The following is a 228,430-nucleotide window of genomic DNA, read 5'->3' as shown; positions in this document are numbered from 1 at the left end:
TTGTAGGGCGCGACCGGGATCGACAGCCCCGCCATGGCCGCGACCTGCTGGGCGCGCGGCCCGGCCGCGTTCACCACGATGCCGCAGCCCACCACCTCGCCCGTGGACAGGCGCACGGCGGTGACGCGGCCGCCGTCCATGTCCATGCCGACCACCGCGTTGTCGATATATTCGATGCCGCTGGCCCGCGCCGCCCGGCGCAGCCCGTTCAGCAGGCCCATGGAATCGAACCACCCCTCGCCCTGCGCGCCCCAGGCGCCGCCGCCCAGATCCTCGACGTTCAGCCAAGGAAAGCGGTCCTTCAGCGGTCCGGGTTCAAGAAACACCGTATGGGCGCCCAGGCTGCGCTGCAAATCGACCCGTTCGCGGGCGGCGTCGACGCCTTGGGGCGATATGCAATACAGATAGCCGTGTTCGCGAAACCCCAGGTCCGGCGCAGGCTCGTTCGGATAGAACGGCGCCATGCGGTCCGCAAAGCCGTTGATGAATTCGATGCCGAACTGGCTGATCTTGACGTTGATCGGGTTGGAATACTGCTGCCGTATGGCGCTGGTCGACAGCGCGGTCGAGGAAAATTCATAGGTGCTGTCGCGCTCGACCACCAGAACCGAGGCGTTTTCGCCCAGCTTTCGGGACAGCCAGTAGGCGGTGGACGATCCCACCACCGCACCGCCCACGATGACGATGTCATAGGCGCGACGGGCCGGCGGATTGTATTTCGGAAAGGGCATCATGGGCCTCTAGAGCGAAAAGGATGCGATCAGATTGTCCGAGCCGCGCGCCAGCAGCCCAAGGTCGGCGCCGACGGCGACCATGGTGAAGCCGTCGCGCAGATAGCGGTCGGCGTCCGCCTTGAGGGGCGCGAGGATGCCGGCGGCCTTACCCGCGTCCCGCGCGGCCTGCAATACGCGGGCGATGGCGGCCTGCACATGGTCCGCGCCGGGATTGCCCATTGCGTCCATGTTGGTGGACAGGTCGCCCGGCCCGACGAACAGCACGTCCACGCCCTCGACCGCGGCGATTTCGGCGGCATTGGCGACGCCGGTCGCGCATTCGATCTGCACGGCCAGCAGCTGATTCGTCCGCGCGCTGCGGTGATAATCCTTGATGCGGCCGAACTGGTTGGCGCGGTGGCCGGTCGAAAACCCGCGGATCCCGGCGGGCGCATAGGACATCGCCGCCACGATCGCCCGCGCCTGTTCCGCCGTGCGCACGTTCGGGACCATCAGGCTGCGCGCGCCCGCGTCCATGAACTGCTTGATCAGCACCGCGCTGTCCGAGGGCAGCCGCACCGCCGCCTCGCACGGGAATGCCGCCGCGGCCTGCAATTGCGCCATGGTGCTGCGCAGGTCGTTGGGGCTGTGTTCGCCGTCGATCAGCAGCCAGCCGGCCCCGGCGCCGGCCATGATCTCGGTGCTGAGCGGGCTGCCCAGCGAGCACCACAGCCCCAGGCTGGGCCGCCCTGCGGCAAGCGAGGCTTTCAACGGGTTCGGACGCTCTTGCATGATTCTGGAACTCTCCGTGCAATGGGGTTGTCATTTGTATGATGACATATATCATACGTTGCAACCGCGAAGTGGCGAAGGGGACGGACAGTGAGAATCGGTTTTATCGGGCTGGGGGTGATGGGCGCGCCGATGGCCCGCAATCTGGCCGCGGCGGGGCATGAGCTGACGGTGTCGCTGAACCGTTCCGACCTGCCCGAGGGGCTGGCGGCGCAGGTGGTCGCCACCCCCGCCGAGGTCGCGCGCGCCAGCGAGGTGGTCATCACCATGCTGCCCGACACCCCGGACGTGGAACGGGTGCTGCTGGGCGCGGGCGGCGTGGCCGAGGGCATCGCGCAAGGCGCGCTGGTCATCGACATGAGCTCGATCAGCCCCATCGCCACCGCGGATTTCGCCGCCGCGCTGCGCGAGAAAGGCGCGGGCTATCTGGACGCGCCGGTTTCCGGCGGCGAGGTCGGGGCCAAGGCCGCCAGCCTGACCATCATGGTCGGCGGCCCGCAGGCGGAATTCGACCGTGCCCGCCCGATTTTCGAGGCGCTGGGCAAGAACATCACCCTGGTGGGCGAACAGAACGGCGCCGGCCAGACCTGCAAGATCGCCAACCAGATCGTCGTCGCCCTGAATATCGAGGCCGTGGCCGAGGCGCTGGTGTTCGCCTCCAAGGCCGGCTGCGACCCGGCGCAGGTGCGGCAGGCGCTGCTGGGCGGGTTTGCCTCGTCCCGTGTGCTTGAGGTGCATGGCGAACGCATGATCTCGCGCAGCTTCGACCCGGGTTTCCGCATCCGGCTGCATCAAAAGGATCTGGGGCTGGCGCTGGACAGCGCCCGGGCGCTGGGGGTGGCGCTGCCCAACACCGCCACCGCGCAGCAGCTGTTCAGCGCCTGCGCGGCGCAGGGTGCGGCGGACAAGGACCACTCGGCGCTGGTGACGGCGCTGGAAACACTGGCTCATCACCCGGTTGCGAAAGGCGGCGCCTGATGCGTGGAACTGGCAAGGCAGATATATTCGTGATGCTGGCCCACCCGGTCGGCCACGCGAAAAGCCCCGGCATCTTCAACCGGATATTCGAGGAAAAGGGGCTGGACAGCCTCATGGTGCCGCTGAGCTGCCGCCCCGAGGACTTCGACGTGTTCTGGGACGGGCTGACGGCGGCGGAAAACATCCGCGGGGTCATCATCTCGGTCCCCTACAAGACCCGGGTGTTCGAGAAATGCGCTGCCGCCCATGATCGCGCCGCCCGCGTGCGCAGCGCCAATTCGGTGCGCAGGCAGGCGGACGGCAGCTGGTATGCCGATAATTTCGACGGCGTGGGTTTCATGGACGGGCTGGCGGCCGGCGGGCATCAGGTGCGGGGCAAGCGCATCCTGCAAGTGGGGGCGGGGGGCGCGGGTGCCTCGCTCGCCTATTGCCTGGCCGAGGCGGGGGCCGCGGAAATCAGGCTGGCGGATGTGGACCGCGACCGCGCGCAGGCGCTGGCCGATCTGGTCGCAGCCGCCTATCCCGCCTGCCGCATCGCGGTGGGCGCGGCCGATCCGTCAGGCATGGACATGGCGATCAACGCCACCCCCATGGGGCTGAAGCCCACCGACCCGCTGCCGATGGACACCGCGGCGCTGACGCCCGACATGACCGTGGTCGATATCATCATGGAGCCGGCCGAGACGCCGCTGCTGCGCGAGGCCGCGCGCATCGGCTGCCGCATCCAGCCCGGCCGCCCGATGATGGATTTCCAGACCGAGGCGATGGCGCGTTTCTTTGACATCGAACGCAAGGACCGCACCGATGGCTGAAATCGCAAGCGCCGTGGTCATCGGCGGCACCTCGGGGATCGGCCGCGCCATCGCGCTGCGCTTTGCGCAAGCGGGCGCGCAGGTGATCGTGGCGGGCCGCGATGCCGCGCGGGGCGCCGCCGTGGCCAGGGAATGTGCCGCAACCGGCGCGCCTCTGGCCCGTTTTATCGCCGTCGATGTCGCCGACCCGCAGTCGCTGGAATCGCTGGCCGCGCAGGCAGATGCCGCCATCGGCGCCCCGCAGGTGGTCGTCAACTGCGCCGGCATCCTGCAAAGCGGCAAGCATGTGCTGGACCAGGATCTGGACGAAGACGAACGCATGTGGCGCATCAATTATCGCGGCACGCTGGTGGGCTGTCAGGTGTTCGGGCGGCTGATGCAGCGGGCGGGGCAGGGCGGTGCGATCCTGAACGTCGGCTCGCTGGCGTCCTTTGCGCCGCTGTCGCTGCCCTCTTACACGCCCGGCAAACAGGCGGTGCTGGCGCTGACCGGCATCCTTGCCGCCGAGCTTGGCCCCCATGGCATCCGCGTCAACGCGGTCGCGCCCGGCTATACGCTGTCGGACGGGCTGAAAGCCCGCATCGCCGCGGGCGAACGCGACCCGCAGGCGATCAAGGACACCACCGCCCTGCGCAAGTTCGTGGCCCCCGAGGACGTGGCCGAGGCGGCGCTGTTTCTATGTTCGGACCGCGCCGCCTCGATCACCGGCGTCACGTTGCCGGTCGATGCCGGCTGGCTGGTCCAGGCACCTTACGCGCATTACCTGCGCGGCAACCCCATCAGACAGGCAGACACATGACCGACATTACCCGCTTTGATTTCGACACCCGCATCCACCACGGGGTGGTCCACAACTCCACCGTCTATCTGACCGGGCAGGTGGCCGAGCCGGGCCAGTCCGCCGCCGACCAGATGCGCGAGGTGCTGGCCAAGATCGACGACCTGCTGGCCAAGGCCGGCACCGACAAGACCCGCATCCTGCATGTGCAGATGTGGCTGGACGATGTGCGCGACTTTGACGAAGTGAACGCGGTCTGGGACGCGTGGATGCCGATGGAACACGCGCCGGCGCGGTCCTCGGGGCAGGGGCGGATGGCAAAGCCGGGGATGCTGGTCGAACTGATCGTCACCGCGGCGCTATAAACCGGGGGCGCAGCCGAAAAGGGGGCACCATGACCAGACGCAAGCCGCTTTCCACCGTGGTTTCCGAAAGCCTGAGGGAACGGATCGCCTCGGGCGAATGGGCACCCGGCGCGCAATTGCCGACCGAGGCCGAGCTGGGCGCGGAATTCCACGTCAGCCGCACCGTCGTGCGCGAGGCGATCGCCCGGCTGCGGTCCGCCGGGCTGGTGGTGCCGCAGCAGGGCCGGGGCGTCTTTGTCAGCGAGGCGCCGCAGCCGCAAAGCTTTTCCATCCCGGATGAGGTGCTGCAAACCCTGCCCGAAACCATCGCCCTGCTTGAGCTGCGCCTGAGCGTCGAGGTCGAGGCCGCCGGCCTGTGTGCCGAGCGCCGCACCGACGCCGAGGCGGCGGCCATCCGCGCGCTGATGGAACAGATCGACGCCATGCGGGCCGACCCCGGCGCGGTGCCGATCCACTACGACTATGATTTCCACCTGAGCATCGCCCGCGGGGCCCGCAACGAGCTGATGCTGAGTTTTCTGGAATATCTGCGCCCGCTGATCGTCGAGCGGCTTCAGCTCAGGCATATCGTCGCGCCCGAGCTGACCGACAGCTATTACGCCCGTATCCACGGCGAACACGACCAGATCGTCTCGGGGATCGAGGCGGGCAATCCTGCGGCCGCACGCCGCGCGATGCGGACTCATCTGGTCAACAGCCTGGAACGGGTGCGCGCCTTTGCCGCCGCCGCGGGGGTGGCAGGGGCGGGGATGCCTGCGCTGGCCCGGTCGCTGTTCACCGGGTTTGCGCCCGGCTCGCGGCAATGACCGGCGGCCGGTCTGTGCACCCGATGGAAAGAAAATCTTTCCTGTTCGCAGGACTACTTGGTTTTGTGAACGGCGCGCAGGCCAGAGACTGAACAGATGCAACCGACCAGATCTGCGGGGAAAGGGCGTTCGTCATGAAAACTGCGTTGGTCACAGGCGCGACAAGCGGAATCGGGCGTGCCATCGCGCTTGAGCTGGCACAGGCCGGATACCGGGTGATTGCCGCCGGCCGCTCGGAGCCCGCGCTGGCCGGGATCGCCTCGGGGCAGATCACGCCGCTGGTGCTGGACGTCACGGACCGCCCGGCCGTCGCCGCGGCGCTTGCCGGGCTTGAGATCGACGTGCTGGTCAACAATGCCGGGATGATGCCGCCGCTGGGCAATTTTGCCGATGCCGACATGGACGACATCGACCGGGCGATCGGCGTGAACCTGACGGCGGTGCTGGCCCTGACCAGGCTGGTCGTGCCGCAGATGCGCCAGCGCGGCAGCGGGCATGTGCTGTTCACCGGCTCGGCCGCGGCACATGCTCCGTTTCCGAACATGGCGGCCTATTCCGCCGCGAAAGCGGGGATTTCCGGCTTTGCGGCGGCGCTGCGGGCCGATCTTTCGCCCCACGGCATCCGCGTGACCGAGATCGTCCCGGGCCGGGTCGAGACCGCGCTTTACGCCGATATCCTCGACGCGGACGCCCGCGCCGCCATGTATGCGGCCAAGGCCGTGCAGCCACAGGACGTGGCGCAGATGGTCCGCGCGGTGCTCGCGCTGCCCGAATGGGCCGACGTGACCCGGTTCGACATCATGCCGACACGCCCCACAACCCCCAGCCAGCAGGTGAAGAAATGAAGGATCTTTCCGTAGTCATCGTCGGCGGCGCCGCCGGTCTGGGCGCGCTTTTGGCTGAAATGGCCGTCGAGGCCGGCGCGTCGGCGCTGGGCATCATCGACCTGAACATGGACGCCGCCGAGGCGGCGCTGAAACCCGCCCGCGACAAGGGCCTGCCGGCAGCGGCGGCGGTGGCCGACATTCGCAACGGGCCGGAATGCCATGCCGCATTCGATGAAATCTCCGGCAGGATCGGCCGGGTCGATACGCTGATCAACTGCGCCGCGATTTATCCGCGCCGCCCGATCATGGAAATCAGCGACGAGGAATGGGACGCGTCGAACGCGGTGAACATCAAGGGCACCTATCACATGATGGTGGCCGCGGTGCGTCATATGGCCGAACAGGAACCCAAGGGGAATGTGCGGGGCCGGATCGTCAATCTGACCTCGGTCGATGCGTTCAAGGCGCATCCACAAAACGCCCATTACGCCGCGACCAAGGCGGCGGTGGTCAGCCTGACCCGCTCTTTCGCGCATCAGGTGGCGCCGGACGGAATTCTGGTCAATTCGGTGGCGCCTGCCGGAATGGCAACGGAACGCGCGCGGCAATTGGGGTTCCTTGACGAATTGGCAAAAGCCAGCCCTCTGGGACGCGGCGCCCAGCCGGCCGAGATCGCGGAATGGGTGCTGATGACCGGCGGTCCCAGGAATTCCTATATGACCGGCGAAAACGTCATCGTGTCCGGGGGTTACATCTACGCCTGATCTCCGCTGGCCGCGGATTGCAAGAGGAGGCCGTGAACATGACTGGAAAATTGCGCCTTCCACCGCTGAATGCGCTCAAGGCATTTCATGCGGTTGCACGGCATAAAAGCCTGCGGCGCGCGGCCGAAGAATTGCTGGTATCGCCGCAGGCCGTCGGGCAACAGATCAAGCTGCTGGAAGAATCGTTGCAGGTGACCCTGTTCGAACGCAAGGGCAGGGTGATCGAACCGACCGAATCCGCGATTCTTCTGGCTGAACATGTCGATGCCGGATTCAGGCAACTGGCCGAAGGTGTCCGCCGCGTCACCGGCGCACCCTATCGTGATGTCATCAAGTTGAATACCAGCCCTTATTTTGCCGCCAATTACCTGGTGAGCAAGCTGGCCAATGTGCGCGAGGTGCTGTCGGGCGCCGATCTTCGTCTGACAACCGCAATCGACATGCCGGATTTCGCGCGCGACGATGTGGATATGGCCGTGCAATGGGGTTACGGTAACTGGGGCGAATTCGATTCGGTCCTGCTGGTGTCCGATCCCAAGATCATCTGCTGCACTCCGGAGATCGGGGCGCAAATTCGCGGACCTGAAGACCTGATCCGCTTTACGCTGCTGGATACGGTCAAATCCAAACGCTTCTGGAGCGATATCCTGCGCCATCTGGGCGTCGAAAACATCGGGCTGGACGGCAGCATCGGCTTTGACGACGCTGCCTCGATGCGTCGCGCGACGTTGCAGGGGATCGGCGTCGGGCTGGTTTCCGTGCCGGACGCCGAGGCAGATCTGCAAAGCGGCGCGCTGGTCGCGCCCTTGGGGATGGACGCGCTGGACGGGATGCCGGCAGAGGAGGTTCCCGGCTTCTATCTTGTCATTCCGCGCGGACATCTGCGCCTGCGGCCCGTGGCGGCTCTGCATCGCTGGCTGGTGGCGCAGGACTGGCGGAACGAGCGCGCAAAGCCGGGCCATCTGAGGGTCGTCGGCGCGTGACACCGACCCGGCAGCGGCTGTCGTGCCGTCGCCGATCCTTGCATAAAAATCCAATGATACCAAAGGGGAGAGAAGACATGAAACTGGTGAAATTCGGACTTGGCGCGGCCGCCATGGCGCTGATCGCCACAGGCGCCAATGCGCAGGGCGGCCCGACGCTGAACACCGTCAAGGAACGCGGCACCCTGCTGTGCACCGGTCACGACGGCTCGTATCTGGGCTTTGCAGAAGTTGACGACAAGGGCGCGTGGACCGGGCTGGACATCGACCTGTGCCGGGCCGTGGCGACGGCGATTCTTGGCGATCCGGCCAAGGCGACGGTCATCCCGATCAGCTGGGCGCAGCGCTGGCCCGCCCTGCAATCGGGCGAGGTCGACCTGGTGGTCAAGGCGTCGGGTGCGACGCTCAGCCGCGACGCGGAGCTGGGGCTGCAATTTTCGCTGTCCTATTATCTGGGCACCACCAAGATCATGGCGCACAAGTCGCTGGGGCTGAGCTCTCTGGCCGATGCCGACGGGGGCACGATCTGCATTCCCGCCGGCACCACCCAGCAACAGCAGATCGCGTCCTATACGCAAAAGCTCGGCATCACGCTTGAGCCGGTCATCATCGAAAAAACTGAGGAGCTTGAGCAAGCCTATTTCTCGGGTCGCTGCGATCTTTATACGCAATGGGGGCCGGTTCTCGCAATTGCCCGCGCCGCCAAGGGTAATGTCGACGAACACGACATTCTGCCCGACGTGCTGGCGCTTGAGCCTGAAGTGATCGTCATGCGCTCGGGCGATGACAACTGGATCGACATTGCCAACTGGACGCTTTCCGCGCTGTGGTTCGCCGAGCAAGAGGGCATCGATTCGGAAAACGTCGACGAGATCAAGGCCGATCCGCCCAGCCCCGAGATCGCCAAGTTCCTGGGGGTGAATCCGGGAATGGGCACGCCACTGGGGCTGTCGGACGACTGGGCCTATAACGTGATCAAGCAGATGGGCAATTACGCGGAAATCTTTGACCGGAACCTGGGCGAAGGCTCGCCCTATAAAATGGATCGGGAAATGACCGCGCTCTGGAAGGACGGTGGCGTCCTTTATCCCTATCTGATCGACTGACCGCCGGTGCCCTGCCCGGACCGGGCGGGGCATCCATTTTCGGGGGAGGTCCGGCAATGGTTTCACTGCTGCGGCAACAAAAGATCCGCAATATCCTGTTGCAGGCCCTGTTCGCGGGAATCGTCCTGCTTGTCGTCATTGGCGGCTGGCGCAATGCCCAACACGCGCTTTCGTCGCAGAATGTCGTGTCCGGCTTTGGATTTCTGCATAAATCAACCGGCTGGGACGTAAATTTTTCGCTGTTGCCGGCCTCGCCCAACGATCCTTACTGGTGGTTTTTCGTCATCGGCATCGTCAATACGCTGTTCCTTGGCATTCTGGGGCTGACGCTGGCGACATTCATTGGCGGGCTGGTCGGGCTTTTTCGAACCTCGTCGAATGACCTGCTGCAATTGCTCGGCCGGATCTATGTCGATTTCTTTCGCAACATTCCGCTGATCCTTCAGGTATTCTTCTGGTATTCGCTGGTCACGAACCTGCCGGCCCCGCGCAATGCGATGGAATTCGGCCCGCTGACCCTGTCGAATCGCGGCGTCTATATGCCGGCGCTGAATGTGGGCGGCTGGCATGTGGCCGGCGCGGCGGTCACGCTGCTGCTGGCGCTGGCGCTGCCCTTGTGGCTGCGGACCACCCGCCGGCTGGCGTCCCCGCCCGAGCAGCGGGGCGCGCTGGTCTGGGGCGTGCTGGGCGGCGGGCTGCTGCTGGCGGCGGCCATCCTGCTGCTGGGGCGCGCGCCGGGTGCTGCGCTGATCGACCCGCCGCGGTTGCAGGGGCTGAACATGCGCGGCGGGCTGCGGGTCTCGCCCGAATTCACGGCGCTGCTGGTCGCCATCGGCATCTACGGCGGCGCCTATATCGGCGAAATCGTCCGCGGCGGCTTCAAGGCCGTGGGCAAGGGCCAGACCGAGGCCGCCCATTCGCTGGGCCTGTCGCCGTGGCAGAGCTTCAGCCGCATCCGCCTGCCGCTGGCGCTGCGCGCCATGCTGCCGATCCTGGCCAACCAGTATATCTGGCTGATCAAGGCCACGACGCTGGGCATTGCCGTCGGCTTTACCGATTTCTTCATGATTGTCGCCGTCACGATCAACCAGTCCGGCCAGACGCTTGAGGCGATCGCGATCCTGATGGTCGGGTTCCTGGCCATCAATCTCAGCATTGCGGCCATCTTTAACCGGATCAATCGGGCCATCGCGCTCAAGGGCAACCAACTGCGGAGCTGATGGATGAACACTCTTGCCAACTCAGCCGCGGTGGCGCCCCCGGGTCGGGTCCGGATGCTGCGCAAGCGCTATTTCCCGACGCCGTTGCAGGGGGTCGTCTCGGTGGTTTCGGCGGGGCTGCTGCTGCTGATCTCGTGGAAACTGCTGGACTGGGCGTTCCTGTCGGCGGTGTTCGGCGCCGAGGGCAGCGCGGCCGAATGCCGGGCGGCGGGGGGCGCCTGCTGGTCAGTGATCGCAAACCGCTGGCGGATCATCTTTTTCGGGCTTTACCCCCATGCCGAGCAATGGCGTTCGGCGCTGGCCTGCGTCGCCGTGGTGGCGATGATCGTGCTGAGCTGCGTCCCCTCGTTCTGGCGGCCATGGCGGCTGGCGGCGGTCTGGATCATCGGCACCGCGGTCTATTACATCCTGATGAAGGGCGGCATCCTGGGCCTGCGCTATGTGGGCGAGGAACAATGGGGCGGGCTGGCGCTGACCCTGTTCATCTTTGTCGCCACCTGCCTGATCGGGTTTCCGCTGTCGATCGTGCTGGCGCTGCTGCGCCGGTCCGAGCTGCCGGTGATCTCGCGCGGGACGGGGCTGCTGATCGATGCGGTGCGGTCGCTGCCGCTGCTGGCGATCCTGTTCGCCTTTGCGGTGGTGGTCCCGTTTATGCTGCCCGGCTGGATGCAGACCGGCAAGCTTTACCGGGTGGTGTTCGGCGCGGGGCTGTTCTTTGCGGCCTATCAGGCCGAAATCATCCGCGGCGGTCTGCAAGGCGTGCCTCGCGGCCAGGAAGAGGCCGCGATGGCGCTGGGGATCGGCTATTGGCACCGGGTGGGCAAGATCCTGCTGCCGCAGGCGATGCGCAACGCGCTGCCGGCGACGATCAACCAGTTCGTGATCGGGTTCAAGGAAACCTCGCTGGTGATCGTGGTCGGGTTCTTTGAAATCCTTGCCTCGGGGAATGCCGCCTATGGCACCGGCGAATGGACCTTTGCCTATCGCGAGGTCTACGCCTTTATCGCCCTGATCTATTTCGTCTTCACCTACAGCCTGTCCCGCTATGGCGCCTATCTGGAACGGCGCATGGCGATCAGCTCTCGATAAGGAACACAGCTATGGCAGATACGCATCCGGCGAATGTTCCCGCGGTCCAGATCAACGGGATGAACAAGTTCTACGGGCATTTCCACGCGCTCAAGAACATCCAGCTGACGGTCCACCGGGGCGAAAAGGTGGTGGTCTGCGGCCCGTCCGGGTCGGGGAAATCCACGATGATCCGCTGCATCAACCGGCTGGAGGAACACAACTCGGGCCAGATCACCGTGCTGGGGACCGAGCTGAACGACGACGTGGCCAGCATCGACGGGATCCGGCGCGAGGTCGGGATGGTGTTCCAGCATTTCAACCTGTTCCCGCACATGACCGTGCTGGAAAACTGCGTGCTGGCGCCGATGCTGGTGCGCAAGACCCCGCGCGCGCAGGCCGAGGCGGCGGCGATGCGCTATCTGGAAAAGGTCCGTATCCCGGAACAGGCGCAGAAATACCCCGGCCAGTTGTCGGGCGGCCAGCAGCAGCGCGTGGCCATCGCCCGATCCCTGTGCATGGAGCCGGAAATCCTGCTGTTCGACGAACCCACCTCGGCACTGGACCCCGAGATGATTTCCGAGGTTCTGGACGTGATGGTCCATCTTGCGACCGAGGGGCGCACGATGATCTGCGTCACGCACGAGATGGGCTTTGCCCGCCGCGTCGCGGACCGGGTGATCTTCATGGACGCCGGCGAGATCGTCGAGGAAGCCCCGCCCGAGACGTTCTTTCAGTCGCCGTCGAGCGAACGCACCAAACAGTTCCTGTCACAGGTGCTGGGTCACTAGGCGATGACGGATATGCCGATTCCTGCCGGTCTGTCGGGGCAACTCGCGGGTCTTCTTGGCCCGCGCGGCTGGGTGGCGGCCCCCGACGCCGCCCCGTGGCAGCGCGACTGGCTGGACCGTTACGGAGAGCCGCCGCTGGGCGTCGCGCGTCCCGCCTCGACCGCCGAGGTCGCGGCGGTGATGCGCCTCTGTCACGCGGCGGGCGTTGCTGCGGTGCCGCAGGGCGGCAACACCGGGCTGTGCGGCGGCGCGGTGCTGGACCGTCCGGGCGGCGTCATCCTGTCGCTGTCGCGCATGGCCGCGATCGGTGTCCCCGATCCGGCCAGCGGCGCGATCGAGGTCGAGGCCGGGGCGGTGCTGGCCACCCTGCATCAGGCGCTGGACGGCACCGGGCTGATGTTTCCGCTGCATCTGGGGGCCGAGGGTTCGGCCCGGATCGGCGGGCTGATCGGGACCAATGCCGGCGGCAGCCATGCGTTCCGCTATGGCATGATGGGCGATCTGGTGCTGGGGCTAGAGGTCGTGCTGCCCGACGGCACTGTCTGGGACGGCCTGCGCGCGGTGCAAAAGGACAACGCCGGCTATCAGCTGCGCCGGGTGTTCGTGGGGTCCGAGGGCAGTCTTGGCATCGTGACCCGCGCGGTGCTGCGGCTTTTCCCCGCGCCGCGCCAGCGGGCAAGCGCGCTGCTGGCCCTGCCCGATCTGGCCGCCGCCGTCGCTTTCGGCACAAGGCTGCGGGCAGAGGCCGGCGAGTTTCTGACCGGGCTCGAATTCTTTTCGGATCTCGGGCTGGACCTGGCGCTGAAACATGTTTCCTCGGTCGGCTATCCGCTGTCGATCCGGGGCGGTGCCTATGTGCTGGTCGAGGTCGCCAGCGGCTCGGATCTGGTGCCGCTGGATGATATTCTGGGCGGCGTGCTGGAATGGGGGATGGAGGCCGGCCTGGTGCTGGACGGCGCCCTTGCCGCATCCGAGGCGCAGCGCGCGGCGTTCTGGCGGCTGCGCGAGGAACAGCCCGAGGGCCAGCGGCTCGAAGGTCCGCAGCTCAAGCATGACATCGCGGTGCCTCCGGGCCGGATCGCCGAATTCGTGACCAGCGCAGCCGCGCTGTGCGAGGCATTGCTGCCGGGGGTGCGGATCAACCCCTTCGGGCATCTGGGCGACGGCAATATCCATTATAACCTCAGCCCGCCGCAGGGCGCCGCGGATTTCGCCGGGACCGAGGCCCGGTTGGCGCTGCGTCTGGCCCGGCTGGCCACCGACATGGGCGGCAGCTTTGCCGCCGAACACGGGCTGGGCCGGTCCAAGGTTGCGCTGGCCGATGCGCTGCGGCCGCCGACCGAGCGGGCGCTGATGGCGGCGCTGAAACGGGCGTTCGATCCGCGGGGCCGGCTCAATCCCGGCGTCGTGGTGGGGCAACCGGAAAGCTGTCCTTGACGTTTGCCCGGTGAAATTGGTTTTCCCGGCGTCGTGTCGGGGGCAGGATCGTGATGCACAAAAAGGGGCGTGAAATGCGTAACGGTGGGCAGCTTCTGGTGGAAAGCCTTGTCGCCCTGGGGGCCAGCCGGGGGTTCGGGGTGCCGGGGGAAAGCTATCTCGCGGTGCTCGACGCGCTGCACGACACGCGGGGCCGGCTGGATTTCGTGATGTGCCGGAACGAAGGCGGCGCGGCGTTCATGGCTGCCGCGTGGGGCAAGCTGACCGGGCAGCCGGGGCTGTGCTTCGTCACGCGGGGGCCGGGCGTCACCAACGCCTCGATCGGGGTGCATACGGCGATGCAGGATTCCGCGCCGATGATCCTGTTCGTGGGACAGGTGGCGACCGGGATGAAGGGGCGCGAGGCGTTTCAGGAAATCGACTATCCGGCGGTGTTCGGCACCGTGGCGAAATGGGCGGTGGAAATCGACTCGGTCGAGCGTGTCCCCGAAATTCTTGCCCGCGCATGGGTGACGGCGACCACCGGCCGCCCCGGCCCGGTGGTGATCGCCCTGCCCGAAGACATGCTGACCGACCTGACCGACAGGCCCGCCCTGACCGGCCCGGCGCCGATTGCGGAACCCGCCCCCGGCGCCGATGCGGTGGCCCGGGCGCAGGCGCTGCTGGAAAACGCCGTGCGGCCCCTGATCATGGTCGGCGGGTGCAACTGGACCGACGCGGGGCGCCGCGCGATGCAGGATTTCGCCGAGGCCAGCAACATCCCCGTCGTCGCGGCCTTTCGCTATCAGGACCAGTTCGACAATTTCTCGGGCTGCTACGCGGGCGAGGCGGGGGTGGGGATGCCCGCGCATGTCCGCGCCCTGGTGACCGAGGCAGACGTGATCCTGGCCGTGAACCTGCGTTTCGGCGAGATGACCACCGACGGCTATACGCTGCTCGACGTGCCGGTGCCGGCGCAAAATCTGATCCACGTGCATGGCTCGGACCGCGAGATCGGCAAGATCTATCAGCCCACGCTGGGAATCCACGCCGGGCCGAACGAATTCGCCGCCGCGCTGGCCCCGGTCAGCGGCAACTGGGCCGACTGGCGCGCCCGCGCCCGGCAAGGGTTCGAGGACAGCCTGAACGCGCCGCCCCAGCCCTCGCCCGTCGACATGGGGCAGGTCACCGCCCATCTGCGCGAGGTGCTGCCCGGGGACGCGATCCTGACCAACGGCGCGGGGAATTTCACCGTCTGGCCGAACAAGTTCTATAAATTCGGCCCGCAGGCGCGGCTGCTGGCGCCGCAGTCGGGCGCGATGGGCTACGGCCTGCCCGCGGCCATCGCGGCCAAGGTGGCGTTCCCCGGCCGCACCGTGGTCTGTTTCGCCGGCGACGGTGATTTCCAGATGAACTGCCAAGAGCTGGGCACCGCCATGCAGGCCGGGGCGCAGCCGATCGTGCTGCTGCTGAACAACGGCATCTATGGCACCATCCGCGCCCATCAGGAACGCCATTATCCGGGCCGGGTCTCGGGCACGACGATGGAAAACCCCGATTTCGTGCAGCTTGCCCGCGCCTATGGCTATCACGCCGAACGGGTCGCGCGGACCGAGGATTTCCCCGCCGCCTTTGCCCGCGCGCTGGCATCGGACAGCGGGGCGGTGCTGGATCTGGACATCTCGCCCGAGGCGCTGACCCCGCGCCAGACCCTGACCCAGATGCGCGAGGCCGCACTGGCGAAACGATAACGGACCCGCGCGGGCCGGTCAGCTGGCCTCGTCGCACTGGAAATGCCCCGGGCCCATGCTGCAATCGAGGTTGCGCAGGCGGCCGTCCTTAAGCCCGTAGATCAGCCCGTGCACGCGGATCGGGGCGCCGCGGCGCCAGGCGCGTTGCAGGATCGGGGTCTCGCAGACCCGGCGGACGCCTTCGGCGACGTTCAGCTCGGCCAGGCGCTCCAGCCGCGACTCGGGGCATGGCTCGCGCGCGAGATCGACGGCATAGCTGCGGGCAAGGCGGCGGATCGGCTCGATCCAGTGTTCGGTCAGCCCGTGCGGGATGTCCTCGGTCGCGGCCTTGATCCCGCCGCATCCGTGATGGCCGCAGACGATGATCTCGCGCACCTTCAGCGCCTCGACCGCGAATTCAAGCGAGGCGAGCAGATTCATGTCCGACGAATGCACGACATTGGCGACGTTGCGATGGACAAAGACCTCGCCGGGATGCAGCCCCGCGACCACATTCGCCGGCACGCGGCTGTCCGAGCAGCCGATCCAGAAATAATCCGGCGCCTGCAAGGCTGCAAGCCGGGCAAAGTGGCCGGGATCGCGGGATTGCTGCGCCTGTGACCATGCGCGGTTCCGGGCCAGAAGATCGTCGAGCATCTCGTGTCCTTGGGGATGGCTGCGCGGATGGGGTGGCAGCGGGCGGGCAGCCGCCCGCCGCGTCTTAAACGGGTTCGAGGTCGGCGCCCGAGATCTGCGCCCCTGCCGCCAGCTGCCGCACCAGCGCCTTGGCGGCGCGCGACCACGCCGCCTTTTCCAGCGCCTCGGCGATCCGGGGGCGGGCGGCGGCATAGGGCAGCGGCATCCCTGCCGCCACGGCATCCATGCGGATGACATGCCAGCCGTGCCGGGTCGGCACGGGGTCGGGCGTCACCATGCCCTCGGCCAGCCCGCGCAGAGCGGACTCGAACTCGGGGACGGTATCGCCGGGCCGGATCTGGCCAAGCGCGCCCCCCGAGGATTTCGAGCCGCAATCGCTGTGCGCCGCCGCCAGCCCGGCAAAGCCGCGCGGATCGGCGGCGGCGCGGGCGGCCAGATCAGCGGCGCGTGTCCGGGCCGCGCGCGCGGCGTTGGCGTCCCGCGGGTCGCAGGCGATCAGGATATGCGACACCTCCCACAGGGGCGGGCTGCGGAACCGGCACGGGTCGCGCGCCCATTCGGCGTGGATTTCGGCCTCGGTCGGCGGCTCGACCGCGACGGCGGTGTCGAGAAGGCCCCGGATCAGGGCCTCCTCCTCGGTCTCGAAACGCCCCGGGCCAAGCTCGGCCGGCGGGGCCGCCACCCCGCGTGCCCGCGCCTCTTGCAAAAGCAGGGTGCGGATGGCGATGGCGTTCGCGGCCTTGCGCCAGGCGATGCCGGGCTTGCCGCGGGGGGCGTGGTGGTTCTGGGCCTCGGCGGCGATCAGCGTGTGGGGCACCAGCTCGCCGTTGACGGTCAGCTCGGGGAACAGCGCGGTGTTCATCGGCGCTACTCCGCCGGGCTTTGCCGGGACGCCGCCGGCTTGGCCCGCGCCGCGACCCGTTCGCGCGCCGCCGCCACCACCTGCGGTGCGGGCGCCAGCGGCTGCTGCCTGCGCGAGCGCACGATCTGGTAGCCGCTGCGCGCCAGAAGATAGCGGAAAGGCGCCGCGATCCCCGAAATCAGATGCACCAGCCGGGTAAAGGGGAACACCAGGATGATGGTCAGCCCCAGCACGATATGTGCCTTGAACAGCCAATGCGCATTGGCGATATAGCCGGCCGCTCCGGAATCGAAGGTAAAGATGCCCTGCGCCCAGGCCATGAATTTGGTCATCTCGTGCCCGTCCAGATGCCCCAGAGAGACCAGCACCGTCAGCAGCCCCAGCACCAGCTGCGCGATCAGCATCGCCAGGATCGCCGTGTCCCAAAAGCTCGAAGTGCCGCGGATGCGCGGGTCGGTCCAGCGGCGATGGAACAGCATCAGCGCGCCCGTCAACGCCATCACCCCGGCGATGCCGCCGGCTGCCACCGCCAGGATCTGCTTGGCCGAGTGGCTGATGCCAAGCGCGTCGAACACCCGGATCGGCGTCAGCAGCCCGACGAAATGCCCCGCAAAGATCACCAGCACGCCCACATGGAACAGGATCGAGCCGAGGATCAGCTGCCGGCGCCGCAAAAGCTGCGAGGACGAGCTTTTCCAGGTAAAGGGGTCGCGGTCGTAGCGGGCGATCGAGCCCATGATGCCGACCCCCAGCGCGATATAGGGATAGATCCCGAACAGGAAGTTGTTCATCTGAGCCTCCGTCATTCGGCCGCCGCGGCGGGGCCGGGGCTGGTGGGATTGTCCATGCGCGCCAGCAGGTCGCGCGTTACCGGGCAGCCGGCATTCGGGTCGGGGCCGAACAGCACCTCGCTTTCCTGCCAGACTGCATCCAGCGCCTGAAGGTCGGTCGGATCGTCGTCGGGGGCGGCCAGCATCTCGGACAGCGCCGCCTGATCGACCGCGCCGGCCAGCTGCGCCAGGGCGGCAAGGGCGGCGGCGTAATCCGACTGGCGCCGGTTCAGCCGTTCCTGCAAGGCGGCAAAGATATGCGCGGCATCGGCCAGCGTCTCGCGCGCCTCGGGCGGCGGGCGGGTGGCCAGGAATTCCAGCAGCACCGGCAGGTGGTCGGGCAGTTCCGTGGTCACCGGGTCGAACCCGGCCTCGCGATACATCTCGACCAGGCTGACCATCGCGCCGCCCCGGTCGCGGCTTTCGCCGTGGACATGCTCGAACAGGTTCAGCGAAAGCGTGCGCGAGCGGTCGAACAGCGCGACGAACCGCTCTTCCAGATCGTAGATGTCGCCGTCGCGCAGCCCGTCCAGCAGCGGGCGCAGCGCGCGCCGCGCCGCCGCCGTCAGCCGCGAATCGGCGGCAAGGACGCCCGCGATTTCCGGCATCGCCGATTGCAGCTCGCGGGTGGGATAGCTGAGGATCAGCGACAGGGACTTGAGTGTGCGGTCCATCACGACATTGCCTCCGGCATGTTGAGCGGGCGTTTGGCGCCGCCGAAAAGCGAGGCTTTCGAGGTGCCGGTGGAACAGCCGTTGCTGTCGGTGAAACCGCAGCCGCCCTTGAGGTCATAGGCGACCTCGACCTGTTCGCGGTGCGTGGTCGGGATGACGAAACGGTCCTCGTAATCGGCCAGCGCCATGATCTTGTACATGTCCTCGATCACCCGGCCCGACAGGCCGACGCGGGCGGCGATGCCCTCGTCGTTGACGCCCTCGACGGTCTTGGCGCGCATATAGGCGCGCATCGCCAGCATCCGTTCCAGCGCATGGGCCACCGGCGCCTCGTCGCCCGCGGTCAGCATGTTCGCCAGGTATTTCAGCGGGATGCGCAGGCTGCGCACGTCGGGCATTTCGCCGTCGACGCCGATCTTGCCGGCCGCGGCCGCGTTCTGGATCGGCGACAGCGGCGGGATATACCACACCATCGGCAGCGTCCGGTATTCGGGATGCAGCGGAAAGGCGACCTTCCATTCCATCGCCATCTTCCAGATCGGGCTTTCCTGCGCGGCCTTGATCCAGTCGTCGGGGATGCCGTCGGCGCGCGCGGTCTCGATCACCACCGGGTCGTGAGGGTCCAGGAACACGTCCAGCTGGGCGTCGTAAAGGTCGGTGGTCCGTTCGACGCTGGCGGCCTGTTCGATCTTGTCGGCGTCATACAGCATCACCCCCAGATAGCGGATGCGCCCGACGCAGGTTTCCGAACAGACCGTCGGGTTGCCGCTTTCGATGCGCGGATAGCACAGGGTGCATTTCTCGGATTTGCCGGTGGACCAGTTGTAATAGACCTTTTTATAGGGGCAGCCCGACACGCACATCCGCCAGCCGCGGCATTTTTCCTGGTCGATCAGGACGATGCCGTCCTCTTCGCGCTTGTAGATCGCCCCCGAGGGGCAAGACGCCGCGCAGGCCGGGTTGAGGCAGTGTTCGCACAGCCGCGGCAGATACATCATGAAGGTGTTTTCATATTCGCCGTAGATCTGTTTCTGCACCCCCTCGAAGTTGTAATCCTCGCTGCGCTTGGCGAATTCGCCGCCCAGGATTTCTTCCCAGTTGGGGCCTTTCTCGATCTTTTCGATCCGCTCGCCGGTGATCTTGGAATAGGGGCGCGCGGTGGGGAACGCCTGCATCTCGGGGGCGGATTTCAGGTGGTCGTGGTCAAAATCGAACGGCTCGTAATAGTCGTCGATCTCGGGCAGGTCGGGGTTGGCGAACATGTTCGCCAGAATCCGCCACTTGCTGCCCTGCTTTGGCCGCAGCTTGCCCGACCCGCTGCGTTCCCAGCCGCCGTTCCAGCGGTTCTGGTTTTCCCAGTCGGTGGGATAGCCGGTGCCGGGCTTGGTCTCGACGTTGTTGAACCACGCGTATTCGACCCCCTCGCGCGAGGTCCAGACGTTCTTGCAGGTGACCGAACAGGTGTGGCACCCGATGCATTTGTCGAGGTTCAGCACCATGCCGATCTGCGCACGAATTCTCATTCCGCTGCCTCCTTTCGGGTAGCTGGCTGGTCGAGCCAGTCGACCTTTTTCATCTTCCTGACGATCACGAACTCGTCCCGGTTGGCGCCCACGGTTCCGTAATAGTTGAAGCCGTAGGACTGCTGGGCGTAGCTGCCGATCATGTGGGTGGGTTTCAGCACCGTGCGGGTGACCGAGTTGTGGATGCCGCCGCGCTTGCCGGTCTTTTCGGAACCGGGCGTGTTCACGATCTTTTCCTGCGCGTGATACATGAAGGTGGTGCCGTCCTTCATCCGCTGGCTGACCACCGCCCGCGCGGTCAGCGCCCCGTTGACGTTGTAAAGTTCCACCCAGTCGTTATCGACGATGCCGGCGGTCCTTGCGTCGTTTTCCGAAATCCAGATCACCGGGCCGCCGCGGTTCAGCGTCAGCATCAGCAGGTTGTCGGTATAGGTCGAGTGGATGCCCCATTTCTGGTGGGGGGTGATGAAGTTCAACACCACATGCGGTTCGCCGTCGCGCGCCTCGTGGTTGATCTCGGCGGTGACGGTCTTGAGGTCTACCGGCGGGCGATAGGACATGAAGCCCTCGCCAAAGGCGCGCATCCACAGATGGTCCTGATACAGCTGCTGGCGCCCGGTCAGCGTGCGCCACGGGATCAGCTCGTGGACGTTGGTATAGCCGGCGTTGTAGCTGACCTTGTCGCTTTCGATGCCCGACCAGGTGGGCGACGAGATGATCTTGCGCGGCTGCGCGGCGATGTCGCGAAAGCGGATCTTGTTGTGATGCTCGCCCTCGGCCAGATGGGCGTGGGGGCGGCCGGTGGCCTTTTCCAGTGCCTGCCACGCCTTGACGGCCACCTCGCCGTTGGTTTCGGGGGCCAGCATCAGGATCACCTCGGCCGCGTCGATGGCGGTGTCGATGATGGGCCGACCCTTGGCGGGGCCGTCAGCCTTGACGCCGTTCAGATCCTTGAGATTGTCGATCTCGGTCTGGGTGTCCCACGAGATGCCCTTGCCGCCGTTGCCCAGCTTGTCCAGCAGCGGCCCAAGCGAGGTAAAGCGTTCGTAAACCGCGGCAAAGTCGCGCTCGACGGCGATAAAGGCCGGCGCGGTCTTGCCGGGGATCAGGTCGCATTCGCCCTTTTTCCAGTCCCTGACCTGATCCTGCGCCAGTTCGCCCGGGGTGTCGTGCAGCGTGGGCAGCGCCACGATGTCGGTCTCGACCCCCAGGATTTCCGGCGCGACCTCGCTGAACTTCCTGGCGATCGCCTTGAAGATCTCCCAGTCGGATTTCGATTCGTAAGCCGGGTCCACCGCCGCCTGCAACGGGTGGATAAACGGGTGCATGTCCGAGGTGTTCAGGTCGTCCTTTTCATACCAGCTGGCCGTGGGCAGCACGATGTCGGAATAGACGCAGGTGGTGGACATGCGAAAGTCGATGGTCACCAGCAGGTCCAGCTTGCCGCGCGGGCCGTCCTGGTGCCAGCGGGCCTCTTTCGGCAGCTGGCCCCCCTCCTCGCCCAAGTCACGGCCCAGCACGCCGTGGTCGGTGCCCAGCAGGTGCTTGAGGAAATATTCATGCCCCTTGCCGGACGAGCCAAGCAGGTTCGAGCGCCAGACGAACAGGTTGCGCGGCCAGTTGGCGGGATCGTCCGGGTCTTCGCAGGACAGTTCCAGCCGCCCGGACTTGAGTTCCTCGGCCACATAGGCCGCGATCTCTTTCCCGGATGCCTTGGCGGCGCGGGCCACCTCAAGCGGGTTGGTCTTGAGCTGCGGGGCCGAGGGCAGCCAGCCCATCCGCTCGGCCCGGATGTTATAGTCGATCAGGCTGATGTCCCAGTCGCCGGCGGGCGCGGTGGGCGACAGGATGTCGTCCGCGGTCAGCGTCTCGTAGCGCCACTGGTCGGTATGGGCATACCAGGCGCTGGTCGCGTTCATGTGCCGCGGCGGGCGGTTCCAGTCCAGTGCAAAGGCCAGCGGCTGCCAGCCGGTCTGCGGGCGCAGCTTTTCCTGCCCCACGTAATGCGCCCAGCCACCGCCCGACTGGCCGACGCAGCCGCACATCACCAGCATGTTGATGACGCCGCGATAGTTCATGTCCATGTGGAACCAGTGGTTCATCGCCGCGCCGATGATGATCATGGACTTGCCGCGGGTCTTTTCGGCGTTCGAGGCGAATTCGCGCGCGACATGGATGATCTTGTCGCGGGCCACCCCGGTGATGCGCTCGGCCCAGGCGGGGGTGCCGGGCATGTCGTCGTCATAGCTTGACGTGACCCAGCGCCCGCCCAGGCCCCGGTCAAGCCCGTAGTTGGCGCAGAACAGGTCAAAGACCGTCGCCACCTTGATCTCGCCCAGGGCGGTGCGGATCGTCCTGACCGGGATGTTGCGGGTCAGCACGTCGGGGTGGTCGGCGTCGGTGGCGAACTGGCCCACCGCGTCGCCGCCGAAATAGGGGAAATCGACGCAAGCGATCTCGTCATGGTCGCTGTCGAGAACCAGCGACATGCGCAGCGAGGTCTCGGCGCCCGCGGCCTTTTCTTCGAGGTTCCATTCCCCCGCTTCGCCCCAGCGATAGCCGATGGCACCGTTCGGCGCCACCAGCCCGCCCGAGCGGTCGTCGATGGCGACGGTTTTCCATTCGGGGTTGTTGCTTTCCCCCAGCTTGCCGTCCAGATCGTCGGCGCGCAGGAACCGGCCGGGCACCAGCCGCCCGTCCTGTTCGTCCAGTCGGACCAGCATCGGGAAATCGGAATATTTGCGGCAGTATTCCTCGAAATATTCGGCCTGCCGGTCCAAATGGAACTCGCGCAGGATGACGTGGCCAAAGGCCATCGCCAGCGCCGCGTCGGTGCCCTGCTTGGCGTTCAGCCACACGTCGCCGAACTTGGCCGCCTCGGAATAATCGGGGCAGATCACCGCCGACTTGGTGCCCTTGTAACGGACCTCGGTATAGAAATGCGCGTCCGGCGTGCGCGTCTGCGGCACGTTCGAGCCCCAGATCAGCAGATAGCCCGAGTTATACCAGTCGGCGCTTTCCGGCACGTCGGTCTGTTCGCCCCAGGTCATCGGCGAGGCCGGCGGCAGGTCGCAATACCAGTCATAAAACGACATGCAGACCCCGCCCATCAGCGACAGATAGCGCGAGCCGGCGGCGTAGCTGATCATCGACATCGCCGGGATCGGCGAAAAGCCGAACACCCGGTCGGGGCCGTAGGTGCGGGCGGTATAGGCGTTCGCCGCCGCCACGATCTCGGTCGCCTCGTCCCAGCTGGCGCGCACGAAACCGCCCTTGCCGCGGGTCTCGACATAGGATTGCCGCAGGATCGGGTCGGACTGGATCCGGGTCCAGGCCTGGATCGGGGTCATGGTCCGGCGCATCTCGCGCCACACCTTCATCAGCCGCCCGCGCACCAGCGGGTTCTTTACCCGGTTGGCCGAGTAGAGATACCAGCTGTAGGACGCGCCGCGCGCGCAGCCGCGCGGCTCGTGGTTGGGCAGGTCGGGGCGGGTGCGCGGATAATCGGTCTGCTGGGTTTCCCAGGTCACGATCCCCGACTTGACGTAGATTTTCCAGCTGCACGACCCGGTGCAGTTCACCCCGTGGGTCGAGCGCACGATCTTGTCGTGGCGCCAGCGGTTGCGATAGGTGTCCTCCCAGTCGCGGTTTTCGCGGGTCACCTGGCCGTGGCCGTCCGAGAAGGTCTCGACTTTCGAGGACCGCAGGAAGTTCAGTCTGTCCAGCAGATGGCTCATCTGGCTGTCCTTTCCTTATTGTGCAGGCTGGGCGAGGGCGCCGGGGATCGCACGGCCGCGCTCGATGTCATGAAGAAGCCCGCCCCGCCGCGTATAGGCGAGCCAGGTGATGCCCAGGCAGATCACGTAAAAGCCCAGAAACAGCCACAGCGCGCCGATCGGGCTGCCGGTCATGGCGATGGACGAGCCGTAAGCCTTGGGGATGAAAAAGCCGCCGTAAGCGCCGATGGCGCTGGAAAAGGCGGTGATCCCCGCCGATTCCATGGCGATCTGCCGGGCGCGCTCGGGCGCCGTCAGCTGCGGCATCAGGCGCGGAACCTCGTGGCCCATGATCACCGGGATCATCTGGAAGGTCGAGGCATTGCCGACCCCGGTAAAGAAGAACAGCGCCATGAAGCCCATGAAAAACGCCGCAAAGCTGCCCGCTTGCAGCGCCAGGATCACCGCCAGCACCGACGCGATCATGCCGACGAACACCCAGAATGTGACCCGCCCGCCGCCAAAGCGGTCGCTGATCCAGCCGGTGCCGGCGCGCGACAGCGCCCCCACCAGCGGCCCCAGGAACACGTATTGCAGCGCGTTCACCTGAGGAAAGGCGATCCTGGACAGCAGCGGGAAGCCCGCCGAATAGCCGATGAAGCTGCCGAAGGTGCCGATGTAAAGCACGCACATCACCCAGTTATGCGCGCGGCCAAAGATCACCGACTGCTGCGCAAAGCTGGCCTTGGCGTCGGCCACGTCGTTCATCCCCAGCCAGGCGGCGACCGTCGCGGCCAGGATGAAGGGCACCCAGACAAAGCCGGCGTTCTGGATCCACAGCTGGCCGCCGTCGCTCAGCGTCTGCGGCGCGCCGCCCATGGCGCCGAACACGCCCATGGTGATGACCACCGGCACCAGGAACTGCATGACGCTGACGCCCAGGTTGCCCAGCCCCGCGTTCAGCGCCAGCGCATGGCCCTTTTCCGCGCGGGGGAAGAAATAGCCGATATTCGCCATGGACGAGGCAAAATTGGCCCCGCCCAGCCCGCACAGCAGCGCCAGCGTCAGAAAGATGAAATAGGGGGTGTCGGGGTTCTGCACCGCATAGCCGATGCCGATCGCAGGCAGCAGCAGCGAGGCGGTGGACAGCGTGGTCCACAGCCGCCCGCCAAAGATCGGCACCACGAAGCTGTAAAAGATCCGCAGCGTGGCGCCAGACAGCGACGGCAGCGCCGCCAGCCAGAACAGCTGGTCGGGGGTAAAGGCGAAACCGATGGCGGGCAGCCGCGCCACCACCATCGACCATACCATCCAGACCGCGAACGCCAGCAGCAGCGCCGGGATCGAGATCCACAGGTTGCGCCGGGCGATGGCGCGGCCCTTTTCGGCCCAGAACTGCGGGTCTTCGGGGCGCCAGTCGTCCAGCACCCGCGGCATCACCGTGCGCTCGGGGTCGTGGATTTCCTGCATTTCGGGCAGGGCGGGCAGGCGGTCCAGCGCCCGGCCATGGGCCTTGCGCTCCATCGAGCGCACCGACAGGTGCATCCACGCCAGCGACACCGCCACGATCACGAACAGCATCGCAAAGCACGAGGTATAGATGCCGGTCAGGTCCAGCAGCGCCCCAAAGGCGATGGGCAGCACAAAGCCGCCAAGCCCGCCGATCATGCCGACCAGCCCGCCGACCGCGCCGACGTGGTTGGGGTAGTAGACCGGGATGTGCTTGAACACCGCCGCCTTGCCCAGGCTCATGAAGAAACCCAGCGCGAACAGGATGATGACAAAGGGCCACAGGCTCATCGAGGTCGCAAAGGCGACCGGGCCCTGCTTGGTCTGGATGGTGTAGGCCGTCGGCGGATAGGACAGCATGAACAAAAACAGCAGCGCAAAGCCAAAGGTCCAGTACATGACCGAGCGGGCGCCGAACTTGTCGGACAGATGCCCGCCATAGGCGCGAAACAGGCTGGCCGACAGGCTGAACGAGGCCGCCGCCATGCCGGCGGTGCGGACATCCACATCATAGACGTTGATCAGGTAATGCGGCAGCCACAGCGCCAGCGCCAGCGCCACGAAGGCGCCGAAGACAAAGAAATAATACAGCGAAAACCGCCACACTTGCAGGTTCTTGAGCGGCGCGAACTGTTCCGCGAACGAGGGCGCGCGGACGCCGGTGCGGCGCCGCTCGATCAGCTGCGGGTCGTCCTTGGCAAAGACGAAGAACACCACCCCCATCAGCGCCAGCCCGGCGGCCCAGACATAGGCCACGCCGTGCCAGCCAAAGGCGACCATGACAAACGGGGCCAGGAACTTGGTGACCGCGGCGCCGACATTTCCGGCGCCAAAGATGCCAAGCGCGGTGCCCTGCTGCGACGAATCATACCAGCGGCTGACATAGGCCACGCCGATGATGAACGAGCCGCCGGCAAGCCCGACGCCAAGCGCGGCCAGCAGATACATCGTATAGCTGTCGGCCAGCGTCAGCGCCCATGTCGCCAGCGCAGTCAGCAGCATCTGCGCCGAATAGACGATGCGCCCGCCGTATCTTTCCGTCCAGACGCCCAGAAAGATGCGGACCAGCGATCCGGTCAGGACCGGGGTGGCGACCAGCAGCCCGAACTGGGTGTCGTTCAGCCCCAGCTCGTCCTTGATGGCGACGCCGATGATGGAAAAGATCGTCCAGACTGCGAAACACGCGGTAAAGGCAATGGTGCTCAGCCCAAGCGCGCGGGCCTGGTCCGCACGAGGGGCTGGGGCTAGGGTCTGCATGGCAGTGGCCTCCGGAAAGAATGGGCCGACCCGGGGCAGGACGGTCCACCCGCTCTTTCGGCAAAAATTCCGCCCGGAACTTGATCTGAGTCATTGTTCGGCATAAAGCATAATGAAATAAATAGCTTACCGAAAATTTTCATGTCGCGGGACGGTAATCTAGCGAGGCCACGATGTCAGAAATCAATTCCGGGCCGGACAATAATCAATCGGCCCCACAGCGGCCCGGCGACGACAGATGGGCCGGCAACTGCCCCAGCGAAAGCGTTCAGGCGGTGCGGCAGCTGCATCTGTTCTCGCAGATGTCGGACGAAAATTTCGCGGCGCTGATGCGCGGCGCCTATGTGCAGAACTTTCCGCCGCAGGTCGATCTGCTGACCGAGGGCGAGCGCAGCGATTTCCTGCATGTGCTGATCTCGGGGTCGGTGGATTTGTTCGCGTCGTGGAACGGCAAGGATGCCTGCATGGCCACCATGCGCCCGGTCTCGACCTTTATCCTTGCCGCGACGATCAAGGATGCGGTCTATCTGATGTCGGCGCGGACGCTGGAAAAAAGCCGGATCGTCCTGATCCCCAGCCAGGACGTGCGCGCGGTGTTCAATGTCGACAACAACTTTGCGCGCGCCGTGGTGACCGAGCTGGCGCAGGGCTATCGCGCGGTCGTCAAGACGCAAAAGGATCTGCAACTGCGCAGCTCGCTGGAACGGCTGGCCAATTTCCTGTTGCGGCAGCAAAGACGCGCGGGCGGCGGCGCGGTTTTCGATCTGGACTTTGAAAAGCGCCGGCTGGCGTCGTTTCTGGGGATGACGCCCGAAAACCTCAGCCGGGCGTTCAAGGGGTTGCAGCCCTATGGGGTGTCGGTGGACGGGATGCAAATCACCATCGGCAACCAGCAGGATCTGGAACGTTTTGCCAAGCCCCATCCGCTGATCGACGATCCGTCCTCGTAGCTCTGCGGGGAAATGAAAAAAGGCGCCCCCTTGAGGGCGCCTTTGTCGATCCGTGGGGAGGAACGGATCAGAAGCGGAAGTTCACGCCAAGCTTGACCTGGTCCAGCTTGACCTTCTGGTCGACGATATCGACGGTGCCGAAGCGGGTGTGCGCATATTCGGCATAGCCCGACCAGTTTTCGTTGAAGCGGTGTTCGGCGCCGATCCCGAGGGTCGGACCTTTCACCGTTTCGGAGATGGTGGTTCCGTTCGCAAGCTCCAGCTTGCCGTGCGAATAGCCCAGCAGGCCGTAAGCCATGGTCTGGTCATTGAACGCATAACCGGCGCGGGCAAAGACCATGCCGAGATCTTTCAGGCGGGCTTCACCATCAGGACCATCTACGCCTGTAATGTCGTCCTTGTATTTGGTGAAGTTGTATTCGGCACCCAGACCGAACACGCCGTTGCCACGCTGCCAGTCATAACCGGCGCGCAGCGCACCGTTGGCGCCATCGGGGCGGGCGGAGAATCCGTCGCCAAGATCCAGCGTGTCGGTCTTACCGTAGTTCAGGTTCGCACCGACATAGCCGCCGGTCCAGGCAGCGATGATCGGGGCGGGGGTGACAACGACAGGCTCGACGTCGACGACGGGGGCGACATAGCCGCCAGCCAGCGCAGGAGCAGCGGCCAGCATGGCCAGCGAGGTCGCCAGTGCAGTTGTTCTGATCATTTTCATCATGTCCTCATTTCCGGGTCACGTTGGTGCAACATAGGTGGGAGCCTGCCGGTTCCCCTTCAATGAACCTGTCCGGAACATGTCCTGAACTGTTGCAAATATGCACCGTTCGTGCGGAAAACAAATTCAACCTGCCGGGAAATTTTCCTGCATCGACGGACGCTTGGATACAGTTTCGAACCATTCCGCCAGCTTTGGGTGGGTGCTGCGCCAGTCCTTGTCGGCAAAGCGGAAATCCAGATAGCCCAGCAGGCAGGCCACCGCGATGGCGCCGGCGTGGAATTCGGCCGAAAGCGCGTCGAACCAGCGGCCCTCAAGGTCGTCCAGCCCGGAATCCACCTTTTCCATCTGCCCGCGCGACCAGTCGTCCCAGCGCTTGTCCTCGGGGCGCAGGACGTTTTCATAGCGGTGCAGCAGCGCGGCTTCCAAGATCGAATCCGCCAGCGCCTCAAGCGTCAGGACGGTAAAGCGGCGGTCGTCCTGCGGATACAGCGTCTGCCCGGTGCGCCCCTGCGAATCGATCAGCGCCGAAATCACCCGGCTGTCGAAAACGGGGGTGTCGTCTTCCAGCAACAGGCAGGGCACCTTGCCGGTGGAATTGTGCTTGACGATGTTGGGGTCGCGTTTGACCGGCCAGGCGGCCGAGGCCAGTTTCTCGATTTCCACCCCCCGCTCGTGCGCGGCCACCATCGCCTTGCGCACAAACGGCGAGGCGGGGGAAAAGAAGATGCGAAGCGTCATGGATTCGTCCTTTTGCTGCGGCCGCCGGTGCGGCCTTTCACGGGTTTGTCGAAAACGGGAACGCGCAGGAAATCCTGTGGGTAAAGCTGCAATTGCAGGTGCAGGTGTTCCAGCGCAAAGGTGATGTGTTCGCGCATGATGGCGCTGGCGCGCTCGCCCTGACCCAGCGCCAGCGCATGGGCGATGCGGCGGTGGTCGTCGTGCGAGCGCTCGATCACGCGGAAATCGCGCCACATGATGACCCGGTCGGACGCCGCCGGCACGTTGTGCAGGCTTTGCACAAAGCTGGTGATCCACGGGTTGCCCGAAAGCTGCATCACCGTGGTGTGGAAATCGACGTTCATCTGCCGGTATTCGCCCAGCTTGTCGGGCAGCAGCTGCCCCGGTTCCAGCAGGCGGTCGCCCTCGGCGACCAGCCGGGCCAGATGCTGGTTCGCGGTCTCGGTCATGCGCCCGGCGGCCAGCCGGCAGGCCATCGCCTCTAGCTCGGCGCGCACGGCGAATGCGCCGGCCACCTCGTCAAAGGAAAACTCGCGCACCGCAAAGCCGCGGTTGCTTTCATAGGTGACCAGCCCGGTCTGGGCCAGCGTGGTCAGCGCCGCCCGCAGCGGCGTGCGCGAGATCCCCAGCGTATCGGCCAGCCGGTCCTGATGCAGCTTGTCGCCCGGCAGCAGCTCGCCGCTGAGAATCGCCTCTCGCAGCTTGCGCATCGCCAGTTCGGTGCTGGTGTGTGGCTCGGTCAAAAAAATGCGCCTCTCGCGGTGGTTTGGCAAGAAATGTATCCATACCCCGGGGTCTGCGCAAAAAATATTTTGCACTGCCGCCGATAATGTGTTCATTACATCGGCAACGACCACAGAGGGAACCCTCGATATGAACGGAATCGTGCTTGTCACCGGTGCGGCCGGTGGCATCGGAAGATCTGTCTGCACGCGACTGGCCGAGGACGGTTTCGCGGTGCTCGCGGCCGATCTGTCGCTTGCAGCCGCGCAAGAGGTGGTGGCGGGGCTGACCGGCGCCGGGCATCGGGCGGTGGCGCTGGACGTCTCCAGCGAAAGCGCCGTCGCCGGGCTGTTTGCAAAGGCCGAATCCGACGGCACGCCCATCGACCATGTGGTGGCCGCCGCGGGGATCCTGCTGTTCGCGCCGAACGGCGACCGCCCGCCGATCACCGACATCACGTTGGAGGAATGGGATCTGACCCAGCGGGTCAATTCCACCGGCACCTTCCTGCTGCTGCGCGAATATCTGCGCGGCGCGGCGCGGCGCACCATCGCGGACGGGCGGTTCGTGGGCTTTGCCTCGGTCGCGGCGCAGCTGGGGGGGTATCGTTCCAGCGCGGCCTATATCGCGTCGAAAGGCGCGGTGATGGCGCTGGTCAAGGCCGGTGCGCGCGAGGCCGCGGGTCTGGGCATCACCGTCAACGCGGTGGCGCCGGGGCTGATCGACGCGCCGATGCTGCGCCAGTCGCTGGCGCCCGAAAACGACGGCGCCATCGCCGCGAACATCCCGCTGAACCGCATCGGCACGCCGGGCGACGTGGCGGGGGCGGTATCGTTCCTGATGGGGCGCGACGCCGGCTATGTGACGGGCGCGGTGATCGACGTGAACGGCGGCTATCGGATGCAATAGGGGCGGCGACCGCGCCACGGGCGCCGGCTGCCGAAGGGGAGTATAGCGGAAATGCGTGCAATCAGTTGGCTGACTCGCGTGCTGGGGTTGATCGCCGGGGTGGCGGTGGGGCTGATGATGTTCCACGTCATGGCCGACGTGCTGGGCAAATACCTGCTGCACAAGCCGGTCCCCAGCACCGCCGAGGTGGTGGCGAACTACTACATGATCGCCTGCGTGTTCCTGTCCCTGGCCTGGATCGAGGCGCGCGGCTCGGCGATCTCGGTAGATCTGGTCTATGATCAGGTCGGCCCGGCCCTGCAGCGGCTGATGCGCAAATGCGGCCAGGTCTTCACGCTGCTGTTCTATGCCGGTTTCGGCTGGTTTTCCTGGGATGTGGCGATGCGCGCCTGGCGCGTGAACGAAACGGTGGACGGGCTGTGGCGCGTCACCACCTGGCCGGCCAAGTTCATGCTGCCGGTCGGCCTGGGCATCGCCTGCCTGATCCTGATCCTCAAAATCTTCAACCTCGACCGCTCCGGCAATGGCGGCGACCACGAATTCTCGCACGGGCTGTAAGTCATGGAACGGATCGAAATCGGTTTTCTGGGCATTGCCATCCTGCTGGGGCTGATCGGCATTCGCGTGCCGATCGGGGCGGCGATGGGCAGCACCGCCTTTGTCGGCATCTGGGCGATGATGGGGTGGAAGCCGGCGGTGGGCATCGTCAAGGCGGTCCCCTTTACCCTGATCGGCGACTGGAACCTGTCGGCCATCCCCATGTTCCTGCTGATGGGCTTTATCGCGGTCGAGGCGGGGCTGACCAAGGGGCTGTTCGGCGCGGCGCGGGTGCTGCTGACCTGGCTGCCCGGGGGGCTGGCATCCTCGACGGTGGTGGCCTCGGCGCTGTTTGCATCGGCCTCGGGGTCGTCGGTGGCGACCTCGGCGGCATTCGCGCGCATCGCCTCGCCTGAAATGTTGAAGGCGGGCTACAACAAGGGGCTGGCGACGGGCTGCGTCGCGGCCTCGGGGACGCTGGGGGCGCTGATCCCGCCGTCGGTGCTGATGATCGTGTTCGGCATCATCCTGAACACCCCGATCAACGCGCTGTTCGTCGCCGGCATCATTCCCGGCCTGCTGACCGCGGCGATGTTCATCGCGCTGATCACCGTGCGCGCGATTCTGGACCCGACGCTGGCCCCCGCGGTCAAGGTCGAGGTCACGCCCGAGGAAAAGCGCGCGCTGATCGCCGATGCCTGGCCGCTGCCGGTGCTGATCATCGGCGTGATGGGCGGCATCTTCGCCGGCATCGTCACCGCGACCGAGGCCGGCGCCGCCGGGGCGTTCCTGGCGCTGGTCCTTGCCGTGATGCGCCGCCGGATGAGCTTTTCCATCTTTCGCCGCTCGGTGATCGAAACCGCCGCCGCCACCGCCGAAATCTTTGTGGTGATGCTGGGGGCTGCGCTGTTTTCGCGCTTTGTCGGGCTGGCGACGATCCCGACCTGGATCATCGGCGCCTTTGACGGCTTCGAGACCTGGCAGGTCCTGCTGTTCATCTGCGTGCTTTACATCGTGATGGGGGCGTTCCTCGAATCCATCTCGATCATGCTGCTGACCCTGCCGGTGCTGGGGCCGCTGCTGATTGCCCATGACGTCAACCTGATCTGGTTCGGCATCATCGTGGTCAAGCTGCTGGAAATCGGGCTGGTGACACCACCGATGGGGATGAACGTGTTCGTCATTAAGTCGGCATTGGGCAATCAGGTCCGGCTGGGCGAGATCTTCCGCGGCGCCACCTGGTTCATCGTCATCGACATGGTGACGCTGGCGATCCTGCTGCTGTTCCCGATCATCACGCTGTGGCTGCCCGGTCTGATGCAGAGATAGCGCGGCGGCGGCCCCACGGCCGCCCCGCCACCCGATTCACCAATACCCAAGGGAGAGAGACCATGAGGAAATACCTGTTGTCCGCCGCCTCGCTGCTGGCCGTTGCCACCGTCGGACTGGGCGCCGCTGCCGACACCTATCAGGCATCCACCTGGCTGGAGCCCAGCCACATCCTGACCAAGGACGCCTATGTCCCCTATCTGGCGGACATCAAGGCCGCGACCGACGGCGCCGTCGATTTCGAGCTTTACACCTCGGGGGCGCTGGTGCCGGCGCAGACCACGCTGTCGGGCGTGGGCGACGGGGTGGCGCAGCTGGGGCTGGTCGCCGCGGCCTATACGCCGTCCGAGCTGCCGCTGTCGGGGATGATCAACGACCTGGCCTTTACCGCGACCGATTCGCTGGCGACCTCGCTGGCGCTGACCGAGATCGCGATGACCAATCAGCGGTTCATCGACGAATATGGCCAGCATGGCACCGTGGTGCTGGGCGCCTATTCGACGCCGACCTATCTGTTCGCCTGCATGTCCGACGTCACCAGCACCGAAAACATCCGCGGCAAGAAGATCCGCACCGCCGGCACGGCGCAGAACGAATGGATCAGCTCGCTGGGCGCGGTGCCGGTGTCCGTCCCCAGCACCGACATCTATTCGGGGCTTGAGCGGGGGTCGATCGACTGCACGATGGGCGATCCGACCAACCTGGAAAACGGACCCAAGTTCGGCGAGGTCACCCGCTCGCTGACCCTGCTGGATCAGGGCACCTCGCTGGGGATGACCTATGTCTATAACAAGGGCTTCTGGAACGACATCGGCCCCGAGGCGCGCCGCAAGATCCTGGACCTGACCGCCCGCGGGATCGCGCTGACCCAGATCAGCTACGAAGCCGCGGTGCAGGATTCGCTGGACAAGACCCGCGCCCGCGGCACCGCCTTTAACGAGCCGGACCAGAGCCTGGTCGACGCGCTGGCCGCGTTCCGCGCCAAGGTGATCGAGACCTATCCGCAGCGCACCCAATCCGACCGCGGCATCGCCGACCCGACCGACGTGGCACAGGAATACCTGACGCTTGAGGAAAAATGGCGCGGCCTGCTGGACGGGGTGGACCGCAACGACGTCGATGCGGTGGCCGCGCTGGTTGCGTCCGAGATCTATTCCAAGATCGACGAGAACAGCTACGGGCTGTGAGCCTTGGCGTGTCCGGGGCGCGCGCGCGCGGCGACCCCGCGCGCCCCGGACAGCACCCCACCCGGCAGCCGGGCGTGACGCGACACAAGCGCCCCCGGCGATGCTCGCCCCAATCTGGTTACGGAGTATGAACTTGAAAAAGTATTTGCTGTCCTTTGCCTCGATTGTTGCCTTTGCAACGGCAACGCAGGCCGACACCTATCTTGCCTCGACCTGGCTCGACCCGGGCCATATCCTGACCAAGGACGCCTATGTGCCGTATCTTGAGGACATCAAGACCGCGACCGGCGGCAAGGTGGACTTTGAGCTGCACACCTCGGCCTCGCTGCTGCCGCCGCTGACGACGCTTAGCGGCGTGGGTGACGGCGTGGCCCAGATCGGGCTGGTTGCGGCATCCTATACGCCGTCGGAACTGCCGCTGTCGGGGCTGATGAACGATCTGGCGTTTCTGGCGCGCGATCCGATGGCGATCTCGCTGGCGTTCACCGAGCTGCTGATGTTCGATCAGCGTTTCATCGACGAATACGCCCAGCACAACACCGTGGCCCTTGGCGGCTATTCGACCCCGATCTATCTGTTCGCCTGCATGAAGGATGTCGTCAGCGCCGAGGACGCGCGCGGCACGAAATTCCGCACCAACGGGCGCGCGCAGAACGAATTCGCCGGTGCGCTGGGCGGGGTGCCGGTGTCCGTGCCGATCAATGACGTCTATTCGGGGCTTGAGCGCGGCTCGCTTGACTGCGCGCTGATCGAATCGACGAATCTGGTGACCGGCCCCCGGCTGGGCGAGGTGATCCGCTCGGTCACGAAGATCGGTCTGGGAACCGGCATGGGCGTAAGCTACGTATACAACAAGGATTTCTGGAACGACATCGGCCCCGAGGCGCGCCGCCAGATCCTTGACGTGACGGCTCGCGGCATCGCGACCCAGCAGATCGGCTATGAAACCGCAGCCGACAAGGCGCTGGATCAGGCCGAGGCCACCGGCACCAAGGTCAACGAGCCGCAGCAGTCGCTGCTCGACACGCTGGAATCGTTCCGCCAGACCGTCGCGGCCACCTATCCCGAGTTCACGCAGACGACCTATAACGTCGCCGACCCCTCGGATATCGCCAAGCAATACCAAGAGCTTGAGCAGAAGTGGATCGACCTGCTGGCCGGTATCGACCGCTCTGACGTCGATGCCGTGGCCGAACTGATCCACGCCGAGATCTTTGCAAAGATCGACGAAAACAGCCACGCGCTGTGACCTGCAACAGGCCCGGGACGACGCTTTCGTCCCGGGCATCCCGACCCGGTTCCCCCGGGTCTGCCGCGCCGGGCGGAACGCGTTCGCAAGCTGAGGTAACTTTCAATGTCCATCGTGAAATCCGCCATCGTCACGGGCGCCGGTTCGGGTATCGGGCGGGCCATCGCCCGGCGGCTGGCCGAAGACGGCCATGCCGTGATCGTCGCCGACCGCTCGGCTGACGGCGCGGCCGAGACCGTGCGCCAGCTGACCGAGGCCGGGCTGTCCGCCCGCGCCGAGGTGCTGGACATCACCGACCCCGCCGCGACCCAGCGGCTGATCGACGGGGCGGAAAATCTGGCGGTGCTGGTCAACAACGCCGGCATCTTCAACACCCGCGATTTCGACGAGCTGACGCCGGATGATTTCCGCGTCATGTATGAGGTCAATCTGGTCGCCATGTTCACCCTGTGCCAGCAGGCGGCGCGGGTGCTGCCCGAGGGCGGGCGCATCGTGAACCTGGCCTCGCGCGCGGCGTTTGGTGCGCGCAACTATGCGCATTATGTGGCCTCCAAGGCCGGGGTGGCCGGATTCACCAAGGCGCTGGCGCTGGAACTAGCGGCCCGGCAGATCACCGTCAACGCGGTGGCGCCCGGCGTGATCGCCACCGACATGCTGCTGGAACGCGCCGAAGGGCTTGAAGGTCTGCGCGTCCAGCAACCCACCGGCAAGCTGGGTGCCCCCGAACATATCGCCCATGCCGTCGCATTCTTTGCCGACCCGCGCGCCGAATTCGTCACCGGACAGGTGCTGATCGTTGACGGCGGCCGCTCGGTCGGCGGCACCGCCGCTTTTTGAGGAGAGCAGGATGACACTGGAACCAACCACCCTTGCCGGCCGCACCGCCGTCGTCACCGGCGCGGGGCAGGGGATCGGCGCCGCGATTGCGCAGGCGCTGCTGGCCGCCGGCGCCCATGTGGTCGCCGTGGACCGCGAGGCGGACGGCATCACCGCGCTGGCCGCCAGCCCGAATGTGACCGCGGTGCAGGGCGATGTGACCGACCCGGCGCTGCCCGACCAGATCGGGGCGGCCATCGACGCGGCCGGCCTGTCGCTGGATATTCTGGTCAACAACGCCGGCGTTGCCCGCGGCGCCCATGCGCTGGACACCTCGGACGAGGATTTCACCCGCTATTACGAAATCAACGTGCTGGGGCTGTTCCGGCTGTCGCGCTGGGCGGTGGAACGGATGATGCGCAGCGGCGGCGGGGCGATCATCAACACCGCCTCGATCTTTGGGCTGATCGGGGCGCAGAATTCCTGCGGCTATTCGGCGTCAAAGGCGGCGGTGATCGGGCTGACCCGGCAGATGGCCAATGATTTCGGCCCGAACGGCATCCGCGTCAACGCGGTGGCGCCGGGGCTGATCGAAACGCCGCTGACGGCCGAGCGTATCCGCACCGAAGCCTGGCGCCGCCACCAGATGATCGACGGCGCACCCCTGCGCCGCGCCGGACTGCCCGAGGACGTGGCGCGGGCCGTGCGTTTCCTTGCCTCGGACGAAGCGTCCTTTGTCACCGGGCAGGTGCTGGCGGTGGATGGGGGCTGGGCGATGGGCCGCTATCCGCGAGAAGAGACGATCCATGCGCCGGCCTGACACACCCGAGCTGCCGGACAGCTGCGACCTGCTGGTGATCGGATCGGGGGCGGCCGGCATGGCCGCCGCCATCTCGGCCCGCCACCACGGGCTGAACCCGGTCATCATCGAGAAATCCGACCTGTTCGGCGGCTCGACCGCCGTGTCGGGCGGCGCGATCTGGGTGCCCTGCAACCCCATCGCCGCTGCCGCCGGCATGACCGACAGCCGCGATGCCGCGCGCCGCTATATCCAGGGCGAAACCGGCAACCTGTTCAACGCGGAACTGGTCGATGCGTTTCTGGACAAGGGCCCCGAGGCCATCGGGTTTTTCAACGACCAGACCGCGCTGAAGCTGTCGCATCGTGCGGTCTCGCCCGACTATCACCCCGATGCCGAGGGCGCGACCGAGGGCGGGCGGGCGCTGGATGCGCTGGACTATGACGGCCGCCGGCTGGGGGCCGAACTGGGCCGGATGCGCCCCCCTTTTCCCGATTTCACCATCCTTGGCGGGATGCCTCTGGGCCGTCCCGACATCTATCATTTCCTGCGCATGGGGCGTTCGGTGACATCGGCGCTTTATGCGACGAAAACCGTGGCGAAATACGCGTTGGACCGGGTGATGCGCGGCCGCAACACAAGGCTGGTGATGGGCGCCGCCGTGTCGGGCCGGCTGGCCGAGACGGTGTTTGCGCTGAACATTCCGCTTTGCACCGGGCATGAGCTGCTGGCGCTGATCCGCGACGACAGCGGCCGCGTGACGGGGGCCGAGGTCAACAGCCCCAAGGGCGTGCGCCGCATTACCGCCACCCACGGGGTGGTGCTGGCCGCCGGCGGCTATCCCCACGATGCCGCCCGCCGGCGCGAGACCTTTGACCACGTGAAACGCGGGCTGCCGCATTATTCCATGTCTCCGGTCGCGGGGACCGGCGGCGCCATCGCGGCGGCGCAGGCCATCGGGGCGGGGTTCGTCGAAAGCAACAGCAACGGCGGGTTCTGGACGCCGGTGTCGCTGCTGCCGAACCCGGACGGGACGAAACGGCCGTTCCCGCATCTGTTCCTTGACCGCGCCAAGCCGGGGGTGATCGCCGTCGATCATCACGGGCGGCGATTCGTCAACGAATCCGCCAGCTACCATGATTTCGTGCAGGGGCTGATTGCCCGGCTGCTGGCCGAGGGGCAGCGCTCGGGTTGGCTGATCGCGGATCACCGGGCGGTGCGCCGCTATGGCTTGGGCGCGGCGCACGCGTTCCCGGCGCGGATCGGCAAGCACATCGCCAGCGGCTATCTGAAACGCGCCGCGACACTGGCCGAGCTGGCCAGCCAGTGCGGCATCGACCCGCAGGGACTGGAACGCAGCGTCGCCAGTTTCAACGCGGCGGCGGCGCGGGGCGAAGACCCCGAGTTCGGCAAGGGCTCGACCACCTATCAGCGGTATCTGGGGGACGCGGAAAACGCCCCGAACCCCTGCCTGCGCCCGCTTGAAGGGCCGTTCTACGCCGTCGAGATCTTTCCGGGCGACATCGGCACCTCGATGGGGCTGGACGTGACCGGGCGGGGCGAGGTCAAGGACCGCAAGGGCCGGGTGATCGAGGGGCTTTACGCCTGCGGCAACGACATCAACTCGATCATGTCGGGGGCCTATCCGGGGCCGGGGATCACGCTGGGGCCGGCGCTGACATTCGGCTATGTCATCGGGCAGGTGGCGGCCGGCAAGGGCTGAGCGGCGTGCCAACAGCAAAAAGGCCCGGAGCGATCCTCCGGGCCTTTTTCGTGGCAAACGGGGTGGTCGGTTCAGGCGGCGGGCGCGCGTGGTGCCACGGCCTCGGGGTGGGCGGCAAGGAATGCCGGATGCGCCGCGCAGGCCCGCGCCACCGCGCTGATGCGGGGCAGGTGGTCAAAGCCCACGCCCCAGCGGCTGGCGTTGTAAAGCTGCGGAATCAGCGTGCAATCCGCCAGCCCCGGCCGGTCGCCGTGGCAGAAACGTCCGGTAAAGCCGGGGTGGTCCAGCAGCCGCTCGACCGCTGCCAGCCCGCGGCTGATATTGTCGCGGTTCCATTCGCTGCGGGCATCCGCGCCGGCCAGCGCCTCGATACGCGCCAGCACCGACAGGTTCGACACCGGGTGCACCTCGCAGGCGATGGCCAGTGCGATGGCGCGCACCCTTGCGCGGGCGGCAGCATCGGCCGGCAATAGCGCGGGGTCGGGGCGGGTTTCGTCCAGATAGGCAAGGATCGCCAGCGATTGCGTCAGCACCAGCCCGTCGATTTCCAGCGCGGGCACCAGCCCTTGCGGGTTCAGCGCCAGATGCGCCGGCGCCCGCTGGTCGCCCGCCACCAGATCGACCACCACCCGCTGATAAGCGACGGATTTCAGCGCCAGCGCGATCCGCACCCGATAGGCGGCGGACGACCGCCAATAGTCGTGCAGGACCACCCGCGCGCCCCCGGTTTCGGTCGCCGCCATGATCATTCCGCCGCCGGCACGACCCGACCCGCGCAGGGGCCAAAGCCGATGCGATAGCCCGGGCCGTCGGCATGGGCGTAAAGCCCGATCTCGTCGCCGTCCTCGATGAAGGTGCGGGCCTGTCCGTTCACCGTCACCGGGGTCTTGCCGCCCTGGGTCATTTCCAGCAGCGCGCCGGTCTGGTCGGGGGCGGGGCCGGAAATCGTGCCGGTGCCCAGCAGGTCGCCCACCCGCATCGGGCAGCCCGATTCGGTGTGATGCGCCAGTTGCTGCGCGCTGGACCAATACATCACGTTGTAATTGGTGCGGGCCATCTGCTGCCCGTTCATCGTCCAGCCGACGGTCAGGTCGTAAAACCCGGGGCGGGTTTCGTGCAGATAGGGCAGGATGTCGTTGTCGCGGGGCGCGCCTTGGCTGCGAAATGGTTCCAGCGCGTCGGTGGTCACGATCCATGCGCCGATGGTGGTCCCCAACGCCTTGGCCTGGAACGGACCCAGCGGCTGGTATTCCCACGCCTGGATGTCGCGCGCCGACCAGTCGTTCAGCAGCACATAGCCAAAGATCATCTGCTCGGCCTGCTCGACGCTGACCCGCTGGCCCATGGTGCTGTCGGCACCGACGATGGCGCCCAGTTCCAGTTCCAGATCCAGCCGACGGCAGGCGGTCCATTCGGGGCCGGATTCGCCGCGCACCTGCCCCATGGGACGGCGGATCGGCGTGCCGGTCACCACCACCGACGAGGCGCGGCCATTATAGCCGATGGGCATATGCGTCCACTGCGCCGGCAGCGCGTTTTCCGGGCCGCGAAACAGCACGCCCACGTTGAACGCGTGGTTCTTGGACGCATAGAAATCGGTGAATTCGGTCACCCGGATCGGCAGGTGCAGCGTGGCCTCGGCCATGGGAACCAGCGGCAGCGGTTCGGTCGCGGCTTCGGACAAAAGCTCGGTCAGCCGGGCGCGGGTGGCGGTCCAGACCTCGCGGCCGAGGGCGATGAAGTCATTCAGCTGGGGGCGCGAAAACGTGCCGCGCGCGTCGATCAGCCCGCTGCCTTCGCAGGCGGCCAGGTCCAGGATCATGTCGCCGATGGCGACCCCGCAGCGGCGCGCGCCGCCGTCCACGGAAAACACCCCGTAAGGCAGGTTCTGGATGGGAAATTCGCAGCCCGCCGCATTGGCGGATGCCACCCGGCTTTTCAGCGTCGCAGCCATGGTCGGTCCTCGCGTATGAAATGACCTCGGCGCCCGGGCGGGCGCAGAGGAAAAATGATGGGAAAGACGGGCGCTCAGCCCCGGCGCGCGGTCACTTGACGCCGGGGGTGCCGTCGAATTTCTTTTCGAGCTGGTTCCACACGTCGATGTATTCTTCCTGCATCGGGGCCTCTTTCGCGGCATACTCGGTCAGTTGCTGCGGAAAGCGGGTCTCGAACATGAAGGACATGGTGTTTTCGTATTTCTCGGGCTTGAGATCGGCGTTCGAGGCATTTTCGAACGCCTCGCGGTCCGGCCCGTGCGGCAGCATCATGTTGTGCAGGCTCATGCCGCCCGGCGCAAAACCTTGCGGTTTGGCGTCATACTGGCCGTAGATGTTGCCCATCAGCTCGGACATGATGTTCTTGTGATACCACGGCGGGCGGAAGGTGTTTTCCATCACCATCCAGCGTTCGCGGAACAGCACAAAGTCGATGTTCGCGGTCCCCGGCACCCCCGACGGCGCGGTCAGCACGGTAAAGATCGACGGGTCGGGATGGTCGAACAGGATCGCGCCGACCGGGCAATAGCTGCGCAGGTCGTATTTGAACGGCGCGTAGTTGCCGTGCCATGCCACCACGTCCAGCGGGGACTGGTCGATATTGGTGCGGTGGAACTGGCCGCACCATTTCACGGTGACGGTCGAGGGCACCTCGCGGTCCTCGAACGCGGCGACGGGGGCCTTGAAGTCGCGCGGGTTGGCCATGCAGTTGGCGCCGATCGGGCCGCGGCCGGGCAGCTCGAATTTCTGGCCGTAGTTTTCGCAGACGAAGCCGCGCGCCGGGCCCTCAAGCACCTCGACCCGATAGACGAGGCCGCGCGGGATGACGGCGATTTCCTTGGGCTCAAGGTCGATGATGCCCAGTTCGGTCGCAAAGCGCAGCCGGCCTTCTTGCGGCACGACCAGCAGCTCGCTGTCGGCCGAAAAGAAATAGTCGTCCACCATCGATTCGGTCACCAGATAGACATGGCTGGCCATGCCGACCTGCGTATTTACGTCGCCGGCCGTGGTGATCGTGCGCATCCCGGTGATCCAGGTCAGCGGCTCGGTCGAATGGGGGATCGGATCCCAGCGATACTGCCCCAGCGAGGTGATATCGGGCAGCACGTTCGGCGCCGATTTCCAGTAAGGCACGTCGATGCGGTCATAGCGGGCCGAGTGGCGGACCGACGGGCGGATGCGGTAGCACCAGGTCCGCTCGGGCGGGTTGGCGGTAAAGGCGGTGCCCGAAAGCTGTTCGCCGTAAAGCCCATAGTTGCATTTCTGGGGCGAGTTCATGCCCTGGGGCAGGGCGCCGGGCAGGGCCTCGGTTTCGAAATCATTGCCGAAACCCGGCATGTATCCTGCGACCGTGCCGGTGGTGACGCTGGCGCGCACCATGGATTTCGGCAGTTCATGGGTGGTCATGCTGGTTCCCCCGAAGCAGATCATTTCTGTTGCAACGATATGCCGTTGCGTCGGCAACGATGTCAAGGCCCGAGTGGGGGTGCTCGGTCCGCGGTTCAGGTTCCGGTGCCAGTGCCCCCCGGCCGGGGAAAGCTGGTGCCGTGGCCGGTTTCGGGGTGGGTGACGGCGGCGATGGCGCGGTCGAGCGCGGCGATGCCGCGGGTCAGGGCCTCGCGGTCATGGGGGGGCATCGCGTCCAGGATTTCCTGCGCGCGGGCCTCGACCTCGGCAAAGACGCGGGTGAACAGGGCCTCGCCCTCGGGGGTGATGCGATAGTCGCGCAGCCGCCGGTCCGACCCCAGCACCGCGCGGGTGATCAGCCCCTTGGCCTCAAGCCGGGTGGCGGCGCGGCTGACCTGCACCTTGTCCAGCGAGGTCCGCTGCGCCAGCTCAAGCGAATCGAGCTTGCCCGCGTCCTCAAGCAGGAACAGCAGCCGCCATTCCTCGCGCGACAGCCCGTGGGTGCGGCCATAGACGGCGACCAGCTGGCGCGAGAACGCCTCGGCCGTGACCGCGATCCGATACGGAAAAAAGGCTTCCAGTTTCATGCAATGGCCCCGTGACAGACAATCCGGCAAGATTTCAAACGCAACAATGTCATGCCGGTGATGCCGGAACCGATCCGCTGCCGTCAAGCTGCGCCAAGGTCGCGGGGTCCGGCGGGCGAAAGACGGCGGCTATTTGTATTCGATGATCCGGCTTTGCCGGGCGCGCAGCCGGTTGAGCCAGTAGCGCAGCGCGCCGTTTGCCTCGGCGAATTTGCCCAGCATGGAAAGACCGGCGGCCTGCGGCCCCATGCGCCGCGAAAGCCGCAGGAATTGCAGCGGATAGAGCAGCAAGAGCACCAGAAAGCCCCGGTCCACCAACGCCAGCAGCAGGATCGTCAGCGGCAGCGCAAACCCCCATACCAGTGCGCGCAGGGTTTCGCGGATGTAATGGCGTTCGGGGCCGCGCCCGTGCAGGGCGGCGCCTTCGGCAAAGGCGTGGCCGCCGCGGACTGCGCGCGACCAGAACTGCCCCAGCCGGTGCATCGTGGCGTCGTGCCGGGTCATGTCGCTGTCGATCCGCCAGATCTCGCCGCCGGCGCGGCGCAGCCGCAGGGCAAGCTCGGGTTCCTCGCCCGCGATCAGGCTGTCGCGATAGCCGCCCGCGGCGCTCAGCGCGGCAGAGCGCATCAGCACGTCGCCGCCGAACGGCGTGCCGGGGCCGGGCGGCGTGTTCCATTCGTCTTCGCACTGGCGGTTATAGATCGAGGCGTCGGGGAACCGTTCGCGCCGCCGCCCGGCGACCGCCACGACCTGCGGGTGGCTGTCCAGAAACCCGACGGCCTGCGCCAGCCAGCCCGGGACCAGTTCGCAATCGCCGTCGATGAACATGACCAGCGCCGGCGCGTCCGGCCCGGCCATCAGCCGCGCGAACCCCGCATTGCGCGCCCGCGCCGCCGTGAACGGCACCGAGGGGTCCAGCACCACCACATCCGCCCCCGCGCGGCGGGCGATGTCCAGGCTGTCGTCGGTCGAGCCGGAATCCACATAGACGATCGGCGCCGCCGCCTCGGACCCCAGCGAGGCAAGGCAGGCGGCCAGCCGCGGCCCCTCGTTGCGACCAATGACCACAGCGCCCGCACGACAGGCGGCGGGATCGGACAAAGATTGCGTAAAATCGGTCATATTGCCCCGGTTCTGGCCTGTTCGCGCTTTCGATCCTACTGTTCTCTCCTTATGAGGTGAAGTCGAAACGGGCGCGGGGCACGGGATGCGGGCAAGGCCGACTCAGAAAATCGAGGATTCCCAGCTGCCGGTCGCGCTGGCGCAGCCCGAGACCCGTCGCCACCTGACGGAAACCGAAATCTCGCTGAACTGGCAGCGCCTGCCCTCGGTGCAGGTGGACCGCAGCGTGCTGCGGGAACATCAGCTTTATTCGGAAAGCCAGCCGGACGGCGATCCCTCGGCCGCGTTTGACCTGCTGCGCACAGAACTGTTGCAGGCCGCGCATAACCACGGGCTGACCCGCATCGCCGTCACCAGCGCGCATCGGGGCGCCGGGGTGTCCCATGTCGCGGCCAACCTGGCCATCGCCATCGCGCGGCGCAAAAGCGCGCGGGTGGTGCTGGCGGACCTGGATCTGGCGCGTCCGGATCTGTCGGGGCGTTTCGGCATCCGCGCCCCCGGCCCGCTGGTGCCCGTGCTGATGGGCGAGGTCGCCCCGATGGTGCAGCCGCTGCGCGTGGCCGGCAATCTGGCGCTGGTGCTGAACGAACAGCGCAGCACCGCGCCGGCCAGCGTGCTGGGCGAACACAGCGCGCGCGAGGCACTGGACGAGATCGAGCGGATGCTGCAACCCGACATCATGCTGATCGACCTGCCGCCCCTGACCGAAGGCGATGCGGCGCTGTCGATCCTGCCGGCGATGGACGGTATCCTGCTGGTCGCGGACGGCACCAGGACCACCCGCGACGACCTGCAACGCTGCGAACGCGCGCTTGAAGGGAAATCCCGGCTGGTCGGGCTGGTGCTGAACCGGGCCGAAGACACCACGCGGCGCTGGTGGCGCCGCCCGAAACGGAACTGAGGCGATGCTGCATACGGTGCGAACCCCGGGCGATTTGCTGTCGGCGCTGTGGCGCGCGCGCTGGGTGGCCGGCGCGGTTCTGATCGTCGGATCGGCGGCCTCGGTGCAGATCGCGCTGATGCAGCCGCACAGCTACGAATCCTCGGCGCTGCTTCAGATCGACAACCTGCAATCGGTGAACCCGGAAAACGACGCGCGCACCAGCCTGGCCAGCTCGGCCTGGCTGGAACAGATCGAGGCGCGGCTGATGCGCCGCGACCATCTGTTGCAGATCATCCAGGACTACGGCCTGTTTGCCGACCTGTCGGCCACCGACAACGAAAAGGTCGCGCGGCTGCGAGAGATGCTGCAAATCCTGCCCGTCAGCCAGCGCGCGCCCGTCTATGGGGTCGAACCGGCGATGGGCCTGTTGCAGGTGATCGCGCGCGCCGAATCGGCGGATCTGGCGGCCACGCTGGCCAATGACCTGGCCGCCCAGCTGGTCCAGCTGAACGTCGAGATCGTCGAGCAGCGGGTGCAGGAAACCGCCGCGTTCTTCATCCACGAAGAAGATCGGCTACAGCAGCAGATTGCCCGGGTGGACGGCCGGATTTCCGACTATCGCCGCCGCAATTTCGACGTGTTGCCCACGGGGCTGCACAACCGGGCCGAAGAGCTGCTGCAACTTGGCGTTTCGATCCGGGACATCGACGCCGAACTGGTGGCGCTGCGGCGCAAGCAGGCGTCGGCGAGCGACCGCGGCTCGGCGCTGGAACGGCAGGCGGCGGCCGATCTGGAACGGCAGATCGCGGTTCTGGAAACCCAGCGCGAAGCCTTGCAGGCCCGCGTCACGCAGATCGAGGACACCGCCCGGCTAAGCGTGACCGCCGAGGCAGAGCTGGCCGCGCTTGACCGCGACCGCGAATCGCTGCGCGAGCAGCTGGCCGGCATCGCCAGCCGGCGCGTCGCCGCCGAAAGCCAGCAGCGGCGCGACAGCTCGATGGTGTCGGATTCCTTTACCTTGCTGGAACGGGCGGTGCCGCCGGATTATCCCACCTCGTCGCAGCGCAAAAAGGTCGCGCTGGCCGGCGGGGTGCTGTCGGTCATGGCGGCCATTGCGCTGGCGCTGCTGATGGAAATGCGCCGCCCCGTGATCCGCACGGCGGCGCAGATGGAACGGATCACCGGCTTGCGGCCGGTGATCGACCTGCCCGACACCGCGCCCCGGAAAACGCGGGGCTAGCTAGCAGCCGGTCCCGCGCAGCACCACCCGGACCGTCTGCATCAGCAGCGAGATATCGCCGCGCAGCGTCAGGCTGGCATCATAGGCGTCGTCGAACCGCGCCCGGTCGGCAAAGGCCGAATGGTGGCGCGCGCTGACCTGCCAGGGGCCGGTCAGGCCCGGCCGCAGCCGGTAATACGCGTTCGAGGGATACAGCTTTTGCTGGTCCAGCATCATCGGACGCGGGCCGACCAGGCTCATGTCGCCGGTCAGCACGTTCCAAAGCTGCGGCAGCTCATCCAGCGAGGTCTGGCGCAGGAACCGCCCCACAAGCGTGATGCGCGGATCGTGGGTCAGTTTCTGGCTGCGATCCCATTCCGCCCGTGCGGCGGGGTTGGCGGCCAAGTGGCTTTCCAGCAGCGTATCGGCATCCGGCACCATGGTGCGCAGTTTCCAGATACGGAATGCGGATCCGCCCTTTCCGACCCGAAGCTGAGAATAGAACGGGTTGTGCCGTTCGATGATCAGCGTCGCGAGGGCGATCAACCCTACGGTAAAGACGAGAATGGGCAATACCAGCAGGACGAGAGTTATGTCCAGCAGGCGCTTTCCCCCATAGCGATAGAGCGGCGCCGTGACATGTTCGGCGTTCGGGCCACTATCGACCCCGCCGATCCGTTCGATACTCATACTTGCCCCCAAAACATCAGGCGACTCTCCAAAGATATACACGGCTCACGCGGCGGGATTCGGCCGAGCCAGATACATATACTTTCAACCGTTTGCGCCCGGATGCACCGAGGCTCTACCGGAACGCGTCTGCACATTGGCAAGTTGTCGCTCGCGTTGCAATTTATACATAAAGGCAGTTGACTCGTTGCGGTTAAGGATTCTTAACACATGGTTAATGGGCTGGCTATACTGATTCGCTGGTTTCGTTACTTCCCGTAAAGGTTGTTCATAACGATGTGTTGAGTCGGGCTTGACCTCTGGTCTAGTCTGCGTGGTCAACGGGTGAGGTGCCCGCCGTGAGCAGCAGAGGCTGTGTTGATCGACGCATGAACTACAGACCGGATATCGACGGCCTGCGGGCGGTGGCCGTTCTGGCCGTTCTGGCCTTTCACTTTCAGGTGCCGGGCCTTGGCGGCGGCTTCGTCGGCGTCGACGTGTTCTTTGTCATCTCGGGCTATCTGATCGGCACGCTGCTGCTGGACGAGTTGGGGCGCAACGGGCGGGTGTCGCTGGCCCGGTTCTACCTGCGGCGCTTTCGGCGCATCGCGCCGGCGTGGATGGTGCTGTGCGCGGCGGTGATGGCGGCGGGCTATCTGCTGCTGCTGCCCCACGACCTGCGCGAACTGGGCAAGACCGTGGTCGCCACCACCCTTTTTGCCGCCAATATCCAGTTCTATCGCAGCGCCGGCTATTTCGACGGCGCGGCCGAGGAAAAGCCGCTGCTGCACATGTGGTCGCTGGCGGTCGAGGAACAGTTCTATCTGGTCCTGCCGCTGCTGCTGGTGCTGCTGTGGCGCTGGCGAAAGGTCGGGCCGGGGCTGGTGCTGGTGTCGGCGGCCTCGCTTGTCGCCTGCGTCGCGATGACGCGGCACGACCACCCGGCCGCGTTCTTTCTGCTGCCCTTTCGGGGGTGGGAGCTGCTGACCGGGGTGCTGCTGGCGCGCGGCCGTGTGGCGCTGACCGGGGGCGCCGCGCATCTGGCCGCCTGGGCCGGTGCCGCGCTGATCGGGGGCAGCGTGGTGCTGACGCCCGCGGGGGCGGGGTTTCCCGGCGTGCTCGCGGTGTTTCCGGTGGCGGGGGCGGCGCTGCTGATCGCCTCGGGCGGGGCGGATACGCCGGTGCGCCGGCTGCTGACCGCACGGGTGATGGTGGCGGTGGGGCTGATATCTTATTCGCTTTATCTGTGGCACTGGCCGCTGATCGCCTTTGGCGGGTTGATCTGGGGCGACGAGCCGCCGCCGGGGCTGCGGCCGGCGCTGGCGGTGGCCTCGTTCCTGCTGGCGTTTCTGTCGTGGCGCTGGGTCGAGCAGCCGCTGCGCAATTCGACCCTGGTGCCGGCGCGTTGGCTGATGGGGGGCGTGGCGGGCGGCAGCGCGGCGCTGATCGCGCTGGGGATGCTGCCGTTCCTGACCGCCGGGCTGCCGGCGCGCTGGTCGCCGGTGGTGCTGCAATACGCCAGCGCCTCGCAGGATTTCATCCAGGACTGGAGCCGCTGTTCAACCGCCTCGACCGGCCCGCTGGCGGGGGTCGAGGTCTGCGCGCTGGGCCCCGACGGCCCGCCCGAGCTGCTGGTCTGGGGCGATTCCCACGGCCGCGCGATGAAAGAGGGGCTGGATCTCGCCGCGGCCGAGGCCGGCGTGCCCGCGCTGCTGATCTGGCGGGCGGGCTGCCCGCCGCTGTTCGGCGTCTCGAAACAGGAAACCGCCGCGACCCGCGCGCAGGACGCCGCCTGCCGTGCGGCCAATGATCGCATCATGCAGGCGCTGCCGCAGTTCCCCCGCCGCATTTTGCTTGTCGCGCGGTGGAGTTATTACGCCGAGGGCGCCGGGGCGGGCCGCGACCGGGTGAACCGCATCACGCTGGCGGATGACGCGGGCTCGGCCGACCCCTATGTGACCGCTGTCGCGCGGACGCTCGATCTGCTTGCCGCCGCGGGGAAAGAGGTTCACGTCATGCGCCAGCTGCCCGAGATTCAGGACTACGCCTCGGCGGTGGTCGCGCGCCGGCTGGCCCGCGGGGGCGATGTCGCGCCCCGGATGATCGAGACCCCGCGCCCCCTTGCCGAGGCCCGCGCCGCCCGCGCCCACGCGCCCTTTGACGCCGCCGCCGCTGCGGGCGCGGTGGGGGTGATCGACGGCTGGCCCCGGCTGTGCGACGCGGAAAGCTGTGGCGCGTTGCAGGGCGGCGAGGTGGTCTATTTCGACAACAACCATGTGACCAACCACGGCGCCATGATGCTGCGCGACCTGTTCGCGCCGCTGCTGTCGCGCGCCGCGCGTGCAGGCTCATGAGCTGGCGCCCGGGGTTCTCGCCCGATGTGGTGGTGATCGGGGCCGGCATGGGCGGCGGGCTGACCGGCCGCGCGCTGGCCGAGGCCGGGCTGTCGGTGCTGTTTCTGGAACGCGGCCCGACCCCTCCGCGCCGGGCGGTCAACCCGTTGGCGACGGAACTCACCGACCCCTATGCGCGCGAACTGCTGGGCTGCTGGCCCGTCCCCACCCGCGCGCATGTGGGCGGGGTTCCCAGCCTGCCGCCGCCGACTCAGGGGGTGGGGCCGGGGGGCACGTCGGCGTTCTATGCCGGGGCGATGGAACGCCCGGCGCGCCGCGATCTGGAAACCGTGGCGGCGATGGCGCATCCCACCGGCGGCTGGCCCGTCGGCTATGACGAATTCGCGCCGTGGTTCGACCGCGCGCAGGAAATGCTGCATCTGAACGGCACCGCTGACCCGCTGGGCGATGCGGGCGCGCCGCCGCTGCCCGCCCCTCCGCCGCTGTCCCCCGCGCATGAGGCCCATGCCGCACGGCTGCGCGGTCGCGGCCTGCATCCCTATCGCACGCCGCTGGCCATCCGCCATCTGCCGGGCTGTCGGGAATGTATCGGCCACCGCTGCCCGATGCCCTGCAAGATGGACGGCCGTTCCGCCGGGGTCGAGCCGGCGCTGGCCACCGGCAGGGCCGAGATGTGGGACCGCGCGGTGGTGCGCCGCCTGCTGGGACAGGGCCGCCGGGTCGAGGGCGTCGAGGTCGAAATCGACGGCCGCCTGCGCGTCATCCGTGCGCCGGTGGTGGTCCTGGCGGCGGGGGCGCTGTCCTCGCCGCGGCTGCTGCTGGCCTCGGCCAGCGAATCATGGCCGCAGGGCTGCGCCAATGCCAGCGGGCTGGTCGGGCGGGGGCTGATGTTCCACCTTAACGAGCTGTTCGCCCTGTGGCCGCCGCGCGGCCTGTCGCGGCTAGGCCCGCGCAAGGTGTTTTCGCTGCGCGATTTTTATGACGGCGACGCTGCCAGACCCGAGCGCTGGGGGCTGGTGCAGGGGCTGGGGGTCACCGCGGAATACGGGTTCATCCTTGCGGCGCTGCGCGCGAGGCTGGAAAGCTCGGTGCTGCGCCGGGTGCCGGGGCTGCGCGCGGCGATGGGGTTGCCGGCGGCGCTGGCCGCAAGGCTGCTGGGCAGCGCCGATCTTTATGCGGCGATGGTCGAGGATCTGCCCGTCGATGACAACCGCGTCGGCCTTGATCCCGACAATCCCGACGATCTGGTGTTCTGGTATGATCTGCCGCCCGAGTTGCTGGCCCGCCGCCGCCGGCTGCGCCGCCAGCTGTCGCGGCGCTTCGGGCGCGGGCGGATCCTGTTTCTCAACCACAAACCCGAGATCAATTACAGCCACGCCTGCGGCACGCTGCGGTTTTCCGACGACCCGGCGCGGGGCGTGCTGGACCGCGACTGCCGGGCGCATGACCTGGATAATCTCTATGTGACGGATGCTTCGTTCATGCCGACGGCGACCGGGGTGAACCCCAGCCTGACCATCGCGGCCAACGCGCTGCGCGTGGCCTCGGTCATCGCCGCCCGCCACGCTGTCGGACATGAGGCGGCGCGATGACCGCCGCGCTGCCGGGTCCGGCCACGATACCCTGCACCGACGCAGAAACCGGCTTGTGCCCCGTGGTGGTGGTGACGGGGGCCAGCGCCGGGCTGGGCCAGTTCCTGTCGGTGGCCCTGGCCCGCCGGGGCTGCCGCGTGGCCGGGCTGGCCCGCAGCCGCACCGAGCTGGAACAGACCGCCGCGCTGTGCCCGCCCGAGCATTTCCTGCCGGTCGTCGCCGATGTCGCGGACCAGCAGGCCGTCAACCGCGCCTTTCAGCGTATCGAGGCCGAGCTGGGCCCGGTGGGCATTCTCATTGCCGGCGCGGCGATCTATCCCCGCCACGACGTGCTGACCCAGCCGAATGCGCCGGTCCAGCAGGTGCTGGCGGTCAATCTGGTCGGGCAGTTGAATTGCGCCATGGCGGCGCTGGCGCAGATGGTTCCCCAAGGAAAGGGCCGCATCGTGATGGTCGGAAGCTTTGCTGGCGATGCGCCCTTGCCGGGCAGCCTGGGCTATTCGGTGTCAAAGGCCGGGGGGCGGGCACTGGCGCGGGCGCTGGCTGCGGAAACCTCGGCCCGGCTGCCCGAGATCGTGATCAGCGAATGGATGCCTCCGGTTCTGGCAACGCGGATGGGCCATGCCGGCGGGGTGGCGCCCGCGATCGCGGCAGAGTGGTGCGCCGAGCTGGCGATGGACTGCGACCCGGCGCTGCACGGCATGGTCTTTTCCGGCCCGGTCGAGCACCGCCCGCCGCCGGGCCTGCGCCAGCGCCTGCGCCGCCTGCTGACCCTGCGCCGGCCGACACCGCTGCGCCGGCTGGATGGTGGGGGCAGGTCATGACGCAAAACGCAGCCCCCGGACCCGAGGGCCACAATCCCGGCCCGCCCGCAGATTCCGGGCCGCGCCCTTGGCGCGGGTTGGCGCGCCTGTTGCAGGGCGACGGGCTGGGACGCCGCGCATTGCGCGGGTCGCTGTGGACCATCGTGGGCTTTGGCGGCTCGCAGGGGCTGCGGCTGGCGTCGAACCTGATCCTGACCCGGCTGCTGTTTCCCGAGGTGTTCGGCCTGATGGCGCTGATCATGGTGGTGATCCAGGGGCTGAACAATTTTTCGGACGTGGGCGTCGGCCCGGCGATCATGCAAAGCCGCCGCGGAGACGACCCCGATTTCCTTAATACCGCCTTTACCATGCAGGCGGTGCGGGGGCTGGTGCTGTGGCTGGCCTGCATCGTGCTGGCCGTGCCGATCGCGCATTTCTACGACACGCCCGAGCTGGCGTGGTATCTGCCGGTCGCGGGGTTCATCTCGGTCATCAACGGCCTGCTGACCACCCGAATGGAACAGGCCAACCGCCACCTGCAACTGGGGCTGCTGACCCGGATCGAGCTGACATCAAGCGTGATTTCCATCGTGCTGACGGTCCTGCTGGCGGCGGTGATGCGGTCGGCCTGGGCGCTGGTGATCGGCATGGTCGTGGGCACCGCCATCCACTGGCTGCTGGCCGAGACCATGCTGCCGGGCAACCGCAACCGCTTTCGCTGGGACCGCAGCGCCGTGGCCGAGCTGATGAGCTTTGGCAAATGGATTTTCCCCAGCACCATCGTGGGCTTTGGCATCGCGCAGGGCGACCGCGCGATCCTGGGGAAATACCTGACTCTGGACGAGCTGGGGATCTACAACATCGCGTTTTTCCTGGCCAGCTTTCCCCTGCTGCTGGCAATCTCGGTGATCTGGAAGCTGATGATCCCGGTCTATCGCGAGCATCATCAGGATGCCTCGGCCACGCTGACGCATCGGCTGCGGCGCATTCACTGGGGCCTGACCGGAGGGTTTCTTGCGGTGTTGGTGGTGATGGCGGCGCTGGGGCCGTGGATCGTGTCGCTGCTATACGATCCGCGCTACGAATCGGCCGGGATGATGCTGCCGATGATCGCCTGCGCCACCATCCCGCAGATCGTGATGCTCAGCTACGATCAGGCGGCGCTGGCCAACGGCGACAGCAAGCGGTTTCTGGTGGTGACCACGATCCGGGCGACGCTGTTCTTGTCGTTCTACTGGATCGGAGTCCATTTCGCCGGGCTGCCGGGGGCGCTGGCCGGGCAGGCGCTGGCGGCGATGCTGGCCTATCCGGCGATAGTGTGGATCGCGCGGCGTTACCGGGTCTGGGATCCGGTCCATGACCTGACCTTTTTTACCGCGGGGGCCGTGGCGGCGCTGCTGATCCTTGTGGTGTGGGCGGCATAGGCGGCGCGGCGCGGCTTGAGCGGATGGATCGCGGCCGGTGCAAAGCCCGGCCCACGCGCGGCCGCGGCCGGATTTCCGCCGCCGCAGTCTCGCCGTCGGACATATTGACCGTTATGGTGGTGTCTTTGTAACGCAGCCTTGTCATCCGGGCCTGACTGTTCCCGACCCGTGCGTCTGCCCCTTTCCGGCCCGGTTGCGCGGCCAGCCCATCGCCCGGGTCGCGGCCCGGAACAAGGAACCACCTGCAAGTGCCCAGCAGTCCCGTTGCTCTTATTGCCCTGGCCCTGTGGTTGCCGCTGACATTCGTGCTGTTCGCCCGGCTGAGTCCGCAAAGGGCGCTGCTGGTTTCGGTTCTGGGCGGCTATCTGTTCCTGCCGCCGCTGGTCGCCTTTGACGTGCCGTTGATGCCGGTGCTGGACAAGCTGGCGATCCCGGCCATCGGCGCCTATCTGGCCGCCTGGATGATCCGGGGCGAACGCGCGCCGCTGTTCGGCGCCGGTCCATGGGCCGGGTTGTGCGTCGCGCTGATCCTGGCGGGGGGGTTCGGAACCGCGCTGACCAATTCTGACCCTCGTTTTGTCGGCGGAGGTCTGGTGCTGCCCGGCCTGACCCTGCGCGACGGGGTGTCGATGCTGATCAACATCATGCCGCCGCTGCTGATCTGGGCGCTGGGGGTCCGCTATGTGCGCAGCGCCCGCGACCTGCGCGAGGTGCTGGGGGTGCTGGTCGCCGCGATGCTGATTTACTCGGTGCCGATGCTGATCGAGGTGCGCCTGTCGCCGCAGATGAACGTCTGGGTCTATGGGTTTTTCCAGCACAGCTTCGAGCAGATGATGCGGTCCGGCGGGTTTCGCCCGATCGTGTTTCTCGAACACGGGATCTGGGTGGCGCTGATGACCTATATGGGGGCACATGCCGCGGCGATGCTGACCCGGCTGTCCCCGCCCGAATCACGGGGGCGGATGCTGGGCGTGCTGCTGTATCTGCTGGTGATGGTGGTGCTGTGCCGCACGCTGGCCGCATGGCTTTACATGGGGGTCTTCATCCCGCTGATCCTGATGGCGCCGTCCCGGCTGATCGGCCGGGCGGCCGCGCTGATGGCGGTGGCGGTGGTCTGCTATCCGCTGCTGCGGCTTTACGGCCTGGTGCCGATCGACTGGATGCTGGACATGGCCGGCAAGGTCAGCGCCGAGCGGGCCTTTTCGCTGAAATACCGCTTCGACAACGAATGGGTGCTGTTGCAGCATGTCCAGATCCGGCCCTTTTTCGGCTGGGGGGAATGGAACCGCAACCATGTCTTCGACATCGACGGAACCATCCTCACGGTCACCGACGGCGAATGGATCGTGGTGATGAGCGCGCGCGGAATCGTCGGGTTCGTCGGGCGTTTCGGGCTGCTGGCGGTGGCGGTGCTGCGGGGTGTGCAGGTCGCGCGGCGGATGACGGGGCAGGGCGGCGCCGGACAGGCGCCCCTGCTGCTGACCGGGGCGGCGCTGATGCTGTCCATCAACATGGTCGACCTGATCCCGAATGCCACCATGACCCCGCTGACCTGGCTGCTGGCGGGCGCGCTGACGGGCGCCGCGCGTTTCAGCAAGGCGCCGTCAACCGAGGAACGACTTGAAGATGACGCAGCGCCGGATCATGATTCCGGACCGGATTCGCGCCCCCAGCGGACGCTGATCTGACCGGACAGGGTGAAAACTGTATAAAGGGACAGGGTTATTGTTCCAATTGCCTGCTGTATATGCGCGGGTGGATCGGTCTAACTATGGTTGTGTTTTATAAGGGGCGATTCACGCATGGGTATGCATGACAGGTCCGGTTCGGGTGACATCGCGATTGTCGGCATGGCGGCGCATCTGCCGGGGGCCGGCTCGATCGCCGAATATTGGGACAATCTGCGCGGCGGCGTCGAATCGATCCGCGAGCTGACCGAGGCCGAGTTGCGCGAGGCCGGCGAAAGCCCGGCCCGGATGCGCCAGCCCAATTACGTTCCCTTTGCCGCGACGCTGGACCGTTTCGACCATTTCGACGCCGAGTTCTTTGGCCTGTCGCCGAAAGAGGCGGCGATCATGGACCCCCAGCATCGCCAGTTCCTTGAAACCGCGTGGGAGGCGATGGAGAACGCCGGCCACACCCCCGAAGGTCTGGGCCGCCCCATCGGGGTCTTTGCCGGCTGCGGCATGGGCAGCTATTTCTATTTCAACGTCTGTTCGCAGGACGAGTTGGTGCGCTCGACCGGCATGTTCCTGCTGCGCCATACCGGCAACGACAAGGATTTCCTGTCCACGCGGGTCAGCCATATCCTCGATCTGACCGGGCCGGGAATTTCGGTGCAGACGGCGTGCTCGACCTCGCTGGTGGCGATCCACATGGCCTGCCAGTCGATCCGGCGCGGCGAATGCGCCATGGCGCTGGCCGGCGGCGTCACCATCGAGCTGCCTCACGGCCGCGGCTATCTGTATCAGGATGGTGAGGTTCTGTCCCCCGACGGGCATTGCCACGCATTCGACCACCGCGGGCAGGGAACCGTGTTCGGGTCGGGCGCGGGCTGTCTGGTGCTGCGCCCGCTGGCCGATGCGCTGGCCGAGGGCGACCATATCTGGGCCGTGATCCGCGGCAGCGCCATCAACAACGACGGCGCGGCCAAGGCCGGCTATCTGGCGCCCTCGGTCGACGGGCAGGCGGCGGCGGTGGCGGCGGCCTATCGCGCGGCCGGCGTCAGCGCCGACAGCATCGGCTATATCGAATGCCACGGCACCGGCACCTATCTGGGCGACCCGATCGAGATCGCCGCCCTGACCGAGGCTTTCGCCGAAACCGGCTCGGACGCCGCGCGCTGTCTGGTGGGCAGCGTCAAGACCAACATCGGCCATCTGGACACCGCCGCGGGCGTCGCCAGCATCATCAAGGCGTCGCTGGCGCTGCATCACGCGGAAATTCCGCCCTCACTGGGGTATGAGGCGCCGAACCCCTCGATCGACTTTGAACATTCGCCGTTTGCGGTCTGCGACCGGCTGACCCCGTTCCCGCAGCAGGGCGGGGCACCACGGCGGGCGGGGGTGAACAGCCTTGGCGTCGGCGGCACCAACGCGCATGTGGTGCTTGAGGAAGCGCCCGCCCGCGCGCCGTCCGAAGAAGCGGATTTTCCGTTCCAGCCGCTGGTCGTGTCCGCCCGCAGCAAGGCGGCGCTGGATCAGGCCACGGCGCGGCTGGCCGCGCATCTGCGCGCCCATCCCGAACAGCCGCTGGCCGATGTCGCCTTTACCCTGATGCAGGGGCGGCGGCAGTTCGACCATCGCCGCATCGTCGTGGCCTCGGATCACGAAACCGCCGCCGCGCGGCTGGAATCGGGCGACCAGCGGCAGGTGTTCACCCACCAGCATCTGGGCGACCGCCCCGAGGTCGTGTTCATGTTCCCCGGCGGCGGCGCGCAATATGCGCAGATGGCGCGCGGGCTTTACGATACTGAACCCGAGTTCCGCGAGTGGATGGACAAGGGCCTGTCGTATCTGGCCCCAAAGCTGGACTATGACCCTCGCACCGTGTGGTTGCCCGAGCCGGGGCAGGAAGCCGCGGCCGAGACCGCGCTGACCAAGCCCTCGGTCCAGCTGCCGCTGATCGCGATCACCGAATACGCGCTGGCAAAGCTGTGGATGGGCTGGGGGGTGCAGCCCTCGGCGCTGATCGGGCATTCGATGGGCGAAAACGTCGCCGCCTGCATCGCCGGGGTGATGTCGTTTGAGGACTGCATCGGGCTGGTGCACCGCCGCGGGCAGTTGTTCGACAGCGTGCCACCGGGGGGGATGCTGTCGGTGCCGCTGTCGGTCGATGCGGTAAGGCCGTATCTGAGCGACGATCTCGACATCGCCTCGGTCAACGCGCCCGAGTTGTGCGTGATTTCCGGCCCCGACGCGGCGCTGGACGCGCTGGCGGCGCGGCTGGCGGCGGATGAGATCACCCCCCAGCGCATCCGCATCGACATTGCCGCACATTCCCGGATGCTCAAGCCGATCCTGGCCGATTTCGGCGCGCATCTGCGCGGGATGAAGCTGTCGGCGCCGAAGCTACCGGTGATTTCCAACCGTACCGGCGAGGAACTGACCGCCGAACAGGCCACCGACCCGGAATACTGGGTCGCGCATCTGCGCAACACCGTGCATTTCGCCGACGGCATGGCGCAGCTGAGCCGCGACAAGGGGCGGGTTTATCTTGAGGTCGGGCCGGGGCGGACGCTGGCCTCGCTGGCTGTTGCCAACGGGGTGCCGGCGAACCAGTCGCTGGCGACGCTGCGCCACCCCGACCATCAGGTCGCCGACGACGAATGGTTCATCGCCACGCTGACCAGGCTGTGGGCGCTGGGGGTGGCGGTGGACTGGCCGCAGTTCTGGGGCGACGTGCCCCGCCAACGGGTGGTGCTGCCGACCTATCCGTTCCAGCGGCAGCGCTATTTCATCGACCGCGCGGCAACGGTCGCCCGCGACGATTCCGCCCGTTTCCCCGAACGGGTGGACGATGTGGCCGACTGGGGGTGGGAGCCTTACTGGCTGCGCCGCAGCGCCGAGATCGCGGTGGACGCGCTGGATCGTGCGGAAAAACGCTGCTGGCTGTTCCTGTCGGACGGGCAGGGCTTGGGCGCCGCGGTGGCCGCGCCCCTGCGCGCCGCCGGGCACCGGGTAATCGAGGTCTTGGCCGGTGACAGCTTTGCCCGGCTGGATCAGGACCGCTACTGCATTTCCGCCGAGCGCGGGCGCGACGATTACGACCTGCTGCTGGGCGATCTGGTGGCGCAGGGGCTGGCCCCCGACCGGATCGCGCATTTCTGGCTGGCCGCGGATGACGGGTTCCGCCCGGGGTCCAGCCTGTTCCACCGCAATCTGGAACAGGGGTTCTACAGCCTGACCTTTCTCGCGCAGGCGATGGACGAGGCCGGGCTGCCCACGCCCTGGCACCTGACCGCGATCACCAGCGGCGCCGCGGCGCTGCCCCTGCGCGGGGGTGTGGGCGGCGCGGCCGGAGCCTCCGGCGGGGATATTTCGGGACAGAAGATCGAGCGCCTTGCCCACCCCGAGAAAGCCGCGATTGCCGGGCCTCTGGGGGTGATCCCGCGTGAATTTGCGGGCGCGAGCTGTTCCAGCCTGGACATCGACCCCGCGATGTCGCCGGCCGACACTGCCGCCGAGGTTCTGGCCGAGCTGCTGGCCCCGCCCGGTCGCCGCACCGCCGCCCTGCGTGCGGGCGTCCGCTATGCGCGTGACTGGCGGCCTCGGGCGTTGCCAGCGGCTGAGGGTGCGGCGCTGCCGCGGGGCGCGGTCTGCCTGATTACCGGCGCCTTCGGGGGCATCGGCCTGACCGTGGCGCGGAGGCTGTGGCGCGACCATGGCGCGCGGCTGGTGCTGCTGGGCCGCAGCGCCCTGCCCGAGCGTGGCGAGTGGCCGGGGCTGATCCGGCAGGCCCCGCCCGGTGATGCTCTGGCGGCGAGGCTGCGCGCGGTCGAGGCGCTGGAGGCCGAGGGCGCCGAGGTGCTGACCCTTGCCGCCGACATCTGCAACGTCGAAGAGGTCGAGGCCGCGCGCGCCGCCGCCGAGGCTCGTTTCGGCCGGGTTGATGCGGTGATCCATGCCGCCGGTGTGGTGGATGACGCGCCGATCCTGACCAAAACGCCTGAATCCATCGGGCAGGTTCTGGCCCCCAAGCTGCATGGCACCATGGTGCTGGACAGCGTGTTCCCCGACGGCTCGGTCGGGTTGATCGGGGTGTTTTCGTCGTCCTCGACGGTGACGACGCCGCCGGGGCAGCTGGATTATGTCGCGGCCAACAGCTTTCTGAACGCCTGGGCGGAATCGCGCGCGGGCGGGGCCACGCGGGTGCTGGCGATCAACTGGGGGATCTGGGCCGATGTCGGCATGGCTGCTGCGGCGCTGGCGCCGCCTGCACCTGCCGCGCCCACGCCGATCGCCCAGCCCCTGCTGGCCGAGGCCGGGTTCGACCCCGACGGGCGTCGGCTGTTTTCGGGTGCGCTGGATCACGGCGACTGGATCATCGACGGGCACCGGCTTGCGTCGGGTCAGGCGCTGCTGCCCGGCACCGGCTATCTGGAACTGCTGGCCGAGGCGCTGGCCGAGGTCGAGGCCCCGGGGCCCCTGCGCATCACCGACCTGACATTCCTGCGCCCGCTGCTGGTGGCGGACGGGGAACAGGCGCGTATCCGGGTGCGGCTGGCCCGCACTCCGACCGGGTATGACGCGGAAATCCGCAGCGCCGTCGCCGTGGACGGCGCGACCGGCTGGCTGCTGCACGCCGAGGCACAGGTCGAAACCCTGGCCTCTGCGCCGCCGGCGCTGGACATCGCCGCGATCCGCGCCCGTTGTCCCCAGCCGGAACGGGGCGAGGGGCTGGTGACCGATCAGGAACGCCACCTGCGTTTCGGCCCGCGCTGGCGGGTGCTGCAAAGCCGGGCCTTTGGCGCGGGCGAGGGTATCGCCGATCTGGCGCTGCCTGCGCAGTTTCGCGACGCCGATGCCGGCTGGCTGCTGCACCCGGCGCTGCTGGACATCGCCACCGGCTGGGCGATGCGGCTGATCGAGGGCTATGACGACGCAAGGCTGTGGGTGCCGCTGAGCTATGGCGCGATCACCCTGACCGGGCCGCTGCCCGCGCAGCTCGTCAGCCATATCCGCAACGCCGCCCCCAATCGCGACGGCGACGGGTTGGCGCGGTTCGACATCACGCTGGCCGACACCGACGGCCGCGTGGTGGCCGAGATCGCCGGCTTTACCCTGCGCCGGATCGAGGGGGCGCTGGACCTGTCCGCCACGCCCGACGCGCGCGAGATCGTCTTTGACGCCTCTGACGCGCCGCGCCAGATCGGCCCGGCCGAGGAACAGCTGCGCCACAACCTGTCGCAGGGCATCCACGCCGACGAGGGCGCCGAGGCGTTCCTGCGCGCCATTGCCAGCGGTGCCGGGCAGCTGGTGGTCAGCTCGATCCCGCTGCCGGCGCTGGTCGCGCAGGCCGATGCGGGGGCGGACGCCGCCCTGCCCGGTGCGACCGAGTTCGAGCGCCCCGAACTCGACAGCGAATTCGTTGCCCCGCGCAACGATATCGAGCGCACTCTGGTCGGGTTCTGGAAAGACCTGCTGGGCGTCGGCAACCTGGGGGTCGAGGATAGTTTCTTTGACCTTGGCGGCCATTCGCTGATCGCGGTGCGGCTGTTTTCGATGATCCGCAAGACCTATGCGGTGGATTTCCCGATCTCGATCCTGTTCGAGGCCCCGACCATCGCCGCCTGCGCCGCGCTGATCGAGGCGCAGATCGGGCCGGCGGGCGACACGGCCGAGCCGGCGGCAGACAGCGCCCCGGCCGAGGTCACGCCCATGCGCCGCCATACCCATCTGGTCGCGATGCATCGCAGCGACGGCGGGCCGCGCACCCCGTTCTTTCTGGTGGCGGGGATGTTCGGCAACGTGCTGAACCTGCGCCATCTCGCCCAGTTGCTGGGCAATGAGCGGCCGTTCTATGGCTTGCAGGCGCGGGGGCTGTTCGGGGACGCGCCGCCGCATGAGGATTTCACCGACGCCGCGCGCGACTACATCGTGGAAATGCGGCAGGTGCAGCCGCAGGGGCCGTATCTGGTCGGCGGGTTCTCGGGCGGCGGGCTGATCGCCTGGGAAATCGCCCGCCAGCTTGAGGAGGCGGGCGAAACCGTCGCCGTCACCGTGCTGCTGGACACGCCGCTGCCGATGCGGCCGGTGCCGGGGCGGGTGGACAAGGCGCTGATAAAGCTGGCGATGCTGCGCGAGGAAGGCCCCGCCTATCTGTCGCGCTGGGCGCGCGAAAAGGCCGAGTGGAAGCGCGCGCAGCGCAACTCTCGCGCGGTCGAGGACGCGCACCAGCTGCATAACTCGGCGATCGAGGCCGCGTTCTATGCGGCGCTGCCCCGTTTCGACATGGTGCGGCGCGACGGGCGGGTGGTGCTGCTGCGCCCGGCGCTGGACCGGCGCTTCAAGGTGTCGGGCGGGCGCTGGATCAGCGCGGGGATGGAGTATGTCATGAAAGACAACGGCCTGACCCCGCTGGCCCCGGCGCTTGAGGTGATCGAGGTGCCGGGCGACCATGACAGCATGGTGCTGGAACCCAACGTCCGGGTGCTCGCCTCGCATCTGCGGCGCATCCTGACGCAGGCGGAATCCGCGCCCGCGCGGCAGGCGGCGGAATGACCATGGCGGTATTGCACGCGATCATCCTGAACTGGCGCACGCCGGACATGACCCTGCGCTCGGCCGAGGCGCTGGTGGCGGCGATGGCGGGCATCGACGGCGCCATCACCATCGTCGACAACGACAGCGGCGACGGCTCTGAGGGTGCCATCGCCCGCGGCATCGCCGAACGCGGCTGGGACCGGGTGCGGCTGCTGCAATCGGGGCATAACGGCGGTTTCGGGGCCGGCAACAACCATGCGATCCGGGCCGGGCTGGCGGACGGGCGGCGGCCGGATTTCGTCTATCTGCTGAACTCGGACGCATTTCCGGCCCCGGGCGCGGTGCGGGCGCTGCTGGACTACATGCTGGCGCATCCGCAGACCGGCATGGCCGGCAGCCATATCCACGGCCCCGAGGGTGATCCCCACAACGCCTGTTTCCGCTTTCCCTCGGTCGCGTCCGAGTTCGAGGGCGCGGCAGTGACCGGCCCGATCACCAGGCTGCTGCATCGCCATGTGGTGGCACCGCCGATCCCCCAGCGGACCACGCGCATGGACTGGGTGGCCGGCGCCAGCCTGATGATGCGGCAGGACATGCTGGACGAGATCGGGATCTTCGACGAGGAATTCTTTCTTTATTTCGAGGAAACCGACCTGTGCCTGCGCGCCGCCCGCGCCGGCTGGCAGACCGATTTCGTGCCCGCCAGCCGGGTGATGCATATCGGCTCGGTCTCGACGGGGATGAAGACCTGGGCGCGGACCCCGGACTACTGGTTCGACAGCCGCCGCCATTACTGGCGCAAGAACCACGGTCAGATGCGCTATATTGCCGCGACGGCGGCGGTGGTCGCCGGATCCATGATCGCGCGGCTGCGGGGGCGGCGCGCGGCCGCGCCCGGTTTCACGCGGCAAATGGTTGCCCATATGCTTGCCGGCCCCCAGCCGGCCCGGAAAGAAAGTCGGTAGAGAGTCTGTCATGTCCACTTCGGCGCTATTCATCGGTAACGAATCGCTTCTGGTCCAATGCGCCGAGCATTGGCTGGGGCGCGGCCTGACCATCACGGCGGTTGCGACGCGCAACCCCGACATCGCCCGCTGGGCCGAGGGTCGGGGCATCCCGCTGCGCGCGCAGGACGATCTGCGCACCCCCGAGGGGCTGGATTACGACTGGCTGCTCAGCGTGGCGAACCTGTCGATCATCCCGCAGTCGCTGCTGGGCGGCGCGCGGCGCGGGGCCGTGAACTTTCACGACGGCCCGCTGCCGCGCCATGCCGGGCTGAACGCGCCTGTCTGGGCGATTCTGGGGGGTGAGCCGCGCCACGGCATCACCTGGCACATGATCGAGGGCGGCATCGACGAGGGCGACATCCTGGTCGCCCGCGACTTCGAGATCGCGCCGGACGACACCACCCTGACCCTGAACGCCCGCGCGTGGGAGGCCGCGGTGGACAGCTTCCCCGAGCTGGCCGAGGCGCTGGTCGCAGGCAACCCCGCCCGGCGCCCGCAGGATCTGTCGCAGCGCAGCTATCACCCCCGCGACAAGCGGCCCGCGGCAGCTGGGCGGCTGGGCTTTGACCGCCCGGCGGCCGAGGTGGCGCGGCTGGTGCGCGCGCTTGACCACGGCGATTTTGCCAACCCTCTGGCGCTGCCCAAGCTGTGGCTGGGCGGGCGGCTGCTGGCTGTCCGCACGGCCGAGCCGGTCGAGGGGACGGGTGCGCCCGGCACCGTTCTGGCCGCCGATGACACCGGCCTGACCGTCGCCTGCGTTGCGGGCGCGGTGCGCCTGTCCGGCCTGCGCGAGATGGACGGGGCCGAGGTCGCCGCCCCGGACGCGGCGCGGGTGGGCGATGTGCTGGCCTCTGCCTCTGCCGATGAGGTTACGCGGATTGATGATGCCATCGCCGCGGTGGTCGGGGGCGAGGGCGCATTCCGCCGCGCGCTGACCGCTGAGCCCGCCGCGCTGCCCTTTGCGCAGCCGGCGCGCGGCGCTGCCGATTGGCAGGAATATCCGCTGGGCGCCGCCGCGACGCCCTCGGCGCTGGCGCTGTGGGCCGCGCAGCTGGCGGGGCGCGAGCGTGTGTATCTGGCCTTTGCCGATGGCAATGCGCCGCGGCTGCCGGGGTATCTGTCGGGCTGGGCGCCGCTGCCGCTGCCCGGCTCTGGCACGTTGGATCGGATCGCGGCAGACGCCGAACAGGGGTTCCAGCGCGCCCGCCGCTGGCCCGAATTCGCCGTGGACCTGCCCCTGCGCGACCCCGCCATCGGCCCCGCGCCGGTCCCCGCCATCGGCTGGTCCGACGCGAACCGCCCGGTCCTCGGCACCGTGCTGACTGTGACGGCCGACGGGCGGCTGCTGGCCGATTTGTCCCGCATCGACCGCATGGGCGCGCAGCTGCTGGCCGCGCGGCTGGCGCATTTCACCGCTGCGGTTGCCGCGACCGCCGGCGACGCCGATGCTGCCTCCATCCCCGCGATGCCCGAGGCCGAACGCCAACTGCTGCTGAGCGCATGGAACGACACCGCCTGCGCCGTCCCCGACCACTCGATCCATCGCGCGTTCGAGGCGCAGGCCGCCCGCACCCCCGGCGGCGCCGCGCTGTCGCATGAAGACAGCACCCTGACCTATGCCCAGCTGAACGCCCGCGCGAACCGGCTGGCGCATCTGCTGCGGCAGATGGGGGTGGGGCCGGGCACGGTGGTCGGGCTGAACCTGCGCCGCTCGCCCCTGCTGCTGGTGGGGGCGCTGGGCATCCTCAAGGCCGGCGGCGCCTATCTGCCGCTGGACCCGGCCTATCCCGCCGACCGCATCGCGCTGTATGTCGAGGATTCCGGCGCCCCGGTCATCATCACCGAAACCGCGCTGGAACCGGCGCTGCCCGACAGCGATGCGGAACTGCTGGTGCTGGACGCCGAGCCGCGGCTGGCCGCGATGCCGGAAACCAACCCCGAAGGCGGCGCCGCCCCGGATGATCTGGCCTATCTGATCTATACCTCGGGTTCGACCGGCCGCCCCAAGGGGGTGCTGCTGGAACACCGCAACGCGACGAATTTCTTTGTCGGCATGGACCAGCGCATCCCCGACAGCGACGGGCGGGTGTGGCTGGCGGTGACCTCGCTGTCCTTCGACATCTCGGTGCTGGAACTGTTCTGGACGCTGGCCCGCGGCTATCACGTCGTGCTGATGGGCGAGGAAGAGCGCGCGCTGGTCTCTGCCGGCAGCCGGATCAGCGCCCGCAAGATGGATTTCAGCCTGTTCTACTGGGGCAACGACGATGGCGTCGGGCGGCAGAAATACCGCGTGCTGCTGGAAGGGGCGAAGTTCGCCGACCAGCACGGGTTCTGCGCCGTCTGGACGCCGGAACGGCATTTCCACGCCTTTGGCGGCCCCTATCCGAACCCCTCGGTCACCGGGGCGGCGGTGGCGGCGGTCACGACCAACCTTGAGGTTCGCGCCGGGTCTTGCGTGGCGCCGCTGCATCACCCGATCCGGGTGGCCGAGGAATGGGCGGTCATCGACAACCTGACCAACGGGCGCACGGCGCTGGGCATCGCGTCCGGCTGGCACCCCGAGGATTTCGTGCTGCGCCCGGAAAACGGCCCGCCGAACAACAAGGCGGCGATGTATGACACCATCGACAAGCTGCGCCGGATGTGGCGGGGCGAGGCGGTGCCCTTTCCGCTGAACGACGGGCGCATGGTCGATGTGGTGACGCAGCCGCGCCCGGTCAGCCGCGAACTGGCGATCTGGGTGACCACCGCCGGCAACCCCGACACCTGGCGCGAGGCAGGCGAGATCGGCGCCAACGTGCTGACCCACCTGCTGGGCCAGTCCGTTGACGAGGTCGGCGAAAAGATCGCCATCTACCACGAGGCGCTGCGCAAATCCGGCCGTGATCCGGCGGATTTCAAGGTCACGCTGATGCTGCACAGCTATATCTGCCATGACCGCGAGGTGGCGCGCGACCGCGCCCGCGGCCCGATGAAGGATTACCTGCGATCCGCCGCCGCGCTGGTCAAGCAATACGCCTGGGCCTTCCCTGCCTTCAAGAAACCGCAGGGCGTGACCAACCCGATGGACATCGACCTGCGCAGCCTTGATGCCGAGGAAACCGAGGCGATCCTCGATTTCGCCTTCCAGCGCTATTTCGAGGATTCGGGCCTGTTCGGCACCGTCGAGGACGGGCTGGCGCGGGTCGAGCAGCTCAAGCGCATCGGGGTCGATGAAATCGCCTGCCTGATCGACTATGGCCTGCCCTGCGACACCGTGCTGGAGGGGCTGGCCCCGCTGGCCGAGATCCTGCGCCGCAGCAACGAGGCGCCGGAACTGGCCGAGGGCGACTGGTCGATCGCCGCGCAGATCACCCGCTACGGCGCCACGCATATGCAGTGCACGCCCTCGATGGCGCGGATGATCGCCATGAACGACGACGCCCGTGCCGCCATGGGCAACCTGCGCCACCTGATCCTTGGGGGCGAGGCGCTGCCGGCGTCGCTGGTCGCCGACCTGACCCGTGCGGGCGCGCGCCGGATCACCAACATGTATGGCCCGACCGAAACCACGGTCTGGTCCACCACCGCCCCCGCCGGGGTCACCGACCCGGTGGTCAGCATCGGCACCCCCTTTGCCAACACCCAGTGCTATGTGCTGGACGAGGACGGCCAGCCCGTGCCCCTGGGCGCCGAGGGCGAATTGTGGATCGGCGGCGAGGGCGTGGCCCGCGGCTATTGGCAGCGCCCCGACCTGACCGAGGACCGGTTCCGGCCCAACCCCTTTGCCCCGGGCCGCATCTATGGCACCGGCGATCTGGTGCGCTGGCGTCCCGACGGGCAGGGCGGGGCCAAGCTGGAATTCCTTGGCCGCGCGGACCATCAGGTCAAGCTGCGCGGCTATCGCATCGAGTTGGGCGAGATCGAGGCCGCCGCCGAGGAATGCGCCGGCGTCCGTCAGGCAGTGGTGATCTGCCGCGAGATGGCCCCGGGCGACCTGCGGCTGATCGCCTATCTGACCGGCGATCACCAGTTGTCGACCGATACGGTCAAGCGCCATCTGGCCGAGCGTCTGCCCCCGCATATGGTGCCGGGGCATTTCGTGCGGCTGGCCGAGTTCCCGCTGACCCCCAACCGCAAGGTGGACCGCAAGGCGCTGCCCGATGTGGTGGAAAGCGCCGATGCGGTGGCCGAGGATTTCGTGGCCCCCTCGGACGGGACCGAGGCGACCATTGCCGCGGTCTGGGCGCGGGTGCTGAACCGGCCGCGGATCGGCTCGCGCGACAATTTCTTTGCGCTGGGCGGGCATTCGCTGCTGGCGGTGCAGGCGCACCGGGAAATCCGCGCGGCGCTGGGGGGCGGCGTGCGGCTGTCGATCACCGACATCTTCCGCTTCCCGACGCTGGAATCGCTGGCCGCGCATCTGTCGGGCGGTGCGGTGGACGACACCGCCCGCAAGCAGGCCGAAGCCGCCGAGGAAACCGCCCGCGCCGACGCCATCGCGCGGCGCCGCGCGCTGCGGGCGCAGCGCGATGGCGGCTGAGGCCGTCCTGACCAAGGGCAGCGCCGCCCGCACGTTAGCGGCGCTGTTTCCGCCCGGCATCGGCGTCGGCGCCTGCGTGGTCGGGCAGGGCGGGCCTCTGCTGGGGATGGAATGCGCCGCGATGGCGCGCGCCGTCCCCGCACGGCAGGCCGAATTCGCCGCCGGCCGTCACGCCGCGCGGCAGGCGATGGCCGGGCTGGGCCTGCCCGCAAGCCCGATCCCGATGGGCGCGGACCGCGCGCCGATCTGGCCCGCAGGCGTCACCGGCAGCATCACCCACCACGGCACGCTGGCCTTGGCCGTGGCCGCGCGCGCCGACACCTTGGCGCTGGGGCTGGACGCCGAGCCGGACGAGGATCTGCCCGGCGATCTGCTGCCGCTGATCTGCGACAGCGACGAACGCGGCTGGATCTGTGGCCGCGACCGGCCCCTGCGCTGGGCGCGGCTGATCTTTGCCGCCAAAGAGGCCGCTTACAAATGCCAGTATCCGCTCAGCAGGACGCTGTTCGGGTTCGACGCGCTGACGGTGCGCGTCGAACCCGGCACCGCCGCCCTGACCGCGCGTTTCCTGTGCCCCGTCGCGCCTTTTGCCAAGGGTCGGGTGCTGCACGGCCGCTTTGCCTTTGCCGAGGGGCTGATCCTTGCCGGCTTCAGCCTGTTGCAGGAACCAGTTCGCGCAGATGCTGCATCCGGCGCCTGAACTCGTCCTGGAACAGACGCGCCGAGGCAAAACCCAGCGCCTTGTCGCCCATCTCGATCAGGGTTTCGCGGTCCTTGTCCAGCGTGGCGATCCTGCCCGCCAGCCCGGCCACCGATCCCAGCGGCGCGTGCAGACCTGCCTGCGAAAGCTCGGCCATCCGGCGCCACATCGCATTGGCGTAGCCCACGACCGCCAGCCCGCCGCCCATCGCCTCGATATAGGTGCACGAGGGGTCGGACTGACGGTGGCACGACAGGAACAGGTCGGCGCTTTCGCGGTTCAGCCGGGTCAGGGTGTTGCGGAAATCGACCGGCGGGTGCAGGCGCACCCGGCCGTCGAATTCAGCCAGCCCGGCGGCGATGGCAGGGGCTTCGCTGCCGCTGCCGTAGATGTCCAGCTCGGCCGTCACCCCCAGCCGGGCCAGTTCGCGCATCACCGGCAGCAGATCCTGCGCGCCCTTCATCGGCTCAAGCCGGCCGGAATGGATCAGCCGCAGCGGGGCGCCGCTGCGCAGGTGCTGCTGCCGCGCCTTGATGTCGGCCGGCGTCGCCAGCACCTCGGGCGTCAGGCGCCCGTCCATATAGGTCATCGCATTGCCGTTCAGCCGTCCATAGCTTTCGGCGGCGGGATAGCCGTTGCATTGCAGCGCATCGGCCTGGTGCATGGCCCGGCGCCGGCGCCGTTCCTGATGCAGCAGCCACGCCGCCCCGCGCAGCTTGCGCAGGGGGCTGCGCTGCCGGTCCAGCATCAGGATCTGCATCCGCGTTTGCAGCGTGTATTCGATCACATAGGCGATTTTCGCGCCCGCCTGCCGGGCCAGCGGCACCAGCGACAAAAGATTCGTGTCATCCGCGTCGGCAAGGATCACATCGGCGCCCTCGACATGGCCAAGGGCCACCGGCTCGTGCCGGCCCAGGATGCGCAGGTCGAACGGCAGCGCATCGAGGGCATATTCAGCGCCAAAGGGAATGTCGCCGCAGCCCTCGCGCAGCACGCAGCTGACCGGGCCGGGCCATGCCTCGCAATGCTGGGCCACACCCTCGACGAATTTCACGTCCAGCCGCAGCCGGTTGCCCATCCGCAGGACCGGGGCGGGCGCGAACATGATCAGGCGGGGTTGGTGCATTTTACGGTTTCCCGCACACCCTTCCCGTTTCCCGGTGCAGGGACACGGGTGCATGAATCAGCAGCCTCGCATCGGCGGGTTCTGGCATCCGCAGCATACTCCTGCATAGTCTGGTTTGGGGTAGGGATCACGAATACGGAACAGCAAATGCAGGACCAAGGCAACCATGGTTAACAGGCGCAACGGGCTGCTGGGCGCTTTGGCGCTGATGGCCGCGGGCGGGGCTGCGGCGCTTGGATTGCGGCGGCGCCGTCAGGCCGGGCCGCCGATGCCGCCGCCGCTGACGCCCGAGGATTACCGTGCCGCGTTGCCGCCGCTGGCGGCGCCGGTGCCGCCGGTCAATGTCTATCATCTGGGTCACAGCCTTGTGGGTCGCGACATGCCGGCGCTGGCCGCCGCGCTGGGGGGTGCGCTGGGGGGCCAGGACCATGCGGCGCAGCTGGGCTGGGGCGCCTCGCTCAAGCACCACTGGCAGGGTGACGAATCCGTGCCCGGCTTTGACGCCGAAAACGCGCATCCGCATTTCCGCCCCGTGCGGCAGGTGCTGGAATCTGGCTGGGCCGATGTGCTGGTCCTGACCGAGATGGTCGAGCTGAAAGCCGCGATCCGCTGGTTCCATTCGGCGCATTACCTTGCGCAATGGGCGCTGCTGGCGCGGCAGGCCCGTCCCGACCTGCGCATCTATCTTTATGAAAGCTGGCATCCTCTGGACGACCCCGAGGGCTGGCTGGACCGCATCGACCGCGACCTGCCGACCCTGTGGGAAGAGCAGATCCTGCGCCGCGCGCTGGCCGTGCCGGGCGTCGGGCCGATCTACCTGATCCCCGGCGGGCAGGCGATGGCCGCCGTTGCCCGTGCTGCCGAATCGGGGCGGATCCCCGGCGTGACCTCGCGCGAGCAGCTGTTCGGGCGGGACGACGCGGGGGCGCTGGACCCGATCCATTTCAGCGATCTGGGCGCGCTGGTGGTGGCGCTGACCCATGTGGCGGTGATCCACCAGCGCCTGCCGGAACCCGGCACCGTCCCGCTGACGGCCGCCGGGGGCCGGTTGCTGGAGATTGCCCCTGACACCCTGCGCGCACTGCAAGACATCGTAGAGGCCACCGTCCGCCGCTTTCCACAGACCGGAGTGCCCGAATGATTCTGTCGGTCATCATCCCCGCCAGCAACGAAGAACGCTGGCTCGGCGCCTGTCTGGCGGCGCTGGTTGCGTCCGATCCGGTGGCGGGCGGCGCGGAAATCATCGTGGTGGCGAACGGCTGCCGCGACCGCACGGCCGAGGTGGCGCGCGCGGCGATCCCCGCGGCCGCGGCGGCGGGCTGGTCGCTGACCGTGATCGAGCGCGAACAGGGCGGCAAGCCCGCCGCGCTGAACCATGCCGACCGCGTGGCGCGGGGCGAGGTCCGCGCCTATCTGGATGCCGACGTGACCGTCTCGGGCCCGCTGATGGCGGGGCTGGTGCAGGCGCTGGGGGCGCGCGAGGATGCGGCCTATGGCTCGGGCCGGCCGCGGGTCACGGCGCGGTCCCGGCTCAGCCAAACCTATGCGCGGTTCTGGGCGCGACTGCCCTTTGCCCGCAGCACCGCGCCGGGGTTCGGGCTGTTTGCGGTCAACCGCGCCGGGCGCGCGCGCTGGGGCGAATTCCCGACGATCATTTCGGACGACAGCTATGTGCGGATGCTGTTCCAGCCGCATGAGCGGATCGAGGTGCCCGCCCCCTACGACTGGCCGATGACCGAAGGATTCGCCGCGCTGGTCCGCGTCCGCCGCCGTCAGGATGCGGGCGTGGCGGAAATCGCCGCCCGCTGGCCCGAGCTGCTGGCGAACGAGGGCAAGCCCCGGCTGGGCGCGGGCGGGGTCTTGCGGCTGGCGGCAGGCGACCCCGCGGGGTTCGCCACCTATGCGGCGGTGTCGCTGGCCGTCCGCGCGGGGCGCGACCGCGGGACATGGGCAAGGGGGCGGTGATGGGCGCGGGTGCGCATCGCTGCCGGGGCTATTTGCCCTGCTGCACGCGGCGATAGGATACCACCAGATCGTTGAAGCGGTTGCCCTGCAACGCCACATGCGGGCGCAGGGTCGCGGCGGCGCGCTCGGCGTCGCGCGCGGCGATGGCGTCAAAGATCTCGCGGTGTTCGGCCAGCGACTGCTGCATCCGCCCGCGCGCCTGCAACTGGGTGCGGCGAAACGGCGCCAGCCGGTTCAGCAGCCGCTCGGCCTCGGCCGCAAGGAACGAGTTCCCCGAGGCGTCATAGATCATCCGGTGAAAATCGCGGTTCGCGTCGAAATAGCCGGCCAGATCGCCGTCCGCGACCGCGGTTTCGCAGGCGGTGACGGTGTCGCGCAGCCGCTCAAGCGCCGGCTCGTCGATGCGTTGGGCGGCATAGCGTCCGCACAGCGCCTCGACATCGGCCATGAACTCGAACATCTCGACCAGCTCTTCCAGCGAGGGGTAATGCACAAAGGCCCCGCGCCGGTGTTCCAGCCGCACCAGCCCCGAGGCCGACAGCAGTTGCAGCGCCTCGCGCAGCGGCGTGCGCGACACGTTGAATTCCTGCGCCAGCCTTTGTTCGTTCAGCCGTTCGCCCTGCGCGAACTGGCCCGCCAGAAAGCGGTCCAGCAGCGCGTCGCGGATCAGGAATGCAGGGCGTTCGGCGGCCATGATCAACCCGTTATGCAGAACTGTCATTTCTGTATACAAACCAGTTGACACGGTATGCAAGTTTTCTGCAACCTGCTCGACGCAGCCGGGGACTGCGCGGGACAAGCCCGCAGAAAATATGAATCGGGAGGAAAGACATGAACGTCACCAGACTGGCCTCGTGGGCCGTTGCCGCCACTATTGCGCTGGGCGCGCCCCTGTCGGCCAAGGAACTGCGGCTGTCGCACCAGTTCGCCACCGGCGACCTGCGCCACAAGGTCGCCCAGATGGTCGCGGATGATGTCGCGGCCGCCGATGTGGACCTGACCATCAAGATCTTTCCGGCCAGCTCGCTGTTCAAGGCCAACGACCAGTATATCCCGGTCACGCGCGGGCAGCTGGACATGACGCTGTTTCCGCTGTCCTACGCGGGCGGGCAGCAGCCGGTCTATAACCTGACCCTGTTCCCCGGGCTGATCGAAAGCCACGAACACGCCCGCCGGGTGAACGATTCCCCCTTCATGCAGGAAATGGAAACCGTCCTGAACGGGGACGACGTGATGACGCTGGTGCATGGCTATCTGGCCGGCGGCTTTGCCTCGGTCGACGGCTGCATCCGCAGCCCCGCGGACGTCAAGGGCAAGACCGTGCGCGCCGCCGGCAAGGGGTTCGAGGAAATGCTGGAAGCCGCCGGCGCGTCTATCGCCTCGATGCCGTCGTCGGAAAACTACAATGCGATGCAGCAGAATATCCTGCACGCGCTGAACACCAGCTCGTCGTCCTTTGTGTCGTTCCGGCTGTATGAGCTGGCCAAATGCTACACCCCGGCCACCGACAGGGCGCTGTGGTTCATGTATCAGCCGCTGTTGATCAACAAGACCACCTTTGATGGGCTGACCCCCGAACAGCAGCAGGCGCTGCGCGACGCATCCGCCAAGGCCGAGGCCTATTACGCCGAGGAAGCCGCGAAAGAGGACGCCGAATCCGTCCGCGTGTTCCAGGAAGCCGGGGTCGAGATCGCCGAGATGTCGGACGAGGATTTCCAGGCGTGGAAGGATCTGGCGCAGGAATCTTCCTACAAGATCTTTGCCGCCGAGGTGCCGGACGGCGAGCGCTGGCTGGAACTGGCGACCTCGGTCGAGTGATCTGCTGAAACCCGCGGAAAGGCCGCGCGCCTTTCCGCCCCTTGGTGGGACAGGACCATGTCAGGACAAACCGTAGCGGTGGCCGCGCGCCATGGCGGAGATCCCTTTATCCGGGCGGTTCATGCCGTTTCGACCCTTTGCGGCTGGGTGGCGGCGGGGTTGCTGGTCGCCAGCCTGCTGATCACCTGCCAGATGATCTTTGTGCGCGCCGTGCTGGGGCAATCGACGATCTGGCAGACGGAAACCGTGATCTTTCTGGTCATCGCCGCGGTCTGTCTGGGCCTGCCCTATGTGCAGCTGGTGCGCGGGCATGTGAACGTGGACCTGCTGCCGCTGATGCTGAAAGGGCGCAACCGGATGATCTGGGCGGTGCTGCTCAAGCTGGTGACCATCGCGGTGATCGCGCTGATGGCGTGGTATAGCTTTGACGTGCTGCATCAGGCGTGGTCGCGCAACTGGAAATCCCCCTCGGTCTGGGCGCCGCGCATCTGGCCGGTCTGGGCGGCGGTGACTGTCGGTTTCACCCTGATGCTGCTGCAACTGCTGGCCGATTTCCTTGCGCTGCTGCGCGGTATCGACCAACCCTTTTCGCTGGAGACCCGCTGATGGACCCGCTGGTTCTTGGTGCCCTTGTCGGGCTGGTCACCATCGCCGTGCTGATGAGCGGGATTTCCGTCGGCGTCGGGCTGCTGGCGGTGTCGGCGCTGTTCCTGTTGGCCTTTGACGGCACGCGGTCGTTGCAGATGATGCCGGAAATCTTTTTCGGCGACCTCAATTCCTTTACCATCCTGTCGATCCCGATGTTCATCGTGATGGGGGCGGCGATTGCGTCCACCCGCGCCGGTGCCGACATCTTCGAGGCGATCGAGCGCTGGCTGACCCGCGTGCCGGGCGGGCTGGTAGTGTCGAACATCGGCGCCTGCGCGCTGTTTGCCGCCATGTCGGGATCGTCGCCCGCGACCTGCGCCGCCATCGGCAAGATGGGCATCCCCGAAATGCGCAAGCGCGGCTATCCCGACACGGTGGCCGCGGGGTCCATCGCCGCGGGCGGCACGCTGGGCATCCTGATCCCGCCCTCGGTCACGATGATCGTCTACGGGATCGCCACGGAAACCTCGATCGGGCGGCTGTTTCTGGCCGGGCTGGTGCCGGGAATCATGCTGGCCGGCATTTTCATGCTGTGGTCGATCTTTGCCACCTGGCGGGCGGGCACCATGGACCTGTTCCATGCACGGCATTATTCCCTGCGCGAGCGGCTTGAGATCCTGCCCCGCGTGCTGCCGTTCCTGATCGTCGTCGGGCTGGTGCTTTACGCGATGTATGGCGGGATCGCCACGACCTCGGAAACCGCGGCGGTGGGGGCGGTCGCCTGCCTGCTGATGGCCATGGTCATCTACAAGATGTGGAGCCCGCTCAAGATCTGGATCGTGCTGCGCGATTCCACCCGCGAAAGCATCATGATCCTGTTCATCATGGCCGCGGCCGGGGTGTTCGCCTATATGATGTCGTCGCTGTTCATCACCCAGTCGCTGGCCGCCTGGATCGCGGGGCTCGAGGTGAACCGCTGGGTGCTGATGTTCATCATCAACGTGTTCCTGCTGGTGGCCGGGTTCTTTCTGCCGCCGGTGGCGGTGATCCTGATGACCGCGCCGGTGCTGCTGCCGATCCTGCAAGCGGCGCATTTCGACCCCTACTGGTTCGCGGTGATCCTGACGATCAACCTTGAAATCGGGCTGATCACGCCTCCGGTGGGGCTGAACCTGTTCGTCATCAACTCGATCGCGCCGGAAATCTCGCTGCGCACTATTCTTGTCGGGTCGCTGCCCTATGTGATGTGCATGATCCTGGCGATCGTGGTGCTGTGCTTTTTCCCCTGGATCGCCACGGCCCTGCCGAACGCCCTGATGGGCCCGGTGATCGGAGGTTGAGCATGGGACGGCTGTCTTTCTTTACCGGCATGATGTCGGGCCTGTTCGAAAGGGTGCCGCGGCGCGGCGCCCCCCGCGGGGACGCGGGTTCGGGCGCCGGCATCACCGAGCTGTCGCTGGCGCTGCTGTCGGCGCAGGGCGAGGTCTCGGGGACGCGGCTTGCGGGCGAGATCCTTGACGGATACCGCGGGCTGGACCCGGGCGGTCGCGCCGCGTTCTTTGGCTGGATGGCCGGGGCGCTGGACGTCGAGCCGGCGGCGATCATCGCCGCGGCCGAACGCTATCGCGACGCGCCCGACCGGCGGTCCTACACCGCGCTGGCCGAGGCGGCCGAGCCGCGCCGCCAGGAACTGCTGCGCCGCCTGAACCAGGCGCCGGGGGCGACGCTGGATCTGGTGCGGATGCGGCTGGACCTGCTGCGGCTGCTGCCCGACCACCCCGAACTTGCCGTTCTGGACGTGGATTTCCGGCATCTGTTCCGGTCGTGGTTCAACCGCGGCTTTCTGGTGCTGCGCCCCATCGACTGGCACACGCCCGCCAACATCCTTGAAAAGATCGTGGAATACGAGGCCGTCCACGCCATCGACGACTGGTCCGACCTGCAACGCCGGGTGATGCCCGAGGACCGGCGCTGCTTTGCGTTTTTCCACCCCTCGATGCTGGAAGAGCCGCTGATCTTCGTCGAGGTGGCGCTGTGCCGCGGCATCCCGTCCTCGGTCCAGGATCTGCTGGCGGAAAACCGCGTGGCGCTGGACGACGAGGACACCGATACGGCGGTGTTCTATTCGATCTCGAACTGCCAGGAAGGTTTGCGCGGCATTTCCTTTGGCAACTCGCTGATCAAGCAGGTGGTGGCGGAGCTGCATCAGGAACTGCCGCAGTTGCATACGTTCGTGACGCTGTCGCCGATTCCGGGGCTGATGGGGCATCTGCGCGCGCAGGACGACGATGCCGCCCGCCGGCTGGTGGCCGCGGCGGATGCCGGCGACCGCGCCGCCATCGGCGCGCTGTCGGATGATCTGCGCACCCATGCCGCAAGCTGGCTGGCCGAGCAAAAGCGTCCCGGCGGCGCCCCCGCCGACCCGGTGGCGCGGTTCCATCTGGGCAACGGCGCCGAGCTGCATCTGATCCACGCGCTGGCCGATGTATCGGCGCAGGGGCTGGCGCAGTCGGCCTCGGCCATGGTCAGCTATCTTTACGACCTGAACCGGGTCGAGGCCAACCACGAGGCTTTCGCCGCACAGAACACCGTGGCGATGTCCAGGGAAATCAAGGCCCTGCTGTCCCGGGGCAAGCAGACAGGAAAGACCAAGGAATGACCAATCCGCTGTATGATGCGCTGATCGCGCCGCAGATCGACCGCACCGCGCCCCTGCTGCTGACCGACGGGGCCGAGATTTCCGGCGCCGAGTTTGCCGCCATGGCGCATCGTTTCGCCCATGCGCTGGTGGTGCTGGGGCTTGAGCCGGGCGACCGCATGGCGGTGCAGATCCAGAAATCCCCCGCGGCGCTGGCGCTGTATGGGGCGGCGCTGGCGGCCGGGGTGGTGTTCTTGCCGCTGAACACCGCCTATACCCCCGACGAGGTCGCGTATTTCGTCGAGAACTCGGGGGCGGTGCTGCTGGTCTGCGATCCTTCGGCCTCGGAATCGCTGGGGCCGGTCGCAGCCCACCACGGCGCCGCGATGCAGACGCTGGACGGCAGCGGCGAGGGCAGCCTGGCGCTGCTGGCGGCCGAGCAGCCGGGCAGTTTCGACCCGGTGGACCGCGGCCGCGACGATCTGGCGGCGATCCTTTACACCTCGGGCACCACCGGGCGCTCGAAAGGCGCGATGCTGACGCAGGCGAACCTGCTGGACAACGCGCAGGTGCTGGTCGACGAATGGCGTTTCACCGCCGACGACACGCTGCTGCACATGCTGCCGATCTTTCACACGCACGGGCTGTTCGTGGCCTCGAACGTGTCGCTGCTGTCGGGGGGCAGGATGATTTTCCTGCCCGGGTTCAGCGTCGATCGCGCGCTGCACTGGCTGCCGCAGGCGACCAGCATGATGGGGGTGCCGACCTTTTACACGCGGCTGCTGGATGACGCGCGTTTCGACCGGGCGCTGACCGGGCATATGCGGCTGTTCACCTCGGGGTCGGCGCCGCTTTTGGCGGAAACCCACCGGCAGTTCGAGGGGCGCACCGGCCACCGCATCCTTGAACGCTACGGGATGACGGAAACCAACATGTCCACCTCGAACCCGTATGAGGGCGAGCGCCGCGCCGGCACCGTGGGCTTTCCGCTGCCGGGGGTGGAACTGAAGATCACCGACCCCGAAACCGGCGCGGAACTGCCGCAGGGCACCGCCGGCATGATCGAGGTCCGCGGCCACAACGTCTTCAAGGGTTACTGGCAGATGCCCGAAAAGACCGCCGAGGAGCTGCGCGCGGACGGGTTCTTCATCACCGGCGACATCGGGGTGATCGACGCTGACGGCTATGTGTCCATCGTCGGGCGCGAAAAAGACCTGATCATCTCGGGCGGCTACAACATCTATCCCAAGGAAATCGAGCTGGCTCTGGACGAACAGCCGGGCGTGCTGGAAAGCGCGGTGATCGGCGTGCCGCATCCCGATTTCGGCGAAGGCGTGGTGGCGGTGATCGTGCCCGAGGCCGGGGCCTCGGTTTCCGCGCAGGCGCTTGAGGCCGCGATTGCCCCCGGCCTTGCGCGCTTCAAACAGCCCAAGCGTTACGAGATCATCCCGGAACTGCCCCGCAACACCATGGGCAAGGTGCAGAAAAACCTGCTGCGCGAACAGTTCAAGGACAGCTTTGCCGTCTGAGGAAACGGGGGGCGGCTGCGCCCCCCGTTTCTATTCGATGTCGGCAAGATCCGGCACCGCGTCCAGCAGCATTCGCGTGTAATCCGCCTGCGGGTGGTCGAAGATCGCATCGACCGGGCCGCTTTCGACCAGCACGCCCCGATGCAGCACCCCCACGTCATTGGCCATCTGCCGGATCACCGCAAGGTTGTGGCTGATCAGCAGATAGGTCAGGCCGAATTCGTCCTGTAGCTCGCTCATCAGATCCAGCACCTGGGCCTGAACGGACACATCCAGCGCCGAGGTCGGCTCGTCGCAGACGATGAATTCGGGCTGGCTGGACAGCGCGCGGGCAATGGCGATGCGCTGGCGCTGGCCGCCCGAAAACTCGTGCGGGAACTTGCGCATCACGATCGGGTCCAGCCGCACCTTGCGCAGCAGGTCCGCCACCCGATCCTCGATTTCCGACCCCTTGGCCAGACCCAGCACCCTTATCGGTTCCGCGATGATGTTGCCCACCCGCCAGCGCGGGTTGAGGCTGGCATAGGGATCCTGAAAGATCATCTGCACGGCGCGACGGCGCGCGCGCTCGGCCGCGCTGACCTGCCAGACGTCCATGCCGTTGACCACCACCCGGCCGGCGGTGGGTTCGATCAGCCCGGCGATCATGCGGGCGCAGGTGGATTTGCCGGACCCCGATTCGCCCACCAGCCCATAGGTTTCGCCGCGGCCGATGCGAAAGGACACGTCGTTGACCGCACGGAACGGCGGCACCCCGCGGCCCAGCACTCGCGCCAGCCAGCCGCCGCCGGCGTCAAAATCCTTGACCAGCCCCTGCACCTGAACAAAGGCCGGGGTGCTGCCTTGCGGCTGCGGGGGCGGCGCCTCGCCGGTGCGGGCGATGGTGGGGATCGAGCTGATCAGCTTGATCGTGTAATCCTCGCGCGGGTGGCGGATCACTTGCGCCACCGGGCCGGTTTCCACCACGCGGCCGGCGTTCATCACCATGATGCGGTCGGCGATCTGGGCGATCACACCCATGTCGTGGGTGATCAGCATCACCGCGGTGCCGCGGCGCTGGCACAGGTCTTTCAGCACCTTGATCACCTGCGCCTGCACCGACACATCCAGCGCCGAGGTGGGTTCGTCCGCGATCACCAGTTCCGGGTCGGCGGCGATGGCCAGCGCGATCACCACCCGCTGCCGCATCCCGCCGGAAAACTGGTGCGGATAGGCGTGGATACGCCCGCGGGCATCGGGAATCCCGGCCTCTTCCAGCAGGGAAATCGCGCGTTCCAGCGCCTGATCCTCGGTCAGCTCCATGTGCTGGCGGATGGTTTCCACCAGCTGGTCGCCGATGGTGAACAGCGGGTTCAGCGAGGTCAGTGGATCCTGCATCACCATGCCGATGCGCTTGCCGCGCAGGGCCTGCATCTGCGCGGGCGTCAGGGTGTCGATGCGGGTGCCGGACAGATGGACCTCGCCCGCGGTGAAACGGCCGGGGGGGTCCAGCAGCCCGATCACCGCGGCCCCGGTCATCGACTTGCCGGCGCCGGATTCGCCGACCACGCCCAGAACCTCGCCCGCCGCGATGTCAAAGCTGACCCCGTCCAGCGCGCGGAAATTGCCCCGGCGCAGCGGGAAATCCACCACGAGATCGCGGACGGAAAGAACGGGCGTATCGGTCATTTGCGCAGCCTCGGGTTCAGGGCGTCGCGCAACCAGTCGCCCAGCAGGTTGACCGACAGCGCCAGCAGGATCAGCGTGACGGCGGGAAAGGCAAGGATCCACCACTCGCCCGAGAACAGGAACCGCTGGCCGATCCGGATCAGCGTGCCAAGGCTGGGCTGGGTGGGCGGCACGCCGACGCCCAGATAGGACAGGGTGGCCTCTTCGATGATGGCAAGCGCGAGGCTGATGGTCGCGATCACCAGCACCGGCCCCAGCACGTTGGGCAGCACATGGCGGGTGACGATGGCCAGCGGGTTGCGCCCGAGCAGCCGGGCGGCGGAAACGTAATCCTTTTGCCGCTCGACCATGGTGGTGCCGCGCACGGTGCGGGCGAATTGCGCCCAGTTGGACAGGCCGATGGCCAGGATCAGCACCCAGACCGCGGTCTGTTCCTGCTGGCTGGCCGGGATCAGCCCCTGCGCCACCCCAAAGATCAGCAGCGCGATCAGGATGGCCGGAAACGACAGCTGCACATCGGCGATGCGCATGATCAGCGTGTCGGCAAAGCCGCCGCGATAGCCCGCGGTCAGCCCCAGCGCGATGCCCAGCGTCATCGCGAACAGCGTGGCCGCAAACCCCACGAACAGCGACACGCGAGAGCCATACATGATCGTGGACAGCATGTCGCGGCCCTGATCGTCGGTGCCCAGCAGATAGCTGGTGCCCGACAGCGCCTGCGCCCCCGGCGGGGTGAACCCGTCCATCAGCTCGACCGTGGCGGGGTTGAAAGGTGTGTGCGGCGCGATCCACGGCGCGAGCGCCGCGCCCAGGATCAGCGCCAGCGCCACCAGAGTCGCGATGATGGTCACGGGTGAACGTGACCATGAAAACCAGATGTCGCTGTCGAACAGCCGTTGCCAGAACCCGCGCGGGGCAGAAGTCTCGGGGGTGGCGGTTTCGGGGGGGATGGTCGGATCGGTCATTTCAGCGCCCCTTGCCCTGCACCCGCAGTCGCGGGTCGACCAGATAGTAAAGGATATCTACCACCAGGTTGATGGTGACAAAGACCAGCCCGACCATCATCAGATAGGTCGCCATCACCGGCACATCGACCGCCTGCACCGAGGTGATGAACAGCGACCCCACCCCCGGCCACTGGAACACGGTTTCCGTCACGATGGCAAAGGCGATGACCGAGCCAAGCTGCAACCCGGTGATGGTGATGACCGGGACCAGCGTGTTTTTCAGCGCGTGGCGGAAATTGATCACCCGGTCGGGCAGGCCGCGGGCGCGGGCAAAGCGGATATAGTCGCTGCGCAGCACCTCCATCATCTCGGCCCGGACCAGCCGCATGATCAGCGTCATCTGGAACAGCGACAGGGTGATCGCCGGCAGGATCAGCGAGCGCAGCCCGCTTTCGGTCAGGAACCCGGTGCGCCACCAGCCCAGCTGCACCGTGACGCCGCGCCCGTTCGAGGGCAGCCACTGCAATTCCACCGCAAAGATGTAGATCAGCCCGATGCCGATCAGAAAGGTCGGCAGCGACACCCCCACCAACGACAGCGTCATGATGACGCCCGACAGGAACGACCGCGCCCGCAGTGCGGTAAAGATGCCCATCAGCACCCCTAGCACCAGCGCCAGCGTGGCGGACACCACCGCCAGCTCGATCGTGGCCGGCAGCCGGTCAAGGATCAGCCGCATCGCCGGCTGCTGCAGCCGATACGAGATTCCGAAATTCCCCTGCAGCGCGTTGGTCAGGAAATTCCAGAACTGGACATAGAACGGATCGTTCAGCCCCAGCCGCTGGCGCATCAGTTCCTGATCCTCAAGCCTTGTGTCGACGCCGGCCATGGAAACGATGGGGTCGCCGACATAGCGAAAGATCAGGAACGCGATCAACGCCACTACCAGCATCACGATGACGGACTGGAAAAGGCGCCGCAGGATGAAGATGAGCATGGGTCGGGTTCCTGCTGGTCATTTCTGACAAGGGATCGGCGGGGCCGGAATGCTGGTGGTTGCGGATCGGGCCATCTGGCAGCGACCTTGTGCCTGCGCAAGTGTGACGCAAGGTTCCAGATCGGGAAACGGCCCGCCCCACACAGGAGCGGGCCGTCCTGCGTCACTGATCGAAGGTGACGCTCATCATCAGCGGCTGGTTTTCCGGGTGGACCTCGATGTTGACGCCTTTGCGCGTCGCATAGGCCAGCACCTGGTTGTGCAGCGGCAGCAGCACCCGGTCCTGCTGCACCACGTCCCAGATCTCGGCGATGGTGGCGTTGCGCTTGTCGATGTCGATCTCGGTTTCCAGCGACTCGATCTTGGGGTCCAGTTCCGGGTTGGAATACAGCCCGCCGTTATAGGCGCCGAAATTGCCCTGTTTGGTATGGACCAGGTCGTTGAAGATATAGGCCGAATCGAATGTCGGCACGCCCCAGCCCATCAGGTAGAAATCCGTCAGGTTGTTGGTGACCTGCGGCGAGTGCTGCGCAATGGGGCGCGAGGCCAGCGTCACCCGGATCCCGATCCGTGCCAGCATCCCCACCACGGATTGCGAGATCGCCTCGTCGTTCACATAGCGGTTGTTGGGGGTGTCCAGCGTGATGGTGAAGCCGTCGGGATAGCCCGCCTCGGCCAGCAGCGCGCGGGCGCGGTCCAGATCGGGGGCGGAATAGGCGTCCAGTTCCTCGGTCCAGCCGTTGACGAAGGGCGGCATCGCCACCCCGGTCGGCAATGAATTGCCCCGCATCACCACCTGCCTGATCGCGTCGCGGTCGATGGCCAGATGCATCGCCTCGCGCACCAGCGGATTGTCGATCGGGTTCGAATCGGTGATGTTCGAGGTCTTCAGCGGCTCTTCGCCAAAGCGATAGCCCAGATAGATGATGCGGTTTTCCGGGCCCTTGGTGACGGTGATGCCGTCGCTGGATTCCAGCCGCTCGATGTCCTGCACCGGCACGTCCTGCACGAAATCGACCTCGCCCGACAGCAGCGCGGCGACGCGGGTCGCGTTTTCGGTGATCGGGATATAGATGATCTCGGTCACCTGCGGCTGGTCGGCCCAGTGCTTGTCGAACCAGGTCAGGACCGAGCGCACGTCCACCTCGCGCTGGGTCAGCGTATAGGGGCCGGTGCCGTTGGTGTTGCGCACGGCGTGGTTGTCCTCGCCGGCGGCATAGTCCTGCACCTCGACCACGTTGTTGGCCTCGGACCATTCGCGGTCCATGATGAAGGTGTTGGTCAGGTTGTCGGGGTAAAGCGGGTTCGGCCCGATCATGTGGACCTCGACCGTGTGGTCGTCCACCGCGACGATGTGGTCCACGCCCGCGTGCAGCTGGCGCATGTTCGAGGTGGCCGAGCGCGCCCGGTCGATGGAAAACACCACATCGTCGGCGGTGAACGGCGCGCCGTCGTGAAAGGTCACGCCCTCGCGCAGCTTGAACACCCAGACGTTGGGCTCGCCGTCCTTGATCGACCACTCGGTGGCCAGCCGCGGGGTCAGCGTGCCGTCCACCTCGCGTTCGACCAGCGTTTCGTAGATGTGGTGCAGGAAATTGTGGTTGGTTCCCAGATTCTGCGAATGCGGGTCCAGCGTGGTCGCATCGGCGGCCTTGGCCCAGCGCAGGGTTTCGGCGCTGGCGGCACCCCCAAGGAACGTGGCCGACAGCAACGCCGCTGTCAGAAGTTTGTGACGATATTGCATGAGCTTGCACCTCCGCTGCATATTGCCTGCCAAGGTGGCCCGAGAGACGCGGTTCTGCAACTGCCGTTTTGCGCCCCGCCGCCCCGTGGCCGGGTGACGAGGCGTCAGAAACGGGGGTGGATCACTCGAACTCCATCTCGGCAAAGACCAGCCCTGCGTTCTTGGTCGCCAGTTCGTCAAAGGTGTCCAGATCCTGCCAGCGCGATTGGTCGACGTAATAGGCACCGGCCAGATCGCCGCCGTCCTCGATATGGGCGCCGATCTTTTCGCGCAGGTCCAGCAGATAGTCGCGGGTATAGAGCTGCACGGTTTCCATGTCGGTGGGGTGGCCGTGGCCGGGAATCACGATTTCGGCACCCAGCGGCACCAGCGCATTGTCCCAGGTCTCGATCCAGCAGCTGGTGCAGGTGTCGTTGAACAGCGGCAGCATCCGTTCGTGAAAGGCGATGTCGCCGGCGATCAGGGTCTTGTCGTCGGGCAGCCAGACCTGCGTGTCGCCGGGGCTGTGGGCGGGGCCAAGATGCAGCACCTCGATGGTGACGCCGCCCATGCTGGCGTCGTAGCGGTCGGTGAAGGTCTCGTCCGGGGCCACGATCACTGTGCCCTCGGCGCCCTCGCGGGCGTAATTCTGCAACGATTCCAGCGCCTGCGGGGCGCTGTCGGCGAACTCGGCCGCAGCGTCCTCGTGCGCGACGATCTTGACGCCCTGCTCGCGCCAGTAGCCGTTGCCCAGCATGGCGTGGCCCTGGCCGTTTTCGTTGATGACCAGCTTGACCGGCTGGTCGGTGATCGCCCTGATTTCGTCATGCAGTGCCCGGGCAAGCGCGGTCGAGGCCGCGCCGTTGATCACCACCACGCCGTCGTCGGTGACGATAAAGGACAGGTTGTTGTTGTGGCCCTGGTTTTCATAGGTGGGCGGGGCGGTGGCGCCGATGGCGGACCACACCCGGTCCGTCACCTGCACGGGTTTGTCGTAAAGCGGCGATTGCGGGTATTTGTCCGGGATGTCCTCGGATGCAACTGCGGCGCTGGCTGCGACGGCAAGCGCGGCCACCGGCACAAGGCGCTGGATGATGCGGAACATTGGACCCCTCCGTTTACATTCAAACATCACGATATGTCTGGGGGAGGGCGCGGGTCAACGTCTGTCGTCGGGCAGGGCAAGGATCCGCTGCACGATCTGCGCCGTGGGCCGGCCCGCGTCGATACGGTGCCAGCCGGTGATTTCGGCCGTGCGCTGCAACTGCGATTCCAGCACCGCCAGCGTCGCGTCCGAGGCCCCGCCCCGCCGCGCCGCCACCCGCTGGCGCAGCAGCGCCGGGTCGGCATCCAGCCAGACGCCCAGGAACCCCGCGCCGGCCTGCCGCGCCGCCTGTTCGATCGCCGCGCGGTCGGGTTCGCGGTCGTGCACCGCATTGGCGACCACCGGCGCGCCCTGCGCCAGCGTGGCGGTGCAGCGCCCGGCCATCTGCGCATAGACCTGCGCCGAAACCTCGGGCGCATAGGCGGCGGCGGGCAGCGGTGTTTCGGCGGCGACCCCGTGCATTGCCTTGCGCAACCGGTCGCTTTCCAGCAGCCGCGCGCCGGGCGGAGGGGAAAGATGCGGGGCCAGCGCCTCGGCCACCGTGGTCTTGCCCGATCCGCTAAGCCCCCCCAGCGCCACCAGCCGCGCAGGTGCTTGCGCCAGCAGCGTCTGCGCGAGGTCGAAATACCCCCGTGCCTCGGCCGCCAGCCCGTTGCGGCCCGCGCCCGCGGTATCGGCCTGTGTGGCGATGACATGCGCCCGCACCGCCGCCCGCACCGCCATGAAGAACGGCAGCAGCGCGAAAGCGTCCTCGTCGCCGGTCGCGTCGCACCAGCGGTTGGCGGCAAGGTTCGCCAGCCCTGCCAACCCGCGGTGCCACAGGTCCATCAGCAGAAAAGCAAGGTCATAGGCGACGTCGATGCCGGCCAGCTGTTCGTTGAACTCGATGCAGTCGAACAGCAGCGGGCGACCGTTGATCAGGCAGATGTTGCGCAGATGCAGGTCGCCATGGCAGCGCCGCACCATCCCGGCCTCGGCGCGCCGGTCCAGCGCCGGGGCGTGGCGGGCAAGGGCTGTGCGAAAACCGGCGTTCAGCCCGGCCTGTTCGGCGGGGGAAAACACCGAGGCGCCGGCGAAACCGGATTCGTTGATGCCCAGCACCCAGGCCATGTTGTCGGCGCCGCCGATGTGCAAAACCTGCGCCGCGGCGTGGAAATCGGCGATGTTGCGGGCAAGCGCCTCGATCAGCGGGGGTGTCAGCTTTCCCGCCGCGGCCATGCAGTCGAACAGGCAATCCTGATCGAAACGGGCCATTTCCACCACCGCATCGACCAGTTCGCCCGCGCCGTCAAAGGCGATGCCGCCCGCGTCCCGCGTCAGCCGCCGCACCCGCAGATACAGCGCTGGCGCGGTGCGGCGGTTCAGCGTCAGCTCGGTCTGACACGCCGCCAGCCGCAGCGCGGGCGTCGAAAAATCCGCATAGGGCAGGCGCACCGCCCGCTTCATCTTCCAGGCGCGGTCGCCGGACAGGAAGATGCGCGAGATATGGGTCTCGATCACCTCGACGGGGGCGCCGCCATGGGTGGCCGGATCGGACAGGAACCTGATCACATCCGCCTGATCGTCCATGCCCGCCCCTTTCCGGCCTCAGCCCATCCGTTCCGAGGCGTAGCTGCCGGGCGACGCCGGGAACACCACCGTCTTGTTGCCGTTCAGGAACACCCGCCCGTTCACATGCGCATGGACCGCCCGCGCCAGCACCGAGGCTTCCACGTCGCGGCCAAGGCTGACGTAATCCTCGGGCGATTGCGCGTGGGTCACCCGCACGATGTCCTGTTCGATGATCGGGCCTTCGTCCAGATCGGCGGTGACGTAATGGCTGGTCGCGCCGATCAGTTTCACCCCCCGCTCGAACGCCTGCTTATAGGGGTTGGCGCCCTTGAAGCTGGGCAGGAAGGAGTGGTGGATGTTGATGATCCGCCCCGACATCTTGCGGCACAGATCATCCGACAGCACCTGCATATAGCGCGCCAGCACCACCAGCTCGGCCCCGGAATCCTCGACCACGGCCATCAGCTGCGCCTCGGCCTGCGGCTTGTTCTGTTTCGTGACCTTGATGCAGTGGAACGGGATGTCGTGGTTCACCACCAGCTTTTGATAGTCCATGTGGTTCGAGATCACGGCCACGATGTCGATGGGCAGCCCGCCGATGCGCCAGCGATACAGCAGGTCGTTCAGACAATGCCCAAAGCGCGACACCATCAGCACCACCCGGCGCTTGCGGGTTTCGTCAAAGAACTCGGTCTCCATCCCGAAGGGGGCGGCGATGGGGGCAAAACCTTGCTGCAATTCGTCCAGCGTGCGGCCCTTTTCGCTTTGAAAGCTGACGCGCATGAAGAAACGGCCGGTGTCGATGTCGTCGAACTGGGCGCTGTCGGTGATGTTGCAGCCCTGATCGGCCAGAAAACCCGAGATGGCGGCGACGATGCCGCGGGTCGAGGGGCAAGAAACGCGAAGGGCAAAGCGTGACATCAAGGATTCCTGTGGGCAGTGCGGATGCGGCCCGGGACCGGGGTCAAGGCCAAGGCCGGGGTCGGGGCGTGGGCCGACACATGCCAGACCGGCGCGGGATTGTCAGGGGGGCGGGATGGCCCGGCTGTCAGCCGGCGGGCAGCAGGCTGATTTCGGGCAATGGCTCAAGGGGCGGCAGCGGCTCGATTGTGAACAGCGGATCAAGGCGGGGGGTGCTGGTGCGGATCACCGCGCCGGGGCCGCCCAGCGTCGCGATCTGCGCGGCCAGCTGGGCGATGGCGGCGTTCTGCGCGGCGGCGATGGCGGCGGGCGGGGCCGGAGGCTTGCGCCCGCCCCCGCCGGGGGTGGCCTGCGGGATCGGCACCGCGATGTCGAAGCTGCGGGCGTGGTTGGCGCCGCCCGCGCTGTCCTGCGCGACGTAATAGCGCCCGCTCAGCCGATAGGTGCCGTCCATCTGGGCCAGTGCCTTTTCCACCCGCACCTCGACGCGGCGGCGGGGCGGCTCGGCCAACGGCCATGGCTCGGCGATCACCGTGGCCCCGCTCATGTCCGAAATGGCGCGGGCCAGCGTCAGGGTAAAGCCGCGTTCCGGCTTGTCGGCCCACAGGGTTTTCGTGTTCGAGCGCACGGCCCCGTCGGCGGTCTGCCACGCGATTTCGCCCGAGGCCGCGTATTCCGGCAGCGACACGTCGCGCAGCTCTGCCGTGCCCAGATTGTTGGCGACCCGCACCGGGGGCGTTGCGGGGTCGATCAGATAGCGGCCGGTTGCCTCGGGGTTGGAACAGCCGGCCAGCGCCAGCGCCGCGGTCAGGGAAAACAGGCAAAGGCGCATGGTCTAACGTCCCAGGATAAAGGCGCGGGGGTTGCGCTCGATGGTGGTGGCAAGGCTGCCGAACGCCTCGGCGGCGCGGCGTAGGCTGCGCATGGTGTTGATGGTTTCGGTGTTGAAGGCGCCGCGTTCGCCGTAGCTGGCGATCACCAGCTCGCCCCGCGCCGCCAGCCGCTGAAGCCGCTGCGCCAGCGCCGGCAGGGTGTTGGCGGCCTCGGCCACCTGATCGGCCGCGCGTCGCGCCGATTGCAGCGCCGTGTTCAGATTGCCGGCCGCGCCGCCCTCGCGCAGGTCGTCGAGCAGCGCCGAGGCGGCCTTGAGCGTGTCGGACAGGTTGCGCGGCAACTGCTCGGCATCCTCGCTGCCCAGCATGGCGCGCAAATCGTCCACCACCGCCTTGGCCGAGCCGCTGATGCCGGAAAAATCGAATTCCTCGACGGCGACGGCGGCGGCCTCGATCTGCTCGACCATCGAGGGCACGTCGGCTGCGGCCGCGGTCACCGCCTTGGCGGCGGCGGCGGTGTCGTCCAGCGCCTGCCCGATGCGCCCGGCCAGCCCGCCGCCCCGCAGCTCGGCGGAAATCGCGCTGATGTCGGCGGCCGCGGCGCCGATTTCGTCGCTGGCCTTGCGCAGCGATTCGGGGATGGCGCGGGTATCCTGCGAGGCGGCGATGGCGGTCACGCTGTCCATCATGTCGGTGGCGGATTTCAGCAGCTCTTCCAGCTTGAGCTTGCCCAGCCGCGTCATCAGCCCCTGCGCGGTGGCCGAGACATCCGACAAATCCGGGGGCGCTGCGGGAATTATGGCAAAGGGTTCGGCGGTGGCGTCGATCCGCGCGGGGGCTGTGTCGGGCAGCTCGACCAGCTCGACCATCAGCGAGGTGCCCAGCAGCCCCGCCCCCGCGACCCGCGCCCGCAGCCCCTGTTCGGCGACAAGCTGGGACAGGAACTCCAGCGCCTCGGCGGGGCCGGCGTCCGCGGGCAGGCCCATGCGCTGGGGCGACACGGCCAGGGTGATGTCCTGAAACACCTCGCCGTCCTCGGCCGAGACGCGCACGGCCAGATTGGTGATGCGGCCAACCCTCAGCCCCTGGAACTGCACGTCGGCGCCGACCGGCAGGCCGCGCACCGCCTCGGGAAGCAGCATGGTCAGGCGCAGCTCTTCCTCGGGCGAGGTGGCGAACAGGCTGTCGCGCGCTGTCTCGCGGTCGGGTTGCAGGTGGAACACATGCCCCGCCGCGACCGGAGCGCCGCCCGAGGACAGCGTGGCGAATTCCGCGCCCCCCTGCACCACCGAGGCCAGCGAGCCGATGTTCAGCGCGATCCCTTGCGGCCCCAGTGAGATCCCGAACCCCGAGACATCCCAGAACACGGTGGTGGTGGTCAGCCGGCGGTCGTGCGGGGCCTCGATGAACACGTCGGCGACGACGGTTTCGCCGGATTCCGACAGGCGCAGGTTCTGCATCTGCCCCACCGCCAGCCCGTGATACAGGATCGGGGCGCCCTCGCTCATCCCGGCGGCGTCGGTGGCGGACAGCCGCACCCAGGTGCCGCGTTCGTTGCTGCGCGTCAGCGGCGCGCGTTCCAGCCCGCGATGGACCTCAAGTTCGGTGGTGCCCGGCTCGCTGTCCCACCAGCCTTCGATGAAGGCGCCGGTCAGCACCGTGTCCAGCCGCGAGATCCCCTGTGCCGAGACCTGCGGGCGCACGATCCAGAATTCGGCGTCGTCGTCGATGAACTGGGCAATGTCCTTGTCCACCCGCATGTCCACGATCACCTGTTCGAGATCGTGGGTAAAGCGGACGGCCTCGACCTGGCCGACGGTGATTTCGCGGAATTTCAGCAGGGTTTCGCCGGGGGTGATGCCGGTGGCGTCCTTGAACCCGACGGAAACCAGCGTGCCGCGCCCGGCATAGGCGTTCCAGGCCAGCGCCAGCGTGACCAGCAGCGCGATGATCGGCACCGCCCAGATGACCGAGACCCCGGCCCGCGCCGCCCGCGCCGCGGTGCGCCGGACGGGATGCGCCGGGCGCAGCGGGGCGGGCGCGGGGGTGTGTTCAGGGGGGCGAGTGTCGGTCATTCGGCGGTCCTGTCCCTGCGGGTCCGAAGCGGCAATCCGCGCCAGATCAGCCGCGGATCAAAGCTTTGTGCGGAAAGCATCGTGAAGGCAACCGACAGCGCAAAGCTGACCGCCGCCGGTCCGGGGTGGATCGAGGCGACGAATCCCAGCTGCACCAGCGCCGACAGGATCGCCACGACGAACACGTCGATCATCGACCAGCGGCCGATGAACTCGACCGCCTCCAGCGCGCGCAGCCTTGTGTGGGCCGATTCCACGGTGGCGGGCCGTCCGGCGACGGTGGCAAGCCACGCGATCACCAGGAACTTGCCGATCGGCACGATGATCGAGGCGACAAAAACCACCGCCGCCACCCCGTAGTTGCCGTAATGCAGCAGCTCGATCACCCCGCCCACGATGGTGGCTTCGCTGTTGCCGGCCAGCCCGCCGAAAGTCCGCGTCTTGAGCATCGGCAGCAGGTTGGCCGGGATATAGAAGATCAGCCCCGCCAGCCACCACGCCCAGACCGCCTGCAGGCTGCGCCGGTCGGGCGGGTAGATATGCGCCCCGCAGCGGCCGCAGAACTCGGTTGCATGAGGCCAGACCCGCCCGCAGCCGCGGCAGCCGATCAGCCCGGCGCGATGGGCGGTCAGGACGGGGCTGTCGTCTTGCGTCTCGGGCGGCGGCGGCAGGGGGCGCGCGCTCATCCGGCGCGCCCGCCGGTGGCGATGCGGCTGCGGCGTTGCGCGACAGCCTGCGGGTCGGCGACCACCTCGCGCCCGTCGGTAAAGGCGCCGCGGTCCTCAAGCGTGTCCCAGATCGTGGCCGAACAGGTGAACACGTTGCTGGCCGCGCCCACCACGATCAGCCCGCAGAACGCCCAGAACGCGGGGCCAAGGCTGACGGTCGCCAGCCCCGCCACCTTGACCAGCGCGACCGAGGTGCCGATCACGAAGATCTCGGCCATCGACCACGGGCGCAGCAACTCGGACAGGCGGAACGCCTCGCCCGCGTGGCGCGCGGGCGGGCCGTCGCCGCGCATCGGCAACAGCACATAGACCAGCAGCAATGCCCGCAGCGCCGGCAACCCGACGACAAAGCCCAGCATCGCCACCGTCAGCGGCATCAGCCAGCCATGGGAAAACGCCAGCGCCACCCCGAACAGCGAGGTGGCGTTGCCGAACCCCATGCGCGAGATTTCCAGGAACGGGAAAAAGATCGCCGCGATCATCAGCACCAGCGAGGTGACCGACAGCGCCACGATCTGGGTGAACGCGCCGGCCCGCGGCCGGCCCAGCACCTTGGCGCAGCGGATGCAGCGGGCGGTTTCGCCCTCGGACAGCTCGTCCTCGACATGCAGCGCGTCGCAGCGCGGACAGGCCATCAGCCCCGCGCCGGTTTCCAGGTCGAACTGTCCCGCCTCTATCATGGGGATAATCTAGCCCGATCCGGGCACCGCGCAAGCTGGGTGCCCCGGCAAAGTGACGCGGATACGCAGCTTTGCGTCGGGATGCGGCTTTGCTAGCGTGGGGCGGGAAAGATGGGAGTGGTCGAATGCATGATGTCGTCATCGCGGGGGCGGGCAGCGCCGGCTGCGTCCTTGCCGCGCGGCTGTCCGAAGATCCGCGCCTGCGCGTCCTGCTGATCGAGGCCGGCGAAAGCGACCGCTATCCATGGATCCATGTGCCGATCGGCTATCTCTACTGCATTGGCAACCCGCGCACCGACTGGATGTACAAGACCGCCCCCGACCCCGGGCTGCACGGTCGGCAGTTGCTGTATCCGCGCGGCAAGGTGCTGGGCGGGTGCAGTTCGATCAACGGGATGCTGTATCTGCGCGGGCAGGCCGCCGATTACGACCACTGGCGCCAGCTTGGCTGCACCGGCTGGGGCTGGGACGACGTGCAGCCGCTGTTCCTGAAATCCGAGGATTACGTTGACGGCGCGTCCGAACATCACGGCGAGGGCGGCCCCTGGCGGATCGAGCGGCAGCGGCTGCGCTGGGACATTCTTGACGACTGGGCGCAGGCCGCGCAGGCCGAGGGGATCCCCGCCAGCGACGATTTCAACACCGGCGACAACGAGGGCGTGGGCTATTTCAAGGTCAGCCAGAAAAACGGCTGGCGGGTCTCGGCCGCCCGCGCCTTTCTGCGCCCGGCGATGAAGCGGCCGAACTTGACCGTGATGACCGGCCGCCACGTCCGCCGCGTCGTGTTCGAGGGCGACCGCGCGGTGGGGCTCGAGCTGTTCGCCGACGGCGCGGTCGAGGTGGTGCGCGGGGCCCAGGTGGTGCTGTCGGCCGGCGCCATCAACACGCCGCAGATCCTGCAACTCTCGGGCATTGGCCCGGGGGCGCTGTTGCAGGACATGGGCATCGCGGTGCGCCGCGACGCCCCGGTGGGCGAGAATCTTCAGGATCACCTGCAATTGCGCTGCGCGTGGAAGGTCTCGGGTGCGCGCACGCTGAACCAGATGGCCCGGCGCTGGTGGGGGCGGGGGATGATCGGCGCGGAATATCTGCTGCGCCGCACCGGCCCGATGAGCATGGCACCCAGCCAGCTGGGGGCGTTCGCGCGCTCAAGCCCCGATGTGGCGACGCCGGATCTGGAATGGCACGTCCAGCCGCTGAGCCTCGAGGCGTTCGGCCAGCCGCTGCATGATTTTCCCGCGATCACCGCCAGCGTCTGCCACCTGCGCCCCGAAAGCCGCGGGCATGTGCGCATCACCTCGGCCGACCCGATGCGCGCGCCCGAGATCGCGCCGAACTACCTGTCCACCCCCGGCGACCGCCTGACCGCGGCGCGCGCGATCCGCCTGACCCGACGCATCATGGCGGCCGAGCCGATGGCCCGCTATCGCCCCGAGGAAATGAAGCCCGGCGCCGCGTTCCAGAGCGACGAGGAACTGGCCGAGGCCGCCGGCACGGTCGGCTCGACCATCTTCCACCCGGTGGGCACGGCGCGGATGGGTGCCGGCGACGATGCCGTGGTGGACCCGCGGCTGCGGGTGCGCGGGGTGCAGGGGCTGCGCGTGGTCGATGCCTCGGTGATGCCTGTGATCACATCGGGCAACACCAACGCCCCCACCATCATGATCGCGGAAAAGGCCGCCATGATGATGCGCGAGGAAATACGCGGCATTTGATCGGTTAACCCGCGGGCAAGGTTGCGTCTGCTATGGCTGACCCTTGGGTAATCCGGGGGTGCGCCGATGGCGTCGAAACAGAATTCCATGACGGTCATCATCCGGCGCTGCGCCGCCGTGGCCGAGGAATCGCACCACGGCGGCGCGTGGAAGGTCGCATATGCGGATTTCGTCACCGCGATGATGGCGTTTTTCCTGCTGATGTGGCTGCTGAACGCGACCACGGAAAAGCAGCGTCAGGGGTTGGCGGAATATTTCGACCCGACCATCGTCCACGCCCCGGCTGCGGCCGCGATGGGCCTGGACGGCGGCGAATCGGACGATCCCCCTGCGGACCAGAGCGCGGCCTATACGCCTTCGGCCGACCGGCAGATGCAGGAAATCGAACAGGCGATTCAGAACGCCCTGACCGGCACCGGTGCCGAATCGATGCAGCGGGTGAACCTGCTGCGCCATGTCGTGACCCGCGTCACCGACGAGGGGCTGGTGATCGAGCTGGGCGATATCATCGACGAGCCGCTTTTCCACGGCGAATCAGCCGAACCCACCCCCGCCTTGCGCGAACTGACCGCGATTCTGGCGACGGTGCTGGGGCGCACGAAAAATCAGCTGGCCATCGCCGGCCATGTGCGGGGTTTCCCGGAAATGCTGGTGGAAAACCCCGTCTGGCCGCTGTCGGACCAGCGTGCCCATGCCGTCCGGCGCCTGCTGGTCGAAGGGCGGCTTGACGAAGGCCGCATCCAGCGGGTCACGGCCTATGGCGACAAGAAACCGCGTAATTCCAATGCGATGGATCCTCAGAACAACCGTATCGAGGTGATTTTACTTAGATAGAGGCCAGATGACGGGCGCCATTAGGGGGAAATTAAACTCTTTGGCGCATCCTCCGATCAACATGATTCAACCAGGGTGAACCGAATGACGATTTCTTCGTCCCTTCATGCCGGAGTATCCGGTCTGGCCGCCAACGCGGCGCGTCTTGCAAGCATTTCGGACAATATCGCGAACTCGGGAACCTATGGCTACAAGCGGCTGAACACCGACTTTGAAAGCATGGTCATCAACCAGGCGCGCGGCACCGGGGTCTACGCCTCGGGGGGTGTCCGGACCTTGACCACCCGGCTGGTGGACGAAAAGGGCGGGCTGGTGTCTTCGTCCCATTCGCTGGACATCGCGGTCTCGGGGCGCGGGATGTTGCCGGTTATCCCTTCGGTCTATCTTGATGGCGGGTTGGGCAACCAGCCGATGATGATGACGCCCACGGGGTCGTTCCGGCCCGATGCCAACGGGGTGCTCAAGACCGATTCGGGGCTGGTGTTGCTGGGCTGGCCGGCCCTGGCGGACGGCACCATTCCGCTGAATGCCCGCGACAGCGTCGCGGGGCTGCAACCGGTGGTGCTGAACCATCACCAGACCTCGGGCGACCCCACCACGCGGATGCATCTGGGCATCAACCTGCCCGCCGGCGCGACAAGGCCGGGCGCGGCCGGCCTGCCTGAAACGACGGCGATCGAATATTTCGGAAACCTCGGCGCGTCGGAAAGCCTGCACATCACCTTTGTGCCCGTGCCGTCGACCGGGCCGCTGCCCAGCAACAGCTGGACGATGGAAATCCGCGATTCGGCGATGGACCCGGCCGTGAACCTGATCGGCAGCTACGAGATGGTGTTCGACGACAGCCAGACCTACGGCGGCACGCTACAGTCGGTGACGGTCCTTTCGGGCGGCGGCTATGATCCTGCCACCGGTGAACTGGCGCTGAACGTGCAGGGCGGCCCCATCGCGGTTTCCATCGGCCGGCTGGGCGATCCCAACGGCCTGACCCAGCTGGAAGCCAGCTTCGCGCCGACGAATATCGCCAAGAACGGTTCTCCGGTCGGCAATTTCTCGACGGTCGAGATCGACGAGCACGGGATGCTGCGGGTGACCTATGACACCGGCTTTACCCGCACGATCGCGCAGATTCCGCTGGTGGACGTTCCCAATCTGAACGGCCTGATCGCGCTGGACAGCCAGACCTATCAGGTGTCCGCCCAGTCCGGATCGTTCTTTCTGTGGGATGCCGGCGATGGCCCGACAGGGGCCGTGGTGGGGTATGCGCGCGAGAATTCGACCACCGACGTTGCGCATGAGCTGACGGATCTGATCCAGACGCAGCGCGCCTATTCGTCGAACGCCAAGGTCATCCAGACGGTGGATGAGATGCTTCAGGAAACCACCAACATCAAGCGCTGAGGAGGACCGCGGCAGGCCCGCGGCTGACGTGACATGAGCCTTTCCAATGCCATCTCGAACGCGGTTTCGGGGATCGTCGCCACCTCGCGCGGGACCGAGGTCGTCGCCTCGAACCTGGCGAATGCGCTGACCCCCGGCTATGCGCGCCGCGATTTGCAGCAATCGTCCCGGTCCTATCTGGCCGGCGGCGGCGGGGTGCAGGTCGATGGCGTGGCGCGGATCGTGAACACTTCGGTGCTTGCGCAGGGCAGGCTGGCCTCGGCCGCGACCTCGCACGCGCAGACGCTTGCGGATTTTCACAAATCCATGTCCGACATGATGGGGGTGCCCGGCCAGCCCGGCGCGCTGACCACGCTGCTTTCGGAATTCGATGCGGCTTTGACGGCGGCCTCGGCGCGCCCCGAAAATGAGGCCGGTCTTGGCCGGGTTCTTTCCGCTGCCGCGTCGCTGGCGGGCGCCTATAACACGATGGGAAACACCATCCAGCAGGCGCGCAGCGTGGCCGACCAGGCCATTGCGCAGGATGTGGCGACCCTGAACTCCGGCCTTGAGCGCATCGCGGACCTCAACCGCCAGATCGCGACGCAGCTGGGCGGGGGGGGTGACGCCAATGCCCTGCAAGATGAACGCCAGCGCCTGATCGACATGCTGGGCGAAATCGTCCCGCTTAAGGAAATGCCCCGCGAAGGCGGGCGCGTCGCCCTGTTCACCGCAAACGGAGGGGTGTTGCTGGACGGCTCCGAACCCACCCGTTTTGAATTCGTCGCGGCCGGACAGGTGACCGCGGCCTCGGGCGCCGGGGCTGCGCCCCTTGGCCTGCTGTTCGTCAATGGCGAAGAGATCCCGGCCGCGCAGATGGGGCGCTACGGGGGCGGTCGCCTGGCCGCCAATTTCCAGATTCGCGATGTCGACGCGCCCGCCGCACAAGCGCGGCTGGATGCGGCTGCGCTTGACCTGCACGACCGTTTTGCAGACAGCGCCGTTGATCCGACGCTGGGCGCGGCCGATCCCGGGCTGTTCACCGATGCGGGGGCGCGTGTCATGCCACCGGCAGCGCCGGGGCTGGCCCAGCGTTTGTCGCTGAACCCGGCGGCAGACCCGACCGCGGGCGGCGAGATCTGGCGGCTGCGCGACGGCCTGGGTTCGGCAGCCCCGGGGCCGGCGGGTGCCTCGGGCCTGCTATTGGCGATGAAGAACGCGCTGGACACGCCCCGCACCGCCGCGCCTCAGGGGATGAGTTCGCGGCCGCGCACCGCTGCGGTCATGGCGGCCGAGATGACCTCTTTCGCTGCCTCGGGGCGCCTCGACGCAGAGCGCGTCCTTGGCGCGGCCTCGGCCCAATCCTCGACCTATGCAACGCTGCTACAGCAGGACGGCGTCGACACGGACCGCGAGGTAGAGGCGCTGCTCGCGCTTGAACGCGCCTATGCGGCCAATGCCCGTGTTCTCAAGGCGGTGGACGAGATGATCATGACGATATTGAGGCTGACATGACCAATAGTGTTTCGATCGGCGATCTGTCACGCGCGGCGCTGCTTCGGCAAGCCAATGTGCAGTTGAAATCCCGGCTGCTCACCCTGACGCAGGAAGCGGCAAGCGGCGTGAAATCCGATCTCGCCCAGGCTGTCGGCGGTAATTTCGGCCGTCTGGCTCAGATCGAATCGCGGCTGACCGCATTGACGGCGTATCGCGAAACCTCGGCCATCGCGCAGGGCGAACTGGCCGGGCTCCAATCCGCGCTCGAGGCTATCGGCAAGATCGGCTCCGAGATCGGGACCGGGATGTTGTCCGGCGGCTCGGCGATGGACAATACCAGCATCACCATCCGCTCGCGGCAGGCCCGGGATGATCTTGACGCTGTCATCAACCTGATGAACGTCGATGTCGGGGGGCGGTTCGTCCTGTCCGGCACCGCGGTCGAAACCCGACCGCTTGGTGATCCGGCGGCGATCCTGGCAGATGCACGGGCGCAGGTCGCGGGGCTGACCGATCCTGCGGCGATAGCGGCGGCGGTAGCGGGCTGGTTCGACGCAGCACCCGGAGGCGGAGGCTTCGTCGATAGCTGGTATGGCGGGAACACCGACCCGCGACCCGTTGCTGTCGGCCCGCACAGCTCGGTGACGCAGACGCTGACCGGAATTGATCCAGCGTTCCGGGATATTCTGAAAGGCCTGGTGCTGGGGGCCCTCGCGGATGATCCGGGCGTCGGTCTGGCGCGAGAGGACAAGGCCGCGCTGATTTCTCAGGCCGGGGCCGTCACGCTGACCGGGGTTCGCGCGCTGACCACGCGACGGGCCGAGGTCGGGATGCAGGAAGAGGCGATTGCCCGCGACGCGGCGCGTAATGCTGCCGAAACGACCGCAATGATGATCGCCAAGACCGGGATTATCGAAGCGGACCCCTATGAAACCGCGGCCGCCCTGACCCAGACCGAGGCCAATCTGGAAAATCTTTATGCGCTGACGGCCCGGCTGTCGCGGCTTTCGCTGGTGGATTATCTCAGATGAGATGGGCGCTCAGGCTTTTGGTGGCGCTGATCCTGATGCCGGGGCTGGCAGCCGCCGCTCCGGTCCGGATCAAGGATCTTGCGACCGTGGACGGCGTGCGGGGGAATGACCTGCTGGGCTACGGGATCGTGGTCGGGCTGAACGGCACCGGCGACAGCCTGCGCAACGCCCCCTATACCGAAGAAATGCTGGGCGGATTGCTCGAACGGCTGGGCGTGAACGTCACCGGAGAAAGCTTTCGCCCCAAGAACGTGGCCGCAGTGATGGTGACGGGCACGCTGCCGCCCTTTGCGCGGGCTGGGGGGCAGATCGATGTTACCGTGGCCGCGATCGGCGACGCCAAAAGCCTGCTGGGCGGCACGTTGGTGATGACGCCGCTCAGCGCCGCCGACGGCGAGATCTATGCCGTTGCCCAGGGCTCGATCATTGCGGGCGGAGCATCGGCCCAGGGCGATGCGGCCTCGGTGGTCCAGGGGGTGCCGACATCGGGTCATATCCCCTCGGGCGCCCGGGTCGAGCGCGAGGTCGATTTTGATTTCAGCCGGATGTCCAGTTTCCGGCTGGCGCTGCGATCCGCCGATTTCACGACTGCGGCGCGGATCGAAAAGGCGATCAATGATGATTTCGGCACCGGAATCGCGACTTTGATGGATGCGACGACCATTCTGGTCGATTCCGCGCGGCTTGGAGCTGTGAACCCCGCGCGGCTGGTGGGGCGGATCGAAAATATTCTGGTCCAGCCGGAAAGCCGCGCCAGAGTGGTCGTCGATCACCGTTCCGGCACCATCGTCATGGGCGAGGATGTGCGCATTTCGCGGGTCGCGGTCTCGCAGGGCAATTTGACGCTGCGGGTGCGCGAGACGCCCATGGTTTCGCAGCCCAACCCCTTTGCGCCCGGAGAAACCGTCGTCGTGCCGCGGACGGATGTCGAGATCACGCAAGAGCCGGGGATCGGATTTGCCGAAGTCAGCGGGGAATCGTCGCTGTCCGATGTCGTCGAAGGGCTGAATGCGCTGGGCGTTCGCCCGCGGGAGCTGATCGACATTCTCAAGGCCGTCCATGCGGCGGGGGCGTTGCATGCCGAATTCATTGTCAATTGAGCGTCTGGAAAGGGACCATGGGAAAGGCCTGCCGCGTTCACCGGCGGCGGATGCCGCTCTGCCCCCGGGTCATGCAGGGCCGTTTGGTCCCAGCGCGACAAAGCCACGCCTGACCTCATGCTCGTTGATGGTGATCTTTGCCTCGGGGCCGTTTCGTGCGACCCGGATCTCGTGCGCGGCTTGATCCAGCGTGAGCGTGGCAGAGAAACCGCTCCAGTCTTCGGGCAGGCTGGGGTCGATCTCGATGCCGCCGGGGCGGAGGCGCAGGCCGAGCAAACCCTCGACCGTGGCGCGATACATCCAGCCGGCCGAGCCGGTATACCACGTCCAGCCGCCGCGACCCATCTTGTCGCGGGCGGCATAGACATCGGCAGCGACGACATATGGTTCCACCCGATAGATCTCGGCAGAGCGGGTATCCAGCGCATGGTTGATCGGGTTCAGCGCCCGCAGCAGGCGGTGCGCCCGTGTGCCGTCGCCGTTACGGGCCAGCGCATAGACCATCCACGCCGCGGCATGGGTATACTGACCGCCGTTTTCGCGCACGCCCGGCGGATAGGATTTGATGTAGCCCGGCTGTGCCTCGGTGTTCTGGAACGGCGGGGTGAACAGCCGCAGCAGCTGCCCGTCGCGGTCGAACAGCTGCGCCAACGCCTCGGACACGCCGTCCTGCGCGCGGTCCGGGCGGCCGGCCCCGGAAATCATCGCCCAGCTTTGCGCAATGCTGTCGATGCGGCATTCTGCGTTCCCCGCGGAACCCAGCGGGGTGCCGTCGTCGAAATAGCCGCGCCGATACCAGGCGCCGTCCCAGCCGGATGCGTCCAGCGCCTGCGCCACGCTTGCGGCGTGGGCGTCCCAGGCGTCGGCGCGGGCGTGGTCGCCGCGGGCGCGGGCAAGGGGCGCAAAACTGGCGATGGTGTCGCACAGGAACCACCCCAGCCAGATGCTTTCGCCGCGCCCCTGTTCGCCGACGCGGTTCATCCCGTCGTTCCAGTCTCCGCCCAGAATCAGCGGCAATCCGTGCGGGCCGGTGCGCTGCATCGCCAGATCCAGCGCCAGCGCGCAGTGGTCGTAAAGCGGCGCCTCGGTTCCCGCCGGCTCGGGCTGGAAATAGCGGTCGTGTTCGCCGGGGTCGAGCAGCGGCCCGGTGATAAAGGGCACCATCTCGTCCAGCACCGCCGCATCGCCCGTCGCCGCGACATAGCGCGCGGTGATATGTCCCAGCCAGATCACGTCGTCGGAAATCATCGTGCGCACCCCGGCCCCCGTCCGCGGCAGCCACCAATGCTGCACGTCGCCTTCCACGAACTGGCGGGCGGCGGCGTTGAGGATCTGGCGGCGGCACAGCGCCGGGTCGTGCAGGATCAGCGCACTGGTGTCCTGCAACTGGTCGCGGAACCCATAGGCGCCCGATGCCTGATAGAACGCCGTCCGCGCCCGGATGCGGCAGGTGATCGCCTGATAGGGCAGCCACTGGTTCACCATCAGGTTCAGCGCCGTGTCGGGGGTGTCCACTTGCAGGCAGCCCAGGGTTGCGTCCCATTCCCCCTGCATCGCCGCAAGCGCGCGGGCGGGGGCATCGGGGCGCGTGACGGCGGCAAGCACGGAGGGCAGATCCGCCTGCGGCGCGTTGGCGAGGACCAGCGTGGTCTCGGTGGTTTCGTCAGGCCGCAACGAGAGGTCGCAGCGAATGGCAAGGCAGGGATCGCCGGCGGCGTCGGTCGCGGGCCAGTCGCGCAGGGCGGCCGGGCGCGACAGCTCGCCGAACCGGCCCAGAAAGGCCAGGCGGTCCCCGCAATACCGCAGCACGGGGCGGTCGCAGGCCAGCGCGGTGATGCGCCCCGCATGTTCGGTCGAGAACGGATTGACCGCCAGCGCCGCGTTCAGCGCCGGGTCAAAGCTGGTCTGGATCTTGTCGGCGGTGCGGCTGCGGTCGGCGCCCAGCACCAGCTGGGCAAAGGCGATCAGTTGCAGCGACAGCGCCCGGCCGCTGCGGTTGTGCAGTCGCAGCCGGGTCAGCCGCGCGGGGCCGGTTTCGGCCAGCGTCATCGTGGCCTCGACCGCCAGCCAGCCATAATCGGCGGTGAAACGCGAATAGCCCAGCCCATGCGCGATTTCATGCACCGCGCGCGGATCCTCGGACAGCCCCATGAACGGCGAGGCCACCAACCCGGTTTCCGGGTCGTGGATCAGGATCGCCTCGCCGGGGCGGTTTTCCACCGGGTCGTTCGACCACGGCGTGATCTGGTAGTCGCGCGAGTTCACCGCCCAGCTATAGGGCGCGCCCTCGGCCGAGACGTGAAAGCCGAAATCTTCGCGCGCGATCACGTTGATCCACGGGTGCGGGGTCGGCCGGTCGCGGTCGATGCGCAGCACATATTCCCGCCCGTCCGGGGAAAATCCGCCGTAGCCGTTCCAGAATTGCAGCGGCGAACGCGAGGGTTCGGCCGGAGCGGGGACCGGGGCGCTGCTGCGGGCGGTCTCGCGCCGGCGGGGCGCTGCTGCGGCAACAGGAGCTTCGCGCAGCCGCTCGATCTGGTCGGCCAGCCGGCCGTTGCGGGTGTGCAGCATGATCCGCGCCGCCGACACCAGCGTGTCGAAACAGGCCTTGGAAATCTGGTCGCGGCGCACCGCGTGGACATGGGGCTGCGCCCCCGGCCCCGCGGCCTGCAACGCCATGTCCACCAGCGCCCCGATCGCGTGTTGCAGATCCTGCACATAGCTCGACGCGCGTTCGTTCAGGATCACCACGTCGTGGCGCACCCCGCGCAGGCGCAGGAATTCGTGCATCCGCAGCGCCTCGCGCAGGATCGGCAGGTCGGCCTCGTCGTCGATGCGCAGCAGCAGGATCGGGTCGTCGCCCGAGACCCCCATCGGCCACAGGTCGCTTTGCGGGCCCAGTTCGGTGCGCCGCCTGGGCGTGGCCGCCATGGACAGGTCCGGCCAGACCAGCAGCGCGGCATAGGCGCGAAACAGCCGCACCTCTTCCAGCGAGGTATGCAGGTGGCGCAGCTGCACCTGCGACCATGTCCATGCCAGCCGCAGCTCATGTTCAAAGACCGCGTGGCGGGCGTAATGGGCGGCCAGCCGGTCGCGTTCAGCCGCGCTGTCGGCGATCAGCGTCCAGAAGATGACCGAGACCGTCTTGCCCGCCGGGATCCGCATCCGCCGGCGGATGGCAAAGATCGGGTCCAGCGTGTGCCCCTGACTGCCGCCCAGCGTCGCGCCGCGGTCAAAGGCTGCCGGGTTGCGGATCGAGCGGCCGCGCCCGACAAAGGCGCGGCGGTCGGTTTCCGCCTCGGCCCCCGGGGCGATCGCGCCGTCGGGGCAGGCGATCAGATGCGCCAGATACAGCGGTCGCCCGTGCGGGTCGCGGGGGCGGCGCTCGGCCGCGATCATGGTGCCGCCGTCGCGGATTTCGGTCTGCACGAACAGCTTGGAAAATGCCGGGTGGGCGTGATCCGCCGCCGGGTCGTCCAGCACGATTTCTCCGTACGAGGTGATCTCGATGGTCTTGTCCGACCCCGAGCGGTTGCGCAGCGTCAGCCGCCGCCCGTCGGCGTGGCTTTCGGTGGCGGCGATGATTTCCAGCCGCGTCTCGATGGCGTTGGCGGTCTTGAAGAATTCGGCCTTGTGGTCGGAAAACACCGCGCTGGCGCGCTCGTCGGGGCCGGAATGGGGGGAATGGGTGGCCGACCACCACTCGCCCGACTGCATGTCGCGCAGAAAGATGAAAATGCCGCCGTCGTCCTGCGCCGGGTCCGGCGTCCAGCGGTTCAGCGCAATCCCCCCCAGCATTGACCGCCCGCCCCCGGTCGAGGACAGCAGCGTCGAGAAATCGCCGTTCGAGATCAGCGCCACCTCGCGCGCGGCGCGGCGAGGCTCATCAACCACGGTCAGCGCGTCGCCCGCGCCGGTCATCGCCCCGCGCCCGGCCACCCGGACCGAGGGCGCGCGGGTCACCGGGGTGATGTCGCGCGGCGATTTTTCCTGCAACAGCAGTTCGGACGCGCGCACCACCGGGTCGGCGTGGAAACGTTCGCGGTGGATGCCGTCCATCACCGTGTTGGCGATGGCCAGGATAGACATGCCGTGGTGGTGGGCCATGACGTTGCGCACCACCGCATGGCTGTCGTCCTCGCGCAGGCGGGCGGGGGCGAAATCCACCGCGTCAAAGAAACCGAATGGCCCCTCGGCCCCCAGCCGGCGCAGCTCGATCAGGTTGCGCACGGCCTCGGCCGGGCGGATCTGCGCGGCAAGGATCGAGGCATAGGGTGCGACCACGTTTTCGCCGAACGCCCGTTTCAGTGCCAGCGTCGGCACGCCGAAGGCGTAGTATTGATAGTTCATCTCGCGGTCGCGGGCGTTGAAGGCGCTTTCGGAAATGCCCCAGGGCAGCCCGTGCGAACGGCCCCACTCGATCTGCGCTTGGACGGCCATCTGGTTGGAATGGTTCAGGATTCCGCCCTGCCGTTCTTTCAGCAGCAGCGGCGGCATCAGATATTCGAACATGCAGCCCGACCATGACAGCAGCAGGCTTTGGTGCCCCAGCGTGGCAAAGGGACGGCCCAGCCGCGCCCAGTGTTCCTTGCGGATGTCGCCCTTGGCGATGGCGAGGAAACTGGTCAGCCGCGCCTCGGACGCCAGCAGGTCGTATGAGCTGTCGTCAAGCTGGTCGTCCAGCGGGCGATAGCCGATCGACAGCAGCATCTTGTCGGGGTGGATGAACAGGCCGAAATCCATCTCGAACGCCAGCATCCGGGCGCGTTCGGCCAGCAGGCGGGTGCGCAGGGCGAATGCCTCGACCGCATCGCGGCCCTCGGCGATGGGGGCCATGACGTCGGCGGCGTCGCGTTCCAGCAGCTCGGCCCACGCCAGCGCCTCGGCGGCCTCGCCGTCGGTGGCGGCGTCCAGCTCGGCGGCCAGCCGGGCGATCTCGGCGCTGCGGGCGACCAGTTGCGTGGGCGCCACCGGGTCCGCGACGGGACGCCCGGCGGTGTGGTCCAGCAGCTCGTGCAGCCCCTCGATGGCGCCGTCCAGCGCCCGGCGCAGCTCGCGCAGGCTGCGGCGGTCCTGCGGCAGGCGGTCCAGTTCCTGTTGCAGGTTTGCCAGCGCGTCGCCGACCCCGCCCGTGCGCCGCCGCCGGACCGAGGGCGCCGCCTCGGCCCAGCCGCGCAGCCCCGAGGACAGCGCGACCAGCAGCCCCGCCAGATTGCCGCTGTCCACGGCCGAGACATAGGGCGCCGGCAGCACCGCCAGCGTGCGCGTGTCATACCAGTTGAAAAAATGCCCGCGCAGCCGCGCCATGCGTTCCAGCGTGGAAATCGTGGCCTCGATCCGCGCCAGCGCGCTGTCCAGCCCGATCCAGCCGAAATCATGCGCCGACATCACCGACATCAGGTAAAGCCCGATATTGGTGGGCGAGGTGCGTTCCGCCAGTTTCGGCTCGGGGCGGCCCTGCCAGTTGTCGGGGGGCAGGTGGTTGGTGTCGGGGCCGACGAAGGTCTCGAAATAGCGCCAGGTGCGGCGGGCGATGCGGCGCAGCTCGGCGGTGTCCTCGGGCGACAGCAGCAGCCGGTCCTCAGTCTGCAAGGGGCGCGAGGCGCGGTCCATGATCCAGGGCGCGGCGATCCACACGCCGCCGACGATCAGCGCGACCGGCAGCGCCACCGGGTTCAGCACCGCCACGGCAAGAATGGCCGCCGCCCCGATGATGGGCGAGGCGACCATGCGGCGGTATTCGCCCCGCAGACCGGGGTCGGCCTGCCCCGCCTCGCGCGCGGGGGTCCATTCCAGCAGGTGCCGGCGGCTGACGGTCATGCGCCACAGCGCCCGCCCGATGGCGTCCAGCGCCGCCGCCGCCCGATGCGCAGCGGTGGCCAGCCGCAGCCCCAGCTGGGTCAGATAGGAAATCGCGTCGCGTGCCATGTGTCGCAGGTGATAATCCCACGACACCCCGTAGCCCGGCCTGAACACCCGCAGGTCCACCTGCAACACCGCCACCGCCGCCACCAGCAGGATCATCAGCCCCTGCCACATGATCGGCCAGGCCCCCGGCAGCACCAGCCAGCCCAGCACCGAGGCCGCGACCCACGCCGGCGTCACCAGCGACCGGCGCAGATTGTCCAGCATCTTGAACCGCGACAGGCCCGACAGCCCGTTGCCCGGCCTGAACATGATCGGCAGCAGCTGCCAGTCGCCACGGGTCCAGCGGTGCTGGCGGCTGGCCTCGGTCGCGTAGCGGACCGGGAAATCCTCGACCACCTCGATGTCGGTGGCCAGTGCCGAACGGGCAAGGCAACCTTCCAGCAGGTCATGCGACAGCACCGCGTTTTCGGCGATGCGCCCGCCGACGGCGCGTTCGAACGCATCCACGTCGTAGATGCCTTTGCCGGTGAAACTGCCCTCGTCCGCCAGATCCTGATACAGGTCCGAGACGGTGAAGACATAGGGGTCCAGCCCCCGGTTCACCGAAAAGATGCGCTGGAACACCGACGCCTCGGGCCCCGTCGTCAGCGAAGGGGTGACGCGCGGCTGCATGATGCCGTGGCCGCGGACCACCACGCCGTTTTCCGCATGGACGGGGCGGTTGACCGGGTGCGCCATCTTGCCGACCAGCGCCGCCACCGTGTCGCGCGGCAGGCGGGTATCGCTGTCCAGCGTCACCACATAGCGGATCCCCTCGGGGGGCGTGGGACCGGTGGGGGTAAAGCTGGTGTTCTCGACCCCGCGCAGTAGCAGGTTCAGCTCGGCCAGCTTGCCGCGCTTGCGTTCCCAGCCCATCCAGACGCCCTCGGCCGGGTTCCACAACCGCCGCCGATGCAGCAGGAAAAACCGGCGGATGCCGCCGTGGTCATAGCGGTCGGCCAGATCGTCGATGCGGGCGCGGGCATGGGCCAGCAGCCGCGCATCCTCGGGCAGGGTCTCGGCGGGCGCGTCGCGCCAGTCGGTCAGCAGCGCGAATGAGACCTCGCCCAGCGGGTTCGCCAGATAGTGCGATTCCAGCATCTCGGCCAGCTCGTCTATGGCATCCATCGAGGTGATCATGCCGGGGATCACCACCAGCGTGCGGAACCGCGCCGGCACGCCCTCGCGGAAATCATAGGCGGGCAGGCGGGCGGGCGGGATGGTGCGCGCGGCCAGGAACGACACCACCTGCATCGCCGTGTCCGAGGCCGGCAGCATCACCAGCGCCAGCAGCAGCCCCAGCTGCCAGCCGGGCAGTTGCGCGGGCAGCACATGGCCCAGCAGCGCCACCAGCACCGCGGTGATGCCGACCAGCGGCATCGCGATCAGCCACAGCCCGGCCTTGCGCAGCGGGATCGACAGGCGTTCCAGCAGCGTCGGGCGATAGAGGCAGGCTTCGCGAAATCTGCGGCGGTGGTCGCCGACCAGCAGATGCCCGACCTCGACCCGACCGCCCTCAAGACGGCCGCCCTCGGCCCCGTCCGCCAGTCCCGGTGGGCGTTCCTCGGCGGCTGCGGCGTCGGCCCGGCCCTGCTCGATCGCGCGGTGGGCAACCTCGATTTCGGTCAGGGCGGACCGGCGGGCGATGCGTTCGATGGTGCTGCGGTAGCTGGCGCGGGTGGGCTGGTCCAGCCGGTCGAATTCGGTATGGCGGGCCAGCAGCATGTCGACGGCGCTGACGCTTTCGAACCAGTCCAGCCAGTCGATGTCGCCCATGCGGCGCAGGCTGCGGATGATGTTGCCCACGGTGACGTTGCCGCTGGACTGGCGCGCATATTCGGCCTGCACGGCGCGGTCGCCCGCCTCGGCATCGCCCAGCTGCGATTCCAGCGCCAGCAGCGCCGCCTGCGCATCCGGCCCGCCGTCGCGCAGCCGATAGTAAAGCTGCGCGGCCACGGTGTCGTCGGTGACCAGTGCGCCGCTGTGCGCGATCACCGCGGCAGCGGCCCGAGGATCCCTGACCGTCGCCAGCTCGTCCGCGATGGCGTTGGCCAGCGCCCGGCGCACCCGGGCCGAGGCCACCCGGTCCGATAGCCGCCGCAGGTTCTCGACCAGCATATAGCGCAGAAACACCGGCAGCGCCCACAGCTCGGCGATATCCAGCGTCACCACCGACTGATAGCCGCCCAGGAACTGCGCCAGCGCGTCCTCGGTGATTTCGGAATTGGTCAGCGCGATGAAATACCACGCCAGCACCAGGCTGCGCGGGGCATGGCCGCCGCCCGACAGCCGCACGCCGGGCAGCCGGTTCAGGAACGCCGGCGACAGCGCCTGTCGCAGTTGGCGTAGGTTTTCCTCGACCATGTGGTGGTTGTCGATCAGCCACTCGGCGGCGGGGGTCACCGGCTCGTCCTGTTCCTCGGCGGCGACGGTTTCCAGATAGTTGCGGCGGATGGCGGACTGGTTGTCGATCAGCCGGGCGACAGGGTTTTTCGGGGCCTCGGGCAGGTCGGGTAGCGGGGTGCCCGCCAGTTCCCGCCCCGCATCGCGCAGCGAACTGCCGGTCCAGATGTCAAAGCGGATCGGCCGCGCCATCGCGGACCATGCCGTGGGCAGCCCCATTGAGCGGGCGCCTTCGGACCGCAGGGCCCGGGCGTGCAGCCGCTGGGCGGCCTGGTTGAGGCTGCTTGCGCCGCTGCGCCGCCCGCGCGGCATCCGGGCGTTGTTTCGTGGCATTTTCTGTCCCGCCGTTTTCTGTGCCGTCGCGACCTGCCCTGCCGTCGTATCCCGCACGGTCCGGCCCGTGCGAGCAGGGGGTGGCGACATCTTTCCAAGCATCTGCCCCGCGCTCGGGTTCCCGATGCGGCCGCGCGCCGCCGTCCGTTGCCGCCATCGCGCATTGTCGGATGGGGGGCGGCTGGGCTATGTGGCGCTGAGTCCCGCCGCCTGCAAGGAAACGACGATATGCCCGCACTGCTCGACAGCCCCGCGCCGGCCCCGATCACCGTCGCGACCAGCCCGTTTCAGGGGCAACGACCCGGCACCTCGGGGCTGCGCAAAAAGACGCGCGTCTTCATGCAGGCAGGCTATCTGGAAAACTTCACGCAGTCCATCTTTGACGCCATCGGCGGGCTGGCGGGCCGGGTGCTGGTGCTGGGCGGCGACGGGCGGTTCTTTAACGAGGCCGCGATCCAGGTGATCCTGCGCATGGCTGCGGCGAACGGGGCGGCACGGGTGATCGTGGGGCAGGGGGGGATCCTGTCGACGCCCGCGGCCTCGAACCTGATCCGGCTGCATGGCGCCGATGGCGGCATCATCCTGTCGGCCAGCCACAATCCCGGCGGCGAGGATCAGGACTTCGGGATGAAGTTCAACGGCCCCAACGGCGGCCCCGCCCCGGAATCGGTGACCGAGGCGATCCACGCCCGCAGCCTTGAGATCGGCGAATACCGCACGCTGGACAGCGCCGATCTGGACCTGTCCGCGCTTGGCCGCCGGCAGCTGGGCGCGACCGAGGTCGAGATCATCGACCCCGTCGCCGATTATGCGGCGCTGATGGGGCGGCTGTTCGATTTCGACGCGATCAGGGCGCTGTTCGCGGGCGGCTTTACCATGCGCTTTGACGCCATGCACGCGGTGACCGGCCCCTATGCGCGCGAGATATTCGAGCGTCGCCTGGGCGCCGCCCCCGGCAGCGTGGTGAACGCGGTGCCGCTGCCCGATTTCGGCGGCGGCCACCCGGACCCGAACCCGGTCTGGGCGCATGAATTTTTCGATCTGATGATGGGCGCCGATGCGCCTGATTTCGGCGCCGCCTCGGACGGGGACGGGGATCGCAACATGATCATGGGGCGGGGGGTGTATGTGACGCCCTCGGACAGCCTTGCGGTGCTGGCGGCGAATGCGGCGCTTGCGCCCGGATATGCGGGCGGCATCGCGGGCATCGCGCGCTCGATGCCGACCAGCCGCGCCGCCGACCGCGTGGCCGCCGCCCTCGGGGTGGGGATGTTCGAAACCCCGACAGGCTGGAAATTCTTCGGTAACCTGCTGGACGCCGGCCGCGTCACCATCTGCGGCGAGGAAAGCGCCGGCACCGGCTCGGACCATGTGCGCGAAAAGGACGGGCTGTGGGCGGTGCTGCTGTGGCTGAACATCCTCGCGGCCCGGCGCGAGCCGGTGGCCGCGATCATGGCGGCGCATTGGCGGGAATACGGCCGCGATTACTACAGCCGCCACGATTACGAATCCGTCGCCGCCGACCGGGCCGAGGCACTGATCGCCCGGCTGCGCGGCCTGCTGCCCACGCTGCCGGGGCAGGATTTCGCCGGGCTGTGCGTCGAATCCGCCGATGATTTCGCCTATCACGACCCGGTGGACGGCTCGACCTCGGGCCATCAGGGGATCAGGGTGATGTTCACCGACGGCAGCCGCGTGGTGCTGCGGCTGTCGGGCACGGGGACCGAGGGCGCGACCCTGCGCGTCTATCTGGAACGCCACGCCGCCCCGAATGCAAACCACTCGCTCGCCCCGGAAATCGCGCTGGCCCCTGTGACCGCCGCGGCCGAGGCGCTGGCCCTGATCCGCGACCACACCGGCCGCGACCGTCCCGATGTGATCACCTGACCCGCCCGTCCAAAGCGGCATCGCGCTTCTTTCTGGCCAAAATACCCCTGCGGCGCTGCCATGCTTGGCAAACGCCCGGTGGGCCGCGCGCGGCGAAACCCGCCGATCCAGCCCGCCCCGCGGCCAAGTGGAACCTTGTCCCGTCCTGCCGGTTTCTTCCGCGGACATCATCCCGTTGGCGATGTCTGTTTTCCAACACGCGGCGGCTCGCCGGGGCACAAGGAAGATCTCATGCGCATCGCAGTTCTCGGAGGCGACGGCTTTGTAGGCTGGCCCACTTCGCTGCATCTGTCGGCCGCGGGCCACGAGGTCCATATCGTCGACAACCTGTCACGCCGCTGGATCGACACCGAACTGGGCGTGCAGTCCCTGACCCCGATGGATTCGATCCAGGAACGCTGCCGGATCTGGAAACAGGAAAGCGGCAACTCGATCCAGTTCCACCTGCTGAACCTTGCCCGGGAATACGAGCGGCTCAAGCAGTGGCTGCTGGACCATCGCCCCGATGCGGTGATCCATTTCGCCGAACAGCGCGCCGCGCCCTATTCGATGAAGACCGACCGCCACAAGGTCTATACCGTCGACAACAACGTCAACGCGACCCACAACCTGTTGGCGGCGCTGGTGGAAACCGGCATCGACGCGCATCTGGTGCATCTGGGAACCATGGGGGTCTATGGCTATTCCAGCGTCGGCGCCCCCATCCCCGAGGGCTATCTGGACGTGCAGATCGACACGCCCGCCGGCCCGCGCGACCAGCAGATCCTGTATCCGACGCGGCCCGGCTCGGTCTATCACATGACCAAAAGCCTCGATCAGATCCTGTTCCAGTTCTATGCGCAGAACGACGGGCTGCGGATCACCGACCTGCATCAGGGCATCGTCTGGGGCACCCATACCGACCAGACCCGCCGCCATGAACAACTTATCAACCGCTTCGACTATGACGGCGATTACGGCACGGTGCTGAACCGGTTTCTGATCCAGGCGGCGATCGGCTATCCGCTGACCGTGCACGGCACCGGCGGCCAGACCCGCGCCTTTATCCACCTGCAAGACAGCGTGCGCTGCATCGAGCTGGCGTTGGGCGATCCGCCCAAAGCCGGCGAAAGGGTGCGCATCTTCAACCAGATGACCGAGACCCACCGCGTCCGCGACCTCGCCCATCTGGTCGCCAGGATGACCGGGGCACAGGTCAAGCCGCTGCCCAACCCCCGCAAAGAGGCCGACGAAAACGACCTGATTGTCAGGAACGACCAGTTTCTTGCGCTGGGGCTGCAACCGATCACCCTGCACGAGGGGTTGCTGGCCGAGGTGGTGGACGTGGCCCGCAAATACGCCCACCGCATCGACCGCACGCGGGTGCCGGCGGTCAGCGCATGGACCCGGGACATCGCCCGCCGCGTCGATCACGACCCCGAGGGCCGCAAGCTGCGGGCTGTATGACCTTGCCGGGGCTGCAATCCGACCGGCCGGCGGGGTCCGACCGCGCCTTTGTGACGCTGGTCACGAATGCGGATTACGCGCTGGGGGCGCGGGCGCTGCTGCGCTCGATCGTGCTGTCGGGCACCGATGCGGATCTCTGCGTCCTGCATACCGGGGTGGCGGCGGCGCATCTGGCACCGCTGGCGGCGCTGGGCGCGCGGCTGGTGCGTTGCGAGCTGCTGCCGACCTCGCCCGCGTTCAACGCCGCCCATGCGCGGGACGCGCTGCACGGGCGCGCCGCCTTTACCAAGGGGGAAAAGCCGCCCTTTCATACGCCGCTGGACAATTTCGCCAAGCTGCGGCTGTGGCAACTGGATTACGCGCGGGTGGTGTTCGTTGATGCCGACGCGCTGGTGCTGCAGAATGTGGACAAGCTGTTCGATTACCCCGAATTCTGCGCGGCGCCGAATGTCTATGAAAGCCTTGCGGATTTCCACCGCATGAACTCGGGCGTTTTCACGGCGCGGCCCTCGCAGGCGACATATCGGGACATGCTGGCGCGGCTGGACGTGCCGGAGGTGTTCTGGCGGCGCACCGACCAGAGCTTTCTGCAGGAATACTTCCCCGACTGGCACGGGCTGCCGGTGTTCTGCAACATGCTGCAATATGTCTGGTTCGCGATGCCGCAGCTGTGGCGCTGGCGCGACATCAGGATCCTGCATTTCCAGTATGAAAAACCGTGGCAGGACCATGCCAAGGCCGACCGCCTGCGCCCGCTGATCGAGCTGTGGCGCGTCTATGCCGGCGACGGGCCGGTGCCCGACAGCCGCGACCTGCCCGACCCGGCATGAGGGTCGCGGTCACCGGCGCCAGCGGGATGGTGGGCTGCTTCCTGACCCGGGCGTTGGCGGTGGCGGGTCACCGGGTCGAGACGCTGCCCGGCTGGCGGCTGGGCCAGCCCGCGCCGCTGGAAGGTTGCGAGGCGCTGATCCACGCCGCCCTTGCCCATGTTCCCGGCCGCTATCGCGGCGGCGAGGGCGACGACCCGGCAAGCTTCATCGCGCTGAACCGCGATGGCTCGCTGCATCTCTTTGAACAGGCGCGGGCGGCGGGTGTGGCGCAGGTGGTGTTCCTGTCCTCGCGCGCGGTCTATGACGCGCTGCCCCCCGGCACGCCGCTGCCCGACGGCACCCCGCCCACGCCGCACAGCCTCTATGGCCGGATCAAGGCCGAGACCGAGGCCGGGCTGGCGGCGCTGGCCCGCCCCGGCTTTGCCACCGCCAGCCTCCGCGCCACCGGCATCTACGGCCCCGGAGAGGGCCATAAGTGGACCGGTCTCTTCGCCGATTATCTTGCCGGAAGCCCCGTCGCGCCCCGCATCGGCACCGAACTGCACGGCGACGACCTTGCCGCCGCCGCACTGCTGATCCTTGAACACGGCGGCACCGGCGCGTTCAACGCCTCGGACCTGACGCTGGACCGCCGCGACCTGCTGGCCGAGATCCGCCGCTTGACCGATTGCCCGCACCCGCTGCCCGACCGCGCAACCACCCCAGTCTCCGCCATGTCCTGCGAACGCCTGACCGCGATGGGCTGGTGCCCCGGCGGCTGGCCGCTGCTGCGGGAAACCCTGCCCGCGATGCTGGCTTCGGGCGGTTTCTAAATATCCCGCGGGGGTCCGGGGGCGCCAAGCCCCCGGTCCGACAGCGCAGCTTACCCCGGCGCTACCCCGCCCAGCACCCCGGTCAGTTCTTCCGCGGCCTGCGCCACCAGCGCGCCCAGCGGCTCCAGCCGGTCCTCGGTCAGCCGCACGGCGGCGCCGGAAATCGAGATGGCACAGGCGGCCTCGCCCTGCGGCGACCACACCACCGCGGCCAGGCAGCGCATCCCCAGGTTGAATTCCTCGTCGTCCAGCGCCCAGCCACGGGCGCGGGTGCGGGCGATCTCGGCCAGCGCCGCCTCGCGCGAGCGCAGGCTTTTCGTGGTCAGCGGCGGCAGCCCGGCGCGGTCGGCCAGCGCCAGCACCTCCTGATCGCGCCATGTCGCCAGAATCGCCTTGCCCATGGCCGAGGAGAACACCGGCACCCGGCGACCGGGCGGCGACAGCGCGCGCCTGATCTCTCGGCTTTCGACCTGGCTGACCGTCACCAGATGGTCGTCGTCGAGAATCCCCAGATTTGCCGTTTCGCGCGTGGCATCGCGCAGCCGGCGCAGCAGCGGCAGCGCCGGCGCGACAAAGCTCAGTCGCCGCCCATAGGCCAGCCCCACGGTAAAGGCATCGCGCCCGACATGCCACAGCGAGGACGCGGGCTCGAACTGCGCGAAGCCCTGTTGTTCCAGCGTGGTCAGCAGCCGGTGCGCGGTGCTGACCGGCAGCCCCGCCGCGCGGGCCACATCGCTCAGCCGGCTGCCGCCGTCCTCTTGCGCCAGCAGTCGCATCAGCGACAGGGCGCGGGCGACCGATTGCACCCCGTTTTCGGCCATCGCTTCCTCCGTTCTTGCCGCATGATGGGAAACTCTGCCGGGGATGTCACCCCTCGCATCGACCGGGTGCTATGCCTGCGGGCAGGAGCAAGGAGAACAAGATGACCGATTACGTCGAGCGTGCAGGTTTGCAGGTCGCGGCGCCGCTGGCCGCGCTGGTCGAGGGCGAGGTTCTGACCGGCGGCGTGACGCCCGACCGATTCTGGCGGGGCTATGCCGAGATGCTGCGCGAGCTGGTCCCCGCCAATCATGCGCTGCTGGAACGGCGCGACGCCTTGCAGCGCCAGATCGACGACTGGCACCGCGCGCGCCGCGGCCAGCCCCATGACGGCGCCGCCTATCAGGCGTTCCTGCGCGAGATCGGCTATCTGGTCCCCGAGCCCGCCCCCTTTGCCATCGCCACGGAAAACGTGGACCCCGAGCTTGCGCAAGTGGCCGGGCCGCAGCTGGTAGTGCCGGTGGGCAATGCCCGTTTCGCGCTGAACGCGGCGAATGCGCGCTGGGGGTCGCTGTATGATGCGCTTTACGGCACCGATGCGCTGCCGGGGCAGGCGGCGCCGGGCGGCTATGACCCCGCACGGGGCGCGCAGGTGATCGCCTGGGCGCGGGCGCATCTGGACCGCGTGGCGCCGCTGGCGGGGGCGTCCTGGGCCGAGATCACCGGGGTTTCGGCGCGGGACGGGCGGCTGGTCGCCTTGACCCCCGGGGCCGAGGTCGGGCTGGTCGATCCCGCGCAATTCGCCGGGACCGCGGGCGAGGATGTGTTCCTGCGGGTCAATGGGCTGCTGATCCGGCTGGTGATCGACCGCACGACCGCGATCGGCCGCGACGATGCCGCGGGGATTTCCGACGTGCTGCTGGAATCCGCCCTGACCGCGATTCAGGATTTCGAAGATTCCGTCGCCGCCGTCGATGCCGAGGACAAGGTTGCCAATTACCGCAACTGGCTGGGCCTGATGCGCGGCGATCTGGTCGAGACCTTTACCAAGAACGGGCGCGAGATGACCCGGCGGCTGGCCGGCGACGTGACCTATACCGACCCGCAGGGCAATCAGGTCACCCACCCCGGCCGCGCCGTGCTGCTGGTGCGCAACGTGGGCCATCTGATGACCACCGACGCGGTGCTGCTGGACGGGCAGGAAACCCCCGAAGGCATCATGGACGCGCTGATGACCGTCGCCGCGGCCATGCACGACCTGGGGACGGGCGGCGGGCGCAACTCGCGCACCGGCTCGGTCTATGTGGTCAAGCCCAAGATGCACGGCCCCGAAGAGGTCGCCTTTGCCGAGCGGCTTTACGGCATGGTCGAACGCATCCTCGGCCTGCCCGCCAACACGGTGAAACTGGGGGTGATGGACGAGGAACGCCGCACCTCGGCCAACCTTGCCGCCTGTCTGGAGCAGGTCAAGGACCGCGTCGTGTTCATCAACACCGGCTTTCTGGACCGCACCGGGGACGAGATCCATACCTCGATGGAGGCCGGGCCGATGGTGCCCAAGGCAAGGATGAAGGACCAGCAATGGCTGGCCGCCTATGAGGCCGGGAACGTCGACGTGGGGCTGGCGCTGGGGCTGGCCGGGCGCGGGCAGATCGGCAAGGGCATGTGGGCCAAGCCCGACGACATGGCCGAGATGCTGGAGGCCAAGATCGGCCACCCGCAGGCGGGCGCGAACACCGCCTGGGTGCCTTCGCCCACCGCCGCAACGCTGCACGCGACGCATTACCATCAGGTGGCGGTGGGTGCGGTGCAGGACAGCCTGCGCGCCCGCGCCCGCGCCAGCCTGGACGCGCTGCTGACGCCACCGCTGCTGGCCGGCGAGAACCTGTCCGAGGCCGAGATCGCGCATGAGATCGACAACTCGTGCCAGTCGATCCTGGGCTATGTGGTGCGTTGGGTCGATCAGGGCATCGGCTGTTCCAAGGTGCCCGACATCAACGATGTCGCGCTGATGGAGGACCGGGCGACGCTGCGCATCTCGGCCCAGCATCTGGCCAACTGGCTGAAGCACGGGATCATCACCCAGGCGCAGGTCGAGGAATCACTGGCCCGCATGGCCGTCAAGGTCGATGCGCAGAACGCAGGCGACGCGGCCTATCGGCCGATGGCGCCGGGGCTGGAGGGGGCGGCATTCCGCGCCGCGCGCGATCTGATCCTGACCGGGGCCGAGCAGCCCTCGGGGTATACCGAGCCGCTGCTGCACGCGGCGCGGCGCGAGGTAAAGGCGGGCGCGCGATAGGGCTCTGACGTGGGACCGGGGGCTTCGCGCCCCCGGGCCCCGCGGGATATTTATGGCAAGATGAAAGCGGCGGCAGGCGATCGTTGCGGCGGCAACGTGACCGGCGGCTACAGCAGCCACTCGATCGGCAGGCGGCCCATCAGCCATAGCGTGGCGCGGCTGCGGGCGCGGGCGCCGGGTTCGCGGATCCGCTCGATCTCGGGGCCGTCCGCGGTCTGTTCGCGCCAGACGATGCGGCCCTTTGCGTTGCGGGCGGGGGCATAGCTGAACGCGGGCAGGGTCTCGTCCAGCATTTCGGTCATCGCCCGCGCCACCTGCGGGCTGTCGATGAGCACCCCCATTTCCGTGTTCAGGAACACCGAGCGGGGGTCGAAGTTGAACGAGCCGATGAACAGTCTTTCATCGTCGACCGACACCGTCTTGGAATGCAGGCTTTCATGCGAGGCGCTGCTGCCAGTCGTGCGCGGCTCGGGCGGGCGGTCGGGCGAGGCGCGCATCTCATACAGCTGAACCCCGCCGTCGATCAGCGCGGGGCGGTATTTCACATAGGCGGAATGGACCACCAGCTGGTTCGTGGCCTCTTGCGAGTTGGTAAAGACCCGGACCCGGCAGCCCTCGGCCGCCAGCTGCACCAGCCGGCGGGTAAAGCGGCGGCCGGGCACGAAATAGGGCGACACGATGTCGACCGAGCGCGCGGGGTTGGCCAGCATTTCGGCCAGCCGCGCGATCATCAGGTCTTGCGCGGGCACCCGGCCCAGCCCCTTGACCGGGTCGTCGCTGATCAGCGTCACCGGCGCCCAGACAAAGGATGTGCGTCCGGTTGCGATGTCGTGCATCCGGGGGCGTTCCGCCACGGCCTTGCGATAGGCGACAGCGTCGGGGTGGGCACAGGCGGTCGCCAGCTCGCGGTCGATCACGCCCTCTGCCTTGGGTTTCGGCAGGATCAGCCGGGCGGGATAGGCCGACTGCGACGCCCAGTAGCGGTCGAAATCCGCCCCGGCCTCGTTGGCGACCTGGCCGATGGCCAGCACGTCGGAATCAAGGTTGTGCCGCCCCGGGCCAAAGGCGAAATACACGTCCCCCACGTTGCGCCCGCCCAGGATTGCGGCGGCTCCGTCGGCGACCAGCAGCTTGTTGTGCATCCGCCGGTTCAACCGCACAAAATCGAACAGGAACCCCAGCACCTTGGGCCGGCGCAGGATGAAGGGGTTGAACAGCCGCACCTCGATTCCCGGGACCGAGTCGAGCTCGGCCAGATGCGCATCCAGCCCGGGGACGCCGTTGTCGTCCAGCAGCAGCCGGATGCGGACTCCGCGCGCGGCGGCCCGGCGCAATTCATCCATGAGCAGCATCCCGGTCAGGTCGCGCTGCCAGATGTAATACTGGATATCCAGCGCCCGTTCCGATTCGCGGATCAGGGCGACGCGGGCGGCAAAGGCGTCGCGCCCGTCGTCCAGCGCCACCACGCCGCTGTCGTGGGGATGGTGGGGCGCGGCCGTCAGCACCAGCCGCCCCAGCCGCGTGTCATGGGACAGGGGCACCGCGACGGATCTGGTGCGCCCGTCCAGCGGCGGCGGGCGGAACATCAGATGCAGCGCCAGCACCGCCGCCGCCAGCACAAGGGGAATTGCGAGCAGTTCCATTCCCGCCCCTCATATCATGCCGGTCGGACCCGGGGGGTCCAGGGTGCAGCGACCACGACCAGCGCATCATGGCACGGCATCCGGAACTCCTTGGGATTGCGGCGGGCGTTGGCGGACCCCACGTCAACGCCCGCCGCAAAATCAGGGTTCCGGGCGCAGGCTGCCGCAAAAGCCGCGGATGCGGGCGATGGCGTCGGAAAGCTGCGCGTCCGAGGCAGCATAGCTGATGCGGAAATGCGGGGACAGGCCGAATGCCTCGCCGAACACCACCGCGACGCCGGTGGCGTTCAACAGCTCCATGGCAAAGCTCCGGTCGTCGGTGATCGTCGTGCCCTCGGGGGTGGTGCGGCCGATCAGCCGCGCGATCGAGGGGTAGACGTAGAACGCCCCCTGCGGCACCGGGCAGTCGATGCCCTCGCACTGGTTCAGCCCGGCCACCACCAGATCGCGGCGGCGCTGGAACACCGCGCGGCTTTCCGTGATGTAGTCCTGCGGCCCGGTCAGCGCGGCCAGCGCCGCATATTGGCTGATCGAGCAGGGGTTCGAGGTCGATTGCGACTGCACATTCGCCATCGCGCGGATCAGTTCCACCGGCCCCGCGCCGTAACCGATGCGCCAGCCGGTCATCGCATAAGCCTTGCTGACCCCGTTCATGGTCAGAGTGCGCTCGATCAGCCGCGGCTCGACCTGCGCCGGGGTGACAAAGCGGAAATCGTCGTAGACGAGATGTTCATAGATGTCGTCGGCCAGCACCCAGACATGGGGGTGGCGCAGCAGCACATCGGTCAGCCCGCGCATCTCGGTCTCGCCATACCCGGCGCCGGTGGGGTTCGAGGGCGAGTTCAGGATCACCCATTTCGTGCGCGGGGTGATCGCGGATTCCAGCTGTTCGGGGGTGATCCGATAGCCGCTGTCGATACCGGCCGCGATGATTACCGGAGTGCCGCCGCCCAGCGTCACCATGTCGGGATAGCTGACCCAGTAGGGGGCGGGGATGATGACCTCATCCCCCGGATTCAGCGTGGCCATCAGCGCGTTATACAGGATCTGCTTGCCGCCGGTCCCGACGGTGATCTGCTGCGGCGCATAATCCAGCCCGTTTTCGCGGCGGAACTTGTCGGCGACCGCCTGTTTCAGTTCCGGGATGCCGTCGACGGCGGTATAGCGGGTGTGGCCGGCGTCGATGGCGGCCTTGGCGGTCTCGCGGATATGCAGGGGGGTGTCGAAATCCGGCTCTCCGGCGGACAGGCTGACGATGTCGCGGCCCTCTGCGGCCATTTCGCGCGCCAGATTGGTCATCGCGATGGTGGACGAGGGTTTGACGCGGGCAAGGGTCTGGGACAGAAAGCTCATCGGCGGCCTCGCGGATAAAGGGGACGCGCCGGTGATAGGCAGTGCGCGAACCGCTCGCAAGCCACACGGAGGCTGGGATGGAACATCACGACACCCGCATCAAGCGGCTGACCATGCGCAGCTGGCGCCGGGGCACGCGCGAGATGGACCTGATTCTGGGCCCCTTTGCCGATACGCAGCTGGCCGCACTGGAACCGGTGGCGCTGGCGGACTACGAGCGGCTGCTGGACGAGAACGATCAGGATCTTTATCCTTGGATCACCGCGCGGCTGGCTGGGAAAGTCCAGGGACCACAATCTCTTGGCGCGATTCTGGACCGCATCGCCGCCCATGCTCGCGACCGCTTGAAAGAGATTCGCGGCGCTTAACTGATTCTTGGGTTATCTGTGTCAGCTTGGGTGGGACGACGCCAAGCGGATGACAAGATGACCCGATTCGCCGTGCTGAAACCCTCTGTGCCGCAGGATTCGGCACCTGCGCCTGTGGCCGATTACGGGCTGCCGGATGTGCTGGAGCCGTATCTGGAAAGCCTGCAAATCCTTGACCGGCTGCACCGGCTGATGCTGGACCTGATCAAGGACGAATTCGAGCGGCTGCGGCTGGCCGATCTGACCCCGGTGCAGGCCCTGCTGCTTTACAATCTGGGCGCGGCCGAGGTCTCGGCGGGCGAGCTGCGGTCGCGGGGGATGTATCAAGGCTCGAACGTCAGCTACAATCTCAAGAAGCTGGCGCAGATGGGCTATGTCCACCACCAGCGCTGCGACATGGACCGCCGTTCCGTCCGCATCCGCCTGACCCCGCAGGGCGAGGAAATCCGCGATACCGTCGGCCGAATGTTCGCTCGCCATGCCGATGGGTTGCAGGCGTCGGGCGTGCTGGACGACCCGCCGATCCGACTGGTGAACCTGCAATGGCGGCGGGTCGAGCGGTTCTGGGCGGACCAGATCCGCTACATCTACTGACCCCTACCAGTGGCCGGTGTTGCCCATGCTGACCCAGGGTTCCTGCGGCGTAAGGCTGTCGCCCTTTTGCAGCAGCTCGATGGAAATATTGTCGGGGCTGCGCACAAAGGCCATGCGCCCGTCGCGCGGCGGCCGGTTGATGGTGACACCGTTCGCCTGCAAATGCGCACAGGTCGCGTGGATGTCGTCGACCTCATAGGCCAGATGCCCGAAATGCCGGCTGTCCGAGGGCAGCGCCTCGTCCCCGTCCCAGTTGAATGTCAGCTCGACCGGGGCTTCCGGCTGCCCGGGCGGCGCCATGAACACCAGCGTGAACCGCCCCTGTTCGTTGTCGATCCGCCGGATTTCTTCCAGCCCCAGCAGCCGATAGAACGCCATGCTGGCGTCCAGATCCTTTACCCGGACCATGGTGTGCAGATAACGCATCGCGGGATTCCTTCTGGCAGCGGCAGCTGATGGTGGCACGATGCGCGCCGGGACGCTAGAGACAGAGGGCAGACGAGCAACGAGGACGCCATGCCCCTGACCCCAGAACAACAGGCCGAGATCGACGACGCCCGCGCCAATCCGCGTCCGACCCTGCGCGCAGTGGCCGAGGGGATGGAGCGCCATCTTTACGTCGCCCACCCGGTGCTGGACCACGGGCTGATCCGGGTCATCGACTATATGGGCGACGACAGCGCCATCGTGCAGGCGGCGCGCGTCAGCTACGGGCGCGGCACCAAGGCGGTGTCGAATGACGAAGGGCTGATCCGCTATCTGATGCGGCACTGGCACTCGACCCCCTTCGAGATGTGCGAGGTCAAGTTTCACGTCAAGCTGCCGGTGTTCGTCGCCCGCCAGTGGATCCGCCATCGCACCGCCAATGTAAACGAATACTCGGCCCGCTACTCGATCCTCGACCGCGAATTCTACATTCCCGCGCCCGAGCATCTGGCCGCGCAATCCAAGGTGAACAACCAGGGCCGCGGCGAGGTGCTTGCCGGCGCCGAGGCGCAGCGCGTGCTGGACCTGCTGCGCGAAGATTCCATGCGCAGCTATGACCATTACGAAGGAATGCTGTCGCAGGACGGCCAGCAGGGCCTGGCCCGCGAGCTGGCCCGAATGAACCTGCCCGCCAATATCTATACGCAATGGTATTGGAAAACCGACCTGCACAATCTGTTCCATTTCCTGCGCCTGCGCGCCGACGCTCATGCGCAATACGAAATCCGCGCCTATGCCGAGCTGATGTGCCGCATCACCGCCGACTGGGTGCCGCTTGCCTATGCGGCGTTCGAGGATTACCGGCTGGGCGGCACCGCGCTGTCGGCAAGGGGCGTCGAGGCGCTCAAGCGGCGGCTGGCCGGCGAGACGGTGACACAGGAAACCAGCGGAATGAGCAAGGGCGAATGGCGCGAGTTCGAGGGGGTGTGGGGGTGATTGCGGCAAGGATCGCCCGGTCCCGCCCGTCATTCAGCAAAGCCGCGGCCTTTTAGATGGGCGATGTCATGAAAAAGGATGGGAAACTGCTGCCTGAATGCAGTGCAATTGTCGAATTCACCGCGCAAGTTTCTGCTGAAAGGGTCGGTAGCAAATTCCGGTTGGCCCGTTTGCGGAACAAAGACAGAAAGTAAATCCATTGCAAGACAGTCCTGACAAGAAGATCCGGATCGCAGTCGTTGGGTTGGGCAAGATGGGCCTGTCTCATTTCTCGATGGTCAATGCTCATCCCGACACACAAACCCTGGCCTGCGATTCTGCCGGATTCCTGGTCGATGTGCTGGGCAAATACCTGCCGCATACCAAGATCTACACCAAATACGAAGAATTGCTGGATACGGGCAATCTGGATGCGGTTGTGATTGCGACGCCCTCGCGGCTGCATGTGCCGATGGTTCGGGCGGCGCTGGAACGCGGCATTCATGTGTTCTGCGAAAAGCCCTTTTGTCTGGATTGGCGCGATGCCGAAGAATTGGCAGATCTTGCCGAGGCAAAAAGGTTGGTCAATCAGGTCGGTTACCACTATCGCTATGTGGGCGCATTCCGTCGAATGAAGGAGATCGTGGACAGCGGCGCTCTTGGCGAAATCCGGCATGTGGTGGCCGAGGCTTACGGCCCTGTCGTCCTTCGCGCCCGCAAGCAGAACTGGCGCACCAGAAAGACCGAAGGCGGCGGCTGTCTTTATGATTACGCGGCCCATCCGCTGAACCTGCTGAACTGGTTTTTCGGACAGCCCGAGCATGTGTCAGGCTCGGCCATGGTCCCGATCTTTTCGACGGAAACCGACGATATGGTGATGTCGACCCTGCGCTTTGCCGGCGGCGCCATGGCGCAGCTTTCGGTCAACTGGTCTGACGATTCATTCCGCAAGATGTCCACGAAGATCGAGCTGATCGGCACGAAAGGCCGGGTGAATGCCGACCGGCAGGAATGTCAGCTTTACCTGCGCGAAGAGCATCCGGCCCTGCCGGGAATGCACAAGGGGTGGAATGTGCAATACACCACCGAATTGACCCGGGATCCTTGGTTCTATCTGCGTGGCGAGGAATATTCCGCCCAGATTGCCGATTTCGTCGAGGCGGTGCGTGATGGCAAAAGCCGCGCGGCCGAAAACGATTTTCGCTCGGCCGCAATTACCGACCGGACGCTGGACATGATTCTTGAGGATGCCTCGGGCGTGCGGATCGCTGACCCGGTCAGGGAACCCGTGGCCGACAAGCCGGCAAAGCGCAACTGGCTGTTCAGGACGCGGACATAGAAGGCAAGATGATGGACAAGCTTCTTTTCGGCGATAACCAGTTCTTTGGCATCAATCACATGTCCGAGGAAAAGGCCCGTGCCCAGGCCATGCGCTTTCAGGATACATCCGCGATCATGGAGGTGCTGGATGCCGCCTATGACGAGGGCATCCGCACATTCATGTGCACAACCCACGACCGGATCGCCGAGATCTGCGATGTGGTTCGCGCCAATCCGGGGCGATATGACGGGTTCCAGTTCTATCCCTGCATGCCCTATGCCCATAAATACGCCAATGCGGTCACCGATCACGGAATGGTGGGCGCGATTGCCCATTTCATGCCCGAAGACGGGCTGTTCAAGACCATGCTGCGTTCGGGCGCCGCATTGGTTACCAAGGATGCCGAAGGTATCGTCAAGGTTCTGATTGACGCCGAAATGAAGATGTTTGCGGGTCTCAGGACGCCGGTCATCTTCATGCAGAATGTTTTCGTCGATCTGCTATTGGGCATGGGCTTTACCAAGGCATTCCGCATGTTCCACGATCATGTGCGCGAAAAATATCGGGCAGAGCCGGGTTTCATAACAATGAATCTGCCGCTTTTGGCCGATGCCCTGGCAGCCGAGGGAATCGAATCTCCGATTATCTGTTCGAATATCAACAAGATCGGATTTCGCATGTGTGGCGGTGCCGACAAGTATCGCGAGGTTCTGGAATCCGGCAAGGTCCGTGCAATCGCAATGTCGGTCTATGCGTCGGGCGCAATCCCCCCGCGCGAAGCCATCGAATGGGTGGCCGGATTGCAGGGGGTGGAATCAATCGTGTTTGGCGCGTCTTCGCGCGGCAATATCCGCAGCACCCGCGATCTGGTCGCCGAATATATGGGGGCGGTGTGACAGCGATGGCTGATGGATCGGACATGGTGGAAAGAAAGCGCACGGGCGTCCGTGGAGACTGGCGCAAGGTTCAGCTTTTGAATGTCTTTGTGCACGACGTGACCATGGATGAGGTGGTGCGCGATTTCAACGAAGGGCTGATGCTGACCCTGCATGTCGACATGCTCATGAAGCTGCAAAAGGATCGGGAATTTTACGATATTTTCAAGCAGTTCGATCTGATTACCTGCGACAGCCAGATCCTGTATTTCGCGACGAAGTTTCTGGGCAACCCGGTGGCCGAGCGGGTTTCGGGGTCTGATTATTTCCCGAAATTCTATATGGCCAACAAGGACAATCCCGAGGTGACGGTTTATCTGTGCGGCGGAAAGCCGGGGATTGCCGAAATTGCCGCGGAAAACATCAACCGCAAAGTCGGGCGCAGGTTCATCGTCGGCACCGATTCCCCGGCATTCGATTTCGACAAGGATCCGGCCGATATTGATCGGGTCATCGCAAAGATCAACGATTCAGGCGCCACCGTGCTGCTGGTCGGGCTTGGCGGAGGGCGTCAGGAAAAATTCATCGTCAAGTATCGGGATCGGATGCCGAATATCCGCCTGTTCCTGCCCCTTGGCGGCACGATCGACTATGAGGCCGGAACGTTCAAAAGACCCCCCGCATGGATCACCGAATGGGGATTCGAGTGGCTTTATCGCCTGCTGAAAGAGCCAAGGCAGCGCTGGCATCGCTATATCGTGCATGAACCGCCGGTGCTTTGGCGGTTGGCCGCCCAGAAACTGGGGCTTTACCGCGACCCGTTCGGCGGCGGGGCGAAATAGGTCCGATCCGGATGATTTCGGTCGCGGCGGCGGGGGCGGGGGTTTATGCCCGATCCGCCCCGAGGGCCGAGTTGGCGATCAGCGCGGCCAATTTTTCCGCCTCGGCCGCGCTGTCGAATTCGGCCACCACGCGGTCGCGTCCGGCCTGGCCCATGGCCGCGTGAACCTCGGGCGGGGCGTTGAGCATCTCGCGCAACGCGTCCGCCAGCTCGGCCGGGTCGCCCGGCGCAACCAGCCGTCCGCTGACACCATCCTCGACCAGTTCGCCGACCCCGGCGATGCGGGTGGTCAGCACGGGCACGCGCGCGGCCAGCGCCTCCATCAGGACGACCGGCAGGCCCTCGGCAAAGCTGGGCAGCACAAGGATGTCGGCGTCACGCAGGGCCTGCGCCACCTCGGCCTGACCCTTGTAGCCGACGAAATCGACCATACCGGACAGGCTCAGGGCGCGGGCCTCGTCTTCCAGCGCCGCACGCTCGGGCCCGTCCCCGATCAGTGTCAGGCGCATATCCGGATGTTCGGCCGCCACCTGTTGCAGGGCGCGCAACAGCACCGGCACGCCCTTGACCACCGCCAGCCGCCCGACGAACAACAGCCGCTTGGCCGGCGCACCGCGCGGCGTGTCATAAAGCGACGGATCCACCCCGCAATGCACGATATGCAGCTTTTCCCAATGGGCGGGGTCGGAAAAAATCATCCCCTGCGAACGGCAGAAATGGCTGATGCAGGCCACAAAGGCGGCTCGCGCGATCTTTTCGTCAAGCCGCCAGTGAATGGGTTCGAAAAAGATGTCAGGGCCGTGCAGCGTAAAGCTGTAGGGTATGCCGCTGACCGTGCTGGCCAGCATGGCGACGGTGCACGAGGCTTTGGCGATGTGGTTGTGCAGATGCACGACTCCGCGCTTGCGCATGTGATGGGCCAGAACCACGGCTTCTGCAAAATAGATCAGATTGTAGATATTTCCCCTGATCCCGCCGGGCGCCGTGCGCCACGCCAGCCACAATCCGCGCAGATAGCGCGCCGGGTTGCGCAGCGCCGACAGATGCGCCCTGAGCGTGACAAGGGGATTCGCCGTCGCTTCGAGAATGTGGAACGTGCGCGCGGCCTCGGCCCGCTGTTCGTCGCCTACATGGTGTTCCGCGCCGGTGCGGCGGACCGAACAGGTTTCGACGACCAGCCCGTGGCCGCGCAGGGCCGCCACTTCGCGCTGGATGAAGGTGTCGGTCGCGCGGGGGTATTGCCCGGTCAGATAGGCGACCGGGCCGGAAAACCTGTCAGGCATCAATCTTCTCCTCGGCCAGCAGTGCGGCCGCCATCGCGTCCTCGAAGGGCAGGGCGGGCAGATCGCCCTGCCAGTCGGCGCGGGTCGTATAGTGCAGCGGCATGATCCGCGCGGCCTGCACCGATGCGCGCAACAGCCCCGGCGCACCGGGCAGCGCCCCCAGCACCGACAGCGCCCGCATCACGGGCCAGCCGACGGGCAGCACCACACGCGGCCAACCGCCCCGGCGCTGCGCTGCCACATATCGGGCGCGATCCGGCAGATCGGGATCCAGCACATTGGCGATGGCAATGCCGCGGGGGGCGGCCTCGGCTGCGCGCAGAACCGCTGCGGCGGCGCGATCACGCTGCACCAGCGGGATCTGCCCGCTGCTGCCGGTCCGAATCAGCATCGGCCCGAACGCCAGACCCAGATGCCCGTTCCACAACCGACCCGGTCCCCAGATCGCTCCGATCCGCAGCAGCGCGACATCCCCCCCTGTTGCCTGCGCATGATCGCGGGCCAGCGCCTCTTGCGCCAGCTTTGCGCGGGTATAGGCGTCGCGGCTTGACGGGGCGGGCTCCAGCGGCGTGTTCTCGGTCACGGTATCGCCCGCCTGCATCCCGCCATAGACCGACATGGACCCGGCCAGCACCAGACGCGGCACCGGGCGCAGCTGCGCCATCGCTGCCAGCAGCCCGCGCATCGGCGCCAGCGTGGCTTGCGCCTGCGCCGCATCGTCGCCCGTCATCGCGGCCGCCAGATGCAGCACCGCATCCGCCCCCGCCAGATCAGAGGGGGCCAGATCCTCAAGCACCACCTGGCAAAGCGTGATGCCGGGGTCATCCGCCCAGCCTGCCGGGGCCTGCCGGGCATCGCGCAGCAGCGCCCGCACCCTGTGGCCCCGCGCCCGCGCCTGCGCCACCACGGCGCGGCCCAGATACCCGGTCGCCCCCGTGACGGCCAGGTTCAGCGCGCCCATGGCATCGGCTCCATCATGCCGCACGAGGTCTGCATCGTTTGTGCGCCGGTCGTCTCGCCTGCGTTCTGGATCGCCAGCGTGACCTCGTTCAGGTGCAGCGCGTAATCCCCGCCCAGACGGCAGGGGCGGCCCTGCGCGATCGCCTCGAGCATCTCGACCGGGCCGAGGGCAAAGTTCATCGAGGCAGACCCGCGCCGCCCCAGCATCGGATGTGTCGGCCCCCTGAGCCGGATGCGGCGTCCGATCGGATGTTCCAGCAGTCGCCGCCGGATACGCAGGCGACGCCGGAATTTCAGCGGCGCGGCATTGTCCCATGCCTTTGCCATCTCAAGTATGCCGCCATCGCAGATCACCCGGATGCGGTGATCATGCGGCGCGACGATGGAACAGGTCAGCCGCGCCACCATGCCGGAATGAAAGAACAGCGTGGCCACGGACACATCCGGGGCGGCATCGGCCACGCCGCGCTTGTCGGGGATGACGCCGGCCGAGGCCGCCACCACCGTGCGGACCGGGCCAAAGATCGCGATCAGCCAGCTCAGGTAATAACCCGCGTGTTCCAGCGTGCAGCCGACGCGGAATTCATCCACATAGGGCCAGGGCGCGCCGCTTTCGCTGATCCATTCCTCTAGCGGGGCCTGCGGGACATAGCCGTCGTCAAGCTCGGCATAGACCAGGCGTCCGGGCCCGGCCACGCCCGCGCGCATCGCGTGGGCCAGGGTCTGCGCGGCCTCGCCCAGGACCGAGCAGGGGGCCGAGGCCAGCTGCAACCCGCGGGCAACGGCCAGCTCGTGCAGATCGCGCGCCTGCTCCATCGTGACCGCCAGCGGCTTTTCGGACCAGACATGGAATCCCGCCTCAAGACAGGCGCGGTTCACCGCATGATGCTGGCCCGGATTGGTCAGGTTCAGGATCACGCCGTCGCGGGGCATCCCGGCGAAAACATCGTCCATTCCGGGCAGGGCCGGGATTTTCCAATGGGCGCAGAAAGCCGCCATCCGCGCGCCATCGCGGTCATGGGCGCCCAGCACGCGCACATGCGGAAAGCTGGCCAGCGACCGCATATAGAGATCCGCGACGAAACCGCAGCCAATCAGGGCCACCACGCTCATTTCACGCACCTCTTTCCTTGGCCGAACTGCCAGCCCATGCTGCCTTGCCCCCTTCTTTATTGCGTTGCTGCGCAGGCCGCGAGCATCTTTCGCCCGGCTGAACGCCCCAAGCTGTCCGACCGTAGAAAAATGTCAACGGGTTGTGGCAGATGCCACCATCTTGCGAAAAAACGCCGCGCGGTTGCATGGCCGGCCACGATCACCCGCGCGCCTGCGAAAACCGTCGCCAAGATGCGTTGCCAAGTTCCTCTGGCCGTGGAATCTATCGGCAATGTCACGCCAGACGAAGCAGAGGAGCAGTTCTGCGCAAGCTTGATCGGCCGCAGGAAAACAGCCCGGTCGTTGAACCGGGAACTGGCCCGATGGGCACACAGGCTCGCGCAGCCGTGCGAGATCCATGATTTGGTGACAGGCGTGCGACGGGTCCGATGTCGGGTCGCGCCGGATTGGCGCCTTGGGGTTAAAGGGTATGTCGGAATGCGGATTTACGAAAAACTGTCTGCGGCCTGGGGGATGGTGCTGGTGCTGGTCCTCGGGCTTGCCATGGCGCTGCCCGGGGCCGCCGCGGCCCAGCAGATGCAAGATCGCAAGGTCTATGTATTCGGCAATTCGCTGGTGCATCACCTGACCGACAGCGATGACACCACCGTGCCCCATTGGCTGAACCGGATCGCGCAGGCGGCGGGCAATCGGCTTGCGCTGGACGGAAGCTGGGGGTTTCTTCGCAACTTTGTGTCCGATCTGCCGGCCCGGCCGGGCTGGTCCTTTCGCGAGGTGCGTTCCGTGATGGGCGGGGGCGCCAGCTTTCGTTCGGCGGGGTTCGACACCGTCGTCATCACGCCTGCCAATTTCATTCAATACAACGCGCCGGATCAGCCCTATGACGGGGAAAATCCCGACCGCACCAGCCCGCTTGAGGCCACCGGCAAGCTGATCGGCTGGATCGAGGCCCAAAGCCCGGACGCGCGGATCCTGATCTATGAGGGCTGGGCGCTGATGGTGGGCGAGGTGGGGCGCTTTCCCCCCGATGCCAGAGAGCTGCGGAATTACCACCTGCATAATCTGGGCAGCTATCACCAGTGGTTCCAGGATTATGTGCGCTCGCTTCGGACGCAATTCCCGGAACGCGACATCGGGATGATCCCGGTCGCCTCGGTGTTGGCGCGTCTTTATACGGAAACGGATCTGGTGCCGCTTGGGGCGTCGGATCTTTATCAGGACGACGCCCCGCACGGCACTGCCACCAAATATTTTCTTGCGTCGCTGGTAAGCTATGCCTCGATTTACGACGAGGCCCCGCCGGGCGCGATGAATCTGCCCGACAATATCCATCCCGCCGTGCGGCAGAATTACACGCAGATCGCCGAATTCATCTGGAACGCAACCCGCGAGGATGCGCAATTGCGCACTCAGGCCCGGACGGAACCGGATGCCGCGGTTGCCGAAATGCCGGCGCCGGTTCGGGGGGCCGGGGCCGAGCCGGTCGATCCGGTTGCCGCGGCGCCGGCGCTGCCCGTGGACGCCGCCCCCGTAAGCGACCCGGCGCTGGCGATGGGGCTGAACGGCATTGCGGATTATTCGGTGCAGTATCCTTTTCTCGACGTGATGAAGACCGCCCGCCCCTGGACCGGACATCTGCCCGGCCAGTGGGGCGGGTTCGAGATCGACCGCCTCGCAGAGGAAGGCTATCTGGACGAACACGGCTGGCCCCTGCGCATCCCGCGCGAGGTGGGCCGGCTCGAGACCCTGATTCTGACCGATCTTCCGCCCGAGGCCACGTCTTTGGCCGGGCGATACGTCCTGACCTATGAGGGCGAGGGGCGAATTGAGGTCTCGGGCCGCGCAACGAACATGCGCTACGGCCCGAAAGAGATCCGGTTCGATTTCACCCCCGGCGAGGGGTTCGTGTCGATCAAGCTGAAACACACCGACCCCGGCGATCTCGGCAACCATATCCGCAATATCCGCGTGGTGCGCGAGGATCATCTGGATCTCGTGCGGCTGGGCGAGGTGTTCAACCCGGCCTGGGTGACCCATGTGCAGGATCTGCGGGTGCTGCGGATGCTGGATTGGGGCATCACCAACCAGACCTTTCAGCAGGATATAGCGGACCGGCCGCGCCCGGGTGATTTTTCCTATGCCTGGCGCGGGGTGCCGGTCGAGGTGATGGTGGATCTGGTCAATCAGGTGGGGGCCGATCCGTGGTTCACGATTCCGCATATGGCGAATGATGCCTATGTGCGCCGCTATGCCGAATTGGTGCTGGAACGGCTGGACCCGCGCCTGAATGTCTATGTGGAATACTCCAACGAATTGTGGAACTTCATATTTCCGCAGACGCATTGGGCGGCGGAACAGGCAAAATTGCGCTGGGGCGAGGATGCGACCGGCGACGCCTGGATGCAGTTCGCGGGGATGCGCGCGGCGCAGGTCATGCGGATCTGGACCGAGGTTTTCGACCACCAGCCCCCCGGGCGCCTGATAAGGGTGGCAAGCGTCCACACCGCCTGGCCGGGGCTGGAAGAGGCGCTGTTGCAGGCCCCCTTGTGGCAGGCGGAATCGCCGGGCAACCGCCCCCCGGCCGAGTTTTTCGATGCCTATGCGGTCACCGGCTATTTTGGCCAGGAAATGGGCACCGACGAATTCGCGCCGCAGATACTGGAATGGCTTGGCGCAGGACAGGCCGTGGCCGTGCGCGAAGTGGCGCATGCCTTGCGCGAGGGCTCGCTCAAGGATCTGCTGGGCAATCTCTTTCCCTATCACGCCGCGGTGGCCGCCCGACATGACATGCAGATGATCATGTATGAGGGCGGAACCCATGTGGTCGGGCTGGATGGGTGGACGGACAACCAGCACCTGACGGATTTCTTTACCAGCTTCAATTACAGCCCCGAGATGGCCGCGCTTTATACCGATCTGCTTGACGGCTGGCACGCCGCCGGCGGCACGTTGTTCAATGCGTTTGTCGATGTGGGCTGGCCCTCGCGCTGGGGCAGCTGGGGGCATTTGCGCCATCTGGACGACATGAACCCGCGCTGGCAGGTGCTGATGGACTATAACGCCCGCCATCAGGTGGATTGGGAAAGCCGCGCGCCCGGCACATTTTCGCACGGGGTGATCCGGCGCGCCGGGGACGAGGGAGGCCGGATCGAGGCAGAGCATCCGCATGACATCCTGTTGGGCGGGCCGGGCGATGATGTGCTGGTCGCCACGGGCTGCTGCGTGCGCATCCATGGCGGCGGGGGCCGCAATACCGCGGTTCTGCAAGGCGCTCCGGACGAATACGAGCTGCTGTGGCGCGGCGATGTGCTGCTGGCCAAGGGACCAGAGGGCGGCGAGATTACGCTGGCAGATGTCCAGCGGCTGGAATTCGCATCGGCACCCGGGGTGGTGGTCGAGCCGGTCCCGCCTGCGCCGGCGCAATAAGCGCTGCTGGCCTGCCCGGGCGTTCCTGCCGTGTCTTGCGCCCCTCGGTCCAGGGGGGCTTGCGGCCATTTGCGCCATGCGCCCCCACGTCCGCCAGGCGGTGCTTTCCTGAAAGCCGATCTTTGCTAATCTCCTGTTTGAAAATGGTGGGAAGCAGGCATGATTCTCGATTCGGCTCTGGTGTTGACCTCTCTTACAAACAGGAAAGATCCGCGCAAAACCTGTCGCGGGCTTTGGAAACATCCGGGCGCATGTGCGCATGAAAGGGCTTTGATCTGAATGGGAACCAACAGCCAACCGGATACACGTCTGGGTGTATCGCTGCTTTCGATGTTCGAGCATATCTATGTGATCAACCTGCCTTCGCGCACCGACCGGAAACAGGAAATCGCGCGGCAGCTGGCACGGATCGGCCTGTCCTTTGACCATCCCGCCGTAACCCTGTTTCCGGCCAGCCGTCCGGACGACAGGGGCGAATTCCCGACCATCGGCACACGCGGCTGCTACGAAAGCCACATGGGGGTGATCAAGTCGGCGATCGCGCAAGGCTGGAAAACCTATCTCGTGATTGAGGACGACGCCGATTTCAGCAGTGATTTCGAACATCGCATCGAGGCGCTGGTGGCCAGCGCGCGCAACATCGAGTGGGACATCTTTTACGGCTGGATGCCCGAGGTCGACGGCGAAACCGTGCCTGCGGGACCGGATACGCTGGCCGAAATTCCTGCCGGGCAAGGCGTGTTGCAGACCCATTTCATGGGCTTCAAATCATCGGTTCTGGATGAAATGATCCGCTATATTCAGGCGATCTATCACCGTCCATTTGGCGATCCGCGCGGCGGAGCCATGCATGTGGATGGGGCGATTTCGTGGTTCCGGGCGGCACATCCGCATTATCGAACCTTTGCCCCGACAACCCCTGTCGCGATACAGCGCCCGTCGCGGTCCGATATTCACAGCCTGCGTTGGTTCGACCGGATTGATGTTCTGTCGCCGATGCTCGTCGCGCTGCGAAAGCTCAAGGCCCGGTTGCAGAAATCGCACTAAAGACCGGGGAACAAAGGTTCAGCCGCCGATTGAATCGAAGCATGGCTTTGCCGGACATGCCCCCGGCAACCCCGATAATCTCGCCTCCCCCAGCCCGCACCGCCTGGACAGGTGACAAAAGTTCCGGATGGCGGTCTTTCGGGGCCGGTCGCCACCCGCGTTGATGCCGGCAAAGCGCCGCATCGCATCTCATGCGGACCGGGGCAGACAGGCGTTATCGGTATCGCCTCGGCTCTTTCCGCGCGTCGCAGCAGCTTTGCCGGATCATGCGGCACGCAGCGGGGTTTTCAGGCGGTCCGGCGCGATTTCACCCTCTGGCAATCTTTCCGATCCATTCGTCAATCACCGCCACGCTCTCTGCCTCGTCCAGCCACGGGATATGTCCGCGCCCCGGCACCCTGCCATAGATCATGTCGGGCCGCCTGCGCTGCATCTCGGCCACGGTCTCGTCGCCCAGCAGGTCCGATCCCGCACCGTGGACCAGCGCCACCGGCAGGCCCTGCATCGCGTCGAACAGTGGCCAGGCGGTGGCGTCGGGGTTCTTGAACGCGGCCAGGAACGCCTCGCGCAGCGCCGGGTCATAGGTCAGCTCGACCTCGTCCGCGCCCTGACGATACAGCCGCGCGGCCTCCTCCTCCCAGCGGCCTGCGGGAACCTCGCCAAAGCCGGCCAGCGTGCGGGGCAGGCGCTCGGCCACCTCGGCCAGCGTTTTCGCGGCGGGGCGACGGCCGACGTAATCCACGATCGCCTCCAGCCCCTCGCGGCGCAATGCGGGGCCGACATCGTTCAGGCACACGCCCAGCAGCCGGTCCTTGGCTACGGCGGCCAGATACATGGCGATCAGCCCGCCCCGAGACGTGCCGATCACCCCCGCCCGTGCGATGCCCAGATGGTCCAGCAGCGCCAGCGCATCCGCGCCCTCTTGCGGAACGGTATAGGTGGCGGCGCCGGTCCGGTCCGACTGGCCGCGCCCGCGGTAATCCATGCGGATCATCCGGCAACCCGCCAGCGCCGGCGCCAGATAGTCGAAATCGTCCATGCTGCGGGTCAGCCCGGCCAGGCACAGGACCGCCAGCCCCTCGCCCTCGTCGCGATAGGCCAACCGGGCGCCATCTGCGGCGGTGAAGAACTGCGTTTCCATCCGAGCCTCTTTCATCTTGCTGCAAATATCCCGGGGTCCGGGGCAGCGCCCCGGCTCGGCGTCAGATGTTGTCGGGCTGCGGCATCCCCAGCACGTGATAGCCGCCGTCGACCATCACCACCTCGCCCGTCGTGCAGGCGCCCCAGTCGGAACACAGCCACACCGCTGTTCCCCCGATCGCCTCCAGCGTGGCGTTGGCGCGTAGCGGCGCGTTGGCCTCGGTATGGCGATAGGTCTTGCGGGCGCCGCCGATCGCCGCGCCGGCCAGGGTTTTCATCGGGCCGGGGCTGATCGCGTTGACCCGGATCCCCTCGGGGCCAAGATCGTTGGCCAGATAGCGCACCGCCGATTCCAGCGCCGCCTTGGCCACGCCCATCACGTTGTAGAACGGCGTCACCCGGTTCGAGCCGCCATAGGTCAGGGTCAGCACGGTCCCGCCCTCCTGCATCAGGGGCCGCGAGCGCCGCGCCACCTCGATCAGCGAATAGCAGGAAATATCCAGCGAGTTCTTGAAGTTCGCCCGGCTGGTATCGACGAAACGCCCGGTCAGCTCGTCCTTGCTGGAAAAGGCGATTGCGTGGACCAGAATGTCCAGCCGCCCCCAGCGGTCCGCCAGCCTGGCGAATGCCGCGTCCAGCGATTCATCGTCGGTCACGTCCACATCCAGCAGCAGGTCCGACCCGACCGAGGCCGCCAGCGGCTCGACCCGCTTGCCGAATGCCTCGCCCTGATAGGTAAAGGCCAGTTCCGCCCCCTGCGCGGCCAGCGCGCTGGCGATGCCCCAGGCGATCGACCGTTCATTGGCGACGCCCATCACCAGCGCGCGCTTGCCCTGCAAAAGCCCCATGGTCATCCCCGGTATTTCGACATCACAAGCGTGGCGTTGGTGCCGCCAAAGCCAAAGCTGTTGGACAGGACCGAATCGAAATCCACCCCGTCGATGCGACTGGTGGCGATTTCGCTGGCGGCGATTTCCGGGTCCAGCTGGGTAACGTTGGCCGAGGCGGCGATGAACCCCTGCTGCATCATCAGCAGCGAATAGATCGCCTCGTGCACGCCGGTCGCGCCCAGCGAATGCCCGGTCAGCGACTTGGTGGAACTGATCGGCGGCGTCGCGCCCTCGCCGAAGATGCGGCGGATCGCCTTGACCTCGCCGATGTCGCCCACCGGGGTCGAGGTGCCGTGCGAGTTGATGTAGCTGATCCGCCGCCCCTCGGGCAGGGTGCCCAGCGCCAGCCGCATCGCCCGCTCGCCGCCCTCGCCCGAAGGCGCGACCATGTCATGACCGTCCGAGGTGGCGCCGTAGCCGGTAACCTCGGCATAGATCTTGGCGCCGCGGGCCAGCGCGTGGGACAGTTCCTCAAGCACCACCACGCCGCCCCCCCCGGCGATCACGAACCCGTCGCGGGTCGCGTCATAGGGGCGGCTCGCCGTTTCCGGCGTGTCGTTATACTTGGACGACATTGCGCCCATGGCGTCGAACAGGCAGGACAGCGTCCAGTCCAGTTCCTCGCCGCCGCCGGCGAACACGATGTCCTGCTTGCCCATCTGGATCAGCTCGGTGCCGTTGCCGATGCAATGGGCGCTGGTCGCGCAGGCCGAGGTGATCGAATAGTTCACCCCCTTGATCGCGAAGGGCGTCGCCAGACAGGCCGAGTTCGTGGACGACATGCAGCGGGTGACCATGAACGGCCCCATCCGCTTGGGCGCGCCCTTTTCGATGACGATCTGATGCGCGTTGAAGAAATTCGAGGTCGACGGCCCGCCCGACCCCATCACCAGCCCGGTGCGCGGGTTTGACACATCGCCCGGCTCAAGCCCCGAATCCGCCACCGCCTGCTGCATGGCGATGAAATTCCAGGCCGCGCCCTCGCCCATGAAGCGCAGGTCGCGCTTGTCCACATGGGCGGCGATGTCGATGGTCGGGCGCCCCTCGACCTGGCTGCGAAAGCCCTTTTCCGCGTATTCCGGCGAAAACACGATGCCCGAGCGGCCCGTGCGCAGGCTTTCGGTGACTTCTTCGGCGTTGTTGCCGATGGGCGAGACGATCCCCAGCCCGGTAATGACGACGCGGCGCATGATGCGACCCTCCTGCGGTTCAGCTCTCGGAAAGAGCGACCTTCATGTCCTTGACCTGATAGATAAGCTCGCCATCGGCCTCGACGGTGCCGTCGGCGACGCCCATGGTCAGCCGGCGGGTCTGCACGGCCTTGGTGAAATCGACGCGATAGGTCAGCAGCTTGCGGTCGGGGCGGACCATGCCGGTCAGCTTGACCTCGCCCACCCCCAGCGCATAGCCGCGCCCCAGCCAGCCCCGCCAGCCCAGGTTGAAGCCGGTCAGCTGCCACAGCCCGTCAAGGCCAAGACAGCCCGGCATGATCGGGTTGCCGGGGAAATGGCAGGCAAAGAACCACAGGTCCGGATGGATGTCGAACTCGGCCACCACATGGCCCTTGCCATGGGGGCCGCCATCGGCCGAGATTTCGGTGATGCGGTCCATCATCAGCATCGGCGGCTCGGGCAGCTGCGCGTTGCCGGGGCCGAACAGTTCGCCCCGCGCACAGGCCAGCAGGTCGCCCTTGTCGAAGCTTGTCTGTTCCATCGCCATCCGGTCGCATCCTTGCCCAGTTGTTCCGGCTTTTCTGCCGGGTTCCTGTCGCGTCTATCATCCGCGCCGCAAACCGTGCAAGCAGCGCTCGCCGCAGCTGATAAGTCCAGACTTAAAGCCGGCGCCGCGCCCGCGGCGGGCCGCTTTGCAGATTTTTGCGCGATTCAGCGCCGCGATTCATGCAAAACAGTTGTGCAGCGGGTCGGATTGGAGTTGTTTGCGCGCCGCAACGCCCCATTGGCGAGGAATGACATGACGCGTATCGACGAAAAACTGGAACCGATCCTGACCACGGTCAAAGAGCGAAACGCCGGCGAACCCGAATTCCACCAGGCAGTCATCGAGGTAATGGAAAGCCTTGGCCGCGTGGTGGCCAAGCATCCGCAGTTCCTCGAAGAGGGCCTGATCGAGCGGATCTGCGAGCCGGAACGGCAGATCATCTTTCGTGTGCCGTGGATCGACGATCAGAATCAGGTGCGGATCAACCGCGGCTTCCGGGTGCAGTTCAACTCGGCCCTTGGCCCCTACAAGGGGGGGATCCGCTTTCACCCGTCCGTGAACGTGGGGATCATCAAGTTCCTCGGGTTCGAACAGACCTTCAAGAACGCCCTGACCACCATGCCCATCGGCGGCGGCAAGGGCGGGTCGGATTTCGACCCCAAGGGCCGGTCGGACCGCGAGATCATGCGGTTCTGCCAGTCGTTCATGACCGAGCTTCACCGCCATATCGGCGAATACACCGACGTGCCTGCCGGCGACATCGGCGTGGGCGGCCGCGAGATCGGCTATATGTTCGGGCAATACAAGCGCCTGACCAACCGCTACGAGGCCGGGGTGCTGACCGGCAAGGGCCTGTCCTACGGCGGCTCGCGCGCCCGCCCCGAGGCCACCGGCTTCGGGCTGGTGTTCTTTGTCCGCTCGATGCTCGAAGCGCATGGCGATTCGATCGACGGCAAGACCGCGGTGGTGTCCGGCTCGGGCAATGTCGCCTGTTTTGCCATCAGAAAGCTGCAAAAATACGGCGCCAAAGTCGTCGCCTGTTCGGATTCCAGCGGATATGTGGTGGATGAAGGCGGGCTGGACCTGGATCTGGTGCGCGAGATCAAGGAAAAGCGGCGCGGCCGGATTTCGGAATACCACCGGATCAAGGGCACCGGCACCTATTTCATCGAGGCCGGCAAGGGCGCGATCTGGGATGTCCCGTGCGAAATCGCGCTGCCCTGCGCCACCCAGAACGAGCTGAACGGCAAGCACGCCGCGAACCTGATCCGCAATGGCGTGCGCGTCGTGGCCGAGGGCGCCAACATGCCCTGCACCCCCGATGCGGTCGAGGCGCTGCGTCGGTCGCATGTGCTTTATGCGCCCGGCAAGGCCGCGAATGCCGGCGGCGTCGCCACCTCGGCGCTGGAAATGCAGCAGAACGCCTCGCGCGACAGCTGGACCTTTGATCAGACGGTGGAGCGGCTGGACGAGATCATGACCAACATCCACGATGTCTGCGCCGAAACCGCCGAGGAATACGGCGCCCCCGGCGACTATGTGCTGGGCGCCAACATCGCGGGCTTTGTCCGCGTGGCCGACGCCATGCGCGCGCTGGGCGTGGTCTGACCCGAACGGACTGCCCGGGCCCAGTGGCTTCGGGCGGTCCCAAATATCCTCGGGGGTGAATGACAGCCCAAAGGGCTGGCAGAGGGGGCAGACAGCCCCCTTTTTTCCCTGCGCGCCTGCTGCCGGATCAGCGCGGGTTCAGAACCACTGCCCCGGCTCCATCAGCCCCAATTCCATCAGCTGATGCGATTCCCAGTCGAAGGGGACCGAATTCCGCCATGTGAAGTCGCGGATATGCTCGCGCGAGCCGGGGTTGCGGGCCAGCGCCTTGGCGACCCGGAACGAGGCCACCGCCGCGGTCAGGTTGTTGTGCCAGGGGCAGGCATAGGTGTTGTATTCCTCGACCGACAGCCGATGATCGGGCAGCAGCCGCAGGGTCTTTTCGGTGCGAAACAGTGCGATGCGGTCGATGCGGCGGCGGTCGGGGGGCAGGTGTTCCTCGAACCGCCAGCGCAGCCCGCCATAGAAATCCAGCTGCCGCTCGCGGAACCCGCCCTGCCGGTCGGGCCGCCCCAGCGCGTAATAGCCGGTGCGGTCGAACATCGCCCGATCCATGCTGACCGCATCGGGGTTGCGCGTCAGCTCGGGCGCGTAAAGATCGACCACATAGGTCAGCATCGCGCGGCGGCGTTCCTCGGCGTGAAAGCCCAGCATCTCGCCGATGCTGCGGGTCTCGGAAAACGGATAGAACAGGAACTCGGCATTATAGCCGTAGTATAGCCAGCTGTCCTCGGGCGCGGCCTCGATCACCGCGTTCACGGCCCGCGTCAGCGCATCGCGGGCGCGGGTGTCGTGGATCAGGTTCAGCACCCGGCCCTTGGCATCGTCCAGCGGCGCCATTGCCGGCAGCGGTTCGGGCGACAGCGCCAGGATCTTGCGAAACCCCAGCCGCAGGTGATGGGAAAGCGTCGCGGCGACCTCGGCCTGATCCTCGATCAGGATCACCGCGATCGGGCCGCGTTCCAGTTGCTCGCCGGGGGATGCAAGAAACCGCCCCAGCGGCTCGGGTGCTGCCGCAGCGGCGGGCAGGGAAATCGCAGGCGCGGGCTGCCCGGTCGGACCCGAACCCTCCGGAGGTGCCGTCCCGGTCACCGCCCTGATCACCGGACGACGGCCCGCACCTGTTCCAGGGCCGCGCGCAGCATCTGCGGGCTGCTTGCCGCCGCGGCGACTGCGGCTTTCAGCGCCTGCTGCTGCGCGGGGTCAAGGCGGCTTGCGTCGATCAGCGCCTCGACCTCGGCGGCGTTGAAGCCCTCGGGGGTCAGCAGCCGGTCGATTTCGGCGGCGGTGCGGCTGGCCGTGGCGGCGTCAGAGGCGGCGCCGGCGGCGTCGCGTGCGGCCTCGACGGCGGCTTCCGTCGCGGTGGCGACGGCGCCCGGCTCGCCGGTTTGCGCCCCGGCCTCGGCCTGTGCGGCCGCGTCAGCGGCGGCCGCGGCGGCCTCGATGGCCGCCTCGGCCGCGGCCTGTGCCTCGCGCGCGGCCTCGTCCAGCACGGGCGTGCCATCGGCGGTGCGGCTGGCCTCGGCCGCCGCATCCGTGGCGGTTGCAGCGGCATCGGCGGCGGCATCGGCCGCGCTGCCGGCGGCGTCGGCCGCATCATCGGCCGCCTGCTGGCCCGCGACATCTGCGGGTTGCTGCAACTGTTCCGGTTGCGGCTGCCCCTGTCGCGACTGCCAGTAGAATCCGCCCGCCAGCAGGATCACGAGCACGAGAATCAGACCGGCCAGACGCGACATCGGCGAATCCTTTCAGAACAGGAAATCCGCCCGAACGCTGCACGGCGCCGGGCGCGGACGGTATCGCACAGCTTCCCGATGGGGGAAAGCCGTCGCCGGTCCCGTTTTCACCCGCACTATCCGGTTGAAACGCGGGCGTGGGTTGATTATCTGACAAGCGTCATTTCCAGCGATAAAAGGACCACGCCCATAGCTCGCCGCCCGCACAACGCTCCGCCCACCCGTGACACCGGACCCCGCACCAACGATCGCATCAAGGTCCCCGAAATCCGCCTGATCGGGGCGGAAGGCGAAAACATCGGGGTGGTCACCCCAGCCCGCGGCATGGCGCTTGCCGAAGAAGCGGGGCTGGATCTGGTCGAGATCTCGCCCAACGCCGTGCCTCCGGTCTGCAAGATCATGGACCTTGGCAAGTTCAAATACGAACAGCAAAAGCGTGAGGCCGAGGCCCGCAAGAAGCAAAAGACCGTCGATGTCAAAGAGGTCAAGTTCCGTCCCGGCACCGACGATCACGACTATGACGTCAAGATGCGCTCGGTAAAGCGGTTCCTTGAGGATGGCGACAAGGTCAAGGTGACCCTGCGTTTCCGCGGCCGCGAGATGGCCCACCAGAATCTGGGGATGGAACTGCTGCACCGCGTCCGCGACGAGGTGGGCGAGGCCGGCAAGGTCGAATCGATGCCCAAGCTCGAAGGCCGCCAGATGGTGATGATGATCGCGCCGCGCTAGGCGCCCGCACCCGCGCCCCACGGCCCGCCTGATCGGCGGGCCTTTTTCATGGGGCAGAGGCCGTGCGCCGCCCCGTCAGATACCCGCCTCGGCCGCGATCTGGGCTGCGGATTTACGGCCGCGTTCGGTCGCGGATTTCAGCTGGCCGCAGGCGGCCATGATGTCCTCGCCCCGCGGGGTGCGGATCGGGCTGGCGTAGCCTGCCTTGTAGATGATGTCGGCGAAAGCCTCGATCCGGTCCCAGCTGGACCGCCGATAGGGTGCGCCCGGCCATTCGTTAAAGGGGATCAGGTTGATCTTGGCCGGGATGCCGCGGATCAGCCGCACCAGCCGGCGCGCGTCCTCGTCGCTGTCGTTCACCCCGTCCAGCATGACGTATTCAAAGGTGATGCGCTCGCTGTTCGACAGCCGCGGATAGTCGCGCAGCGCGTCCAGCAGCGCCTGAATGTTCCAGCGCCTGTTGATCGGCACCAGCACGTCGCGCACCGGGTCGGTGGTGGCGTGGAAACTGACGGCCAGTTGGCAGCCGATTTCCTCGGCGGTGCGGGCGATTTCCGGCACCACGCCGCTGGTGGACAGGGTGATGCGGCGGCGCGACAGCGACAGCCCCTCGGGGTCCATCACCACGCGCATGGCGTCGCGCACATTGTCGAAATTATACAGCGGCTCGCCCATGCCCATCAGGACCAGGTTCGAGACCAGCCGGGTTTCGTCCTTGGGCGCGCCGGGTTCGGGCCATTCGCCCAGGTCGTCGCGGGCCACCATCAGCTGGCCGACGATTTCCCCCGCGGTCAGGTTGCGCACCAGTTTCTGCGTGCCGGTATGGCAGAAGGAACAGGTCAGCGTGCAACCGACCTGAGACGACACGCATAGCGTGCCGCGCCCTTCCTCGGGGATATAGACGGTCTCGACCTCGTGGCCGCCGTTGATGCGCAGCAGGTATTTGCGGGTGCCGTCGTCCGAGACCTGCCGGGTCACCACCTCGGGCAGGGCGATCTCGAACCGTTCGGCCAGCAGGGCGCGGTAATCCTTGGCCAGATTGGTCATCTGCGCGAAATCGCGCACGCCCCAGTGATAGACCCACTGCCAGATCTGGCCCACGCGCATCCTGGCCTGCCGTTCGGGCGTGCCGGCGGCGATCAGCGCCTCGCGCAGGGCGTCGCGGGTCAGGCCGACGATGTTCAGCCGCCCGGCATCCGGCGCCTTGCGGGGCAGGGTCAGCACATCCTGCACGACGGGTGCGTGCGTCAGCTTGTCGGCGGGCGGGGTCATCGGGCTATCCATGGGCTGCTTTGGGTCGGGCGGAAAAAGGGACGGGGCCGCCCACAGATGGGGCGGCCCCAAGGTCGAAACAACCCTTAGCACAAGCGGGGGCTGCGGCGCAGCCCGGGAATCACTTGCAGTTGTCGCGGGCCATGTTGCTCATCGCGGTCAGGCCCATCAGCGAAAACGTGTCGGTGGTGCGGGTGCCGCGGGTCGAGCGGCCCTTGACAACGGCCTCGGACCCGCCGCGCAGCGCCCCGATCAGCTTGGCATCTTCGTCGGGCGAGCCGGTCCAGGCGTTCTCGCCCTCGGTGAACAGCTTGAAGGTCTGGCCGCCGACGGTGACATCCACGGTCGAATCGGGCGCAAAGGGATAGCCGCCCTGGAACGAGACCTCGCCCCCCTGACCGGGCCGATAGGCGATATACAGGCGGATGTCGCTGCGCGTCACCTCGCGCGGGTTGCCCTCGGCGTCGGTGTTGCGGGTCGATTTCGGCGGCGAAACCGTCCAGCATTCCTTGGGGCTGTCGCCGATAAAGGCGGTCCAGTCGTTCTGGTTGCCCAACACCCGCGGCTCGGCCGCAAGCGCCGGCGAGGCAAGCGCCACCAGCGTCGCGGCGACAAGGCCGAGGTTGAAGATGGATTTCGTCATGCTCGAGCCCTCTTGCTGGCCCCGGTTAAGGCCGGGTTGTCACAATGGTGGCCTTGCCACCGTCAGGGCCATAGATAACCGTAAACCTCGGGCGGGCAAAAGCCCTGCGGGCAGGAAATCGCGCATTTGTCAAAGGGCTGAAGTCATGGCTGCGGCGGAAATGATCGAATTGTGGCGGGGCGGGCTGCGCGAAAGCGTCCATCGCGGCCATGCGGTGGTCTGGGATCAGGGCGGCATGGTCGCCGCTTGGGGCGATCCGGCGGCAGTGATCTTTCCGCGATCATCCTGCAAGATGATCCAGGCGCTGCCGCTGGTGGAAAGCGGCGCGGCCGATGCGGCGGGGCTGGGGGCGCGGCAACTGGCGCTGGCCTGCGCCTCGCATAACGGGGCGGCGCTGCATGTGGGCGCGGTGGGCGACTGGCTGGGCGGGCTGGGGCTGGCGGAAAGCGACCTGCGCTGCGGCGCGCATATGCCGCAGGACCCGGCCGAGCATCGGCGGCTGCTGTGTTCGGATCAGCCGCCCTGCCAGCTGCATAACAACTGCTCGGGCAAGCACGCGGGGTTTTTGACCTGGAACCGGCACCACCGGGGGAATGCCGATTACCACCTGCCCGACCATCCGCTGCAACAGGCCATTGCCGCCGCCACTGCCGAGGTGTGCGGTGAAACCCCGGCCGGGTTCGGCATCGACGGCTGTTCGGCGCCGAATTTTGCGGTCTCGATCGCCGGGCTGGCGCGGGCGATGGCGGGGTTTGCCGCGGCGAGCAAGGGCGCGGGGCAGGGGGTGCGGGGTCAGGCGCAGCGGCGGCTGGTGCAGGCGATGGTCGCGCATCCCGATCTGGTCGCGGGCGAGGGGCGCGCCTGCACGCGGCTGATGCAGGCGATGGGCGGCCGCGTCGCGGTCAAGACCGGGGCCGAGGCGGTGTTCGTCGCCATCGCCCCCGAACGCGGCCTTGGCATCGCGCTGAAGATCGAGGACGGCGGCACCCGCGGGTCCGAGGCCGCGATCACCGCGCTGCTGGTCCATTACGGGCTGCTGGACCCCGCGCATCCGGTGGTGGGGAAATACCTGCACCGCCCCTTGCGCAACTGGCGCGGGGTCGATGTGGCCGAGCGCCGGTTGGCCGAGTCATTTCCCGGGCCGGGTTAAAGCATCTGCCACAGCAGCCGCGCCGCCAGCGCGGTCGAGGTGACCACCAGCAGCGGCTTGATGATCCGCGCGCCGCTGCGCAGCGCCAGCCGCGCGCCCAGTGCGGCGCCAAGGATCTGCCCCGTGCCCATCAGCAGCCCGACCAGCCAGACCGGATGCCCGCTGAACGCAAACACCGCCAGCCCGCCCAGATTCGACGCGAAATTCAGCAGCTTGGTATGGGCGGTCGCGCGCAGCACCCCGTGCCCGGCCAGCATCACAAAGCCCAGCATGTAGAACGCCCCCGCGCCCGGCCCGATCAGCCCGTCGTAAAACCCGATCGCCGGCACCAGCGTCACGCCGAACAGCGCCGGAGACAGCCTTGCCGCACGGTCAAGGTCATTCAGCCCCGGTTTCAGCGCAAAGAACAGCGCGATCCCGATCAGCACCACCGGCAGCGCCAGCCGCAGCAGCTCGGTCGGCAGCGCCGTGACCAGCGCAGCCCCCGCGCCGCCCGCAACAAAGGCCAGCGCGGCGGTGGGCAGCTGACGGCGCAGATCGACCAGCCCGCTGCGCCCATAGCTCAGCGCCGCGGTCGCCGCGCCGAAACTGCCCTGCAACTTGTTGGTGGCCAGCGCCTGCCCGGGGGTCATGCCCGCCAGCATCAGCACCGGCACGGTGATCAGCCCGCCGCCGCCGGCGATCGAATCGACAAACCCCGCCGCGGTGGCGGCCGCCACCAGCCCGGCGATCAGCGACAGATCCATGGGACGCCTAGTTCAGCCCGTATTGCAGCGGATAGCGCCCGTCCGCGAATTCGCCGAAACGGGCGGTCAGTTCGGGGTGTTCCAGCGGCTCGCCCGAGGCATCGGGGACAAGGTTCTGTTCGGACACATAGGCGACGTAATAGGTCGCCTCGGTCTCGGCATACAGGTGGTAATAGGGCTGGTTCTTGGACGGTCGGCAATCCTCGGGGATGGACTGATACCATTCCTCAGAATTGGCAAAAACCGGATCCACGTCAAAGATCACCCCGCGAAACGGGTGATCCCGATGGCGCACCACTTGCCCGATATTGTATTTCGCCGTGCGCATTCCCGGCCGTCCCGCAGTCGATTCCAACGCAACATCTAACCCGACAAGCCCCGCGAGTAAATCACAACCCCCGCCCCTGTCGGGCAGAATAACGACAATTTGCCCGATTTTCAGGCCGGTTCGACCGGAAGCAGGGGTTGCGGGCCGTTTTCGGTCAGCAGCCACGCGCCGCCCCCGTCCAGCCGGATCGCCGACAGCGGCCCGTTTCGCCCCGCGCCGCTGTCGATATTGATGCGGTTGCCGTAATGGGTTGCGCGGGCGACCGGGGTGTGCCCGTGGACCACCACCGCCCCGTGGTCGCGCCGGTCGTCCAGAAACTCGTGCCGGATCCACATCAGGTCGGCGGGATCCTGTGCCTTTAGCGCCACGCCCGGGCGGATCCCGGCATGGACGAACAGCGCCCCCTGCTGGCGGTGCCACAGGGGCAGCGCCTCAAGCCAGTCGAGATGTTCGGGGGGAATGGCGGCCAGCGCCTCGGCATGGACCTCGGCCAGCGGGCGATGCTGCGCGCCCCGGACGCCGTATGAGGCCAGCGTGGTTTCCGCCCCCACGTCGCGGGCGATCCAGTCGGCCTGCGTCGCGCCGCGCGGGTCGATCCAATGCGGGTCGCGCAGGAAGCGGGCCGGAATGATGTCATGATTGCCGCGCAGCACGATCCAGTCGCGCCCCATGGCCTGACCCCGCATCAGATGCTCGACCACGCCGCGCGAATCGGGGCCGCGGTCGATCAGGTCGCCCAGATGGACGATCCGCGCATCCGCGCCGCCGTCCTGCGCGATCAGCTCATGCGCCTGCAACAGCAGGTCGAGATGGCCGTGAATGTCGCCAATGGCATAGATTCGCATGATTTTCCCAAGGGCTCCCCGGCCGGCGGACCAGCCGGGGGCCTTTCTCAGACCTCGAACCGCAGCGAACGGACCTGCTCGAACTTGCCGGTGGCCATCAGCGCATCGCGCACGTCATCGCGCAGCGGCGCGTCCAGATAGGTGATGGCGATGGCATCGCCCCCATCCACCGCCCGGCCCAGCGAGAAATTCGCCATGTTCACACCAAGCCCGCCCAGCGTCATCCCCAGCGTGCCGATCACGCCCGGAACGTCGCGGTTGCGGGTATACATCATGTGCTCGCCGATCTCGGCATCGACATTGATCCCGCGGATCTGGATAAAGCGCGGCTTGCCGTCGCTGAACACGGTCCCGGCGATGGAACGCTCGCGGTCGGCCGTCACCATGGTGACCTTGATATAGCCGTCATAGACGCCGGATTTGTCCTGGGTGGTGGTGGCGATATGGGTGCCGCGTTCCTTGGCGACGACCGGGGCCGAAACCATGTTCACATCGGGGTTCGACGCCTTCATCACCCCCGCGATCACCGCCGCGTTCAGCGCGTTCAGGTTCATGCCGGCGACAACGCCGTCATACAGGATGTTGACCGCCTGCACCGGCTCGTCGGTCATCTGGCCGACGAAAGTGCCCAGATGCCCGGCCAGCTTGATCCAGGGGCCCATGACCGCGGCTTCCTCGGCGGTGACGCTGGGCATGTTCAGCGCGTTCTGCACCGCGCCGGTCAGCAGGTAATCCGACATCTGCTCGGCCACCTGCAGCGCCACGTTTTCCTGCGCCTCGGTGGTCGAGGCGCCCAGATGCGGGGTCACCACCACGTTGGGCAGGCCGAACAGCGGGCTGTCGGTGGCGGGCTCGGTTGCGAACACGTCCAGCGCGGCACCGGCGATATGGCCCGACTTCAGCAGCTCGGCCAGCGCGGCCTCGTCCACCAGACCGCCACGGGCGGCGTTGATGATGCGCACACCCTTTTTCGTCTTGGCAAGGTTTTCCGCAGACAGGATATTGCGGGTCTTGTCGGTCAGCGGCACGTGCATGGTGATGAAATCGGCCTTGGTCAGCAGCTCGTCCAGCTCGACCTTGGTTGCGCCCAATTCCTTGGCGCGCTCGTCCGACAGGAAGGGGTCATAGGCCAGCACCTTCATGTGTAGCCCGCGGGCGCGGTCGATCACGATGCCGCCGATATTTCCGGCGCCGATCACGCCCAGCGTCTTGTTGAACAGCTCGACGCCCATGAAGCGGTTCTTTTCCCACTTGCCGGCATGGGTCGAAACGCTGGCCTCGGGTAGCTGCCGCGCCACGGCGAACATCAGCGCGATGGCGTGTTCGGCGGTGGTGACGCTGTTGCCAAAGGGCGTGTTCATCACGATCACGCCCTTTTTCGACGCGGCCGGAATGTCGACGTTGTCGACCCCGATGCCGGCGCGGCCGATCACCTTGAGCTTAGCGGCCTTTTCCAGCAGCTTGTCGGTGACCTTGGTGGCCGAGCGGATGGCGAGGCCGTCATAGTTGCCGATGATTTCGGCCAGCTTTTCCTTGTCCTTGCCCAGTGCGGGCATGTAGTCGACCTCGATCCCGCGGTCGCGAAAGATCTGGACGGCGGTTTCGCTCAGCGCGTCGGAAACCAGAACCTTGGGTGCCATGTGGATTCGTCCCATGTGAGATGTTGGGAAATGGTGCGTGGGGACCACGCACCCTACGAGAAAGGGGTAGGGTGCGTGGTCCCCACGCACCTTCTGGCGTCAGCCCTGCGCGGACAGTTCCGCGCGATACGCCCATTCGATCCAGGGCGTCAGCGCCGCGACATCCGCGGTCTCGACGGTCGCGCCGCACCAGATCCGCAGCCCGGGAGGGGCATCGCGATAGGCGCCGGCGTCCAGCGCCACGCCCTCGGCCTCCAGCCGCTTGGCGACGGATTTGGCGAATGCGGCGCCGTCCCTGATCGCCGGATCGGTGAACTTGAGACACACCGAGGTGGTCGATTCCGTCGCCGGATCCTCGGCCAGATTGGCGATCCAGTCGTTGGCGGCGCAGAATTCGCGCAGCACCGCGGCATTTGCCGCGCACCGTGCGGCCAGCGCCTTTTGCCCGCCAAGCGCCTTGGCCCATTTCAGCGCGACCAGATAATCCTCGACGCACAGCATCGAGGGCGTGTTGATCGTCTCGCCCTTGAAGATGCCTTCGATCAGCTTGCCGCCCTTGGTCATGCGGAAAATCTTGGGCAGCGGCCAGGCGGGGGTATGGGTCTCCAGCCGCTCGACGGCGCGGGGCGACAGGATCAGCACGCCATGCGCACCCTCGCCGCCCAGCACTTTCTGCCAAGAAAAGGTGACCACATCCAGCTTGGTCCAGTCCATTTCCATCGCAAACGCGGCCGAGGTCGCGTCGCAGATGGTCAGCCCGCCGCGGTCGGCGGGGATCACATCGGCCGACGGCAGCCGCACGCCCGAGGTGGTGCCGTTCCAGGTGAACACCACGTCATTGTCGAAATCGACCTGCGCGAAATCGACGATCTGGCCGTAGGGCGCCTTGCGCACCTCGGCGTCGATCTTCAGCTGCTTGACCACATCGGTCACCCAGCCTTCGCCAAAGCTTTCCCAGGCCAGCATCTCGACCTTGCGCGGACCCAGCAGCGACCACAGCGCCATCTCGACCGCGCCGGTATCGGATGCCGGAACGATGCCGATCCGGTAGTCGGCGGGGATTTCAAGAACCTCGCGGGTCAGCGCGATCGCCTCGGCCAGCTTGGCCTTGCCCACCGCCGAGCGGTGCGAACGCCCCAGCGGCGCGTCGGCAAGCATGTCCAGGGAAAAGCCGGGGATCTTGGCGCAGGGCCCCGAGGAAAAACGCGGATTATCCGGCCGCGCGGCCGGTTTGGTCGTGTCAAGCATGGTTAGCCTTCCAGCTAAAAAGCCCTTCGTTGGGGAAGGGTGTCCCGCTGCCGGACCTACGCCCCGCATCGCTTTTTCGCAAGAGCGAAATTGCCCCGGCCCCGCCGCTGGCGCGGGGGCAGGAAACTTCGTAAGCGAGGGGCCGCAAGCCGCCAAAGGGGTCCCCATGTATACCGTCAGCATCCTTGCCTCGCCCGTGCGCGCCGATCTGGACGACGATACCATCACCGCCCTGCAAAAACGCTGGGGCGGCGGGCGCGCGCTGTGGCTGGACCATGGCACCGCGGCCGAGTTCCCTGTGGACACCCCGCCCGAGGATTTCGACGCCGCCTGGGCGGAACTCGACGCGCGCGGTTTTGACCTGACGGTGCAGCCGACCGCCGGGCGGCGCAAGGCGGTGCTGCTGGCCGACATGGATTCCACGATGATCGGGCAGGAATGTATCGACGAGCTGGCCGACATGGCCGGCGTCGGCCCCCGCGTCGCCGCCATCACCGCGCGGGCGATGAACGGCGAGCTCGACTTTCACGAATCGCTGATCGCGCGGGTGGCGCTGCTGGAAGGTCTGCCCGATTCGGTGATCTCTCAGGTGCTGGACAGCCGCATCACCCTGGCCGCCGGAGGGCCGACGCTGGTCGCCACCATGCGCGCCAACGGGGCGTGGACGGCGCTGGTTTCGGGCGGATTCACCGATTTCACCGGCCCGGTCGCCCAGCGGATCGGTTTTGACGAACAGCGCGCCAATGTGCTGCTATCGGACGATTCGGGGCGGCTGAGCGGGCGCGTCGCGCTGCCGATCCTCGGCCGCGAGGCCAAGGTCGAGGCGCTGCGCGACATTACCGCGACCCGCGGCCTGACCCCAGCCGACGCCATCGCGGTGGGCGACGGCGCCAACGATCTGGGGATGCTGCAACTCGCCGGAACGGGGGTCGCCCTGCACGCCAAGCCGGTGGTCGCCGCCCAGGCCCCGATCCGCATCAACCACGGCGACCTGACCGCGCTGCTGTATCTGCAAGGCTACGGCCGCGACGAATTCGTGGTGTGACCGGCGGGCGGGGCGGTGTCGTTGCGTCCCTGCCGCAGACGGTGCCTGCGAATGCAAATGCGGCAAGGCAGTGCTGCGACTGAAACTCTGTGCCTGACTTGCTGCAACCCGGCCTCGCTGCGGTATCTGCGGGGCTTGAGGGTGCGGCGAACCCATGTCCAGAGCGTCTTTGCCGTCCCGGTTGTGTCGCTGGAATTGCGGGGCGGAGTTGCGGCGCTGCCTGGCCCCGCGGCGCGGTTTCACCGCCTGCATGCATGACGCCCGACGATCCGCGGCTTCCACGAACGTAGCCATGTTCCCCGCAGCCCCGACCCTAGTTGCGGTGTGGCCACGGGCAGTTTCGGGCCGTCGCGAATATCCTTGAGGGGCGCGGGGCACGAAAGCCGCTGCTGCGACAGCGCCACAGGCCCAGGTCTTGCGATCTGCAAGCAGCGGCGGGCGGCCCCCGGCCGCCGCTATGGCGCCAGCGCCGCCAGAGTATCGGCCGCCGGTCGGGCCACCGCCCTGGCACAGCCTGTGCCCGCCCATTGCGCCCCGAAACCGGTGACGCCTTTCGCCACAGCCGCCGCATTCAGCGCCTTGCCCGCCGCATAGGTGACCGGATAACCGGGGCTTTCGTCATCGGGGATGGCGGTAAAGTCGTTGATGCAGCAGCGCGCCGGTCGGCCCGAAATCGCGCTGGTCATAGCGGTTTCACCGCGGGCCAATGCGTTGCGATGGGCCGTGGTCGTGGCCGCCTCGGGCGACAGCAGAAAGCCCGTGCCGCATTGCACCGCCACGGCCCCCGCGGCCAGGGCGCGCCTTGTGTCGTCGGCGTCCATGATGGCACCTGCCGCAACGACCGGCAGTTCCAGCGGCACCAGAAGCTCGACCAGAGGCAGGGTCTCCAGGCGCCCATCGGGCGCGTCGGGGTCGAAGATCCCGCGATGCCCGCCCGCCTGCCACCCTTGCGCCACGATCAGGTCCAGCCCCGCCCCGAGGATGCGTTCGCCCTCGGCCAGGCTGGTCGCGGTGGCGCCCAGCAGGCAGCCGCGCCGGCGCAGTGCGGCAATCTGGTCCGGGCGCGGCAGGCCGAAATGAAACGTTACCAAAGCAGGCGCCGCCGCCAGCACCCGGTCCAGCAGCGCGTCGCTTTCCAGCGTGCTGGGATAGGCATCCCCCAGCACCCGGGGCGGCGGCGCGTCAAAACGTGCGAAATAGGGGGCAAGGCGTTCGAGCCAGCGCGCCTCGGCCGCGCAATCCCGGTGCAAGGGTTCGTGGCAGAACAGATTCACGCCAAAGCTGCGATCGGTCAGCCGCCGCGTCTCGGCCATGGCTTCATCGGCCTGTTCAGGGGTCATCGCCGCAAGCCCGAGGCTGCCCAACCCTCCGGCATTGCTGACCGCGGCCGCCAGCGCCGGCGTCGCGACCCCCGCCATCGGAGCCTGAATAATCGGGACGCGCATCCCCAGCCGCGCAACGATATCCATCAAAGCCTCCTGCCATGCTGCGCCGCCATCTTGCGCCGCGGTGCCGCGCTGTCCAGCTTTGCGTCTATAAAAGCCCGGCGCCGCGAAAGCTCAACTCGCGGCTCTTGCCGATGATGATGTGGTCGTGGACGGTGATACCCATGGTCGCGGTCGCGGCGACGATCTGACGGGTCATGTCGATATCCGCCTGGCTGGGCGTCGGGTCGCCCGAAGGGTGATTATGCACCAGAATCATGGCGCTGGCATTCAGCTCAAGCGCGCGGCGGACGATTTCCCGGGGGTAGACCGGGACGTGGTCCACGGTGCCGCGGGCCTGTTCGTCGTCAGCGATCAGCACGTTCTTGCGGTCCAGATACAGCACGCGGAACTGTTCGATCGCGCCGTGGGCCATCGCGGTGTGGCAATAGTCCAGCAGCGCATCCCAACTGGTCAGCACGGGCCGGTTCATCACCCGCGAACGTGCCAGCCGCTGGGCCGAGGCCTCGACGATCTTCAGCTCGGTGGCGATCGCCTGTCCGACGCCCTCGACCTGCATCAGCTGCGTTGGATCCGCCGACAGCACCCGGTTGAAATCGCCGAAACGGTCCAGAAGCCGTCTTGCCACCGGCTTCATGTCCTGCCGCGGGACGGCGCGGAACAGGATCAGCTCCAGCAATTCATAATCCGGCATCGCCGCTGCACCGCCCAGCATGAAGCGGTCGCGCAGCCGGGCGCGGTGATCCGCGATATAGCTGGGCACGCGATCCCGGACCCGGGTGCCGAGCGGGCGGATGGGGATGCAGTCGTCCTCGGCCGGGGGCAGGCCAAAGAGCATGGACGGGGCTTCCTGAAAGGCATGATTCGCTGTCATGCCCCAACTCTGCCCCGGACCCGGTTAAAGTCTGGTTAACACGGGCCCGCCCCTCGCCGCCGCGCTTTTTGCGAAGTGCAGTTGGGTATTTGGACCAGAAAGAAGCACCGCCGCAGGACGGATCCGGGATTTCTTTCTGGTTCAAATACCCATGGCGCCGGGGTGCATGGACAACGCAGCCTGTCAGGCGCCCAGACCATCCCAGAAGGTCTTGATCTTGGAAAAGAAACTGGCGGTCTGCGGGTGGTTGTCGGCGCCGATTCCGTCGAATTCCCGCAGCAGTTCTTTTTGCCGCGCCGTCAGGTTCACGGGGGTTTCCACCACCAGCTCGATCACCATGTCGCCGAAATCGCCGGTCAGGCCGGCGCCGTGGCGCAGCGGCGGCATTCCCTTGCCGCGCAGGCGCATCTGTCGGCCGGTCTGGCTGCCGGGCGGCACCTTGACCCGAGAGCGGCCGCCGTCGATCGTGGGCACCTCGACCTCGCCGCCGAGGGCTGCGGTGGACATGCCAACCGGCACCTGACAGGCCAGCGTCCGGCCCTCGCGGATGAAGATCGGGTGCTCGCGCACCTCGACAAAGATATAGAGATCGCCCGCCGGGCCGCCGCGCATCCCGGCCTCGCCCTCGCCGGCAAGCCGGATGCGGGTGCCGGATTCGACGCCCGCGGGGATCACCACCGACAGGCTGCGGTCCTGGGCCACGCGACCGGCGCCCGCGCAGGATTTGCACGGGTTCTTGACGATATGGCCGTTGCCGCCGCAGGTCGGGCAGCTGCGTTCGACGGTAAAGAAGCCCTGGCTGGCCCGGACCTTGCCCATGCCCGCGCAGGTGGGGCAGGTGGTGGGTTCCGCCGCGCCCTCGGCGCCGGTGCCGTTGCAGGCGGAACAGGCGGTCGCGCCCGGGACCGTGATGGTTTTTTCCAGGCCGCGCCAGGCTTCCTCCAGCGTGACGCGCAGGTCGTAGCGCAGATCCTGCCCGCGGGTGGCGCGGCTGCGCCCGCCGCCACGTGCGCCGGTGAATTCGCCGAACAGATCCTCGAACACATCGGCAAAGGCCGCGCCGAAATCGCCGTTGCCTCCGCGGCCGCCAAAGCCGTTGAACCCCGGCCCGCCGCCGTCGAACGCGGCATGGCCGAAGCGATCATAGGCGGCCTTGCGCTGGGGATCCTTGAGGCATTCATACGCCTCGTTCACTTCCTTGAAGCGGGTTTCCGAAGCTTCGCAATCGGGGTTCAGGTCGGGGTGCAGGGACTTGGCCTGGCCCCGATACGCCCGCTTGATCTCGTCGCTTGACGCGCCGCGAGCAACACCCAGAACGTCGTAATAGTCACGTTTTGCCATGGTCGTCCGTGTCGGTCCTTGACGCCGCAAAGGGCCCCGCGCGCGTTTTTCCGGCCGCGCCGCAGGTGCCGCTGCGCAAGACCCGGCCCGCATGGTTGCAGGCCGGGCCGGGTTCGGGCGCGCTTAGTTGCGCTTGTTGTCGCCGAGATCCTCGAAATCGGCGTCCACGATGTCGTCGTCCACGTCGCGAGGCGCGTCGGCGTCACGCTCGGCGCCCTCACCCTCGGCCTCGCCGGCCTTGTAGATGGCCTCGCCCAGCTTCATCGAGGCATCCATCAGGTTCTGGATGCCGCCCTTGATCTTGCCGGCGTCCTCGGACTTGAGCGCCTCTTCCAACGCGCCGGCGGCCAGTTCGATCGCCTCGACGGTCGAGCTGTCGACCTTGTCGCCGTGTTCCTCCAGCGACTTGCGGGTCGAGTGCAGCAGGCTTTCGGCCTGGTTGCGGGTCTCGACCAGCTCGCGGCGGGACTTGTCGGCCTCGGCGTTGGCCTCGGCGTCGCGGACCATCTTGTCGATGTCCTCGTCCGACAGCCCGCCCGAGGCCTGGATGGTGATGTTCTGCGACTTGCCGGTGCCCTTGTCCTTGGCCGAAACCGACACGATGCCGTTGGCGTCGATGTCAAAGGTCACCTCGATCTGCGGCATCCCGCGCGGCGCGGGGGGGATGTCCTCAAGGTTGAACTGGCCCAGCAGCTTGTTGTCCGCGGCCATTTCGCGTTCGCCCTGGAACACCCGGATTGTCACCGCGTTCTGGTTGTCCTCGGCGGTCGAGAAGGTCTGCGATTTCTTGGTGGGGATGGTGGTGTTGCGGTCGATCAGCCGGGTGAACACGCCGCCCAGCGTCTCGATCCCCAGGCTCAGCGGCGTCACGTCCAGCAGCACCACGTCCTTGACGTCGCCCTGCAACACGCCGGCCTGAATGGCGGCACCCAGCGCCACCACCTCGTCGGGGTTGACGCCCTTGTGGGGTTCCTTGCCGAAAAAGCCCTGCACCTCTTCGATGACCTTGGGCATCCGGGTCATACCGCCGACCAGCACCACCTCGTCGATGTCGCCCTTGGCCAGACCGGCGTCCTTGAGCGCGGCCTGACAGGGTTTCAGCGTGGCCTTGATCAGGTCGCCGACCAGCGATTCCAGCTTGGCGCGGGTCAGCTTGACCACCATGTGCAGCGGCGTGCCGCTGTTCTTGTCCATCGAGATGAACGGCTGGTTGATCTCGGTCTGGGACGAGGACGACAGCTCGATCTTGGCCTTTTCCGCGGCCTCTTTCAGCCGTTGCAGCGCCATCTTGTCCTTGGTCAGGTCGACGCCGTGTTCCTTTTTGAACTCGTCAGCCAGATAGTTGACGATGCGCATGTCGAAGTCTTCACCGCCAAGGAACGTGTCCCCGTTGGTCGATTTCACCTCGAACAGCCCGTCGTCGATTTCCAGGATGGTGATGTCGAAGGTGCCGCCGCCAAGGTCATAGACCGCGATGGTGCGCGATTCCTTCTTGTCCAGACCATAGGCCAGCGCGGCCGCGGTCGGTTCGTTGATGATGCGCAGCACCTCAAGGCCCGCGATCTTGCCAGCGTCCTTGGTGGCCTGACGCTGGGCGTCGTTGAAATAGGCCGGAACGGTGATCACCGCCTGCTCGACCTTTTCGCCCAGATAGGATTCGGCGGTTTCCTTCATTTTCTGAAGGATCATCGCGCTGATCTGCGCGGGGGAATATTTCTCGTCCCGGACCTCGACCCAGGCGTCGCCGTTGCCGCCGTCCACGATGTTGTAGGGAACGAGGTTGCGGTCCTTTTCGACCTCGGCGTCGGTGACGCGGCGGCCGATCAGCCGCTTGACGGCAAAGATCGTGTTTTCCGGGTTGGTCACGGCCTGGCGCTTGGCCGGCTGGCCGACAAGCCGTTCGCTTTCGGTGAATGCGACGATCGAGGGGGTGGTGCGCGCACCCTCGGCGTTTTCGATCACCCGCGGCTGGCTGCCGTCCATGATGGCAACGCAGCTGTTGGTGGTCCCGAGGTCGATCCCGATGACTTTGGCCATAGAAATACCTTTCTTGCGGCGATGGTCAGGCCGCGGGTCCGTTCGCGGCCCCCGCGCCAAAATCCCGATTGGTGACTAGGTCCGAAGCGCTGCTTCGGGGGTTCGATGGCTATATAAGAAGGCGTTCGGACCGTGCAAGCGCCGCCGCCCGATGATTCTGCCGCGGCCGGGAAATCTTTGCCGCGGCGCGCGTTGCGGGGGCATTGCCCTGCGGCCGGGGGCGCGGGCGCCCTATCGCCCCGCCATGTAGCTGAGCGACATCATGTTGCGGGTGACGAATTCCGCCATCAGCCCGATCATCAGCAGGGTGACGGTCAGGTAGAACGGATAGCTCAGGTTCGAGTTGTGCGGCGTGTAGTTGATGAACACAAAGCCCCGGTTCTGGTCGATCAGGTGGAACAGCGGGTTCCAGTCAAAGGCGCGCAGCAGGAACCCCGGCAGCATGTTGGCCACGAACATCTTGCCCGAGGCGATCATGTTCACCCGCCGCACGATCCGCGTCAGCATCGGCCCGATCTCGGGCAGCCACGAGGTGATGGACAGCAGGATCAGCCCCACCGTGCAGCCGGAGAACCAGGCAAAGATCATCACCGCCAGCGACCCGCGCCAGTTTTCCAGGTTCAGCGGCATCCACAGCGTGTGATACAGCCCCAGCAGCACCAGCGCCGACAGCATGTTGTTATAAAGCGCCCCAAGCGCCGCCGCACACATGGAAATTGCGGTGTTCAGGGGCCCGTGCTTGAGCATGGCGCTGGTGGATTTGCCCGCGCCCGCGACCGCGCCGACGGCCATGTTGAACATCATGAACAGCAGGATCCCGCTCATGATGAACAGCAGGAAATCCCCCCGCAAGGGCGAGCTGCGGACCCCGAACACCCAATACATGACCACAAAGGCCATGATCATCACCGAGGACTGGGCGATGGTCAGCAGCAGCCCGATGACGGCGTTGCGGTGCTTGCCGCGCAGGCCGTGGACGGTCTGGTGATAGATCAGGGCCAGCGTCTTGAGTGCGGCGCCGGCCATGGTCCGGGGTCTGTTCTGGACGAACATGATCTGTCCTCGCCATCCCGGCCGGCGCAACTGCGCTTGCCCATTGCTTTCACCGGGACCATAAATCCGTAAGCTGCGGCCTTCAACCGTTGCAACGGCGGGCATCGGCCCGGAACCCCGTCGGATCAAAAGGAAAATCCATGCAATTTGACCGATTGACCTTCGAGATGCGGCGTCTGGCGCTTGCGGCCGGGGAAAAGATCCTTGAAATCTACCAGCGCCCCGACTTTGAGGTGCGGTCCAAGGACGACGCCTCGCCCGTGACCGAGGCCGACGAGGCCGCGGATGCGCTGATCTCGGCCGGGCTGCGCGCGTCGTTTCCCGATATTGCGCTGGTGACCGAGGAACAGCAGGACACCCACGGGCAAAGCCTGTCCACCTTTCTGATCGTCGATCCGCTGGACGGCACCAAGGAATTCGTCAAGCGCCGCGGCGATTTCACCGTGAATATCGCGTATGTGCAGGACGGCGTGCCGCTGCGGGGCGTGGTCTATGCGCCGGCGCGCGGGCGGCTGTTCTATACCACGGCGGACGGCGGCTCGGTCGAAGAGTCCGGCCCCTTTGGCGCCGAACCCGGCCCGACCCGCCCGATCGGGGTCAACGCCACCCCCGACAACCGCGCGCTGATGGTGGTGGCGTCGAAATCCCACCGCGACCAGGCGACCGACGACTATATCGCCCGCTACGCCGTGCGCGACATGACCAGCGCCGGATCGTCGCTGAAATTCTGCCTGGTCGCGACCGGAGAGGCTGATCTTTACCCCCGCCTTGGCCGCACCATGGAATGGGACACGGCGGCGGGCGACGCGGTGCTGCGCGGCGCGGGCGGCGAGGTGGTGCGTTTCGACGACCACACTGCCCTGACCTATGGCAAGCCGGGGTTTGAAAACCCGTTCTTCATCGCGCATGCGCCGGGCGTGCTGCTGCAACCGGGGGCCTGACCCATGTCCGTCATCATCGTGATTCCGGCGCGTTTCGCCTCGACCCGCTATCCGGGCAAGCCGCTGGTCGAACTGCGCGGCGCCGATGGCAGCAAGCGCAGCCTGATCCGGCGCAGCTGGGACGCGGCGGGGCAGGTGGCGGGCGTGGACCGGGTGATCGTCGCCACCGACGATTCGCGCATCGCCGACCATGCGGCAGGTTTCGGGGCCGAGGTGGCGATGACCTCGACCACCTGCCGCAACGGCACCGAGCGCTGCGCCGAGGTGCTGGCCGGCCTGCCCGAGACCCCGGAAATCGTGGTGAACCTGCAAGGCGACGCGCCGCTGACGCCCGCGTGGTTCATCGAGGATCTGGTCGCCGGGCTGCGCGCCGCGCCGGGGGCCGAGGTGGCGACGCCGGTGCTGAACTGCTCGGGCGCGATGCGCGCCGACCTGCTGGCCGACCGTGCCGCCGGGCGGGTGGGGGGCACCACCGCTGTTTTCGGTCAGGACGGGCGGGCGCTGTATTTCTCTAAGGAGGTCATCCCCTTTGTGCCCCATGACATCGCCCCCGATGCCGCCAGCCCGGTGTTCCACCATGTCGGCGTTTATGCCTATCGTCCGCAGGCGCTGACCGCCTATGCCGGCTGGCCCGAGGGGCGGCTGGAAAAGCTCGAAGGTCTGGAACAGCTGCGTTTCCTTGAACACGGCCGCCCGGTGCTTTGCGTTCAGGTCGAGGCTCGCGGCCGCGAGTTCTGGGAACTGAACAACCCCTCGGATGTCGAGCGGATCGAATCGATGATGCAGCGCATGGGCATGGGCTGATTCCCCCTTGCGCCATTCTGCCGCAGCTTCAGGACAAGGCCGGCAGATGCGCAAAAACCCGCCGCGAACCGCCTGCTTGCGCGGTTCGGGTGTATTTGACATGGCCAATGGCTTGCCGTCCCGCGACGTCGCAGACATACGATACGATGTGTAGCAGGTAGAAGTCGGAGTTCAGATGACTCGCAAGGTTACCAAGGCCATCTTTCCCGTGGCCGGTCTCGGAACGCGTTTCCTGCCGGCGACCAAGTCGATCCCGAAAGAGATCATGACGCTCGTGGACCGCCCGCTGATCCAATATGCGATCGACGAGGCGCGGGCGGCGGGCATCACCGAGTTCATCTTTGTCACCTCGCGCGGCAAGGGCGCGCTGGAAGATTACTTTGACCACTCGCACGAGCTGGAAAACCACCTGCGCAAGACCGGCAAGAAGGATCTGCTTGAGGTTCTGCGCCAGACCAACATGGAATCGGGCGCCATCGCCTATATCCGCCAGCACAAGGCGATGGGGCTGGGGCACGCGGTCTGGTGCGCGCGGCGACTGATCCACGACGAACCCTTTGCGGTGGTGCTGACCGACGACGTGGTGATGGGTGAACCGCCCTGCCTGCAGCAGATGATCGAGGCCCATGCCGAGACCGGCGGCAGCATGGTCGCCACCATGGAAGTGCCGCTGGAAAAGACGCGCTCCTACGGGATTCTGGACGTGTCCGAGGACATGGGCGCCATCGTCCGCGCGCGCGGCATGGTGGAAAAGCCGGAATCCAACCCGCCCTCGAACCTGGCGGTGATCGGGCGCTATGTGCTGGCGCCCACGGTGCTGCAGAACCTCAACAAGCTGAAAGAGGGGGCCGGCGGGGAAATCCAGCTGACCGACGCCATCGCCGACGAGATCCGCGAAGGGCGCGACGTGTTCGGCCTGCGTTTCCGCGGCCAGCGCTACGATTGCGGCTCCAAGGCCGGGTTCCTGCAGGCAACGGTGGCATTCGGGCTGGCGCGCGACGATCTCAAGGACGAGTTCGCGGAATATCTTGCCGATGTCATGGCGATGCGGAAAGCGGCGGAATAAGCCATGCTGCCGAAAATTCTGGTTACGGGCGGCGCGGGCTATATCGGCTCTCACGCCTGCAAGGCGCTGGCGGCGGCGGGCTATATCCCCGTCACCTATGACAATCTGTGCACCGGCTGGCGCGATGCGGTGCGCTTTGGCCCGTTCGAGCACGGCGATCTGGCCGACCGCGCGCGGCTGGATCAGGTATTCGCCGATCACCAGCCGGTCGCGGTGATGCATTTCGCCGCGCTGTCGCAGGTCGGCGAATCGATGCAGGATCCCGGCAAATACTGGCGCGGCAATGTCTGCGCGTCGCTGACGCTGGTAGAATCGATGCTGGCCGCGGGCGTGCGCGACATGGTGTTCAGCTCGACCTGCGCCACCTATGGCGATCAGGACGGGGTGATCCTGAACGAATCCACCGCGCAGGCGCCGCTGAACGCCTATGGCGCCTCGAAACGCGCGATCGAGGACATGCTGCGCGACTTTGGCGCCTCGGACGGGCTGCGCTCGGTCATCTTCCGCTATTTCAACGTGGCCGGCGCCGACCCCGAGGCCGAGATCGGCGAGTTCCACCAGCCCGAAACCCATCTGATCCCGCTGATTCTGGATGCCATCGACGGGCGCCGCCCGGCGCTGACCATCTACGGCACCGACTATCCCACCCAGGACGGCACCTGCATCCGCGACTATGTGCATGTCATGGATCTGGTCGACGCGCATCTGCTGGGGCTGGACTGGCTGCGCGGGCCCGATCACCTGCAGACCGGCGGGTCCGAGCTGTTCTGCCTGGGCACGGGCCGCGGATTTTCCGTGCGCGAGGTGCTGGACGAGGCTCGCGAAGTCACCAACCGCCCCGTGCCGGTGACCGAGGGGCCGCGCCGGCCCGGCGATGCGGTCAAGCTGGTGTCGGGCAGCGAAAAGGCCGGCAAGGTGCTGGGATGGCATCCGCATCGCTCGCGCCTGCCCCTGATGATCGCGGATGCCTGGCGCTGGCATCAGACCGGCCATTACAGCGGCTGACCCATGCCGGAATTTCCAAGCCCTGCGAGCCTGCGCCAGCAGATCAAGCTGCGATGGATGCGCTGGCGGCTGCTGGCCCGCGCCTTTCGCAGCCGCCGCGACCTGAGCGTGGTGGTGGAGCCCGGCCACACTCTGGGGCGCGATGCGATTCTGGCCTTTGCCGTGGTGCGCAACGAATCCGAGCGGCTGGCGCATTGGCTGGATCACCACCGCCGGCTGGGGGTGGCGCGGTTTCATGTGGTGGACAACGGCAGCGACGACGGCAGCGCGGAATTTCTGGCGGCGCAGCCCGATGTCGCGCTGTGGACCACGCAGGCCAGCTATCGCGGCTCGCGCTTCGGGCGGGACTGGACGAACTGGCTGCTGACCCGGCACGGTGCCGGGCATTGGTGCCTGACGCTGGATGCCGACGAGCTGCTGACCTTTCCCCACGATGACCGCGCCGATCTGCATGATCTGGTGGCCGAGCTGGACCGCCGGCAGGCCCCGGCGCTGGGGGCGCTGATGGTCGATCTTTACCCCCGCGGCCCGCTGTGCCCCGACCCGATGCCCGAGGCAGGGCAGGCACTGCAGCGGCTGGAATGGTTCGACGCGGGAAATTACCGCACCCGGATCATGGCGCCGGTGCGCAACCGCTGGGTGCAGGGTGGGGTGCGCGACCGCGCGTTCTTTGCCGACCGCCCCCGACGTGCGCCCACGCTGAACAAGCTGCCGCTGATGCGCTGGCGGCGGGGCTATGCCTATGTCAACTCGACCCATTCCGCCCTGCCGCCGCGGCTGAACGACGCCTGGGACGGCCCCGGCGACCCGCGGCTGTCGGGCACGCTTCTGCACACCAAGTTCCTGCCGACGATCATCCGGAAATCCCGCAGCGAGCGCAGCCGCGACCAGCATTTCAGCGATCCCGCAGCCTATCGGCATTATTACGACGCGGTGATCGCGAACCCGGATCTGTGGCACCCGCAGTCCCGGCGGCTCGATGGCTGGAAGAGCCTTGCCGAGGCCGGAATCATGTCGCCCGGCGGCTGGAACGGTCCGGGCTGAAACGTCGCGCCTCTCTCTCGAACCGAAATGTCGCAGCGCCGGGAAAACGCCGCGCATTTTCCCTATCCTGTTGATTATCGGCGGCGGCTAAAATAATTTAGTCATTATCTGATTGGCCTCCGAAACCCGGCAAGAGACGCGTCGTGCGAAGAACCCGTTTGGCAATGCTGGTCCGGCTGCGGGCACAGAGGCAGTATTATCTGCTGCGCGGGTTGGCCCGAAGCTGGCGGCTGGCGTCCGTCCGGGACCGCACGGGGCAGATCCGGGGCCGCGACATCCTCGTCTTTGTGACTCTGCGCAACGAACGGCCGCGGCTGCCGTGGTTTCTGGATTATTACCGGCGTCTGGGGGCAAGGCATTTCCTGATCGTGGACAATGCCAGCACCGACGGCAGCCGCGAATATCTGGCGGGGCAGCCGGATGTGTCGCTGTGGACCACCGCCGACAGCTATCGCACCGCGCGCTTCGGCATGGACTGGATGAACCACCTGCTGCGGCTTTATGGCAGCGGCCATTGGTGCCTGACCGTCGATCCTGACGAATTTCTGGTCTATCCACATTGCGACAGCCGCCCGCTGCCGGCGCTGACGGACTGGCTGGATGCCTCGGGGCGGCGGTCGTTTCCCTCGATGCTGCTGGACATGTATCCCCGCGGCGCCATCGACGATCAGCCCTGTCGCGAGGGCCAGAACCCGTTCGAGGTCGCGCCGTGGTTCGACCCTGCGAATTACGCGATCCGCAAGAACCGCTTTTATCGCAACCTGTGGATTCAGGGCGGCCCCCGCGCCCGCGTGTTCTTTGCCGACGATCCGCAGGGCGCGCCGGCGCTGAACAAGATCCCGCTGGTCCGGTGGCAGCCGCGCTATGCCTATGTCAGCTCGACCCATATGCTGCTGCCGCGCTCGCTGAACGTGGTTTACGACGAAAACGGCGGCGAGATGGCCTCGGGGGTGCTGCTGCACGCCAAGTTCCTGCCCGGCCTGGCTGAAAAATCACGCGAAGAGCTTGCCCGCCGCCAGCATTACGCCGACAGTCAGGAATATCGGGCCTATCATCAGGGCGTGCAGAACCGCATCGAGCTGTGGTGCGAGCAATCGCAGCGTTTTTCCGGGTGGCAACAGCTTGAGCGTCTGGGCCTGATTTCGCGCGGGAACTGGGCATGAACCGACCCGCTGCGGGGGAATTCGCGCTGGCGCCCGTGGCTGTGCCCGGCCTTGCAAGCGTGACAGGCGGCGGGGCGGCGCCGGTGTCGGGTGCGCGGGTGGGCATCGTCATGCTGTGCCACGACAATCTGGATCTGGCCGCGCGGATGGCGCGGCTGTGGACGGACGGCGGCGCGGTGGTGGCCATCCATGTGGATCGCAGCGCGCCCGCCGGCGATGTTGCGCAGATGCAACAGGTCTTGGCCGGCCTGCCCGTCGTGTTCACCCGCCGCCGGACCTGCAACTGGGGCACGTTCAGCCTGGTGGCGGCCACGCTGGACGCGGCAGCAAGCCTGCTGGCGCGCTGGCCCGACGTCTCGCATGTCATGCTGGTGTCGGGGGCCTGCCTGCCGCTGCGCCCTGTGGCCGAGCTGCAACATTTCCTGTCCAGCCACCCCGGCACCGATTTCATCGAAAGCGTCAGCGTCGTGGACGTGGGCTGGACCGTCGGCGGGCTGAACGAGGAACGATTCACCCTGCGGTTTCCCTTTGCCTATCGCCGCCACCGCAAGCTTTTCGATCGCTGGGTGCGGTTGCAGCGGCGGCTGGGGATCACCCGCACCCCGCCGCTGGGGGTGGCGCCGCATATCGGTTCGCAATGGTGGTGCCTGACGCGGCGGACCTTGCAGGCGATACTGGACGACCCCCGCCGGCGCGAATTCGACCGCTATTTCCGGCAGGTATGGATTCCCGACGAAAGCTATTTCCAGACGCTGGTGCGCCGCCATTCCGCCCGGATCGAAAGCCGGTCGCTGACGCTGGCCAAGTTCGACGGGCAGGGCAAACCCTATATCTTTTACGACGACCACCTCGGGCTGCTCGAACGGTCCCGGGTGTTCGTCGCGCGCAAGATCTGGCCGGGGGCTTCGGCGCTTTACGCAAGCTTTCCGCGCCCCGCGGGACATCTGGCCGAGCCCGATTCCGAACGGGTCGAGGCGGTTCTGGACCGCGCCGCCGCAAGGCATCGCCGGGGCCGCGCAGGGCTTTACATGCAAAGCCGCTTTCCCCGAAAGGACGCCGAGGGGCGCAAGACCTCGCAGCCGTATGTCGTGCTGCATGGGGTGGGCGATCTGTTCCTTGACCTGCCGCAGGCCGCATCGGCGGCCATCGGCGGGGTTGTCCACGGCCATATCCTGGCCCGGAACGAGGTCGAATTCGCCGCAGCTGCGCCGGTCGGCCCCGGCGCGCTGTCCAGCAATTCCGGGCTGCGCGACATCGACCCGCGCGGGTTTCTGTCGGCGCTGATCCGTTCCTCACCGGCATTGCCCGCATTCCTGCATTCGCCGCGCGACCGCCAGCATCTGAACTGGTTCATGGTCACCGATCCCAATGCGCGGCTGCTGGTGGTGACGGGGGCGTGGATGGTGCCGCTGCTGCGGTCCGAGATGCCGTTCGACGACACGCGCCGCATGGCCGCGATTCTGCACCGGTCCGAGCGGCGGTTTCTGGACGCGCTCGATTCGGTCTGGGTCAAGGCGCGCGTCCGCCGCTGGACCCTGGACGAGGCATTGGCGCGCCCCGATGAAATCTGGGAGGCTGTCTGTTCGACGCTGCGGCCGGATGACCCCCCGCCCGACGCCGTGCTGCCGGCGCTGCATGACCACAGCGGGCTGGGTCGGCTGATCCGTCGCCTGCGCAACGCCGGGCTCAAGCCGCATTGATGCCGGCCTGTTTCACACCGACCGGCCACGACGGCCAAGGGGTTTTCCGATGACCGTGTTTCGCAGCTTCGTGATCTTTGCCGGGATGCGCACCGGCTCGAACCTGCTTGAGGCGACGCTGAACGCCCATGACATCGCCTGTTTCGGCGAGGCGTATAACCCCTATTTCATGGGCTGGCCCGATCAGGAAACACTTTACGACATGACGCTGGCCCAGCGAGAGGCCGATCCCGTCTCTCTGTGGCAAAACATGGTAAACGCCCGCAAGGTCAAGGGCTTTCGCTATTTTCACGACCACGACCCGCGCATGTTCGAGCCGCTGATGGACGATCCCACTTGTGCCAAGATCGTGCTGACCCGCAACCCGGTGGACAGCTGGGTCTCGACCCGGCTGGCCTATGCGACCAACCAGTGGAAGCTGAACGAGACCGAGACCCCTATTCCCGCGCAGGTGGAATTCGACGCCGGCAGCTTTCGCGAAAACCTGGCCGAGACGCAGGGTTTTCTGGATCGCATCCAGCACGCGCTGCAAATCCGGGGGCAGTCGGCGTTCTGGCTGAATTACGACGATCTGCGCGACGCCGGGGTGATGACCGGGCTGTTGCACTGGCTGGGCCGCACCGATCTGGAGCGGGTCGAGTCGGCGCAGGATCAGGTGCCGCAGAACCCTCGGGAAATGGCTGACAAGGTGACGAATTTCGCCGCCATGCAGGACGAGATCGTGGCCCTGGACCCGTTCCAGCTGCATCGCATTCCCGGTTTCGAGCCGCGCCGCGGGCCGGCGGTGCCGTCGTTCCTGACGACTGATGCCGGGCGGGGGCTGCTGTTCATGCCCATCCGCGGCGGCCCCACCGCCACCGTCCGGGGCTGGCTGGAAGATCTGGGCCGGGTCGAGGGCGAGCCGACCCGCAACGCGCTGCGGCATTGGAAACGCGCCCATCCCGGACACCGCAGCCTGACCGTGCTGCGCCACCCGCTGCCCCGCGCATGGGCGGCGTTCCAGGCGATGCTCTCGGCCCGCAACCCTCAGCTGCGCGACACGCTGCGCCGCGTCCACGGCATCGCGCTGCCGCCCGAGGATGCGCTGGACGCCGTGACCGAGGCCGAAAAACTGCCGCTGTTCGTGGCTTTTCTGGATTTCCTGCGGCGCAATCTGAACGGGCAGACCGGGCTTGCCACCCATCCCGGCTGGGCCACGCAGGCGCAGGTGCTGGTCGGTTTTGCCGAATTCGGCGCCCCCGACCTGGTCGCGCGCGAGGATCGGATGGCGGCGGATCTGGGGTATCTCGCCCGTTCCGCCGGGATCGAAAGCGACGGCCCCGCGCCCGAGCCAGTGCCGGAATGCCTGGACGACCCCGCCCTGCGCCGCGCCGCGAAAGCCGCCTATCTGCGCGATTACGTGGCTTTTGGTTTTCCCGACCGAACCTGACGCGGCTGCTTAGCGCGGCGTGCCGGCCCTTTGGGCGCGGTTGATGCCCAGTTGCCGCTCGCGCAGGATGATCGCCACCCCTGCGGCGATGATCACCGCCGCCCCGGCCAGCATCCGCCCCGAGGTCGGCTCGGCAAAGACGAACCAGCCGATCGCCATCGCCAGCAGCATCGAGGCATAGTCGAACGGCGCCACCAGCGAGGCATCGGCAAAGCGATAGGACGAGGTCAGCATGACCTGCGCCGCGCCGCCCATGAACCCGGCGGCCACCAGCAGCGCGGCCGTGCCCGCATCCGGCATCACCCAGCCAAAGGGCAGCGTCACCAGCGACAGCACGGTCGAGGTGACAAGGAACCAGAACGCCACCGCCGAGGGTTTTTCCGTCACCACCATCCGGCTGATGAAGATCTGCGCCAGCGCCCCGAAGCTCGCCCCGGTCAGCGTCAGCATCGCGCCGAGTGTCTGCGCGCCGGATGCCTCGCCGACCCCCACCGACAACTGCGGCGACAGCACGATCAGCACCCCGACCAGCCCCAGCGCCACCATGCCCAGCCGGAAGATGCCGACGCGTTCGTCCAGGAACATCGCGGCAAAGATCACGATCATCAGCGGCATGGCATAGCCAAGCGCCGTCGCCTCGGGAAAGGGCAGCAGCCCCAGCCCGCCGAAAATACAGCCCATCGAGATGGTGCCGATGATGCCGCGCAGCGCATGGCTCATGGGGTTGCGGGTGCGCAGCCCGGTGGCCAGATCGCCCCGCCACGCCAGCCACGCCAGAATCAGCGGCACCCCGAACAGCGAGCGAAAGAACATCTGCTCGCCGGGCGGCACCGACACCGCAGTGGCCTTGAGAATCGCGGCCATGCCGGTGAACAGCACCACGCTGCCCAGCTTCAGCAGAATGCCCATGGTCGGGTTCTTCACGCCAGCCGCCCCAGTGCCCAGGCGGCGGCATCGGCGACCGCAGGGTCGGGGTCGTCCAGGCGCGCCGCCGCCAGCGGGCGCAGCGCCGGGTCGCCGCTGTTGCCGATTGCATACAGCACGTTGCGCACCATGCGGTCGCGCCCGATGCGCTTGATCGGGCTGCCGGAAAACCGGGCGCGGAATGCGGCGTCGTCCAGCGCCGCAAGCTCCGCCAAGGGTGGCGCGCGATGGGGTCCGTGATAGCGCATCTCGCGCGCCTCGGCCGCGAATTTGTTCCACGGACAGGCCGCCAGACAGTCGTCGCAGCCATAGATGCGGTTGCCCAGCAGCGGGCGCAATTCCTCGTCCACCGGCCCTTTGTGCTCGATGGTCAGATAGGAAATGCAGCGCCGCGCATCCAGTTGGAACGGCGCGGGGAATGCGTCGGTGGGGCAGGCGTCCAGACAGGCGCGGCAGGATCCGCAGCGGTCGGGCTCAGCCGGATCGGGGGGCAGGGGCAGAGTGGTGAAAATCGCCCCCAGAAAGAACCAGCTGCCCAGCTCGCGGCTGACCAGATTGGTGTGCTTGCCCTGCCAGCCCAGCCCCGCGGCCTGCGCCAAGGGCTTTTCCATCACCGGGGCGGTGTCCACGAACACCTTGATCTCGCCGCCCGCCTGCTCGATCAGCCAGCGGCCCACGCGCTTCAGCCGCGATTTCACGATGTCGTGGTAATCCTTGCCCTGCGCATAGACGCTGATTGCGCCGCGATCGCGCTGCGCCAGATCCTCGCGCGGGTCGTGGGGGGGCGTATAGGTCTCGGCCAGCATCACCACGGCGCGGGCCTCGGGCCACAACGCATCGGGGGCGCCGCGCCAGTGCATCCGTTCTTCCATCCAGCCCATCTGCCCGTGCCGGCCCTGCGCCACATATTCCGCCAGCCGCGCCGCCGCCTGCGGGATCGCATCGGGGGTGGTCACGCGCACCGCCGAAAACCCCTCGTCCAACGCGCGGGCGGCCAGTTCCTTCTTCATCACCCAAATATCCCGGGGGGAGGCCGCAGGCCGGGGGGCAGCGCCCCCCTTTTCAGAAATCGAGTTCGGCATAATGCGGCGCCGGCGCCAGCCCCGACACCTGATCGGCCAGCACGCTGCGAAAGGCCGGGCGCGATTTCACCGTCGCATACCAATCCTTGAGCGAGTTCGAGCGGTCCCAGTCCACGTCCGAGATGTAGTCGAGACAGGACAGATGCGCCGCCGCCGTGAAATCGGCCAGCGTCAGCGCGTTGCCGGCCAGCCATTTCCGTTCGTCCAGCAGCGAGCCGAGATAGTCGATATGTTCCTTGACCGCCCGCAGCCCCGACTTGACCAGCCGCGAATCAGGATAGCCGGCCTTCATCACCTTTTTCCATACCCGCTCGGACAGGATCGGCCGCGTCACCTCTTCGTTGAACTTGTCGTCGAACCAGGCGCACAGCCGGCGCACCTCGTGCCGGCCGGCGGGGGTGTCGGGCATCAGGGCCGGGTTCGGATGGGTCTCGTCCAGATATTCGACGATCGCCTGACTTTCCGACCACAGCCGCCCGTCCATCCGCAGCACCGGGATCTTGCCGGCGGGGTTACGGCGCAGGATCTCGGACCCCGCTTCCCACCAGCGTTCCTCGACCAGCTCGACGTCGATGCGTTTTTCGCCCAGCACCAACCGCACCTTGCGGCAATAGGGCGACAGGGGAATATGATAAAGGCGAGGGGTCGAGGGCGTGTTCATCGGCCGGAATGACTGCTTCTTGGGGATAGGGGGTTCATACGCGCGCCGGTTGCGTGTTTCAACTGCACGCGGTTGCGCGCGGTCCCGTGCCGGTCAGTCGCGCTCGAAACAGGCGGCGCGCCCGTCGCGGCGGATGGTCGCGGCCCCGTCGGCTATGGCGCGCGCGCGCCTGCTGCCGGTCTGCGCGGTCCGGGTCTTGGGCCCCGGCAGCACCGAGGCCAGCGCCGCCGCCTGCCGTGCGCTCAGCGCGTCGGGGGTGGTGCCGAAATGATGCTCGGCGGCCGCGTGGATGCCGAACACCCCCGGCCCGAACTCGGCCACGTTCAGATAGACCTCGATGATGCGACGCTTGCTCCAGACCGCCTCGATCATCGGGGTATACAAGGTTTCCAGCGCCTTGCGGCCCCAGCTGCGCCCCTGCCACAGATAGACGTTCTTGGCGGTCTGCTGGGTCAGGGTCGAGGCCCCGCGCCGTTCCCCCCGCGCGATCACCCGGCGGATCTCGGTCATGTCGAAACCCCAGTGCAGGCAGAAATTGGCGTCCTCGGCCGCGACGACCGAGCGCAGCATCACCGGCGCGATGTCGGCCGCGCGGGTCCATTTGCGCGGCACGCTGGTGCCCTCGGCCAGGATCGTCCAGGTGGTCGGCGGGTTCAGGAACCAGCCAAACAGCACCACCAGCGCCAGCATCAGCGCCAGCACCCGCAGCCCCAGCCAGCGCGAAAGCCGCCAGACCGGCGCCAGCGCGGCGCGGCGCAGCGACCGCCAGCCCCGGCTGACGGCGGCAGCCCAGGCTCCGCGCCGCGCCCGCCGGGCGGGGGGCCGCGGCGGCACGGGCAACGCATCCGGGGGCGGCGCGCCGGGAAAGGGGTCCGGTGACGTCATGGCCTGCGTGGTGTCACGCCATTGCGGCCTGCGTCAAGGAAACCTTGCCCGGCGCGGTTTTTCCGCTTGCGGCTAGGGGATTTCGGGCGGCACTGGATGCTGCCCCGCCACCGTCGCCGCACCAGCGGCCGCCCCGCCCGGCGGGCCATCCTGCGTCAGCCGCCCGCCGGTCCCGGCCAGCGCCGCGCGCAGGCGGGCCTCGTCCACGTCCGACAGCGAGGTCTGGATCACCCGCGCCCCGGCGTATTGCTCCAGCCGCGGCAACAGCTTGTCCAGGTTGACGTTCGAGGCGAGGATGAACACCGCCGCCGCGCCCTCGGGCACGGTCTTGCCGATCTCGCGGATGAAATCGTCGTTGATCCCGTAATCCGTGGCGCTGCCCGCCAGCGCCCCCGAGGCCGCCCCGATCGCCGCCCCCGCCAGCGGCGCCAGGAACAACAGCCCGATCAGCCCGCCCCAGAACGTGCCGGTCAGCGCGCCGGTGGTGGTCATGTTCAGCGCCTGATGCAGCTGGTATTCCCCGGCCGAGGGGCGGGTGACGACCACTGCGTCCTCAAGCCTCAGCAGATATTCCTTTTGCGCGGCGCCCAGATCCTTGCGCAGCGCGAACGCATCTTCCTCGGTATCGAAACCGACGACGATCAACTGGGACATGGCAACCTCCGGGGCCTGTGGATGCCCGCACAACGCCGCGGATGCCGCCGGGGTTCACCCGCTGCGACCACATGCCGATTGGGGTTTTCCCTAGCTGGACGGGCGGCGCCGCAGTTGGAACCATATGCCTTGCCGACACTTGAGGTCCGGCCAAAGCAAGCGAGTATCCAGATGAGAAATTTCCACGCCCCCCTGACCGCCGTCCCGCTTGTGCTTGCATTTTCCGCCGCTGTGCTGGGGCAGACCGCCCCCGCCGAAATCGACCTGCGCGACTGGCCCGTCCCGGATATCGAGACGCTGGGCGACGATGATTTCGGCCGCGCCGTGCGCTACGGCCACCGGCTGGCGACCGAAACCCACGCCGTGATCGGCCCCGAGGTCGCCGACGAATCCATGCGCTATGCCGGCAACAACCTTGCCTGCACCAGCTGCCACCAGGACGAGGCGACCAAACCCTATGCGATGCCATGGACCGGCGTGACGGCGGTGTTTCCGCAATACCGGGCGCGCGAAAACGACCTCCAGACGGTCGAGGACCGGATCAACGGCTGCATGGAACGCTCGATGGCGGGCCGGCCGCTGCCGCTCGACAGCGCCGAAATGCGCGGGATTTCCGCCTATATCGGCTTTCTGTCCACCGGGATCCCGGTCGGGGCCAGGCTGATCGGCGGCGGCACCATCCCCGATCCCGCCCCCGACCGCGCCGCCGACCCGGCCGCCGGCAGGCTGGTGTATGAGGAACACTGCGCAGCCTGCCACGGTGACAATGGCGAAGGGATGCGGGACGGCGATGTGGGCGATCTGGCCGGCTATCTCTATCCGCCGGTCTATGGCGACGACAGCTACAACGACGGCGCGGGGATGTATCGGATGGTAATGGCCTATCGCTTCATCCTTGCGAACATGCCCGAAGGCGCGGATCATCAGGATCGCGTCCTGACCCCGGACGAGGCTTACGACGTCGCCGCCTATATCAACACCCAGCCGCGCCAGCAGAAACCGGGCATGGAAAACGACTTTCCCGACCGGCTGCGCAAGGCGGTGGACATGCCCTTTGCCCCCTGGGCCGGCGACTTCCCGGCCGAGCAGCACAAGTTCGGCCCCTTCAAGCCCATCGCCGAATGGCAGGCCGCCGAACTGAAAAAGCGGCAAGAGGCCGAGCGCGGGGCGCAGTGACCCCCAAAGGGGCGCCACCGCGCGCCCCTTTTGCCCCTCTAGGATTTCTTTCTGGCCCAAATACCCTGGGGGAAGCCGGCCCCGGCCGGCGAGGGGGCAAAGCCCCCACGCCCCTTCAGCCCCGGGCCGCATCCTCTCGGTGCAAGGCGACCAGCAGCGCCAGCTCGGCCACCGAACCGGCCTGCATCTTGTCCATCAGCGCGGCCCGATAGACCTCGATGGTCTTGATCGACAGGTCCAGCTCATGGGCGATGACCTTGTTGGCCTTGCCCTCCAGCACCCGCTCCAGCACCTCGCGCTCGCGGCGGTTCAGCCGGGCCAGCCGCTCGGCCACGCCCCGGCGCCTTGCGTCGCGGTCCAGCCAGTCGCGCGACACGCCGGCCGCCGCCTCGACCGTATCCAGCAGATGCTGTTCGCGGAAAGGCTTTTCGATGAAATCATAGGCCCCGGTCTTGAGCGCCTCGACCGCCATGCGGACATCGCCGTGGCCGGTGATGATGACCACGGGCAGCGGATAGCCGCGTTCGCCCAGCAGGCGCAGCAGCGCCAGCCCGCCCATGCCCGGCATCCGGCAATCCAGCACCAGCGCACCGGGCCGGGTGGGGCCGTGCGCGGGCAGGTCGGCCAGAAACGCCTCGGCGCTGTCCCAGCTTTGCGATTCCAGCCCGGCCGAGGCGAACAGGAATTGCAGGGACCGGCGCAGCCCCTCGTCGTCGTCCACGATCAGGATCAGCGGCTCTGCGGTCATTCTGCCTCCTTGGGGGCTGTTGCCGCGGGCAGCGAGAAATGCATCGCCAGCCCGTCCGGCTGCGGCTCGGCCCATAACTGCCCGCCGTGGCTTTCGGCGATGGTCCGGCAGATCGGCAGCCCCAGCCCCAATCCGCGTTCCTTGGTGGTATGGAACGCGTCAAAGATATGTGTCGCGTCCTGGGGCGACAGGCCGCTGCCGTGGTCGCGCAGCGTCATCGTCACCATGTCGCCGTCGATGGCGGTGCTCAGCCGGACCTCGCCACCCTGCGGCGCGTCCTCGGATGCGTCCAGCGCGTTTTGCAGCAGGTTCAGCAGCACCTGCTCGATCTCGACCCTGTCCCCCATCACCGGCGGCAGTGCGGGCGCGGGATCGAAACGCAGCGCGATCCCGCGCCGTCCGGCCGCGGCGCCGAACAGCGACAGCGGCCCGCGCGCCACCTCGTTGAGATCCAGCGCCTCGCGCTGCGGCTCGCGCCGGCGCAGAAAGCTGCGGATGCGGCGGATGATCGCGCCGGCGCGGTCGGCCTGCCCGGCGATGCCGCGCACCCCGTCGCGCAGAAACACCGGGTCCGGCTGCCCGCGGTCAAGGGCGCGGGTCAGCCCCTCGGCATAGTTGGTGATCGCGCCCAGCGGCTGGTTCAGCTCATGCGCGATGGACGAGGCCATCTCGCCCAGGATTCCCAGCCGCGCATACTGGTCGCGTTCCTCGCGGTGCTGGCGGGCCTCGGCCTCGGCGCGGCTGCGCTCGGCCATCTCGCGGGTCAGCTCGGCGGTGCGGCGGCGCACCAGCACCTCGACGCGGGCGGAATGGATCGCCCACCACAGCACGGCCAGCGCGAAACCCGCGAACCAGTGCCAATGGGCGCGCAGGTAATCAACCAGCCGGCGATGGGGCATGTCCGCAAAGGCGCCCAGCCGCAGTTCACGAAACAGCTCTTGCACGGCGCCATAGTCGTGGGGCACGGCCCAGCGCCGCCCCTCGGCCGCGGGCATGGTCAGCAGGGCAACCGCAACCTGTCGCGCCAGATCGGCGTCGACGGCGGGCAGCCGCGCAAAGGGCCAGTCCGGATACAGGCGCGAGGACAGCCGGCAGGGCAGGTCGCCCGCGTCGCGTTCCGCCACCACGGCGAATTCGCCCTCGGCCACCAGCCCGCTGGCGATCAGCGATTCCAGCAGGCAGGCGCGTAGCACCCCGGCATCGGCGTGGCCCGCGCGCAGCGCCTCGATCACGTTGGTCATGGGAAAGCCGGTCTCGACCAGCGGTCCCCGCGGCGGCGCGGCCGCGTCCAGCATCTCGCGCAGGGCGACCTGCCAGCCGCCAAAGGCGTCGCGGGCCGTGACGGCGATGCGCAGCCCCGCCAGGTCCGGCCACCCCTGCGGATGCCCAGGCCGTGCGGGGGTGATCACGGTCGAGCCGACGCGCCCGCTGGTGTCTGCGCCGTCCAGCCGCTCGATCGTGGCGATCCGGGTGACGCCCAGCCGCGACCCCAGCGCGACGTAATGCCCGGGGTTGGTGATCAGGAAATCCACCGCCCCGGTCGCGGCGGCCTGCGACAGCGCGTCCAGCGCCAGGGGCACCAGCACGAAATCCAGCCCCGGCAGCGCGTGGTTCAGATGGGCGATGGTCGGCGCGAATTCGCGCGTCGCGTCGGATTCGCCCTGCACCGCCAGCACGCCCACGCGGATCTGGGCCACCGCCTGCGGGGCGGACAGCGCCGCACAGGCAAGCGCAAGCCAGAGAATGACGAATCGCGGAAAGCCGAACATGAGCGCAGGAAGCAATCGCCGACGCGAAAGGCAACAGCAGCCCCGGCAACGCCGCCCCGGCCCCTTGAAACGCGGAACGCCGGAAAGCGATGCTTTCCGGCGTTCCAGACGATGGTGCCCAGGAGAAGACTCGAACTTCCACGCCTTGCGGCACACGGACCTGAACCGTGCGCGTCTACCAATTCCGCCACCTGGGCCGGTGTCGTGAGCGGGGGATGTAGAGCCAGCCGCCGGTGGTGTCAACGCCCTGCGGCGCTGCAAGGCAGAAATTTTTCGCCGCCGTCCCCAAGCCGTCCCCAGGCCGTCCCCGGCGGCGCAATGGCGCAGGGTTGCGGCTGCGCTTGATGCCCCGGCGGCGGTTCGCTATCACGCTTGCGGGCGCAGTTTCCGCGCCGGCACCCCGGAGGGCGAGGCATGGCAAGGCTGGTCACCATCTATGGCGGTTCGGGCTTTCTGGGCCGGCAGGTTGCACGGGTCATGGCCGCCGACGGCTGGCGGGTCCGCGTCGCGGTGCGCCGCCCCAACCAGGCCGGCATCGTGCGCACCTATGGCCATGTCGGGCAGGTCGAGCCGGTATTCTGCAACATCCGCGACGATCTGTCGGTGACGGCGGCGATGGCGGATGCCGATGCGGTGATCAACTGCGTGGGCATCATGCGCCGGCAGGGCCGCAACACCTTTGACGCCGTGCATGTCGAGGCCGCGGGCCGCATCGCCCGCATCTCGGCCGCGCGCGGGGTGGGGCGTTTCGTCCATGTCTCGGCGCTGGGTGCCGATCCCGGGTCGCGCAGCCGCTATGCGGTCTCAAAGGCGGCGGGCGAGACCTCGGTGCTGGAACACCGCCCTGACGCGGTGATCCTGCGGCCCTCGGTGATGTTCGGGCCGGACGATGTGCTGTTCAACCGGCTGGGCGCGATGATGCGTTTCGGGCCGATCGTGCTGCTGCCCGCGCCGCGTGCGGCGTTGCAGCCGGTCTATGTCGAGGATGTGGCCCGCGCCGCCGCCAAGGGCGCCACGGGCGAGGCCGCGCCCGGCATCTATGAGCTGGGCGGCCCCGACGTGATGACCATGCGTGACATCGCGCAGCTTGTGGCCCGGACCACCGGCCGCCGCCGCGCCTTTGTCGGGCTGCCCGGCTTCGTGTCCGGGCTGCTGGGGTTCTCCTTTGACGCGGTGCAGGCGGTCAGCGGCGGCCTGATCTCGAACCGCGTGCTGACCCGCGATCAGGCCCTTTTCCTGCGCAGCCCCAACCAGGTGGCCCAAGGCGCGCCGGGGCTGGCCGAACTGGGCATCGCCCCCACGGCGGTCGAGGCGGTGGTTCCCGAATATCTGTGGCGTTTCCGGAAATCGGGGCAATATGACGCCATCAAGGCTTCGGCAAAGAACCTGCGCCAAGAGTGATGCAGGACGACACGATCGTTGCCGCCCTGCTGGGGCTGCTGGAGGGGTTGACCGAGTTCATCCCCGTGTCCTCGACCGGACATCTGCTGCTTGCGGGGCATTTTCTGGGCTTTGACAGCCCCGGCCGCGCATTCGAGGTGCTGATCCAGCTGGGCGCGATCCTGGCGATTCTGGGCGTCTATGCCGGGCGGCTGTGGCGGATCTTTTCCGCCGCTCCGCATGACCCGCGCGCCCGGCGTTTCATCGGTGCGGTGCTGCTGGCGTTCCTGCCGGCCGCGGTCATCGGCGCGCTGGCCCACGGGATCATCAAGCGGGTGCTGTTCGAGACCCCGGTGCTGATCGCGGTCATGCTGATTCTGGGCGGCTTTGTGCTGCTGCTGGTCGACCGCATCGCCACCCGTCCCCGCTATGCCGATGCCGAGGATCTGCCGCTTTCTGCCGCCGTGGTCATTGGCTTTGCGCAGTGCCTCGCGATGATTCCCGGGGTTTCCCGGTCCGGCGCCACCATCGTGGGCGCGCTGCTGATGGGCGCCAGCAAGCGCGCGGCGGCCGAGTTCAGCTTTTTCCTGTCGATGCCGACGATGGCGGGCGCCTTTGCCTATGATCTTTACAAGACCCGGGCGGCGCTGGATGCGGCGGCGCTGGTCAATGTCGCCGTCGGGTTCGTCTGCGCCTTTGTCGCGGGCGTTCTGGTGGTGCGCTGGCTGCTGAACTATGTCTCGGCCCACGGCTACGGGCTGTTTGCGTGGTGGCGCATCCTGGTGGGCACGCTGGCGCTGGCCGGGCTGTGGCTGGTCGGTTGATCCGATTGCCGCAGGCCCCGTCGCAGGGCTAAGCTGGGCCGCAAGGGGGAACCATGCGCGATTCACTCGCAATCCGGGCCGGGGTGCTGGCGGCTGCGGCCGCCCTGCTGCCCGCGGCGGCTGCCCTGTCCGCCGAGTTCCGCCCGCCCGCCGGCTGCACGCTGGAACTGACCGTCCAGCAGCGATCCTGCACCGTGGCCCAGCACTATCGCTGCGAATCCGATGCGCCGGGCGATCAGCATGTGGTCTATTTCGACCGGGAAGGCGCAGTCTATCATTCCCGCATCGACGTCGAAACCCGCTGGATGGAAAGCACCGATCTGGCCAACGGAATCACCGACCGGCTGGTCCCCGAGGCGCGTGATCACGCCAGCCTGTCCGGCTTGCTGCAAACCGGCCGGGACGATTTCGATTTCTGGACCGTCTCGGACAGCGGCGAGCGTCTGCGCCATATCGGGCATGACGAGCTGACCGGCCGGGTCGAGATCGACGGCGAGCAGCTGGACACCACGCGGTTCCAGCTGCGCAGCTTTGCCGAAACCGGCGAGCTTCTGATCGAGCGCAGCGGCACGCAATTCGTCAGCCGCGAGTTCGGCCGGTTTTTCGGCGGGGTTGAGCGCTCTGGCGACTGGCAGGGCCAGACCGTGGACAGCGACGACAGCCCCATGCGCTTTGTCCGGCCGGGCGAGCGGGGCTTTGGCTCGATCCGCCCGGAATATGACTGCGACGTGCAGATGGTCGGGCTGGGTGCAGGTCTTGCGCGCTAGCCGCGCCGCCGTTTCCGGCGTTTCCCGCCGTGTCGCGTTGCGAACGCCGGCGCGGTCGCGGATAGTCGCGGGGAAAACCGGGGGACGGGTGCAATGCTGGTAATGGTTCGACCGCGGACGATCTGGGCGCTTGCCGGGGTCGCGTTGCTGATGGTCCTGATCTACCGCGTCGGCCATATGCTGGTGCCCTTTGTGCTGGGCACGGCGCTGGCCTATTTCCTGAACCCGCTGGCCGACCGGCTGCAACGGCTGGGCCTGTCCCGGGCATGGGTGGTGGCCATCATCGCGCTGGTGGGGCTGTCGGGGCTGATCGCCGCGTCGCTGTGGCTGCTGCCGGCCCTGATCGGCCAGGTCCGCCAGGCGGTCGAGGCGCTGCCGCGCACCGTCCGCTCGGGCTTTGACCTGCTGACGCTGCGTTTCCCCGAGCTGATGGAGGACGGCAGCTTCCTGCGCCAGATCATGACCGATTTCACCGAGCGGCTGCGGCTGATGGCGCTGTCGCTGGTCGGGGGCACGGTCAATACCGTGCTTAGCGCCGTGGGCACGGTGGTGTTCATCATCGCGACGCTGACCGTGTCGATCTATCTGCTTTACGACTGGAACCGCATCGTCAGCGGGGTGAACCGCCGCCTGCCACCCGAACACGCGCCGCTGATCCGCCGTCTCGCGCGCGATATCGACGGGGTGATGACCGGGTTTGTGCGCGGGCAGGTGATCGTGGGGGCGCTGCTGGCGACGTTCTATTCCACGGTGCTGATGGCGCTGGGGCTGAATTACGCGCTGCTGATCGGGCTGCTGTCGGGGGTCTTGAACTTCATCCCCTATCTGGGCTCGTCCTCGGGGTTCGTGCTGGCGACGGGGGTGGCGCTGGTGCAATACTGGGGCGACTGGTGGTATGTGGCGCTGATCTCGTTTGTCTTTGTCGCGGCCCAGGTGGTCGAGGGCAATGTCGTCACCCCCCGCATCGTCGGCGATTCGGTCAAGCTGCACCCGGTGCTGTTGCTGCTGGCGCTGGCGGTGGGGGGCAAGCTGTTCGGCTTTGCCGGGCTGCTGCTGGGGGTGCCGGTGGCCGCTGCGGGGGGCGTGGTGGTGCGCTATTTCGACGCCGAATACCGCGCCCGCATCCGCCGCCGCCGTTCGCCCCAGACCGGACAGCCGCGCCCGGACTAGGCTGCGCCCCGCCCATGCGCCCGCCCCGTGCGCCCGCGGCGCGATCCCGCCGGGGGGCGGCAGGTGCGGGAACATCCGCCCCGGTCCCGCGTTTTTCGCACTGATTCCCCCATTGTGCGAAAGGCCGTGCCATGTCCGGCAAGCAAAAGGATAAGACCGAACCCGTCATCCCCCCGCACCGCTCGGGCGCGATCGAGGATCCGCGCCTGCCGCTGAACCCCTATTCCGACGACCAGCAGCCCTGGCCCGGGCTGGTGGAAAAGATGCAGCCGCCCCCCGACCACGGTGAGCAAAGCTACAAGGGCCGCGACCGGCTGACTGGCAAGCGCGCCCTGATCACCGGCGGCGACAGCGGGATCGGCCGCGCCGCCGCCATCGCCTTTGCCCGCGAGGGCTGCGATGTCGCGATCTGCTATCATCCCGACGAGCAATCCGACGCCGACCGCGTGATCGCGCTGATCGAGGCCGAGGGCCGCACCGCCGTCGCCCTGCCCGCCGACATCCGCGACGAACATGCCGCCCGCAAGGTGGTGGACGATGCGCGGCGCCAGCTGGGCGGGATCGAGGTGCTGGTGCTGAACGCCGGTCGCCAGCAGGCGCAGGATTCCATCGCCGACATCACCTCGGAAGCGTTCGACGCGACGATGAAAACGAATATCTATGCGCCGTTCTGGATGGCGCAGCAGGCGCTGCCGCATCTGCAAAAAGGCGCCTCGATCATCGTCACCGCCTCGGTCAATTCCTACGCGCCGTCCGGGGATCTGCTGGATTATGCGATGACCAAGGCCGCGGACAAGGCGTTTGCGCAGGCGCTGGCCAAGCAACTGGCGCCCCGGGGCATCCGCGTGAATGCGGTGGCGCCGGGGCCGTTCTGGACCGCCCTTCAGGTCAGCGGCGGCCAGCCCAGGGACGCGCTGAAGGATTTCGGCGCCGATACGCCGCTGGGCCGCGCCGGGCAGCCGGTCGAGCTTGCCCCGATCTATGTGCTGCTGGCCAGCGACGAGGCCAGCTATATCACCGGCGAGGTCTATGCCGCGACCGGCGGCAGCGGCACCGGCTGACGCCCTTTTGCCGCTGCGGTTGACGGGGGCGGCGGGGCCGGGCATTCCCCGTGGCGACAGCCTTGGGGACCAGCGCATATGACCATCCATCTTCACCGCCACGACCTGCCCGAGGGGCTGGATCTGGGGCCGGTCGTCGCCATCGACACCGAAACCATGGGGCTGGACCCGCGCCGCGACCGGCTGTGTCTGGTGCAGATGAGCAGCGGCGACGGCAACGCGCATCTGGTGCAGATCGCGCCGGGCCAGCGCGATGCGCCCAATCTGGTGCGGATGCTGGCCGATCCCGCCACGCTGAAACTGTTCCATTTCGGGCGCTTTGACATCGCGGCGCTGGAAAACGCGTTCGGGGTCGTCACTGCCCCGGTCTGGTGCACCAAGATCGCGTCCAAGATGGTGCGCACCTTTACCGACCGGCACGGGCTGAAATACTTGCTGGCCGATCTGGTCGGGGTCGATATTTCCAAGCAGCAGCAGACCAGCGACTGGGGCGCGGCCGAGCTGTCGCCGGCGCAGCTGGAATATGCGGCGTCCGACGTTCTGCACCTGCACGCGCTCAAGGCCGAGCTGGAACAGCGGCTTGCGCGCGAGGGGCGCGCCGATCTTGCGCAGGCGTGTTTCGATTTCCTGCCGACCCGCGCGCATCTGGATCTGCTGGGCTGGGGCGATGACAATGACATCTTTCATCACTAGGTCGGGCGCATGAGCGAATATGTCGATACCGCCCGCAGGGTGATCCGCACCGAGGCGCAGGGGCTGGCCGCGCTGGAAACCGCGCTGGACAACGGGCTGGCGCAGCCGTTTCAGGACGCAGTGCGGCTGATCCTGCAAGCCACCGGCCGGGTGGTGGTGTCCGGCATGGGCAAATCCGGCCATGTCGGGCGCAAGATCGCCGCGACGTTCGCCTCGACCGGGACGCCCGCGCAGTTCGTCCACCCGGCCGAGGCCAGCCACGGCGATCTGGGCATGGTGACGAAAACCGACGTGGCGCTGGTGCTGTCGAACAGCGGCGAGACCCCCGAGATCGCCGATATCGTCGCCCATACCCGCCGTTTCGCCATCCCGCTGATCGGCATCGCCGGGCGCGAAGGCTCGACCCTGCTGCGCCAGTCCGACGTGGCGCTGCTGCTGCCGCAGGCGCTTGAGGCCTGCGGGACCGGGATCGTGCCCACCACCTCGACCACCATGACGCTGGCGCTGGGCGATGCGCTGGCGGTGGCGCTGATGGAACACCGCCGCTTTACCCCCGAACATTTCCGCACCTTTCACCCCGGCGGCAAGCTGGGGGCGAGGCTGGCGCGGGTGCAGGATCTTATGCACGACGACATGCCGCTGGTGGGCATGGATGCGCCTATGACCGACACGCTGCTGGAAATCACCCGCAAGGGCTTTGGCGTCACGGGGGTCACGGACGACGCCGGCCGGCTGGTCGGAATCATCACCGACGGCGACCTGCGCCGCCACATGCAGGGGCTGCTCGACCGCCGCGCCGGCGAGGTGATGACCCGCAACCCCCGCTCGATCCTGCCCGAGGCGCTGGCCGAATCGGCGCTGGCCGAGATGCAGGGCAGCAAGATCACCAGCCTGTTCGCGGTGCGTGACGGTGTGCCGCAGGGGATCCTGCATATCCATGACTGCCTGCGGGCGGGCATGGTCTAGGGCGGGGCCGGGATGTTGCGCACCCGCGTGGTCAGGCTGCTGCGCGTCGCGCTGCCGCTGTCGGCGCTGGCGCTGCTGTCGGTGCTGTTCCTGCTGGGCCGCAGCTCTGACACGGTCGAGCCGGCGATCCCCTATGCCGAGGGCACCCCCGAGGATCTGGGCCGCAGCCCCGGCATCGGCGCCCCCGAATACACCACCGTGACCCCGGACGGCGCCAGCGTCACCCTGCGTGCGGCCCGTGCGGCGCTGGGGAACGGCGGCAGCGGCAACAGCGGCACCGCCAGCGCGCTGGTGCTGGACTGGCGCGCCCGCGACGGGCTGATGATCGAGCTGACCTCGCCCCTTGCGCAGACGCAGGACACCATCATTCGGCTTGAGGGCGGGGTGCGGATGGCGCTGTCATCGGGCTGGGTGATGCGCGGCCCCAGTTTTCAGGCCGACACCGCCGCCGACACCCTGCGCGCCGATGAAACCGTTCACGTCACCGCCCCGTTTGGCGAGCTTGAGGCCGGGACGATGCTGATCCACCCTTCCGACACCGGACAGGTTCTGGAATTGAACGAAGGCGTGCGCCTGCTATACCGCCCATGATGCCTGTGCCCCCGCTGCCCCAAACCGGCCCGCAAAACCGGCCGCGACACAAGGAGCCGACGATGCTACGAGTCCTGACCCTTGCCGGCCTGCTGGCGCTGGGTGGTGCTGCGCCGGGACTGGCGCAGACCGTCGCCTTTGGCGGGATGCGGGCCGATACCTCGGCCCCGGTCGAGGTCACGGCCGATTCCCTGCGGGTCGTTCAGGCCACGGGCGAGGCCGTGTTCACCGGCAATGTGCTGATCGGGCAGGGCGACATGCGCCTGTCTGCCGCGACCGTCACCGTGATCTACGGCGAGGGCGGGCAGCAGCGGATCAAGGCGCTGGATGCCTCGGGCGGGGTGACGCTGGTCAGCGGCGAGGACGCGGCCGAGGCGGCGCAAGCGGTCTATGATGTCGACTCGGGGCAGGTGGTGCTGACGGGTGACGCGATCGTGACCCGCGGTGACAGCGTGCTGGCCGGCGACCGCATCGAGGTGAACCTGAGGGACGGCACCGCCGCCGTGTCCGGCCGGGTGCGCAGCGTCCTGCAACCGGGGCAGCAGTGATGTCAGGCACCGATCACGCCGCCGCCACCGCGGCCCCGGCCTCCACCCCGGCCCCGGCCTCACCCCCGGCCCCCGACCCGGCCCCCGACCCCGACCCCTCGCGCGGATTGTGGATCGAGGGGCTGCGCAAATCCTACAGCAACCGGCTGGTCCTGCGCGACGTGTCGCTGCGGCTGGACCGGGGCGAGGTGGTGGCGCTGCTGGGGCCGAACGGCTCGGGGAAAACCACCTGTTTCTATTGCGTGGCCGGGCTGGTGATGCCCGACGCCGGGCGGATCAGCATCGATGGCCGCGATGTCAGCGCCCTGCCGATGTTTCGCCGCGCGCAGCTGGGCATCGGCTATCTGCCGCAGGAAATGTCGATCTTTCGCGGGCTGGATGTCGAACAGAACATCATGGCGGTGCTGGAAGTCACCGACAAGCGCCGCCACAAGCAGCGCGATCGGCTGGAGGAACTGCTGGGCGATTTCTCGATCGGCCATCTGCGCCACGCGCCCGCCATGGCGCTGTCGGGGGGCGAGCGGCGGCGGGTGGAAATCGCGCGCTGTCTGGCGGCGAATCCGTCGTTTCTGCTGCTGGACGAACCCTTTGCGGGCGTCGATCCCATCGCGCTGGCCGATATCCGCGTGCTGGTGCAGGATCTCAAGTCGCGCGGCATTGGCGTGCTGATCACCGACCACAACGTCCGCGCCACGCTGGGCATCGTGGACCGCGCCTATATCCTGCACGACGGCACCGTGCTGATGTCGGGCACCACCGATGAAATCATCGCCGATGAGCGGGTGCGCGAGGTGTATCTGGGCGATACCTTCACCGCCGCCTGACGGCCCGCACGGGTTCGCCTCGATCCCGCCCCGGCCCCGCCCCGGTCCCGGCTTCGCAGCGCCGTGATGCCGCAATGCGGCAATTTTCCGCCGAGATTGACAGTGCCGGGAAGCTGTCACCAAATGACTCTCAGGGGTCTGCGACGGACCCTGTTGCCGGTTCAGGCCCATGGCGGCGGAACCGGGCTTTCGGAAAGGTAAGGAACCATGCGTTATCAGATCAGTGGAAAACAGATCGACGTCGGCGAGGCGCTTCAGACGCACGTGCGCACCGAACTGGGCGAGACCTTTGAAAAATATGCCCAGCGACCGACCGACTCCACGGTGATCTTTTCGCGCGACGCCCATTATTTCATCTGCGATACGGTGGTGCATCTGGCGACCGGCCTGACCGTGCAGGCCAAGGGGCAGGCTTCCGACAACATCTATGCGGCGTTCGAGAAATGCCGCGAAAAGATGGACAAGCAGCTGCGCCGCTACAAGCGCCGGCTCAAGGACCACCACAAGGACCGGACCTCGCCGGTTGAATACGGCGCGGCGTCCAGCTATGTGCTGGCGGCCGACGAGGATGAATGGGAATCGCAGGACGATGCCGGTCTTCAGCCCATCATCGTGGCCGAGATGGAAACCCGCGTGCCGACGCTATCGGTCGGTGACGCAGTCATGCAGATGGAGCTTGCGGGGGTAGCGATGCTGGTCTTCCGCAACGAGAAACATGGGGGTGTCAATGTGGTCCACCGCCGCGACGACGGCAATGTGGGCTGGATCGACCCCCGCAACCTGAGCTGACGCCGCAGGCGTCGAACACCCGGGGCCGGAGGTGCTGCGCCACCCTCCGGCCTTTGGCTGCGGCAATGACGGGCTAGGACAGCAAAATGCGGATCAGCGAGATTCTTTCCCCGGCGGCCGTGCGCTCGCAGGCGCAGGTCAGCTCTAAAAAGCGGCTTTTCCACGATCTGGCCGAGATGGCGGCGCAGGCTTACGGGCTGGATGCGGCGGCGACGCTGGATGCGTTGCAGGAACGCGAAAGCCTGGGCGCGACCGGCGTCGGGCACGGGGTGGCGCTGCCCCATGCGCGGATTCCGGGGCTGGAAAAGGTCGCCGGGCTGTTTTTGCGGCTGGACAAGCCGATGGATTTCGACGCGGTGGACCGCCAGCCCGTCGATCTGGTGTTCGCGCTGCTGGCCCCCGACAGCCCGGGGGTTGAACATCTCAAGGCGCTGGCGCTGGTCAGCCGCACCCTGCGCGACGCCGATATGCGCGCCAAGCTGCGCGCCAACGACGACCCGGTGGCGCTGCACGCGGTGCTGGCGGCGGCGCAGGAAACCTCGGCGGCCTGAGGGGGTCGGGAGCTTAGCGCGCCCCCGCCACGTCGATGATGGCGCCGCTGGTATAGCTGGCCTCGTCCGACAGCAGCCAGACCACGGCCGCCGCGACCTCTTCGGCGCGGCCGGCGCGGCCCAGCGGCAGCTTGGGGCCGGCAAGCGCCACCCGATCCGGCTCGCCCCCGTCGGCGTGGATGTCGGTGTCGATGATGCCGGGGCGCACCCCGTTCACCCGGATGCGGCGCGGCGCCAATTCCTGCGCCAGCCCGATGGTCAGCGTGTCGATCGCGCCCTTGGTCGCGGCATAATCGACGTATTTCCCCGCAGATCCCAGCCGCGCCGCGGCCGAGGACATCAGCACCACCCGACCCCCGTCCGGCAGCCGCCGCGCCGCCTCGCGCGCGCAATACAGCGCCCCGGTCAGGTTGACGCGGACCATGCGCTCGATCCGGTCCGGCGTCATCTGGGCCAGCGGCATCACCGGCGCGACGATCCCCGCGTTGACCACCACCCCGTCCAGCCCGCCCATCGCCGCGGTTGCCGCATCGAACAGCGCCGCCACCTGCGCGGGGTCGGAAATATCCGCGGCATGGGCGCTGGACCGCCCCCCGGCCGCCTTGATCGCGGCCAGGGTTTCGGCCGCCGCAGCCGCGTCGCCGCGATACCCCAGGGCCGTGGTCCAGCCCCGCGCCGCGCAGGACAATGCGGTGGCGCGGCCGATGCCGCGGGTGCCGCCGGTGATCAGGATGCGCATGGTCGATACCCCTCAAAGGTGATGTTGCGGGCGATGCGGCGCGCGGCGGTTTCGGCCGCGGCGGAACGGATGGTCCAGCACAGCACGGGAACCCCGCGCCGCGCCAGCGCCAGCACCGCCGGATTGTCCAGATCCTTGCAGTCGTGCGAGATGAAACAGGCGCCCACCGTGTCGAACCCCTCAAGCCGCGCCAGCGCCGCCCGCCGCGCCGCGGCGATCCGTGGCCAGCCCGTGATACCAAAGCCGCAGCTGGTCAGCCCCGCCGCCAGCCCCGGCCGCGCCATCGCCGCCACCATATGCGGGTTGAAGCTCATCACCGCGACCGGATGCCCCTGCGCGGCATGGGCGGCCGCGATCCTTGCGACAAGGTCCGGCAGAGCGCCGATGTCAGGCCCCAGCGTGTCGTCCGGATCCTTGACCTCGATCAGCACCGGCACGCGGCCGGCGACCAGCGCCAGAACCTCGTCCAGCGTCGGGATGCCGTGGGCGGTGCCCAGCAGGCGGCAGGCGGCGGCATCAGCCACGCCCAGGCTGCTGACCGGCGCGTCGATCCCCGCCATCCGCCGCAACCCGGCGTCGTGAAACACCAGCGGCGTGCCGTCGCGCGCCGGCTGCACGTCCAGTTCAATCCCGTAGCCCGAGGCGATCGCCGCCCGGAACGCCGGCAGCGAGTTTTCCGGCACCCCCGGCCCGTGCAGGCCGCGATGCGCCAGCGGGCGGGTCAGGAAATCAGGGTGCAGCATGGGCGCGCCAATATGGCCACCGCAGGACCGGGGGCCAGCCCCCGGCCACTGCCGTGGCCTTCCTCGCTGAAAACGGTCCACCGGACCGTTTTTCCGTGCGCTCGGAAGCCCGGGATATTTTCACATGGAAGAATCAGCCTCACGCGATCTCAAAGATCGCCTCGACCTCGACCGCGACGCCGCGGGGCAGGGCGGCGGCGCTGACTGCGGCGCGGGCGTGGCGGCCGGCGTCGCCGAACACCTCGACCATCAGGTCCGAGCAGCCGTTCACCACCTCGGGCTGGTCGGTGAAATCGGGGGTCGAATTGACAAAGCCGGTCAGCTTCACCACCCGCGCGATCCGGTCCAGCGACCCCAGCGCCGCCCGCGCCTGCGCGATCAGCGCAAGCCCGCAGGCCCGCGCCGCCGCGGCACCTGCGGCCGCGTCCATATCCTCGCCCAGCCGGCCGCGAATCAGCCCCTCGGGGCCGGCGGCGATCTGGCCGGACACGAACAGCAGCTTGCCGCTTTGCACATAGGGCACATAATTCGCCGCCGGGGCGGGGGCGTCGGGCAGGGTGATGCCAAGCTGGGCGATGCGGGCGTCGAACGACATGGGTTCCTCCGGGATTTCGTCGCGCGCAGGCTAGCGGGCGACGCGGCGCTTGACCATGCCCCCTTCGGGCGGTTCCCAAATATCCCGGGGGGAGGCGCTTGCGCCGTGGGGGGCAGCGCCCCCCTTACGCCACCAGCGCCTCGGCCCGCTTGAGGTCCACGCTGACCAGCTGGCTGACCCCCGGTTCCACCATCGTCACCCCGAACAGCCGGTCCATGCGCGACATGGTGACCGCGTGGTGGGTGATGATCAAAAACCGCGTGTCGGTGCGCCGGGTCATCTCGTCCAGCAAGTCGCAGAACCGGGCCACGTTGGCGTCGTCCAAGGGCGCGTCGACCTCGTCCAGCACGCAGATCGGGGCGGGGGTGGCCAGGAACACCGCGAATATCAGCGCCAGCGCGGTCAGCGTCTGCTCACCCCCCGACAGCAGGCTAAGCGTGGACAGTTTCTTGCCCGGCGGCTGGCACATGATTTCCAGCCCGGCCTCAAGCGGGTCGTCGGATTCGACCAGCACCAGCCGCGCCTCGCCGCCGCCGAACAGATGGGTGAACAGGGTGGTGAAATTGCCGTTCACCGTGTCAAACGCCGCCAGCAGCCGCTCTCGCCCCTCGCGGTTGAGACTGCCGATACCGCCGCGCAGCTTGCGGATCGCCTCGGTCAGGTCCTGCTTTTCCGTCGCCAGCCGGTCGCGTTCGGTTTCCAGCTCGCTTTTGTCGGCGTCGGCGCGCAGGTTGACCGGCCCCAGCCCGTCGCGCTGGCTGCGCAGCCGGGCAATGTCGGTTTCCAGCTGCGTGGGTTCGGGCAGGGCGGCGGGGTCCAGCGTGTCGGCCAAGGCTGCCGGGGTGGTGTCGAGTTCCTCGGCGATGCGGGCGCTCGCCTGCGCCTGAGCCTCAAGCGCGGCGTCGCGGCGGGCCTCGCTGCGGGCGCGGGTTTCGCGGGCATCGGCGGCGGCGCGCTCGGCGTCGCGTTCAGCGGTGGTGGCGGCAAGCAGCGCGGCATCGGCGGTGGCAAGCGCGGCGCGGGCGCGGGTCACGCGGGCGTCGGCGTCAGCCATGCGCTGCGCCAGCACCTGCCGCTGTGCGGTCAGGGTTTCGGGCAGCGCCTCGGCCTGACCCAGCTCGGCGGCGGTGGTGCTGCGCCGTGCCGCCAACTCGCCGGCGCGGGTGCCGGCCTGTTCAAGCCGCAGCCGCCAGCCCGAATCCTCGCGCGAGATTTCTTGCAGCCGCTTGACCCGCGCGCTGCCCTCGCGGCGCAATTCGTCCAGCGCGCCGCGGCGGGTCAGGGTGGCGATGCGGGCGGCCTCGACGGCGGTTTTCGCCTGTTCGACGGCGGCGGCGGCATCACTGCGGTCGGGCAGGGCGGCCAGCGCGGCCTCGGCCTCGGCCAGACGGCGGGCGGCGTCGGCCTGGTCGCCCTCATGGCGGGCGCGTTCGGCACGGGCGGATTCGGTGCGGCCATGGGCCAGCGACAGGTCCGATTCGGCGCGGGTGGCGGCGCGCGAGACATCCGACAGCGCCCGTTCGGCGGCACGGCTGGCGTCGCGGGCCGAGGTTTCCGCGGTGGTTGCGTCCTTCAGCGCGGCGCGGGCGGCGTCATGGGCGGCGATGGCGGTCGCGGCGCGGGTGCGGGCGGTGTCGGCCAGCGCGGTGGCATCCCTGAGCCGGTTGACCTGTTGCAGATGCAACGCTGCCGCCGATCCCGCCTCGCCCGCCGGCAGCACCAGCCCGTCCCAGCGAAACAGATCGCCCGCAGCTGTGACCAGCCGTTGGCCGGGGCGCAGCCGGGGCTGCATCTGCGCGGCGGTGGCGGCGTCGGGGGCGATGCCGATCTGCGCCAGCCGCCGGGCCAGCGCCGGGGGCGCCTGCACCTGTGCGGCCAAGGGGGCGGCGCCATCGGGCAGCGCGGGGTCGTCCGGGGGGGCGGGCAGGCTGCGCCAGCCGGGGCCATGGTCGGTCGCGGGCAGCCGCAATTCGTCGCCAAGCGCCGCGCCCAGTGCGGCCTCGGACCCCGGCGCGACCGTGATTTCGTCCAGTATCGCCCCGCCCTCGGCCCGGCCGCGCGCGACCAGCCGCGACAGCGCCGCACATTCGGCCTGCAACGCGGCGGTTTCACCCTCGGCGGTGGCGCGGGCGGTGCGGGCGGAGGTTTCGGCATCGGCCGAGGCGGCGCGGGCGGCCTCGGTCGCGGCCAGCCGGGCCTCGGCCTCGGTTGCGGTGTCGGCGGCGCCCTGCTGCGCTACTTGCGCCTGTTGCAATGCGGCCGCGGCCTGTTGCCCGGCGGCATCGGCGCGCTGCACGGCATCGGTGGCCTCGGCCTGCGCGCGGGCGGCGCGGTCGCGCATGGCGCGCAGGTCATGGACCAGCCGTTCCGCGGATTGATGGCGGGCGGCGGCGCGGGCAGATTCGTCGGTCAACTCGCCCAACCGTGATTCCAGCTGGCGCAGTGCTGCCGCGGCCTCGGTCGCCGCGGATTCGGCTGTGGCCAGCCGGTCGTCGTGGCCGGCGTGGGCTTTCTCAAGCTCGGTCCGTTCCCAGTCCAGCCGGGCCAGAACCTCGCCCGCATCGCGGTTCAGCGCGGCCTCGCGTTCGATGTCGCGGTCAAGCTGGGCCAGCCGTGCCGACAGCGTGGCGATGGCGTCGCGGGCACGGGCATCGGCGTCGTCCAGCGATTCGGTTTCCGCCATCGCGCGGGTGCGGATGGCGGCGGCGATCGCGTCTTCTTCGCGCAGCGGCGGCAGTGCTGATTCGGCGGCGGCGCGGGCGGCGGTGGCGTCCCTTGCCCCGGCCTCTGCCGCCTGCGCGGCGCGCCCGTCGGCAGCCAGCGTCGCCTGCGCGTGATCCAGCGCCGCCTGCGCATCCGCCCAGCGACGATAGAGCAGCGCGCTTTCCGCGACCCGCAGCGCCGCCCCGATCTCGCGATAGCGCGCGGCGGTGCGGGCCTGCCGGGCCAGCGCCGCGGCCTGCGTGGACAGCTGGTCCAGCGTGTCGTCAACGCGGGCAAGGTTCTGTTCGGCCCCGTTCAGCTTCAGCTCGGCCTCGTGCCGGCGCTGGTAAAGCCCCCCGATGCCCGCGGCCTCTTCCAGCACCCGGCGGCGGGATTTCGGCTTGGCGTTGATCAGCTCGGAAATCTGGCCCTGCCGCACCAGCGCCGGCGATTGCGAGCCGGTCGAGGCATCCGCGAACAGCATCTGCACGTCGCGCGCCCGCACCTCGCGCCCGTTGATGCGATAGGCGGAACCGGCGTCGCGGGTGATCCGGCGGGTGATTTCCAGCGAATCGCTGTCGTTGAAACCCACCGGCGCCAGCCGCGCGCTGTTGTCGATGGCCAGCCCGACCTCGGCATGGGCGCGGGCGGGGCGGCGGGTGGTGCCGGCGAAGATCACGTCCTCCATCCCGTCGCCGCGCATGGCGGTGGGGCGGTTTTCGCCCATGACCCAGCGCAGGGCCTCAAGCAGGTTGGACTTGCCGCAGCCATTGGGACCGACCACGCCGGTCAGGCCCCGGCGGATGACCAGCTCGGTCGGGTCCACGAAGCTCTTGAAGCCGTTGAGGCGAAGGCGGTCGAACTGCACGGTTGGATCCCGGGGGCGGTTTTGTCCATTTTCGCGCGGGCAACCCGGCCGAGTCAAGGAAACACCGCAACATCTGGTGTGAGGTCGGCGGTTATCCACAAGTTGTCGCCGATTTTCCAAGCAGCGCAAAAAATTGCGGCGACAGGGCTTTCGTCGCGCACGGCTGCGCGGCAGGATGCGGGAATGGTTCCGGTGCTGTTCACGATCCTGGCATTCCAGCTGGCGGGCGAGGCGATCTCGCGCGCGCTTGACCTGCCCTTGCCGGGGCCGGTGGCGGGGCTGGTGCTGCTGCTGGCGGCGATGTGGCTGCGACCGGCGCTGGCCGAATGGCTGCGCGCTGCGGCGCAGGGCGTGCTGGCGCATCTGTCGCTGTTCTTTGTGCCCGCCGGGGTTGGGGTGATCGCGCATCTGTCGCTGCTGCGCGAGGACGGGGTGGCGCTGCTGCTGGCGATCCTTGGCTCGACGGTGCTGGCGCTGGTGGCGGGGGCGCTGGCCTTTACGCTGGTCGCGCGGCTGACCGGGCAAGAGGACGACCCATGACCGCCGATCCCGCGCTGATCTGGGCTTACCTGACGCAGGGGCCGCTGCTGTGGCTGACGGCGACGCTGGGTGCCTATGCGCTGGGGGATGCGGTGTCGCGCGCGATGAGGCGGCAAAGCTGGGCCAACCCGGTGCTGATCGCGGTGCTGGCGCTGGGGCTGCTGCTGACCGCGACGGGCACCGATTACGGCACTTATTTCGAGGGCGCGCAGTTCGTGCATTTCCTGCTGGGCCCGGCGACGGTGTGCCTGGCGCTGCCGATGCACGACAATCTGGCGCGGATGCGGGCGGCGGCGCTGCCCATCGTCGCCGGGCTGCTGGCGGGGTCGCTGGTGGCGGTGGGCTCGGCACTGGCGATTGCGCATCTGTTCGGGCTGGGGCCGCAGGTGCTGGCCTCGCTGGCGCCGAAATCGACCACCGCGCCGGTCGCCATCGGTATCGCCGAGCGGCTGGGCGGGCTGCCCACGCTGACCGCGGCGCTGGTGCTGATCACCGGGGTTTTCGGCGCCATGGTGGTCACGCCGCTGTTCGACGCGCTGGGGCTGCGCGACTGGCGGGCGCGCGGGCTGGCGGTGGGCACCGCCGCGCACGGCATCGGCACGGCGCGGGCGTTGCAGGTCAACCCCACGGCAGGGGCATTCGCCGGCATCGCCATGGGGTTGAATGCGGTGCTGACGGCGATTCTGGCGCCGCTGGTGCTGCGGTTGTTCGTGTGAGGGGCTGCCGGACCGGGGCGCTGCCCCGGACCCCGGGATATTTAAGAACCGCCCGAAGACCGGGAGGACGGGGCAGAAGCCGCATGAAAAAAAGCCGCCCCTGTGAGCGGCTTTTCTGCGTGAAGCTGGGCGGGATGAGGTCAGGCGGCCTCGGCGTTTTCGGCGGCCATGCGGCGTTCGCTTTCCTCGCGCGACAGCGCGACCGAGGTCCGCACGCCCTTGCCCACGAATTCCACCAGCCCCTTGACCACCCGTTCGTTCGGGTCGATGCCGGCGCAGCTCAGCACCTCGCGCCCGTCGCGCGAACGCGCCCAGCGGGCGATCTGTTCGGCGCCGTTGCCGTATTTCTTGTCGTCGGCGATGGCATCGTCCAACGCCGCCAGCACCACCGCCGCGAACAGCTTGCGGGCGCGCTGGCCCTGTTCGAAATTGAATGCCGAGCCGTCAACGAAATCACGCATCGAAGTCTTCCTGTTTCCATATCCCCCGCAACGCGGAGGAGCCGGGGCCGCCGAACCCCGTCATCTTTTGCCCTTGAGGGTGTTGCGAAGCCTTAGCCGTTCCGGCAGGTGATTCGTTATCCCTCTGGCCGCAAAGCGGCCATGCGTCTGGCGCAATCCCACCCGAGAGCTTTATTTTCCCCGGTTTTCAACGCAGTCCTATGGCAGATAATCCGCCTTGGCCGCTTGACAACCCCTTTAATGGTTCAAACCCGTCACAAAACATCTCTGGCCAGCCGATCCGCCTCTATCCGCGCAACTCTGGGCGGCGCGGCGGCCGGCTGGCAAGGATCACGCCCCCGATAACCAGCAACCCGGCCGCAAGTTCCAGCGGCCGGGGAATTTCCCCGAATACCGCCCAGGACGAGGCGATGCCGACGATGGGAACCAGCATCGACCATGGCGCGACCTCGCTGGCCGGATAGCGCGCCATCAGCGCGTTCCAGATGCCATAGCCGATTACGGTGGAAAACACCACGATATAGGCCAGCCCCAGATTGGCGGGGATCGCCTGCGGGTGCAGGGCGCCGGCCAGCGCCGGGCCGATCAGCGGCCGCTCGATCAGCAGCGACAGCGCCAGCAGCGGCAAGGGCGGCACCACCGCCATCCACATGGTCAGTTGCAGCGGGTCGGGCGCGCGCGCCAGCCGGGCCGAGACATTGCCGATCGCCCAGCCAAAGGCCGCCAGCAGCGTCAGCGCCATCGGCAGCCATGCCGCAGACAGCGCCCGGCTGGCGCCGATGATCGCCAGCCCCAGCACCGCAAGTGCGACACCGGCCAGCCGCCTTGGCGTCATCCGCTCGCCCAGGAACAGCACCGCCAGCAGGATGGTGAACGGGGCCGACGCCTGTAGCACCAGCGAGGCCAGCCCCACCGGCATTCCCGCCGCGATCCCGATATACAGAAACGAAAACTGCACCACCCCCAGCCCGACCCCTGTCCCGATCAGCCAGCGCAGCGGCACCTTGGGAAAGGGCACGAACAGCAGCGCCGGCAGCATCAGCAGAAAGCGCAGCGCCGCCGCCAGCAGCGGCGGGTAATGTTCCAGCGCCAGCGCCGTGGCGGGAAAGTTCAGCCCCCAGAGGATTGGCACCAGCAGGACCAGTCCGCGATCGCGCCCCTGCATCGGCCGCCCTTTCGTGACATCCGCGCGAGATGACCCGATCGCCGCGCCGGGCGCAAGCTCAGCCGAACAGGTCCAGCTGTTCGGGCGCGGGGCCGTCCGGCGGCGGGCACAGTGCCGACAGGGTGATGCCCAGCAGCCGCACCCCCCGCGGGTCGGGCAGCAGCTGCGGCAGCATCGCGACTGCCCGGCCCAGCAGCTCGGGCGCGGACCCCACCGGGCGCTCGGCGCTATGGGCGCGGGTGACGATGCGGAAATCGGCGTATTTCGCCTTGAGCGTGACCGTCCGCCCCGAAAGCTCGCGCGTCTCGGCATGGCGCCAGACCTTGGCGGCCAGCGGCTCCAGCGCGGCCCGTGCTGCGGGCAGGTCGTGGATGTCGTGTTCAAAGGTGGTTTCGGCGCCGATCGACTTGCGCTCGCGGTCGGGGCGCACCTCGCGGTGGTCGATGCCGCGGGCGATGTGCCAGTAATGCCGCCCGGCCTTGCCGAATTGCGCGGTCAGGAACTCAAGGCTCTGGCGGTGCAGGTCGGCGCCGGTGCGGATGCCGTGGCGTTCCATCCGCGCGGCGGTGGCGGGGCCGACGCCGTGGAACCGGCCCACGGGCAGGGGCAGCACGAAGCCCGGCCCCATCTCGGGCGGGATCACGAACAGCCCGTCGGGTTTGCGCTGGTCCGAGGCCAGCTTGGCCAGAAACTTGTTGTAGCTGACCCCGGCCGAGGCGGTCAGCCCGGTTTCCGCCCGGATCAGCGCCCGGATGTCCTGCGCGATGGCAGTGGCGCTGCGGCCCTGCAAATGATCGGTCAGGTCCAGATAGGCCTCGTCCAGCGACAGCGGCTCGATCAGCGGGGTGAAACGGGCGAAGATGCCGCGGATCCGGGCGCTGACGGCCTTGTAGACCTCGAATCGCGGCTTGACGAAGACGAGATCCGGGCACAGCCGCGCCGCCCTGACCGAGGGCATGGCCGAGCGCACGCCATAGGGCCGCGCCTCGTAGCTGGCGGCGGCCACCACGCCGCGCGCGGATGATCCGCCCACCGCCACCGGCCGGCCGCGCAGTTCCGGATTGTCGCGCTGTTCCACGCTGGCGAAGAACGCGTCCATGTCGATGTGGACGATGCGGCGGACAGGCTCGGGCGGCTCAGGGTCCATGGTTCACACCGCCGGCCATGGTGCCCGTAGGGTGCGTGGTTTCCACGCACCACACGCGGCGGTCGGTGCGTGGAAACCACACACCCTACAGAGCGGGGGATGCCGGCTTGTCGGTCGCGACGATCGCCGCGTCCCCGGCGGTCAGCGGCCCCGCCATGCGATCAAAGCGCAGATGCGCGATGCCGCGCCCGCCGGACCGGGTGTAAAGCACCCCCGCCTCGCGCCCGTTTTCGGTCAGGATGGGCGTGCCCGCCGGGGCCTCGCCCTCGACCCCCACCCCGACCAGGCCCTTGCGCAGCTGGGTCTTGTGGCGCATCCGGGCGGTGACCTCTTGCCCGACATAGCAGCCCTTGCGGAAATCGACGCCATGCAGGCGCTCGAACCCGGCTTCGAGGATATAGGTCTCGTTCGGGATCAGCTCGATCAGCGTTTCGGGGATGATATGGGCCACGCGAATCGCGTCCCAGTCGGTGCCGTCGTCGCCGGCGTTTTCCCCGTAAAGCCGCCAGCCGAGCGCCGGGTGCCGCGGGTCGGGGATGGCGCCCGCGGGCGCAGGCCCGGTGCCGCGCGTGACCTGCAACGGGGTTTCCGCCAGCTCGACCGCGGCGCGCAGCCGATACATCGACAGCCGCCGCATCAGGTCGTCCGCCAGCCGCGCATCCACGTCCAGCAGCAGCGAATCGTCGTCGGGCAGGATCAGGAAATCGGCCAGATACTTGCCCTGCGGCGTCAGCATCGCCGCCCAGCAGGGCGCGCGGGCCACGTCGTTGCTGACCAGCCCTTGCAGGAAACCGACCCGGTCCTCACCACTGACCCGCAGGATCTTGCGCATCATTCCCCCCCGAATTGTAGCCGGACAAGCGCGGCATAGGTGCCGTTCAGTTCCATTAGCTGGTCATGGCTGCCCTGTTCCACAACCCGCCCCGCCTCGATCACCACGATGCGGTCGGCGTTGCGGATGGTGGACAGGCGGTGCGCGATGACCAGCGTGGTGCGGCCGATGGACAGCTCGTCCAGCGCCTGCTGGACCAGCCGCTCGGACGCCACGTCCAGCGCGCTGGTGGCCTCGTCCAGCAGCAGCACCGGCGCGTTGCGTAGCAGGGCGCGGGCGATGGCGATGCGCTGGCGCTGCCCGCCCGACAGCGACGACCCGCGCGGCCCTGCCGGGGTGTTCAGCCCCAGGGGCAGCCCCTCGGCGAATTCGGGGACATGCGCGGCCAGCACTGCCGCTTGCAGTTGTGCCTCGGTCACGTCGGTGCCCAGCACCATGTTTTCGCGCAGGGTCTCGTCGAACAGCGCCGAATCCTGGCTGACGGTCGAGAACTGGTCGCGCAGCGTGGTCAGATCGAATTGCTGCACCGGCACGTCGCCGAGGCTGACCGTGCCCGAATCCGCATCGACCATCCGGGTCAGCAGGTTGAAGATGGTGGATTTCCCCGCCCCCGACGGCCCGACCAGCGCCGTGGTTTCGCCCGCCCGCGCGGTAAAGCCCAACCCGCGCAGCACCGGGTGGCCGTCATAGGACAGATGCACGTCGTCCAGCCTGATGGTGGTGTCGGGGGGCGGCTCGCGCCGTTCCCCCGAGGCGATGGTGGGCCGCATGTCGAAGATCGCGTAAAGCCGTTCCAGCGAGGCCGCCGCCGTCTGCCAGCTGCCGGCAAGCCCACCCAGCCGGCGCAGCGGCTGGAACGCCAGCGACAGCGCCGCAAAAAAGGACATGAAATCGCCCACGCTGCGTTCGCCGCTGGTGACCTGCGCGCCCCCCAGCGCCAGGACGCCGACAAAGCCCAGCCCGGTGACGATATCGACCAGCGCCGGCACCACCGCGTTCACCGCGCTCATCCTTGTCTCGGCGCGGCGGATGTCGCCGACCACCCGGGCAAAGCGGGCGGTCTGGTAATCCTCCATCTGATAAAGCCGGACGGCGCGGATGCCGTGCAGCACCTCGTCCAGCCGCGTGGCGCGGGCGCTTGCGGCGGCGCGGGTCTGGCGGGTCTTGCGCCGGATATAGCGCTGCACCAGCGCCGTGGGCAGGATCAGCAGCGGCGCGCCCACCAGTGCCGCGGCGGTCCACCACGGGTCGGTGGCGATCGCCACCCCGAACAGCGCCACCAGCGAGATCGCATCCCGCGCTGCCCCGGTGATGAAGGTGGTCCAGATCCCCTGCACCGCCTGGGTGTCGCCCTGGACCCGCTCGATCAGCGCGCCGGGCGGGTTGGTCTGAAAGAACGCCCCGTCGAGTGTCAGCAGGTGGCGCAGCAGGTCGGTCTGCATCCGCGTCGCGACCCCCTGCTGGACCGAGGTCAGGATCGCGCGTGTGATCACATAGGTGGTGGCGCGGACCAGGAACAGCGACAGGATCACGCCCCCGACCCACCACATCGCGCTTTCGTCGCGGCCGACGAACACCCGGTCGAACAGCGGCTTCAGCATCCAGCTGAGCAGCGCCAGCGTCGAGCCCTCGACCATCATCAGCACCGCGGCAACGCTCATGCCCGGCCAGTAGCGGCGCAGGTAATCCTGCCAGAGCCTTCCGAAAAGGCCGCGTTGTCGTTCGGCGCGTGACGGCATCCGGGCACTCCTGCGGTTCATGCGGGGATAGCCGGGGATGTCTGGCGCGACAAGTGGAGGGTGGGGAAAGGAGGGGCGCTGCCCCCCGGCCCGTCCCGGGCCTCACCCCGGGATACTTGGGGCAAGATGAAATCCCCGGGGGAGGCGGGCGCCGGGATGAGGCGCTGCTCCTTGGCCTGTGCCGCGAAATACATCGGCGCAACAGGAACGGGGCGCATGGTGCAATGGCCGCGCTGATGCGCTGGCACCGGGCAGGCGCGACACCTGCGGGCGCAGAATCGGACCTGAACTTGAGATGTTGCCTGAAAGCAATTGCCCTGCAAGAAACCGTTTCCACCCGGATGCGGATCGGCCGCGGCGGAATCAGCACCTTGCGGGGAAGCACTGTCTACTTGCGGGCCAGTGCCTGTTTGCCTTCGATCTCGGCCATCGTGGCGATGACCATGGCGAGGCGTTTCGAATCCGGGGGGTGCGTCCCCCAGAAGGACAGTTGGCCGGCCTTTGACCGGGTGGACTCGCTACGGGCGAAGAACTGGGCGCCTTTCACAGGATCATAGCCCGCAGCAGCCGCAATGCGCGTGCCAAGCATATCGCTTTCCAGCTCATAGGTCTGAGAATAGGCCACCTGACCGACCGCCGCGCCAAGTTCCACGCTTCGGCTGATGGCGTTGGGGTCATGGGATTGGCCAGCCGCCGCCGCCTGCGCGTTGCCATAGGCCGTGATCGCCCCCAAAATCAGGGCGCCCGCCATGGCTTGCTGTTGCTGTTTGGCGATATGCTGGCCAATCAAGTGTCCATATTCGTGGCCAAGGATGAATGCGACTTCGTCGTCGCTTTCCACGTCTTGCAGCATCGGCACTGTCAGTCGGATGACGGGGGCCTTGTTCCCCGGCTTGGCATAGGTGAAATATGCGTTCCGTTCGGCCATCGTGCGGTCGAGTTCCAGGGCGACCGCACAGTCGACCTGCTTGCTCGGTGCCAGTTCCTGCCGGCATAGTTGTTCTGCAACCGGCTGCACCCGCCGGGCAACGCGGTTGAACCGCTCTTCACCCGTTCGCGCGCTGGCCGGGCTTCGCGGTGGGGCTACCTGCGCCTGTGCGAACAGGATGCCGGCACGGTTGGTCGCGGCCTTGTCGACCCCAGGCATGTCGTAGGTGGTGCCGCAGCCGGCCAGCAGGCCGCATAGGGCCAGAACCGGCGAGAGCAGCCGGCCAAGGGCAAGGGTCATGATCCAACTCCGTAATCGCTTTCCGGGATGCGCCAGTCATCTCGGGCGCCCCGTATAATCACGGAATGGTGAGGTTATGAAGGGTGATCTGCCTAAAATCCCCCGCAATACCTAAGGCGAGCCCCCGCATTGATTATTCCGGTTCGGGCGGTGCGCCGGTGGCGGGGTTGGCGGTCAGCGATTCCATCTTGGCGGCGTCGGCGTTCGCGGCGCCGGGGGCGTGGATTTCCAGCCACTGCTGCATCCGGGCGATTTCGGCCTCTTGCGCGGCGATGATCTGTTCGGACATGGCGCGCAGCTCGGGGTTCTGGCCGAATTCCAGCTGGATGCGGGCCATGTCGATGGCGCCCTGGTGATGCGGGATCATGCCGCGGACGAAATCGACATCGGCATCGCCGGTCGGCGCGATCATCATCGCCGCGTGCATCTTGGCCATGGCCTGTTCATAGGCCCGATCAGCCGATGAGGGCGCGGCGGTGGCGACGGGGGCGCCCTCGTCTTGCGGCGGGGTCTGGGCGAATGCGGGCAGGGCCAGCAGCGTGGCGGCCGCAGCGGTCAGCAGTCGGGTGCGGATGGCGGGCATGGGATCCTCCGGGTTGCTCAAGGCCCAACGCAGGAACCTGCGGCACGGGGCCTGCACAAAACGGTGATCGTCGGTGTCAAGCCGCCTGCGCCGCGCCCTTACCCGCGCCGCAGCATCCGGAACACGGCCGAGGCCAGCGCCCCCGCCCCGATCGCGATGCCCAGCGACATCAGCCCATACCAGAAGGAATGGTTGATCGACAGCCGGTAGAGCCAGCGCTCGATCCCCACTTTTTCCACCCGGATCGGCACGGTGTTGCGGTCCACCACCTTGCCGCCGCGCAGCAGGAAGATGCGGGCGCGGTAATCGCCCTCGACCAGGTTCGACGGCATCACCACATCGGCGCGAAACAGGGTTTCGTCCACGATCTGCACGCTGCCCTCGTCCACGCGATAGCGCCCCGATTCGGTCCTGATGCGCAGCATCGCCTCGGTAAAGGCGGTGGCGTCCTCGACATCGACCGTCCCCAGCGCCCGGATCGCCAGTGCCGGGGAAATGCGGTGGCGCACGTCCTCGTCGGGGTCCAGCAGCAGATACAGCGGGGCCGAGCTGGCCACCGCGTAGAAATCGGGTGCCGCGCCGACCCTGAGCCTTGCCGTGTTCATCCAGATCGGGCCGACACGCCCCATGCGGCGCACGGTGACGCTTTGCGACGGTCCCTCCAGCGTGACGATGATGCCGGGGGATGTGTCGTCGGCTATCGGCTCGTTGCGGCGGATCGCCCCGTAGATGAGGATGTCCGAGCCGGTGAAGCTGGCGGTGATGTCCACCTCGTCCTGCGACAGCCCGGTGACGATCTGTTCGGGCCTTGGCGGGTCCGTGTCGCTGCGCGGCTGCGGGACTGCGGGTCCGCGTTCCAGCGGCGCGGGGGGGCCGATCATCATCGGCTCGGCCGTCGGTGCGGGGGTTTGCGCCGCGACCGGGCCGGCGAGGACGGCGGCTGCGGCGGCCGCCAGCCAGAGACGCGCCCCGGTCATTTCGCGGCGATCGAATAGAGGTCCGCCGGCGGCACCACCAGGTCAAAGGCGATCCTTGCGCAGACCGCCAGCACCAGCAGCGCCAGCAATATCCGCAGCTGTTCGCCCTTGAGCCGCGCCCCAAGCTGCGTGCCCAGCTGCGCGCCCACCACGCCGCCCATGATCAGCAGCACCGCCAGCATGATGTCCACGGTGTTGGAGCTGACCGCGTGCATCAGCGTGGTATAGCCACTGACCGCCGCGATCTGGAACAGCGAGGTGCCGATCACGACCTTGGTCGGCATCCCCAGCAGATAGATCATCGCCGGCACCATGATGAAGCCGCCGCCGACCCCCATGATCGCCGCCAGCACCCCCACGGCGATGCCCACCAGCAGCGGCGGCAGCACGCTGATATACAGTCCCGAGGTGCGGAATTTCATCTTCCACGGCAGGCGGTGGACCCAGCTGTGTTCATGCAGCCGCCGTCGCGGCGGCGTGGCGGAACGCGAGGCCATCAGCGCCGACAGGCTTTCGCGCAGCATGGTCAGCCCGATGAAGCCCAGAAACACCACATAGCTGAGCTGCACGACCAGATCGACCTGTCCCATCCGTTGCAGCAGCGCGAACACCCCGACGCCCAGCGTCGAGCCGACGACGCCTCCGATCAGCAGCACCACCCCCATGCGGATGTCGACCGATTTGCGCCGCAGATGCGCCAGCACCCCCGTCACCGACGAGGCCACCACCTGGTTGGCCCCGGTCGCCACCGCGATCGCCGGCGGAATCCCGATGAAAAACAGCAGCGGCGTGATCAGGAAACCTCCGCCCACGCCGAACAGGCCGCTCATCAGCCCGACGATGCCGCCAAGCCCGATCAGCGTCAGGGCGTTCACCGATACCTCGGCAATTGGAAGATAGATCTGCATGGCTGCCCGGATTTTCCCCATCCTGCTATCCATTGCCGGGGGCGTAAACCCCGATTCACCCCTTGGATCTCTGCGTCTTGCACGCAAGGCCCGGGCAGGGCAAATCAGGACATGGAAATCAGGGACAGGACCGCAGATCGCGCAAGCGGGCCACCGGCGGGGAAGATCATGCGGATACTCATCACGAACGACGACGGCATCAATGCGCCCGGGCTTTCGGCGCTGGCCGAGATCGCGGCCTCGGTCGCGGGCCCGACGGGCGAGGTCTGGACCGTGGCGCCGGCATTCGAGCAATCGGGCGTCGGCCATTGCATCAGCTATGCCCACCCGACGCTGATCGCGCAGCTGGGCCCGCGCCGCTGGGCGGCCGAGGGCAGCCCCGCCGATTGCGTGCTGGCCGGCCTGGGCGACATCATGCTGGACCGGCGCCCGGACCTGGTGCTGTCGGGGGTGAACCGAGGCAACAACGCCGGCGAGAACGCGATGTATTCCGGCACCGTCGGCGGCGCGATGGAGGGCGCGTTGCAGGGCGTGCGCTCGATTGCGCTGTCGCAGTATCTGGGGCCGGGCACCGCGCGGCTGGACGATCCGTTCGAATGTGCGCGCCGCCATGGGGCGCGGGTGGTGCGGGCGCTGCTCGATCACGCCGATTGGGGCGAATCCGACGAATACCCGTTGTTCTACAACGTGAATTTTCCGCCCTGCTCGGCCTCTGAGGTGCAGGGGATCCGGGCGGCCCCGCAGGGGCGGCGGGCGGATGTGCGCTTTGGGGTTCAGGCGCAGGTGGCGCCGAACGGGCGGCGGTTCCTGTGGATCGCGGGCGGCGGGCAGACGGCCTCGGCTGGCCCGGGCAGCGATGTCGAGGCGCTGCTGGCCAACCATGTCGCGGTGACGCCGATGCGCCCGGACCTGACCTGCAACGCCACCACCGACCGGCTGGCCCGGGTGCTGGGCGAGGTCTGAGCCATGGCCCCCGGTCCGGACAGTGATCACGATGCGCCTGATGGCGACGCCGGGGACCAGGCCGAGCGGCAGATGCGCTTTCTGTTCGCGCTGCGCTCGCGCGGGGTGACCGACCCGCGGGTGCTGGCCGCGATGGAGCGGATCGACCGCGGCGCCTTTGTCCGCGGCCATTTCGAGGATCGCGCCTACGAGGACACCCCCCTGCCCATCGCCTGCGGGCAGACGATCAGCCAGCCCTCGGTCGTGGGGCTGATGACGCAGGCGCTGAACCCGGGGCCGCGCGACACGGTGCTGGAAATCGGCACGGGGTCCGGCTATCAGGCGGCGGTGCTGTCGGTGCTGTGCCGCCGTGTGCTGACCGTGGACCGCCACCGCCGGCTGGTGGCCGAGGCCGAGGCGGTGTTTCGCGCCCAGGGGCTGACCAACATCACCGCGCGGGTGGCCGACGGCTCGTTCGGGTTGCCCGAACAGGCGCCCTTTGATCGCATCATGGTGACCGCAGCGGCCGAGGATCCGCCGGGCCCGCTGTTGTCGCAACTGAAGGTCGGCGGTATCATGGTGGTGCCGGTCGGACAGTCGGACGCGGTGCAGACGCTGATCCGCGTGACGCGGACCGAGACGGGCTTTGCCTATGACGAGATGCGGCAGGTGCGGTTCGTGCCGCTGGTCGAGGGGTTGGGACAGACATGACCCCCGACGCAACGACGGATGAGGACGGGCAGATGGTCAATTCGGAAGCTATGCGGACGCAAGAGCGCTTGGGGCCGGTGGTGAACGCCGCGCCAAGCGGCCGGCAGGGTGCCGGACGGGCACGCGGTGGCAGAACCGCCCGGCATCTGGCCGGCGTCATGGGCTGCGCGCTGGTGCTGGCGCTGGCCGGTTGCGCCCAGCAGGGCGCGGCGCCCGGCGCGGCGGGTGGTGCCGCGGGCACGCAGCAATCGGTGATCCCCGGCCTTGGCGGGTTGCAGATGCCGGTGCTGCGCTGGCCCTCGGGGGGGATCTTCGGCGGTGCTACGGGCGGGGCCGTGACCCAGCAGGTCACCGATCCGTTTGCCGGGCAGGGGGTGCAGGGCCAGTCGGGCGCCGGGGGGCAGCAGGCCGGCACTGCCGCGACCATCCATACGGTGGCCGCCGGCGAAACCGCGTGGTCCGTCGCGCGGCGCTACGGGATCACCGTGCAGGATCTGGCCCGCGCCAACGGCCTGCCCGAAACGATGACCGTCCGTGCCGGCCAGCGGCTGGCGATCCCGGCGACAGGCGCGGCAGGGCGCGCGGTGGTCGCGGCCCCCGGCGTCGGTTCGGCCACGCCACAGCCGCCCTCGTCCACCCAGCCGCTGCCGAACGAACAGACCCGCCCGGCAGGGGCGGCGGCGCCGGCCACGGCCGCGCCCGATCTGGGCCAGACCCGCACCGCGGCCTCGGGCAGCGGCAAGTTCGCGATGCCGGCCAGCGGCTCGATCATCCGCACCTACAAGAAGGGCTCGAACGAAGGCATCGACATCGCCGCCGCGCCCGGCTCGCCCGTCAAGGCGGCGGGCGGCGGGACCGTAGCGGCGGTAACGCGCGACACCGACGGCGTGCCCATCGTGGTGGTGCGCCACGACGACGGGCTGATGACCGTCTATGCCGGCGTCGACAAGCTGTCGGTCAACAAGGGCGACAGCGTGTCCCGCGGCCAGAGCATCGGCGCGGCCCGCAGCAGCGGCGTGCTGCATTTCGAGGTCCGCAACGGCTTCGACAGCGTGGACCCCGAGGGGTATCTGTAGGCCCCGCACGGGCGCCGGGCCGAGCCGCAAGGTTAACCGCGCGCCGGCGGAATGTGGTCCGCGCCGCCGCAAAATCCGGTGCGGCCATTGATGCGGCGCTGAAACCCGCGCGGCAGGGTGGGTCTTGGCTGCGGTGCCGGGATCAAGCGACGGTCCCCATCGTCGCCTTGCTGGCAGCAGACAGCGCGGGTGCCGGGGGTTGCCGTGTCGCGAGTTCCTGCCCGCCGCGGCGCCTGTGGGCTGCGGCAGACATGACAGCTGCGCCGCGCAGCAGGTCCGCAACGTTCCGGCGGCCACGGGGCGGTTTTCCCATGTTTCCGTTCAGGCTGCTGCCGCTGCCGGCCCCAGGCGACGGCTCCCGCCGTTGCCCTGCTGGCCGCCGACAGCGCGGGTGCGGGGAATCGGGGTTGCCCCGCAGCAGGTCCGCAACCTTCCGGCGACGCCGGGGCGGTTTTCCCTGCTTTCCGCTCAGGCTGCTGCCGGACGTGCCAGCGCCTCGGTCAGCGCGGCGGATAGTTCGGCGCGGATCATCAGCCGCAGTTCGGTATCAAGCCGGTGGCGCATCTCGCATTCCAGCTCGTCGCGCACTGCCTCGCGCAGCAGCGCGCGCAGCGGGTGGTCGGTGGCAGCCGCAAGGTCGGGACGAGGCGTCTGCGCGGCATGCAGCTGAGGCGCAGGCTCTGCCGCCGGTGCGTCGGCAGCCGCAACGGCGCCGGGATGAAGGGGCTGGACGGTGGTGTCGTGCGAGGCGAGCATATCGATTCCTTTGTCAAAGATGCGGTTTTCAAAGAGTTGAGGGCCAGCAGCCGGCCCATGCGATGCCGGTCCGTGCAGCGTTGATAACTCTGGCCCGGCTATCGGCTGGGCCAAGGTCTGCGGCAGCGGATTGTCGCGCATGTCCGGGGCAGCGGCCGGCGGCATCGCGGCGCCGGGCTTCGCTTGCGGGGCAGGCGGCGGCGTGGCGACCGCGGGCAAGGCAGCCCTGGCTGCGTGGACAGGGGGCGTTTCTGCCGCGATCAGCGCATCCGGCCTAAGCCGAAACGGCGCGCCGTCATGCGCGGATCCCCGGGTATCGGCCGCGTGGCCGACCTGCCCGACAGACGTGTTCTCGTTGGAAATCAGCCGCCGGATCGAGGCGAGCACATCGCCGGTTTCCCCCGGCTGCGGGGGTATCTGCGCGGGGGCGGTCATGGCGCACCCCCTGCGACAAGGCGATCAGTTCTGCTTGCCGATCGCGCGCAGCACGCGGTCGAGGTTTTCCCCCTGCGTGCTGGTATAGGGCGCATTGCGCACCGCGTTGTAATAGGCCGATGGGTCATAGGTCGGAATCCCCAGCTTCAGGTGTTCTACCGTCAGCAAACCCATAGACGCCAAGAGTTGATAATGTGCTAATTGCAGGTTGGCTTCTGCAGTAATTTTATCGGCCCGTGCCTGAAGCAGGTTCTGTTCCGCGTCCAGCACGTCCAGCGTGGTGCGCGCGCCCAGCATCGCTTCCTCGCGCACGCCTTCGTAAGCCTGTTGCGCGGCAGAGATCTGTTCGTCGATGGCGCCGATCTGGGCGCGGGCAACGTCGATATTCGCCCAGGCCACGGCCACGGACTGATCGACCTGCCGCGACACGTTCAGCAGCACCGAGCGCGCCGAATCACGCTGCGCCATGGCGCGGCGATGGGCCGCGGGCAGGCGGCCGCCGGAATACAGCGTCTGGCTGGCCTGAACGCCGGCGCGCAGGGTCGAGGGATCCTGGGTGCGCCGGGTCGCAACGCCACCGATGGCGGCGTCGCCCGAACTGCGCGAGGTGCCCAGCCCGACGCTGCCGGTGACGATCGGATTGCGCTCGGCCGCGGCGGCGGCCACGCCCAGCTCGGCCGCGGCGACGGTGCGCTTGGTCTGGCGGATCGTGGGATGGCTGCTGCGCGCCGTGTCCTGCGCCGTGGCCAGCGAGGCCGGACGCTTGGGCAGCGGCGGCGGCGGGTCCAGCCGACCCGGCCCACGGCCCACGGCGGCGCGATAGCTTTCACGCGCGATTTCCAGCTGGCCCTGCGCCGCCGCCCGCCCGGCGCGGCTTGCCGCCAGCCGCGCATCGGCCAGCGCCACGTCGGTCGAGGTGATCTCGCCCACGTCGAAACGGTCCTGCGCGGCCTGCCGTTCGCGGGTCAGCACGGTGACCGAATTTTCCTGCAACGCCACCTGCTGTTCGGCGCTGCGCACGTCCAGAAACGCCTGCACCGCGCTCAGCAGCACGTCCTGTTCCACCGCGACCAGCGATTCGCGGGTGGCCAGCACCTGTTCCTTGGCGATGTCGATGGCCAGCTGGTTGCGGCCCCAGTCGAACAGCGTCATCTGCGCGTTCAGATCCAGCGAGGTCGAGACGCTTTCCGCCCCGTCCACCTGCTGGAAATTATGCGAGGCGGCCCATTGCAGCACCGGCCGCAGCGAGGCCATGGCCGCGGCCACATCCTCGTCCGCGGCGCGCAGCACGGCGCGGTTCTGGTCCAGCAGCGCCGAATGGCGATAGGCGCCGACCAGCGTATCGGCCAGCGATTCGGCCCATGCCGCGGGCGAGGACAGCAGCGTGCCCAGCGCAAGGGCGGCGACGGCAAGACGGCGGCGGATCATAGCGAAAATTCCGGGCGTTGTGCAAAGCCGGGCAGCACCGGGGCGATGGCGTTGAAGGCATAGCGCCAGGTGATCGCCCCATCGAGCTTGATCCCCAGCCGCGCGACGCCCAGCGCGCCTTCGCGAAACAGGGCGATGATGCGGCCGCCCTCGGCCAGCTGCCCGGCGATGGTGTCGGGAAAGACCTGCGCCCCGCCGCCGACGAGGATCGCATCATAGGGGGCCTGCGCGGCGTGGCCCTGCGCCAGCGCGCCTTGCACCACGGCGACGTTGTCGGCGCCCCATGCGGCAAGGTTGCGGGTCGCGGCGGCGGCAAGGTCTGCGTCCTCTTCGAGCGCGACCACCGCCTGCGCCAGCTGGCCCAGCACCGCGGCGGAATAGCCCAGCCCGGTGCCGATATCGAGCACCAGGTCGCCGGGCTGCACGTCAAGCGTGTCGATCATCTTGGCCAGGGTGCGCGGCTCAAGCAGCACGCGGCCGTGGCCCAGTTCGATATTCTCGCCGACATAGGCGACGTCGCGGCGGGATTCGGGGACGAAATCCTCGCGCGGGACTGCGAGCATGGCGGCGATGACGTTGTATTTCGTCACGTCGTTGGGGCGGACCTGCGTGTCCACCATCATCGTGCGGCGATCCTGGAAATCGGTCATGGGGGCAAAATCCGGCTGTCGGTTCAGGCGCATCTTTGCCACGATCGGCCGGCAGGGGCAACGCCGCAACACCAAGGGCTGCTTGCGGCATGGAAGCGCGGGGGTTGCAGCAGGGCGTGGCAAGGGGTTCGCGGGGGCGGAAACGGTGCCGTTTCCATTTGCAGCCGTTGCAGGCAGGATACCCGCCACAACCGTTTCAGGAGCCCGCCATGACCCAGCGCCAGACCGCCCGCATCGCCATCGTCACCGTGTCAGACCGCGCCAGTCGCGGCGAATACGAGGATCGCAGCGGCCCCGCCGCCGAGGCCTGGCTGCACGATGTGGTGATCTCGGACATGCAGGTCACCCGCCATGTCATCCCCGACGGGCGCGAGGGCGTGGCCGCGACCCTGCGCAAGCTGGCCGACGGCGAGGGCGCGGACCTGATCCTGATTTCCGGCGGCACCGGCCCCGCGCCGCGCGACGAGACCCCCGAGGCGCTGGGCGACGTGATCGAAAAGGAGCTGGCGGGTTTCGGCGAGGAAATGCGCCGCGCCAGCCTGGCCGAGGGCGTGCCGACCGCGATCCTGTCGCGCCAGACCGCCGGCATCCGCGACGCCTGCCTGATGATCCTGCTGCCCGGCAAGCCCGCCGCCATCGACACCTGCCTGAACGCGGTATTCGCGGCGGTGCCCTATTGCCTGGACCTGATCGGGGCCGGCCGGATCGAGACGGACCCCGGCAAGATCAAGGCGTTCCGGCCGAAGGTCTGAGCCCGTCGCGCTGTGCAACCGGGGCTCTGCCCCGGACCCCGGGATATTTGGGTGATGAAGAAGAGCGGGCGGCCGTCAGGCGGCCCGCAGCAGCGTCACCAGCGTGTCGCTGTAGCGGCGCTGGTCGATCTGGGTCAGGCCGGGCGGGGGCAGGGGGGTGGTGTCTTCTTCCCACACCACCAGCGCGCCGGGGGCGAGCCAGTTGCCGGCGAGGGCCGAGGTCAGCGCGGCCTCGCCCAGCCGCTGGCCGTAGGGGGGGTCGAGGAAGATGAGATCATAGGCGTCGCCGCGGTTTTCGCCCAGATTGGTCGCGTCGCGGCGCCAGATGTCGGTGGCGCCCATCGCGCGGGATTTTTCCACATTCTCGCGCAGCAGGGCGCGGGCGGTGGCGCCGTCGTCCACGAAAGTCACGCGGGCGGCTCCGCGCGACAGCGATTCCAGCCCCAGCGCCCCGGTGCCCGCGAACAGGTCGAGCACGCGGGCGCTCTCGAACGCAAAGCCGTGGCTGTTCTGGATCAGGTTGAACATGGATTCGCGCACCCGGTCCGAGGTCGGGCGCAGATGCGCGGCTTTGTCGCCGGTGCCGACATCGGCCAGCCTGAGCCCGCGCAGGCGGCCAGAGACGATTCGCATGGGTGGTCCTTTCCTGCGGCCCGGACGGCAGAGGCTTTCACTTTGCCGCGAGAAATGGCAAGCCGCCCCGAAAACCAGAGGTGCGACATGCAGATCGAGGAAACCGCCCTGCCCGGCGTGCTGGTGCTGACCCCGGCGCGGTTCGGCGATCACCGCGGCTTCTTTTCGGAAAGCTGGAACCGGCGGACGCTGGAACAGGCGGGGGTGCAACTGCCGGAATTCGTGCAGGACAACCATTCGCTGTCGGGGCGGGCGGGGACGCTGCGCGGGCTGCATTACCAGGCGCCGCCCCATGCGCAGGGCAAGCTGGTGCGCTGCGGGCGCGGGCGGCTATACGACGTGGCGGTGGATGCGCGGCGCGGCTCGGCCCATTACGGACGCTGGGTCGGGGTCGAGCTGAGCCATGACAATGGTCGCCAGCTGTGGGTGCCGCCGGGGTTCCTGCACGGGTTCGTCACGCGTGAGGACGACACCGAGATCATCTATAAATGCACCGCGCATTATGATGCGGCGTCCGACGGGGCGGTGCGCTGGGATTCGCTGGGGATCGACTGGGGCGTCGCGGCGCCGGTGCTGTCCGACAAGGACGCAGCGGCGCCGGCGTTTGCGGACTGGCAGTCGCCGTTCGAGGTGTGAGATGAAGATACTGGTAACCGGGGGGGCGGGGTTCATCGGCTCGGCCGTGGTGCGGCTGGCGGTTTCGCGCGGGCATCAGGTGGTGAATCTGGATGCGCTGACCTATGCGGCCAACCTTGAAAACGTGGCGGACGTGGCGGACAGCCCGCTTTACGCGTTCGAGCACGCCGATATCCGGGACCGCGCGGCGCTGGACCGCATCCTTGCCACCCATCGCCCCGATGCGGTGATGCATCTGGCGGCGGAAAGCCATGTCGACCGTTCCATCGACGGGCCGGGCGCGTTCATCGAGACCAATATCACCGGCACCTACAATCTGCTTGAGGCCGCGCGGGGATATTGGCTGTGCGAGGGCCGGCCCGAGGGATTCCGCTTTCACCATATCTCGACCGACGAGGTGTTCGGCAGTCTTGGCCCGACCGGACAGTTCACCGAAACCACGCCCTATGACCCGCGCAGCCCCTATTCGGCCAGCAAGGCCGCCAGCGACCATCTGGTGCGGGCGTGGCATGAGACCTACGGGTTGCCGGTGGTGCTGACCAATTGTTCCAACAACTACGGGCCGTATCATTTCCCCGAAAAGCTGGTGCCGGTGGTGATCCTGAATGCGCTGCACGGGCGCGAGATCCCGGTCTACGGCGACGGCGGCAACGTCCGCGACTGGCTGTATGTCGAGGATCATGCCGATGCGCTGCTGCTGTGCATGGAAAAGGGGGCGGTCGGGCGCAGCTACAATATCGGCGGCGAGAACGAGGCCACGAATATTGATCTGGTGCGGATGATCTGCGCGCATCTGGATACGCTGCGCCCGCAGGCCGCACCGCATGAGCGGCTGATCCGCTTTGTCGCCGACCGCCCAGGCCACGACCGCCGCTATGCCATCGACCCCAGCCGGATCCGGGACGAGCTGGGCTGGCACCCCTCGGTCACGGTGGACGAGGGGCTGCGCCGCACCGTCGCCTGGTATCTGGACAACGAATCCTGGTGGCGGCCGCTGCTGGACCGCGAGGGTGTCGGCCAGCGGCTGGGGACGGGCTGAGATGCGCGGCCGCATGGGTATTTGGGCCAGAAAGAAGCTTGCCCGCGTCATGGGGGCGGCGTGATGGCGGGGCGGCGTTCGCTGTTTCTGCATGTGGGTCTGCCGCATTGCGGATCCTCGGCCTTGCAGGACTGGGCCGCGACCAACCGCGCGCTGATGGCCTCGCAAGGGCTGGTCTGGCCCGGGGTGGATGATTGCGGGCTGATGGCCGGGCGGCACCGCTGGCTGGTCGAGGCGCTGCTCGAAGGCCCCGACGAGCGCCTGCCCGAGGTTCTGGCCGGCGCGGGCGGCGACGTGCTGATCTCGGCCGAGGGGCTGTCGCTGCATTTCCACGATTTCCCGCTTGAACGGCTGGAGTGGTTCCGGCAGGCGACCGTGGGCTGGGACGTGCGGCTGATCCTGATGACCCGCGATCTGTCGGGCTGGCAGCGTTCCATGTGGAAACAATGCATGATCAATCGCCCCGAGCCGGGGATGGATTTCGCGCTAAGCCTCGACATGGCCGATTTCGCCGCCCGGCCGCGGGTGCAGCAGCTGACCGACCTCAAGGGGTTGCGGCGTGATCTGGCCGCGGGTTTCGGCGCGCGTGACGTGATCGAGCTGTCCTCGCTGGACGACTGGATGCCGAAACTGGCCCGCGCGCTTGAGGTCGATCCGGCCCGCGCCACCATCCCGGCGCGGCGCCATGAATCCATCGCCGATTCGGTGGTGCCGGTGGTGCTGGCGATCAACGCGCTGGGCGAATCGGGCGGGCCGCGTGATGCGCTGCTGGCCTTGATGCAGGAAACGCTGGATACACGAAACGACACGCTGCGCGAGCTGGCGCGCCAGCAGGGCGGGGCCATTGCCGGCGTGGCGGATGCGCTGGCGGCGGCGCTGGCGCAGATGGAAACCACCTGCGCCGGGCAGCCGACCTCGGGGTGGTTGTTGCAGGCGATGGCCGAGGAACTGGACCGCAGGACGACGGGGGCGGCATGACGGAACTGCTGATCTTTGGCCGCACCGGGCAGGTGGCGATGGAACTGGCGCGGCTGGCCCCCGGCGCGCGGCTGCTTGGCCGTGACGAGGCCGACCTGACCCACCCCGACGCCTGCGCCGCGCTGATCCACGAGGCCGCGCCCGCCGCCGTCATCAACGCCGCCGCCTATACCGCCGTGGACCGCGCCGAAAGCGATGCCGAGACCGCGCGGCTGGTCAATGGAGAGGCCCCCGGCGCCATGGCCGCGGCCTGTGCCGGGCTGGGGATTCCGTTTCTGCATGTCTCGACCGATTACGTCTTTGACGGCTCGGGCACGACCCCGCGGCCTGAGGATGCCCCGACCGGCCCGCTGGGTGTCTACGGCCAGACCAAGCTGGAGGGCGAGGCCGCCATCGCGAGCGCCGGCGGGCAATGGGCGGTGCTGCGCACCAGTTGGGTGTTTTCCGCCCATGGCAATAATTTCGTGCGCACCATGCGCAGGCTGGGGGCCGAGCGCGACCGGCTGACCATCGTCGCCGACCAGATCGGCGGCCCCACCCCGGCCGCCGACATCGCCGCCGCGCTGCTGACCATGGCGCAGGCGATGCGCGCCGACCCCTCTCTGGGCGGCACCTACCATTTCGCCGGCGCCCCCGACATCAGCTGGGCGGGCTTCGCGCGCGAGATCTTTGCCCGCTCGGGGCTGGCGCCCGAGGTTCAGGACATCCCGACCAGCGCCTACCCTACGCCCGCGCGCCGGCCGCTGAACTCGCGGCTGGACTGCACGGCGATCGCGCGCGACTTTGGCATCGCGCGGCCCGACTGGCGCAAGGGTCTCGACCGCGTGATAACGGAGCTGAACGCATGATCATCACCACATCGGGGCGCAAGGGCATCATCCTGGCCGGCGGCTCGGGGACGCGGCTTTATCCGATCACCATGGGGCTGTCGAAACAGCTGCTGCCGATCTATGACAAGCCGATGATCTATTACCCGCTGTCGGTGCTGATGCTGACCGGCATCCGCGAGATCGCGATCATCACCACGCCGGACGACCAGACCCAGTTCCAGCGCCTGCTGGGCGACGGCAGCCAATGGGGGTTGCGGCTGGAATGGATCGTCCAGCCTAGGCCGGAGGGTCTGGCGCAGGCCTATATCCTGGCCGAGGATTTTCTGGCCGGCGCGCCCTCGGCCATGGTGCTGGGCGACAACATTTTCTACGGCCACGGGCTGACGCAGCTGCTGGCGGCCGCCGATGCGCGGGCCGAGGCGACGGTGTTCGGCTATCACGTCGCCGACCCGGAACGCTACGGCGTGGTCGCTTTTGACGAACACGACCGGGCGGTGCAGATCATCGAAAAACCCGCGCAGCCGCCCTCGAACTACGCAGTCACAGGGCTTTACTTTCTTGACGCCGACGCGCCGCGCCGCGCGCGGCAGGTGCAGCCCTCGGCCCGCGGAGAACTGGAAATCACCACCCTGCTGGAAACCTATCTGCACGAGGGCCGGCTGACCGTGGAAAAGATGGGCCGAGGCTATGCCTGGCTCGACACCGGCACACACGCCAGCCTGCTGGACGCGGGGAATTTCGTGCGCACGCTGGAACAGCGCCAAGGGATGCAGTCCGGCTGCCCCGACGAGATCGCCCATCTGCAAGGCTGGATCAGCGACGACGATCTGCGCGCCCGCGCAAGGATGTTCGGCAAGAATGACTATGGCAGATATCTGGCCCGGCTGCTGGACTGACGGCCTCCGGCCCGCCGCTTTCATCTTGCCGGAAATATCCTCCGGGGGTGCGGGGGTGGAAAACCCCCGCTTGCGGCGGTGACGCAAGCGCCCCGGCTCAGTCGGGAACCAGCATGTATCCCGCGCCGCGCACGGTTTGCAGATAGCGCGGCTCGCGCGGGTCGGGTTCGATCTTGCGGCGCAGGCGGGTGATCTGCACGTCGATGGCGCGCTCGGAATTCTCGCCCGCCTCGTCGGGGTCGCGGCCCAGTTCCTCGATCAGGGTGGGGCGGTCCACGGCCTCGCGCGGGGTCTGGGCCAGCCGACGCATCAGCGCCTGTTCGGTGCCGGTCAGGCGCACCGGGGTGTCGCCTTGCCACAACTCGCCCTTGGCGCCGTCGTAGCGCAGCGGCCCCAGCGACAGGAACTTGGGCCCCTGACTGGTCACCGAGGGCATCCGCCGCAGGATCGCCGCGATCCGCAGCAGCAGCTCGCGCGGCTCGAAGGGCTTGGCCAGATAGTCGTCGGCCCCCGATTCCAGCCCGGTGATGCGGTCGTCGGTGTCGCCGCGCGCGGTCAGCAGCAGGATCGGGGTGTCGCCCTGTTTGCGCAGGGCACGGGTCAGCTCCAGCCCGTCTTCGCCCGGCATCATCACATCCAGCACGATCAGGTCGAACTCCAGCCCCGCCAGCAGCCGGCGGGCTTGCGCCGCGTCGCGGGCGGCGGTGACGAAATAGCCGCTGCGCACCAGGAACCGGCGCAGAAGCGAGCGGATGCGCTCGTCGTCGTCCACGATCAGCAGGTGGGCCTCGGGGTGATCGGGCAAGGGGCTGGAGGGCTGGTTCATTCGGCGGCCTCGGTGCGGGATGCCATTGAGGGCGGGGCTGCGGGCGGGTGCGGCGGGGGCAGGGTCCGGAAGCGGTCGAGCATCTCTGCGTCCATCATTGCCTCGAGCACAAGCCGGAAGCCTTCGACCGCCTGTGGTCCGGCGGCGTGATAGGCGGCGCGGACCCGGGCGCGCTGCGCCTGCGACAGGCGGCGTTCCAGCGCTGCGCCCTTGTCGGTCAGGTAAAGCTGACGCTCGCGCCGGTCGCGGCTGCCGATGCGGCTGTCCACCAGCCCGTCCTCGATCAGGGCGCGCAGCACCCGGTTCAGCGATTGCTTGGTCACCCCCAGCACCGCCAGCAGCGCCGTGACTGTCAGCCCCGGGTCGCGGTTGATGAAATGCAGCGTCCGGTGATGGGCGCGGCCGTAGCCGATCTGGTCCAGGATCAGGTCGGGGTCCGAGGTGAAGGCGCGATAGGCGAAATACATCGCCTCGATCCCGCGCCGGACCTGTTCGTCGCTGGCCGCGGATCCGCAGCCCGTATCCGTGGCGTTTCGCGCTGCGTGGTGCTGCATGGATATTTCCCTCGCTCTCGGGCCAAGGATAGGACAGTGATGTTGACTTTCCAAGAAACAATCTCTAGCGCTGTCCAGGACGCAACTTTTCGCCCGTGGGCCGGGGTTGTGCGACATAATCGGAAAACGGGGGTCCGAAAACCATCATGGCAGGCAGCTACGAAGACCGCGACGGCCGGATCTGGATGGATGGCGAGCTGATCGAGTGGCGGGACGCGCGCGTCCATATCCTGACCCACGCGCTGCATTATGCCAGCGCCGTGTTCGAGGGCGAGCGCTGCTACGGCGGCAAGATCTTCAAGTCGCGCGAACATTCCGAGCGGCTGCGCAAGTCGGGCGAGCTGCTGGACATGGAAATCCCCTGGAGCGTCGACCAGATCGAGGCCGCCAAGCAGGAATTCCTTGAGGCGAACGGGTTTACCGGCAAGGACGCCTATGTCCGGGTGCTGGCCTTTCGCGGCGCCGGACCGGACATGGGGGTTTCAGCGCGGCAGAACCCGGTGCGGATGGCGGTTTCGGGCTGGGAATGGGGCAGCTATTACGGCGACGCCAAATGGCAGGGCGCCAAGATCGACATCGCCAAGTGGAAGCGCCCCAGCCCTGAAACCATCCCCGTGGCAGCCAAGGCGGCCGGGCTTTACATGATCTGCACCATGTCCAAGCACGCGGCCGAGGCCAAGGGCTGTTCGGACGCGCTGTTCATGGATTACCGCGGCTATGTGGCCGAGGCGACCGGCGCCAACGTGTTCTTTATCAAGGACGGCGAGGTCCACACTCCGCTGGCCGACGTGTTCCTGAACGGGCTGACCCGCCAGACGGTGATCCAGCGCTGCCGCGAACGGGGGCTGGTGGTGCATGAACGCCACATCCTGCCGGAGGAAGTCGAGAGCTTTCAGGAATGTTTCCTGACCGGCTCGGCCGCCGAGGTGACGCCGGTCGCGCAGATCGGCAACGACTGGCATTTCCAGGTTGGCCAGACCACCCGCGATATCGCCGAAGATTACGAGGCGCTGGTGCGTTCGTGACAAGGGCCGGACCGGGGCGCTGCCCCGGACCCCGGGATATTTCCAGACAGAAGATGAGGCCACGCCGTGCGACACGCGGCATTGCGGGGGCGGGGCGGGCGCGTTAAAGCCCGCCCATGCTGGACAACCGCCCCCCCCTGCCGCCCGAAATCGCCCGCCGCCGGACATTTGCGATCATTGCGCACCCCGACGCCGGCAAGACCACGCTGACCGAAAAGTTCCTGCTGTTCGGCGGCGCCATCCAGATGGCCGGGCAGGTGCGCGCCAAGGGCGAGGCGCGGCGCACGCGATCCGATTTCATGAAGATGGAGCAGGACCGGGGGATTTCGGTATCCGCCTCGGCCATGTCCTTTGATTTTCGCGAATATCGCTTCAATCTGGTGGACACGCCCGGTCACAGCGATTTTTCCGAGGATACCTATCGCACCCTGACTGCGGTCGATGCCGCGATCATGGTGATCGACGGCGCCAAGGGCGTGGAAAGCCAGACCCGCAAGCTGTTCGAGGTCTGCCGGATGCGCGACCTGCCGATCCTGACTTTCTGCAACAAGATGGACCGCGATTCGCGCGATACTTTTGAAATCATCGACGAGATCCAGGAAAATCTGGCCATCGACGTGGCGCCGGCCAGTTGGCCGATCGGCTCGGGTCGGGATTTTCTGGGCTGCTACGACCTGCTGCACGACCGGCTGGAGCTGATGGACCGCGCCGACCGCAACCGGGTGGCGGAAACGGTGCGGCTGAGCGGGCTGGATGATCCCAAGCTGGCCGAGCATATTCCCGCCGCGCAGCTGGAAAAGCTGCGCGAGGACATCGAGATGGCGCGCGAATTGCTGCCCCGTTTCGACCGCAAATCGTTTCTTGAGGGGCATCTGACCCCTATCTGGTTCGGCTCGGCCATCAACAGTTTCGGGGTGCGCGAATTGATGGAGGGGATCGGCGAATTCGGCCCGCAGCCGCAGCCGCAAACCGCCTCGGAACGGCAGGTTTCGCCGGATGAGGGCAAGGTTTCCGGGTTCGTGTTCAAGGTTCAGGCCAATATGGACCCCAAGCACCGCGACCGGGTGGCTTTCGTGCGGATGGCCTCGGGTCATTTCCAGCGCGGGATGAAGTTGCTGCATGTGCGGTCGAAAAAGCCGATGGCGGTGTCGAACCCGGTGCTGTTTCTGGCCGCCGACCGCGAATTGGCCGAAGAGGCATGGGCGGGCGATATCATCGGGATTCCGAACCACGGGCAATTGCGCATCGGGGACGCGCTGACCGAGGGCGAAAGCCTGCGTTTCACCGGGATCCCGTCATTTGCGCCGGAGTTGCTGCAAAACGTCCGCGCGGGCGATCCGATGAAGGCCAAGCATCTGGAAAAGGCGCTGATGCAGTTTGCCGAGGAAGGCGCGGCCAAGGTTTTCAAACCGATGATCGGTTCGGGTTTTATAGTCGGGGTGGTGGGGGCGCTGCAATTCGACGTTCTCGCCAGCCGGATCGAGCTGGAATACGGCCTGCCGGTGCGTTTTGAGCCTTCGCAATTCACCAGCGCACGCTGGCTGGCGGGGTCGAAGGATGCGGTCGAGACATTCGCCGGCACCAACAAGCAGCATATGGCGACGGATAACGACGGCGATCTGGTCTATCTGACGCGGTTGCAATGGGATATCGACCGCGTGGTGCGGGATCATCCTGAGTTGAAGCTGACGGCGACGAAGGAGATGATGGTGTGACGCCCCCCGCATATGCGGGCGCATGTTGCCGTTGAGGGGTGCGGGCGTTGGCTTGTTGTCCGACGAGTTGGCGCGGAGGCGAAGAGCCCATTGCAGACATTGGAGCAAGTCGTGACCTGCCCCAGAAATCAGTGCCCGACTTGACGTAAGTCGTCTGGACAAAAGGAGCGGAAAATTTAACTATTATTGGATAAGCGCTTTGCTTGTGCCGCTTTGTCTGCGGTTATTTCAAGCAGTTTTCCTCGAGAGTGCTCATGACAGAACAGCAGATAAACTATTCCAAAATTGACGAAGTTTCCGAAGCTGGTATATGCCTCTTCAAATGTATGATGCGCCTGGAGTTCGCGGTAAAAGAGGCTGGATATGTCCGTAGAGGGTCGCGTAACGCCGCCGAAATTGACTGGGATGAATACGCTAGAAACCGCCTTGGGCCGGGCTTCTGGAGGCAAGTTCAGGGAGCTGAAGAAATCAAGCCTCTTATCCAAACTCCTCCCAAAAAGCAGATTGTTGACGACAACGGCAGCCTCGACTGGAGGAATGCTGGGGAAGTGACGTGCGTGCAAGAATTGATCGGAGCCGTTCGGCGCGTCAGAAATAATCTATTCCATGGCGGGAAGAGCGGTGATCCAGACGCGGAAAGGAATGATGAGCTATTTGCTGCGTCACTTTGTGTGATCGAGCTAATTTTGAAAAAAGATGATAGGGTGAGGACAATTTTTACTGGGGAATACTGAGCAATTATCTGGTAAACGTGAGCGTCACAGTTTTGCGCAAGGGATAAAAACTATTTCCGTGGATCGCATCGACCGTTTATTTGCGTTCCGCAAAGCGGTCAACGCCGCGGCGCGGCCTTAAGCCACGCCGCGCTGCGCGCAATTCACCCCACCGTCAGATCCATTGTCACCTCGGCGTTCAGCAGCTTGCTGACCGGGCAGCCGGTTTTGGCGGCCTCGGCGGCGGTGCGGATTGCGGCCTCGTCGCCCTCGCCGGAAATCCGCGTGGTCAGGTGTGCCTTGGTGATGGTGAAGCCGTCGCCGTCTTTTTCGATGCTCACGGCCGAGGAGGTTTCGATGCTTGCGTTCCGCACCCCGGCTTTTTCAAGCTGCCCCGACAGGGCCATGCTGAAACATGCGGCGTGGGCGGCGCCGATCAGTTCCTCGGGGTTGGTGCCCTTGTCGCCCTCGAAGCGCATGGAAAACCCGTAGGGCTGCGCTGACAGCGCGCCCGATTCGGTCGAGACCTCGCCCTTGCCGTCCTTGATCCCGCCCTGCCATTTCGCCGAGCCTGTCCTGGTGATTGCCATCGTTGCCTCCTGTCATTTCGCTGGTTGAACGCCCGATCCGTGGCGGGGGTTCAATCCGGGGTCAGCAGAGCGGGGGTGCGGGGGGATTGCAAGGGCAGGTCGGGGCGCCGCCCCGGGGGTATTTGCACCAGAAAGAAGCGGCCGGGGTGGTCAGCCCCCCGCGCCCAGCCGTTGCCATTCGGCGATGGCAAAGCGGTCGGTCATGCCGGCGACGTAGTCCAGCACCACGCGGGCGCGGGCGGTTCGGTCGGGGGCGGTCAGCGCCTCGATGCGCCAGTCCTCGGGCATCAGGTGGGGGTCGTCCAGCATGGCGGGGAAGATCACGTTCAGCATCGCGGTGACCTGGGCGCGTTCCTCCATCACCGGGGGGGCGCGATACATGCGGGTGAACAGGAAGTGGCGGATTTCCTTGAGTTCGGCAAACAGCGGCTCGGAAAAGCGGATCACCGGGTGGGCCAGCGCGCGGATGTCCTCGGCCGAGCGGGGGGCGGTTTCCGCAAGCCGGGTGCGGGCGATGGCGATCACATCCTCGACCATGGTGCCGAAAATGCGGCGCAGCGCCTCGTGTTCGCGGCGCGAGGGGGCAAGCCCGGGGTGCAGCCGGTCCACCTGGGCAAACGCGGGGCCGATCAGCGGCAGCTCCATCAGGTCGGCGGCGGTGAACAGACCGGATCGCAGCCCGTCGTGCAGATCGTGGTGGTTATAGGCCACGTCGTCGGCCACGGCGGCGACCTGCGCCTCGGCGCTGGCGTGGGTGGACAGGCGCAGATCCCAGTCGGCGTTCACCTGGGCCAAGGCCCAGGGCCACGGCGGCGCCACCGGACCATTATGCTTGGCGATGCCCTCCAGCGTTTCCCAGGCCAGGTTCAGCCCGTCAAATCCGGCATAATGGCGTTCCAGTTTCGTCACGATCCGCAGCGCCTGCGCGTTGTGGTCAAAGCCGCCGTAAGGGGCCATCAGCGCCGCCAGCGCGTCCTCTCCGGTATGGCCGAAGGGCGGGTGGCCCAGGTCGTGGGCCAGCGCCACTGCCTCGGCCAGGTCGGTGTTCAGCCCCAGCGCGCCGGCAATGGTGCGGGCGACCTGCGCCACCTCGATGGTGTGGGTCAGGCGGGTGCGGAAATAATCGCCGCGATAGGCGTCGCCCTCTTGTTCGACGAACACCTGCGTCTTGTGCTTGAGCCGGCGGAACGCGGACGAGTGGATGATCCGGTCGCGGTCGCGCTGCCACGGGCTGCGAAAGGTGGACAGTTCCTCGGCATGCAGCCGGCCGAGGCTTTCGGCGGGCTGGCAGGCATAGGGGGCGGGCGCTTGCGTCATGCGGCGGTTTCCTTGCGGCAGGGCGCCTGCGACCCTATAGTCTGGGCATTGTCCATGAAACGGGAACGCCCCATGAACCTGCCCCCCACGGTCACGCCCCGCGCCTTCGCGCGCCTGGCCGAGATCAACGCAGGCGGGCCGGGACCGGCGCTGCGCGTTGCGGTGCTGGGCGGCGGCTGCTCTGGCTTTCAATACGACATCCGCATGGACGACCCCGCCGCCGACGATCTGGTGCTTGAGGAAAAGGGCCAGCGCGTCGTCGTCGACCCGGTGTCGCTGCCGTTTCTGACCGGCGCCACCATCGACTGGGCGGATGAGCTGATCGGCGCGCGTTTCACGATCGAGAACCCGAACGCCAGCTCGTCCTGCGGCTGCGGCACCTCGTTCTCGATGTGATGCGCTGATGTTTCTGGAAATCCTGCTGATCGTCGCCCTGACCATCGTGAACGGGCTGCTGGCGATGTCGGAACTGGCGGTGGTGTCAGCCCGCCCGGCGCGGCTGGCAACCATGGCCGAAAAGGGCGACCGCGGCGCGCAGGCGGCGCTGGCGCTGCTGGAACAGCCGGGCAAGTTCCTGTCGGCGGTGCAGATCGGGATCACGCTGGTCGGCGTGTTGCTGGGGGCTGTGTCGGGCGCGACGCTGGGTCTGCGGGCGGCGGCGGCGCTGGTGGCGGCGGGCGTGCCCTACGGTCTGGCGCAGACGCTGGGGGTGTTTCTGGTCGTCGCCGCGATCACCGCGCTGTCGGTGATCGTGGGTGAACTGGTCCCCAAGCAGATCGCCATGTCCAACCCTGAACGGATCGCCGCGCGGGTCGCGCCCTCGATGGCGATGCTGGGGCGGATCGGCACGCCGCTGGTGTGGCTTTTGGACAATGCGGCGCGGCTGGTGCTGCGGCTGGCCGGCATCCGCGACAGCACCGACCGCGCCATCACCGACGAAGAGGTGCGCATGACCATCGCCGAGGCCACGCAGGCCGGCGTGCTGATGGAGGGCGAGCGTGGCATGATCGCCGGGGTGATGCGGGTGGCCGACCGCTCGGCCGCGGCGATGATGACGCCGCGCCGCGACGTCGAGATGATTGACATCTCCGACCCGCCCGAGGTGGTGATGGCCAAGCTGCGCGCCGCGCGGTTTTCGCGGCTGCCGGTGACCGATGGCTCGGACGATGAAATTCTGGGCGTGGTGGCGCTGCGCGACCTGATCGGGCTGGACCAGCCTGACCTGCGCGCCCTGATCCGCGAGGCGCCGACCGTGCTGGACGCCGCCGACGCGCTGTCGGTGATCGAGGTGCTGCGGGCCACGCCCTCGCGCATGGTGCTGGTCTATGACGAATACGGGCATTTCCAGGGCATCATCACCGCCATGGACCTGCTTGAGGCGATCACCGGCGATTTCGCCGATGCCGAGGGGGACGAGCCCGACATGGTGCGCCGCGCCGACGGGTCGTGGCTGGTTGCCGGCAGCGAAAGCGCCGATGAATTCGCCGGCGAGACCGGGTTCCCGCTGCCCGAGGGCGATTTCAACACCGTGGCCGGGATGGTGCTCGCAATCCTGAACCGGATTCCGCGCACCGGCGATGTCTTTACCCATCAGGGCTGGACGATCGAGGTCGCCGACATGGACGCGATGCGCATCGACCGGCTGATCGTGACCGCGCCCGCCGCCGAATAGGCGCCGCTTGCCCCGGCACGGGCCCCGCTCTAGGGTCGCCGCCATGAAAATCGCCAGTTTCAACGTCAACGGCATCAAGGCGCGGCTGCATCAGCTGACCGCCTGGCTGACCGAGGCGCAGCCCGATGTCGCGGTGCTGCAAGAGATCAAGACCGTGGACGAGGGCTTCCCCACCGAGATCATCGAGGATCTGGGCTGGCAGGTCTGGACCCACGGGCAGAAAAGCTGGAACGGCGTTGCGGTGCTGTCGCGCCTGCCCGTCGAGGATGTGCGCCGCGGCCTGCCGGGCGACGACGGCGACGAACAGGCCCGCTGGATCGAGGCGGTGGTGATGGGCCAGCGTCATGCCGTGATCATCGCGGGCCTTTATCTGCCCAACGGCAACCCCGCTCCGGGGCCGAAATACGACTACAAGCTGGCCTGGATGGAGCGTCTGCGCCTGCGCGCCGCCGAGCTGCTGGCGACCGAGGCGCCTGTGGTGATGCTGGGCGACTACAACATCATCCCCGAGCCGCGCGATGCCGCGCGCCCCGAAAACTGGGTGGATGACGCGCTGTTCCTGCCGCAGTCCCGCGCCGCGTTCCGGCGCATCCTGCATCAGGGCTGGACCGATGCGATCCGCATTTCCGACCCCCATGGCAGCCGCGGCCCCTTTACCTTCTGGGACTATCAGCGCCAGTCTTGGGAACGCGACAACGGCATCCGCATCGACCACGCGCTGCTGTCGCCGCAGGCCGCCGACCTGCTGCGCCGCGCCGGCGTGGACCGCGACCAGCGCAGCCGGGAAAAGCCCAGCGACCATGTGCCGGTCTGGGTCGAACTTGACGCCTGACCCCGCCGCCGCGCCCGCGCATGGATATTTGAAGCAAGGCGAAAGCCCCGGCTCTTTCATCTTGCCCCAAATATCCTCGGGGGAGCCGCCGCAGGCGGCGGGGGCGGAAGCCCCCTGTGACCGTGGCCGCGTGCAGCTTCGCTCTTGCGAGGATAAGCGGCGGGGGCTTAGGGTGCCGGCCCATGGATCAGCCCACTGAATTGTCGATCGTCGAGATCACCCCTTCGGCCCCGGTGTCCGCCGCGGCCCATGGCTGGCGGGCGAAATGCCTGCAACGGCTTATCCGCATGGATCTGCCGGTCCCGCGCAGCTATGCGATTCCGGTTTCGGCCGTGCGGGCCATCGCGGCGGGGCGGCCCCTGCCTCCGGCCGGGCTGGAGCAGTTGATCAGCGACACAAGGGGGCTGGTGGGCGTGCGGCCCTCGGCGATGGACCCGGAATGGGGCGGGCCGGGGACGGTGCTGAACGTCGGCATGAACGCCGCCCGCCACGCCCGGCTGGCGCAGTCGCTGGGGGTCGAGGCCGCCGATGCGCTGTATCGCGGCTTTGTGCAGGCCTATGCGATCCATGTGGCGCGGCTGGACCCGGACATGTTCAGCGATCCCGACGCGACGCTGGCCGACACGCTGGACAGCTTCCACCACGAAACCGACGAGGATTTCCCCCAGGATCCCGCCCGCCAGCTGGTCGAGGTGCTGCGGTCCATGGCCCGCGCGTGGGAAGGCCCGACCGCGCGACTGTTGCGTCAGGCCAAGGGTGCGCCGGCGGATGCGCCGCTGGGGCTGGTGGTGCAGGAAATGGCGCTGGCGCTGGGGCCGGGGGTCACGGGTTCCGGCTCGATCCAGTTCGTCGACAGCCTGACCGGCGCGCCGCGCATCACCGGGCGCTTTCGCGGCCAGACCCAGGGCAGCGCCAGGCGCAGCGATGCCGAGACGATCTATCTGACCCGCGACCCCCGTGGCCCCTCGCTGGAACAGGCGTCGCCCGCGGTCTTTGCCGATCTGGTCCGCTTTGGCGTCGCCGCGCGCGAGCGGCTGAAAGAGGAGATGCAGATCGAGTTCGTGGTGGCCGACGGGCATCTGTCGATCATCGACGCGATCCGGGTGCAGCGCTCGTCGCGGGCGGCGGTGCGTATCGCCGTCGGGCTGGCGCGCGACGGGATCATCCCGCCGGAACAGGCGCTGATGCGCGTGCAGCCGCGGGCGCTGACCGATCTGCTGCACCATCAGGTTGACCCGCGCGCGCCCCGCGACATCGTGACCCGCGGGATGCCCGCCAGCCCCGGCGCCGCCACCGGCCGCATCGCCTTTTCCGCCGCCGCAGCCCAGGCCGCCGCCGCGCGGGGCGAAGCCTGCGTGCTGGTCCGGCGCGAGACTCTGCCCGAGGATATCCGCGGCATGCATGCCTCGGTCGCGGTGCTGACCGAACGCGGCGGCATGTCCAGCCATGCGGCGGTGATCGCGCGCGGGCTGGGGCTGCCCTGCATCGTCGGCGCCTCGGGGATCGCCATCGACCTGCGCGGGCGGGTGCTGCGCGCGGGCGACCGCATCTTCCGCGAGGGCGAGGAAATCACCGTCGACGGCACCTCGGGCGAGGTTCTGGCCGGCGCCGCCGCGATGCTGGAACCCGCGCTGGACGAAAGCTTCAACCAGCTGCTCGACTGGGCGGACACGGCGCGCAGCATGAAGGTGCGCGGCAACGCAGACACCGCCGAGGACGCCCGCACCGCCCGCATGTTCGGCGCGCAGGGCATCGGGCTGGTGCGCACCGAACACATGTTCTTTGACGACGAACGCCTGCCCGCCATGCGCGAGATGATCTTTGCCGATCAGCCCGAGGACCGGCGGCTGGCGCTGGATCGCCTGCTGCCGATGCAGCGCGCCGACTTTACCGCGCTGTTTCGCATCATGGACGGCTACCCCGTCACCATCCGCCTGTTCGACCCGCCGCTGCATGAATTCCTGCCCCACGACCGCGAAGGCATGCGCGAGCTGGCCGAATCGCTGGACCTGCCGCTGTCGGACGTGGTGCGCCGGGTCGAGGCGCTGGCCGAATACAACCCGATGCTGGGGATGCGCGGGGTGCGGGTGGGCATCACCGTCCCCGAAATCTACGAGATGCAGGCCCGCGCCATCTTCGAGGCCGCCGTCGATGTCGGCCGCAGCGGGCAGGGCGTGGTCCCCGAGATCATGATCCCGCTGGTCAGCGCCATGCGCGAGGTCGAGCTGGTCCGCCACCGGGTCGAGGGCATCGCCGCCGCCGTCCGCGCCGAGACCCGGACCGATTTCGACTATCGGCTGGGGGTCATGGTGGAAACCCCGCGCGCCGCGCTGCGGGCGGGCGATATTGCCGAGCATTGCGCGTTTCTGTCCTTTGGGACCAACGACCTGACCCAGATGACCTATGGGCTGTCGCGCGACGATGCCGCCCGCTTCATGGGCAGCTATGTCGGGCAGGGGGTCTATGCCGAGGATCCGTTCCACATCCTCGACGACGAAGGCGTGGGCGAGCTGGTGCTGATCGGCACCGCCCGGGCGCGCGAGCGCAAGCCCGGAATTACCGTCGCGATGTGCGGGGAACATGCCGGAAACCCGGAATCCATCGCCTTTTGCCAGCGCGCGGGGCTGGATTACGTCAGCTGCTCGCCCTTTCGGGTGCCGGTCGCCCGGCTGGCCGCGGCGCAAGAGGCGATCCGCCAGCGGCTGGCCGAATCGGTCGATCTCGATTCGGGGGCCGAGCCGGACGACTGGGCGGGGCTGGGTCGCATAACCGGGTAGCCGGGGCCGGAACTTGCCGAACCGCCGTTTTCGCATCGGCGGAAAATTGCCGGTTAACCCTGAATCCGGCCCGGTTCCGGCGTTCACGGTTTCTTGGACTGGCAACCCCCGGCAGCGGGGGCGCATTTCCTGCCCCGCGGCCCGATGCCTCTGTGCCCGGCCCGCGTGCAACGGATAGACGAGTCCTTCATGAGCAAGCTGCTGAAAAGGCTGGCGCACGTCGGTGTGTGTGTCGCGCTGGCCCTTCCTGCCCTCCCCGCCGGAGCCATGGCCCAGAAGGCACGCGCCAGTGCTGGCGGGCCCGAGCGGCTGATCCAGGCGCGGGCGGATGCAGCCGTCCCGGGCGCGGCCCTGCAATGCATGACCGAGGCGCTGTATTTCGAGGCGCGGGGCGAACCCGTGTCCGGCCAGCGCGCCGTGGCCGAGGTGATCCTGAACCGCGTCGACCATCCGGCCTTTCCGAATTCGGTCTGCGGCGTGGTCAACCAGCGCGGCCAGTTCAGCTACAAGGGCGGCAGCCTGCGGATGCGCGAACGCGGCGCGGCGATGCGGGCCGAAAAGATCGCGCTCGAGGCGCTGTCGGGCGCGCCGCGCAGCCTGACCGACGGGGCCACCTATTTCCACACCACCTATGTCAAGCCGTCCTGGGCCAAGCGCTTTACCCGCACCACCCGGATCGGCAGCCATATCTTTTACCGCCGGGGCGGCGGGCAGCGGGTGGCCTCGAACTAAGGTTTTCCCGACAGGCGGGATCAACGTATCGGCCCTGCCCTTGCGGCGGGGCCGCGTTCGTTCCAATGAAGCCCCATGGACCAGCCCGACCGCATCCACCTGCGCGACCATGTCGTTGCCGCTGAAATCGGCGCGTTTCAAAGCGAGCGCGGCCGCCAGCAGCGCCTGCGTTTCAACGTCGAGGTGGCGCTGGCGCGGCCTGTGTCGGGCGTGGACGACCATGTGGACCGCATCCTGTCCTATGACGTGCTGACCGGGGCGGTGGCCGACGGGCTGGCCGACCGGCGCTATGACCTGCTGGAAACCCTGGCCGAGCGTATCGCCGCGCAGGTGCTGGCGCAGCCGCTGGCGGCCGAGGTGACGGTCAGCATCGAGAAACTCGACCGCGTGCCGGGGGCGCTGGGGGTGACGCTGACCCGCCGTGCCGGGCGGGTGCAGGCCACGGCCAGCGTCGCGCGTCCGGCGCTGCTGGTCATGGGCCGGCGGCTGGACCTGCTGCCCCAAGGGGCGCTGATCGTGATCCCCGTAGCCCCGCCTATGCCGCCGCAGTCGGGCACGCAGGGCGCCAATGCGCGGCGCATCGCGCTGCTGGCGCTGGATCAGGCCGCCTGGGCGCTGGCGGGCGAACTGGGGATCACCGTCGCCGACAGCCGCACGGAACTCGACTGGGCGGCCGCGAACGGGGTCGCCGTGGTCTGGGCGCCGGCGCGGATGGTGGCGGACACCGACCTGCCCGCCGACCCCGCGGCGCTGGCGCTGTGGCTGGCCGACCGGCTGGATGCGACCGCCATTGACTGGGCGCTGCACAAGGGTGAAAGCCTGCCCCCCGCCGCCCTTGGTTTCCGCCTGCCCGTCCGGGTGCTGCCCGGCTGAGTTTGCCCAGCGAAAGCGACGCCATGGCCGACGCAGAATATTTCCGCCCCTTGCCCGATGCCCACGGCCGCTGGCGGCTGGCGGGCGGCCGGATCGGGTTTTCGGCCTTTGAGCTGCTGACCCGTGGCGCGCGCCCTCGCATCGTTCATGAGGCGCCGGCCGGGGTGCTCGCCGCGCTGACCGCACCCCGCCCTCCCGTGGCCGGGCTGGCCATGGACCGGCCGCGGATCATGGGCATCGTCAACGTGACCCCGGACAGTTTTTCCGACGGCGGGCGCTGGGATGCCGATGGCGGCATCGCCCATGCGCAGGCGCTGCTGGATGCGGGCGCGGATTTGCTGGACATCGGCGGCGAATCGACGCGACCGGGCGCGCGCGCGATCGAGGTCGCCGCCGAAATCGCCCGCATCACCCCCGCGATCGCCGGTTTTGCGGGGCGGGTTCCGGTTTCCGTCGACACCCGCAAGGCCGCGGTGGCGCGCGCCGGGGTGGCGGCCGGGGCGGTGATGGTGAACGATGTGTCCGGGCTTGATTTCGACCCCGAGATGGCCTTGGCGGTGGCGGAAACGGGAGCGGCGGTCTGCCTGATGCACGCGCAGGGCGTCCCCGAGACGATGCAGGACGACCCGCGCTATGACGATGTGCTGCTGGATGTCTATGACGCGCTTGAGGCCCGCATCGCCCGGGCCGAGGCCGCGGGCATCCCTCGGCACCGCATCGTGATCGACCCGGGCATCGGTTTCGGGAAAACCTTGCAGCATAATCTTGAAATCCTGCGCCGGATCTCGCTTTATCATGGGCTTGGCGTGCCGCTGCTGCTGGGCGCCTCGCGCAAGAGCTTCATCGGGACGCTGGCCGGCGGGGCGGCGGGCGGTGGGGGGGCGGCGGCGCGCGATCCGGGCAGCCTGGCGGTGACGCTGGCGGCGGTGGCGCAGGGGGTGCAGATCCACCGGGTCCATGACGTGGCCGGGACAAGGCAGGGGCTGGCGTTGTGGCAGGCGGTAACGGGAACAGGGAAACCATGAGCAGAAAGCTTTTCGGCACCGACGGGGTGCGCGGCCGGGCCAACACCCACCCGATGACCGCCGAGATGGCGCTGCGGCTGGGCGCCGCCGCCGGGCGCTGGTTTCGCCGCGACGGCCGCAACCGCCACCGCGTGGTGATCGGCAAGGACACGCGGCTGTCGGGCTATATGCTGGAAAACGCGCTGACGGCGGGGCTGACCTCGACCGGGATGAACGTGCTGCTGCTGGGGCCGGTGCCGACGCCGGCGGTGGGGTTTCTGACCCGCTCGATGCGGGCGGATCTGGGGATCATGATTTCCGCCAGCCACAACCCGGCCGAGGACAACGGCATCAAGTTCTTTGGCCCCGATGGCTTCAAGCTGTCGGACGAGGCCGAGGCCGGGATCGAGGCGATCCTTGCCGGCGACATCGCACTGGCGCAACCGGCCAGCATCGGCCGCGCCAAGCGCATCGAGGACGGCCGCGGGCGCTATGTCGAATACGCCAAGACCACATTCCCGGCCGGGCAGCGGCTGGACGGGCTGCGGGTGGTGATCGACTGCGCCAACGGCGCCGCCTATCGCGCCGCGCCGGATGTGCTGTGGGAACTGGGCGCCGAGGTGATCCCGCTGGGGGTCGAGCCGAACGGGTTCAACATCAACGCCGGCGTCGGCTCGACCCACCCCGAGGCCGCGGCGGCGGCCGTGCGCGAACATGGCGCGCATCTGGGCATCAGCCTGGACGGCGACGCCGACCGGGTGATGATTGTCGATGAACAGGGCCATGTCGCGGACGGCGACCAGCTGATGGCGCTGCTGGCGGCGCGCTGGGCCGATGCGGGCCGGCTGCGCGGCGGCGCGCTGGTCGCGACGGTGATGTCGAACCTGGGGCTTGAGCGGTTCCTGACGGGGCGCGGGCTGCGGCTGGAACGCACCGCCGTCGGCGACCGCTATGTGGTCGAGCGGATGCGCGGCGCGGGCTATAACCTTGGCGGCGAGCAGTCGGGCCATATCGTGATGACCGATTACGCCACCACCGGCGACGGTCTGATCGCGGGGTTGCAGGTGCTGGCGGCGCTGGCCGACAGCGGCTGCGTCGCCAGCGAGTTGCTGCGCCAGTTCACCCCGGTGCCGCAGATGCTCAAGAACGTGCGCTATGCCGCCGGCGCCGACCCGCTGTCGGCTGACGCCGTGCGGGCCGAGATCGCCTCGGCCGAGGCGCGGCTGGCGCAATCGGGCCGGGTGCTGATCCGCAAATCCGGCACCGAGCCGCTGATCCGGGTCATGGCCGAGGCCGAGGACGAGGCGGTGCTGCGCGAGGTCGTGGACGGCATCGTTGCGGCGGTGGAAAAGGCGGCGGCGTAAAGGCGGCGTAAAGGGGGCGCTGCCCCCGTCGCTGCGCGACTCCCCCGGGATATTTGGGACCGCCCGAACCCTGCGAGCTCAGGCGGTCGGGTCGTGGTCGTAGACCCAGGCGAAACGCTCGAACGCGGTGCTTGGGGCGAGGCGGTTCGCGAGCCGCAGCGCCGTGTGGGCGGCGAGGCGTTTCGGGCCGGACAGGTGGTAGTTGCGGGCGTTGGCGGTGGCGGCGGCCACGATGCGGGTGCAGCGGGGCTGGCGCAGCTGCTGATAGCGGGACAGGGCGCGGCCCTGGTCGGGGTCGGCGTCGAGACAGGCGGCGAGCGTCCAGGCGTCCTCGATCGCCATGCAGGCGCCCTGGGCGAGAAACGGCAGGGTGGGGTGGGCCGCATCGCCCAGGATCGCCATGCGCCCGTCCTGCCAGCGCGCGGCGACCTGATGGCGGAACAGCCCCCAGAGCCCGGTTTCGGCCACGCGGTCCAGCCAGCCGGGGACCGGGCCGCCAAAGCCGGCAAATTCGCGGCGCAGATTGGCGGGGTCGTCGGTCTGCGACCAGCGTTCCCCGGTCCAGTCGTCGCGTTCCAGCACCGCCACCAGATTGCGCTGTCCGAAACCCAGCGGGTAGCTGACCAGATGCCGGCCGTTGCCCATGAACACGCGCGTCAGCGGCTGCGGGTCGTCATCGGGAATGATTGCGCGCCACGCGCTCTGGCCGGTGAAGAACGGAGTCTCGGCCCCGTTCAGCGCCCTGCGCACAAGGCTGTGCAGCCCGTCGGCGCCGATCAGCAGCGGCGCTTGGGGCAGCGATTCGACCGACCTGTTCAGGTGGATATTGACGCCATGGGCGCGGGCGGCGGTTTCCAGCAGCTCGACCAGCCGGGCGCGGTGGATGGTGCGAAAGGGCGCATCGGGCCGCCAGCGGGCAAAGTCGAGATGCAGCACCAGCGCGCCGTGGTGGTCGCGCAACTCGACCCCGTGCGAGGGGTGTGAGGCCGCATGAAACGCCTCGGTCAGCCCCAGCGCGTCCAGCACCCGCCCGGCATTGGGGCTGATCTGGATGCCGGCGCCGACCTCGCGCCGCATGCCTGCGCGTTCCAGCACCGAGACCCGCGCCCCCCGCTGCGCCAGCGCCAGCGCCGCGGTCAGCCCGCCGATACCGCCGCCGATGATGGTGACGGCGCGGCCGGACAATGCGCCGGGGGCCGCGTTAGGGGATGCCGCAGCCGGGATCATCGCGGATTTGTCCTTGTTGCCAAGGGCTTGCCGTCAGTCGTCGCGGTGAACACGCTCGCGGCGTTCGTGTTTTTCCTGCGCCTCCAGCGTCATCGTGGCGATGGGGCGCGCGTCCAGCCGCTTGAGGCTGATCGGCTCGCCGGTCATTTCGCAATAGCCGAACTCGCCAGTGTCGATCCGGCGCAGCGCCGCGTCGATCTTGCTGACCAGCTTGCGCTGGCGGTCGCGCGTGCGCAGTTCGATGGCGCGGTCGGTTTCCTCGGATGCGCGGTCGGCGATGTCGGGGACGTTGCGGGCGCTGTCTTGCAGCCCCTCGAGCGTTTCGGCCGACTGGGCCAGCAGTTCCTGTTTCCACGCCAGCAGCTTGCGGCGGAAATATTCCAGCTGGCGATCGTTCATGAAGGGCTCGTCCTCGGCGGGACGGTATTCATCGGGAAGGAAAGTCTGGCGCTTCATGGTTCCTCCGGCGAGGTCCGGGACAGGTCGCTGCCCGGTCCGTTCGGCGTCCACTTAAAGGATGAGCAGGGGGAAGGAAATAGCCGCCGGCCCCGCGCATGGGGCAACTTGCCGTGCAAAGGGGCCGGGCCTGGTGTCGGCGTGACGCCAGACCCGCCCCGGCGTCCACCGCACAGGGATCCGCCGATGCCGCCTGGTTCGGCCGCAATCCGTGCCCCGTCGTGCGACCCGGTGACGGCGCCGGTTGCCGCGACCCGGTGACGGACCCGGAAAATGATGCCATGGTCTGGCAAAAGACCGGGTTCGGGGTCGGACATGGCGAAAGGGGGGCAGGCCGACGCCGGGAAACCGCAACACTCGCGCTGCGCGCAGCCCCACACCGGCCATGACCGCCGAGCCGAGCCCCCTGAGACGAGGCCATGATGGACGAGTTCGCCCGCTTTTTCCCCGATGGCGATATGCTGGACCCGCAGGCGGTGCGCGCGGCGGGACTGGCGGCGATGCCGCTGCCGGAACTTGCCTCCCATGACGAAATTCTTGCCCTTGGTGCGCTGGCCGGGCCCGGGCCGATGGTGCTGTGGAGCCATGAATTCAGCCGGCCCACGCAGGCGCATCCCGGCCTGACCCTGCCGCAGGCCGCCACGATGGCCGATGATCTCTGGGCCTATGATCTGTTGCTGGCCTTTCCGGGCGGGTTGCGGCTGTGGATGCCGGGCGGGCATGAATTCTTTGTGCTGTTCGGCCCCGCCGACCAGTTGGAGGCAGTGCGGCAGGCCCGCATCTTCGACTATCCCTATGCCGAATATCTCGATGCGCCGCATCATTCGCCGCGCGCGCGCGAGGTGCTGGCCGAGATCGGGAGGCGCTACAGCATTGCCTAGCTTGGCGGATTTCGGGGCCTCGACAGGGTCACCCGCGACGGTATCGGGCGGGTGCGGATCGGTTTTGACAATGATCTTTCACCCCGAGGATGTGACATTGACCCAAGACGCGCGGTGGCATGTGAGGGGAGGGTCGTGACTGGCCCGCAACCGCAAGGCGGCGGGCCGTTTCTGCCCGGAAAAGGACAATCATGGACGAATTTGCCCGCTTTTTCCCCGATGGCGATACGCTGGACCCGCAGGCGGTGCGTGCGGCGGGGCTGGCGGCGATGCCGCTGCCGGAACTTGCCATCCGTGATCAGATCATCGCCCTTGGCGCGCTGGCCGGGCCCGGGCCGATGATGCTGTGGAACTGGGTGCTCGGCTCGACGCCGCAGGTGCATCCCGGCCTGACGCCGCCACGGGCCGCCCGACTGGCCTTTGAATCGGGTATCTATGACCTGCTGCTGGCGTATCAGGGCGGGTTGCGGGTGTGGATGCCGGGCGGGCACGAGTTCTTTGTGCTGTTCGGCCCCGCCGACCAGTTGGAGGCAGTGCGGCAGGCCCGCATCTTTGACTATTCCTATGCCGAATATCTCGATGCGCCGCATCATTCGCCGCGCTCGCGCGAGGTGCTGGCCGAGATCGGAAGGCGCTACAGCATTGCCTAGCTTGGCGGATTTCGGGGCCTCGACAGGATTACCCGCGACGGTGGCGGGCAGGTGCGGATCGGTTTTGGCAATGATCTTTCACCCCGAGGATGTGACATTGACCCAAGACGCGCGGTGGCATGTGAGGGGAGGGTCGTGACTGGCCCGCAACCGCAAGGCGGCGGGCCGTTTCTGCCCGGAAAAGGACAATCATGGACGAATTTGCCCGCTTTTTCCCCGATGGCGATACGCTGGACCCGCAGGCGGTGCGTGCGGCGGGGCTGGTGGCGATGCCGCTGCCCGAGTCGGTCTTTGGTGGTGATATCCTCGACCTTGGCGCGCTGGCCAAGCCCGGGTCGGTGGTGCTGTGGAGCCATGAATTCAGCCGGGCGACGCAGGTGCATCCCGGCCTGACCCTGCCGCAGGCCGCCACATTGGTTGACGAGCTATGTGCCTATGATCTGCTGCTGGCCTTTCCGGGCGGCTTGCGGTTGTGGATGCCGGGCGGGCATGAATTCTTTGTGCTGTTCGGCCCCGCCGACCAGCTGGAGGCAGTGCGGCAGGCCCGCATCTTTGACTATCCCTATGCCGAATATCTCGATGCGCCGCATCATTCGCCGCGCTCGCGCGAGGTGCTGGCCGAGATTGGGAGGCGCTACAGCATTGCCTAGCCTGCGGGATTTCGGGGCGTCGACAGGATCACCCGCGACGAATTCGGGCGGGGGCGATGCGATCACCCGCGACGAATCCAGCTTTCACCCCAAGGATGTGATCCTTATCGAGGGCGAGCTGTGGCACGAGGGGCCGGCCTGGCCGGGCACGGTGCAGGATTTCAAGGCCGAAGGCGATGCGCAGCGGCTGGGCATCGAATGGCTTCGGCTCGGCGAGGCCGGGCATGGCTGGACGGCGCTGCTGCTGCGTGGCGGGCCGGTCGCGGTCGCTGAAAAGGTCAGTGACCTTCGGGCTGCTGGCTGTCGCGGTCCCGTGGCAGCGCCAGACGTTTGAACCCGGCGCGCCAGTGCCTATCTTGGGCGTCATGGCCGAGCTGAGCGTTTCCGTCCTGCCCCGCATCGACGCGGTTGATGCCGCCCTGTGGGATGCCTGCGGGGCGGGCGGCGATCCGTTCACAAGCCACCGTTTC

At 67.7% G+C, this 228,430-nt stretch carries 199 protein-coding genes, 1 tRNA gene and 1 pseudogene (2 of these 201 cut by a window edge); 112 read left to right on the top strand and 89 right to left on the bottom strand.

Features of this window, described 5'->3' with window-relative positions; genetic code table 11:
• Both BLW83_RS11985 and BLW83_RS11980 read right to left on the bottom strand, forming a co-directional pair.
• Positions 1-734 carry the 5' portion of an NAD(P)/FAD-dependent oxidoreductase gene (locus BLW83_RS11985; protein ID WP_245728821.1) on the bottom strand. The gene continues 487 nt to the left of window position 1, outside the view, so 734 of the gene's 1,221 nt are visible here — the first part of the coding sequence; the start codon lies at positions 732-734; its stop codon lies off the left edge, out of view.
• 6 nt (positions 735-740) lie between these two features.
• Entirely contained in the window at positions 741-1,505 is a 765-nt protein-coding gene (locus tag BLW83_RS11980; protein WP_090848459.1) for an HpcH/HpaI aldolase family protein, read from the bottom strand.
• Between the two features lie 90 nt (positions 1,506-1,595).
• On the opposite strand from BLW83_RS11980, the gene BLW83_RS11975 reads away from it, so the two are divergent.
• The 14 genes from BLW83_RS11975 (at position 1,596) to BLW83_RS11910 (ending at position 15,170) form a co-directional block, all read left to right on the top strand.
• Entirely contained in the window at positions 1,596-2,483 is an 888-nt protein-coding gene (locus tag BLW83_RS11975; RefSeq protein WP_090848458.1) for a 2-hydroxy-3-oxopropionate reductase, read from the top strand.
• Complete coding sequence (locus BLW83_RS11970; protein ID WP_090848457.1) at positions 2,483-3,295, top strand: shikimate dehydrogenase family protein; 813 nt, start codon at positions 2,483-2,485, stop codon at positions 3,293-3,295. Before BLW83_RS11975 ends, BLW83_RS11970 begins: the two co-directional genes overlap by 1 nt.
• Positions 3,288-4,094 (top strand): SDR family NAD(P)-dependent oxidoreductase, encoded by an 807-nt coding sequence (locus tag BLW83_RS11965; RefSeq protein ID WP_090848456.1) that lies wholly within the window; start codon positions 3,288-3,290, stop codon positions 4,092-4,094. The genes BLW83_RS11970 and BLW83_RS11965 overlap by 8 nt, the downstream gene beginning before the upstream one ends.
• Positions 4,091-4,438 carry a RidA family protein gene (locus BLW83_RS11960; protein ID WP_090848455.1) on the top strand — a complete coding sequence of 116 codons (348 nt, stop codon included), beginning with the start codon at positions 4,091-4,093 and terminating at the stop codon, positions 4,436-4,438. Before BLW83_RS11965 ends, BLW83_RS11960 begins: the two co-directional genes overlap by 4 nt.
• A gap of 29 nt (positions 4,439-4,467) precedes the next feature.
• Positions 4,468-5,244, top strand: coding sequence for a FadR/GntR family transcriptional regulator (locus tag BLW83_RS11955; RefSeq protein WP_090848454.1), 777 nt, complete (start codon positions 4,468-4,470; stop codon positions 5,242-5,244).
• Between the two features lie 134 nt (positions 5,245-5,378).
• Positions 5,379-6,089 carry an SDR family oxidoreductase gene (locus BLW83_RS11950; RefSeq protein ID WP_090848453.1) on the top strand — a complete coding sequence of 237 codons (711 nt, stop codon included), beginning with the start codon at positions 5,379-5,381 and terminating at the stop codon, positions 6,087-6,089.
• Positions 6,086-6,835, top strand: a complete 750-nt coding sequence (locus BLW83_RS11945) for an SDR family NAD(P)-dependent oxidoreductase (protein ID WP_090848452.1) — start codon at positions 6,086-6,088, stop codon at positions 6,833-6,835. Before BLW83_RS11950 ends, BLW83_RS11945 begins: the two co-directional genes overlap by 4 nt.
• 38 nt (positions 6,836-6,873) lie before the next feature.
• Positions 6,874-7,818, top strand: a complete 945-nt coding sequence (locus BLW83_RS11940; protein ID WP_090848451.1) for a LysR family transcriptional regulator — start codon at positions 6,874-6,876, stop codon at positions 7,816-7,818.
• A 77-nt stretch (positions 7,819-7,895) separates the two neighbouring features.
• A complete protein-coding gene (locus BLW83_RS11935) occupies positions 7,896-8,924 on the top strand; it encodes an amino acid ABC transporter substrate-binding protein (protein WP_090848450.1) in 1,029 nt (342 codons plus the stop codon).
• Between the two features lie 56 nt (positions 8,925-8,980).
• Complete coding sequence (locus tag BLW83_RS11930; RefSeq protein ID WP_090848449.1) at positions 8,981-10,144, top strand: amino acid ABC transporter permease; 1,164 nt, start codon at positions 8,981-8,983, stop codon at positions 10,142-10,144.
• A gap of 3 nt (positions 10,145-10,147) precedes the next feature.
• Entirely contained in the window at positions 10,148-11,233 is a 1,086-nt protein-coding gene (locus tag BLW83_RS11925; RefSeq protein WP_090848448.1) for an amino acid ABC transporter permease, read from the top strand.
• A gap of 11 nt (positions 11,234-11,244) precedes the next feature.
• On the top strand, positions 11,245-12,003 hold the full coding sequence (locus BLW83_RS11920) for an amino acid ABC transporter ATP-binding protein (RefSeq protein ID WP_090848447.1): 759 nt from the start codon (positions 11,245-11,247) through the stop codon (positions 12,001-12,003).
• 3 nt (positions 12,004-12,006) lie between these two features.
• Positions 12,007-13,440: an FAD-binding oxidoreductase gene (locus BLW83_RS11915; RefSeq protein WP_218139127.1), complete on the top strand. Its 1,434-nt coding sequence runs from the start codon at positions 12,007-12,009 to the stop codon at positions 13,438-13,440.
• 74 nt (positions 13,441-13,514) lie between these two features.
• Positions 13,515-15,170, top strand: coding sequence for a thiamine pyrophosphate-binding protein (locus BLW83_RS11910; RefSeq protein WP_090848505.1), 1,656 nt, complete (start codon positions 13,515-13,517; stop codon positions 15,168-15,170).
• Positions 15,171-15,188: 18 nt separating this feature from the next.
• Here the strand turns inward: BLW83_RS11910 and BLW83_RS11905 are convergent, their stop codons facing one another.
• From BLW83_RS11905 to BLW83_RS16020, 7 genes are all read right to left on the bottom strand, one after another.
• A complete protein-coding gene (locus BLW83_RS11905) occupies positions 15,189-15,806 on the bottom strand; it encodes a carbonic anhydrase (RefSeq protein ID WP_090848445.1) in 618 nt (205 codons plus the stop codon).
• Positions 15,807-15,870: 64 nt separating this feature from the next.
• Positions 15,871-16,668, bottom strand: coding sequence for a peptidylprolyl isomerase (locus tag BLW83_RS11900; RefSeq protein WP_090848444.1), 798 nt, complete (start codon positions 16,666-16,668; stop codon positions 15,871-15,873).
• 5 nt (positions 16,669-16,673) lie between these two features.
• Complete coding sequence (gene narI / locus BLW83_RS11895) at positions 16,674-17,474, bottom strand: respiratory nitrate reductase subunit gamma (protein WP_425433956.1); 801 nt, start codon at positions 17,472-17,474, stop codon at positions 16,674-16,676.
• The gene (gene narJ, locus BLW83_RS11890; protein WP_090848442.1) at positions 17,471-18,172 is read right to left on the bottom strand and encodes a nitrate reductase molybdenum cofactor assembly chaperone; all 702 of its coding nucleotides are present in this window, start codon (positions 18,170-18,172) and stop codon (positions 17,471-17,473) included. The genes narI and narJ overlap by 4 nt, the downstream gene beginning before the upstream one ends.
• The gene (gene narH / locus BLW83_RS11885; protein WP_090848441.1) at positions 18,172-19,695 is read right to left on the bottom strand and encodes a nitrate reductase subunit beta; all 1,524 of its coding nucleotides are present in this window, start codon (positions 19,693-19,695) and stop codon (positions 18,172-18,174) included. The genes narJ and narH overlap by 1 nt, the downstream gene beginning before the upstream one ends.
• Entirely contained in the window at positions 19,692-23,432 is a 3,741-nt protein-coding gene (locus BLW83_RS11880; protein WP_090848440.1) for a nitrate reductase subunit alpha, read from the bottom strand. Before BLW83_RS11880 ends, narH begins: the two co-directional genes overlap by 4 nt.
• Before the next feature lie 15 nt (positions 23,433-23,447).
• The gene (locus BLW83_RS16020; protein ID WP_090848439.1) at positions 23,448-26,177 is read right to left on the bottom strand and encodes a nitrate/nitrite transporter; all 2,730 of its coding nucleotides are present in this window, start codon (positions 26,175-26,177) and stop codon (positions 23,448-23,450) included.
• Positions 26,178-26,437: 260 nt separating this feature from the next.
• Between BLW83_RS16020 and BLW83_RS11870 the strand changes: the two are divergent.
• Positions 26,438-27,127, top strand: a pseudogene (locus BLW83_RS11870) (helix-turn-helix domain-containing protein); the annotation flags it as partial.
• 67 nt (positions 27,128-27,194) lie between these two features.
• Here BLW83_RS11870 and BLW83_RS11865 read toward each other — a convergent pair.
• From BLW83_RS11865 to BLW83_RS11855, 3 genes are all read right to left on the bottom strand, one after another.
• Positions 27,195-27,842: an outer membrane protein gene (locus BLW83_RS11865; RefSeq protein WP_218139126.1), complete on the bottom strand. Its 648-nt coding sequence runs from the start codon at positions 27,840-27,842 to the stop codon at positions 27,195-27,197.
• Between the two features lie 126 nt (positions 27,843-27,968).
• On the bottom strand, positions 27,969-28,583 hold the full coding sequence (locus BLW83_RS11860) for a glutathione S-transferase family protein (protein WP_090848436.1): 615 nt from the start codon (positions 28,581-28,583) through the stop codon (positions 27,969-27,971).
• The gene (locus tag BLW83_RS11855; RefSeq protein ID WP_090848435.1) at positions 28,580-29,326 is read right to left on the bottom strand and encodes a GntR family transcriptional regulator; all 747 of its coding nucleotides are present in this window, start codon (positions 29,324-29,326) and stop codon (positions 28,580-28,582) included. The genes BLW83_RS11860 and BLW83_RS11855 overlap by 4 nt, the downstream gene beginning before the upstream one ends.
• Positions 29,327-29,456: 130 nt before the next feature.
• Between BLW83_RS11855 and BLW83_RS11850 the strand changes: the two genes are divergently transcribed.
• From BLW83_RS11850 to BLW83_RS11815, 8 genes are all read left to right on the top strand, one after another.
• Positions 29,457-30,215, top strand: a complete 759-nt coding sequence (locus BLW83_RS11850; RefSeq protein WP_090848434.1) for an SDR family NAD(P)-dependent oxidoreductase — start codon at positions 29,457-29,459, stop codon at positions 30,213-30,215.
• A 51-nt stretch (positions 30,216-30,266) separates the two neighbouring features.
• Positions 30,267-30,773, top strand: a complete 507-nt coding sequence (locus BLW83_RS11845; protein WP_090848433.1) for a TRAP transporter small permease subunit — start codon at positions 30,267-30,269, stop codon at positions 30,771-30,773.
• A gap of 3 nt (positions 30,774-30,776) precedes the next feature.
• The gene (locus tag BLW83_RS11840; RefSeq protein ID WP_090848432.1) at positions 30,777-32,081 is read left to right on the top strand and encodes a TRAP transporter large permease; all 1,305 of its coding nucleotides are present in this window, start codon (positions 30,777-30,779) and stop codon (positions 32,079-32,081) included.
• Positions 32,082-32,143: 62 nt separating this feature from the next.
• Complete coding sequence (locus BLW83_RS11835; RefSeq protein ID WP_090848431.1) at positions 32,144-33,268, top strand: C4-dicarboxylate TRAP transporter substrate-binding protein; 1,125 nt, start codon at positions 32,144-32,146, stop codon at positions 33,266-33,268.
• Positions 33,269-33,401: 133 nt separating this feature from the next.
• Positions 33,402-34,517: a C4-dicarboxylate TRAP transporter substrate-binding protein gene (locus tag BLW83_RS11830; RefSeq protein ID WP_177172562.1), complete on the top strand. Its 1,116-nt coding sequence runs from the start codon at positions 33,402-33,404 to the stop codon at positions 34,515-34,517.
• 105 nt (positions 34,518-34,622) lie between these two features.
• Entirely contained in the window at positions 34,623-35,354 is a 732-nt protein-coding gene (locus BLW83_RS11825) for an SDR family NAD(P)-dependent oxidoreductase (RefSeq protein ID WP_090848429.1), read from the top strand.
• Between the two features lie 10 nt (positions 35,355-35,364).
• A complete protein-coding gene (locus BLW83_RS11820; RefSeq protein ID WP_090848428.1) occupies positions 35,365-36,153 on the top strand; it encodes an SDR family NAD(P)-dependent oxidoreductase in 789 nt (262 codons plus the stop codon).
• Entirely contained in the window at positions 36,140-37,855 is a 1,716-nt protein-coding gene (locus BLW83_RS11815) for an FAD-dependent oxidoreductase (RefSeq protein WP_090848427.1), read from the top strand. The genes BLW83_RS11820 and BLW83_RS11815 overlap by 14 nt, the downstream gene beginning before the upstream one ends.
• Before the next feature lie 71 nt (positions 37,856-37,926).
• Here the strand turns inward: BLW83_RS11815 and maiA are convergent, their stop codons facing one another.
• From maiA to BLW83_RS11790, 5 genes are all read right to left on the bottom strand, one after another.
• On the bottom strand, positions 37,927-38,598 hold the full coding sequence (gene maiA, locus BLW83_RS11810; protein WP_218139125.1) for a maleylacetoacetate isomerase: 672 nt from the start codon (positions 38,596-38,598) through the stop codon (positions 37,927-37,929).
• A gap of 2 nt (positions 38,599-38,600) precedes the next feature.
• Positions 38,601-39,809, bottom strand: coding sequence for a fumarylacetoacetase (gene fahA, locus BLW83_RS11805; RefSeq protein WP_090848425.1), 1,209 nt, complete (start codon positions 39,807-39,809; stop codon positions 38,601-38,603).
• A gap of 91 nt (positions 39,810-39,900) precedes the next feature.
• A complete protein-coding gene (hmgA, locus tag BLW83_RS11800) occupies positions 39,901-41,256 on the bottom strand; it encodes a homogentisate 1,2-dioxygenase (RefSeq protein ID WP_090848504.1) in 1,356 nt (451 codons plus the stop codon).
• Positions 41,257-41,351: 95 nt separating this feature from the next.
• Positions 41,352-41,843, bottom strand: a complete 492-nt coding sequence (locus BLW83_RS11795; RefSeq protein ID WP_090848424.1) for a MarR family winged helix-turn-helix transcriptional regulator — start codon at positions 41,841-41,843, stop codon at positions 41,352-41,354.
• Between the two features lie 129 nt (positions 41,844-41,972).
• On the bottom strand, positions 41,973-42,911 hold the full coding sequence (locus BLW83_RS11790; RefSeq protein ID WP_425433955.1) for a glycosyltransferase family 2 protein: 939 nt from the start codon (positions 42,909-42,911) through the stop codon (positions 41,973-41,975).
• 139 nt (positions 42,912-43,050) lie between these two features.
• Between BLW83_RS11790 and BLW83_RS11785 the strand changes: the two genes are divergently transcribed.
• Positions 43,051-43,866, top strand: a complete 816-nt coding sequence (locus BLW83_RS11785) for a CpsD/CapB family tyrosine-protein kinase (RefSeq protein WP_090848422.1) — start codon at positions 43,051-43,053, stop codon at positions 43,864-43,866.
• Between the two features lie 4 nt (positions 43,867-43,870).
• The gene (locus BLW83_RS11780; protein ID WP_090848421.1) at positions 43,871-45,088 is read left to right on the top strand and encodes a Wzz/FepE/Etk N-terminal domain-containing protein; all 1,218 of its coding nucleotides are present in this window, start codon (positions 43,871-43,873) and stop codon (positions 45,086-45,088) included.
• Here BLW83_RS11780 and BLW83_RS11775 read toward each other — a convergent pair whose 3' ends face one another.
• The gene (locus BLW83_RS11775; protein ID WP_090848420.1) at positions 45,089-45,757 is read right to left on the bottom strand and encodes a sugar transferase; all 669 of its coding nucleotides are present in this window, start codon (positions 45,755-45,757) and stop codon (positions 45,089-45,091) included. It abuts the gene before it with no gap.
• A 368-nt stretch (positions 45,758-46,125) separates the two neighbouring features.
• On the opposite strand from BLW83_RS11775, the gene BLW83_RS11770 reads away from it, so the two are divergent.
• The 9 genes from BLW83_RS11770 to BLW83_RS11730 all read left to right on the top strand — a co-directional run bounded on the left by BLW83_RS11770 (position 46,126) and on the right by BLW83_RS11730 (position 66,342).
• On the top strand, positions 46,126-48,090 hold the full coding sequence (locus tag BLW83_RS11770; protein ID WP_090848419.1) for an acyltransferase family protein: 1,965 nt from the start codon (positions 46,126-46,128) through the stop codon (positions 48,088-48,090).
• Positions 48,087-49,682, top strand: coding sequence for a GMC oxidoreductase (locus tag BLW83_RS11765; RefSeq protein WP_090848418.1), 1,596 nt, complete (start codon positions 48,087-48,089; stop codon positions 49,680-49,682). The genes BLW83_RS11770 and BLW83_RS11765 overlap by 4 nt, the downstream gene beginning before the upstream one ends.
• Positions 49,679-50,506 carry an SDR family NAD(P)-dependent oxidoreductase gene (locus tag BLW83_RS11760; RefSeq protein WP_090848417.1) on the top strand — a complete coding sequence of 276 codons (828 nt, stop codon included), beginning with the start codon at positions 49,679-49,681 and terminating at the stop codon, positions 50,504-50,506. Before BLW83_RS11765 ends, BLW83_RS11760 begins: the two co-directional genes overlap by 4 nt.
• Positions 50,503-51,909, top strand: a complete 1,407-nt coding sequence (locus tag BLW83_RS11755) for an oligosaccharide flippase family protein (RefSeq protein WP_090848416.1) — start codon at positions 50,503-50,505, stop codon at positions 51,907-51,909. The genes BLW83_RS11760 and BLW83_RS11755 overlap by 4 nt, the downstream gene beginning before the upstream one ends.
• A 248-nt stretch (positions 51,910-52,157) precedes the next feature.
• On the top strand, positions 52,158-53,597 hold the full coding sequence (locus BLW83_RS11750; protein ID WP_218139124.1) for a hypothetical protein: 1,440 nt from the start codon (positions 52,158-52,160) through the stop codon (positions 53,595-53,597).
• Positions 53,598-53,717: 120 nt separating this feature from the next.
• Complete coding sequence (locus BLW83_RS11745) at positions 53,718-60,131, top strand: type I polyketide synthase (protein WP_090848414.1); 6,414 nt, start codon at positions 53,718-53,720, stop codon at positions 60,129-60,131.
• The gene (locus BLW83_RS11740; RefSeq protein WP_090848413.1) at positions 60,128-61,078 is read left to right on the top strand and encodes a glycosyltransferase family 2 protein; all 951 of its coding nucleotides are present in this window, start codon (positions 60,128-60,130) and stop codon (positions 61,076-61,078) included. The genes BLW83_RS11745 and BLW83_RS11740 overlap by 4 nt, the downstream gene beginning before the upstream one ends.
• A gap of 10 nt (positions 61,079-61,088) precedes the next feature.
• Entirely contained in the window at positions 61,089-65,642 is a 4,554-nt protein-coding gene (locus BLW83_RS11735; RefSeq protein ID WP_090848412.1) for a MupA/Atu3671 family FMN-dependent luciferase-like monooxygenase, read from the top strand.
• Positions 65,632-66,342: a 4'-phosphopantetheinyl transferase family protein gene (locus tag BLW83_RS11730; RefSeq protein WP_090848411.1), complete on the top strand. Its 711-nt coding sequence runs from the start codon at positions 65,632-65,634 to the stop codon at positions 66,340-66,342. The genes BLW83_RS11735 and BLW83_RS11730 overlap by 11 nt, the downstream gene beginning before the upstream one ends.
• On the opposite strand, the gene BLW83_RS11725 is transcribed toward BLW83_RS11730, so the two are convergent.
• Complete coding sequence (locus tag BLW83_RS11725) at positions 66,293-67,468, bottom strand: glycosyltransferase (RefSeq protein ID WP_177172561.1); 1,176 nt, start codon at positions 67,466-67,468, stop codon at positions 66,293-66,295. The two genes, BLW83_RS11730 and BLW83_RS11725, sit on opposite strands and share 50 nt — an antisense overlap.
• A 166-nt stretch (positions 67,469-67,634) precedes the next feature.
• Here BLW83_RS11725 and BLW83_RS11720 point away from each other — a divergent pair, with 166 nt between their 5' ends.
• Together BLW83_RS11720 and BLW83_RS11715 are read left to right on the top strand one after the other, a co-directional pair.
• Positions 67,635-68,609 (top strand): hypothetical protein, encoded by a 975-nt coding sequence (locus BLW83_RS11720; RefSeq protein WP_090848409.1) that lies wholly within the window; start codon positions 67,635-67,637, stop codon positions 68,607-68,609.
• The gene (locus BLW83_RS11715) at positions 68,606-69,433 is read left to right on the top strand and encodes a glycosyltransferase (protein WP_090848408.1); all 828 of its coding nucleotides are present in this window, start codon (positions 68,606-68,608) and stop codon (positions 69,431-69,433) included. The genes BLW83_RS11720 and BLW83_RS11715 overlap by 4 nt, the downstream gene beginning before the upstream one ends.
• Before the next feature lie 28 nt (positions 69,434-69,461).
• Here BLW83_RS11715 and BLW83_RS11710 read toward each other — a convergent pair whose 3' ends face one another.
• Positions 69,462-70,154 carry a GntR family transcriptional regulator gene (locus BLW83_RS11710; protein ID WP_245728817.1) on the bottom strand — a complete coding sequence of 231 codons (693 nt, stop codon included), beginning with the start codon at positions 70,152-70,154 and terminating at the stop codon, positions 69,462-69,464.
• A 110-nt stretch (positions 70,155-70,264) separates the two neighbouring features.
• Between BLW83_RS11710 and dctP the strand changes: the two genes are divergently transcribed.
• Genes dctP through BLW83_RS11685 form a run of 5 tightly spaced genes read left to right on the top strand, consistent with a single transcriptional unit; the run spans position 70,265 to position 76,006 of the window.
• Positions 70,265-71,251, top strand: a complete 987-nt coding sequence (gene dctP, locus BLW83_RS11705) for a TRAP transporter substrate-binding protein DctP (RefSeq protein WP_090848407.1) — start codon at positions 70,265-70,267, stop codon at positions 71,249-71,251.
• Positions 71,252-71,308: 57 nt separating this feature from the next.
• Positions 71,309-71,857, top strand: coding sequence for a TRAP transporter small permease subunit (locus BLW83_RS11700; RefSeq protein WP_090848406.1), 549 nt, complete (start codon positions 71,309-71,311; stop codon positions 71,855-71,857).
• Positions 71,857-73,179 carry a TRAP transporter large permease gene (locus BLW83_RS11695; protein WP_090848405.1) on the top strand — a complete coding sequence of 441 codons (1,323 nt, stop codon included), beginning with the start codon at positions 71,857-71,859 and terminating at the stop codon, positions 73,177-73,179. The genes BLW83_RS11700 and BLW83_RS11695 overlap by 1 nt, the downstream gene beginning before the upstream one ends.
• A 2-nt stretch (positions 73,180-73,181) precedes the next feature.
• A complete protein-coding gene (locus BLW83_RS11690) occupies positions 73,182-74,498 on the top strand; it encodes a malonyl-CoA decarboxylase domain-containing protein (protein ID WP_090848404.1) in 1,317 nt (438 codons plus the stop codon).
• Positions 74,495-76,006 (top strand): malonate--CoA ligase, encoded by a 1,512-nt coding sequence (locus tag BLW83_RS11685; protein WP_090848403.1) that lies wholly within the window; start codon positions 74,495-74,497, stop codon positions 76,004-76,006. Before BLW83_RS11690 ends, BLW83_RS11685 begins: the two co-directional genes overlap by 4 nt.
• 30 nt (positions 76,007-76,036) lie before the next feature.
• Here the strand turns inward: BLW83_RS11685 and BLW83_RS11680 are convergent, their stop codons facing one another.
• The 11 genes from BLW83_RS11680 to BLW83_RS11630 form a co-directional block, all read right to left on the bottom strand.
• Complete coding sequence (locus BLW83_RS11680) at positions 76,037-77,674, bottom strand: ABC transporter ATP-binding protein (protein ID WP_090848402.1); 1,638 nt, start codon at positions 77,672-77,674, stop codon at positions 76,037-76,039.
• The gene (locus BLW83_RS11675; protein ID WP_090848401.1) at positions 77,671-78,639 is read right to left on the bottom strand and encodes an ABC transporter permease; all 969 of its coding nucleotides are present in this window, start codon (positions 78,637-78,639) and stop codon (positions 77,671-77,673) included. Before BLW83_RS11675 ends, BLW83_RS11680 begins: the two co-directional genes overlap by 4 nt.
• Before the next feature lies 1 nt (position 78,640).
• On the bottom strand, positions 78,641-79,618 hold the full coding sequence (locus tag BLW83_RS11670) for an ABC transporter permease (RefSeq protein ID WP_090848400.1): 978 nt from the start codon (positions 79,616-79,618) through the stop codon (positions 78,641-78,643).
• Positions 79,619-79,781: 163 nt separating this feature from the next.
• Positions 79,782-81,362 carry an ABC transporter substrate-binding protein gene (locus BLW83_RS11665; RefSeq protein ID WP_090848399.1) on the bottom strand — a complete coding sequence of 527 codons (1,581 nt, stop codon included), beginning with the start codon at positions 81,360-81,362 and terminating at the stop codon, positions 79,782-79,784.
• Between the two features lie 121 nt (positions 81,363-81,483).
• On the bottom strand, positions 81,484-82,446 hold the full coding sequence (locus BLW83_RS11660; protein ID WP_090848398.1) for an MBL fold metallo-hydrolase: 963 nt from the start codon (positions 82,444-82,446) through the stop codon (positions 81,484-81,486).
• Positions 82,447-82,500: 54 nt separating this feature from the next.
• Entirely contained in the window at positions 82,501-84,015 is a 1,515-nt protein-coding gene (locus BLW83_RS11655) for a bifunctional aminoglycoside phosphotransferase/ATP-binding protein (protein WP_090848397.1), read from the bottom strand.
• Between the two features lie 18 nt (positions 84,016-84,033).
• Positions 84,034-84,918: a formyltetrahydrofolate deformylase gene (gene purU, locus BLW83_RS11650; protein ID WP_090848396.1), complete on the bottom strand. Its 885-nt coding sequence runs from the start codon at positions 84,916-84,918 to the stop codon at positions 84,034-84,036.
• A 127-nt stretch (positions 84,919-85,045) separates the two neighbouring features.
• Positions 85,046-85,750 carry a PqiC family protein gene (locus BLW83_RS11645; protein WP_090848395.1) on the bottom strand — a complete coding sequence of 235 codons (705 nt, stop codon included), beginning with the start codon at positions 85,748-85,750 and terminating at the stop codon, positions 85,046-85,048.
• A gap of 3 nt (positions 85,751-85,753) precedes the next feature.
• On the bottom strand, positions 85,754-87,826 hold the full coding sequence (locus BLW83_RS11640; RefSeq protein WP_090848394.1) for a PqiB family protein: 2,073 nt from the start codon (positions 87,824-87,826) through the stop codon (positions 85,754-85,756).
• Complete coding sequence (locus BLW83_RS11635) at positions 87,823-88,512, bottom strand: paraquat-inducible protein A (RefSeq protein WP_090848393.1); 690 nt, start codon at positions 88,510-88,512, stop codon at positions 87,823-87,825. Before BLW83_RS11635 ends, BLW83_RS11640 begins: the two co-directional genes overlap by 4 nt.
• On the bottom strand, positions 88,509-89,234 hold the full coding sequence (locus tag BLW83_RS11630) for a paraquat-inducible protein A (protein ID WP_090848392.1): 726 nt from the start codon (positions 89,232-89,234) through the stop codon (positions 88,509-88,511). Before BLW83_RS11630 ends, BLW83_RS11635 begins: the two co-directional genes overlap by 4 nt.
• A gap of 125 nt (positions 89,235-89,359) precedes the next feature.
• Here BLW83_RS11630 and BLW83_RS11625 point away from each other — a divergent pair, with 125 nt between their 5' ends.
• The 6 genes from BLW83_RS11625 (at position 89,360) to BLW83_RS11600 (ending at position 96,791) form a co-directional block, all read left to right on the top strand.
• The gene (locus tag BLW83_RS11625) at positions 89,360-90,949 is read left to right on the top strand and encodes a GMC family oxidoreductase (protein ID WP_090848391.1); all 1,590 of its coding nucleotides are present in this window, start codon (positions 89,360-89,362) and stop codon (positions 90,947-90,949) included.
• 66 nt (positions 90,950-91,015) lie between these two features.
• Positions 91,016-91,783: a flagellar motor protein MotB gene (locus tag BLW83_RS11620; RefSeq protein ID WP_090848390.1), complete on the top strand. Its 768-nt coding sequence runs from the start codon at positions 91,016-91,018 to the stop codon at positions 91,781-91,783.
• Between the two features lie 84 nt (positions 91,784-91,867).
• On the top strand, positions 91,868-93,184 hold the full coding sequence (locus BLW83_RS11615; protein ID WP_090848389.1) for a flagellar hook protein FlgE: 1,317 nt from the start codon (positions 91,868-91,870) through the stop codon (positions 93,182-93,184).
• 33 nt (positions 93,185-93,217) lie between these two features.
• Positions 93,218-94,678, top strand: coding sequence for a flagellar hook-associated protein FlgK (flgK, locus tag BLW83_RS11610; RefSeq protein ID WP_090848388.1), 1,461 nt, complete (start codon positions 93,218-93,220; stop codon positions 94,676-94,678).
• A complete protein-coding gene (locus tag BLW83_RS11605; protein ID WP_090848387.1) occupies positions 94,675-95,691 on the top strand; it encodes a hypothetical protein in 1,017 nt (338 codons plus the stop codon). The genes flgK and BLW83_RS11605 overlap by 4 nt, the downstream gene beginning before the upstream one ends.
• The gene (locus BLW83_RS11600; protein ID WP_090848386.1) at positions 95,688-96,791 is read left to right on the top strand and encodes a flagellar basal body P-ring protein FlgI; all 1,104 of its coding nucleotides are present in this window, start codon (positions 95,688-95,690) and stop codon (positions 96,789-96,791) included. Before BLW83_RS11605 ends, BLW83_RS11600 begins: the two co-directional genes overlap by 4 nt.
• Before the next feature lie 69 nt (positions 96,792-96,860).
• On the opposite strand, the gene BLW83_RS11595 is transcribed toward BLW83_RS11600, so the two are convergent.
• Entirely contained in the window at positions 96,861-105,434 is an 8,574-nt protein-coding gene (locus tag BLW83_RS11595) for a glycoside hydrolase family 94 protein (protein WP_143042831.1), read from the bottom strand.
• A gap of 228 nt (positions 105,435-105,662) precedes the next feature.
• On the opposite strand from BLW83_RS11595, the gene BLW83_RS11590 reads away from it, so the two are divergent.
• The 4 genes from BLW83_RS11590 (at position 105,663) to BLW83_RS11575 (ending at position 110,409) form a co-directional block, all read left to right on the top strand.
• Positions 105,663-107,321 carry an alpha-D-glucose phosphate-specific phosphoglucomutase gene (locus BLW83_RS11590; protein WP_090848384.1) on the top strand — a complete coding sequence of 553 codons (1,659 nt, stop codon included), beginning with the start codon at positions 105,663-105,665 and terminating at the stop codon, positions 107,319-107,321.
• A gap of 231 nt (positions 107,322-107,552) precedes the next feature.
• Positions 107,553-108,767 (top strand): NAD-dependent epimerase/dehydratase family protein, encoded by a 1,215-nt coding sequence (locus BLW83_RS11585; protein WP_090848383.1) that lies wholly within the window; start codon positions 107,553-107,555, stop codon positions 108,765-108,767.
• Positions 108,764-109,597 carry a glycosyltransferase gene (locus BLW83_RS11580; RefSeq protein ID WP_090848382.1) on the top strand — a complete coding sequence of 278 codons (834 nt, stop codon included), beginning with the start codon at positions 108,764-108,766 and terminating at the stop codon, positions 109,595-109,597. Before BLW83_RS11585 ends, BLW83_RS11580 begins: the two co-directional genes overlap by 4 nt.
• Positions 109,594-110,409: an NAD-dependent epimerase/dehydratase family protein gene (locus BLW83_RS11575; RefSeq protein WP_090848381.1), complete on the top strand. Its 816-nt coding sequence runs from the start codon at positions 109,594-109,596 to the stop codon at positions 110,407-110,409. Before BLW83_RS11580 ends, BLW83_RS11575 begins: the two co-directional genes overlap by 4 nt.
• A 50-nt stretch (positions 110,410-110,459) precedes the next feature.
• On the opposite strand, the gene BLW83_RS11570 is transcribed toward BLW83_RS11575, so the two are convergent.
• Positions 110,460-111,230, bottom strand: a complete 771-nt coding sequence (locus BLW83_RS11570) for an IclR family transcriptional regulator (protein ID WP_090848380.1) — start codon at positions 111,228-111,230, stop codon at positions 110,460-110,462.
• A gap of 101 nt (positions 111,231-111,331) precedes the next feature.
• Between BLW83_RS11570 and BLW83_RS11565 the strand changes: the two genes are divergently transcribed.
• Positions 111,332-113,467, top strand: coding sequence for a malate synthase G (locus BLW83_RS11565; RefSeq protein WP_090848379.1), 2,136 nt, complete (start codon positions 111,332-111,334; stop codon positions 113,465-113,467).
• 107 nt (positions 113,468-113,574) lie between these two features.
• Here BLW83_RS11565 and BLW83_RS11560 read toward each other — a convergent pair whose 3' ends face one another.
• Together BLW83_RS11560 and BLW83_RS11555 are read right to left on the bottom strand one after the other, a co-directional pair.
• Positions 113,575-115,110 carry a phospholipase D-like domain-containing protein gene (locus BLW83_RS11560; RefSeq protein WP_090848378.1) on the bottom strand — a complete coding sequence of 512 codons (1,536 nt, stop codon included), beginning with the start codon at positions 115,108-115,110 and terminating at the stop codon, positions 113,575-113,577.
• Positions 115,111-115,251: 141 nt separating this feature from the next.
• On the bottom strand, positions 115,252-116,463 hold the full coding sequence (locus tag BLW83_RS11555; protein WP_090848377.1) for a pyridoxal phosphate-dependent aminotransferase: 1,212 nt from the start codon (positions 116,461-116,463) through the stop codon (positions 115,252-115,254).
• A gap of 77 nt (positions 116,464-116,540) precedes the next feature.
• On the opposite strand from BLW83_RS11555, the gene BLW83_RS11550 reads away from it, so the two are divergent.
• Both BLW83_RS11550 and BLW83_RS11545 read left to right on the top strand, forming a co-directional pair.
• Complete coding sequence (locus BLW83_RS11550; protein ID WP_090848376.1) at positions 116,541-116,831, top strand: FAD assembly factor SdhE; 291 nt, start codon at positions 116,541-116,543, stop codon at positions 116,829-116,831.
• A 57-nt stretch (positions 116,832-116,888) separates the two neighbouring features.
• Complete coding sequence (locus BLW83_RS11545) at positions 116,889-117,425, top strand: MarR family winged helix-turn-helix transcriptional regulator (protein ID WP_090848375.1); 537 nt, start codon at positions 116,889-116,891, stop codon at positions 117,423-117,425.
• Between the two features lie 3 nt (positions 117,426-117,428).
• Here the strand turns inward: BLW83_RS11545 and BLW83_RS11540 are convergent, their stop codons facing one another.
• Positions 117,429-117,851: a VOC family protein gene (locus BLW83_RS11540; protein ID WP_090848374.1), complete on the bottom strand. Its 423-nt coding sequence runs from the start codon at positions 117,849-117,851 to the stop codon at positions 117,429-117,431.
• Positions 117,852-117,941: 90 nt separating this feature from the next.
• Between BLW83_RS11540 and thyX the strand changes: the two genes are divergently transcribed.
• On the top strand, positions 117,942-118,847 hold the full coding sequence (gene thyX / locus BLW83_RS11535) for an FAD-dependent thymidylate synthase (RefSeq protein WP_090848373.1): 906 nt from the start codon (positions 117,942-117,944) through the stop codon (positions 118,845-118,847).
• A 29-nt stretch (positions 118,848-118,876) separates the two neighbouring features.
• On the opposite strand, the gene BLW83_RS15750 is transcribed toward thyX, so the two are convergent.
• Positions 118,877-119,047 (bottom strand): hypothetical protein, encoded by a 171-nt coding sequence (locus tag BLW83_RS15750; protein ID WP_177172560.1) that lies wholly within the window; start codon positions 119,045-119,047, stop codon positions 118,877-118,879.
• Here BLW83_RS15750 and BLW83_RS11530 point away from each other — a divergent pair.
• Genes BLW83_RS11530 through BLW83_RS11520 form a run of 3 tightly spaced genes read left to right on the top strand, consistent with a single transcriptional unit; the run spans position 119,047 to position 121,864 of the window.
• Positions 119,047-120,165, top strand: coding sequence for a Gfo/Idh/MocA family protein (locus BLW83_RS11530; RefSeq protein WP_281245537.1), 1,119 nt, complete (start codon positions 119,047-119,049; stop codon positions 120,163-120,165). The genes BLW83_RS15750 and BLW83_RS11530 overlap by 1 nt on opposite strands.
• An 11-nt stretch (positions 120,166-120,176) precedes the next feature.
• Entirely contained in the window at positions 120,177-121,043 is an 867-nt protein-coding gene (locus BLW83_RS11525) for a hypothetical protein (protein ID WP_090848502.1), read from the top strand.
• Between the two features lie 23 nt (positions 121,044-121,066).
• Positions 121,067-121,864, top strand: coding sequence for a WecB/TagA/CpsF family glycosyltransferase (locus BLW83_RS11520; RefSeq protein WP_177172559.1), 798 nt, complete (start codon positions 121,067-121,069; stop codon positions 121,862-121,864).
• A gap of 43 nt (positions 121,865-121,907) precedes the next feature.
• On the opposite strand, the gene BLW83_RS11515 is transcribed toward BLW83_RS11520, so the two are convergent.
• The 3 genes from BLW83_RS11515 to BLW83_RS11505 are packed head-to-tail and all read right to left on the bottom strand — an operon-like array spanning position 121,908 to position 125,219.
• Positions 121,908-123,146, bottom strand: coding sequence for a glycosyltransferase family 4 protein (locus BLW83_RS11515; RefSeq protein ID WP_090848370.1), 1,239 nt, complete (start codon positions 123,144-123,146; stop codon positions 121,908-121,910).
• The gene (locus tag BLW83_RS11510) at positions 123,139-124,107 is read right to left on the bottom strand and encodes an NAD-dependent epimerase/dehydratase family protein (RefSeq protein ID WP_090848369.1); all 969 of its coding nucleotides are present in this window, start codon (positions 124,105-124,107) and stop codon (positions 123,139-123,141) included. Before BLW83_RS11510 ends, BLW83_RS11515 begins: the two co-directional genes overlap by 8 nt.
• Positions 124,095-125,219 (bottom strand): Gfo/Idh/MocA family protein, encoded by a 1,125-nt coding sequence (locus tag BLW83_RS11505; RefSeq protein ID WP_090848368.1) that lies wholly within the window; start codon positions 125,217-125,219, stop codon positions 124,095-124,097. The genes BLW83_RS11510 and BLW83_RS11505 overlap by 13 nt, the downstream gene beginning before the upstream one ends.
• A 477-nt stretch (positions 125,220-125,696) precedes the next feature.
• Between BLW83_RS11505 and BLW83_RS11500 the strand changes: the two genes are divergently transcribed.
• Together BLW83_RS11500 and BLW83_RS11495 are read left to right on the top strand one after the other, a co-directional pair.
• Positions 125,697-128,645, top strand: coding sequence for a calcium-binding protein (locus BLW83_RS11500; RefSeq protein WP_245728815.1), 2,949 nt, complete (start codon positions 125,697-125,699; stop codon positions 128,643-128,645).
• 279 nt (positions 128,646-128,924) lie between these two features.
• On the top strand, positions 128,925-129,692 hold the full coding sequence (locus BLW83_RS11495) for a glycosyltransferase family 25 protein (RefSeq protein WP_090848367.1): 768 nt from the start codon (positions 128,925-128,927) through the stop codon (positions 129,690-129,692).
• A 307-nt stretch (positions 129,693-129,999) separates the two neighbouring features.
• On the opposite strand, the gene BLW83_RS11490 is transcribed toward BLW83_RS11495, so the two are convergent.
• The 4 genes from BLW83_RS11490 to fabA form a co-directional block, all read right to left on the bottom strand.
• Entirely contained in the window at positions 130,000-130,833 is an 834-nt protein-coding gene (locus BLW83_RS11490) for an alpha/beta fold hydrolase (protein WP_090848366.1), read from the bottom strand.
• Positions 130,834-130,894: 61 nt separating this feature from the next.
• Entirely contained in the window at positions 130,895-131,680 is a 786-nt protein-coding gene (locus BLW83_RS11485) for an enoyl-ACP reductase FabI (protein WP_090848500.1), read from the bottom strand.
• 2 nt (positions 131,681-131,682) lie between these two features.
• On the bottom strand, positions 131,683-132,912 hold the full coding sequence (fabB, locus tag BLW83_RS11480) for a beta-ketoacyl-ACP synthase I (RefSeq protein WP_090848365.1): 1,230 nt from the start codon (positions 132,910-132,912) through the stop codon (positions 131,683-131,685).
• A 19-nt stretch (positions 132,913-132,931) separates the two neighbouring features.
• Positions 132,932-133,441 (bottom strand): bifunctional 3-hydroxydecanoyl-ACP dehydratase/trans-2-decenoyl-ACP isomerase, encoded by a 510-nt coding sequence (gene fabA / locus BLW83_RS11475; RefSeq protein WP_090848364.1) that lies wholly within the window; start codon positions 133,439-133,441, stop codon positions 132,932-132,934.
• Between the two features lie 252 nt (positions 133,442-133,693).
• On the opposite strand from fabA, the gene gdhA reads away from it, so the two are divergent.
• Positions 133,694-135,049 (top strand): NADP-specific glutamate dehydrogenase, encoded by a 1,356-nt coding sequence (gene gdhA, locus BLW83_RS11470; RefSeq protein WP_090848363.1) that lies wholly within the window; start codon positions 133,694-133,696, stop codon positions 135,047-135,049.
• 138 nt (positions 135,050-135,187) lie between these two features.
• Here the strand turns inward: gdhA and BLW83_RS11465 are convergent, their stop codons facing one another.
• A complete protein-coding gene (locus tag BLW83_RS11465) occupies positions 135,188-136,048 on the bottom strand; it encodes a glycosyltransferase family 2 protein (RefSeq protein WP_090848499.1) in 861 nt (286 codons plus the stop codon).
• Positions 136,049-136,149: 101 nt separating this feature from the next.
• Positions 136,150-136,785 carry a hypothetical protein gene (locus BLW83_RS15745; protein ID WP_090848362.1) on the bottom strand — a complete coding sequence of 212 codons (636 nt, stop codon included), beginning with the start codon at positions 136,783-136,785 and terminating at the stop codon, positions 136,150-136,152.
• Between the two features lie 78 nt (positions 136,786-136,863).
• Between BLW83_RS15745 and infC the strand changes: the two genes are divergently transcribed.
• Positions 136,864-137,514: a translation initiation factor IF-3 gene (gene infC / locus BLW83_RS11455; RefSeq protein ID WP_177172558.1), complete on the top strand. Its 651-nt coding sequence runs from the start codon at positions 136,864-136,866 to the stop codon at positions 137,512-137,514.
• A 75-nt stretch (positions 137,515-137,589) separates the two neighbouring features.
• Here infC and rlmN read toward each other — a convergent pair whose 3' ends face one another.
• Together rlmN and BLW83_RS11445 are read right to left on the bottom strand one after the other, a co-directional pair.
• Positions 137,590-138,786 carry a dual-specificity RNA methyltransferase RlmN gene (gene rlmN, locus BLW83_RS11450; protein ID WP_090848361.1) on the bottom strand — a complete coding sequence of 399 codons (1,197 nt, stop codon included), beginning with the start codon at positions 138,784-138,786 and terminating at the stop codon, positions 137,590-137,592.
• Between the two features lie 121 nt (positions 138,787-138,907).
• Positions 138,908-139,429: an invasion associated locus B family protein gene (locus tag BLW83_RS11445; protein WP_090848360.1), complete on the bottom strand. Its 522-nt coding sequence runs from the start codon at positions 139,427-139,429 to the stop codon at positions 138,908-138,910.
• 145 nt (positions 139,430-139,574) lie between these two features.
• Between BLW83_RS11445 and BLW83_RS11440 the strand changes: the two genes are divergently transcribed.
• A complete protein-coding gene (locus BLW83_RS11440; RefSeq protein ID WP_090848359.1) occupies positions 139,575-140,579 on the top strand; it encodes an asparaginase in 1,005 nt (334 codons plus the stop codon).
• On the opposite strand, the gene BLW83_RS11435 is transcribed toward BLW83_RS11440, so the two are convergent.
• The 5 genes from BLW83_RS11435 to BLW83_RS11415 all read right to left on the bottom strand — a co-directional run bounded on the left by BLW83_RS11435 (position 140,576) and on the right by BLW83_RS11415 (position 145,386).
• Positions 140,576-141,325 (bottom strand): TSUP family transporter, encoded by a 750-nt coding sequence (locus tag BLW83_RS11435; protein WP_090848358.1) that lies wholly within the window; start codon positions 141,323-141,325, stop codon positions 140,576-140,578. The two genes, BLW83_RS11440 and BLW83_RS11435, sit on opposite strands and share 4 nt — an antisense overlap.
• A 7-nt stretch (positions 141,326-141,332) precedes the next feature.
• A complete protein-coding gene (gene hspQ / locus BLW83_RS11430; RefSeq protein WP_090848357.1) occupies positions 141,333-141,653 on the bottom strand; it encodes a heat shock protein HspQ in 321 nt (106 codons plus the stop codon).
• A 110-nt stretch (positions 141,654-141,763) separates the two neighbouring features.
• Positions 141,764-142,498 (bottom strand): metallophosphoesterase family protein, encoded by a 735-nt coding sequence (locus BLW83_RS11425; protein ID WP_090848356.1) that lies wholly within the window; start codon positions 142,496-142,498, stop codon positions 141,764-141,766.
• Positions 142,499-142,545: 47 nt separating this feature from the next.
• Positions 142,546-144,138: a phosphoglycerate dehydrogenase gene (serA, locus tag BLW83_RS11420; RefSeq protein WP_090848355.1), complete on the bottom strand. Its 1,593-nt coding sequence runs from the start codon at positions 144,136-144,138 to the stop codon at positions 142,546-142,548.
• Between the two features lie 99 nt (positions 144,139-144,237).
• Entirely contained in the window at positions 144,238-145,386 is a 1,149-nt protein-coding gene (locus BLW83_RS11415; protein WP_090848354.1) for a phosphoserine transaminase, read from the bottom strand.
• A 166-nt stretch (positions 145,387-145,552) separates the two neighbouring features.
• On the opposite strand from BLW83_RS11415, the gene serB reads away from it, so the two are divergent.
• Positions 145,553-146,431 (top strand): phosphoserine phosphatase SerB, encoded by an 879-nt coding sequence (gene serB, locus BLW83_RS11410; RefSeq protein WP_090848353.1) that lies wholly within the window; start codon positions 145,553-145,555, stop codon positions 146,429-146,431.
• Between the two features lie 455 nt (positions 146,432-146,886).
• On the opposite strand, the gene BLW83_RS11405 is transcribed toward serB, so the two are convergent.
• The 5 genes from BLW83_RS11405 to BLW83_RS11385 form a co-directional block, all read right to left on the bottom strand.
• Entirely contained in the window at positions 146,887-147,900 is a 1,014-nt protein-coding gene (locus tag BLW83_RS11405; protein WP_090848352.1) for an NAD(P)H-dependent flavin oxidoreductase, read from the bottom strand.
• Between the two features lie 64 nt (positions 147,901-147,964).
• A complete protein-coding gene (gene radC, locus BLW83_RS11400) occupies positions 147,965-148,750 on the bottom strand; it encodes a RadC family protein (protein WP_090848351.1) in 786 nt (261 codons plus the stop codon).
• Positions 148,751-148,933: 183 nt separating this feature from the next.
• Positions 148,934-150,091 carry a molecular chaperone DnaJ gene (dnaJ, locus tag BLW83_RS11395; RefSeq protein WP_090848350.1) on the bottom strand — a complete coding sequence of 386 codons (1,158 nt, stop codon included), beginning with the start codon at positions 150,089-150,091 and terminating at the stop codon, positions 148,934-148,936.
• Positions 150,092-150,214: 123 nt separating this feature from the next.
• Positions 150,215-152,128, bottom strand: coding sequence for a molecular chaperone DnaK (gene dnaK / locus BLW83_RS11390; protein WP_090848349.1), 1,914 nt, complete (start codon positions 152,126-152,128; stop codon positions 150,215-150,217).
• 231 nt (positions 152,129-152,359) lie between these two features.
• The gene (locus tag BLW83_RS11385) at positions 152,360-153,181 is read right to left on the bottom strand and encodes an ABC transporter permease (protein ID WP_090848348.1); all 822 of its coding nucleotides are present in this window, start codon (positions 153,179-153,181) and stop codon (positions 152,360-152,362) included.
• Positions 153,182-153,321: 140 nt separating this feature from the next.
• On the opposite strand from BLW83_RS11385, the gene cysQ reads away from it, so the two are divergent.
• From cysQ to BLW83_RS11345, 8 genes are all read left to right on the top strand, one after another.
• Positions 153,322-154,122, top strand: a complete 801-nt coding sequence (gene cysQ / locus BLW83_RS11380; protein ID WP_090848347.1) for a 3'(2'),5'-bisphosphate nucleotidase CysQ — start codon at positions 153,322-153,324, stop codon at positions 154,120-154,122.
• A gap of 3 nt (positions 154,123-154,125) precedes the next feature.
• Positions 154,126-154,926, top strand: a complete 801-nt coding sequence (locus BLW83_RS11375) for a 3-deoxy-manno-octulosonate cytidylyltransferase (protein ID WP_090848346.1) — start codon at positions 154,126-154,128, stop codon at positions 154,924-154,926.
• Between the two features lie 175 nt (positions 154,927-155,101).
• Positions 155,102-155,992, top strand: coding sequence for a UTP--glucose-1-phosphate uridylyltransferase (locus BLW83_RS11370; protein WP_090848345.1), 891 nt, complete (start codon positions 155,102-155,104; stop codon positions 155,990-155,992).
• A 3-nt stretch (positions 155,993-155,995) separates the two neighbouring features.
• Positions 155,996-156,997 carry a UDP-glucose 4-epimerase GalE gene (gene galE / locus BLW83_RS11365; RefSeq protein WP_090848344.1) on the top strand — a complete coding sequence of 334 codons (1,002 nt, stop codon included), beginning with the start codon at positions 155,996-155,998 and terminating at the stop codon, positions 156,995-156,997.
• A 3-nt stretch (positions 156,998-157,000) separates the two neighbouring features.
• Positions 157,001-158,041: a glycosyltransferase family 2 protein gene (locus BLW83_RS11360; protein ID WP_090848343.1), complete on the top strand. Its 1,041-nt coding sequence runs from the start codon at positions 157,001-157,003 to the stop codon at positions 158,039-158,041.
• Between the two features lie 164 nt (positions 158,042-158,205).
• On the top strand, positions 158,206-159,204 hold the full coding sequence (locus tag BLW83_RS11355; protein WP_090848342.1) for a glycosyltransferase family 2 protein: 999 nt from the start codon (positions 158,206-158,208) through the stop codon (positions 159,202-159,204).
• Complete coding sequence (locus BLW83_RS11350; protein ID WP_090848341.1) at positions 159,201-160,904, top strand: DUF5927 domain-containing protein; 1,704 nt, start codon at positions 159,201-159,203, stop codon at positions 160,902-160,904. Before BLW83_RS11355 ends, BLW83_RS11350 begins: the two co-directional genes overlap by 4 nt.
• A gap of 49 nt (positions 160,905-160,953) precedes the next feature.
• Positions 160,954-162,333: a hypothetical protein gene (locus BLW83_RS11345; protein ID WP_090848340.1), complete on the top strand. Its 1,380-nt coding sequence runs from the start codon at positions 160,954-160,956 to the stop codon at positions 162,331-162,333.
• Positions 162,334-162,342: 9 nt separating this feature from the next.
• On the opposite strand, the gene BLW83_RS11340 is transcribed toward BLW83_RS11345, so the two are convergent.
• The 5 genes from BLW83_RS11340 to BLW83_RS11320 all read right to left on the bottom strand — a co-directional run bounded on the left by BLW83_RS11340 (position 162,343) and on the right by BLW83_RS11320 (position 166,539).
• Positions 162,343-163,242 carry a DMT family transporter gene (locus BLW83_RS11340; RefSeq protein ID WP_090848339.1) on the bottom strand — a complete coding sequence of 300 codons (900 nt, stop codon included), beginning with the start codon at positions 163,240-163,242 and terminating at the stop codon, positions 162,343-162,345.
• Positions 163,243-163,253: 11 nt separating this feature from the next.
• Entirely contained in the window at positions 163,254-164,267 is a 1,014-nt protein-coding gene (gene queG, locus BLW83_RS11335; protein ID WP_090848338.1) for a tRNA epoxyqueuosine(34) reductase QueG, read from the bottom strand.
• A gap of 52 nt (positions 164,268-164,319) precedes the next feature.
• Positions 164,320-165,000: an FtsZ-binding protein FzlA gene (gene fzlA, locus BLW83_RS11330; protein ID WP_090848337.1), complete on the bottom strand. Its 681-nt coding sequence runs from the start codon at positions 164,998-165,000 to the stop codon at positions 164,320-164,322.
• A gap of 93 nt (positions 165,001-165,093) precedes the next feature.
• Positions 165,094-165,885, bottom strand: coding sequence for a biosynthetic peptidoglycan transglycosylase (locus BLW83_RS11325; protein ID WP_090848336.1), 792 nt, complete (start codon positions 165,883-165,885; stop codon positions 165,094-165,096).
• A 72-nt stretch (positions 165,886-165,957) separates the two neighbouring features.
• Positions 165,958-166,539, bottom strand: coding sequence for a DUF1269 domain-containing protein (locus BLW83_RS11320; protein WP_090848335.1), 582 nt, complete (start codon positions 166,537-166,539; stop codon positions 165,958-165,960).
• A 171-nt stretch (positions 166,540-166,710) separates the two neighbouring features.
• Between BLW83_RS11320 and BLW83_RS11315 the strand changes: the two genes are divergently transcribed.
• Positions 166,711-167,715, top strand: a complete 1,005-nt coding sequence (locus tag BLW83_RS11315; RefSeq protein WP_090848334.1) for a c-type cytochrome — start codon at positions 166,711-166,713, stop codon at positions 167,713-167,715.
• Positions 167,716-167,830: 115 nt separating this feature from the next.
• On the opposite strand, the gene BLW83_RS11310 is transcribed toward BLW83_RS11315, so the two are convergent.
• The 3 genes from BLW83_RS11310 to BLW83_RS11300 all read right to left on the bottom strand — a co-directional run bounded on the left by BLW83_RS11310 (position 167,831) and on the right by BLW83_RS11300 (position 170,429).
• Positions 167,831-168,463 (bottom strand): response regulator transcription factor, encoded by a 633-nt coding sequence (locus tag BLW83_RS11310; RefSeq protein ID WP_090848333.1) that lies wholly within the window; start codon positions 168,461-168,463, stop codon positions 167,831-167,833.
• Positions 168,460-170,232 carry a sensor histidine kinase gene (locus tag BLW83_RS11305; protein WP_090848332.1) on the bottom strand — a complete coding sequence of 591 codons (1,773 nt, stop codon included), beginning with the start codon at positions 170,230-170,232 and terminating at the stop codon, positions 168,460-168,462. The genes BLW83_RS11310 and BLW83_RS11305 overlap by 4 nt, the downstream gene beginning before the upstream one ends.
• A 112-nt stretch (positions 170,233-170,344) precedes the next feature.
• Positions 170,345-170,429 (bottom strand) — tRNA-Leu (locus BLW83_RS11300).
• Positions 170,430-170,646: 217 nt separating this feature from the next.
• Here BLW83_RS11300 and BLW83_RS11295 point away from each other — a divergent pair.
• The 12 genes from BLW83_RS11295 to BLW83_RS11240 all read left to right on the top strand — a co-directional run bounded on the left by BLW83_RS11295 (position 170,647) and on the right by BLW83_RS11240 (position 180,396).
• Entirely contained in the window at positions 170,647-171,633 is a 987-nt protein-coding gene (locus tag BLW83_RS11295; RefSeq protein WP_090848331.1) for a complex I NDUFA9 subunit family protein, read from the top strand.
• The gene (locus tag BLW83_RS11290) at positions 171,633-172,436 is read left to right on the top strand and encodes an undecaprenyl-diphosphate phosphatase (protein ID WP_090848330.1); all 804 of its coding nucleotides are present in this window, start codon (positions 171,633-171,635) and stop codon (positions 172,434-172,436) included. Before BLW83_RS11295 ends, BLW83_RS11290 begins: the two co-directional genes overlap by 1 nt.
• 53 nt (positions 172,437-172,489) lie before the next feature.
• Positions 172,490-173,203: a hypothetical protein gene (locus BLW83_RS11285; protein ID WP_090848329.1), complete on the top strand. Its 714-nt coding sequence runs from the start codon at positions 172,490-172,492 to the stop codon at positions 173,201-173,203.
• A 93-nt stretch (positions 173,204-173,296) separates the two neighbouring features.
• Positions 173,297-174,373 carry an AI-2E family transporter gene (locus tag BLW83_RS11280; RefSeq protein ID WP_090848328.1) on the top strand — a complete coding sequence of 359 codons (1,077 nt, stop codon included), beginning with the start codon at positions 173,297-173,299 and terminating at the stop codon, positions 174,371-174,373.
• Positions 174,374-174,504: 131 nt separating this feature from the next.
• The gene (locus tag BLW83_RS11275; protein WP_090848327.1) at positions 174,505-175,434 is read left to right on the top strand and encodes an SDR family oxidoreductase; all 930 of its coding nucleotides are present in this window, start codon (positions 174,505-174,507) and stop codon (positions 175,432-175,434) included.
• A 78-nt stretch (positions 175,435-175,512) separates the two neighbouring features.
• On the top strand, positions 175,513-176,127 hold the full coding sequence (locus tag BLW83_RS11270; RefSeq protein ID WP_090848326.1) for a ribonuclease D: 615 nt from the start codon (positions 175,513-175,515) through the stop codon (positions 176,125-176,127).
• 9 nt (positions 176,128-176,136) lie between these two features.
• Positions 176,137-177,093, top strand: coding sequence for a KpsF/GutQ family sugar-phosphate isomerase (locus BLW83_RS11265; RefSeq protein WP_090848325.1), 957 nt, complete (start codon positions 176,137-176,139; stop codon positions 177,091-177,093).
• 12 nt (positions 177,094-177,105) lie between these two features.
• Positions 177,106-177,684: a hypothetical protein gene (locus tag BLW83_RS11260; protein WP_090848324.1), complete on the top strand. Its 579-nt coding sequence runs from the start codon at positions 177,106-177,108 to the stop codon at positions 177,682-177,684.
• A gap of 62 nt (positions 177,685-177,746) precedes the next feature.
• On the top strand, positions 177,747-178,232 hold the full coding sequence (lptA, locus tag BLW83_RS11255; protein ID WP_090848497.1) for a lipopolysaccharide transport periplasmic protein LptA: 486 nt from the start codon (positions 177,747-177,749) through the stop codon (positions 178,230-178,232).
• Positions 178,232-179,056, top strand: a complete 825-nt coding sequence (lptB, locus tag BLW83_RS11250; RefSeq protein ID WP_090848323.1) for an LPS export ABC transporter ATP-binding protein — start codon at positions 178,232-178,234, stop codon at positions 179,054-179,056. The genes lptA and lptB overlap by 1 nt, the downstream gene beginning before the upstream one ends.
• A gap of 207 nt (positions 179,057-179,263) precedes the next feature.
• Positions 179,264-179,845, top strand: coding sequence for a ribosome hibernation-promoting factor, HPF/YfiA family (gene hpf / locus BLW83_RS11245; protein WP_090848322.1), 582 nt, complete (start codon positions 179,264-179,266; stop codon positions 179,843-179,845).
• An 86-nt stretch (positions 179,846-179,931) separates the two neighbouring features.
• Complete coding sequence (locus tag BLW83_RS11240; protein ID WP_073067951.1) at positions 179,932-180,396, top strand: PTS sugar transporter subunit IIA; 465 nt, start codon at positions 179,932-179,934, stop codon at positions 180,394-180,396.
• Between the two features lie 13 nt (positions 180,397-180,409).
• Here BLW83_RS11240 and BLW83_RS11235 read toward each other — a convergent pair whose 3' ends face one another.
• The 4 genes from BLW83_RS11235 to BLW83_RS11220 all read right to left on the bottom strand — a co-directional run bounded on the left by BLW83_RS11235 (position 180,410) and on the right by BLW83_RS11220 (position 186,044).
• A complete protein-coding gene (locus BLW83_RS11235; RefSeq protein ID WP_090848321.1) occupies positions 180,410-181,135 on the bottom strand; it encodes an SDR family oxidoreductase in 726 nt (241 codons plus the stop codon).
• Positions 181,123-181,878 (bottom strand): glycerophosphodiester phosphodiesterase family protein, encoded by a 756-nt coding sequence (locus BLW83_RS11230; RefSeq protein WP_090848320.1) that lies wholly within the window; start codon positions 181,876-181,878, stop codon positions 181,123-181,125. Before BLW83_RS11230 ends, BLW83_RS11235 begins: the two co-directional genes overlap by 13 nt.
• Before the next feature lie 139 nt (positions 181,879-182,017).
• Complete coding sequence (locus tag BLW83_RS11225) at positions 182,018-182,473, bottom strand: RidA family protein (protein ID WP_090848319.1); 456 nt, start codon at positions 182,471-182,473, stop codon at positions 182,018-182,020.
• A 124-nt stretch (positions 182,474-182,597) separates the two neighbouring features.
• Positions 182,598-186,044, bottom strand: coding sequence for a chromosome segregation SMC family protein (locus BLW83_RS11220; protein ID WP_090848318.1), 3,447 nt, complete (start codon positions 186,042-186,044; stop codon positions 182,598-182,600).
• A gap of 183 nt (positions 186,045-186,227) precedes the next feature.
• Between BLW83_RS11220 and BLW83_RS11215 the strand changes: the two genes are divergently transcribed.
• Both BLW83_RS11215 and BLW83_RS11210 read left to right on the top strand, forming a co-directional pair.
• Positions 186,228-186,584 carry a CidA/LrgA family protein gene (locus tag BLW83_RS11215; protein WP_090848317.1) on the top strand — a complete coding sequence of 119 codons (357 nt, stop codon included), beginning with the start codon at positions 186,228-186,230 and terminating at the stop codon, positions 186,582-186,584.
• Entirely contained in the window at positions 186,581-187,300 is a 720-nt protein-coding gene (locus BLW83_RS11210) for an LrgB family protein (protein WP_090848316.1), read from the top strand. The genes BLW83_RS11215 and BLW83_RS11210 overlap by 4 nt, the downstream gene beginning before the upstream one ends.
• 140 nt (positions 187,301-187,440) lie before the next feature.
• Here the strand turns inward: BLW83_RS11210 and BLW83_RS11205 are convergent, their stop codons facing one another.
• From BLW83_RS11205 to BLW83_RS11165, 9 genes are all read right to left on the bottom strand, one after another.
• Complete coding sequence (locus BLW83_RS11205) at positions 187,441-187,761, bottom strand: DUF6280 family protein (RefSeq protein ID WP_090848315.1); 321 nt, start codon at positions 187,759-187,761, stop codon at positions 187,441-187,443.
• 286 nt (positions 187,762-188,047) lie between these two features.
• The gene (locus BLW83_RS11200; protein ID WP_090848314.1) at positions 188,048-188,926 is read right to left on the bottom strand and encodes an EamA family transporter; all 879 of its coding nucleotides are present in this window, start codon (positions 188,924-188,926) and stop codon (positions 188,048-188,050) included.
• A 58-nt stretch (positions 188,927-188,984) separates the two neighbouring features.
• Complete coding sequence (gene dinB, locus BLW83_RS11195) at positions 188,985-190,073, bottom strand: DNA polymerase IV (RefSeq protein WP_090848313.1); 1,089 nt, start codon at positions 190,071-190,073, stop codon at positions 188,985-188,987.
• Between the two features lie 85 nt (positions 190,074-190,158).
• Positions 190,159-190,905, bottom strand: a complete 747-nt coding sequence (gene ygfZ, locus BLW83_RS11190; protein ID WP_090848312.1) for a CAF17-like 4Fe-4S cluster assembly/insertion protein YgfZ — start codon at positions 190,903-190,905, stop codon at positions 190,159-190,161.
• Positions 190,905-192,644 carry an ABC transporter ATP-binding protein gene (locus BLW83_RS11185; RefSeq protein WP_090848311.1) on the bottom strand — a complete coding sequence of 580 codons (1,740 nt, stop codon included), beginning with the start codon at positions 192,642-192,644 and terminating at the stop codon, positions 190,905-190,907. The genes ygfZ and BLW83_RS11185 overlap by 1 nt, the downstream gene beginning before the upstream one ends.
• A gap of 388 nt (positions 192,645-193,032) precedes the next feature.
• Positions 193,033-193,872, bottom strand: coding sequence for a M48 family metallopeptidase (locus tag BLW83_RS11180; protein WP_245728813.1), 840 nt, complete (start codon positions 193,870-193,872; stop codon positions 193,033-193,035).
• Positions 193,873-194,005: 133 nt separating this feature from the next.
• On the bottom strand, positions 194,006-194,455 hold the full coding sequence (gene copM / locus BLW83_RS11175) for a CopM family metallochaperone (protein WP_090848310.1): 450 nt from the start codon (positions 194,453-194,455) through the stop codon (positions 194,006-194,008).
• 98 nt (positions 194,456-194,553) lie between these two features.
• The gene (locus BLW83_RS11170) at positions 194,554-195,432 is read right to left on the bottom strand and encodes a TIGR02186 family protein (RefSeq protein ID WP_245728812.1); all 879 of its coding nucleotides are present in this window, start codon (positions 195,430-195,432) and stop codon (positions 194,554-194,556) included.
• The gene (locus tag BLW83_RS11165; RefSeq protein ID WP_090848309.1) at positions 195,429-196,340 is read right to left on the bottom strand and encodes a sulfite exporter TauE/SafE family protein; all 912 of its coding nucleotides are present in this window, start codon (positions 196,338-196,340) and stop codon (positions 195,429-195,431) included. The genes BLW83_RS11170 and BLW83_RS11165 overlap by 4 nt, the downstream gene beginning before the upstream one ends.
• A gap of 168 nt (positions 196,341-196,508) precedes the next feature.
• Here BLW83_RS11165 and surE point away from each other — a divergent pair, with 168 nt between their 5' ends.
• From surE to BLW83_RS11150, 3 genes are read left to right on the top strand one after another with little or no spacing between them, the layout of a single operon-like run.
• Positions 196,509-197,303: a 5'/3'-nucleotidase SurE gene (gene surE / locus BLW83_RS11160; protein WP_090848308.1), complete on the top strand. Its 795-nt coding sequence runs from the start codon at positions 196,509-196,511 to the stop codon at positions 197,301-197,303.
• Positions 197,304-197,306: 3 nt separating this feature from the next.
• Positions 197,307-197,993 (top strand): protein-L-isoaspartate(D-aspartate) O-methyltransferase, encoded by a 687-nt coding sequence (locus BLW83_RS11155; RefSeq protein ID WP_090848307.1) that lies wholly within the window; start codon positions 197,307-197,309, stop codon positions 197,991-197,993.
• Positions 197,990-199,069, top strand: a complete 1,080-nt coding sequence (locus BLW83_RS11150) for a M23 family metallopeptidase (protein ID WP_090848306.1) — start codon at positions 197,990-197,992, stop codon at positions 199,067-199,069. Before BLW83_RS11155 ends, BLW83_RS11150 begins: the two co-directional genes overlap by 4 nt.
• Before the next feature lie 468 nt (positions 199,070-199,537).
• On the opposite strand, the gene BLW83_RS15500 is transcribed toward BLW83_RS11150, so the two are convergent.
• The 3 genes from BLW83_RS15500 to BLW83_RS11135 form a co-directional block, all read right to left on the bottom strand.
• Positions 199,538-199,825: a hypothetical protein gene (locus BLW83_RS15500; RefSeq protein ID WP_143042830.1), complete on the bottom strand. Its 288-nt coding sequence runs from the start codon at positions 199,823-199,825 to the stop codon at positions 199,538-199,540.
• 459 nt (positions 199,826-200,284) lie between these two features.
• On the bottom strand, positions 200,285-201,688 hold the full coding sequence (locus BLW83_RS11140; protein ID WP_090848304.1) for a TolC family outer membrane protein: 1,404 nt from the start codon (positions 201,686-201,688) through the stop codon (positions 200,285-200,287).
• A complete protein-coding gene (locus BLW83_RS11135) occupies positions 201,685-202,338 on the bottom strand; it encodes a protein-L-isoaspartate O-methyltransferase family protein (RefSeq protein ID WP_090848494.1) in 654 nt (217 codons plus the stop codon). The genes BLW83_RS11140 and BLW83_RS11135 overlap by 4 nt, the downstream gene beginning before the upstream one ends.
• 209 nt (positions 202,339-202,547) lie before the next feature.
• On the opposite strand from BLW83_RS11135, the gene mog reads away from it, so the two are divergent.
• A complete protein-coding gene (mog, locus tag BLW83_RS11130) occupies positions 202,548-203,090 on the top strand; it encodes a molybdopterin adenylyltransferase (protein ID WP_090848303.1) in 543 nt (180 codons plus the stop codon).
• A gap of 75 nt (positions 203,091-203,165) precedes the next feature.
• On the opposite strand, the gene rsmD is transcribed toward mog, so the two are convergent.
• Complete coding sequence (gene rsmD, locus BLW83_RS11125; RefSeq protein WP_090848302.1) at positions 203,166-203,723, bottom strand: 16S rRNA (guanine(966)-N(2))-methyltransferase RsmD; 558 nt, start codon at positions 203,721-203,723, stop codon at positions 203,166-203,168.
• An 87-nt stretch (positions 203,724-203,810) separates the two neighbouring features.
• Between rsmD and rfbC the strand changes: the two genes are divergently transcribed.
• The 5 genes from rfbC to rfbA all read left to right on the top strand — a co-directional run bounded on the left by rfbC (position 203,811) and on the right by rfbA (position 208,102).
• On the top strand, positions 203,811-204,359 hold the full coding sequence (rfbC, locus tag BLW83_RS11120; RefSeq protein ID WP_090848301.1) for a dTDP-4-dehydrorhamnose 3,5-epimerase: 549 nt from the start codon (positions 203,811-203,813) through the stop codon (positions 204,357-204,359).
• 1 nt (position 204,360) lies between these two features.
• Positions 204,361-205,398 (top strand): dTDP-glucose 4,6-dehydratase, encoded by a 1,038-nt coding sequence (gene rfbB / locus BLW83_RS11115; protein WP_090848300.1) that lies wholly within the window; start codon positions 204,361-204,363, stop codon positions 205,396-205,398.
• A 63-nt stretch (positions 205,399-205,461) separates the two neighbouring features.
• Complete coding sequence (locus BLW83_RS11110; RefSeq protein ID WP_090848299.1) at positions 205,462-206,376, top strand: hypothetical protein; 915 nt, start codon at positions 205,462-205,464, stop codon at positions 206,374-206,376.
• The gene (gene rfbD / locus BLW83_RS11105) at positions 206,373-207,224 is read left to right on the top strand and encodes a dTDP-4-dehydrorhamnose reductase (RefSeq protein WP_090848298.1); all 852 of its coding nucleotides are present in this window, start codon (positions 206,373-206,375) and stop codon (positions 207,222-207,224) included. Before BLW83_RS11110 ends, rfbD begins: the two co-directional genes overlap by 4 nt.
• Positions 207,221-208,102, top strand: coding sequence for a glucose-1-phosphate thymidylyltransferase RfbA (gene rfbA, locus BLW83_RS11100; RefSeq protein ID WP_090848297.1), 882 nt, complete (start codon positions 207,221-207,223; stop codon positions 208,100-208,102). Before rfbD ends, rfbA begins: the two co-directional genes overlap by 4 nt.
• A gap of 97 nt (positions 208,103-208,199) precedes the next feature.
• Here the strand turns inward: rfbA and BLW83_RS11095 are convergent, their stop codons facing one another.
• Both BLW83_RS11095 and BLW83_RS11090 read right to left on the bottom strand, forming a co-directional pair.
• Positions 208,200-208,928 (bottom strand): response regulator, encoded by a 729-nt coding sequence (locus BLW83_RS11095; RefSeq protein WP_090848296.1) that lies wholly within the window; start codon positions 208,926-208,928, stop codon positions 208,200-208,202.
• The gene (locus BLW83_RS11090; RefSeq protein WP_090848295.1) at positions 208,925-209,482 is read right to left on the bottom strand and encodes a MarR family winged helix-turn-helix transcriptional regulator; all 558 of its coding nucleotides are present in this window, start codon (positions 209,480-209,482) and stop codon (positions 208,925-208,927) included. The genes BLW83_RS11095 and BLW83_RS11090 overlap by 4 nt, the downstream gene beginning before the upstream one ends.
• 146 nt (positions 209,483-209,628) lie before the next feature.
• Between BLW83_RS11090 and BLW83_RS11085 the strand changes: the two genes are divergently transcribed.
• From BLW83_RS11085 to BLW83_RS15495, 3 genes are all read left to right on the top strand, one after another.
• A complete protein-coding gene (locus BLW83_RS11085; protein WP_090848294.1) occupies positions 209,629-210,507 on the top strand; it encodes a branched-chain amino acid aminotransferase in 879 nt (292 codons plus the stop codon).
• Positions 210,508-210,623: 116 nt separating this feature from the next.
• Entirely contained in the window at positions 210,624-212,222 is a 1,599-nt protein-coding gene (locus tag BLW83_RS11080) for a peptide chain release factor 3 (RefSeq protein WP_090848293.1), read from the top strand.
• Positions 212,223-212,476: 254 nt separating this feature from the next.
• On the top strand, positions 212,477-212,956 hold the full coding sequence (locus BLW83_RS15495; RefSeq protein ID WP_143042829.1) for a hypothetical protein: 480 nt from the start codon (positions 212,477-212,479) through the stop codon (positions 212,954-212,956).
• A 143-nt stretch (positions 212,957-213,099) separates the two neighbouring features.
• Here BLW83_RS15495 and BLW83_RS11075 read toward each other — a convergent pair whose 3' ends face one another.
• On the bottom strand, positions 213,100-213,525 hold the full coding sequence (locus BLW83_RS11075; RefSeq protein WP_090848292.1) for an OsmC family peroxiredoxin: 426 nt from the start codon (positions 213,523-213,525) through the stop codon (positions 213,100-213,102).
• Positions 213,526-213,675: 150 nt separating this feature from the next.
• Positions 213,676-214,842: a deoxyguanosinetriphosphate triphosphohydrolase gene (locus BLW83_RS11070; protein ID WP_090848291.1), complete on the bottom strand. Its 1,167-nt coding sequence runs from the start codon at positions 214,840-214,842 to the stop codon at positions 213,676-213,678.
• A 72-nt stretch (positions 214,843-214,914) separates the two neighbouring features.
• On the opposite strand from BLW83_RS11070, the gene BLW83_RS11065 reads away from it, so the two are divergent.
• From BLW83_RS11065 to glmM, 8 genes are all read left to right on the top strand, one after another.
• Positions 214,915-215,238, top strand: a complete 324-nt coding sequence (locus BLW83_RS11065) for a HesB/IscA family protein (RefSeq protein WP_090848290.1) — start codon at positions 214,915-214,917, stop codon at positions 215,236-215,238.
• 7 nt (positions 215,239-215,245) lie between these two features.
• Complete coding sequence (locus BLW83_RS11060; protein WP_090848289.1) at positions 215,246-216,514, top strand: hemolysin family protein; 1,269 nt, start codon at positions 215,246-215,248, stop codon at positions 216,512-216,514.
• A 43-nt stretch (positions 216,515-216,557) separates the two neighbouring features.
• Positions 216,558-217,346: an exodeoxyribonuclease III gene (gene xth / locus BLW83_RS11055; protein WP_090848288.1), complete on the top strand. Its 789-nt coding sequence runs from the start codon at positions 216,558-216,560 to the stop codon at positions 217,344-217,346.
• Positions 217,347-217,528: 182 nt separating this feature from the next.
• Complete coding sequence (locus BLW83_RS11050) at positions 217,529-220,123, top strand: putative PEP-binding protein (protein WP_090848287.1); 2,595 nt, start codon at positions 217,529-217,531, stop codon at positions 220,121-220,123.
• A 267-nt stretch (positions 220,124-220,390) separates the two neighbouring features.
• On the top strand, positions 220,391-220,855 hold the full coding sequence (locus BLW83_RS11045; protein ID WP_342707522.1) for a cell wall hydrolase: 465 nt from the start codon (positions 220,391-220,393) through the stop codon (positions 220,853-220,855).
• Positions 220,856-220,930: 75 nt separating this feature from the next.
• Positions 220,931-221,728 carry a dihydroneopterin aldolase gene (locus BLW83_RS11040; RefSeq protein WP_090848285.1) on the top strand — a complete coding sequence of 266 codons (798 nt, stop codon included), beginning with the start codon at positions 220,931-220,933 and terminating at the stop codon, positions 221,726-221,728.
• 23 nt (positions 221,729-221,751) lie between these two features.
• On the top strand, positions 221,752-222,753 hold the full coding sequence (gene folP, locus BLW83_RS11035) for a dihydropteroate synthase (protein ID WP_090848284.1): 1,002 nt from the start codon (positions 221,752-221,754) through the stop codon (positions 222,751-222,753).
• On the top strand, positions 222,750-224,096 hold the full coding sequence (gene glmM / locus BLW83_RS11030) for a phosphoglucosamine mutase (RefSeq protein WP_090848283.1): 1,347 nt from the start codon (positions 222,750-222,752) through the stop codon (positions 224,094-224,096). Before folP ends, glmM begins: the two co-directional genes overlap by 4 nt.
• Before the next feature lie 78 nt (positions 224,097-224,174).
• On the opposite strand, the gene BLW83_RS11025 is transcribed toward glmM, so the two are convergent.
• Both BLW83_RS11025 and dksA read right to left on the bottom strand, forming a co-directional pair.
• Complete coding sequence (locus tag BLW83_RS11025) at positions 224,175-225,323, bottom strand: FAD-dependent monooxygenase (RefSeq protein ID WP_090848282.1); 1,149 nt, start codon at positions 225,321-225,323, stop codon at positions 224,175-224,177.
• 33 nt (positions 225,324-225,356) lie between these two features.
• Positions 225,357-225,779 (bottom strand): RNA polymerase-binding protein DksA, encoded by a 423-nt coding sequence (gene dksA / locus BLW83_RS11020; RefSeq protein ID WP_073067865.1) that lies wholly within the window; start codon positions 225,777-225,779, stop codon positions 225,357-225,359.
• 422 nt (positions 225,780-226,201) lie between these two features.
• Here dksA and BLW83_RS11015 point away from each other — a divergent pair, with 422 nt between their 5' ends.
• The 5 genes from BLW83_RS11015 to BLW83_RS10995 form a co-directional block, all read left to right on the top strand.
• Complete coding sequence (locus BLW83_RS11015; RefSeq protein ID WP_218139123.1) at positions 226,202-226,660, top strand: hypothetical protein; 459 nt, start codon at positions 226,202-226,204, stop codon at positions 226,658-226,660.
• Positions 226,661-226,851: 191 nt separating this feature from the next.
• The gene (locus BLW83_RS11010) at positions 226,852-227,310 is read left to right on the top strand and encodes a hypothetical protein (protein WP_090848280.1); all 459 of its coding nucleotides are present in this window, start codon (positions 226,852-226,854) and stop codon (positions 227,308-227,310) included.
• 191 nt (positions 227,311-227,501) lie between these two features.
• Positions 227,502-227,960 carry a hypothetical protein gene (locus tag BLW83_RS11005; protein ID WP_090848279.1) on the top strand — a complete coding sequence of 153 codons (459 nt, stop codon included), beginning with the start codon at positions 227,502-227,504 and terminating at the stop codon, positions 227,958-227,960.
• Positions 227,953-228,294: a hypothetical protein gene (locus BLW83_RS11000; RefSeq protein ID WP_090848278.1), complete on the top strand. Its 342-nt coding sequence runs from the start codon at positions 227,953-227,955 to the stop codon at positions 228,292-228,294. The genes BLW83_RS11005 and BLW83_RS11000 overlap by 8 nt, the downstream gene beginning before the upstream one ends.
• Positions 228,295-228,325: 31 nt before the next feature.
• On the top strand, positions 228,326-228,430 hold the start of the coding sequence (locus BLW83_RS10995) for a GNAT family N-acetyltransferase (RefSeq protein ID WP_090848493.1). Its footprint extends 1,026 nt past the window's final position; only the first 105 of its 1,131 coding nucleotides appear in the window; its start codon is at positions 228,326-228,328; its stop codon lies beyond the right edge, outside the window.

This window comes from Paracoccus alkenifer (assembly GCF_900108405.1).
Lineage (GTDB): Bacteria > Pseudomonadota > Alphaproteobacteria > Rhodobacterales > Rhodobacteraceae > Paracoccus > Paracoccus alkenifer.
The sequence above is the reverse complement of the archived record's forward strand: the minus strand, read 5'-3'. Positions and strand labels throughout refer to the sequence as shown.

Bases quoted from the DNA above. Each gene is read 5' to 3' on its own strand.
- BLW83_RS11980 (WP_090848459.1), bottom strand. From the start codon at position 1,505: ATGCAAGAGCGTCCGAACCCGTTGAAAGCCTCGCTTGCCGCAGGGCGG.
- BLW83_RS11970 (WP_090848457.1), top strand. From the start codon at position 2,483: ATGCGTGGAACTGGCAAGGCAGATATATTCGTGATGCTGGCCCACCCG.
- BLW83_RS11965 (WP_090848456.1), top strand. From the start codon at position 3,288: ATGGCTGAAATCGCAAGCGCCGTGGTCATCGGCGGCACCTCGGGGATC.
- BLW83_RS11960 (WP_090848455.1), top strand. From the start codon at position 4,091: ATGACCGACATTACCCGCTTTGATTTCGACACCCGCATCCACCACGGG.
- BLW83_RS11955 (WP_090848454.1), top strand. From the start codon at position 4,468: ATGACCAGACGCAAGCCGCTTTCCACCGTGGTTTCCGAAAGCCTGAGG.
- BLW83_RS11950 (WP_090848453.1), top strand. From the start codon at position 5,379: ATGAAAACTGCGTTGGTCACAGGCGCGACAAGCGGAATCGGGCGTGCC.
- BLW83_RS11945 (WP_090848452.1), top strand. From the start codon at position 6,086: ATGAAGGATCTTTCCGTAGTCATCGTCGGCGGCGCCGCCGGTCTGGGC.
- BLW83_RS11940 (WP_090848451.1), top strand. From the start codon at position 6,874: ATGACTGGAAAATTGCGCCTTCCACCGCTGAATGCGCTCAAGGCATTT.
- BLW83_RS11935 (WP_090848450.1), top strand. From the start codon at position 7,896: ATGAAACTGGTGAAATTCGGACTTGGCGCGGCCGCCATGGCGCTGATC.
- BLW83_RS11930 (WP_090848449.1), top strand. From the start codon at position 8,981: ATGGTTTCACTGCTGCGGCAACAAAAGATCCGCAATATCCTGTTGCAG.
- BLW83_RS11925 (WP_090848448.1), top strand. From the start codon at position 10,148: ATGAACACTCTTGCCAACTCAGCCGCGGTGGCGCCCCCGGGTCGGGTC.
- BLW83_RS11920 (WP_090848447.1), top strand. From the start codon at position 11,245: ATGGCAGATACGCATCCGGCGAATGTTCCCGCGGTCCAGATCAACGGG.
- BLW83_RS11915 (WP_218139127.1), top strand. From the start codon at position 12,007: ATGACGGATATGCCGATTCCTGCCGGTCTGTCGGGGCAACTCGCGGGT.
- BLW83_RS11910 (WP_090848505.1), top strand. From the start codon at position 13,515: ATGCGTAACGGTGGGCAGCTTCTGGTGGAAAGCCTTGTCGCCCTGGGG.
- BLW83_RS11905 (WP_090848445.1), bottom strand. From the start codon at position 15,806: ATGCTCGACGATCTTCTGGCCCGGAACCGCGCATGGTCACAGGCGCAG.
- BLW83_RS11900 (WP_090848444.1), bottom strand. From the start codon at position 16,668: ATGAACACCGCGCTGTTCCCCGAGCTGACCGTCAACGGCGAGCTGGTG.
- narI (WP_425433956.1), bottom strand. From the start codon at position 17,474: ATGACGGAGGCTCAGATGAACAACTTCCTGTTCGGGATCTATCCCTAT.
- narJ (WP_090848442.1), bottom strand. From the start codon at position 18,172: ATGGACCGCACACTCAAGTCCCTGTCGCTGATCCTCAGCTATCCCACC.
- narH (WP_090848441.1), bottom strand. From the start codon at position 19,695: ATGAGAATTCGTGCGCAGATCGGCATGGTGCTGAACCTCGACAAATGC.
- BLW83_RS11880 (WP_090848440.1), bottom strand. From the start codon at position 23,432: ATGAGCCATCTGCTGGACAGACTGAACTTCCTGCGGTCCTCGAAAGTC.
- BLW83_RS16020 (WP_090848439.1), bottom strand. From the start codon at position 26,177: ATGCAGACCCTAGCCCCAGCCCCTCGTGCGGACCAGGCCCGCGCGCTT.
- BLW83_RS11865 (WP_218139126.1), bottom strand. From the start codon at position 27,842: ATGAAAATGATCAGAACAACTGCACTGGCGACCTCGCTGGCCATGCTG.
- BLW83_RS11860 (WP_090848436.1), bottom strand. From the start codon at position 28,583: ATGACGCTTCGCATCTTCTTTTCCCCCGCCTCGCCGTTTGTGCGCAAG.
- BLW83_RS11850 (WP_090848434.1), top strand. From the start codon at position 29,457: ATGAACGGAATCGTGCTTGTCACCGGTGCGGCCGGTGGCATCGGAAGA.
- BLW83_RS11845 (WP_090848433.1), top strand. From the start codon at position 30,267: ATGCGTGCAATCAGTTGGCTGACTCGCGTGCTGGGGTTGATCGCCGGG.
- BLW83_RS11840 (WP_090848432.1), top strand. From the start codon at position 30,777: ATGGAACGGATCGAAATCGGTTTTCTGGGCATTGCCATCCTGCTGGGG.
- BLW83_RS11835 (WP_090848431.1), top strand. From the start codon at position 32,144: ATGAGGAAATACCTGTTGTCCGCCGCCTCGCTGCTGGCCGTTGCCACC.
- BLW83_RS11825 (WP_090848429.1), top strand. From the start codon at position 34,623: ATGTCCATCGTGAAATCCGCCATCGTCACGGGCGCCGGTTCGGGTATC.
- BLW83_RS11820 (WP_090848428.1), top strand. From the start codon at position 35,365: ATGACACTGGAACCAACCACCCTTGCCGGCCGCACCGCCGTCGTCACC.
- BLW83_RS11815 (WP_090848427.1), top strand. From the start codon at position 36,140: ATGCGCCGGCCTGACACACCCGAGCTGCCGGACAGCTGCGACCTGCTG.
- maiA (WP_218139125.1), bottom strand. From the start codon at position 38,598: ATGGCGGCGACCGAAACCGGGGGCGCGCGGGTGGTCCTGCACGACTAT.
- fahA (WP_090848425.1), bottom strand. From the start codon at position 39,809: ATGGCTGCGACGCTGAAAAGCCGGGTGGCATCCGCCAATGCGGCGGGC.
- hmgA (WP_090848504.1), bottom strand. From the start codon at position 41,256: ATGACCACCCATGAACTGCCGAAATCCATGGTGCGCGCCAGCGTCACC.
- BLW83_RS11795 (WP_090848424.1), bottom strand. From the start codon at position 41,843: ATGAAACTGGAAGCCTTTTTTCCGTATCGGATCGCGGTCACGGCCGAG.
- BLW83_RS11785 (WP_090848422.1), top strand. From the start codon at position 43,051: ATGCGGGCAAGGCCGACTCAGAAAATCGAGGATTCCCAGCTGCCGGTC.
- BLW83_RS11780 (WP_090848421.1), top strand. From the start codon at position 43,871: ATGCTGCATACGGTGCGAACCCCGGGCGATTTGCTGTCGGCGCTGTGG.
- BLW83_RS11775 (WP_090848420.1), bottom strand. From the start codon at position 45,757: ATGAGTATCGAACGGATCGGCGGGGTCGATAGTGGCCCGAACGCCGAA.
- BLW83_RS11770 (WP_090848419.1), top strand. From the start codon at position 46,126: ATGAACTACAGACCGGATATCGACGGCCTGCGGGCGGTGGCCGTTCTG.
- BLW83_RS11765 (WP_090848418.1), top strand. From the start codon at position 48,087: ATGAGCTGGCGCCCGGGGTTCTCGCCCGATGTGGTGGTGATCGGGGCC.
- BLW83_RS11760 (WP_090848417.1), top strand. From the start codon at position 49,679: ATGACCGCCGCGCTGCCGGGTCCGGCCACGATACCCTGCACCGACGCA.
- BLW83_RS11755 (WP_090848416.1), top strand. From the start codon at position 50,503: ATGACGCAAAACGCAGCCCCCGGACCCGAGGGCCACAATCCCGGCCCG.
- BLW83_RS11745 (WP_090848414.1), top strand. From the start codon at position 53,718: ATGCATGACAGGTCCGGTTCGGGTGACATCGCGATTGTCGGCATGGCG.
- BLW83_RS11740 (WP_090848413.1), top strand. From the start codon at position 60,128: ATGACCATGGCGGTATTGCACGCGATCATCCTGAACTGGCGCACGCCG.
- BLW83_RS11735 (WP_090848412.1), top strand. From the start codon at position 61,089: ATGTCCACTTCGGCGCTATTCATCGGTAACGAATCGCTTCTGGTCCAA.
- BLW83_RS11730 (WP_090848411.1), top strand. From the start codon at position 65,632: ATGGCGGCTGAGGCCGTCCTGACCAAGGGCAGCGCCGCCCGCACGTTA.
- BLW83_RS11725 (WP_177172561.1), bottom strand. From the start codon at position 67,468: ATGCACCAACCCCGCCTGATCATGTTCGCGCCCGCCCCGGTCCTGCGG.
- BLW83_RS11720 (WP_090848409.1), top strand. From the start codon at position 67,635: ATGGTTAACAGGCGCAACGGGCTGCTGGGCGCTTTGGCGCTGATGGCC.
- BLW83_RS11715 (WP_090848408.1), top strand. From the start codon at position 68,606: ATGATTCTGTCGGTCATCATCCCCGCCAGCAACGAAGAACGCTGGCTC.
- BLW83_RS11710 (WP_245728817.1), bottom strand. From the start codon at position 70,154: ATGACAGTTCTGCATAACGGGTTGATCATGGCCGCCGAACGCCCTGCA.
- dctP (WP_090848407.1), top strand. From the start codon at position 70,265: ATGAACGTCACCAGACTGGCCTCGTGGGCCGTTGCCGCCACTATTGCG.
- BLW83_RS11700 (WP_090848406.1), top strand. From the start codon at position 71,309: ATGTCAGGACAAACCGTAGCGGTGGCCGCGCGCCATGGCGGAGATCCC.
- BLW83_RS11695 (WP_090848405.1), top strand. From the start codon at position 71,857: ATGGACCCGCTGGTTCTTGGTGCCCTTGTCGGGCTGGTCACCATCGCC.
- BLW83_RS11690 (WP_090848404.1), top strand. From the start codon at position 73,182: ATGGGACGGCTGTCTTTCTTTACCGGCATGATGTCGGGCCTGTTCGAA.
- BLW83_RS11685 (WP_090848403.1), top strand. From the start codon at position 74,495: ATGACCAATCCGCTGTATGATGCGCTGATCGCGCCGCAGATCGACCGC.
- BLW83_RS11680 (WP_090848402.1), bottom strand. From the start codon at position 77,674: ATGACCGATACGCCCGTTCTTTCCGTCCGCGATCTCGTGGTGGATTTC.
- BLW83_RS11675 (WP_090848401.1), bottom strand. From the start codon at position 78,639: ATGACCGATCCGACCATCCCCCCCGAAACCGCCACCCCCGAGACTTCT.
- BLW83_RS11670 (WP_090848400.1), bottom strand. From the start codon at position 79,618: ATGCTCATCTTCATCCTGCGGCGCCTTTTCCAGTCCGTCATCGTGATG.
- BLW83_RS11665 (WP_090848399.1), bottom strand. From the start codon at position 81,362: ATGCAATATCGTCACAAACTTCTGACAGCGGCGTTGCTGTCGGCCACG.
- BLW83_RS11660 (WP_090848398.1), bottom strand. From the start codon at position 82,446: ATGTTCCGCATCATCCAGCGCCTTGTGCCGGTGGCCGCGCTTGCCGTC.
- BLW83_RS11655 (WP_090848397.1), bottom strand. From the start codon at position 84,015: ATGGACGATCAGGCGGATGTGATCAGGTTCCTGTCCGATCCGGCCACC.
- purU (WP_090848396.1), bottom strand. From the start codon at position 84,918: ATGTCACGCTTTGCCCTTCGCGTTTCTTGCCCCTCGACCCGCGGCATC.
- BLW83_RS11645 (WP_090848395.1), bottom strand. From the start codon at position 85,750: ATGCGCCTTTGCCTGTTTTCCCTGACCGCGGCGCTGGCGCTGGCCGGC.
- BLW83_RS11640 (WP_090848394.1), bottom strand. From the start codon at position 87,826: ATGACCGACACTCGCCCCCCTGAACACACCCCCGCGCCCGCCCCGCTG.
- BLW83_RS11635 (WP_090848393.1), bottom strand. From the start codon at position 88,512: ATGAGCGCGCGCCCCCTGCCGCCGCCGCCCGAGACGCAAGACGACAGC.
- BLW83_RS11630 (WP_090848392.1), bottom strand. From the start codon at position 89,234: ATGATAGAGGCGGGACAGTTCGACCTGGAAACCGGCGCGGGGCTGATG.
- BLW83_RS11625 (WP_090848391.1), top strand. From the start codon at position 89,360: ATGCATGATGTCGTCATCGCGGGGGCGGGCAGCGCCGGCTGCGTCCTT.
- BLW83_RS11620 (WP_090848390.1), top strand. From the start codon at position 91,016: ATGGCGTCGAAACAGAATTCCATGACGGTCATCATCCGGCGCTGCGCC.
- BLW83_RS11615 (WP_090848389.1), top strand. From the start codon at position 91,868: ATGACGATTTCTTCGTCCCTTCATGCCGGAGTATCCGGTCTGGCCGCC.
- flgK (WP_090848388.1), top strand. From the start codon at position 93,218: ATGAGCCTTTCCAATGCCATCTCGAACGCGGTTTCGGGGATCGTCGCC.
- BLW83_RS11605 (WP_090848387.1), top strand. From the start codon at position 94,675: ATGACCAATAGTGTTTCGATCGGCGATCTGTCACGCGCGGCGCTGCTT.
- BLW83_RS11600 (WP_090848386.1), top strand. From the start codon at position 95,688: ATGAGATGGGCGCTCAGGCTTTTGGTGGCGCTGATCCTGATGCCGGGG.
- BLW83_RS11595 (WP_143042831.1), bottom strand. From the start codon at position 105,434: ATGCCACGAAACAACGCCCGGATGCCGCGCGGGCGGCGCAGCGGCGCA.
- BLW83_RS11590 (WP_090848384.1), top strand. From the start codon at position 105,663: ATGCCCGCACTGCTCGACAGCCCCGCGCCGGCCCCGATCACCGTCGCG.
- BLW83_RS11585 (WP_090848383.1), top strand. From the start codon at position 107,553: ATGCGCATCGCAGTTCTCGGAGGCGACGGCTTTGTAGGCTGGCCCACT.
- BLW83_RS11580 (WP_090848382.1), top strand. From the start codon at position 108,764: ATGACCTTGCCGGGGCTGCAATCCGACCGGCCGGCGGGGTCCGACCGC.
- BLW83_RS11575 (WP_090848381.1), top strand. From the start codon at position 109,594: ATGAGGGTCGCGGTCACCGGCGCCAGCGGGATGGTGGGCTGCTTCCTG.
- BLW83_RS11570 (WP_090848380.1), bottom strand. From the start codon at position 111,230: ATGGCCGAAAACGGGGTGCAATCGGTCGCCCGCGCCCTGTCGCTGATG.
- BLW83_RS11565 (WP_090848379.1), top strand. From the start codon at position 111,332: ATGACCGATTACGTCGAGCGTGCAGGTTTGCAGGTCGCGGCGCCGCTG.
- BLW83_RS11560 (WP_090848378.1), bottom strand. From the start codon at position 115,110: ATGGAACTGCTCGCAATTCCCCTTGTGCTGGCGGCGGCGGTGCTGGCG.
- BLW83_RS11555 (WP_090848377.1), bottom strand. From the start codon at position 116,463: ATGAGCTTTCTGTCCCAGACCCTTGCCCGCGTCAAACCCTCGTCCACC.
- BLW83_RS11550 (WP_090848376.1), top strand. From the start codon at position 116,541: ATGGAACATCACGACACCCGCATCAAGCGGCTGACCATGCGCAGCTGG.
- BLW83_RS11545 (WP_090848375.1), top strand. From the start codon at position 116,889: ATGACCCGATTCGCCGTGCTGAAACCCTCTGTGCCGCAGGATTCGGCA.
- BLW83_RS11540 (WP_090848374.1), bottom strand. From the start codon at position 117,851: ATGCGTTATCTGCACACCATGGTCCGGGTAAAGGATCTGGACGCCAGC.
- thyX (WP_090848373.1), top strand. From the start codon at position 117,942: ATGCCCCTGACCCCAGAACAACAGGCCGAGATCGACGACGCCCGCGCC.
- BLW83_RS15750 (WP_177172560.1), bottom strand. From the start codon at position 119,047: ATGGATTTACTTTCTGTCTTTGTTCCGCAAACGGGCCAACCGGAATTT.
- BLW83_RS11525 (WP_090848502.1), top strand. From the start codon at position 120,177: ATGGACAAGCTTCTTTTCGGCGATAACCAGTTCTTTGGCATCAATCAC.
- BLW83_RS11520 (WP_177172559.1), top strand. From the start codon at position 121,067: ATGGTGGAAAGAAAGCGCACGGGCGTCCGTGGAGACTGGCGCAAGGTT.
- BLW83_RS11515 (WP_090848370.1), bottom strand. From the start codon at position 123,146: ATGCCTGACAGGTTTTCCGGCCCGGTCGCCTATCTGACCGGGCAATAC.
- BLW83_RS11510 (WP_090848369.1), bottom strand. From the start codon at position 124,107: ATGGGCGCGCTGAACCTGGCCGTCACGGGGGCGACCGGGTATCTGGGC.
- BLW83_RS11505 (WP_090848368.1), bottom strand. From the start codon at position 125,219: ATGAGCGTGGTGGCCCTGATTGGCTGCGGTTTCGTCGCGGATCTCTAT.
- BLW83_RS11500 (WP_245728815.1), top strand. From the start codon at position 125,697: ATGCGGATTTACGAAAAACTGTCTGCGGCCTGGGGGATGGTGCTGGTG.
- BLW83_RS11495 (WP_090848367.1), top strand. From the start codon at position 128,925: ATGGGAACCAACAGCCAACCGGATACACGTCTGGGTGTATCGCTGCTT.
- BLW83_RS11490 (WP_090848366.1), bottom strand. From the start codon at position 130,833: ATGGAAACGCAGTTCTTCACCGCCGCAGATGGCGCCCGGTTGGCCTAT.
- BLW83_RS11485 (WP_090848500.1), bottom strand. From the start codon at position 131,680: ATGGGGCTTTTGCAGGGCAAGCGCGCGCTGGTGATGGGCGTCGCCAAT.
- fabB (WP_090848365.1), bottom strand. From the start codon at position 132,912: ATGCGCCGCGTCGTCATTACCGGGCTGGGGATCGTCTCGCCCATCGGC.
- fabA (WP_090848364.1), bottom strand. From the start codon at position 133,441: ATGGCGATGGAACAGACAAGCTTCGACAAGGGCGACCTGCTGGCCTGT.
- gdhA (WP_090848363.1), top strand. From the start codon at position 133,694: ATGACGCGTATCGACGAAAAACTGGAACCGATCCTGACCACGGTCAAA.
- BLW83_RS15745 (WP_090848362.1), bottom strand. From the start codon at position 136,785: ATGTCGCGTCTGGCCGGTCTGATTCTCGTGCTCGTGATCCTGCTGGCG.
- infC (WP_177172558.1), top strand. From the start codon at position 136,864: ATGGGGGAAAGCCGTCGCCGGTCCCGTTTTCACCCGCACTATCCGGTT.
- rlmN (WP_090848361.1), bottom strand. From the start codon at position 138,786: ATGACCCCGCCCGCCGACAAGCTGACGCACGCACCCGTCGTGCAGGAT.
- BLW83_RS11445 (WP_090848360.1), bottom strand. From the start codon at position 139,429: ATGACGAAATCCATCTTCAACCTCGGCCTTGTCGCCGCGACGCTGGTG.
- BLW83_RS11440 (WP_090848359.1), top strand. From the start codon at position 139,575: ATGGCTGCGGCGGAAATGATCGAATTGTGGCGGGGCGGGCTGCGCGAA.
- BLW83_RS11435 (WP_090848358.1), bottom strand. From the start codon at position 141,325: ATGGATCTGTCGCTGATCGCCGGGCTGGTGGCGGCCGCCACCGCGGCG.
- hspQ (WP_090848357.1), bottom strand. From the start codon at position 141,653: ATGCGCACGGCGAAATACAATATCGGGCAAGTGGTGCGCCATCGGGAT.
- BLW83_RS11425 (WP_090848356.1), bottom strand. From the start codon at position 142,498: ATGCGAATCTATGCCATTGGCGACATTCACGGCCATCTCGACCTGCTG.
- serA (WP_090848355.1), bottom strand. From the start codon at position 144,138: ATGGCACCCAAGGTTCTGGTTTCCGACGCGCTGAGCGAAACCGCCGTC.
- BLW83_RS11415 (WP_090848354.1), bottom strand. From the start codon at position 145,386: ATGCTTGACACGACCAAACCGGCCGCGCGGCCGGATAATCCGCGTTTT.
- serB (WP_090848353.1), top strand. From the start codon at position 145,553: ATGTATACCGTCAGCATCCTTGCCTCGCCCGTGCGCGCCGATCTGGAC.
- BLW83_RS11405 (WP_090848352.1), bottom strand. From the start codon at position 147,900: ATGGATATCGTTGCGCGGCTGGGGATGCGCGTCCCGATTATTCAGGCT.
- radC (WP_090848351.1), bottom strand. From the start codon at position 148,750: ATGACAGCGAATCATGCCTTTCAGGAAGCCCCGTCCATGCTCTTTGGC.
- dnaJ (WP_090848350.1), bottom strand. From the start codon at position 150,091: ATGGCAAAACGTGACTATTACGACGTTCTGGGTGTTGCTCGCGGCGCG.
- dnaK (WP_090848349.1), bottom strand. From the start codon at position 152,128: ATGGCCAAAGTCATCGGGATCGACCTCGGGACCACCAACAGCTGCGTT.
- BLW83_RS11385 (WP_090848348.1), bottom strand. From the start codon at position 153,181: ATGTTCGTCCAGAACAGACCCCGGACCATGGCCGGCGCCGCACTCAAG.
- cysQ (WP_090848347.1), top strand. From the start codon at position 153,322: ATGCAATTTGACCGATTGACCTTCGAGATGCGGCGTCTGGCGCTTGCG.
- BLW83_RS11375 (WP_090848346.1), top strand. From the start codon at position 154,126: ATGTCCGTCATCATCGTGATTCCGGCGCGTTTCGCCTCGACCCGCTAT.
- BLW83_RS11370 (WP_090848345.1), top strand. From the start codon at position 155,102: ATGACTCGCAAGGTTACCAAGGCCATCTTTCCCGTGGCCGGTCTCGGA.
- galE (WP_090848344.1), top strand. From the start codon at position 155,996: ATGCTGCCGAAAATTCTGGTTACGGGCGGCGCGGGCTATATCGGCTCT.
- BLW83_RS11360 (WP_090848343.1), top strand. From the start codon at position 157,001: ATGCCGGAATTTCCAAGCCCTGCGAGCCTGCGCCAGCAGATCAAGCTG.
- BLW83_RS11355 (WP_090848342.1), top strand. From the start codon at position 158,206: ATGCTGGTCCGGCTGCGGGCACAGAGGCAGTATTATCTGCTGCGCGGG.
- BLW83_RS11350 (WP_090848341.1), top strand. From the start codon at position 159,201: ATGAACCGACCCGCTGCGGGGGAATTCGCGCTGGCGCCCGTGGCTGTG.
- BLW83_RS11345 (WP_090848340.1), top strand. From the start codon at position 160,954: ATGACCGTGTTTCGCAGCTTCGTGATCTTTGCCGGGATGCGCACCGGC.
- BLW83_RS11340 (WP_090848339.1), bottom strand. From the start codon at position 163,242: ATGGGCATTCTGCTGAAGCTGGGCAGCGTGGTGCTGTTCACCGGCATG.
- queG (WP_090848338.1), bottom strand. From the start codon at position 164,267: ATGAAGAAGGAACTGGCCGCCCGCGCGTTGGACGAGGGGTTTTCGGCG.
- fzlA (WP_090848337.1), bottom strand. From the start codon at position 165,000: ATGAACACGCCCTCGACCCCTCGCCTTTATCATATTCCCCTGTCGCCC.
- BLW83_RS11325 (WP_090848336.1), bottom strand. From the start codon at position 165,885: ATGACGTCACCGGACCCCTTTCCCGGCGCGCCGCCCCCGGATGCGTTG.
- BLW83_RS11320 (WP_090848335.1), bottom strand. From the start codon at position 166,539: ATGTCCCAGTTGATCGTCGTCGGTTTCGATACCGAGGAAGATGCGTTC.
- BLW83_RS11315 (WP_090848334.1), top strand. From the start codon at position 166,711: ATGAGAAATTTCCACGCCCCCCTGACCGCCGTCCCGCTTGTGCTTGCA.
- BLW83_RS11310 (WP_090848333.1), bottom strand. From the start codon at position 168,463: ATGACCGCAGAGCCGCTGATCCTGATCGTGGACGACGACGAGGGGCTG.
- BLW83_RS11305 (WP_090848332.1), bottom strand. From the start codon at position 170,232: ATGTTCGGCTTTCCGCGATTCGTCATTCTCTGGCTTGCGCTTGCCTGT.
- BLW83_RS11295 (WP_090848331.1), top strand. From the start codon at position 170,647: ATGGCAAGGCTGGTCACCATCTATGGCGGTTCGGGCTTTCTGGGCCGG.
- BLW83_RS11290 (WP_090848330.1), top strand. From the start codon at position 171,633: ATGCAGGACGACACGATCGTTGCCGCCCTGCTGGGGCTGCTGGAGGGG.
- BLW83_RS11285 (WP_090848329.1), top strand. From the start codon at position 172,490: ATGCGCGATTCACTCGCAATCCGGGCCGGGGTGCTGGCGGCTGCGGCC.
- BLW83_RS11280 (WP_090848328.1), top strand. From the start codon at position 173,297: ATGCTGGTAATGGTTCGACCGCGGACGATCTGGGCGCTTGCCGGGGTC.
- BLW83_RS11275 (WP_090848327.1), top strand. From the start codon at position 174,505: ATGTCCGGCAAGCAAAAGGATAAGACCGAACCCGTCATCCCCCCGCAC.
- BLW83_RS11270 (WP_090848326.1), top strand. From the start codon at position 175,513: ATGACCATCCATCTTCACCGCCACGACCTGCCCGAGGGGCTGGATCTG.
- BLW83_RS11265 (WP_090848325.1), top strand. From the start codon at position 176,137: ATGAGCGAATATGTCGATACCGCCCGCAGGGTGATCCGCACCGAGGCG.
- BLW83_RS11260 (WP_090848324.1), top strand. From the start codon at position 177,106: ATGTTGCGCACCCGCGTGGTCAGGCTGCTGCGCGTCGCGCTGCCGCTG.
- lptA (WP_090848497.1), top strand. From the start codon at position 177,747: ATGCTACGAGTCCTGACCCTTGCCGGCCTGCTGGCGCTGGGTGGTGCT.
- lptB (WP_090848323.1), top strand. From the start codon at position 178,232: ATGTCAGGCACCGATCACGCCGCCGCCACCGCGGCCCCGGCCTCCACC.
- hpf (WP_090848322.1), top strand. From the start codon at position 179,264: ATGCGTTATCAGATCAGTGGAAAACAGATCGACGTCGGCGAGGCGCTT.
- BLW83_RS11240 (WP_073067951.1), top strand. From the start codon at position 179,932: ATGCGGATCAGCGAGATTCTTTCCCCGGCGGCCGTGCGCTCGCAGGCG.
- BLW83_RS11235 (WP_090848321.1), bottom strand. From the start codon at position 181,135: ATGCGCATCCTGATCACCGGCGGCACCCGCGGCATCGGCCGCGCCACC.
- BLW83_RS11230 (WP_090848320.1), bottom strand. From the start codon at position 181,878: ATGCTGCACCCTGATTTCCTGACCCGCCCGCTGGCGCATCGCGGCCTG.
- BLW83_RS11225 (WP_090848319.1), bottom strand. From the start codon at position 182,473: ATGTCGTTCGACGCCCGCATCGCCCAGCTTGGCATCACCCTGCCCGAC.
- BLW83_RS11215 (WP_090848317.1), top strand. From the start codon at position 186,228: ATGGTTCCGGTGCTGTTCACGATCCTGGCATTCCAGCTGGCGGGCGAG.
- BLW83_RS11210 (WP_090848316.1), top strand. From the start codon at position 186,581: ATGACCGCCGATCCCGCGCTGATCTGGGCTTACCTGACGCAGGGGCCG.
- BLW83_RS11205 (WP_090848315.1), bottom strand. From the start codon at position 187,761: ATGCGTGATTTCGTTGACGGCTCGGCATTCAATTTCGAACAGGGCCAG.
- BLW83_RS11200 (WP_090848314.1), bottom strand. From the start codon at position 188,926: ATGCAGGGGCGCGATCGCGGACTGGTCCTGCTGGTGCCAATCCTCTGG.
- dinB (WP_090848313.1), bottom strand. From the start codon at position 190,073: ATGGACCCTGAGCCGCCCGAGCCTGTCCGCCGCATCGTCCACATCGAC.
- ygfZ (WP_090848312.1), bottom strand. From the start codon at position 190,905: ATGCGCAAGATCCTGCGGGTCAGTGGTGAGGACCGGGTCGGTTTCCTG.
- BLW83_RS11185 (WP_090848311.1), bottom strand. From the start codon at position 192,644: ATGCCGTCACGCGCCGAACGACAACGCGGCCTTTTCGGAAGGCTCTGG.
- BLW83_RS11180 (WP_245728813.1), bottom strand. From the start codon at position 193,872: ATGACCCTTGCCCTTGGCCGGCTGCTCTCGCCGGTTCTGGCCCTATGC.
- copM (WP_090848310.1), bottom strand. From the start codon at position 194,455: ATGCCCGCCATCCGCACCCGACTGCTGACCGCTGCGGCCGCCACGCTG.
- BLW83_RS11170 (WP_245728812.1), bottom strand. From the start codon at position 195,432: ATGACCGGGGCGCGTCTCTGGCTGGCGGCCGCCGCAGCCGCCGTCCTC.
- BLW83_RS11165 (WP_090848309.1), bottom strand. From the start codon at position 196,340: ATGCAGATCTATCTTCCAATTGCCGAGGTATCGGTGAACGCCCTGACG.
- surE (WP_090848308.1), top strand. From the start codon at position 196,509: ATGCGGATACTCATCACGAACGACGACGGCATCAATGCGCCCGGGCTT.
- BLW83_RS11155 (WP_090848307.1), top strand. From the start codon at position 197,307: ATGGCCCCCGGTCCGGACAGTGATCACGATGCGCCTGATGGCGACGCC.
- BLW83_RS11150 (WP_090848306.1), top strand. From the start codon at position 197,990: ATGACCCCCGACGCAACGACGGATGAGGACGGGCAGATGGTCAATTCG.
- BLW83_RS15500 (WP_143042830.1), bottom strand. From the start codon at position 199,825: ATGCTCGCCTCGCACGACACCACCGTCCAGCCCCTTCATCCCGGCGCC.
- BLW83_RS11140 (WP_090848304.1), bottom strand. From the start codon at position 201,688: ATGATCCGCCGCCGTCTTGCCGTCGCCGCCCTTGCGCTGGGCACGCTG.
- BLW83_RS11135 (WP_090848494.1), bottom strand. From the start codon at position 202,338: ATGACCGATTTCCAGGATCGCCGCACGATGATGGTGGACACGCAGGTC.
- mog (WP_090848303.1), top strand. From the start codon at position 202,548: ATGACCCAGCGCCAGACCGCCCGCATCGCCATCGTCACCGTGTCAGAC.
- rsmD (WP_090848302.1), bottom strand. From the start codon at position 203,723: ATGCGAATCGTCTCTGGCCGCCTGCGCGGGCTCAGGCTGGCCGATGTC.
- rfbC (WP_090848301.1), top strand. From the start codon at position 203,811: ATGCAGATCGAGGAAACCGCCCTGCCCGGCGTGCTGGTGCTGACCCCG.
- rfbB (WP_090848300.1), top strand. From the start codon at position 204,361: ATGAAGATACTGGTAACCGGGGGGGCGGGGTTCATCGGCTCGGCCGTG.
- BLW83_RS11110 (WP_090848299.1), top strand. From the start codon at position 205,462: ATGGCGGGGCGGCGTTCGCTGTTTCTGCATGTGGGTCTGCCGCATTGC.
- rfbD (WP_090848298.1), top strand. From the start codon at position 206,373: ATGACGGAACTGCTGATCTTTGGCCGCACCGGGCAGGTGGCGATGGAA.
- rfbA (WP_090848297.1), top strand. From the start codon at position 207,221: ATGATCATCACCACATCGGGGCGCAAGGGCATCATCCTGGCCGGCGGC.
- BLW83_RS11095 (WP_090848296.1), bottom strand. From the start codon at position 208,928: ATGAACCAGCCCTCCAGCCCCTTGCCCGATCACCCCGAGGCCCACCTG.
- BLW83_RS11090 (WP_090848295.1), bottom strand. From the start codon at position 209,482: ATGCAGCACCACGCAGCGCGAAACGCCACGGATACGGGCTGCGGATCC.
- BLW83_RS11085 (WP_090848294.1), top strand. From the start codon at position 209,629: ATGGCAGGCAGCTACGAAGACCGCGACGGCCGGATCTGGATGGATGGC.
- BLW83_RS11080 (WP_090848293.1), top strand. From the start codon at position 210,624: ATGCTGGACAACCGCCCCCCCCTGCCGCCCGAAATCGCCCGCCGCCGG.
- BLW83_RS15495 (WP_143042829.1), top strand. From the start codon at position 212,477: ATGACAGAACAGCAGATAAACTATTCCAAAATTGACGAAGTTTCCGAA.
- BLW83_RS11075 (WP_090848292.1), bottom strand. From the start codon at position 213,525: ATGGCAATCACCAGGACAGGCTCGGCGAAATGGCAGGGCGGGATCAAG.
- BLW83_RS11070 (WP_090848291.1), bottom strand. From the start codon at position 214,842: ATGACGCAAGCGCCCGCCCCCTATGCCTGCCAGCCCGCCGAAAGCCTC.
- BLW83_RS11065 (WP_090848290.1), top strand. From the start codon at position 214,915: ATGAACCTGCCCCCCACGGTCACGCCCCGCGCCTTCGCGCGCCTGGCC.
- BLW83_RS11060 (WP_090848289.1), top strand. From the start codon at position 215,246: ATGTTTCTGGAAATCCTGCTGATCGTCGCCCTGACCATCGTGAACGGG.
- xth (WP_090848288.1), top strand. From the start codon at position 216,558: ATGAAAATCGCCAGTTTCAACGTCAACGGCATCAAGGCGCGGCTGCAT.
- BLW83_RS11050 (WP_090848287.1), top strand. From the start codon at position 217,529: ATGGATCAGCCCACTGAATTGTCGATCGTCGAGATCACCCCTTCGGCC.
- BLW83_RS11045 (WP_342707522.1), top strand. From the start codon at position 220,391: ATGGCCCAGAAGGCACGCGCCAGTGCTGGCGGGCCCGAGCGGCTGATC.
- BLW83_RS11040 (WP_090848285.1), top strand. From the start codon at position 220,931: ATGGACCAGCCCGACCGCATCCACCTGCGCGACCATGTCGTTGCCGCT.
- folP (WP_090848284.1), top strand. From the start codon at position 221,752: ATGGCCGACGCAGAATATTTCCGCCCCTTGCCCGATGCCCACGGCCGC.
- glmM (WP_090848283.1), top strand. From the start codon at position 222,750: ATGAGCAGAAAGCTTTTCGGCACCGACGGGGTGCGCGGCCGGGCCAAC.
- BLW83_RS11025 (WP_090848282.1), bottom strand. From the start codon at position 225,323: ATGATCCCGGCTGCGGCATCCCCTAACGCGGCCCCCGGCGCATTGTCC.
- dksA (WP_073067865.1), bottom strand. From the start codon at position 225,779: ATGAAGCGCCAGACTTTCCTTCCCGATGAATACCGTCCCGCCGAGGAC.
- BLW83_RS11015 (WP_218139123.1), top strand. From the start codon at position 226,202: ATGGACGAGTTCGCCCGCTTTTTCCCCGATGGCGATATGCTGGACCCG.
- BLW83_RS11010 (WP_090848280.1), top strand. From the start codon at position 226,852: ATGGACGAATTTGCCCGCTTTTTCCCCGATGGCGATACGCTGGACCCG.
- BLW83_RS11005 (WP_090848279.1), top strand. From the start codon at position 227,502: ATGGACGAATTTGCCCGCTTTTTCCCCGATGGCGATACGCTGGACCCG.